The organism is Streptomyces sp. CB02366 (genome assembly GCF_001905905.1).
Classification (GTDB): Bacteria; Actinomycetota; Actinomycetes; order Streptomycetales; family Streptomycetaceae; genus Streptomyces.
Genome location: NZ_LIVT01000010.1, coordinates 1 through 182,606, shown reverse-complemented (window position 1 = coordinate 182,606; position 182,606 = coordinate 1). Strand labels below are relative to the sequence as shown.

The 182,606-nt window shown below is 73.2% G+C and carries 179 protein-coding genes, 1 tRNA gene and 1 pseudogene; 82 read left to right on the top strand and 99 right to left on the bottom strand.

What is annotated here, in order from left to right; genetic code table 11:
• From AMK24_RS33370 to AMK24_RS25210, 6 genes and pseudogenes are all read right to left on the bottom strand, one after another.
• Window positions 1-100, bottom strand: a pseudogene (locus AMK24_RS33370) (cell division ATP-binding protein FtsE); the annotation flags it as partial.
• A gap of 13 nt (window positions 101-113) precedes the next feature.
• Window positions 114-947, bottom strand: a complete 834-nt coding sequence (locus tag AMK24_RS25230; RefSeq protein ID WP_073771159.1) for an ABC transporter permease — start codon at window positions 945-947, stop codon at window positions 114-116.
• Window positions 944-1,933 carry an ATP-binding cassette domain-containing protein gene (locus tag AMK24_RS25225; protein WP_073771158.1) on the bottom strand — a complete coding sequence of 330 codons (990 nt, stop codon included), beginning with the start codon at window positions 1,931-1,933 and terminating at the stop codon, window positions 944-946. Before AMK24_RS25225 ends, AMK24_RS25230 begins: the two co-directional genes overlap by 4 nt.
• A gap of 95 nt (window positions 1,934-2,028) precedes the next feature.
• Window positions 2,029-2,670, bottom strand: a complete 642-nt coding sequence (locus tag AMK24_RS25220) for a PadR family transcriptional regulator (protein ID WP_073771157.1) — start codon at window positions 2,668-2,670, stop codon at window positions 2,029-2,031.
• Window positions 2,671-2,865: 195 nt separating this feature from the next.
• Window positions 2,866-4,323, bottom strand: coding sequence for an aldehyde dehydrogenase family protein (locus AMK24_RS25215; RefSeq protein ID WP_073771156.1), 1,458 nt, complete (start codon window positions 4,321-4,323; stop codon window positions 2,866-2,868).
• 58 nt (window positions 4,324-4,381) lie between these two features.
• On the bottom strand, window positions 4,382-5,245 hold the full coding sequence (locus AMK24_RS25210) for a helix-turn-helix domain-containing protein (RefSeq protein ID WP_073771155.1): 864 nt from the start codon (window positions 5,243-5,245) through the stop codon (window positions 4,382-4,384).
• Between the two features lie 359 nt (window positions 5,246-5,604).
• Between AMK24_RS25210 and AMK24_RS25205 the strand changes: the two genes are divergently transcribed.
• Window positions 5,605-6,111, top strand: coding sequence for an ATP-binding protein (locus tag AMK24_RS25205; RefSeq protein ID WP_073771154.1), 507 nt, complete (start codon window positions 5,605-5,607; stop codon window positions 6,109-6,111).
• A 36-nt stretch (window positions 6,112-6,147) separates the two neighbouring features.
• On the opposite strand, the gene AMK24_RS25200 is transcribed toward AMK24_RS25205, so the two are convergent.
• Window positions 6,148-6,390, bottom strand: a complete 243-nt coding sequence (locus tag AMK24_RS25200) for a DUF397 domain-containing protein (protein ID WP_030114590.1) — start codon at window positions 6,388-6,390, stop codon at window positions 6,148-6,150.
• Window positions 6,391-6,644: 254 nt separating this feature from the next.
• Here AMK24_RS25200 and AMK24_RS25195 point away from each other — a divergent pair, with 254 nt between their 5' ends.
• Window positions 6,645-7,166: a hypothetical protein gene (locus AMK24_RS25195; RefSeq protein ID WP_073771153.1), complete on the top strand. Its 522-nt coding sequence runs from the start codon at window positions 6,645-6,647 to the stop codon at window positions 7,164-7,166.
• A 172-nt stretch (window positions 7,167-7,338) separates the two neighbouring features.
• Here AMK24_RS25195 and AMK24_RS25190 read toward each other — a convergent pair whose 3' ends face one another.
• A complete protein-coding gene (locus AMK24_RS25190; RefSeq protein WP_073771152.1) occupies window positions 7,339-9,465 on the bottom strand; it encodes an FUSC family protein in 2,127 nt (708 codons plus the stop codon).
• A gap of 36 nt (window positions 9,466-9,501) precedes the next feature.
• Window positions 9,502-10,698, bottom strand: coding sequence for a DUF2786 domain-containing protein (locus tag AMK24_RS25185; protein ID WP_073771151.1), 1,197 nt, complete (start codon window positions 10,696-10,698; stop codon window positions 9,502-9,504).
• Between the two features lie 119 nt (window positions 10,699-10,817).
• On the opposite strand from AMK24_RS25185, the gene AMK24_RS25180 reads away from it, so the two are divergent.
• A complete protein-coding gene (locus AMK24_RS25180; protein ID WP_073771150.1) occupies window positions 10,818-12,494 on the top strand; it encodes a bifunctional 3'-5' exonuclease/DNA polymerase in 1,677 nt (558 codons plus the stop codon).
• A 106-nt stretch (window positions 12,495-12,600) separates the two neighbouring features.
• Here AMK24_RS25180 and AMK24_RS25175 read toward each other — a convergent pair whose 3' ends face one another.
• Both AMK24_RS25175 and AMK24_RS25170 read right to left on the bottom strand, forming a co-directional pair.
• Window positions 12,601-13,476, bottom strand: coding sequence for a dioxygenase family protein (locus AMK24_RS25175; protein WP_073771149.1), 876 nt, complete (start codon window positions 13,474-13,476; stop codon window positions 12,601-12,603).
• A 154-nt stretch (window positions 13,477-13,630) separates the two neighbouring features.
• Window positions 13,631-15,004, bottom strand: a complete 1,374-nt coding sequence (locus AMK24_RS25170; RefSeq protein ID WP_073771148.1) for an alpha-lytic protease prodomain-containing protein — start codon at window positions 15,002-15,004, stop codon at window positions 13,631-13,633.
• A 287-nt stretch (window positions 15,005-15,291) separates the two neighbouring features.
• Between AMK24_RS25170 and AMK24_RS25165 the strand changes: the two genes are divergently transcribed.
• Window positions 15,292-15,972, top strand: a complete 681-nt coding sequence (locus AMK24_RS25165) for a phosphotransferase (RefSeq protein WP_073771147.1) — start codon at window positions 15,292-15,294, stop codon at window positions 15,970-15,972.
• 146 nt (window positions 15,973-16,118) lie between these two features.
• Here AMK24_RS25165 and AMK24_RS25160 read toward each other — a convergent pair whose 3' ends face one another.
• Together AMK24_RS25160 and AMK24_RS25155 are read right to left on the bottom strand one after the other, a co-directional pair.
• Window positions 16,119-16,430: a DUF3263 domain-containing protein gene (locus AMK24_RS25160; protein ID WP_073771146.1), complete on the bottom strand. Its 312-nt coding sequence runs from the start codon at window positions 16,428-16,430 to the stop codon at window positions 16,119-16,121.
• 57 nt (window positions 16,431-16,487) lie between these two features.
• Window positions 16,488-17,765 (bottom strand): ABC transporter substrate-binding protein, encoded by a 1,278-nt coding sequence (locus AMK24_RS25155; protein ID WP_073771145.1) that lies wholly within the window; start codon window positions 17,763-17,765, stop codon window positions 16,488-16,490.
• Between the two features lie 430 nt (window positions 17,766-18,195).
• Here AMK24_RS25155 and AMK24_RS25150 point away from each other — a divergent pair, with 430 nt between their 5' ends.
• The 4 genes from AMK24_RS25150 to AMK24_RS25135 all read left to right on the top strand — a co-directional run bounded on the left by AMK24_RS25150 (window position 18,196) and on the right by AMK24_RS25135 (window position 21,906).
• Window positions 18,196-19,089 carry an ROK family protein gene (locus tag AMK24_RS25150; RefSeq protein WP_242435246.1) on the top strand — a complete coding sequence of 298 codons (894 nt, stop codon included), beginning with the start codon at window positions 18,196-18,198 and terminating at the stop codon, window positions 19,087-19,089.
• Window positions 19,089-20,246 carry an N-acetylglucosamine-6-phosphate deacetylase gene (nagA, locus tag AMK24_RS25145; protein WP_073771143.1) on the top strand — a complete coding sequence of 386 codons (1,158 nt, stop codon included), beginning with the start codon at window positions 19,089-19,091 and terminating at the stop codon, window positions 20,244-20,246. The genes AMK24_RS25150 and nagA overlap by 1 nt, the downstream gene beginning before the upstream one ends.
• A 146-nt stretch (window positions 20,247-20,392) precedes the next feature.
• Complete coding sequence (locus AMK24_RS25140; protein ID WP_073771142.1) at window positions 20,393-21,319, top strand: 1-phosphofructokinase family hexose kinase; 927 nt, start codon at window positions 20,393-20,395, stop codon at window positions 21,317-21,319.
• Between the two features lie 167 nt (window positions 21,320-21,486).
• Window positions 21,487-21,906: a hypothetical protein gene (locus tag AMK24_RS25135; RefSeq protein ID WP_143203731.1), complete on the top strand. Its 420-nt coding sequence runs from the start codon at window positions 21,487-21,489 to the stop codon at window positions 21,904-21,906.
• A gap of 56 nt (window positions 21,907-21,962) precedes the next feature.
• On the opposite strand, the gene AMK24_RS25130 is transcribed toward AMK24_RS25135, so the two are convergent.
• Both AMK24_RS25130 and cdgB read right to left on the bottom strand, forming a co-directional pair.
• The gene (locus AMK24_RS25130; protein WP_073771140.1) at window positions 21,963-22,958 is read right to left on the bottom strand and encodes a CBM35 domain-containing protein; all 996 of its coding nucleotides are present in this window, start codon (window positions 22,956-22,958) and stop codon (window positions 21,963-21,965) included.
• Window positions 22,959-23,102: 144 nt separating this feature from the next.
• Complete coding sequence (gene cdgB / locus AMK24_RS25125; RefSeq protein ID WP_073771139.1) at window positions 23,103-24,758, bottom strand: diguanylate cyclase CdgB; 1,656 nt, start codon at window positions 24,756-24,758, stop codon at window positions 23,103-23,105.
• Window positions 24,759-25,190: 432 nt separating this feature from the next.
• Between cdgB and AMK24_RS25120 the strand changes: the two genes are divergently transcribed.
• Window positions 25,191-25,697, top strand: coding sequence for a flavin reductase family protein (locus AMK24_RS25120; RefSeq protein WP_073771138.1), 507 nt, complete (start codon window positions 25,191-25,193; stop codon window positions 25,695-25,697).
• A 44-nt stretch (window positions 25,698-25,741) separates the two neighbouring features.
• Here the strand turns inward: AMK24_RS25120 and arfB are convergent, their stop codons facing one another.
• Window positions 25,742-26,167, bottom strand: coding sequence for an alternative ribosome rescue aminoacyl-tRNA hydrolase ArfB (gene arfB, locus AMK24_RS25115; protein ID WP_073771137.1), 426 nt, complete (start codon window positions 26,165-26,167; stop codon window positions 25,742-25,744).
• Window positions 26,168-26,375: 208 nt separating this feature from the next.
• Here arfB and AMK24_RS25110 point away from each other — a divergent pair, with 208 nt between their 5' ends.
• Window positions 26,376-26,951, top strand: a complete 576-nt coding sequence (locus AMK24_RS25110) for a TerD family protein (RefSeq protein ID WP_073771136.1) — start codon at window positions 26,376-26,378, stop codon at window positions 26,949-26,951.
• A 204-nt stretch (window positions 26,952-27,155) separates the two neighbouring features.
• Here the strand turns inward: AMK24_RS25110 and AMK24_RS25105 are convergent, their stop codons facing one another.
• The 4 genes from AMK24_RS25105 to AMK24_RS25090 form a co-directional block, all read right to left on the bottom strand.
• The gene (locus AMK24_RS25105; protein WP_073771135.1) at window positions 27,156-28,556 is read right to left on the bottom strand and encodes a M1 family metallopeptidase; all 1,401 of its coding nucleotides are present in this window, start codon (window positions 28,554-28,556) and stop codon (window positions 27,156-27,158) included.
• Window positions 28,557-28,799: 243 nt separating this feature from the next.
• Window positions 28,800-30,062: a YncE family protein gene (locus AMK24_RS25100; RefSeq protein WP_199876497.1), complete on the bottom strand. Its 1,263-nt coding sequence runs from the start codon at window positions 30,060-30,062 to the stop codon at window positions 28,800-28,802.
• Window positions 30,059-30,655, bottom strand: a complete 597-nt coding sequence (locus AMK24_RS25095; RefSeq protein ID WP_073771134.1) for an ankyrin repeat domain-containing protein — start codon at window positions 30,653-30,655, stop codon at window positions 30,059-30,061. The genes AMK24_RS25100 and AMK24_RS25095 overlap by 4 nt, the downstream gene beginning before the upstream one ends.
• A gap of 55 nt (window positions 30,656-30,710) precedes the next feature.
• Window positions 30,711-31,268, bottom strand: coding sequence for a GlcG/HbpS family heme-binding protein (locus AMK24_RS25090; RefSeq protein WP_073771133.1), 558 nt, complete (start codon window positions 31,266-31,268; stop codon window positions 30,711-30,713).
• A gap of 275 nt (window positions 31,269-31,543) precedes the next feature.
• Between AMK24_RS25090 and AMK24_RS25085 the strand changes: the two genes are divergently transcribed.
• The 3 genes from AMK24_RS25085 (at window position 31,544) to AMK24_RS25075 (ending at window position 34,117) form a co-directional block, all read left to right on the top strand.
• Entirely contained in the window at window positions 31,544-32,881 is a 1,338-nt protein-coding gene (locus AMK24_RS25085; RefSeq protein WP_073771132.1) for a sensor histidine kinase, read from the top strand.
• A complete protein-coding gene (locus tag AMK24_RS25080; RefSeq protein WP_073771131.1) occupies window positions 32,878-33,531 on the top strand; it encodes a response regulator in 654 nt (217 codons plus the stop codon). The genes AMK24_RS25085 and AMK24_RS25080 overlap by 4 nt, the downstream gene beginning before the upstream one ends.
• Window positions 33,532-33,619: 88 nt before the next feature.
• On the top strand, window positions 33,620-34,117 hold the full coding sequence (locus AMK24_RS25075; RefSeq protein WP_073771130.1) for a hypothetical protein: 498 nt from the start codon (window positions 33,620-33,622) through the stop codon (window positions 34,115-34,117).
• 69 nt (window positions 34,118-34,186) lie between these two features.
• Here the strand turns inward: AMK24_RS25075 and AMK24_RS25070 are convergent, their stop codons facing one another.
• Entirely contained in the window at window positions 34,187-34,870 is a 684-nt protein-coding gene (locus tag AMK24_RS25070; RefSeq protein ID WP_199876496.1) for a pentapeptide repeat-containing protein, read from the bottom strand.
• Window positions 34,871-34,973: 103 nt separating this feature from the next.
• Here AMK24_RS25070 and AMK24_RS25065 point away from each other — a divergent pair, with 103 nt between their 5' ends.
• Window positions 34,974-36,167, top strand: coding sequence for an FAD-dependent oxidoreductase (locus tag AMK24_RS25065; protein ID WP_073771129.1), 1,194 nt, complete (start codon window positions 34,974-34,976; stop codon window positions 36,165-36,167).
• Between the two features lie 127 nt (window positions 36,168-36,294).
• Here the strand turns inward: AMK24_RS25065 and AMK24_RS25060 are convergent, their stop codons facing one another.
• Window positions 36,295-37,209 carry an aminoglycoside phosphotransferase family protein gene (locus AMK24_RS25060; protein WP_073771128.1) on the bottom strand — a complete coding sequence of 305 codons (915 nt, stop codon included), beginning with the start codon at window positions 37,207-37,209 and terminating at the stop codon, window positions 36,295-36,297.
• A gap of 150 nt (window positions 37,210-37,359) precedes the next feature.
• Here AMK24_RS25060 and AMK24_RS25055 point away from each other — a divergent pair, with 150 nt between their 5' ends.
• Window positions 37,360-38,760: an NAD(P)/FAD-dependent oxidoreductase gene (locus AMK24_RS25055; RefSeq protein WP_073771127.1), complete on the top strand. Its 1,401-nt coding sequence runs from the start codon at window positions 37,360-37,362 to the stop codon at window positions 38,758-38,760.
• A 28-nt stretch (window positions 38,761-38,788) separates the two neighbouring features.
• On the opposite strand, the gene AMK24_RS25050 is transcribed toward AMK24_RS25055, so the two are convergent.
• Entirely contained in the window at window positions 38,789-39,235 is a 447-nt protein-coding gene (locus tag AMK24_RS25050) for a MarR family winged helix-turn-helix transcriptional regulator (RefSeq protein WP_073771126.1), read from the bottom strand.
• 145 nt (window positions 39,236-39,380) lie between these two features.
• Here AMK24_RS25050 and AMK24_RS25045 point away from each other — a divergent pair, with 145 nt between their 5' ends.
• On the top strand, window positions 39,381-40,853 hold the full coding sequence (locus AMK24_RS25045; RefSeq protein WP_073771125.1) for an MFS transporter: 1,473 nt from the start codon (window positions 39,381-39,383) through the stop codon (window positions 40,851-40,853).
• Between the two features lie 154 nt (window positions 40,854-41,007).
• On the opposite strand, the gene AMK24_RS25040 is transcribed toward AMK24_RS25045, so the two are convergent.
• The 6 genes from AMK24_RS25040 to AMK24_RS25015 form a co-directional block, all read right to left on the bottom strand.
• Complete coding sequence (locus AMK24_RS25040; RefSeq protein ID WP_073771124.1) at window positions 41,008-42,684, bottom strand: FAD-dependent oxidoreductase; 1,677 nt, start codon at window positions 42,682-42,684, stop codon at window positions 41,008-41,010.
• A 9-nt stretch (window positions 42,685-42,693) separates the two neighbouring features.
• Window positions 42,694-43,608: an AurF N-oxygenase family protein gene (locus AMK24_RS25035; protein ID WP_073771123.1), complete on the bottom strand. Its 915-nt coding sequence runs from the start codon at window positions 43,606-43,608 to the stop codon at window positions 42,694-42,696.
• Between the two features lie 313 nt (window positions 43,609-43,921).
• The gene (locus tag AMK24_RS25030; protein WP_143203730.1) at window positions 43,922-44,383 is read right to left on the bottom strand and encodes a hypothetical protein; all 462 of its coding nucleotides are present in this window, start codon (window positions 44,381-44,383) and stop codon (window positions 43,922-43,924) included.
• Window positions 44,380-45,273, bottom strand: coding sequence for a peptidoglycan-binding domain-containing protein (locus AMK24_RS33365; RefSeq protein ID WP_073771121.1), 894 nt, complete (start codon window positions 45,271-45,273; stop codon window positions 44,380-44,382). The genes AMK24_RS25030 and AMK24_RS33365 overlap by 4 nt, the downstream gene beginning before the upstream one ends.
• Window positions 45,274-45,420: 147 nt before the next feature.
• Window positions 45,421-46,680, bottom strand: a complete 1,260-nt coding sequence (locus tag AMK24_RS25020) for a choice-of-anchor A family protein (RefSeq protein ID WP_107427461.1) — start codon at window positions 46,678-46,680, stop codon at window positions 45,421-45,423.
• A gap of 579 nt (window positions 46,681-47,259) precedes the next feature.
• Window positions 47,260-47,862 carry a hypothetical protein gene (locus AMK24_RS25015; protein WP_073771120.1) on the bottom strand — a complete coding sequence of 201 codons (603 nt, stop codon included), beginning with the start codon at window positions 47,860-47,862 and terminating at the stop codon, window positions 47,260-47,262.
• A gap of 76 nt (window positions 47,863-47,938) precedes the next feature.
• Here AMK24_RS25015 and AMK24_RS25010 point away from each other — a divergent pair, with 76 nt between their 5' ends.
• Both AMK24_RS25010 and AMK24_RS25005 read left to right on the top strand, forming a co-directional pair.
• On the top strand, window positions 47,939-48,640 hold the full coding sequence (locus AMK24_RS25010) for a response regulator transcription factor (protein WP_073771119.1): 702 nt from the start codon (window positions 47,939-47,941) through the stop codon (window positions 48,638-48,640).
• Window positions 48,637-50,028: a HAMP domain-containing sensor histidine kinase gene (locus AMK24_RS25005; RefSeq protein ID WP_073771118.1), complete on the top strand. Its 1,392-nt coding sequence runs from the start codon at window positions 48,637-48,639 to the stop codon at window positions 50,026-50,028. Before AMK24_RS25010 ends, AMK24_RS25005 begins: the two co-directional genes overlap by 4 nt.
• Before the next feature lie 188 nt (window positions 50,029-50,216).
• Here AMK24_RS25005 and AMK24_RS25000 read toward each other — a convergent pair whose 3' ends face one another.
• The 5 genes from AMK24_RS25000 to AMK24_RS24980 all read right to left on the bottom strand — a co-directional run bounded on the left by AMK24_RS25000 (window position 50,217) and on the right by AMK24_RS24980 (window position 56,038).
• The gene (locus AMK24_RS25000) at window positions 50,217-52,208 is read right to left on the bottom strand and encodes a PAS domain-containing protein (RefSeq protein WP_073771117.1); all 1,992 of its coding nucleotides are present in this window, start codon (window positions 52,206-52,208) and stop codon (window positions 50,217-50,219) included.
• A 331-nt stretch (window positions 52,209-52,539) separates the two neighbouring features.
• Window positions 52,540-53,331, bottom strand: a complete 792-nt coding sequence (locus AMK24_RS24995) for an ABC transporter permease (RefSeq protein WP_073771116.1) — start codon at window positions 53,329-53,331, stop codon at window positions 52,540-52,542.
• Window positions 53,328-54,329 (bottom strand): ATP-binding cassette domain-containing protein, encoded by a 1,002-nt coding sequence (locus tag AMK24_RS24990; RefSeq protein WP_073771115.1) that lies wholly within the window; start codon window positions 54,327-54,329, stop codon window positions 53,328-53,330. Before AMK24_RS24990 ends, AMK24_RS24995 begins: the two co-directional genes overlap by 4 nt.
• A gap of 182 nt (window positions 54,330-54,511) precedes the next feature.
• Entirely contained in the window at window positions 54,512-55,402 is an 891-nt protein-coding gene (locus AMK24_RS24985) for a DUF4097 family beta strand repeat-containing protein (RefSeq protein ID WP_073771114.1), read from the bottom strand.
• Window positions 55,403-55,519: 117 nt separating this feature from the next.
• Entirely contained in the window at window positions 55,520-56,038 is a 519-nt protein-coding gene (locus AMK24_RS24980; RefSeq protein ID WP_073771113.1) for a toxin-antitoxin system HicB family antitoxin, read from the bottom strand.
• A gap of 434 nt (window positions 56,039-56,472) precedes the next feature.
• On the opposite strand from AMK24_RS24980, the gene AMK24_RS24975 reads away from it, so the two are divergent.
• On the top strand, window positions 56,473-56,787 hold the full coding sequence (locus AMK24_RS24975; protein ID WP_073771167.1) for a hypothetical protein: 315 nt from the start codon (window positions 56,473-56,475) through the stop codon (window positions 56,785-56,787).
• Window positions 56,788-56,992: 205 nt separating this feature from the next.
• Here AMK24_RS24975 and AMK24_RS33995 read toward each other — a convergent pair whose 3' ends face one another.
• Window positions 56,993-57,169: a hypothetical protein gene (locus tag AMK24_RS33995; protein WP_158072173.1), complete on the bottom strand. Its 177-nt coding sequence runs from the start codon at window positions 57,167-57,169 to the stop codon at window positions 56,993-56,995.
• Between the two features lie 222 nt (window positions 57,170-57,391).
• On the opposite strand from AMK24_RS33995, the gene AMK24_RS24970 reads away from it, so the two are divergent.
• Window positions 57,392-58,489 carry a baeRF3 domain-containing protein gene (locus AMK24_RS24970; RefSeq protein WP_242435242.1) on the top strand — a complete coding sequence of 366 codons (1,098 nt, stop codon included), beginning with the start codon at window positions 57,392-57,394 and terminating at the stop codon, window positions 58,487-58,489.
• A gap of 98 nt (window positions 58,490-58,587) precedes the next feature.
• Here the strand turns inward: AMK24_RS24970 and AMK24_RS24965 are convergent.
• Window positions 58,588-58,661: transfer RNA gene (locus tag AMK24_RS24965), tRNA-Thr, on the bottom strand.
• A gap of 153 nt (window positions 58,662-58,814) precedes the next feature.
• Here AMK24_RS24965 and AMK24_RS24960 point away from each other — a divergent pair.
• The 5 genes from AMK24_RS24960 (at window position 58,815) to AMK24_RS24940 (ending at window position 64,591) form a co-directional block, all read left to right on the top strand.
• Window positions 58,815-60,221 carry an RNA-guided endonuclease InsQ/TnpB family protein gene (locus AMK24_RS24960; protein WP_073771111.1) on the top strand — a complete coding sequence of 469 codons (1,407 nt, stop codon included), beginning with the start codon at window positions 58,815-58,817 and terminating at the stop codon, window positions 60,219-60,221.
• Window positions 60,222-60,556: 335 nt separating this feature from the next.
• Window positions 60,557-61,693: an ABC transporter ATP-binding protein gene (locus AMK24_RS24955; protein ID WP_073771110.1), complete on the top strand. Its 1,137-nt coding sequence runs from the start codon at window positions 60,557-60,559 to the stop codon at window positions 61,691-61,693.
• A 289-nt stretch (window positions 61,694-61,982) separates the two neighbouring features.
• Window positions 61,983-63,086, top strand: a complete 1,104-nt coding sequence (locus AMK24_RS24950) for a calcium:proton antiporter (RefSeq protein WP_073771109.1) — start codon at window positions 61,983-61,985, stop codon at window positions 63,084-63,086.
• Window positions 63,087-63,325: 239 nt separating this feature from the next.
• Window positions 63,326-63,739, top strand: a complete 414-nt coding sequence (locus tag AMK24_RS24945) for a hypothetical protein (RefSeq protein ID WP_073771108.1) — start codon at window positions 63,326-63,328, stop codon at window positions 63,737-63,739.
• Between the two features lie 135 nt (window positions 63,740-63,874).
• A complete protein-coding gene (locus AMK24_RS24940; RefSeq protein ID WP_073771107.1) occupies window positions 63,875-64,591 on the top strand; it encodes a nucleotidyltransferase family protein in 717 nt (238 codons plus the stop codon).
• Window positions 64,592-64,808: 217 nt separating this feature from the next.
• Here the strand turns inward: AMK24_RS24940 and AMK24_RS24935 are convergent, their stop codons facing one another.
• The 11 genes from AMK24_RS24935 to AMK24_RS24885 form a co-directional block, all read right to left on the bottom strand.
• Window positions 64,809-66,449 carry a DoxX family membrane protein gene (locus AMK24_RS24935; RefSeq protein ID WP_242435241.1) on the bottom strand — a complete coding sequence of 547 codons (1,641 nt, stop codon included), beginning with the start codon at window positions 66,447-66,449 and terminating at the stop codon, window positions 64,809-64,811.
• Between the two features lie 248 nt (window positions 66,450-66,697).
• Window positions 66,698-67,654 carry a 23S rRNA (guanosine(2251)-2'-O)-methyltransferase RlmB gene (gene rlmB / locus AMK24_RS24930; RefSeq protein WP_073771105.1) on the bottom strand — a complete coding sequence of 319 codons (957 nt, stop codon included), beginning with the start codon at window positions 67,652-67,654 and terminating at the stop codon, window positions 66,698-66,700.
• A gap of 98 nt (window positions 67,655-67,752) precedes the next feature.
• The gene (cysS, locus tag AMK24_RS24925) at window positions 67,753-69,153 is read right to left on the bottom strand and encodes a cysteine--tRNA ligase (protein WP_073771104.1); all 1,401 of its coding nucleotides are present in this window, start codon (window positions 69,151-69,153) and stop codon (window positions 67,753-67,755) included.
• A gap of 232 nt (window positions 69,154-69,385) precedes the next feature.
• Window positions 69,386-69,790 carry a PPOX class F420-dependent oxidoreductase gene (locus tag AMK24_RS24920; protein WP_073771103.1) on the bottom strand — a complete coding sequence of 135 codons (405 nt, stop codon included), beginning with the start codon at window positions 69,788-69,790 and terminating at the stop codon, window positions 69,386-69,388.
• A 90-nt stretch (window positions 69,791-69,880) separates the two neighbouring features.
• Complete coding sequence (locus AMK24_RS24915; protein WP_073771102.1) at window positions 69,881-71,164, bottom strand: MDR family MFS transporter; 1,284 nt, start codon at window positions 71,162-71,164, stop codon at window positions 69,881-69,883.
• 169 nt (window positions 71,165-71,333) lie between these two features.
• Window positions 71,334-73,064, bottom strand: coding sequence for an ABC transporter permease subunit (locus tag AMK24_RS24910; RefSeq protein ID WP_073771101.1), 1,731 nt, complete (start codon window positions 73,062-73,064; stop codon window positions 71,334-71,336).
• A 4-nt stretch (window positions 73,065-73,068) separates the two neighbouring features.
• On the bottom strand, window positions 73,069-74,592 hold the full coding sequence (locus AMK24_RS24905; protein ID WP_073771100.1) for an ABC transporter substrate-binding protein: 1,524 nt from the start codon (window positions 74,590-74,592) through the stop codon (window positions 73,069-73,071).
• Between the two features lie 31 nt (window positions 74,593-74,623).
• Window positions 74,624-75,286, bottom strand: coding sequence for a GNAT family N-acetyltransferase (locus tag AMK24_RS24900; protein ID WP_073771099.1), 663 nt, complete (start codon window positions 75,284-75,286; stop codon window positions 74,624-74,626).
• 161 nt (window positions 75,287-75,447) lie between these two features.
• Window positions 75,448-75,963: a 2-C-methyl-D-erythritol 2,4-cyclodiphosphate synthase gene (gene ispF, locus AMK24_RS24895; RefSeq protein ID WP_073771098.1), complete on the bottom strand. Its 516-nt coding sequence runs from the start codon at window positions 75,961-75,963 to the stop codon at window positions 75,448-75,450.
• Entirely contained in the window at window positions 75,953-76,720 is a 768-nt protein-coding gene (ispD, locus tag AMK24_RS24890) for a 2-C-methyl-D-erythritol 4-phosphate cytidylyltransferase (RefSeq protein ID WP_073771097.1), read from the bottom strand. Before ispD ends, ispF begins: the two co-directional genes overlap by 11 nt.
• 499 nt (window positions 76,721-77,219) lie before the next feature.
• Window positions 77,220-77,702, bottom strand: a complete 483-nt coding sequence (locus AMK24_RS24885; RefSeq protein WP_003953493.1) for a CarD family transcriptional regulator — start codon at window positions 77,700-77,702, stop codon at window positions 77,220-77,222.
• 732 nt (window positions 77,703-78,434) lie between these two features.
• Here AMK24_RS24885 and AMK24_RS24875 point away from each other — a divergent pair.
• Complete coding sequence (locus AMK24_RS24875; protein WP_073771095.1) at window positions 78,435-79,127, top strand: DUF461 domain-containing protein; 693 nt, start codon at window positions 78,435-78,437, stop codon at window positions 79,125-79,127.
• A gap of 108 nt (window positions 79,128-79,235) precedes the next feature.
• On the opposite strand, the gene AMK24_RS24870 is transcribed toward AMK24_RS24875, so the two are convergent.
• Window positions 79,236-79,916: a response regulator transcription factor gene (locus AMK24_RS24870; RefSeq protein ID WP_003968183.1), complete on the bottom strand. Its 681-nt coding sequence runs from the start codon at window positions 79,914-79,916 to the stop codon at window positions 79,236-79,238.
• A complete protein-coding gene (locus tag AMK24_RS24865) occupies window positions 79,913-81,175 on the bottom strand; it encodes a sensor histidine kinase (RefSeq protein ID WP_073771094.1) in 1,263 nt (420 codons plus the stop codon). The genes AMK24_RS24870 and AMK24_RS24865 overlap by 4 nt, the downstream gene beginning before the upstream one ends.
• A gap of 198 nt (window positions 81,176-81,373) precedes the next feature.
• On the opposite strand from AMK24_RS24865, the gene phoU reads away from it, so the two are divergent.
• Window positions 81,374-82,051 (top strand): phosphate signaling complex protein PhoU, encoded by a 678-nt coding sequence (gene phoU, locus AMK24_RS24860; RefSeq protein WP_073771093.1) that lies wholly within the window; start codon window positions 81,374-81,376, stop codon window positions 82,049-82,051.
• A gap of 192 nt (window positions 82,052-82,243) precedes the next feature.
• Window positions 82,244-82,393: a hypothetical protein gene (locus tag AMK24_RS34320; RefSeq protein ID WP_199876495.1), complete on the top strand. Its 150-nt coding sequence runs from the start codon at window positions 82,244-82,246 to the stop codon at window positions 82,391-82,393.
• Between the two features lie 135 nt (window positions 82,394-82,528).
• Here the strand turns inward: AMK24_RS34320 and AMK24_RS24855 are convergent, their stop codons facing one another.
• Window positions 82,529-83,926: an MDR family MFS transporter gene (locus AMK24_RS24855; RefSeq protein WP_079190630.1), complete on the bottom strand. Its 1,398-nt coding sequence runs from the start codon at window positions 83,924-83,926 to the stop codon at window positions 82,529-82,531.
• Between the two features lie 256 nt (window positions 83,927-84,182).
• Between AMK24_RS24855 and AMK24_RS24850 the strand changes: the two genes are divergently transcribed.
• The gene (locus AMK24_RS24850; protein ID WP_073771092.1) at window positions 84,183-84,944 is read left to right on the top strand and encodes a phosphoglyceromutase; all 762 of its coding nucleotides are present in this window, start codon (window positions 84,183-84,185) and stop codon (window positions 84,942-84,944) included.
• Between the two features lie 83 nt (window positions 84,945-85,027).
• Here AMK24_RS24850 and AMK24_RS34315 read toward each other — a convergent pair whose 3' ends face one another.
• The 5 genes from AMK24_RS34315 to AMK24_RS24830 all read right to left on the bottom strand — a co-directional run bounded on the left by AMK24_RS34315 (window position 85,028) and on the right by AMK24_RS24830 (window position 88,352).
• Window positions 85,028-85,204 carry a hypothetical protein gene (locus AMK24_RS34315; RefSeq protein ID WP_199876494.1) on the bottom strand — a complete coding sequence of 59 codons (177 nt, stop codon included), beginning with the start codon at window positions 85,202-85,204 and terminating at the stop codon, window positions 85,028-85,030.
• Between the two features lie 695 nt (window positions 85,205-85,899).
• Window positions 85,900-86,415, bottom strand: coding sequence for a GNAT family N-acetyltransferase (locus tag AMK24_RS24845; RefSeq protein ID WP_073771091.1), 516 nt, complete (start codon window positions 86,413-86,415; stop codon window positions 85,900-85,902).
• On the bottom strand, window positions 86,412-86,855 hold the full coding sequence (locus AMK24_RS24840) for an arsenate reductase ArsC (protein ID WP_073771090.1): 444 nt from the start codon (window positions 86,853-86,855) through the stop codon (window positions 86,412-86,414). Before AMK24_RS24840 ends, AMK24_RS24845 begins: the two co-directional genes overlap by 4 nt.
• Complete coding sequence (gene arsB / locus AMK24_RS24835; protein ID WP_073771089.1) at window positions 86,848-87,951, bottom strand: ACR3 family arsenite efflux transporter; 1,104 nt, start codon at window positions 87,949-87,951, stop codon at window positions 86,848-86,850. The genes AMK24_RS24840 and arsB overlap by 8 nt, the downstream gene beginning before the upstream one ends.
• On the bottom strand, window positions 87,948-88,352 hold the full coding sequence (locus AMK24_RS24830) for an ArsR/SmtB family transcription factor (RefSeq protein ID WP_073771088.1): 405 nt from the start codon (window positions 88,350-88,352) through the stop codon (window positions 87,948-87,950). The genes arsB and AMK24_RS24830 overlap by 4 nt, the downstream gene beginning before the upstream one ends.
• A gap of 90 nt (window positions 88,353-88,442) precedes the next feature.
• Between AMK24_RS24830 and AMK24_RS24825 the strand changes: the two genes are divergently transcribed.
• A complete protein-coding gene (locus AMK24_RS24825) occupies window positions 88,443-88,889 on the top strand; it encodes an ArsI/CadI family heavy metal resistance metalloenzyme (RefSeq protein WP_073771087.1) in 447 nt (148 codons plus the stop codon).
• A 121-nt stretch (window positions 88,890-89,010) separates the two neighbouring features.
• On the opposite strand, the gene AMK24_RS24820 is transcribed toward AMK24_RS24825, so the two are convergent.
• Window positions 89,011-89,754, bottom strand: a complete 744-nt coding sequence (locus AMK24_RS24820) for a class I SAM-dependent DNA methyltransferase (protein ID WP_073771086.1) — start codon at window positions 89,752-89,754, stop codon at window positions 89,011-89,013.
• Window positions 89,755-89,917: 163 nt separating this feature from the next.
• On the opposite strand from AMK24_RS24820, the gene AMK24_RS24815 reads away from it, so the two are divergent.
• The 4 genes from AMK24_RS24815 to AMK24_RS24800 all read left to right on the top strand — a co-directional run bounded on the left by AMK24_RS24815 (window position 89,918) and on the right by AMK24_RS24800 (window position 91,263).
• Window positions 89,918-90,136, top strand: a complete 219-nt coding sequence (locus AMK24_RS24815; RefSeq protein ID WP_073771085.1) for a hypothetical protein — start codon at window positions 89,918-89,920, stop codon at window positions 90,134-90,136.
• Window positions 90,137-90,203: 67 nt separating this feature from the next.
• Window positions 90,204-90,605 (top strand): YunG family protein, encoded by a 402-nt coding sequence (locus AMK24_RS24810; protein WP_073771084.1) that lies wholly within the window; start codon window positions 90,204-90,206, stop codon window positions 90,603-90,605.
• Between the two features lie 170 nt (window positions 90,606-90,775).
• Window positions 90,776-91,024: a hypothetical protein gene (locus AMK24_RS24805; protein ID WP_073771083.1), complete on the top strand. Its 249-nt coding sequence runs from the start codon at window positions 90,776-90,778 to the stop codon at window positions 91,022-91,024.
• Window positions 91,021-91,263: a hypothetical protein gene (locus AMK24_RS24800; protein WP_073771082.1), complete on the top strand. Its 243-nt coding sequence runs from the start codon at window positions 91,021-91,023 to the stop codon at window positions 91,261-91,263. The genes AMK24_RS24805 and AMK24_RS24800 overlap by 4 nt, the downstream gene beginning before the upstream one ends.
• Before the next feature lie 185 nt (window positions 91,264-91,448).
• On the opposite strand, the gene AMK24_RS24795 is transcribed toward AMK24_RS24800, so the two are convergent.
• The 3 genes from AMK24_RS24795 to mshA all read right to left on the bottom strand — a co-directional run bounded on the left by AMK24_RS24795 (window position 91,449) and on the right by mshA (window position 94,560).
• Window positions 91,449-92,258 carry a hypothetical protein gene (locus AMK24_RS24795; RefSeq protein ID WP_073771081.1) on the bottom strand — a complete coding sequence of 270 codons (810 nt, stop codon included), beginning with the start codon at window positions 92,256-92,258 and terminating at the stop codon, window positions 91,449-91,451.
• Between the two features lie 329 nt (window positions 92,259-92,587).
• Complete coding sequence (locus AMK24_RS24790) at window positions 92,588-93,100, bottom strand: YbjN domain-containing protein (protein WP_073771080.1); 513 nt, start codon at window positions 93,098-93,100, stop codon at window positions 92,588-92,590.
• 68 nt (window positions 93,101-93,168) lie between these two features.
• Window positions 93,169-94,560 carry a D-inositol-3-phosphate glycosyltransferase gene (gene mshA, locus AMK24_RS24785; RefSeq protein WP_073771079.1) on the bottom strand — a complete coding sequence of 464 codons (1,392 nt, stop codon included), beginning with the start codon at window positions 94,558-94,560 and terminating at the stop codon, window positions 93,169-93,171.
• A 320-nt stretch (window positions 94,561-94,880) separates the two neighbouring features.
• On the opposite strand from mshA, the gene AMK24_RS24780 reads away from it, so the two are divergent.
• The 3 genes from AMK24_RS24780 to AMK24_RS24770 all read left to right on the top strand — a co-directional run bounded on the left by AMK24_RS24780 (window position 94,881) and on the right by AMK24_RS24770 (window position 99,163).
• Window positions 94,881-95,666 (top strand): SAM-dependent methyltransferase, encoded by a 786-nt coding sequence (locus tag AMK24_RS24780; protein ID WP_073771078.1) that lies wholly within the window; start codon window positions 94,881-94,883, stop codon window positions 95,664-95,666.
• 513 nt (window positions 95,667-96,179) lie between these two features.
• Window positions 96,180-97,259: a C40 family peptidase gene (locus AMK24_RS24775; protein WP_073771077.1), complete on the top strand. Its 1,080-nt coding sequence runs from the start codon at window positions 96,180-96,182 to the stop codon at window positions 97,257-97,259.
• 449 nt (window positions 97,260-97,708) lie between these two features.
• Window positions 97,709-99,163 carry a PP2C family protein-serine/threonine phosphatase gene (locus AMK24_RS24770; RefSeq protein WP_073771076.1) on the top strand — a complete coding sequence of 485 codons (1,455 nt, stop codon included), beginning with the start codon at window positions 97,709-97,711 and terminating at the stop codon, window positions 99,161-99,163.
• Here AMK24_RS24770 and AMK24_RS24765 read toward each other — a convergent pair.
• The 3 genes from AMK24_RS24765 to AMK24_RS24755 form a co-directional block, all read right to left on the bottom strand.
• The gene (locus tag AMK24_RS24765) at window positions 99,145-99,480 is read right to left on the bottom strand and encodes a DUF2516 family protein (protein WP_073771075.1); all 336 of its coding nucleotides are present in this window, start codon (window positions 99,478-99,480) and stop codon (window positions 99,145-99,147) included. The two genes, AMK24_RS24770 and AMK24_RS24765, sit on opposite strands and share 19 nt — an antisense overlap.
• A 151-nt stretch (window positions 99,481-99,631) precedes the next feature.
• Entirely contained in the window at window positions 99,632-100,345 is a 714-nt protein-coding gene (locus tag AMK24_RS24760) for a hypothetical protein (RefSeq protein WP_073771074.1), read from the bottom strand.
• A gap of 33 nt (window positions 100,346-100,378) precedes the next feature.
• Window positions 100,379-100,852: a helix-turn-helix domain-containing protein gene (locus AMK24_RS24755; protein WP_073771073.1), complete on the bottom strand. Its 474-nt coding sequence runs from the start codon at window positions 100,850-100,852 to the stop codon at window positions 100,379-100,381.
• 164 nt (window positions 100,853-101,016) lie between these two features.
• Between AMK24_RS24755 and AMK24_RS24750 the strand changes: the two genes are divergently transcribed.
• Window positions 101,017-101,376, top strand: coding sequence for a GNAT family N-acetyltransferase (locus tag AMK24_RS24750; RefSeq protein ID WP_242435240.1), 360 nt, complete (start codon window positions 101,017-101,019; stop codon window positions 101,374-101,376).
• 41 nt (window positions 101,377-101,417) lie between these two features.
• Here AMK24_RS24750 and AMK24_RS24745 read toward each other — a convergent pair whose 3' ends face one another.
• A complete protein-coding gene (locus AMK24_RS24745) occupies window positions 101,418-102,143 on the bottom strand; it encodes a class I SAM-dependent methyltransferase (protein ID WP_073771072.1) in 726 nt (241 codons plus the stop codon).
• A 217-nt stretch (window positions 102,144-102,360) separates the two neighbouring features.
• Here AMK24_RS24745 and AMK24_RS24740 point away from each other — a divergent pair, with 217 nt between their 5' ends.
• On the top strand, window positions 102,361-103,233 hold the full coding sequence (locus tag AMK24_RS24740; protein ID WP_073771071.1) for an alpha/beta fold hydrolase: 873 nt from the start codon (window positions 102,361-102,363) through the stop codon (window positions 103,231-103,233).
• Between the two features lie 114 nt (window positions 103,234-103,347).
• On the opposite strand, the gene AMK24_RS24735 is transcribed toward AMK24_RS24740, so the two are convergent.
• A complete protein-coding gene (locus tag AMK24_RS24735; protein ID WP_073771070.1) occupies window positions 103,348-103,677 on the bottom strand; it encodes a deoxyxylulose-5-phosphate synthase in 330 nt (109 codons plus the stop codon).
• Window positions 103,678-104,093: 416 nt separating this feature from the next.
• Here AMK24_RS24735 and AMK24_RS24730 point away from each other — a divergent pair, with 416 nt between their 5' ends.
• The 3 genes from AMK24_RS24730 to AMK24_RS24720 all read left to right on the top strand — a co-directional run bounded on the left by AMK24_RS24730 (window position 104,094) and on the right by AMK24_RS24720 (window position 106,932).
• Window positions 104,094-105,101 carry a peptidoglycan-binding protein gene (locus tag AMK24_RS24730; protein WP_073771069.1) on the top strand — a complete coding sequence of 336 codons (1,008 nt, stop codon included), beginning with the start codon at window positions 104,094-104,096 and terminating at the stop codon, window positions 105,099-105,101.
• Window positions 105,102-105,481: 380 nt separating this feature from the next.
• Window positions 105,482-106,102: an HAD-IA family hydrolase gene (locus AMK24_RS24725; RefSeq protein ID WP_073771165.1), complete on the top strand. Its 621-nt coding sequence runs from the start codon at window positions 105,482-105,484 to the stop codon at window positions 106,100-106,102.
• Window positions 106,099-106,932 (top strand): phosphotransferase, encoded by an 834-nt coding sequence (locus AMK24_RS24720; RefSeq protein WP_384579262.1) that lies wholly within the window; start codon window positions 106,099-106,101, stop codon window positions 106,930-106,932. Before AMK24_RS24725 ends, AMK24_RS24720 begins: the two co-directional genes overlap by 4 nt.
• An 8-nt stretch (window positions 106,933-106,940) precedes the next feature.
• Here AMK24_RS24720 and AMK24_RS24715 read toward each other — a convergent pair whose 3' ends face one another.
• Both AMK24_RS24715 and AMK24_RS24710 read right to left on the bottom strand, forming a co-directional pair.
• Window positions 106,941-107,579 (bottom strand): TetR family transcriptional regulator, encoded by a 639-nt coding sequence (locus AMK24_RS24715; protein ID WP_073771164.1) that lies wholly within the window; start codon window positions 107,577-107,579, stop codon window positions 106,941-106,943.
• A 202-nt stretch (window positions 107,580-107,781) separates the two neighbouring features.
• Complete coding sequence (locus AMK24_RS24710) at window positions 107,782-108,585, bottom strand: TetR/AcrR family transcriptional regulator (RefSeq protein ID WP_073771068.1); 804 nt, start codon at window positions 108,583-108,585, stop codon at window positions 107,782-107,784.
• A 133-nt stretch (window positions 108,586-108,718) separates the two neighbouring features.
• On the opposite strand from AMK24_RS24710, the gene AMK24_RS24705 reads away from it, so the two are divergent.
• Window positions 108,719-109,828: an ATP-binding cassette domain-containing protein gene (locus AMK24_RS24705; RefSeq protein WP_079190629.1), complete on the top strand. Its 1,110-nt coding sequence runs from the start codon at window positions 108,719-108,721 to the stop codon at window positions 109,826-109,828.
• On the top strand, window positions 109,821-110,660 hold the full coding sequence (locus AMK24_RS24700) for an ABC transporter permease (protein WP_073771067.1): 840 nt from the start codon (window positions 109,821-109,823) through the stop codon (window positions 110,658-110,660). Before AMK24_RS24705 ends, AMK24_RS24700 begins: the two co-directional genes overlap by 8 nt.
• Window positions 110,661-110,801: 141 nt before the next feature.
• Here AMK24_RS24700 and AMK24_RS24695 read toward each other — a convergent pair whose 3' ends face one another.
• From AMK24_RS24695 to AMK24_RS24685, 3 genes are all read right to left on the bottom strand, one after another.
• A complete protein-coding gene (locus AMK24_RS24695) occupies window positions 110,802-112,055 on the bottom strand; it encodes a GNAT family N-acetyltransferase (RefSeq protein WP_073771066.1) in 1,254 nt (417 codons plus the stop codon).
• A 188-nt stretch (window positions 112,056-112,243) separates the two neighbouring features.
• On the bottom strand, window positions 112,244-113,230 hold the full coding sequence (locus AMK24_RS24690; protein ID WP_073771065.1) for an asparaginase: 987 nt from the start codon (window positions 113,228-113,230) through the stop codon (window positions 112,244-112,246).
• A gap of 50 nt (window positions 113,231-113,280) precedes the next feature.
• Window positions 113,281-113,934 (bottom strand): RsiG family protein, encoded by a 654-nt coding sequence (locus AMK24_RS24685; RefSeq protein ID WP_242435239.1) that lies wholly within the window; start codon window positions 113,932-113,934, stop codon window positions 113,281-113,283.
• A gap of 115 nt (window positions 113,935-114,049) precedes the next feature.
• Between AMK24_RS24685 and dtd the strand changes: the two genes are divergently transcribed.
• Window positions 114,050-114,499: a D-aminoacyl-tRNA deacylase gene (dtd, locus tag AMK24_RS24680; RefSeq protein WP_073771063.1), complete on the top strand. Its 450-nt coding sequence runs from the start codon at window positions 114,050-114,052 to the stop codon at window positions 114,497-114,499.
• A 16-nt stretch (window positions 114,500-114,515) separates the two neighbouring features.
• On the opposite strand, the gene ygfZ is transcribed toward dtd, so the two are convergent.
• The 3 genes from ygfZ to AMK24_RS24665 form a co-directional block, all read right to left on the bottom strand.
• Complete coding sequence (gene ygfZ, locus AMK24_RS24675) at window positions 114,516-115,481, bottom strand: CAF17-like 4Fe-4S cluster assembly/insertion protein YgfZ (protein ID WP_073771062.1); 966 nt, start codon at window positions 115,479-115,481, stop codon at window positions 114,516-114,518.
• Window positions 115,482-115,490: 9 nt separating this feature from the next.
• A complete protein-coding gene (locus tag AMK24_RS24670; RefSeq protein ID WP_073771061.1) occupies window positions 115,491-115,991 on the bottom strand; it encodes a Fur family transcriptional regulator in 501 nt (166 codons plus the stop codon).
• Between the two features lie 99 nt (window positions 115,992-116,090).
• Window positions 116,091-116,663 carry an FABP family protein gene (locus AMK24_RS24665; RefSeq protein ID WP_073771060.1) on the bottom strand — a complete coding sequence of 191 codons (573 nt, stop codon included), beginning with the start codon at window positions 116,661-116,663 and terminating at the stop codon, window positions 116,091-116,093.
• Between the two features lie 384 nt (window positions 116,664-117,047).
• Between AMK24_RS24665 and AMK24_RS24660 the strand changes: the two genes are divergently transcribed.
• The gene (locus AMK24_RS24660; protein ID WP_030297192.1) at window positions 117,048-117,410 is read left to right on the top strand and encodes a DsrE family protein; all 363 of its coding nucleotides are present in this window, start codon (window positions 117,048-117,050) and stop codon (window positions 117,408-117,410) included.
• A 31-nt stretch (window positions 117,411-117,441) separates the two neighbouring features.
• Here AMK24_RS24660 and AMK24_RS24655 read toward each other — a convergent pair whose 3' ends face one another.
• From AMK24_RS24655 to AMK24_RS24625, 8 genes are all read right to left on the bottom strand, one after another.
• Entirely contained in the window at window positions 117,442-117,699 is a 258-nt protein-coding gene (locus AMK24_RS24655) for a DUF3099 domain-containing protein (RefSeq protein ID WP_073771059.1), read from the bottom strand.
• Between the two features lie 167 nt (window positions 117,700-117,866).
• Window positions 117,867-118,154 carry a DUF1416 domain-containing protein gene (locus AMK24_RS24650; protein ID WP_003968135.1) on the bottom strand — a complete coding sequence of 96 codons (288 nt, stop codon included), beginning with the start codon at window positions 118,152-118,154 and terminating at the stop codon, window positions 117,867-117,869.
• A gap of 79 nt (window positions 118,155-118,233) precedes the next feature.
• A complete protein-coding gene (locus AMK24_RS24645) occupies window positions 118,234-119,073 on the bottom strand; it encodes a sulfurtransferase (RefSeq protein WP_073771058.1) in 840 nt (279 codons plus the stop codon).
• A gap of 185 nt (window positions 119,074-119,258) precedes the next feature.
• Window positions 119,259-119,339: a putative leader peptide gene (locus AMK24_RS35475; protein ID WP_350310325.1), complete on the bottom strand. Its 81-nt coding sequence runs from the start codon at window positions 119,337-119,339 to the stop codon at window positions 119,259-119,261.
• Between the two features lie 293 nt (window positions 119,340-119,632).
• Window positions 119,633-120,322: an LmeA family phospholipid-binding protein gene (locus AMK24_RS24640; RefSeq protein ID WP_073771057.1), complete on the bottom strand. Its 690-nt coding sequence runs from the start codon at window positions 120,320-120,322 to the stop codon at window positions 119,633-119,635.
• Window positions 120,323-120,470: 148 nt separating this feature from the next.
• Window positions 120,471-122,003 carry a hypothetical protein gene (locus AMK24_RS24635; protein WP_073771056.1) on the bottom strand — a complete coding sequence of 511 codons (1,533 nt, stop codon included), beginning with the start codon at window positions 122,001-122,003 and terminating at the stop codon, window positions 120,471-120,473.
• Window positions 122,004-122,013: 10 nt separating this feature from the next.
• Entirely contained in the window at window positions 122,014-122,268 is a 255-nt protein-coding gene (locus AMK24_RS24630; protein ID WP_073771055.1) for a MoaD/ThiS family protein, read from the bottom strand.
• 58 nt (window positions 122,269-122,326) lie between these two features.
• Window positions 122,327-123,232, bottom strand: a complete 906-nt coding sequence (locus AMK24_RS24625; RefSeq protein ID WP_079190628.1) for an alpha/beta hydrolase — start codon at window positions 123,230-123,232, stop codon at window positions 122,327-122,329.
• Between the two features lie 324 nt (window positions 123,233-123,556).
• Between AMK24_RS24625 and AMK24_RS24620 the strand changes: the two genes are divergently transcribed.
• The 5 genes from AMK24_RS24620 to AMK24_RS24600 all read left to right on the top strand — a co-directional run bounded on the left by AMK24_RS24620 (window position 123,557) and on the right by AMK24_RS24600 (window position 128,923).
• Window positions 123,557-124,372: a response regulator transcription factor gene (locus AMK24_RS24620; RefSeq protein WP_073771053.1), complete on the top strand. Its 816-nt coding sequence runs from the start codon at window positions 123,557-123,559 to the stop codon at window positions 124,370-124,372.
• Between the two features lie 24 nt (window positions 124,373-124,396).
• Entirely contained in the window at window positions 124,397-125,440 is a 1,044-nt protein-coding gene (locus AMK24_RS24615; RefSeq protein WP_073771052.1) for a LacI family DNA-binding transcriptional regulator, read from the top strand.
• Between the two features lie 118 nt (window positions 125,441-125,558).
• Window positions 125,559-126,641, top strand: a complete 1,083-nt coding sequence (locus tag AMK24_RS24610) for a S1C family serine protease (RefSeq protein ID WP_073771051.1) — start codon at window positions 125,559-125,561, stop codon at window positions 126,639-126,641.
• Between the two features lie 78 nt (window positions 126,642-126,719).
• Window positions 126,720-127,457: a response regulator transcription factor gene (locus tag AMK24_RS24605; RefSeq protein ID WP_073771050.1), complete on the top strand. Its 738-nt coding sequence runs from the start codon at window positions 126,720-126,722 to the stop codon at window positions 127,455-127,457.
• Window positions 127,454-128,923, top strand: coding sequence for a HAMP domain-containing sensor histidine kinase (locus tag AMK24_RS24600; protein WP_079190627.1), 1,470 nt, complete (start codon window positions 127,454-127,456; stop codon window positions 128,921-128,923). Before AMK24_RS24605 ends, AMK24_RS24600 begins: the two co-directional genes overlap by 4 nt.
• 20 nt (window positions 128,924-128,943) lie before the next feature.
• Here the strand turns inward: AMK24_RS24600 and AMK24_RS24595 are convergent, their stop codons facing one another.
• The 3 genes from AMK24_RS24595 to AMK24_RS24585 all read right to left on the bottom strand — a co-directional run bounded on the left by AMK24_RS24595 (window position 128,944) and on the right by AMK24_RS24585 (window position 131,034).
• The gene (locus AMK24_RS24595) at window positions 128,944-129,486 is read right to left on the bottom strand and encodes a PIN domain-containing protein (protein WP_073771049.1); all 543 of its coding nucleotides are present in this window, start codon (window positions 129,484-129,486) and stop codon (window positions 128,944-128,946) included.
• A gap of 39 nt (window positions 129,487-129,525) precedes the next feature.
• Window positions 129,526-129,972: a helix-turn-helix domain-containing protein gene (locus AMK24_RS24590; protein WP_073771048.1), complete on the bottom strand. Its 447-nt coding sequence runs from the start codon at window positions 129,970-129,972 to the stop codon at window positions 129,526-129,528.
• 132 nt (window positions 129,973-130,104) lie between these two features.
• Window positions 130,105-131,034, bottom strand: a complete 930-nt coding sequence (locus AMK24_RS24585; protein WP_073771047.1) for a phosphatidylinositol-specific phospholipase C — start codon at window positions 131,032-131,034, stop codon at window positions 130,105-130,107.
• 392 nt (window positions 131,035-131,426) lie between these two features.
• Between AMK24_RS24585 and AMK24_RS24580 the strand changes: the two genes are divergently transcribed.
• Window positions 131,427-132,101 carry a fascin domain-containing protein gene (locus AMK24_RS24580; protein WP_073771046.1) on the top strand — a complete coding sequence of 225 codons (675 nt, stop codon included), beginning with the start codon at window positions 131,427-131,429 and terminating at the stop codon, window positions 132,099-132,101.
• A gap of 55 nt (window positions 132,102-132,156) precedes the next feature.
• Here the strand turns inward: AMK24_RS24580 and AMK24_RS24575 are convergent, their stop codons facing one another.
• Window positions 132,157-132,798 carry a maleylpyruvate isomerase family mycothiol-dependent enzyme gene (locus AMK24_RS24575; RefSeq protein ID WP_199876493.1) on the bottom strand — a complete coding sequence of 214 codons (642 nt, stop codon included), beginning with the start codon at window positions 132,796-132,798 and terminating at the stop codon, window positions 132,157-132,159.
• Window positions 132,799-133,087: 289 nt separating this feature from the next.
• Between AMK24_RS24575 and AMK24_RS24570 the strand changes: the two genes are divergently transcribed.
• Both AMK24_RS24570 and AMK24_RS24565 read left to right on the top strand, forming a co-directional pair.
• The gene (locus AMK24_RS24570) at window positions 133,088-133,561 is read left to right on the top strand and encodes a spore-associated protein A (protein ID WP_073771045.1); all 474 of its coding nucleotides are present in this window, start codon (window positions 133,088-133,090) and stop codon (window positions 133,559-133,561) included.
• Window positions 133,562-134,056: 495 nt separating this feature from the next.
• A complete protein-coding gene (locus AMK24_RS24565; RefSeq protein ID WP_073771044.1) occupies window positions 134,057-135,370 on the top strand; it encodes an LPXTG cell wall anchor domain-containing protein in 1,314 nt (437 codons plus the stop codon).
• 89 nt (window positions 135,371-135,459) lie between these two features.
• On the opposite strand, the gene AMK24_RS24560 is transcribed toward AMK24_RS24565, so the two are convergent.
• Complete coding sequence (locus AMK24_RS24560; protein WP_073771043.1) at window positions 135,460-136,467, bottom strand: GlxA family transcriptional regulator; 1,008 nt, start codon at window positions 136,465-136,467, stop codon at window positions 135,460-135,462.
• Between the two features lie 200 nt (window positions 136,468-136,667).
• On the opposite strand from AMK24_RS24560, the gene AMK24_RS24555 reads away from it, so the two are divergent.
• The gene (locus tag AMK24_RS24555; RefSeq protein WP_073771042.1) at window positions 136,668-137,249 is read left to right on the top strand and encodes a cysteine hydrolase family protein; all 582 of its coding nucleotides are present in this window, start codon (window positions 136,668-136,670) and stop codon (window positions 137,247-137,249) included.
• A gap of 499 nt (window positions 137,250-137,748) precedes the next feature.
• Window positions 137,749-138,957: a hypothetical protein gene (locus tag AMK24_RS24550; protein WP_073771041.1), complete on the top strand. Its 1,209-nt coding sequence runs from the start codon at window positions 137,749-137,751 to the stop codon at window positions 138,955-138,957.
• Window positions 138,958-139,214: 257 nt separating this feature from the next.
• Here the strand turns inward: AMK24_RS24550 and AMK24_RS24545 are convergent, their stop codons facing one another.
• Window positions 139,215-139,886: an XRE family transcriptional regulator gene (locus AMK24_RS24545; protein ID WP_242435244.1), complete on the bottom strand. Its 672-nt coding sequence runs from the start codon at window positions 139,884-139,886 to the stop codon at window positions 139,215-139,217.
• 279 nt (window positions 139,887-140,165) lie between these two features.
• Between AMK24_RS24545 and AMK24_RS24540 the strand changes: the two genes are divergently transcribed.
• Together AMK24_RS24540 and AMK24_RS24535 are read left to right on the top strand one after the other, a co-directional pair.
• Window positions 140,166-140,621 (top strand): glycine-rich domain-containing protein, encoded by a 456-nt coding sequence (locus AMK24_RS24540; protein ID WP_073771040.1) that lies wholly within the window; start codon window positions 140,166-140,168, stop codon window positions 140,619-140,621.
• Window positions 140,622-140,710: 89 nt separating this feature from the next.
• On the top strand, window positions 140,711-141,412 hold the full coding sequence (locus AMK24_RS24535) for a class I SAM-dependent methyltransferase (RefSeq protein ID WP_073771039.1): 702 nt from the start codon (window positions 140,711-140,713) through the stop codon (window positions 141,410-141,412).
• Between the two features lie 54 nt (window positions 141,413-141,466).
• On the opposite strand, the gene AMK24_RS24530 is transcribed toward AMK24_RS24535, so the two are convergent.
• A complete protein-coding gene (locus tag AMK24_RS24530) occupies window positions 141,467-143,266 on the bottom strand; it encodes a bifunctional metallophosphatase/5'-nucleotidase (protein ID WP_073771038.1) in 1,800 nt (599 codons plus the stop codon).
• Between the two features lie 330 nt (window positions 143,267-143,596).
• Here AMK24_RS24530 and mshD point away from each other — a divergent pair, with 330 nt between their 5' ends.
• The 12 genes from mshD (at window position 143,597) to pstB (ending at window position 156,739) form a co-directional block, all read left to right on the top strand.
• Complete coding sequence (mshD, locus tag AMK24_RS24525) at window positions 143,597-144,520, top strand: mycothiol synthase (RefSeq protein WP_073771037.1); 924 nt, start codon at window positions 143,597-143,599, stop codon at window positions 144,518-144,520.
• Window positions 144,521-145,088: 568 nt separating this feature from the next.
• Window positions 145,089-145,427 (top strand): MerR family transcriptional regulator, encoded by a 339-nt coding sequence (locus tag AMK24_RS24520; protein ID WP_073771036.1) that lies wholly within the window; start codon window positions 145,089-145,091, stop codon window positions 145,425-145,427.
• Between the two features lie 133 nt (window positions 145,428-145,560).
• On the top strand, window positions 145,561-145,980 hold the full coding sequence (locus AMK24_RS24515) for a GntR family transcriptional regulator (protein ID WP_073771035.1): 420 nt from the start codon (window positions 145,561-145,563) through the stop codon (window positions 145,978-145,980).
• Complete coding sequence (locus tag AMK24_RS24510) at window positions 145,977-146,894, top strand: ABC transporter ATP-binding protein (RefSeq protein WP_073771034.1); 918 nt, start codon at window positions 145,977-145,979, stop codon at window positions 146,892-146,894. The genes AMK24_RS24515 and AMK24_RS24510 overlap by 4 nt, the downstream gene beginning before the upstream one ends.
• Window positions 146,891-147,910, top strand: a complete 1,020-nt coding sequence (locus AMK24_RS24505; RefSeq protein ID WP_073771033.1) for an ABC transporter permease subunit — start codon at window positions 146,891-146,893, stop codon at window positions 147,908-147,910. Before AMK24_RS24510 ends, AMK24_RS24505 begins: the two co-directional genes overlap by 4 nt.
• Window positions 147,911-148,245: 335 nt before the next feature.
• Window positions 148,246-150,492, top strand: a complete 2,247-nt coding sequence (locus AMK24_RS24500) for an RNA degradosome polyphosphate kinase (protein ID WP_073771032.1) — start codon at window positions 148,246-148,248, stop codon at window positions 150,490-150,492.
• Window positions 150,479-151,663 (top strand): CHAD domain-containing protein, encoded by a 1,185-nt coding sequence (locus tag AMK24_RS24495; protein ID WP_073771031.1) that lies wholly within the window; start codon window positions 150,479-150,481, stop codon window positions 151,661-151,663. The genes AMK24_RS24500 and AMK24_RS24495 overlap by 14 nt, the downstream gene beginning before the upstream one ends.
• Complete coding sequence (locus AMK24_RS24490; RefSeq protein WP_073771030.1) at window positions 151,660-152,115, top strand: NUDIX hydrolase; 456 nt, start codon at window positions 151,660-151,662, stop codon at window positions 152,113-152,115. The genes AMK24_RS24495 and AMK24_RS24490 overlap by 4 nt, the downstream gene beginning before the upstream one ends.
• 316 nt (window positions 152,116-152,431) lie before the next feature.
• The gene (gene pstS, locus AMK24_RS24485; protein WP_073771029.1) at window positions 152,432-153,568 is read left to right on the top strand and encodes a phosphate ABC transporter substrate-binding protein PstS; all 1,137 of its coding nucleotides are present in this window, start codon (window positions 152,432-152,434) and stop codon (window positions 153,566-153,568) included.
• A 283-nt stretch (window positions 153,569-153,851) separates the two neighbouring features.
• The gene (gene pstC, locus AMK24_RS24480) at window positions 153,852-154,844 is read left to right on the top strand and encodes a phosphate ABC transporter permease subunit PstC (protein WP_073771028.1); all 993 of its coding nucleotides are present in this window, start codon (window positions 153,852-153,854) and stop codon (window positions 154,842-154,844) included.
• The gene (pstA, locus tag AMK24_RS24475) at window positions 154,841-155,923 is read left to right on the top strand and encodes a phosphate ABC transporter permease PstA (RefSeq protein ID WP_073771027.1); all 1,083 of its coding nucleotides are present in this window, start codon (window positions 154,841-154,843) and stop codon (window positions 155,921-155,923) included. Before pstC ends, pstA begins: the two co-directional genes overlap by 4 nt.
• Window positions 155,924-155,962: 39 nt before the next feature.
• Window positions 155,963-156,739: a phosphate ABC transporter ATP-binding protein PstB gene (gene pstB / locus AMK24_RS24470; RefSeq protein ID WP_073771026.1), complete on the top strand. Its 777-nt coding sequence runs from the start codon at window positions 155,963-155,965 to the stop codon at window positions 156,737-156,739.
• Between the two features lie 162 nt (window positions 156,740-156,901).
• Here pstB and AMK24_RS24465 read toward each other — a convergent pair whose 3' ends face one another.
• Together AMK24_RS24465 and AMK24_RS24460 are read right to left on the bottom strand one after the other, a co-directional pair.
• Window positions 156,902-157,900 carry an inorganic phosphate transporter gene (locus AMK24_RS24465; protein ID WP_073771025.1) on the bottom strand — a complete coding sequence of 333 codons (999 nt, stop codon included), beginning with the start codon at window positions 157,898-157,900 and terminating at the stop codon, window positions 156,902-156,904.
• 5 nt (window positions 157,901-157,905) lie between these two features.
• Entirely contained in the window at window positions 157,906-158,526 is a 621-nt protein-coding gene (locus AMK24_RS24460; RefSeq protein ID WP_030815607.1) for a DUF47 domain-containing protein, read from the bottom strand.
• A gap of 197 nt (window positions 158,527-158,723) precedes the next feature.
• Here AMK24_RS24460 and AMK24_RS24455 point away from each other — a divergent pair, with 197 nt between their 5' ends.
• Window positions 158,724-159,107 (top strand): metal-sensitive transcriptional regulator, encoded by a 384-nt coding sequence (locus AMK24_RS24455; protein ID WP_073771024.1) that lies wholly within the window; start codon window positions 158,724-158,726, stop codon window positions 159,105-159,107.
• A 122-nt stretch (window positions 159,108-159,229) separates the two neighbouring features.
• Here the strand turns inward: AMK24_RS24455 and AMK24_RS24450 are convergent, their stop codons facing one another.
• Complete coding sequence (locus AMK24_RS24450) at window positions 159,230-159,424, bottom strand: hypothetical protein (protein WP_073771023.1); 195 nt, start codon at window positions 159,422-159,424, stop codon at window positions 159,230-159,232.
• Window positions 159,425-159,601: 177 nt separating this feature from the next.
• Window positions 159,602-160,459, bottom strand: coding sequence for a hypothetical protein (locus AMK24_RS24445; RefSeq protein WP_073771022.1), 858 nt, complete (start codon window positions 160,457-160,459; stop codon window positions 159,602-159,604).
• A 166-nt stretch (window positions 160,460-160,625) separates the two neighbouring features.
• On the opposite strand from AMK24_RS24445, the gene AMK24_RS24440 reads away from it, so the two are divergent.
• On the top strand, window positions 160,626-160,913 hold the full coding sequence (locus tag AMK24_RS24440; RefSeq protein ID WP_073771021.1) for a hypothetical protein: 288 nt from the start codon (window positions 160,626-160,628) through the stop codon (window positions 160,911-160,913).
• Window positions 160,914-161,111: 198 nt separating this feature from the next.
• Here the strand turns inward: AMK24_RS24440 and AMK24_RS24435 are convergent, their stop codons facing one another.
• From AMK24_RS24435 to AMK24_RS24405, 7 genes are all read right to left on the bottom strand, one after another.
• Complete coding sequence (locus tag AMK24_RS24435; RefSeq protein WP_073771020.1) at window positions 161,112-161,846, bottom strand: phosphatase PAP2 family protein; 735 nt, start codon at window positions 161,844-161,846, stop codon at window positions 161,112-161,114.
• Between the two features lie 315 nt (window positions 161,847-162,161).
• Entirely contained in the window at window positions 162,162-163,157 is a 996-nt protein-coding gene (locus AMK24_RS24430; protein ID WP_073771019.1) for a C40 family peptidase, read from the bottom strand.
• A 151-nt stretch (window positions 163,158-163,308) separates the two neighbouring features.
• The gene (locus AMK24_RS24425; protein ID WP_073771018.1) at window positions 163,309-163,914 is read right to left on the bottom strand and encodes a hypothetical protein; all 606 of its coding nucleotides are present in this window, start codon (window positions 163,912-163,914) and stop codon (window positions 163,309-163,311) included.
• On the bottom strand, window positions 163,911-166,403 hold the full coding sequence (locus AMK24_RS24420; protein ID WP_073771017.1) for an alpha/beta hydrolase: 2,493 nt from the start codon (window positions 166,401-166,403) through the stop codon (window positions 163,911-163,913). The genes AMK24_RS24425 and AMK24_RS24420 overlap by 4 nt, the downstream gene beginning before the upstream one ends.
• 209 nt (window positions 166,404-166,612) lie before the next feature.
• Complete coding sequence (locus tag AMK24_RS24415; RefSeq protein WP_073771160.1) at window positions 166,613-167,119, bottom strand: hypothetical protein; 507 nt, start codon at window positions 167,117-167,119, stop codon at window positions 166,613-166,615.
• Between the two features lie 50 nt (window positions 167,120-167,169).
• Complete coding sequence (locus tag AMK24_RS24410) at window positions 167,170-168,969, bottom strand: alpha/beta hydrolase (RefSeq protein ID WP_073771016.1); 1,800 nt, start codon at window positions 168,967-168,969, stop codon at window positions 167,170-167,172.
• Window positions 168,966-169,394 carry a hypothetical protein gene (locus tag AMK24_RS24405; RefSeq protein WP_079190622.1) on the bottom strand — a complete coding sequence of 143 codons (429 nt, stop codon included), beginning with the start codon at window positions 169,392-169,394 and terminating at the stop codon, window positions 168,966-168,968. Before AMK24_RS24405 ends, AMK24_RS24410 begins: the two co-directional genes overlap by 4 nt.
• 991 nt (window positions 169,395-170,385) lie before the next feature.
• Between AMK24_RS24405 and AMK24_RS24400 the strand changes: the two genes are divergently transcribed.
• From AMK24_RS24400 to AMK24_RS24375, 6 genes are all read left to right on the top strand, one after another.
• Window positions 170,386-170,694 carry a hypothetical protein gene (locus AMK24_RS24400; protein WP_003968086.1) on the top strand — a complete coding sequence of 103 codons (309 nt, stop codon included), beginning with the start codon at window positions 170,386-170,388 and terminating at the stop codon, window positions 170,692-170,694.
• A gap of 181 nt (window positions 170,695-170,875) precedes the next feature.
• The gene (locus AMK24_RS24395) at window positions 170,876-171,745 is read left to right on the top strand and encodes a hypothetical protein (RefSeq protein WP_073771014.1); all 870 of its coding nucleotides are present in this window, start codon (window positions 170,876-170,878) and stop codon (window positions 171,743-171,745) included.
• On the top strand, window positions 171,735-173,084 hold the full coding sequence (locus tag AMK24_RS24390; protein WP_073771013.1) for a hypothetical protein: 1,350 nt from the start codon (window positions 171,735-171,737) through the stop codon (window positions 173,082-173,084). Before AMK24_RS24395 ends, AMK24_RS24390 begins: the two co-directional genes overlap by 11 nt.
• Window positions 173,081-174,631 carry an SCO6880 family protein gene (locus tag AMK24_RS24385; RefSeq protein WP_073771012.1) on the top strand — a complete coding sequence of 517 codons (1,551 nt, stop codon included), beginning with the start codon at window positions 173,081-173,083 and terminating at the stop codon, window positions 174,629-174,631. The genes AMK24_RS24390 and AMK24_RS24385 overlap by 4 nt, the downstream gene beginning before the upstream one ends.
• A 183-nt stretch (window positions 174,632-174,814) precedes the next feature.
• Entirely contained in the window at window positions 174,815-176,233 is a 1,419-nt protein-coding gene (locus AMK24_RS24380; protein ID WP_073771011.1) for an ATP-binding protein, read from the top strand.
• A gap of 1 nt (window position 176,234) precedes the next feature.
• Entirely contained in the window at window positions 176,235-177,869 is a 1,635-nt protein-coding gene (locus AMK24_RS24375) for a type IV secretory system conjugative DNA transfer family protein (RefSeq protein WP_073771010.1), read from the top strand.
• Window positions 177,870-177,900: 31 nt separating this feature from the next.
• Here AMK24_RS24375 and AMK24_RS24370 read toward each other — a convergent pair whose 3' ends face one another.
• A complete protein-coding gene (locus tag AMK24_RS24370; RefSeq protein WP_073771009.1) occupies window positions 177,901-178,461 on the bottom strand; it encodes a GNAT family N-acetyltransferase in 561 nt (186 codons plus the stop codon).
• Window positions 178,462-178,654: 193 nt separating this feature from the next.
• On the opposite strand from AMK24_RS24370, the gene AMK24_RS24365 reads away from it, so the two are divergent.
• Genes AMK24_RS24365 through AMK24_RS24350 form a run of 4 tightly spaced genes read left to right on the top strand, consistent with a single transcriptional unit; the run spans window position 178,655 to window position 182,524 of the window.
• Window positions 178,655-179,629: an ABC transporter ATP-binding protein gene (locus AMK24_RS24365; protein WP_073771008.1), complete on the top strand. Its 975-nt coding sequence runs from the start codon at window positions 178,655-178,657 to the stop codon at window positions 179,627-179,629.
• Window positions 179,626-180,441: an ABC transporter permease gene (locus AMK24_RS24360; RefSeq protein ID WP_073771007.1), complete on the top strand. Its 816-nt coding sequence runs from the start codon at window positions 179,626-179,628 to the stop codon at window positions 180,439-180,441. Before AMK24_RS24365 ends, AMK24_RS24360 begins: the two co-directional genes overlap by 4 nt.
• A 20-nt stretch (window positions 180,442-180,461) precedes the next feature.
• A complete protein-coding gene (locus AMK24_RS24355; RefSeq protein WP_073771006.1) occupies window positions 180,462-181,862 on the top strand; it encodes a sensor histidine kinase in 1,401 nt (466 codons plus the stop codon).
• Entirely contained in the window at window positions 181,859-182,524 is a 666-nt protein-coding gene (locus AMK24_RS24350; protein ID WP_073771005.1) for a response regulator, read from the top strand. The genes AMK24_RS24355 and AMK24_RS24350 overlap by 4 nt, the downstream gene beginning before the upstream one ends.
• Window positions 182,525-182,606 lie beyond the last annotated feature (82 nt).

Sequence of the window (182,606 nt, the reverse complement as noted above, 5' to 3'; positions counted from 1 at the left end):
CGGACAGTTCGCCGGGCATCCGCTCCTCCTTGCCGCCGAGGCCGACGAGGTCGAGGACCTGCGGCACGGCCTTGCGGATCTCTCCGCGCGGCTTGCCGATGTGATCAATACACCTAGCGGCCGAGCCGGACGAACCTCCTCACCGCCAGGGGGAAGAACACCGCGACGATCGCCACCGGCCAGAGCACCGCGAGGAGCCCGGCGTGTTCGGCGGCCCAGGAGCCGGTCGCGCCGCCGGGGTTGCCGAACAGGTCCCGTACGGCGGTGGCCGTCGCGGACATCGGGTTCCACTCGACGGCCGCCCCCAGCCAGGCCGGCATCGACTCGGGGGCGGCGAAGACGTTGGAGAGGAAGCCGACCGGCCAGACCAGGATCTGGACCGCCGAGACCATCTCCGGCCGCCCCGCCACCACGGCGAGGTGGATGCCGACCCAGAGCATCGCGAACCGCAGCAGGAGCAGCAGCCCCATCGCGCCCAGCACGGCGCCCGGGCCGTGGTGCCAGCGCCAGCCGACCGCGTACCCGACGCCGGTCATCACCGCGAGCGCGGCGACCGACTGGAGCATGTCCGCCGCGCTGCGGCCGACCAGCACCGCCCCCGGGGCCATCGGCATCGAGCGGAAGCGGTCGATGACGCCCTTGCCGAGGTCCTGGGTGACCGCGAGCATCGTGCTCTCCAGGCCGAAGGCCATCGTCAGCGCGAGCATGCCGGGGACCAGGTACTCGGTGGGGTCGCCGTCCACGCCCCGGCCGCCGCCGACCAGATAGGCGAACATCAGGAGCAGCATCACCGGGAAGACCAGGTTGACCAGGACCGCGACGGGCTGCCGGGCCCAGTGCGCCAGTTCACGGCGGGTCATCGTCCAGGAGTCGGCCAACGCCCAGCCGAGCCGTGCGGAGGCCCCGTCCGGTCCGGGCGCCACCGTCGTCGTCACCGTCGCGCTCATGCCGCCGCCTCCGCCCGCTCCGTACGGGGCCGGGCGCCCCGGTCCGTACGGGGTTCCTCGCCGGGCCGTCCGGTCAGGGCCAGGAACACCTCGTCCAGGGTCGGGCGGCGTACCGCGATGTCCTCCGCCTCGACGCCCGCCTCCTCCAGCACCCGTACCGTCCGGGTCAGGGCCGCCATCCGGTCCGGGGCGGGCGCGCTGATCAGGCGCCGGTCGGGGTCGAGCGCCAGGCCGTCGCCGCCGAGCAGCGCGGCGGCCTCCGCCAGCCGGGTCGCGTCGCGCAGGACGACGTCGATCCGGTCGCCGCCGACATGGGCCTTCAGCTCGTCGGGGGCGCCCTCGGCGACCGCCCGGCCGTCGTCGATCACGGAGATCCGGTCGGCCAGCTGGTCCGCCTCCTCCAGGTACTGCGTGGTCAACAGCACCGTGGTGCCGCCGCCCACCAGGGACCGCACCGCCTCCCACACCTCGGTCCGGCCCCGCGGGTCGAGGCCGGTGGTGGGCTCGTCCAGGAACAGCACGTCCGGGTCGGTGATCAGCGACGCGGCCAGGTCGAGCCGCCTGCGCATGCCGCCGCTGTACTGCTGGACCGCCTTGCGCCCGGTGTCGGCGAGGCCGAACCGCTCCAGCAGCTCGTCCGCCCGGCTGCCCGCCCGGCGCGCGCCCAGATGGAACAGGCGTCCGAACATCTCCAGGTTCTGCCGCCCGCCCAGCTTCTCGTCGAGCGCCGCGTGCTGCCCGAGCAGCCCGATCCTGCGCCGCACCTCCCCCGCCCGCTCGCGGACGTCGAGACCGGCCACGGTCACCCGGCCCGCGTCGTGGCGCAGCAGTGTCGACATGATCCGCACGGCGGTGGTCTTGCCCGCCCCGTTGGGGCCCAGCACCCCGTGGACGGTGCCGGCGCCGACGGCCAGGTCCAGTCCGTCCAGGGCGCGCTTCTCCCCGTACCGCTTGTGCACGCCGTCCATGACGATCGCCTCGGTCACGATCCCGCCACCCTTCCGCGGCTTCCGCCACGCTTTTAGTCAAACTTGACTAGCAGGTCGAAGGTAACGACCGGGACCGCATTAGTCAAACTTGATCAGTCGTCGTCCCCGGGATCCCTGATCCCGGTCGCGTAGGGGTTCTCCTGGTCGTCGGCGAGCACCCCCACGAACGGGTCGCCCTCGTCGGCGAAGGTGTACGCGCCGCCCTCGATGCGGGCGATCAGGCCCCGGGTCCACTCCGCGCCCGCGTCCGCCGAGTGCACCCACAGGTTCATGATCTCGCCGATGTGGCCCAGGGATTCGGGGCCCTCTTCTGGCGTGTAGTACTCGGTGACCGCCTTCCGCCACCCCTTCATGGCCTCGACGCGCTCCTTGAGCAGCGCGACCGCCTCCTCGCGGGGCAGGTCCACGATGAACCCGACCGCCGCCGACAGGACGTCCATGTTCTGGTCGTAGGTGCGCAGGGCGTCCCGCAGCAGGCCGCGGTACTCCTCCAGCCCCTCCTCCGTGACCTCGTACTCGGTGCGCGGCGGGCCGCCCACCGTGGAGGGGGCCGTCTCGTGCGCGAGGAGCAGGCCCTGCTTCGCCATCTGCTTCAGGGCGTGGTAGATCGACCCGGGCTTGGCGTTGGACCACTCGTGGGCGCCCCAGTACTCCAGGTCGTTGCGGACCTGGTAGCCGTGCGCGCGGCCGTGCATGCGCACGGCGCCGAGGACCAGCAGCCGGATCGCGGACATGGGCACTCTCTTCCTACTCAATTTTGACTAGGGTAGCCCCGCCCGCTTGCGCACGGCCTCCCGGTGTGCCCTCGGGAGCGCGTACGGACCATCCGGCAGCCGCCCCGGGCTCCCGCACCGCATGGCGCGTGGCGCGTACGGGAGGCCCGGGCTCCCGCGGCGCGGGGCGCATACGGAAAGCGCGGGCCGACCGGGTCAGAACGGGAAGATCGAGCGGCCGTGCTGGATCGACATCCACCGCTGCGTGGTGAACGCCTCGACCACGGCCTCGCCGTTCAGCCGCCCCACCCCGGACGTCTTCTCCCCGCCGAACGCGACCAGAGGGTCGTCCTGCACGGTGGAGTCGTTGACGTGGAACATCCCGCTGACGATCCGCTGCGCGAACTTCACCCCGCGCTCCGCGTCCCGGGTGTGCACCGCACCGCTGAGGCCGTAGGGGCCCTCGTTGACGATCCGCACGGCCTCCTCCTCGCCCTCGAACGTCATCAGCAGGGCCACCGGGCCCAGGATCTCCTGCGTCAGCAGCGGGGAGTCCTCCGCCAGACCGGTGAGGACGGTCGGGGCGACCACGTTGCCCACGGTCCGGCCCCGTACGAGGGCGGTCGCGCCGTCCGCGACCGCCCGGTCCACCAGGGCGTCCAGTGCGTCGGCCTGGAAGGCGTTGACGACCGGCCCGATCCGGGTCTCCGGATCCCGCGGGTCGCCGGTCTTGAGGGCGGCCACCTCGGCGGTGAACCGCTCGGTGAACTCCGCCGCCACCGACCGGTCCACCAGGATCCGGTTGGCCGCCATGCTGACCTGCCCCTGGTACAGGAAGCGGCTGAAGACGGCGGCCCGGACCGCGTACGCGATGTCGGCGTCCTCCAGCACCACCAGGGCGCTGTTCCCGCTCAGTTCGAGGATGGTCCGCTTGAATCCGGCGGCCGCCGCGGCGGCGACGTGCCGGCCGACCCGGTCCGATCCGGTGAACGAGATCACCTTGGGCACGGGGTGCTCGACGAACGCGTCGCCGATCTCGGCGCTGTCGGTGATCACCACGTTGAACAGCCCGGCCGGCAGCCCCGCGTCCTCGAATATCCTCGCTATCAGCCCGCCGCCGACGACCGGCGCGTTCTGGTGGGGCTTCAGGACGACGGCGTTGCCGAGCGCGAGCGCGGGGGCGGCGGACTTCATCCCCACCAGGAAGGGGAAGTTGAAGGCGCTGATGACGCCGACGACGCCGACGGGCAGCCGGTAGAGCCGGTTCTCCCGGCCGTCCCCCACGGCGGGCAGCAACCGCCCGGTGGGCCGCAGCGCCTGGCGGATCGCCTCGCGCAGGAACTCCGCAGCCCCGCGGATCTCGTACCGCGCCCGGAGCCGGGTGCCGCCCAGTTCGTCGGTGATCGCCTCGGCGATCTCGTCCGCCCGGTCGAGGGTGATGCGCAGGGCCCGTTCGAGGACGGCGCGCCGCTCGTAGGGGTTGACCGCGGCCCATTCCCGCTGCGCGCGCTCGGCGGCCCGGTAGGCGCGGTCGACCTCCAGGGCGGTGGCCACGGTGACGGCGGCGAGTTTCTCGCCGTTGTAGGGATTGACATCGATGATGTCCCACGAGCCGCTGCCGGTCAGCCACTCGCCGTCGATGTACTGGTGGGCCAGTTCACGGAAGAAGGACATGCAATCCCTTACTGCAGGCGTTCGCAGACTCCTGATGTGACGTCATCGTAGTGACTGTTCACATCAGTTGGAGCAGTCCGCGCAGAAGATCCCGGCTCTCGTCCGGGCCCGGACTGTCCTCGGAAAGAGCGGACATCGCCTTTTCGTACTGCGCGACTTCCTCGGCCTTGTCCAGATAGAGCGCACTTGTCAGCTGCTCCAAATAGACGATGTCCGACAGATCGGATTCCGGGAAACGCAGCATGGTGAACGAACCGCTCTCCCCGGCATGACCGCCATGACTGAAGGGCATGACCTGGAGAGTGATGTTGGGACGTTCCGACATATCGATCAGGTGCCTCAACTGGGCGCGCATCACTTCGCGTTCACCGTACGGACGGCGCAGGGCCGCCTCGTCGAGCACGGCGTGGAACACGGGGGCGCGCTCGGAGACGAGGGCCTTCTGGCGTTCCAGGCGCAGCGCCACCCGGCGGTCGACCTCGGCGGCGGAGGCGCCGCGCATTCCGCGCGAGACGACGGCGTGGGCATACGCCTCCGTCTGCAACAGGCCGTGCACGAACTGGACTTCGAAGATGCGGATGAGGGAGGCCGCGCCCTCCAGGCCGATGTACGTCTGGAACCACCCGGGCAGCACGTCTCCGTAACTGTGCCACCAGCCCGCCACGTTGGCCTCTCGGGCCAGCCCGAGAAGGGAGTCCCGCTCCGCCTCGTCCGTGACTCCGTAGAGAGTGAGCAGGTCTTCGACGTCTCTGGCCTTGAAGCTCACCCGTCCCAACTCCATGCGGCTGATCTTCGATTCGGAGGCCCGGATCGAGTAGCCGGCCGCCTCACGGGTGATGCCGCGCGACTCCCGCAGTCTCCTGAGCTGAGAGCCCAGAAGGATGCGCCGCACCACCGATCCACTCGACTCGCCTGCCGACACCGGTCCGGCCCTCCCCTTCGCTCTCCCCTGGCACCCGGAGCCCCCCGGAACCCCGAGTGCCGGATTCTGCCACCAAAACGCTTCACCCCGTACTCATTCGGTTACGGAAATGGGAAGACGTCCGGAAAGCTCCAAAACTGGCCCCGGGAAGAAATACCCCGCAACCACCACGCTACCGGGCAGGTCCGGCGCGTGCACGTGCATCTGCCCTTGCATCTGCCCTGCGCATTCGGAACGATGGCGATCGCGCACCTGCGTGCTCGTGTTGTGCCGCTGTACCCCCCGCAGTACCGCTACAGGCAGTGCCGCTACAGCCGCGAATCCCGGGAGTGCCTCGTATGGGGACGAATGGATCGACGATGCTCGAGCCGTTACGGCAGGGGCTTCCCCCCACCGACCCCTCGGGGGTTGCCGGATCGGCGTCCTGTGCTCTGCCCGCGCGTTACGAAGCGGTCGGCGGCGCACGGAAGTTCACCCGGTCGACCCTGGAGCGGTGGGAGCTGGGGGACCGTTTCGACGATGTCGCCCTGGTGGTCTCCGAACTCGTCACCAACGCCCTGCGCCACGCGCTGCCCGGCGAATCGTCCCAGGAGTTCACCGACCCGCCGGTGCGGCTGCACCTGATGCGGTGGGCCTCGCGGCTGGTGTGCGCGGTGCGCGACCCCAGCCAGGTGAGCCCGGTGGCGGGCGAGGCGGCGGATTCGGCCGAATCGGGCCGCGGGCTGTTCCTGGTGGAATGCGTCAGCGACAGCTGGGGCTGGTACCGCTCCCCCGTGCCGTTCGGAGAACTGCCTTCGGGGCCGCTGTACGGCAAAGTGGTCTGGGCTCTTTTCCGGCTCCCGGAAAACACGGAACCGGCGCCGTGAATCCCCGGCCCGGCCCCTCGCGGGCCGGGCCGGGGGTCAGGCGCCGGCGGCGAGGTGGTCGAACTCGCCGTCCTTGACGCCCAGCAGCAGCGCCTCGATCTCCGCGGGCGTGTAGACGAGGGCGGGCCCGTCGGGGTGACGGGAGTTCCGCATCGCCACGTCCCCGCCGGGCAGCCGCGCGAACTCCACGCACGAACCCTGGGAGTTGCTGTGCCTGCTCTTCTGCCAGACGACTCCGCGAAGCTCTGTGGCCGCCATGCCGTTGTACACGTCGTGCACAGGACGCTCCCCGAGATTCAAGGTGCAGGTGTCAACTAGCTCGGATCATAGCTCTGTTCATTTGCCAATGCATGAGCAGATGCACGTGCACCGCCGGTGTTGTTTCGATTACATACTTTCCGTCACCTCGCCGCCCTCCGGGAAGAGAGACGAACGGCACGCCTATTTCGCTCCCGCTCACCGGAGTTGACCGGCACGGGCCTTGGTAACGTGGCGCGGTCTTTCGTTCGGAAAACAGCAAGGGGGAACTCCACGTGACCAGGTCTCTACGCACGGGCGCCATCGTGATCGCCGCTCTGGCCGCCTCGTACGCGCTGACCGCGTGCGGCGGTGACGGCGACGGCGACCCGGCGAAGGGCTCGGGCGGGAACGCCTCGGCGAGCGCGGCCCCGGGCGCCGGGGACGGCCAGGGGGACTCCGGCGGGGACGGGGCCGCGGACGCCGCCGCACTGGAGGGCACCTGGGTGGGGCTGACGGAGGGCAAGAACGTCACCGTGTCCATCGCCTCCGGCAAGGTCGCCCTCGTCGCCGACCGGTCCGTGTGCCAGGGCGACGTGAAGGACATGGGCGGTGAGCCGATGCTCGCGCTGAAGTGCACGGGCGGCGGGACCGACCGCACGATGGGCGCGATCGAGTCGGTGGACGCCGGGAAGCTGGTCGTCTCCTGGGACGGCGGCGCGAAGGATTCCCTCACCAAGGCCGAGGCGGGCAAGCTCCCCAGCGGTATGCCCTCGCTCCCCGGCATGCCGGACCTGCCGGAGATCCCCGCACCGTAGGGCCGTGGCCGGCCTGGGCCGGGGCCCCTCCCGGGCCGGAGCGCCGGGGCGCCGGGGACCGCGCCAGGGGGCCGTCCCGGGCCCGCGCCCGCCGCCCGGTACAGCGGCGCCGCCACCGGGCCCGGGCGGTGCCGGGTCCGGCCCGCCCCCCGCGGCGCCCCTCGCCGCGCGTTCAGTCCGGGGCGAGGGTGCTGCTGACGCGGGTGGAGCCGCCGCGCTCGTCCAGGGCGAGGGTGAACTCCTCCAGCGCCTCCAGCAGCAGCGCCGCGCCCCAGCGCACCACCGGGTCGCCCATCGGGGTCGTGCCGTCCGCGGCCGCCGTGGGCATGTCCCAGTGGGCCACCGCGTCCGCCACCGGCTGCCAGTCGGGCAGCCGCCGCTCGCGCACCGCCCTGGCGGCCTTCTCCGTCGCCCCGCGCAACGCCTCGGCCAACTGGGCCGCGCCCGGCACGGGGTCGGCCGACCGGGACGGCAGGTGGGCCTCCAGCACCATCGCGGACCGGCCGAGCTGCGCCAGCGCGTGCTGGGCGTCGGTGGCGGCGGCCCGGGAGATGCCCCGGTGGCGTACGGGTTCGTGCTGGGCGGTCGCCAGCGCCTCCTGCCACGCCACGCGGGCCTCCCGGGTGGCGATCAGGGCGGCCCGCACGTCCTCGGCGTCCCGGGCGGCGGGGTCCGCGTACCGGTCGACGACCGCGGCGGCGTACCGCCCGTCCGCCACCAGCCACTCGGCCAGCCGGGTGCGCAGCCGCGGGGTCTCCCACGCGGGGTAGACGGCGTACGAGACCATCGCGATGAGCCCGCCGACCAGCGTCAGCACGATGCGTTCGGTGACGGTCTGGGACCAGTCGCCGCCGGGCATCCCGAGCAGGAAGACGACGTAGGCGGAGACGCAGACCTGGCCGACCGCGTAGCCGGTGCGCATCAGCAGGTACATCAGCCCGGCGCAGACGACGGCGAGGAGTGCGGAGAGCCGGGCGCCGGGGTGGGCGGTCTGCACGATCGCGGTGGCCAGCCCGACCCCGATCAGGGTGCCGCCGAACCGTCCGGCGGCCCGGGAGTAGGTCTGCGAGAACTCGGGCCGCATCACCATCACGGCGGTCATCGGGGCCCAGTAGCCGTGGCCCAGGGGGACGGCCTCGCCGACGAAGTACCCGGAGACGGCGACCACCGCGATCCGGATCGCGTGCCGCAGGATCGGCGAGCCGTAGTGCAGCTCGCGACGCATGGAGACCAGCACCACCGGCACCAGCTTCAGCAGGGTGGGACGCTGCCGGGTGTCCGGGGCCAGGTCGGTGGGGATGCCGCTGTCGGTGCCGGTGCCCTCCGCGATCTCCAGGACGTCGTCGAGCAGGGCGGCGAGCCGGTCGGCGGCGCGACGGGCGGGGCCGACGAGGATCACGTCGTTGTCGGGGGTCTTCAGCACGCCCAGGTCGGTGGCGGAGAGGTGGACCGGTTCGCCGGAACGGACGGCCCGGGCGGCGGCGTCCAGGACCGATCCGGCGGCGCCCAGCAGCTCGTTCACCCACAGCCGCTCCAGGCCGTCGCCGGGCACCCCCATCGCCGGGTCCGCGAGCGAGGCGAGCACTGGGCGCAGCCGCTCGGCGACGCCCCGGGCCCCGTGCAGTTCGGCGGGGCGGCGGCGGGCCTGGCGCGGGGTGACGGCGGCGGCGCTGCGGGCCGTCATCAGGGGCAGCGGGTCGAAGGGGGCGACCGGGTCGTGGCGCAGCCGCCGGGCGTAGTCGGCCTCGGCGGCCAGGGCGTCGGCGAGCGCGTCGCGCTGCGCGCCCCATCTGCGGACCGGGAAGAGGACGATGAGGGCCGCCTGCACCACCCCGCCGACCGCGATCATTCCCGCGTGGGCCGCCGCGTCCACGACCGAGGTGGGCAGGGTGATCGTCACGAGCATGATCGCCACGTTGGACGCGGCGATGATGCCGCCCGTGGGGCCCGCCGCCCAGGCGAGGCCGGCGAGGAAGGTCCAGACGCCGAGCAGGCAGAGGAAGAGCACGACGTGCGCCCCGCTGACGTAGCCGACGAACGTCGAGACGGCGAGGCTCACGCCGGAGACCAGGGCGAGGACGGGGCGTGGCCGCCAACTGCGCTGGAAGGTGGCGATGGCCGCCTGGAAGGCGCCGAACGCGGAACTGGCCGCGATCTCCGGACCGAACAGGACGAGGCTGGTGCCGACGACGAGGGCCAGACCGGCCGCACCGCGCAGGGCGATGAGGGGTTCCAGCCTCTGCCGCTCGATCTCCAGCCCCGAACGGGCGGTCTCCTTCAGCGCCCGGAGCCAGCTCATGGGCCGAGCCTAACCGCAATTCCGGGCAAGCCCGACTTACGCCATGATTTCGCCGTCGGGTCCCCGGCGCGAACCGTCCCGGGCGCCGCCCACGCGGGCCCGGTCGGCGGCCTCGGTACCCCGGTGCCAGCCGTCCGGGTCGTCGACCCCGCGCAGCCGGGTGGTCGTGGTCCTCGGGAACATCCGCTCGGCGGTGTCGGCGACCGCGACGTCCCGGGCGGCGAGGACGGGGAGCAGCCCTCCGCCGTCGCTCCCGCCGTCCCCGTCCGTGCCGGTGTCCGCCTGGGCCGTGACCCGCTCGGCGTCGGCGGCCAGCCGTCCGCCGAGCCGCTGCGCGTACCCCATCCAGAACGCCTGGCGGAAGGTCTTGGTCCGTTTGCGGCCCCCGGCGCGCTGCTCGGCCTCCGCCCGGGTCATCGCGGTCGTCCCCTGGACGAGAAGGGAGGTGAACAGCAGTTCGACGGCTTCCAGGTCCGGTTCGAAGCCGACGACCGTGGAGAAGCCGAGGTCGTCGTTCCACACGGCCCGGCACCGGTTGGCGGAGGCGACGGCGTCGAGCAGGACCGCCTTGGCGCTCTCGTACGGGGGCTCCACCCCGAGCCGGCAGGCGCCCGGCGCCTCGCGGCTGTGCGACCGGGCGGCGAGCAGGGCCTCGTCGATGGTGTGCCGGGCCATCAGCTCCTGGGCCTTGGCGGTCAGCGCCTCGGCCTCCTCCGGGAAGCCCGTCGCCTCCGCCTTCGCCAGCAGGGCCCGGATCCGGGTGAGCATGCGGGGCTCGTCGGCGGCGGGCGGCCGGTGCAGCCGGTCGGCGGGGGCGCCGGGCAGGGGCCCCGCCGGCTCGACGGCGGGCAGCCGCAGCAGCAGCCGGTACAGCTCCAGCAGGTCGGCGGCGTAGCTGAACCGGTCCGGCCGGTTGCGCGGCGGGGGCGGCGGAAGCTCGGCGAGCTGCCGGCGCCAGCGGGGCGGCAGCTCCGCGTACCGGGCGGTCTCGGCGGCGATCAGGGCGGCGGCCAGCGCCGCCCGCCGCTCGTCCAGCTCCCGGCGGACGTACCGCACCAGGTCGGCGGGGTGCCAGCCCCGCTCCCACGCCCGGCGGACGAACTCCTCGCCGCGCCGGTGCGCCTCCGCGTCGGCTTCGGGGGCGGCGGCCAGCAGGGACGCGCCGGTGTCGAGGGCGGCGTCGCCCTCCGCGTAGAGGGCCGCCGCGCAGGCCCGGTCGATCACGGATTCCATCCGGCCAAGAGTAGGCGGCGGCCGGGGTCCGTCGCCGGGCCCACCGCCGGGGCGCGGGAGCGGCGGCCCGGGGTGTCGGTCGCGGGGCGTTGTCAGTGGGGGGTGCCAGACTCGCGCCCATGACCGAACGGTGGGCGGTGGCGGCCGTGGACGGGGGCGGGGCGCTGCTCGCGCCGCTGGCGCGGGACGGCACGCCCGCCGGTCCCGTCGTCGCCGAGCCCGACCTGGTCGAGGCGGTGCGCTCCCGCCCCGACGTGGTGCGCTGGGTGTGGCGCTCGACCGCCGGGATCTACCCCCGCCTGCTGGCCGCCGGCGTCCGGGTCGAGCGGTGCTACGACGTCGAGTGCGCCGAGCTGCTGCTGCTCGGGCACGCCGGACGGCTCGGCGAGCCCCGGTCCGCCGCCGCGGCGCTGGCCCGGCTGGACGACGCGCCGGTGCCGCCGGACCCGCCCGCCCGGTCCGCCGAACCGGGCGCGCAGTCCTCCCTCTTCGAGCCGCCGTCGGGGGCCGGGGTGCCGTTCGAGGGGCTCCTGCGGGTCTACGCGGACCAGATGCGCCGGCACGACGCGGCGGAGCACCCGGACCGGATGCGGCTGCTGACCGCCTCGGAGTCGGCGGGGATGCTGGTGGCCGCCGAGATGCACCGGGACGGGCTGCCCTGGCGGGCCGACGTCCACCGGCAGGTCCTGGACGGGCTGCTGGGCGAGCGGTACGCGGGCGGCGGCGAGCCCCGCAGACTGGCCGAGCTGGCGGACGAGGTCTCGGCGGCGTTCGGCAGACGGGTCCGCCCCGATCTGCCCGCCGATGTGGTGAAGGCGTTCGCGCAGGCCGGGGTGGCGGTGAAGTCGACCCGGCGGTGGGAGCTGGCGGAGCTGGACCATCCGGCGGTCGAGCCGTTGATCGCGTACAAGAAGCTGTACCGGATCTGGACCGCGCACGGCTGGTCCTGGCTCCAGACCTGGGTGCGCGAGGGCCGCTTCCGCCCGGAGTACCAGCCGGGCGGCACGGTCAGCGGCCGCTGGACGACCAACGGCGGCGGGGCCCTCCAGATCCCCAAGGTGATCCGGCAGGCCGTCGTCGCGGACGAGGGGTGGCGGCTCGTCGTCGCGGACGCCGACCAGATGGAGCCCCGGGTACTGGCGGCGGTCTCCCGCGACCCGGGGCTGATGGAGGTGGCCAGCCACGAGGGCGACCTCTACAAGGCCCTGTCCGACCGGGCGTTCTCCGGCGACCGCGAACACGCCAAGCTGGCGCTGCTCGGGGCGGTCTACGGCCAGACCTCCGGGGACGGGCTGAAGAACCTGGCCGCACTGCGCCGCCGCTTCCCGCGGGCCGTCGCCTACGTGGACGACGCGGCGCGGGCGGGCGAGGAGGGGCGCGTCGTACGGACCTGGCTGGGCCGCACCAGCCCGCCCGTCGTCTCGCCGGGCCAGGACGAGGAGGCGGGCATCCCCCAGGAGGACCCCGGGGGGCCGGGGGCGGGCCCCGGCAGCGGTACGGCCCGGGCCCGGGGGCGCTTCACCCGTAACTTCGTGGTGCAGGGCAGCGCGGCCGACTGGGCGCTGCTGCTCCTGGCCGGGCTGCGCAGGGCGCTCCACGAACAGGGGCTGCGGGCCCGGCTCGTGTTCTTCCAGCACGACGAGGTGATCGTGCACTGCCCGGCCGAGGAGAGCCCCGCCGTCGTCGAGGCGGTCCGCGCGGCGGGCGAGCTGGCCGGGCGGACCGCCTTCGGCCGGACGCCGGTGCGGTTCCCCTTCACGACGGCGGTGGTGGAGCGGTACGCGGACGCGAAGTGAACCGGCGGCGCGGGGTGCGCCCGCGGGTGCGCGAGAAGCGCCCCGCTCACGCGCCGGACGGCGTGAACGGGGCGCGGGCGGTGGTGCGCTCGCTGTCTCTCCTCGTCTACCCGCGTTCCCACAACGCGGGGACGTTGGGCGGCTCCCAGCCCGAGGTGGCCTGGTGCGCCTGCAGACAGCGGTAGGCGACCCCGCCGTAGGTCACGCGGTCGCCCGCGCGGTAGGAGGTGCCGACGGCCCAGCTGGTCCCCGGCTCGGTGGGCGGATCGGTCGGCGGATCGGTCGGCTTGGGCGTCTGGGCGACGTCCAGGACGAAGTCGAAGGTGCCCTGGCGTCCGTTGCCGACGTTGCGGACGTTCATCAGCAGCCTCGGGTCGAACAGCGCGTCGGTGTTGTTACGCGGCTCGTTCGGGAAGTACAGCTGCGTGGTGAGGATGCGTCCGCCGGGCGCCTGCGCCTTCACGTGGATGTGGCGCGTACGGCCCGGGTAGAGGCCCGGCACGATGGTGGTGAGACTGAACGAGCCGTCCGCACCGGTGAACTGGTGGCCGCGGAAGTTGAACTGGGCCATGTCGTAGGCCCCGTTCGTGTCGGCCTGCCAGAAGTCGAGCAGGGCCCCGGAGATGGGCCGGCAGGCCCGGCCGAAGACGTAGCCGCTCACGGTGAGCGGGACGCCGGGGGTGCTCGGGGTCACCAGGCTGGTGCGGCGCGGTGAGTTGGGCTTGAAGTACGGCCCCTCCATCTGCGGCGGCGTCGGGTCGTCGCCGTCGTCGCACTCCGGGGTGAGGGCCAGGGGCCCGTTCCCAGTGGAGGCGGCGTCCCGCGCGAGCGCGACGCCTCCTCCGGCGAGGAGGGGGGCCGCGCTCGCGACGAGCGCGGCCTTCAGGAGGCCCTTGCGGCTGATCTGCCGCCGGTCTCCCGACGCCTCGTCGGAGGCGCTCGGGTCGTGGGGGATGGGGGTGTCGTCCTTGCGTGGGGTCATGACGGTTTCCTCGGAGTCCTCGGGGGGCCTCGTCGCGGGGAGGCGGGAGGCGGAGAGGTTCAGGAAGGGCTGCCCGGGGGCCGCGCCGGCCGGTCCCGGCCCGGTCGGCGCCGGACCCGGCCCGGGCTGCTCCCGGTCGTACCGTTGCGGTCGGTCAGACCCGCTGCCAGAGCGCGGGAACGACGTCCGGCGTCCAGCCGGGCTGCGCCGTGTGCGTCTGGAGGCAGCGGTAGGTCGCGCCTCCGTACGTCACCGTGGCTCCGGCGGCGTACGCGGTGCCGGCCGCCCAGGTGCCGCCCGGCGGGTCGGTGGGCGGGTCGGTGGGCGGGTCCGTCGGCGTGCCGCCGCCGCTGGTGACCAGGGTCAGCCCGTACGCCTGGAGCAGCGGGTTGATGGGCTGGAAGTACGTCGTGCCGCCGGAGGAGCAGTTGCCCGAGCCGCCGGAGGTGACGCCCTGCGCCTGGCTGCCGGAGATGTACGAGCCGCCGGAGTCGCCCGGTTCGGCGCAGACGCTGGTGCGGGTGACCCCGGAGATGGTGCCCTCCGGGTAGGTGACGCTGGTGTTCAGCTGCTGGATGGTGCCGCAGTGCCAGCCCGTGGTGGAGCCGGAGCGGCAGACCGAGGCGCCGACGACGGCGGCGGTGGAGCCGGCGACGGTGACGTCGCCCCGTCCGTAGCCGTTCACCAGCGGACGCGGCGTCCAGTTGGCGTTGGTGGCGACCCAGGCGATGTCCCGGCCCGGGAACGTCGAGCCCTGGAAGCTGCCCTGGGCCTGCTGGTTGACGCCGGTGGTGGTCGTGCCGACGCGGCCGCAGTGGCCGGCGGTGGCGAAGCCGTTCTGGGTGCCGCGCGTCACCGAGAAGCCGACGGAACAGCGGCCCGAGCCGTTCATGTAGTACGCGTCGCCGCCGCGGATGTCGGCGAGGGCGCGGGGCTTCTCGGCGGACCTGGCGACGGTGACGAGGCCGCCGTCGACCCCGGCCGCCTTGAGGAACGCCTGTCCGGCGGTGGTGCTGGCGGCGTTCACGACGACCCGGTTGGCCGCGACGTCGACGTACCAGACCGGCACGTCCTTCGGGGCCGTGCGGAGCGCCGCCCGGTCGAGGGCGTTCTTGACGCCTTCGAGCCGGTCCAGGCTGTGGCCGACGACCTCGGCGCGCGCCCCGGCGCCGGTGATGCGGGCGGCTTCGGAGGCGTCGGTGGTGGAGACGGTCAGCACCGCCTTCTCTCCGCTGACCCGGGCTCCGGCGAAGCTGGCGCCGAGGGACTTCTCCAGCCCGGCCGCGACGGTCGCGGCACGGTGCTCGGCGGCTATCCGGCTCCGGGCGTCGTCGGCGTCGAGGCCCAGGTCCCGCTCCATGGCGGCCAGCAGCCCGGGTGACAGGCTGTCGACGGAGACCGGCGGGGCGGCGGCGCCCGCGGGACCGGCCGACGCCACGCCGGTCAGTCCGGCGAGGGCGAGCGCGCCCACGGCCACCGTGGCGGTGCCGGCGACGAGGGCGCGTCTGCGGAGCGTGGTTCTCTCCACGTGACTCTCCTTGGTTCAAGGGGTGTCCGGATCCGGTGGGGGTTGGTCCGGACCAGGGAATTGCCGAAACCGTAGCGGCGGCGGCCCCCGGCGCAGGAGATCCCGTTCACCCCCCTCCCCCGGCGTTATGGGGCCGCGCGGGGCGGGCTCCCGGCCACCGCGCCGGGGCCGCGCGGGGTCCGCCCGCCGTCACCGGGCCGACGGGCGCGGGCCCGATTCCGGGGCCCGGTCGCGCGAGGGGGGCAGCCGCCTCCCGTTCGGCGGGACGCGCGGGTAGGTTCGCCCTCATGCACACAGGCCGACTTCTGGGCTCGGGACGCACCGCCGACGTGTACGCACTCGACGGTTCCTGGGTCCTTCGCCGTTACCGGGACCGCACCGACACCACCGAGGAACTGGCCGTGATGGCGTACGTCGGCGCCTTCGGGTTCCCCGTACCGCGCATCGGCCCGCCCGCCGAAGGAGCCCGCCCCACGGACCTGGTGCTCCAGCGGCTGACCGGTCCGACCCTGGCCGAGGCCCTGCTCGCGGGCCGGGTGAGGGCGGCCGAGGGGGCGGCGCTGCTCGCCCGGCTGCTGCGCGAACTGCACGCGATACCGCCCCGGGTCTCGGCGGACCCGGAGGACCGCGTGCTCCACCTGGACCTGCGCCCGGAGAACGTGGTGCTGACGGAGGCGGGTGCGGTGGTCGTCGACTGGTCCACCGCGGCGGAGGGCCCGCCCGGCCTCGACCGGGCGATGTCGGCCCTGGTCCTGGCCCGGACCGCGCTCGGCCCGGCGCTCCCGGGCGGGGCGGACGTACGGCCGCTGCTGAAGGCGCTCCTGGCGGAGCTGGCGGGCGACGGCGGCGCGTCGCCCGCCGATCTGGCCCTGGCCCGCAGCCGGCAGGAGGCGGACCCGCACCTCGCGGCCGAGGAACGGGCCGGGCTGGGCCGGGCGGTGGAGCTGGTCGCCGACTGCACGCCGTAGCGGCCCCTTCCCGCCGCTCCCGGCGCGCGCGACGCTTCGGGCGCGCGCAACGGCGTCCGGGGCGGCCCGGCAGACCGTCCTCGGCGACGACCGCCCTCAGCGCAGACCGCCCCTCGGCACAGTCCGTCCCTCGGCGCGGACCGCCCTCAGCGCCGGCCGCGCCTCGCGTCCCGCACCCGCCGCAGCCGGTTCACCGTCACCGGGTCCTCCCGCAGCGCCCGCTCGTCGTCGATCAGCGCGTTGAGCTGCTGGTAGTAGCGGACCGGCGAGATGCCCAGCTCCTCGCGGATCGCCCGCTCCTTGGCGCCGGGGCCCGCCCAGGACCGCCGCTCCAGGGCCAGCAGCGCCCGGTCCTCCGCGGACAGGGCGCCGCGGCCGGGCGCGTCCCCGTCCGGCCCGGGGCCGGGCGCCGGGGCGGCCTCGGGGTCCGGGGGCTCGTGGGGCTCGGGGGCGGTCATATCAACCAACCTAACGCCCGCCCCCGACACCCCTCCCGTGCTCCTGGGCCGGGCGGGTTACTCCGCGGCCTCCGCCTGGGCCGCCTCGACGGCTATCGATCCGAGGACGCTCTCGGGGTTGCTGCCGGGTGCGACCGCGCTGCCGATCTTCTTCTTGATCGTCTCGCTGACCGTGGCCCACGACGTCTTGCCGTAGGGGGTGAGCGTCGAGTTGGGCAGCGCCGCGAGGAACGGGCGCAGCTTCTTGTGCTTGTTGTCGGCCTCCATGGTGGCGGAGGCGCTGCCGGTGACCGGGAGCAGGTCGTACTCGTCGGCGAACTCCAGCACGTTCTCGTCGGAGTAGGCGAAGTCGAAGAACTTGCCGATCGCCTTCCGGTTGCCGTTCTCCTTGAAGCCCATCATCCAGTCGGCGACGCCCATGGAGCCCTTGGTCGGGCCGTCGAAGCCGGGCAGCGGCACCATGCCGACGTCGATGCCCTTGGCCTCGGCCTCGTCCATCAGTGTGGGGTGGCCGTTGAGCATGCCGACCTTGCCGCCGGTGAACGCCTCGAACGCCTTCGCCCGGTCCAGCTTGCCCGGCGCGACCGGGCCGGTGAGGCCCTTGCCGACGAGGTTGTCCCGCAGCCAGCGGAACGTGGTGACGTTCTCGGCCGAGTCGATGTCGTACGCGCCGACGTCGTCCGTGTAACCGCCTCCCCCGCTGAGCAGCCACATCAGGGTCTCGGACTGGGCCTCCTCCTCGCCGAGCGGCAGGGCGAAGGGGTAGTCGACGCCCTTCGCCTTGAGCGCGGTGGCGTCGCTCCGGATGTCGTCCCAGGTCTCGGGGGCGTCCAGGCCGGCCTGGTCGAAGAGCTTCTTGTTGTAGAAGAGCAGCCGGGTGCTGGCGACGAAGGGCAGGCCGTACTGGACGCCGTCGATCTTGCCCGCCTCGGCGAGCGAGGGGAGGAAGTTGGCCGTGGTGCGGATGGCGAGCGTCTCGTCGGCGGAGTAGAGCTTGCCCGCCTTGGCGTAGTCCGCGTACGAGCCGATCTGGGCGATGTCGGGGGCGTTGCCGGCCTTCACCATCGCGGCGACCTCGGGACCGACGTCCTTCCAGTGCAGGACGGTGACGTCGACCTTGATGCCGGGGTTCTTCTTCTCGAAGCCCGTCGCGACCCCGCTCCAGTACTTCTCGGAACTGTTCTCCGGGCCGGTCCCGTAGTCGGCGGCGACCAGCTTGAGCGTGACGTCGCCCGTTCCGCTCTCACCGCCGCAGCCCGCCAGGACCGCTGTCATTCCCAGCGCGGCCACCGCCGCGGTCAGACCCGTATAGCGCCGCTGCACAGCCTCGCCCATCCTCGTTGATCGTCTTGCTCACGGACGGAGCGCACGACGTCGGCCGACGGCCTCCGCTGGGCCGCGGCGGAGCTTCCCTGCCGCGAACCGTCCGGATGAACTGCGATTTTCCCCCACCGCCGATGCGGCGGTCTACACCACCGGAGTATCGCTTCGGCAACGTAAACGGGCCCTGGAGCCCACAACTGGCGTGCGCCCACTGGAAGTCGGGGACATCGACCCGTATCTTGGTCCAGACCTTTGGGCCGGACTCCCTTCCGCCCCGGCGTCCCGTGGGCGACTTTTCGGCGGAAAACGCTCCGTCTTCACGCTCCCATCATTTTGTATGGATGCGTAACAAACCGCTCTAGTGGACTAGACCTTTTGGGGCCGGCGGGCGAAACTGTCTCCCGTGAGACATGTCATCGCCCTCGATGTGGGCGGCACCGGAATGAAGGCCGCACTGGTCGGGGCCGACGGCACCCTCCTCCACGAGGCGCGGCGGGCCACCGGCCGGGAGCGCGGCGCCGACGCGGTCGTCGAGACCATCCTCGCGTTCGCGGCGGAGCTGCGGGCCCACGGCGAGGAGCACCTCGGCGGGAGCGCGGTCGCCGCCGGGGTCGCCGTGCCCGGCATCGTCGACTCCGGGAAGGGCGTCGCGGTGTACGCCGCGAACCTGGGCTGGCGCGACGTACCGCTGCGCGCCCTGCTCTCCGAGCGGCTGGGCTCCCTCCCGGTCGCCCTCGGCCACGACGTGCGCACCGGCGGTCTCGCCGAGGGGCGCATCGGGGCCGGGCGCGGGACGGACCGCTTCCTCTTCGTCCCGCTGGGCACCGGGATCGCCGGGGCCATCGGCATCGCGGGCGCCATCGAGGCGGGCGCCCACGGGGACGCGGGCGAGATCGGCCACATCGTGGTCCGCCCGGACGGCCCCGACTGCAGCTGCGGCCAGCGCGGCTGCCTGGAGACGCTGGCCTCGGCCGCCGCGGTGACGCGGGCCTGGGCCGCCGCCTCCGGAGACCCCGGGGCGGACGCCGCGGACTGCGCGAAGGCCGTCGAGTCGGGCGATCCGGCGGCGATCGCGGTCTGGCACGACGCGATCGACGCACTCGCCGCGGGCCTGGTCACCGCGCTCACCCTCCTCGACCCCGGAACGCTCATCATCGGTGGCGGGCTCGCCGAAGCCGGGGAAACCTTGTTCACACCACTGCGTGCGGCCGTCGAGGAACGCGTCACGTTCCAGAGGCTGCCCCACATCGTCCCGGCGGCCCTCGGGGACACCGCCGGATGCCTGGGCGCGGGGCTGCTCGCCTGGGATCTACTCTCCACGGAGGTATCCGCCTGATGGCCCCTCGCGCAGCAGACAGCACCGTTCTCGCCGGCGCCCGGGTGGTGCTCCCCACCGGCACCGTCGAGGACGGCCGGGTGGCCGTCGAGGGCGCCCGCATCGCCGCCTCCGCCCCGGAGGACGCCCGGACTGTGGACCTCACGGGCCACTGGGTGGTCCCCGGCTTCGTGGACATGCACAACCACGGCGGCGGCGGGGCCTCCTTCACCTCCGGCACCGCGGACGAGGTCCTGACCGGCATCCGTACGCACCGCGAGCACGGCACCACCACGATGGTCGCCTCCACGGTCACCGGCGAGATGGACTTCCTCGCCCGGCGCGCGGGCGAGCTGTCCGAACTGGTCGAGCAGGGCGACCTGGCCGGCATCCACTTCGAGGGCCCGTTCATCTCCCCGTGCCGCAAGGGCGCCCACAGCGAGCAGCTGCTGCGCTACCCGGACCCGGCCGAGGTCCGCAAGCTGGTGGACGCCGCGCGCGGGACCGCCCGGATGGTCACCCTCGCCACCGAGCTGCCCGGCGGCCTCGACTCCGTACGGCTCCTCGCCGAGCTGGGCGTCATCGCCGCGATCGGCCACACGGACGCCACGTACGAGCAGACGGTGGAGGCCGTCGACGCGGGCGCGACCGTCGCCACGCACCTGTTCAACGCGATGCCGCCGCTGGCCCACCGCGAGCCCGGTCCGATCGCCGCCCTCCTGGAGGACGACCGGATCACCGTCGAGCTGATCAACGACGGCACGCATCTGCACCCGGCCGTCCTGGAGCTGGCCTACCGCCACAAGGGCGCGGGCCGCGTCGCACTGATCACCGACGCGATGGACGCCGCCGGTTTCGGCGACGGGGAGTACCAGCTCGGTCCGCTCGCGGTCGAGGTCCGCGACGGGGTCGCCCGTCTGGTGGAGGGGGGCTCCATCGCCGGCTCCACCCTCACCCTGGACACCGCGTTCCGGCGGGCCGTCACGCTCGACCGGATTCCGGTCGAGGACGTGGTGCGGTCCATCTCCGCCAACCCGGCCCGGCTGCTCGGCGTCGACGACCGCGTCGGCTCGCTCGAACCGGGCAAGGACGCCGACCTGGTCGTCCTCGACGAGGACTTCGTCCTCAAGGGCGTCATGCGGCGGGGCGAGTGGATCGTCGAGCCGAAGACCGCGTAGCCGGTCGGGCGAGCACGTAACGAAGCGATGGCGGTCGGCCCCCGGGACTTGGGCCGACCGCCATCGTTTTGACATGATCATCAAAATCGCGGGCCGCCGGCGGCCCGCCCGCCGCTGGGGCCACGTACCGAGGGAGGGACCGGCGAGTGATCCTGACCGTCACCCTGAACACCGCGCTCGACGTGACGTACACCGTCGACGCGCTCGTCCCGCACGGCAGCCACCGCGTGGGCGAGGTCGCCGAGCGCCCCGGCGGCAAGGGGCTCAACGTCGCCCGGGTGCTGGGTGCCCTCGGCCACGACAGCGTGGTCACCGGCTTCGCGGGCGGGGCCACCGGGGACGTCCTGCGCTCCCTCCTCGCCCCGCTCCCCCCGCGCGACGCCCTCGTGGCGGTGGCCGGGAACACCCGCCGCACGCTCGCGATCACCGACCGCTCGACCGGGGACACCACCCAGCTCAACGAACCGGGACCGCAGGTGAGCCCCGCCGAGTGGGCCGCCTTCCTGCGGACGTACGAGGAGCTGCTGGCCGACGCCGACGCGGTCGCGCTCTGCGGCTCCCTGCCGCCCGGCGTCCACGTCGGGGCCTACGCGGATCTCGTCCGGGCCGCCCGCGCCGCCGCCGTGCCCGTCCTGCTGGACACCAGCGGCGAACCGCTGCGCCGGGGCATCGCCGCCCGCCCCGACCTGGTCAAGCCGAACGCCGAGGAGCTGGCGCACCTGACCGGCTTCCGCGACCCGCTGCGCGCGGCCGGCGACGCGCGCCGCCGCGGGGCCCACGCGGTGATCGCCTCGCTCGGCCCGGACGGCGTCCTCGCCCTCACCCCGGACGGCGTGTGGCGGGCCGCCCCGCCCGCCCCCGTGCGCGGCAACCCGACCGGGGCGGGCGACTCCGCGGTGGCCGGGCTGCTCTCCGGTCTGGTGGAGGGCCTGGACTGGCCGGAGCGGCTGGCCCGCGCGGGGGCCCTGTCCACGGCGACGGTGCTGGCCCCGGCGGCCGGTGAGTTCGACGCCGCGGCCTACGCGGAGCTGCTGCCGCGCGTCGTGGTGGAGCCGCACGCTCCGACGCCCTGATCACCAGACAATATCGATATTCCACCCCGTCTGGAGGAACAAAGAAAACCCCGCCACCTCGGGGAATCCCGCAAAAAAAGGCCGAAAATCGCGGTACACCTCGTGCGCAGAAAAAATCTGGGGCTCAACGTCACATAAACCTCGAATGAACATGATAATCTTCCAGAATGATCATCAGGAAGAATGCTTTCAAAGCTGCTGGAATCGCCGCAGTTACGCTGGGCGCAACTCTGCAGATGGCAGGTTCCGCGCAGGCCGTCCCTCTCAGTGCCTCCTGCGCCGTCGTCGGCGCCTCCGCCAAGGTAAGCACCAACCGGGATGGCGCGGACGACCGAGTCGACTTCGTCATGTACTTCTCCGACGACAAGGCCGACGGCCATCACGCAAGGGCGCGGCTCGTCACGAAGGACGTCAACGGCAAGGTCACGAGGTGGGGATGGCAGAAGGACACCAACGGGGCGAACAACGGCACAATCAAGTACACGTCGTACGCCATCAACCCGTCCGGCATATTCTACGTCGGTGTCGAAGCAGCTGTATTCGAGGGCGAGAAGAAGCTGGATTCCTGCACAGCCTGGGGCGCCTAGCCACTCCCGCTTGAAATGGGAAGCCCCCGAAAGCAATACGGGGGCTTCCCGGCCATCTAGGAAGTGGCTTGCGTGACCTCGACCCAGTCCAGGATCACTTCACACTGATTACCGGTCTCACAGGAGATCTTGATCTCGTTCGGGCCGGGTCGCAGAGTGACTGGAGCCCATGTGGTCTGCCAGTTCTTTTCCCACTCCGGGTCAGAAGACTTGATGAAGTTCTTCAAACCGATCGGTTGACTATTCGCCTTGCCATTGACCGTCAGAGTGGCGTCGGCGTCCTTGGCCGGGACTGCGTACCGGACAGCGAGTCGGTACTCCCCCTTGTGCTTCATGTCCGCCCGCCAGGTCACGGATGAGCCGACGTGGTTGAAGCCGGTGACATACGCACCGTTGCCCCCTTGGGCCCCTTCGATCGAGCTGTCCACGGTGGCCGGCCCGCCCAGCGTCAGCGTCGCCGCGTCCTGCTTCGGCAGCTCGACCGGCTTCGGGGTCTCCTTCGGCTTCTCCTTCTCCGGCTTCTTCGACTCCTCGACCTCGCCGGCGGGGCCCTGCGAGGAGGCCGCCTCGTCCTTCTTGTCGTCCTTGTCGCCGTCGTCGCCCGTGAGCAGGGCGGCGCCGATGCCGATGAGGACGACCGCGACCACGGCGACCGCCGCGATCAGGAGCGCCCTGGTGTTCGGGCCGCCCCGGCCCGGACCGCCGCCGTGGCCGCCCTGCGCGGGGGGCTGCCCGGTGGGCCCGCCGCCCGGGTAGGTCTCGGGGGCCGCGTACTGCGGGTTCGGCCGGGTGTACTGCTGCGCGGGCTGCTGGCCGTAGCCCTGCTGGGGCGGGTAGCCGTACCCGCCCTGCTGCTGCCCGTACTGGCGCTCGCCGACGGCGCGCACCTGGTTGTAGGACGTTCGGGGCACGCCGGGCTGCGCGGCCGGCCCCGGGTAGCCGTAGCCGCCCTGGCCGGGCGCCTGGGCGCCTGCCGCCTGTCCGTCCGCGTACAGGTAGCCGAACGGATCGTCGTCCTCGGGCCTGCTCGCGCCGTTGTTTCCGGCCGTCATCCCTGGGTCACTCCTCACCATGTCGCCAGCCGTCGCCGACCGGCCGAGCCTACCCCGAACGGAGCAGCCGCCGAATTGCGCTCGGGGGCCCGGGCTGCCCCGGGGGAACGGGTACGGGGTAGAGGGAGAAACGGGCCGTGAACGTCATCCCGCCCGGCGGTGAACCTTCGAACGGGACCGCTTCTCCACGTACATCCGCTGGTCGGCGGAGCGCAGGACCTCTTCCACGCTCATCCCGCACTCGGCCCAGCCGATGCCGAAGCTCGCTCCGACCCGGACCGCCCGGCCATCGACCCTTATCGGCGGAATGATGGCATTTCGCAGGCGAACGGCCAGGTCAGCGGCGTCCGCTGCCCCGAGGCCGTCCGCGAGGACGACGAATTCGTCACCTCCGAGCCGGGCGACGGTGTCGCCGTCGCGCACACAGGTGCTCAGCCGCCGGGCGACCTCGATGAGCACGGCGTCCCCGGTGTGGTGCCCGAAGCGGTCGTTGATGGACTTGAAGCCGTCGAGGTCGCAGAAGAGGACCGCGAGCCCCTTGGTCCCGTCGTCGCGCTCCGGGTCGGGCGCCCCCGTGTGCACGTGGTGGTCGAAGGGTCCGCCACCCAGGAGCGCCTCGCCCTCGTAGCCGTCCGCCCGGTAGCCGTGGGACAGGGAGGACTCGACGTCCCCGTACGCCGCGTCCAGCGCCTCGATCGCGGTGGCGGCCGGGGTGTGCGGCCGTTCGCAGATGCGGGCGCTGAGCCGCGATTTCAGCTCGGCGCTGTTGGGCAGCCCGGTCAGCGCGTCGTGCGAGGCGCGGTGGGCGAGGTTCAGCTCGTGCCGCTTGCGCTCCTCGATGTCCTCGACGTGGGTGAGCAGGAAGCGCGGCCCGTCCGCGGTGTCCGCGACCACCGAGTTGCGGAGCGAGACCCAGAGGTAGGTGCCGTCGCGGCGGCTCAGCCGCAGCTCGGCCCGGCCGCCCTCGGCCGAGGTGCGCAACAGGGTGCCGATGTCCTCGGGGTGGACCAGGTCGGCGAAGGAGTGGCGGCGCAGCACCGACGCGGGGCGGTCCAGGAGGCGGCACAGGGCGTCGTTGGTGCGCAGCAGCCGCCCGTGCTGGTCGCCGCCCATCTCCGCGATGGCCATGCCGCTGGGCGCGTACTCGAAGGCCTGCCGGAACGACTCCTCGCTGGCCCGCAGCGCCTGCTGCTCCCGCTCCAGGCGGACCAGGGCGCGCTGCATGTTGGCGCGCAGCCGGGCGTTGCTGATGGCGATGGCGGCCTGGGAGGCGTACATCTGGAGCGCTTCGCGCCCCCATGCGCCGGGGCGGCGCCCGTTGCGCGGCCGGTCGACGGATATGACCCCGAGGAGGTCCCGGCCGCCTCCGGAGGCGTACATCGGGGCGTAGAGCCGGTCCAGCGGGTGCCACTCGTCCTCGAACCGGGGTTCGGGCCCCTCGGTGTGCCACTGGGGCACGTCGTCGTCGAGGAGGACCCAGCCCTCGGTGTGCGGGATGAACCGGAGGTCGTCCCACGCCTCGCCCATGGAGAGCCGGCGCTCCCAGGAGGCGCGGGAGCCGACCCGGCCGGTGATCAGGGCCTCCGCGGCGGCGTTGCCCGCGAAGGCGGCGATGACGAGGTCGCCGTCGGGCCGGACCAGGTTGACGCAGCCCAGCTCGTAGCCGAGGCCCCCCACGATCCCGTCGGCCACGCTCTGGAGGGTGTCCGCCAGGCTCCGGGCCGTGTTGAGGTCGGCGACGGCCTGATGCAGCTGCCGCATGGTCGCCAGGCGGACGTACGGCTCCGACTCGGCCTCCATCGCTCGCACCCCCGGGACCTCGACAGCAACTCCAGGTTTCATATCGACGTACTTGTCGTAGTGTCACCGCCACTGAATCACAGTGAGCTGTGCACCCGGTACACAGGGTCAACAGAAAATGGACTCTGTGACTCAAGTCACAACAGATGTCCGGGGGGTTCCGGTGACTCAGGGCGACGACGCTCGTTCCGCGCCCGCCGGGACGGCCCGGCCCGGCGGGCGCGCGCCCGCGTACGCCCCCCTGCCGCGCCCTCGGACGCGCCCCCGCCGCGCCCTCGGGCCCGGCCCCCGCGACGCCGTCGGCCACCGGTCCTAGGACCGGCCTGGTCCTCAGGCCCGATGCGGCCCCCCGGCCCGCCCGGTTAGCGTCGTGGTGTGCTCCAGACGAAACCCCTCCCCCCACGCCCCCAGCCCGTCCCGCATCCTGAAGGGGTGAGCAACGACGAGTTCCGCGCCGCACTCGCGCGGCTGGCCGCCGGCGTGGTGCTGGTCACCGCCCAGGAGCCGCCCCTCGACGAGGACGGCCGGGGCGAGGACGTGGGCATGACGGCGACCGCCTTCATGTCCGTGTCCCTGGAACCGCCCCTGGTGATGGTGAGCCTGCGCAACGGCTCCCGCATGGACGACCTGCTGGAGGAGCAGCCGCTGTGGGCCGTCTCCGTCCTGGCCGCGAGCCAGCGGCACATCGCGGGCCGGTTCGCGATGAAGGGCCGGATCAGCGACCGGCTGCTGTTCGAGGACATCCCGTACGTGCGGGGCGGAGCGGCGCACGCGCCGTTGATCGGCGGGGCGCTGGCGACGCTGGAGTGCCGCACCGAGCAGCGCGTGGTGGCCGGCGACCACACCCTGGTGATCGGCCGGGTGCTCACCGCGGAGCTGCCCAGCCCGGAGGGCGAGCCGCTGACGTACTTCAAGGGCCGCTACCGTCACCTGGGGTGACGGGCGGGCCCCTGGCCCCGGCAGGCGCCGGTCCGCCGTCCGGCCTACCAGTCGCGGCCCGAGCGTCCGCGCTTGGTCTCGCCGCGCGCCTTCTTCTCGCGCAGCCGTCGCTCGTTGATCCCGCGCGGGACCTTCCGCTTGATCCGGGGCTTGGGCGGCGGGGCGGTCGCCTCGGCCAGGAGGGCGGCGAGCCGTACGGCGGCGGTCTCCCGGTTGCGCCACTGGGAACGGTTCTCGGACGCCCGTACGGAGACCACGCCGTCCACCAGCCGGCCCGCCAGCCGCTCCAGCGCCCGCGCCTTCCACACCTCGGGCAGCGCACCGGTCGCCGCCAGGTCGAAGCGCAGCTCGACCTGGGAGTCGCTGGTGTTGACGTGCTGGCCGCCGGGCCCGGAGGACCGCGAGAAACGCCACATCAGCTCGGCCTCCGGCAGGGAGACCGCACCGCGGATGACATAGGGCCCGGACATGGCCCCATGGTCCCTGCCCGCACCCCCGTCCGTCACCTTCTTTAGCGCCCCGAGCCCTCCGGGGCCCGGGGCGCCGCCCCCGTACCGCCGTTTCGGCAAAGAAAGTAAAGCGACCAGGAACCTCGTGGTCGGCTGCCTGCGTTATGAGGGGTGACGGTAGCTTTCGTGATGGCACGAAGCCCGTACACGACGAGGAAAGGGACTTCCCATGGCAGTAAGCCTGTCCAAGGGCGGCAACGTCTCGCTCACCAAGGAGGCACCGGGCCTGACCGCCGTCACGGTCGGCCTCGGCTGGGACGTCCGCACCACCACCGGCACCGACTTCGACCTCGACGCCTCGGCCATCGCGGTCAACCCGGCGGGCAAGGTCGTCTCGGACGGCCACTTCGTCTTCTTCAACAACAAGTCGACGCCGGACCAGACCATCGTGCACACCGGTGACAACGTCACGGGTGAGGGCGAGGGCGACGACGAGCAGATCAACGTCAACCTGGCGGGCCTCCCGGCCGACGTGGACAAGATCGTCTTCCCGGTCTCCATCTACGACGCCGAGACCCGCAGCCAGAACTTCGGCCAGGTCCGCAACGCGTTCATCCGCATCCTCAACCAGGCCGGCGGCGCCGAGATCGCCCGCTACGACCTGAGCGAGGACGCCGCCACCGAGACCGCCATGGTCTTCGGCGAGCTCTACCGCAACGGCGCCGAGTGGAAGTTCCGCGCGGTGGGCCAGGGGTACGCCTCCGGCCTGCGCGGCATCGCCCAGGACTTCGGCGTCAACCTCTGAGCCCCGCCTCAGACGGGACGCCCCGGGCGCACGCCCGCCCGGACCGTTCCACCCGCTTCGCCGGAGCCCCCGGCCGCCACCTGCGGCCGGGGGCTCCGGCGTGCCCGGGCCCCGTGTCGGGGCGGCCCCGCGCCCGGCTCGCCCCGCGCCCGGCGGCGGGCCGCCGCTCCCCCCGCGCACCGGGGGGCGAGGAGCCGGCACCGCTCAGTCCTCCAGGGGCGGACGGCTCCCGCCGCGCAGCCAGGCGTCCCACAGTCCGGTGAGGTCCCGGCCCGTCCTTTGCTCCACGTACGCGGTGAAGTCGTCGGTGGAGGCGTTGCCGTGCCGGTACTGCTCCGTCCACCCCCGCACCAGCGCGAAAAACGCCTCGTCGTCGTCCACCGCGAGCCGGACGCGGTGCACGACCATCGCCCCGCGCCCGTAGACCGGCGGGGCGGAGAGGTCGAGGGCGGTGGGCGGGTCGGCGGGCGGGAAGGCCCAGTTGGCGTCGTCCTCGTACGCCTTCGCGAAGCTCTCCCCGACCGGCACGCCGTCGTGGTCGGCGGCCCAGAGCCACTCCGCGTACGTGGCGAAGCCCTCGTTCAGCCACATGTCCCGCCAGGTCTTCGGGGTGACGGAGTCGCCGAACCACTGGTGGGCCAGCTCGTGGACGAGCAGGGCGGTATCGGGCGGGCCGGGAAAGAAGGGCCGGTTCTGGGTCTCCAGCGCGTACGCCGCGTCGTCCTCGCGCTCCACGACGGCCCCGGCGGAGGTGAAGGGGTACGGCCCGAACTTCTCCGCCGCCCACGCCAGCACCGCCGGGATCCGCGCCAGCACGTCCTCGCTCGCCGCCGCCGACTCCGGGTCCACGGCGGTGAACAGCCGGACGCCCCCGGCGGTTCGCGACCGCCGCGTGGTGAACTCCCCCACGGCGACGGTCGCCAGATAGCTCGCCATCGGTTCGGCGGTCCGCCAGTGGAAGGCGGTGCGGCCGTTCACCGTGCGCCGGGAGAGCAGCTCCCCGTTGGAGACGGCCGTCAGCGGCTCGGGGACCGTCACCTCGACGTCGTAGGCGGCCTTGTCGCTCGGGTGGTGGTTGCCGGGGAACCAGGCCATGGAGCCGGTCGGCTCGCCGAGGGCCACCGACCCGTCCGCCGTCGGCAGCCAGCCCTCCCGTCCGCCGTCCGCGTCGGTGATGACCTGCGGGGAGCCCGCGTAGCGCACGACGGTGGTGAACGTGCGCCCCTCGCGCAGCCGGTCCTCCACCGCCGCGCCGGGCCGGATCGTCAGCTCCCTGCCCGCCCGGTTCACGGCGGCGGGCCGCCCCTCGACGGAGGCGCTCTCCACGTCGAGGCCGGCGAGGTCCAGGTGGAAGGCGCTCAGGCGGCGGGTGGCGCGGGCGGTGATCGTGGCCGTGCCGCGCAGGTGGCCCGCCGCGGGGTCGACGTCGAGCTTCAGGCCGTAGTGGGTGACGTCGTAGCCGCCGTTGCCGAGCCCCGGGAAGTACGGATCGCGCAGCCCGGCCGCGCCCGGCGTCCCCTCGACGCCGCCGGAACATCCCGAGCCGAGGAGGGCGAGGGTCAGGGCGAGCAGGAGAGGGAGGGCGGCCGGGGTGCGGGGGTTCACCGGACGATCCTAGGTCGCGGGGCGACGGCGGCCGGTCGCGCCTTCAGCCGCCGGCCCGGGCCTCGGGCCCCCTCCCCGGGCCCCCTCCCCGGGCCCCCTCCCCGGGCTCCGGCTCCGGCTGGAGGCTGCGGCGACGGGGTCGGTGACGGGAAGGGGAACGGGGACGGAGACAGCGACAGCGACAGCGACAGCGACGGAACGGGAGGGGCCGCCCGCCTCGGGGGAGGAGCGGGCGGCCCCGGCTCAGAGGACGGCGATACCGAGGGGCCGGTTGCCCGCCTTCAGACGGATCGGCTCGCTTCCCTCGTCGTCCAGGTCGACGACCGTGATCCCGTTCCAGTAGCCGTCGCGGGTGAAGCCGCCGGTGACGTACGCCGTGCGGCCGTCCCGCGAGACCGCCACGTCCTCGTGCGGACCGTCCAGGGGCACGATCCGCTCCGTTCCGTCGGGGTTCCGGACGGTCAGCGAGGGGTCGTCGTCCTCCGCGCCGATCGGGCCGGTGCCCACCACGAGGAGGGTGCCGCCCAGGGCCAGGGCCGCGCCGTGCTGGTGGGTGTCGGCGGTCATCGGCTCGACGGTCACCTCTCCGGTGCGGGGGTCGAGCACCGCGAGCCGCTCCCCCTCGAAGGGCAGCAGCAGCTTGCCGTCCTCGGGGCGCACGACGGCGTAGTGGGGCTTCAGCCAGGAGCCGAGCCCGCCCTCCGTGCCGTACGGGGCGACCTCCATGCGCCGGGTCTCCAGCGAGGCGGCGTCCACCGCCGTCACGTCGAAGGAGTCGTGACCGGTGGCGTACACCTCGCGGCCGTCCGGCGACACGTCCACGTCGAAGGGGCGCAGGCCGACCGCGGCGGTGCCGGTGACCTCGCGGGTCGCGGTGTCGATGACCTCGACCGCCCCGTCGCCGCCGGGCACGTTGACCCCCACGTAGACGTGCTTCCCGTCCGGGGCCATCGCGATGCCCATGCCGCCGCCCCGGTACTCGCCCGTGGTGACCGGCCCGGACTCCGTCGCGTACGGGACGAGGGCGAGCCGGGTCCGCCGCCGCGTGTCGAGGACCGCGACGCCCTCGGCGGTGGCGACCCAGGCGCGCCCGTCCTCGCCGACGACGAGTCCGTAGGGCGCGGTGCCGGCCTTCACCGAGGCGATGGGGGCCCCGCCCTCGCCGGAACCGTCCGGGCCGGGGTCGACGAAGGTCACGGTGTCGCCGCCGAAGTCGGCGACCAGGAGCGTGCCCGCGGGGGTGCGGCCGGCGGGGGCGCGGGAGAGGTCGGGGGCGGCCGCGGCGCCGGTCGCGGCGGACGCGCCCGGGGTGGCCGCCGTGTCCGGGGCCGCCTCGGTCGTACCGGCCGCGCACCCGGCGAGCAGGACGGCGGCGAGGAGGCCGGGGGCGAGACGGCGGACGCCGGGGCCGGGGAGCCGGAGGGAGGGGCGGGGGCCGGATGCCGGGGAGCCCTCGCCGGGGTCCGGGGCGCGGAGGGCGGCGCGGGGGCCGCCCCCACCGGTCACGCGGCGTCCCGCAGCAGGGCGGCCAGTTCGGTGAAGCCGCGCCGCTCGGCGTGGGCCAGCGGCGTCACCCCGTCGCCGTCCGGCAGGTCCCGCGTCGCCCCGGCCGCCAGCAGCAGCTCCACGATCCGCTGGTGGGCTCGGCCTCCGTCGCCGAGGATCACCGCCTCCAGCAGGGCGGTCCAGCCGAGCCGGTTGACGTGGTCGACGTCGATGTCGGTGACCCGCAGCACCTCCCGTACGTACGCGACGTGGCCGCGCTCGCTCGCCGGGATGAGGGAGACGCCGCCGAACCGGTTGCGCAGGGTCAGATCCGGTCCGGCCGGCAGCAGCACGTGCAGCATCGCGACGCTGCCGGTGACCCCGGTGACCAGCCACGGGCTGTCCTCGCGGCGGTCCTGGGCGTTCGGATCGGCTCCGGCGGCGACGAGCAGCCGGGCCGCCTCGACGTGGTCGCCGAGGGCGGCGAGGAGCAGCGGGGTGCGCGACTCCTCGTCGCGGACGTCGACCCGTGCGCCGCCCTCGATCGCGGTGCGCACCGCGTCGGTGTCGCCGGTGCGGGCGGCGGTCAGCAGGTCGTGATCGAGGGCGTTCACGGGTACTCCGTTCTCGGCTGTTCTGGACGGGCGGGCGTCCGGGGCGGGTCGGCGGCTACCGGGCGAGCGAGGCGACGCCCGCCCGGGCGAACTTCTCGTCGAGGTCGCCGCTGGGCGCGCCGGCCACGCCGATGCCCGCCACCGGGGCGCCCTTGACCTGCACGGGAGCGCCGCCCCCGAGGAACAGGGTGCCAGGGATGTCCTTCAGGTTGGGGGCCTGCTCCAGGCGCTTGACCAGTTCGGAGGTGGGGGCGTTCCAGGAGACGGCGGTGTACGCCTTCTTCACCGCGGACTCGGGGGACTGCGGGCCCGCGCCGTCGCCGCGCAGGGAGACGATGGTGTTGCCGTTGCGGTCGACGACCGCGACGGAGATCCGCTGGTTCTCCTTCTTCGCCGCGTCGAGCGTCGCCTGCGCGGCCTCGGTGGCGGCGGCGACGGTCAGGTGCGTCGTCTGCTGGAGGTTGCGGTTGCCCGTGTCGGCCTTGACGGCGGCGGCGGGAGCGGCCGCGGGGGAGGAGGCGCTGGCGGACATCGCGCCGAAGGCGCCGGCCCCGAGGGCGGCGACGACGACGGCACCGGTGACGACACGGGTGCGCGGCGACAGCTTCTTCATGGTGGCTCCTTGGTGAACCGGTGATCCGGTGGCCCGGTGTGTTCCGGGGGGGGTGCGGGGCGGTGGCGGCCCGGAGGCGTCCGGGTGTCTCGCTCCGGTACCGATACTCCCGGCGGACACGGCCCCGTACGGTCGGCGTACCGGCTGGAAGCGGCGCGCGGGACGGACGACGCCCCCGTCAGCCGATCGGCTGATGCGGCGGTGGCCGGACGGGGTCACCATGAAGGATCTGCGCAGGTCGACAGGGGCGGGCGCGAGGAAACGCGAGGTACGAGGTGGACCACCGGAGCGATCCGCGGCCCCCGGGTCCGGGGCGGGGCCCGGGCGCCGCCCCGGACGGTCCCGGCTTCGGTGGCGACCCCGAGGCGCGCCGGCTCGCCCTCCTCATGCACGCCGCGTTCTTCCTGCTGCTCGGGGCCTCCCTGACCCGGTTCCTGATGCGGCACCCCGGCGAGGCGCGCACCCCGTGGATCATCGCCCTGTCGATCACCCTGGCGGTGCTGTACCTGCTGGGGCCCGTCCTCGGTTCGCGCCCCACCCCGCGCCGGGTCGCCTGGCTCGGCGTGCTCGTCGTCGTCTGGATGGTGCTGGTCGTCCTGGCGCCGAGCTTCGCGTGGTGCGCGGTGCCGCTGTTCTACACCGGGCTGCGCATCCTGCCGCCGCGCGCCGCGCTCGCGCTCGTCGCCCTGCTCACCGCGTTCGTCGTGGCCGCGCAACTGCGCCTGGCGACCGGGTTCGACCCGAACCTGGTGCTCGCCCCGCCCGCCGTCGCCGCCGTGGCCACCGCCGTCTTCGTCCACATGCGGCGCCAGGCGGTACGCCAGGAGAAGCTGGCCGCCCGGCAGCGCGAGCTGATCGACGACCTGCTGCGGACCCGGCGCGAACTGGCCGCGACCGAACGGCGCGAGGGCACCCTCGCCGAACGCCAGCGGCTCTCCATGGAGATCCACGACACCCTGGCGCAGGGCCTGTCCAGCCAGCAGATGCTGCTCCAGGCGGCCGACCGCACCTGGAGCACCGACCCGGAGGCGGCCCGCCGCCATGTCCGTACGGCCACCGGCATCGCGGAACGCAACCTCGCCGAGGCCCGCCGCTTCGTCCACGATCTGGCCCCGGCCGACCTGGCGGAGGGCGGCGGACTGGAAGCGGCCCTGTACGCTCTGGCGGCCCGCGAGAGCGCCCAGGCGGAGGGGGCGCTCACCGTCCACTGCCATGTGGAGGGCGCCCCGGCCGCGCCCCTGCCGGACCGGGTGCAGTCCGCCCTGCTGCGCATCGCCCAGGGGGCCCTGGCCAACGTGCGGGAGCACTCCGGGGCCACCGCCGCCGGGCTGACCCTGACCCATCTCGACGACCGGGTGGTCCTGGACGTCGGCGACAACGGCCGCGGCTTCACCGTGGAGCCCGCGGGCGTACGCGGTCCCGGCGCCGTGCGCGACTCCGGCGCCGTGCGCGGCCACGGGATTCCGGCGATCCGGGCCCGGGTGCGCCAGCTCGGCGGAACGCTCACCATCGAGTCCGCCCCGGGCGAGGGCACGGTGCTCTCGGCCGGAATCCCGCTCGCGCCCATCTCTCCCACCGCCCCGCCGCCCACCGCCCCGGAGGACCCCGCATGACCGACCCCGGCCCGCAGACGCCTCCTGTGCCCCCCGTACGCATCCTGCTCTGCGACGACCACGCGGTCGTCCGCGCCGGCCTGCTCGCGCTCCTCGGCAGCGAACCGGACATCGAGGTCGTCGGCGAGGCCGGCAGCGGCGAGGAGGCGGTGGTGCTCGCCGCCCGCCTCGCCCCGGACGTCGTCCTCATGGACCTCCAGCTCGGCGAGGGCATCGACGGCGTCGAGGCCACCCGCCGCATCGCGGCCGACGGCACGGTCCACGTCCTGGTGCTGACCACGTACGACACCGACGCCGACATCACCCGGGCCATCGAGGCGGGAGCCACCGGCTACCTGCTGAAGGCGGAGCGCCCCGAGGAGCTGTTCGCCGCGATCCGGTCCGCCGCCCAGGGCCGCACCACGCTCTCGGCCCCCGTCGCCAGCCGGGTCATGGCCCGGATGCGCAGCCCCCGCCCCACCCTCACCGACCGCGAACGCGACATCCTGGCCCAGCTCTCCCAAGGGCTCGGCAACCGCGACATCGCCCGCGCCCTGTTCATCAGCGAGGCCACGGTCAAGACCCACCTGGGCCGGATCTACGACAAGCTGGGCGTCGACACCCGCGCGGGCGCGGTGGCGGTCGCGAAGGAACAGCGCCTGCTGCCGTGAGCGGGCCGCCGGAGCCGTGAGGGGGCGGCCGGGGTCCCCGCTCCCCCGGTCGCGTCAGCCCCGCCCCCGGACGTGACACCATCGAACCGTGCTCGACATCGGCTACTCCCTCTCCCGCCGTTTCCCCGATCCCCCGCAGACCGACTACCGCCGCGCGGACGTCCGGGCGCTGCGGCACGATCTGTTCTCCGGCGACGTCTACCTCGCCGACACCAAGGCGGACCGCGAGGTGTCCACAGCCTGGGGGTGGGTGCCGGTGCTCGACTTCGCGTGGGCGCTGTGCGACATCGTCGAGCAGATCGACCAGGACCCGCGCGGCAACCGCTCGCACCGGCGGCAGTACGCGGAACTGGACTTCACCGAGTCCTCGGACGTCATGATCTTCGAGCGGCGCTTCGGCTGGGTCGACGTCGAGGCGGACTGGATGCCCGGCGACGAGCCCCCGCTCACCTTCAGCCACTCCCTCCTGCGCCGCGAGGCCCGCGACTTCCTGCACGACCTGATCGCCGACCTGGCCGACCTGCACGAAGGGCTCGCCGACAACCCCGTGGTCTGGGACCTCCAGGCCCGCTTCCCCCGGGTGTGAGACCTCCTGCCGGGACTTTCCGGGGGCCTCCCGCGGCCTCAAGGCCCCACGGGCCCCGGCACGGGCCCCTCACGCCTCCACCCGCACCCCGATCTGCGCCGCGAACGCCGGGGCCAGCTCCATCAGCTGCACCGGGCTGATCACCGCGCCCGCCAGCCGTTCCACGCCCCGCGCGATGTCCAGCTCGGCCACCGTGCGCAGATCCACCGACTCCATCCGGGCGCCGCTGAAGTCCGCCCGCTTCAGCACGCAGTCGCGGAACTCGACCCGGACCAGGTGCGCGTCCCCGAAGTCCGGTTCGGACAGCACGCACCCCTCGAAGACGACGTCCTTGAGCCGCGCCTTGCGCAGGTTCAGATAGTCGATCTTGCCGCCCCGCACCACCACCCGCTCCAGCACCGCGCCGTGCAGCTGCACCCCGCCGAGGCGGGCGTCCACCACCTCCACGTCCCGCAGCGACGCCTCCGCGAGGTCCGTGCCCACGCCCCGCACGCCCGTCAGGACCGAGTCGATGAAGCGGGCCCGCGCCAGCTCCGCGCGGTCCAGGGCGCAGCCGTCCAGGGCGCAGTCCAGGAACCGGGCCCCCCGGCCCGACGCGTCCGCCAGGTCCGCCCCGTCGAACCGCAGCCCGTCGTAGTCCCCGTCCGGCTCCAGGCCCTCGCCGTCGTACGGGAGGAGGGGCGGCAGCCGCACCTCCGGCCGCCGTGCCGCCGTCCCGCCCGCCGTGCTCTTCTTCCTGCCGCTCGCTGCCATGCGCCCATCGTGACGCACACCACCGACACCGGGCCCGCCGCCCGTGTCACGTGCGGCCCTCGCCGATCCGTCACATCGTCAAAGACGCGAAGGAGATCCAGCCATGGTGCACATCCACGTCGGCGGCGGCGGCCTCGCCGGGCTCACCGCCTCGATCACCGCGGCCGAGTCGGGCGCCCGGGTCACCCTGTACGAGGGCCACCGGTCCCTCGGCGGCCGGGCCAGGACCGCCGAGGGACCGTACCGCGCCAACGAGGGCCCGCACGCCCTGTACCGGCACGGGCCGCACGCCACCTGGCTGGCCCGGCGCGGACTGCTCGGCCCCCTCGTCCCCGTACCGCCCCGGGAGGGGCTCCGCTTCCGCTTCCGCCGCGCCGGCGCCCTCCGCCGGATGCCTCCCCCGGCCCTGCTGCGGCTCGTCCGCCGGCCCCCGCACACCGCCCCGGTGGACGACCGCTTCCTGGACTGGGCGGCGGGCCGGGTCGGCGCGGAGGGGGCCGGGGCGGCCGCGCACTTCGCCGCCACCGCCCTGTTCCACCACGACCCCGGTGCGCTCTCGGCCCGGTTCGTCCAGGAGCGCCTGCACCGGCTCGGCTCGCTGCCGCCCGAGGCCCGCTACCCGGTCGGCGGCTGGGGGACGCTGGTGGAGCGGATGGCCGCCCACGCCCGCGGTCTCGGGGTCGCCGTCGAGACGGCCGCCCGCGTCGACACCCGGACGCTCGGCGAGCTCGCCCGCACCGGCCCGGTGATCGTCGCCACCTCCCTCGCCGCCGCCCGCGCCCTCCTCGACGATGCCTCCCTCGCCTGGGAGAGCGGGCGCACCGTCCTGGTGGACCTGGCGGTACGCACCCGGCGCGGCGACGCGTTCGTCGTCTCGGACCTGGAGGCGCCCGGCTGGCTGGAACGGTTCACCGCCCAGGACCCCGCTCTCGCCCCGGCCGGCGAACAGCTGCTCCAGGGCCAGTTCCCGATCGGCCCCGACGTGCGGCGGGCCGAAGGCGTCGCCCGCGCCGAGGAACTGCTCGACCTCGGCTTCCCCGGCTGGCGGGAGCGCACGACCTGGCGCGGCGAGGCGCTGGCCGAGGGCCGCACCGGCGCCGTGGACCGCCCCGGCACCACGTGGCGTGACCGGCCCTCCGTCGTCCGGGGCGACGGGATCTTCCTGGCGGGCGACCAGGTCGCCGCCCCCGGGCTGCTCAGCGAGGTCTCCTTCACCAGCGGCCTCGAAGCCGCGACGCTCGCCGCGAAGGCCGCCGGACAGCGCTTCGGCTCCGGTTCCGGCTTCCGGCGCGGGTGAGGTACGGGGAGGGCCGCGGCGTCGGGCGGGACCGTCTGCGCCCCCGCCACCGCCACTGCGTACGGAGGGCCGCGGCCCGCCGCGACGGTGGGCGGGAGCGCGGCCGGTTTCCCTCCGCGCCGCCCCCTCACCGCCCCAGCAGCCGCCGCGCGATCTCCGCGTGGTCGGCGGCGACGCGGACCTCCCCGCTCCCGGCCCCCCAGAGCCCGTTCTGGAGCACCCGGCCCAGCGTCCAGGCCCGCGCCCGCTCCCGGTCGTGCTCCAGCCCCAGGGCCTCCGTCAAAGCGTCGAACCGCCACACCACCTCGTCCGCGTCGAAGAGGTTGTCCAGCGCCGGGAACAGTTCGAAGCCCGGGTCCCCCGCCAGCGGCTTCGGGTCGAGCGCGATCCACTCCCCCGCCCGCCCCGTGTCCGCGCGCCCGGCCAGGATGTTGTCGTAGTGCAGGTCCCAGTGCAGCAGCCGGTCCCCCGGCTCGTCCGCGACCTCCCCTACCGCCGCCGCGCAGTCGGCGAGCAGCCGCCGGTCCGCCGGGTCGCCCAGCAGGGCCGTCCGCTCCGGCGCCACCGCGAGCATCCGCTCCACCACCCCGCCCAGCGTGCGCAGCCCCTCGGGGGCGGGGACCGCCGTCAGCCGGGCCAGCACCGTGCCGAGGACTTCCACCGCCTTGCGCACGTCGGCCTCGCCGGACAACGGCCGCCGCTCGTCGAGCCGTTCCAGCAGCAGCGCGCCGCTCTCCGGGTCGTGATCGAGCAGTTCCACCGCCCCCGCGCCCGCCGCCGCCCACTCCCGCAGGGCGACCGGTTCGCCCGCCGTCTCCTCGTCCACCGCCTGGAGCTTCAACGCGGCGGGCCGCCCGTCCGCCTCCCGCACCACCGGCAGGACCAGCGCGCACATCCCGTACATCGAGGGGCCGTCCGGCCGCAGCCCCCACCGCTCCAGCCACCGGGCGGCGAGGTCCGGCAGGGCGGCGACGAAGGCCCGGCCGGCCGCTCCGTTGTACCGGGACTGCGTGGCGGCCAGTTCCGCGGGGATCTCGATCACGCCCCCGATCCTAGGGAAGGGCGCGGCGGCGGGAGGGGAAACGATCCGGACCGGGCGGTACGGCACGGGGAGACGGATCGGCCCCGCGCGCAGTAACGTCCCGCCAGACATACGCTCGGCATCTCACCGGCCAGGGACACCAGGGGCATCATGGGCACCGTCAGTACCGCCGTCGGCGGCATATCGTTCTGGTACGCGCAGGAGGGCGCCCCCGCCCCGCGCGAACCCCTCCCCGGCGACACGGGCGTCGACGTCTGCATCGTCGGCGGCGGCTACACCGGGCTCTGGACGGCGTACTACCTCAAGAAGGCCGCCCCCTTCCTCACCATCATGGTCCTGGAGGCCAAGTTCTGCGGCTACGGGGCCTCCGGCCGCAACGGGGGCTGGCTGTACAACGGCGTCGCGGGCCGCGACCGGTACGCGAAGCTGCACGGCCACGACGCCGCCGTACGGCTCCAGAAGGCGATGAACGAGACCGTGGGCGAGGTCGTCCGGGCCGCCGCCGAGGAGGGCATCGACGCGGACGTCCACCGGGGCGGCGTCCTGGAGGTGGCGCGCACTCCGGCCCAGCTCGCCCGGCTCAAGGACTTCCACAGCGTCGAGATCGCCTTCGGGGAGACCGACCGCGTCCTGCGCGGGGCCCGCGAGACGGCCGAGCGCGTCCATGTGACCGGGGCGGTCGGCTCCACCTGGACCCCGCACGGGGCCCGTCTGCACCCGGCCAAGCTGGTCAAGGGCCTCGCGGACGCGGTGGAGGCGCTCGGGGTGACCATCCACGAGTCGACGCCGGTCACCGAGATCAAGCCCAAGCACGCGGTGACCCCGTACGGCACGGTCCGCGCCCCGTACGTCCTGCGCTGCACCGAGGGGTTCACCGCGAGCCTCAAGGGCCAGAAGCGCACCTGGCTCCCGATGAACTCCTCCATGATCGTCACCGAGCCGCTGCCCGCCCGGATCTGGGACACGATCGGCTGGGAGGGCCGCGAGACCCTGGGCGACATGGCGCACGCCTACTTCTACGCCCAGCGCACCGCCGACGACCGCATCGCGCTCGGCGGACGCGGCCACCCGTACCGCTTCGGCTCGGCCACCAACGACGACGGCCGCACCCGGCCGGCCACCGTCACCGCCCTGCGCGACCTGATGGTGCGGCTCTTCCCCACCACCGCGGGCGTCCACATCGACCACGCCTGGTCCGGCGTCCTCGGCGTCCCGCGCGACTGGTGCACCACGGTCACGCTCGACCGCTCCACGGGCCTGGGCTGGGCGGGCGGTTACGTCGGCTCGGGCGTGGCCACCGCCAACCTCGCCGCCCGCACCCTGCGCGACCTGATCCAGCAGGACTCCGGCCAGGCGGGCCCCACGGACCTCACCGCCCTGCCGTGGGTGAACCACAAGGTCCGCCGCTGGGAGCCGGAGCCCTTCCGCTGGCTGGGCGTCCACGGGATGTACGCGGCCTACCGCGCCGCCGACCGCCGCGAGACCGCGTCGCCGCGACCCGGCACGGACCCCGTGGCGAAGGCGGCGGACCGCATCGCGGGCCGCCGCTGACCGCTCCCGGACCGCCCCCGCCCCGGTGTCAGTCGCGGGGCCAGGGCCGTCCGTCGAGCTGTTCGATGGAGAGGTTCAGCCGGCTGAGGGAGGCGGCGAGCTGTTCCGCCTCCTCGGGGGTCCAGTCCGCGAGGACCTTCGCGAGGCCCGCCACGTTCCGGGAGCGGTCGCTGTCGAGGCGGCGCTCCCCCTCCTCGGTGATGGCGAACTTGCGGGCGATCCCGCCGTCCGGGTCCGCGATGCGCTCGACGACCCCGGCCCGCTGCATCGCGGCGGTCTGCCGGTTGAGCGTGGAGGCGTCCAGGCCGAAGGCGTCCCCGAGCTGCCCGATGGACATCGGGCCCTCCGCCTGGATGCGGCTCAGCAGGATGTAGGCGGAGCGGTCGAGCCGCCACTCCACGCGCGGGGTGAGCAGGTGCATGTACCGGCCGAGCAGCATGGTCTCGCGTTCGATCCGGTCGATGGGCTTGTCCACGCGCTCTTCCGCTCTTCCTTCGGTGGCCTGCGCCTCTCACGATAGATGTGCACTGTACACACGATATGCATGATGCACATTACGTGTATCTTGCATGGTCGGACATCCGGGACGACCGGCCCCGAGGACACGAGGAGCAGTACCCGTGGAGAGTTCACCCCCCGCACCCCGCCCGGGAGGCGTGGTCGGCATCCTGGCCTTCGCCGGCATCGTGGCGGCGCTCACCCAGACCCTGGTGGTGCCGCTGATCGCGGAGCTGCCGAAGATGTTCGACACCTCCGCGTCGAACGCCTCCTGGGTGATCACCGCCACCCTGCTGGCCGCCGCCGTGGCCACGCCCGTCGCCGGCCGGCTCGGCGACATGTACGGCAAGCGGCGCATGCTGCTGCTCTCGCTGGCCCCGCTGATCCTCGGCTCGGTGGTCTGCGCCCTGTCCTCGTCGGTGGTCCCGATGATCGCCGGGCGCGGGCTCCAGGGCCTCGGCATGGGCGTCGTCCCGCTCGGCATCAGCCTGCTGCGCGACGTGGTGCCGGCCGAGAAGCTCGGCCCGTCCATCGCGATCATGAGCGCGTCGATGGGCGTGGGCGGCGCGCTGGGCCTGCCGTTCGCCGCCGCCGTCGCGGAGAACACGAGCTGGCGGGTGCTGTTCTGGGTGGTCGCCGCGCTGGCCCTCGCGGTCGGCGCGCTGATCCTGGCCCTGGTCCCCGGGGACCGCCCGGCCGCCCGGTCCGGCTCCTTCGACCTGCTCGGGGCGGTCGGGCTCGGCGCGGCGCTCGTCTGCCTGCTGCTCGCCGTCTCCAAGGGCGCCGACTGGGGCTGGTCCAGCGCCGCCACGCTCTCCCTGTTCGCCGCCGTCGCCGTGCTGCTGCCCGCCTGGGGCCGCTGGGAGCTGCGCCGGAGCGACCCGCTGGTCGATCTCCGGGTCACCGTCCGCCCCCAGGTCCTGATGACCAACACGGCCTCGGTCCTGGTCGGCTTCGCGATGTACGCCCAGTCCCTCGTCGTGCCCCAGTTGCTCCAACTGCCCGAGGCCACCGGGTACGGCCTGGGGCAGTCGATGCTCGCGATGGGGCTGTGGATGGCCCCGGCGGGCCTGATGATGATGGCGATGTCCCCGGTCGGCGCGAAGCTGTCCGCCGCCAAGGGCCCCAAGGTCACCCTGGCCGTGGGCAGCCTGCTCATCGCCGCCGGCTACGGCCTGTCCGTCCCCCTGATCGGCTCAGGCTCCCCGTGGAGCCTGCTGGTCGTCACCCTCGTCTGCAACTCGGGCGTCGGCTTCGCGTACGGGGCGATGCCCGCGCTCGTCATGGGCGCGGTGCCGCGGTCGGAGACCGCGTCGGCCAACAGCTTCAACGCCCTCATGCGCTCGATCGGCACGTCGTTCGCGGCGGCGGTGATCGGGGTGGTCCTGTCCCGGATGACCACGGACTTCGGCGGCTTCCCCCTGCCCTCCGGGAACGGCTTCCGGGCCGCGATGCTGATCGGCTGCGGGGTCGGCCTCGCGGCGGCCGCGGTCGCCGCCCTCATCCCCGTACGCCCGGCGGCCGGACTCCCCGGCCCCGCCGCCGTCCCCGGCCCGGCGGCCGACGCGGCGAAGGCGTCCCGGTCCACGGCCTGACCGCCCGCCGGACGCACGAGGGCCCGGGGCCCCGCGGTGCGAACCGCGGGGCCCCGGGCCGGACTCCGTGCCGCACCGGTACCGGTGCGGCCGCCGCTGCCGGTCCGGGTGCCCCACCGCACCGGCCGCCGTACGGCTCCGGTACGGGTCCGCGTCAGCCCGCCGAGCGCAGCAGTCGGCGGGACCTCGCCGCGGCCACCAGCTCCTCGACCGTGGCGAGCTTCACCCGGGGCCGGCCCGTCGCCCGCCCCCGCTCCCGTTCGGCCCGTTCGATCGCGGCCAGGCCCCGGGCGTCCACGACACGGCGGTTGCGCTGCCGGACCAGGCGGCGGAACGCCTTGGCGTCGCCCGCCGGGGCGGGCAGCGTCCCGGCTACCGCGTCGGCCAGGAGCGTGCCGACCGTCTCGGCCGCGCAGGTGCGGTTGGCGCCGATCCCCCCGGAGGGCCCCCGCTTGATCCAGCCGACCACATAGCTGCCGGGCATCCCCGCGATCCGGCCGCCCTCGTGCGGGACGGTCCCCTTCGCCTCGTCGAACGGCAGCCCGGGGACCGGGAGGCCCCGGTAGCCGATGGCCCGCAGCAGCAGCCCGGCGGACAGGTCCGCCGTGCCGCCGCCGTCCGTGACGCGTACGGAGTCCACGCCGCCGCCGTCGCCGCCCAGGACCTCCACCGCCTCCGAGTGGAAGCGCAGCACGATGCGCCGCCGCGCCGCCGCGCCCTCACCGCGTACGGGGGGCCGGGCGTCCGTCCGCACCCGGGCGAGGCCCCGCAGGACCCCGGCCCGGTCGCCCGGCCCGGCCGCGTCGATCGCCGCCGCCGTCCGGGGATCGTGGTCGTCCACCACCAGGTCCACGCCCGGCAGGTGCTTCAGCGCGAGGAGTTCGGAGCGGGTGTACGCGGCGTCCTCGGGGCCCCGCCGCCCCAGCACCACCACTTCCCGCACCCGGCTCGCCCGCAACGCGTCCAGCGCGTGGGCGGCGATGTCGGTGGCCGCCAGCGCCTCCGGGTCCGCGACCAGGATGCGGGCGACGTCCAGGGCCACATTGCCGTTGCCCACCACGACGACCCGCTCGGCGGAGAGGTCGAGGCCCTGCGCGACGGCCTCGGGGTGGGCGTTGTACCAGGCGACGAACGCCGTGGCCGACAGGCAGCCGGGCCTCTCCTCCCCCGGCACGCCGAGCCGCTTGTCCGTGGAGGCCCCGACCGCGTAGACCACCGCGTCGTGGTGGGCGGACAGCTCCTCGGCGGTGACGTCCCGGCCCACCTCGATGCCCAGGTGCATCCGCACCCGGGGGTGGGAGTGGAAGCGGGAGAAGGTGTCGCCGACCTTCTTCGTCGCCGGGTGGTCGGGGGCCACCCCGTACCGGACCAGCCCGCCCGCCACCGGCAGCCGGTCGATCAGGGTCACCTCGGCGGCGGTGTGCAGCAGCAGGTCCTGTGCCGCGTACATCCCGGCGGGCCCGGTGCCGACGACCGCCACCCGCAGCGGCCCGAAGTCGGACGGCAGGGACCGCTCGAAGACCGGCTCGCCCCAGACGTGGAAGTTCGGCCCGGGGACCTCCGCCGCGGGCGGCTCCGCGTCCGCGTAGTAGGCGGCGTTGATCTCCGCGTACTCCCGCTGCCCCCCGGTCAGCGAGTCCACCGGGAAGATGGCGTCCACCGGGCAGGCGTCCGCGCAGGCCCCGCAGTCGATGCACGCCCGGGGATCGATGTGCAGCATCTCCGTGGAGCCGAAGGCGCGTTCCTCCGGCGTCGGGTGGATGCAGTTGACCGGGCACACCGCCACGCAGGTGGCGTCGTTGCAGCAGGTCTGGGTGATGGCGTAGGTCATGTCCCCGGCTCAGATCAGGTTCGCGCGCTTGTAGAACGCGAGGGCGGGCTTGGTGAGCAGGCGGGCGGAGGCCAGGAAGTCCATCAGTCCCGAACAGCTCGACCGCATCATCGACTTGTGGTGCTCGTTGGCCTTCGCGGCGGCCAGCGCCCGCTTCCGGTCGAGTCCGGCCCGCCGGTAGACCTTCGGGTTCACCATGCTGGTCACGATGAAGTACGAGGCGACGGCGACGACGAACGCGTTGATCTGCCGCCGCGCCCACCCCGCCCCCTCCAGACGCTTGAGGGTCTCGTCCCGGGCGAACTTCATGTGGCGGGACTCCTCCACCACGTGGATGTTGTTGATGGTGCGGACGAACGGCACGACCCGCTCGTCGCGCATCCAGTCCCGCTGCATCACGTCGAGCACTTCCTCGGCGACCAGGATCGCCGCGTACGCCGCCTCGCCGAACGCCAGCGTCTTGAACGCCCTGCCCAGCTCCATCACCGCGCGCCGGGGGCGGTAGTGGGGGGCGCCGAGCTTCCGCGCGCCGCGCGCGAACATGATCGAGTGGCGGCACTCCTCGGCTATCTCGGTGAGCGCCCACTGGAACTCCGAGCCCGCCGGGTCCTTCATGTAGATGTCCCGCAGCACCATCTGCTGGAGGATCATCTCGAACCAGATGCCCGTGCTGGCGACCGACGCCGCCTCCTGCCGGGTCAGCTCCTTGCGCTGCGCCTCGGTCATCTCTCCCCAGTACGCGGTCCCGTAGAGGCTGCACCACTCCGGGCTCGTGCCGTGGAAGTCCTTGTCCAGCGGGGTGTCCCAGTCCACCTCGGTGGCCGGGTCGTACGCCAGCTGCGCGGCCGAGTCGAGCAGCCGCCGCGCGACGTCGTCGCCCTCCGGGCTCTCCTGGACCTTCGACGGAACAGTGCTGCCGGCCATGCTGCGGCTCCTTGGGTCGAGTGCGGTGATCCTTGGTCGTGACGAGTGCGTACGTCGGCAGACCCGTGGGGCACGGGGGCCGCGCGGGATCACTGGGGCCGGGGGCGACGGCCCGTACCGCCGCCCGCCCACGCCGGAATCGGCGCCGGCCGGGCCCCCACCCGCTTGTTAGACGCAAGGTATAACAAGGACCCCGGGTCGGCCTACCCCCTGGTAGAAAACAGCCCGGATACTCACCGCATCTCCTTGCCGCACAAGGGAAGTTCACCCCCTGCGCCACTACGGCCCCAGGGCTCGCACCGCGGCCCCCGCCTCAGCGGACGGACCCCCGGCAGGCCCGTCCGACGACCGCCGCCGTCAGCCCGTCGAGCTGTTCGCGGAGTTGGGCGACCCGCCGCAGGGCCTCCGCGTCGTCGGCGCTCGGCAGCCGCCGGACGAGGTCGTGGGCCTGCTCCCGCACCCGCCGGGCCAGTTCGGCGACCGCGTCGGCCGAGGGGGCGGGGGGCGCGGGCCGCCGCGGAGGGGTTCTCCCGGCGGGCGTCGCGGAAGGGCGCGCGGCGGGCGGGGCGGGGGGCCGTACGAACGGCAGGGCGGGAAGGCGCGCGGCGGGCGGCGCGGTGAGGCCCGCGCAGAGGCGGCGGCGATGGGCGGCCTGGCGGCACTCCTCCCCGCAGAACCTGCGGGGAGGAGTGCCGGTGGCGGGGGCGGCGGCCAGGCCGCGCCCGCAGGACTCGCAGACGCGCCGCACGGGCGTACGCGTCTCCCGGCCCGTCACCAGGACGACCCGTCGCGGGCGCCCGCGCCCGACGTCTCCGCGACGAGGGCCTCCCGGGTGGCGGGGCCGTACACGCCGGGCTCGTCCTCCACGCCCCGTATCCACTGGAACCGGTACACGGCGTCGGCCAGCTCGTCGTCGTACACCCCGTCATAGGGCCCGTGGTAGACGCGCGCCTGGTCCAGCCGCCGTTGGAGTTCGGCCACGGCGGGCCCGTTGCTGCCGACCGACAGCGTCGGCGGCGCCTCCGGTTTCCGGGAGGGCGGTGCGGGCGGCGGGGTGGGGGCCGGGGTGGCCGAGGGGGCGTGGGCGGCCTCGCTCGGCGTCGCGCTCGGACTCGGCGTGGGGGCGGTGGAGGGGGTCGTCACGGGGGCGGGCGCCGCGGGGGCGGAGGCGGTCGCCGACGCGGTGGGCGACGGGGCCAGGGCGGGGGCCACGGAGCTCTCGACGGCGGGCGGCGGCGCCGGGGCCGCCGGCAGGGGCCGCCCCTCGACGGTGACGACCCGGTCGGCTCCCCGGGCGCCGACGAGGCCGTACAGCACGGCCGCCGAGGCGGCGCAGGCCGCCACGGCGCACACGGCGATCCACGCGAGGGTGCGGCGGCGGGCGCGGCGGCGGGCGTCCTGCGGACCGGGGGCGAGGGGCGCCGGTACGGGACCCGGCTCCCTCGCGGGGCCGGAGCCGGGCGCGGACGGTCCCGCATCCGGCGCGGCGGTACGGGCCGGAGGTTCCGCGAAGAGGCTGAGCACCTCCTGGTCGACGGTGCCGTCGGTTCCGTCCGGCGGAGCGAGGTACCCGAAGACAGGGCTCGCCTCGAAACAGACGGCGGCCCCCTTCGGCGCGTCCGCCCCTCCCCGCGGGCCGGTCCGCGAGTGCTGCCGGGAAGTCATGGTCCTGTGGCCTCCGTTGTCGTGGTCGTCGCGGGGCGGATACGTCGCGGGGCGGGGCACGGGCGGCGGGTCGACGCCGCGTCCTCGCGGGCGGGGCGGCGCCGACGCGCCGCCCCGCCCGCGAGGCCGTTCACCCGGTGCGGCGCGTCACGCGCGGCGGCGACGGCGCGTCATGAAGGCGATGGCCGCACCGGCGGCGATCACCAGGGCGGCGGCGCCGGCGATCATCACCGTCGAACCGGCGCCGGTGAGGGCGAGGTCGCCTTCCTTCTTCGGCTCCGGAGCGGACTTCGAGGGCTCGGCGGACGGCTCCGAGGGCTCGGCGGAGGGGGTCTCCTCACCGGGCTCGGACGGGGCGCCGGGCTCCTCGGGCGTACCGGGGGCCTCCGGCTCCTCCGGTGTGCCGGGCTCCTCCGGAGTGGCGGGGGGCGTCGGCGTCGGTGTGGACGGGACCTCCGGCTTCTCCGGCTCACCCGGCGCGCCCGGCTCGCAGGAGAAGGGCGGAGTGCCGTTCCAGGGGTAGTTGTGGCTCTCGTTGCCCGAGCCCCGGGTGGTCAGATTCCCCCCGACGTACAGCCGGCCATTGGTGCTCGCGGTGATGTCCGCGGAGGCCTCGGGGGCGAGAACGGACCCCATGAAGTTGCCTCCGCCGCCCAGGGTCAGCGACGTGGAATCCTCGAAGTTGTAAAGAATTCGTGAAGCGGCTTCACCGAATTTCGACGAGCTGTAGACGTCGGCCCGGTCGCCCTCGAAGCCCACGGCCATCGGAGAAATCTTCACGGGCTGGGAACCGGAGACATTGACGACGACGGACGATCCGGCCGGCAGGGACTCGAAGGTGAAGGTCGAGGCGTCGTTGATGTCGGCGGCGGAGATCTCGAAGACCTGGAGTCCGCTCTCCCCCGCGCCCCGGAAGGTGACCGAGCCGCCCTTCGCCTCGGTCTTCCCGGTGGGCTTCAGCGCGCCCAGGCTCGCCGATTCCTTCGCGATCGTGGCGCCGAACCCGGCGTGCGGCTTCAGCGCGGCGTCCTTGCCGAGCCCGTCGGGGCTCTGGCCGCCGTTCGTCTCCAGACTGCCCCGGACGTCGAGTTCGCCGCCCACGCGGATCGAACCGCCGTAGCGCGGGCCGGAGGTGAGGCCGTGTCCGACGTCGAGGGTCACCCCCCTGGCGACCGACAGGTTCCCTCCCACGGCGAGCATCACGTCACCGGAGGCGGGGATGATCCCCGAGCCCATGCCGGCCCGTCCGACGTTGAAGACACCCCCGCTCTTGGCGAACGTGGCGTTCCCACCGACGACGAGCAGCCCCTCGGCCTCCGCCGAGCCGCCTTCGGCGGTGTAGTCGCCGCCGGCGAAGAGGGCGACGCCGCCGTCCGTGAACGTCGGGTTGTGGCCGAGTCCGGGCATTTCTCCGGGAGCGGGGCACGAATCAGATCTTCCCGCCTTTCCCGTGGCGAATGCAGGGGCAGCGGAAACAATTGTTCCGGCACCGATGAGACCGAGCGAAAGAGCCAATGCGGCTGTTATGCCGGTACTTTTGAATGTAAGTTCTCGCTTGCGCACAGCGGTGACGATAGCAGCGGCGACCACCCGCACAAAGGGGCGTCACCACCTTCCCGGCGGCACCCTTTCCAGGGAATTGCTAACGCCGCCTCAGGGCCTGGTTAAGGGAGTTATAAGCCGTACGGAGAAAGTGTCCGGCACGGTTGCCCCGGGGGGCGTCGAGGCCGGTCCCCACGGTCTCGGGGCCCGGACGGCTCCGCCCTCTCCCGCATTCCTCCGGGAGACGCGGTTAACGCTGCCGAGTCCGGATCGTTACGGACTCCGCCGGGCGCCGCCGCCCCGGCTCCCCGGCCTCGTACCGCCCCGGCGCGTACGGCTCCCGGCCCCCGGCCACCGCCCCTCGCGACGACCGCCCCGGGGCCGCCGCCCCCGACCCCCGGACCGCGATCCGCGATCCGCGATCCGCGAACCCGGGCCAGGGGATCACTGGCCCTCGATCTCGACCAGCGGCGGATGCTCGTGCCAGCTGCAGAAGACGCTGATCTCGCGGTCGCCCTCGGTGAAGGTCACCCGGATCCACAGCGGGTGCTTCCACACCTGCATCCGCCATCCCGCGTCGGGGACCGCCGAGACCAGTTCCGCGTAGTCCCGCTTCATGTCGAAGGTGACCCGCCCGCCGTCGACGGCGTACCCCTTCACCTCACCGGCCCCCGCCGCGGGCCGGTCGCCCGGCCCGCCCGCCGTCCCGCCCGGCTCCCGCGAGGGGGTGGCGCCGCCGCGGGTCGGCGCCGGGTCCGCGCCGGCGCTCGGCGTGGGGCTCGGCGAAGGCTTCTCCACCGCCTCGCCGCTCCCGCCCGACGGGGTGGGCCGGGCGGTCGCCCTCCCGGCGTCCGGCCGGTGCGTGGAAGCCGGCCCGGAGTCCTCCCGCCGCTTTTCTTCCTCCACCCGCGTATCCGTCAGGGCTATCGGGGACGGCGGCGGATAGGCAGTGGCCGCCATCACCGTATGCACACCCCACCACGACAACATGCCCGCCGCCGCCGTGGACAGCGTCCAGGCAATTCCCTGCTTCAGTAGTCGTCGCATCCTGATCCATGGTCGCCGGGGGTTCTTCGCCGAAGGCCCTGCAAATCGATTCATTGAATAGCGTACGGTTCCGTTCATGGCTAGTGTGCTCCTGGTCGAGGACGACCACTTCGTACGCGCTGCCCTCATTAGGCACCTCACCGACGCCTCCCACAGCGTGCGGAGTGTGGGCACCGCACTGGAGGCGTTGCGTGAGATCTCCCAACTCCATTTCGATGTGGTGATACTCGACCTGGGACTGCCCGACCTCGACGGCGGCAAAGCCCTGAAGATGCTCCGCGGCATCGCCGACGTCCCCGTCATCATCGCGACCGCCCGGGACGACGAGGCGGGCATCATCCGGCTGCTCAACGACGGCGCCGACGACTACCTGACCAAGCCCTTCTCGGCCGAGCACCTCACCGCCCGCATCGCCGCCGTCCTCCGGCGCTCCGGCGCGGGGGCGGGCGGCCGCAGGGCCGCCGTACCGCCGCCCCAGGTGATCAGCGTCGGCGGGATATCCGTCGACCCGACGCGCCGGGCCGCCTCCCTCGACGGCAGGGAACTCGACCTGACGCGCCGCGAGTTCGATCTGCTGGCCTACCTCGCCGAACGCCCCGGCCGGGTCGTCTCGCGCAAGGACCTGCTGGCCGAGGTATGGAACCAGCCCTACGGGGCCGACAAGACCGTGGACGTCCATCTCTCCTGGCTGCGCCGGAAACTGGGCGAGTCCGCCGCCTGCCCGCGCTACCTGCACACCTACCGGGGCGTCGGCGTGAAGCTGGAACCCCCGCGGTGAGATGGGCGTTGATCAAGGTCTGCCTCGCCGTCACCGGCATGGTCGTCCTGGCCTTCGCCGTGCCGTTGGCCCTGGTCGTCAAGGAGATGGCGTCGGACCGGGCGTTCTCCCAGGCCGAGCGGCAGGCGAACGCGCTCGGCCCGACGCTCTCCATCACCACCGACCGTGACCAGCTGCTCCGGGCCGTCCTGTCCACCGAGGCGGGCGCGGACGGGCGCATGGCCGTCCACCTCCCCGCGGCCAAGGGCGGCGGGGAGACGGAGATGGGCCGGGTGCGGTCCGACCACGAGGCGGTGGAGATCGCCCGGGAGCTCAAGCACGCCGGGGTCACGGCCGTGCCCGGCGGCTCGGCGTTCCTCCAGCCCTTCGCCCTGGAGTCCGGGAAGATCTGCATCGTCGAGGTCTTCGTACCGGAGGCCGAGGTCGGCCGCGGGGTCGCCTTCGCCTGGCTCGTGCTGGCCGGTGTCGCCGCCGCCCTGGTCACCGGATCGGTGCTGGTCGCGGACCGCCTCGGCGTACGGATGACCCGGCCGGCCGAGCGGCTGGCCGGCGCGGCCCAGCAGCTCGGCCGGGGAAGCCTGGAGGTCCGGGTGCCGGAGGAGGGCCCCGGGGAGCTGCGACGGGCCGCCGAGGCGTTCAACGCCATGGCCGACCAGGTGGTCGAACTCCTCGCTAACGAAAGGGAGTTGGCCGCCGACCTCTCCCACCGCCTGCGCACTCCGCTGACCGTGCTGCGGCTCAACGCGGCCTCGCTCGGGGAGGGGACCGCCGCCGACCAGACCCGCTCCGCCGTCGCCCACCTGGAGCGCGAGGTGGACACCATCATCCGCGCGGCGCGCGAGGCCAAGCCGAGGACGGCCGGGCCGCTCCTGAGCGCGGGGTGCGACGCGTCCGAGGTCATCCGCGAGCGCATGAACTTCTGGGCGGCCCTCGGCGAGGACGAGGGGCGCGCCATCGACGTCGCCGGGGCCGAGGAGCCGGTGTACGTCCCCGTGCCGCGGGCCGACATGGTGGCCGCCCTCGACGCGCTGCTGGGCAACATCTTCCAGCACACCCCGGAGGGGACCGCCTTCTCGCTGGACATGCACCGCAGCCAGGACGCGGTGATCATTCTCGTCTCGGACGCCGGACCGGGCATCGCGGACCCCGAGGCCGCGCTGGCCCGGGGCAACGACGGTGGGCGGGACGGCTCGACGGGGCTGGGGCTGGACATCGTGCGGCAGATGGCGGAGTCCACCGGCGGCGACGTCCGGATCGGCCGCTCGGTGTACGGCGGCGCGGAGATCCGGGTCTGGATCCAGCTCAACGCGGTGCCCGGGGAACAGCCCCGCCGCCGCGACCGCAGATCGTCCCGGCGTCGCGGCCGACCGGGCGTCACGTCGAGCTGAGAACAGGGGCCCGTGGCCGGAAGCCCGTACGCGGGGCCCGGACGCGGCAGCCCGCGCAGGGATTTCCGCCCCCGGCCTCCCCCGCCCGGACGGACGGCCGGGCCGAGGGGCGTACGGGCCGAGGGGGCTCAGGGCGGAGTACAGGCGTACGGGCGTGACCGCCGAAGGCGTGACCGTCGTCGGACGGGTCAGGACGCCCGCCCGGACCCCTCCGCGGTGGGCCACAGCACGACGCGTGCACCGAGCGGTTCGGCCGCCGTCCCGGAGATGTGGCCGGAGGGACGGCCGGAGCCGTGACCGCTGCCGTGCCGGCCCACGGCCGCGCGCACGGGCCCGGCCGGCCGGGCGGAGACGGGCACGACCGTGGGGAGGAGGCCGAACCCGGTGCCGGTCCCCGGCTCGGCCCCCGGCCCCCGGCCGGGCCCGCCGCCCGTGCTCGCCCCGGCCACCGGCTCCCCCCAGGCCGCCGACCCCGTTCCCGCCGTCGTCGAGAACGGGGTACCCGGCACCGCACGTCCGTCGCGCCCCGCCTCGGACGAAGCGTGGCGGGCACGGCGGCGTCGTCGTCCCGAGGGCGGCCCCCCGGCCGCGTCCCCCGGCGCGTCCGGGTGGGGCAGCCCCTCCGCCGTACCGGCCGCCGAGCGGACCGGCAGCTCGATCACGTACACCCCGCCCCCCGCGCCCGGCGCCTCGTACCACTGCACGGCCCCGCCGTGGACGCCCACGATCCCGGACACGATCGACTGGTGGACCGGGTCGCCGCCGACGTACGGCCCCCGCACCTCGATGCGCACGGCCTCGCCGCTCCGCGCCACCGCGACCGTCGTCAGGGCCTCCTCCTCCGGGTCGGCCGAGACCTGGCCCTCCGGGAGGGCGACGTCGGTGAGGAGGTGGGAGAGGGCCACGGCCAACCGCTCGGGGTCCACCTCCGCCCGGACCGCCGGGCTGCGCAGGGCGAACCGCGCCCGCTCGGGGCCGAGCAGCTCCGTGGACCGGCGCACGCCCTCGCGTACGACGCCGCCGACGTCCACCGGCTGCCGCCGCAGCTCCACCACGCCGGAGGTGAGCCGTTGGTGGTCGAGCACGTCGTCCAGCACGGCGGCCATCCGCGTGCAGCCGGTGGCGAGCCGGCCGAGCAGCCGCCCGGCCTCCGGCCACAGCCGCCCGGCGTCGTCGGCGGCCAGCGTCATGAGTTCGGAGCGCAGCTCCTCCAGATGCCCGCGCCGCGCGCCGTCCACCGCGGCGGTCAGGCTCCGGTGGCGCTCGGCCAGGCCCTCGTACCGCTGCTCGTGGCGGCGCAGTTCGGAGCCGTGGCGCTGGGCCTGGGCGGTGAGTTCGGCCGCGTGCCGGTGCGCGAGCCGCTGCTCGGGGCCCCGGTCGCGGAAGGTGAGGACGGCGCCGGCCACCTGCTCCCCTTCGCGGACCGGTACCACGGTCATGTCGACGAGGAGCCGGGCCCCTTCGCGGTCCCACAGGGTCTGCCCCCGGACGCTGTTCGTCCGTCCGGTGCGCAGGGTGTCGGCGAGGGGCGACTCCTCGAACGGGAACGGTTCGCCGTCCCCGCGGGAGTGCAGGACGAGCGGGTGGAGCTCCCGGCCGCCCAGCTCGCTCGCCCGGTGGCCGAGCATCCGGGCGGCGGCCGGGTTGACCAGCACGATCCGGCCCTCGGCGTCCGTGCCGACGACGCCTTCGGCGACCGCCCGCAGCACGGCCTTCGTCTGCCGCCGGGCCTCGGCGAGTTCGGCCTCGGCGTCCAGTGCGCCGGTGAGGTCCCGGACGACGAGCATGAGCAGGTGGCCCGAGGCGTCCCGGCCGTACGTGCCGGAATCCGGTATGCCCGCCTCCGGTACGCCGGTGACGGAGACCTCGGCGGGGAACGCGGAGCCGTCGGTGCGCCGGGCGCTCATCCGCCGCGCCCCGGCGCGCATCCACGCGCCGGTCCCCTCGGGGCCGGGGGCCGGGCGGTCGGCGGGGCCCGGGGCCTGCCGCCAGTCGAAGTCCGGCAGCAGGTCCAGCAGTCCGCGCCCGACGACGGCCGTGCCGGGCGTTTCGAAGAGGGCCAGCGCCATGGCGTTGGCGTTGACGACCGTGCCGTTGTCGTCGACGAGCACGAGGCCGTCCGGCAGCGCGTCGAGGACGGCGGCGGGACGGCCGATACCTGGCGGGGACGGGTGGTTCACGACGGCGCTCCCTGTCACGGGCTTCTCTCGCGTGGGCGCTGGGGCGCCACAACCGGACGGCGAACTCAACCTAGACCCGGCGGACCCCGCCCCCCGGCCCGGCCGGAGAGGTACGGCCGATCTTTAGGGGTGCCTTAACGAGCCCCTGTGCCTGCCCTCACCTACCCCCTCGGCCCCGGCCCGTACGGGGCACGCGCGCCGCGCCCTCGCTTCGGCTTCGGCTTCGGCTTCGGCTTCGGGAACGGAAACGGCGGCAGCGGCCCGCGCTCGGTTCGAGGGCGGGCCGCTGCCGGGCCCCGGAGACCGTTCGGGCCCCGGGGGGGGGAGGCGGCTACCGGGGGTCCTGGGCGAACTTCGCCGTCGACCAGAAGTAGCCGAGCACCACGAGTCCGATGCTCCAGCCCACGGCGAGCCAGCCGTTGTGGCCGATCTCGCTGCCGAGCAGCAGCCCGCGCAGCGTCTCGATGGCCGGGGTGAAGGGCTGGTACTCGGCGATCGGCCGGAACCAGCCCGGCATCGTCTCCACCGGGATGAACGCGCTGGACAGCATCGGGAGCAGGATCAGCGGCAGGGCGTTGTTGCTGGCCGCCTCGGCGTTCGGGCTGATCAGCCCCATGCCCACGGCGATCCAGGTGAGGGCGGCGGAGAAGAGGACGAGCAGCCCGAACGCGGCCAGCCACTCCAGGGCCGTGGCGTCCACGGACCGGAACCCGATGGCCACGGCGACCGCGCCGACCAGGACCACGCTCAGCACGCTCTGGAGCACGCTGCCGACGACGTGCCCGACGAGCACGGAACCGCGGTGGATCGCCATGGTGCGGAAGCGGGCGATGATCCCCTCGGTCATGTCGTTGGAGACGGAGACCGCGGTCCCGATCACCGTGGAGCCGATGGTGAGCATCAGCAGGCCCGGGACGATGTAGGCGATGTACGTGGAGCGGTCGGCCCCCTCGCCGCCGATGCCCGCGCTCATCACGTCGCCGAAGATGTAGACGAAAAGCAGCAGGAGCATGACAGGCGTGAGGAGCAGGTTCAGGGTGAGGGAGGGGTAGCGCCGGGCGTGCAGCAGGTTGCGGCGCAGCATCGTGGACGAGTCGCGGACGGCGAGGGCGAGGGTGCTCATCGGACAGTCTCCTTCGGCTGGTGGGTCGGGGCGGCCACGGGGGCGCCGGTGAGGGCGAAGAACACGTCGTCGAGGTCGGGGGTGTGCACGGTCAGCTCGTCGGCCTCGATGCCGGCCGCGTCCAGCCGGTCGAGGACGGAGCGCAGATCGCGCTGGCCGCCGTCGCTGGGGATCTGGAGCGACAGGGCCTCGTCGTCCCCGACCCCGCCGCGCAGGGCGCCGGCGGCGGACCGGTAGGCGGCGGGGTCGGTGAACCGCAGCCGGACGTGGCCGCCGGGCACGATCCGCTTCAGCTCGTCGGCGCTCCCCTCGGCCGCGATCCTCCCGCCGTGGAGGACGGCGATACGGTCGGCCAACTCGTCGGCCTCCTCCAGGTACTGGGTGGTGAGGAAGACAGTGACGCCGTCGGACACCAGCTCGCGAACGATCCCCCACATGGTGTGGCGCGAGCGCGGGTCCAGGCCGGTGGTCGGCTCGTCGAGGAAGATGATCCGCGGCCCGCCGACCAGCGTCATGGCGATGTCGAGGCGGCGCTTCATGCCGCCGGAGTAGCCGGAGGCGGGCTTCTTCGCGGCCTCCACGAGGTCGAAACGCTCCAGCAGTTCGGCGGTGACCCGCCGCCCCTCGCGCCGGGACAGGTGGTGCAGATCGGCCATGAGGAGCATGTTCTCCTCGCCGGTGATCAGGCCGTCGACGGCGGAGAACTGCCCGGTGACGCCGATCGCGGTCCGCACGGCGTGCGGATCGGCGGCCAGGTCGTGGCCGCCGACGCGCAGTTCGCCGGCGTCGGCGGAGACGAGGGTCGAGAGGATCTTGACGACGGTGGTCTTGCCCGCGCCGTTCGGACCGAGCAGGGAGAAGACGGTGCCCTGCGGGACCGACAGGTCGATGCCGTCGAGCACGACCTTGTCGCCGTAGGACTTGCGCAGTCCGGTGGCGGTGATCGCCGGCGTCGCGACCTGGGCGGCACGCGGTGCGGGGGGCGGGGTGGCAGTCATGCGGAGTCCCTTTCACAGCGGTGGGTACGGGCGGCCCGAGGGCAGGGGCGGGCGCGGGCCGGCCCGAGGGCAGGGGCGGGCGCGGGCCGGCCCGAGGGCGTGTGCGGGGGCCGGGCCGGCCCGGAGTGGACGTGCGGGGAGAGCGGCGGTGCGGGCGGGAGAGGCGGTACGGGGCCCGGGGGTCAGGCGCGGCGGATGACGATGTCGCCCGCCCCGGTCCGGGCGTGCACCTCGGCGGTCTCGTCGGAGCCCTCGGGACCGGCGGCGGCACCGAGGCCGTTGCGGACGGTGCCGTACTTGGGCTCCAGGTCGAGCCAGGCCGCCGTGCCCTCGTGGATGCCGACCTCGACGTCCCCGACGGAGGTGCGGAGGGCGACGCGCCCGCGGATCACGTCACCGACGCGGATGCGCCCGTTGGAGGTGGTCGCCTCCACCCCGGCGTGGGCGGCGCCGATCTCGATCCGGCCGTTGGCGGCCTTGGCCACGGTGCTGCCGTGGACGATGCCCACGGAGATGTCGCCGTTGGCCGCGTTGGCCTTCAGCTCTCCGAAGACCTCGTCGATCCCGGTCGCGCCGTTGCCGTTCTTGACGACGACCGACCCGGCGACCGCACCGATCTCCACCCGGCCGGAGCCGGTGATCTCGGCGTCCCCGGTGGAGCGGTCCAGCCGGATGTCCCCGTGGTCGGTGGCGAGTTCGGCGCGGGCCGCCTCGTCCACCCGGAGGTCGCCCAGCGAGGTCTTGAGCCGCACGTCCCCGAGCGGCCCTTCGCAGGTGAAGCCGCCCAGGGCGGAGGCGCCCCGCACGTCGGACCCGGCCGGCAGCTCGATGCTCACCACGACGGAGCCCGGCCTGCCGAACAGGGACCGCTTCTTCGGGGTTCTGACGGTGAGGCGTCCGTCCGAGCAGGAGACCTCGGTCTGCTGCACGGCGCGTACGTCGTCCTTGTCGGCCCCGTCGGCCGGCAGCACCTCCACGATCGTGTCGACGCGCTTGCCGGCGGTGATGCGGGCGGTGCCGGCGTCCAGCTCGACGACGGCGGAGATCGGCGCAGGGGTGGCGAAAGAAGGCATGGTCGTCCCGTCCTCGTGACTCGGTGCGTTGATGAGTGCTCGGTTGCGTCGGCCGGATCGGACGATCAGCCGGTGAAGGTGGTGCGGAGAGGGTCCGGGCCCTCGGGGCGGCGGGCTCTAGCGGACCCAGCCGGTGAAGCCGCCGGAACTCCTGCCCCGGCGCGGCGCGCTCGGCCGCTCGCCGCCGTCGAGGGCGAGGGAGACGGCCCGCACCAGCCAGGCGTTGACCGACAGGCCCTCGGCCGCCGCCGCCCCCTCGGCCCGGCCCTTGAGGTGGGCCGGGAGGCGGAGGTTGATCCGCACCATGGTCCCGTCGTCGGCGTCCCCGGCCGGAGGCGCGGCCACGGCGGGGGCCGGGGCCGGCTCCCGCACCTCGGCCACCGGCTCCGGCGCGGGCGGCGGCGTCACCACGAACTCGGGGTCGAGTCCGCGCAGCCGCACGTCCACCGAGCCGGGGGCCAGCTCCCGGGTGACGTCTCCCATGGCGGCGGAGAGCACGTTGAGCAGGGTCAGCCGGGCGGCGGATTCCAGGGGAACGCTGAGCCGCTCGGCCAGGGCGCGGGCTTCGTCTCCGCTGGCTTCCGCCGCGGCGGCGAGTTCCCGCCGGAGGTTGTCGACGTAGGGGGTGAGGTCCATGGCTCAACTATGGCACAAGAATGGCACCACGTCGAGCCATGTTGGCACAGTTTCCTTGAAACCACCTCTGACCTGCGGATTCACCACCCACCTCACCCTCATGGCACCACCAGAACTCCCCGGGCACCCCACCATGGCACCACCCGAGCGCCATGTGGCACCACATGGCACCCAGGCGTGCCACCGGGGGGCACTCCGTACGCTGCGGCACCCTCACCCGCGCCCACGCGCACGCCGCCCGCGTGGCGCGCCCGCCATCGCCGTACGCACGAGGTACAGACGGAGGACGAGCACCCCGCGCACCGGGCCCCGCACGGCCCCGTGCCCCGACACCCACCGGAGCCCCCGTGCCCCCCACGCCCCCGCCGCAGGACCCCCCGAACCCGCAGGACCCCGAGGCCGGCCGTCCGGCCGAAGACCCCCCGGCCTCCTGCCTGGCCCTCTGCTCCCACACCCATCTGTTCCCGGGCGCCCGCTGCCGCCTCCAGGGCCTGCCCCACCCGGAGGCGTTCGCCGCCGCCCCGGAGCCCCTCGACGTCTACCTGCGGTTCTCCGACGGCACGGCCGCCGCAGCCGAGCTCCGCACCGGCGACGCCACGACCCTCACCGTCGCCGCCCACACCACGGCGGCCGGGACGCCCCTCGCCGAAAACGCCTGGGTCGTCAAGGGGTTCACGCTCCAGCAGGAGGAGGTGGAACTGGCCATCGGAGCCCGGTCCCCCCTGCCTCCGCCCGGCACCGCCGGATGAAGCGGCGGCTCCCCCGAACGGCCGAAACGAAGGTCCCGCCCCGGTGAGGACCGGGGCGGGACCGACGGCGACCGCACCCGCTCTCCCGCTCCCGCGAGAGAGCTGCCGAAGTCCGCAGAAGCAGAGCGGGAACCGTACGGGCGGACGGGTGCGGGTCTCCCGGGGACAGTTCCGGACCTTCCCGGTCCTCGGCCCCCGGGGTGCTTCACCCGACCCGGCGTCCGCCGTTCCGGCGGCGCTCGGGAGGCGGCCCGCCCGTGCCGGTCCGCTGCTCCTTGGGCTGTTTCGCGGCCTCGGGAACCTGCCCGTGGAAGTACACGAGCTTCCCCTGCCCCCGGGCTCCCAGCCCGTGGTGGCCTTTCGCCGGTTGCTTCTTTCCCATGAGCCGGCCTCCTCGCGTGCATCGCGTCCAGGACCCTGGCGTTCGGAAGTCAACGTTCCCCATCACCGTACTGCGGAGCCCGTGGAGCGGCGACCGGCGGACGCTCGCGCTGCGACCCCGCGGAATCGATGTGATGCTCACCACGTGCATATCTCTGAACTGACTTCCCACATCCGTGCAGAACTGGGAAAGCCTCGGTCGTACCCGGCGATCACCCTGGTCATGCCGACCGACCCGGACTACCGGTTCAACGACAAGGACCGCATCCTGCTGCGCGACCTGGTGACGGAGGCCAAGCGCCGTCTGGCCGACGATCCGGACGTCGAGAGGGAGGCGCGGCTGCAACTGAGGGACCGCCTGCTGGACCCCGACGCGATCGAGCGGGCCGCCGATCCGTCGCCCGAAGGCGACGCCATGGTGGTGTACGTGGCGGCGAACGAGCCGGTGCAGGTGTGGCGCGTGACGTCGCCGCAGGAAGTCCGGCCGCGGGTGGAGTTCGCCGAGGAGTTCCTCACGCGGTACCTGGTGGACGCCGAGCAGCGGTCCCGGCCGTACCTGGTGCTCGTCCTGGACCAGGAGACGTCCCGGCTCTACCGGGGTTCGGTGCGGAGGCTGACCGAGGTGACCGAGCACGGTTTCCCCGCCGCGCCGCAGATCCCGTCGCCCGAGGACGCGATCCCGGGGCCGATCCCGAACGCGGCCCCGTACCGGGGGCACGAGGAGCGGGTGGAGCAGTACCTGAAGACGGTCGACGGGCACCTCGGCGGATACCTCGACGCGCACGGCCCCCTGCCGCTGTTCGTCATCGGGGGCACCAAGGTCCTCCCCGCGTTCGAGGGCCTCACCGCCCACGGCAGGCAGGTCGCCGGGACGCTCGCGCTGGCCGGCATGGGCAGCGAATCGCCGCAGGACCTGGCGGAGCGGCTGCGGCCGGCCCTCGACGACTTCCACGCCCGGCAGACCGCCGAAGCGGTGTCGGAGCTCGATGAGGCACGCGGGCAGGACAGGGTCGCGGACGGCCCGGAACAGGTGTGGACCGCGGTCGCGGACCGCCGGGTGCGGCGGCTGGTCCTGGAGGAGTCGCTGGTGCTCGCCGGCCGCATCGTCGGCGAGGGCCGCGAACTGGAGACCGTCCAGGTCCCCGAACCCGTGACCCTGCCGAACCCGGACCCCGACGTCCGCCCGTCCCCGCCCGGTGTCGCCACCGACATCGTGGAACGCCTGGTGGACGGCGCCGTAGCGGCGGAATCGGACGTGCTGTTCGTCCCGGACGGCACCCTCCCCGACTCCGGCGGCGTGGCCGCGCTGCTGCGGTACTGAGACCCGCCCCCGGCGCGGCCGGCTCCCGCCGATGCCGCCACGTCCACGGCGACGACAGAAGCCCGGATCGGACGACATCCGACCCGGGCTTCTCGCTGAGCCCCCTGTCGGATTCGAACCGACGACATCCGACTTACAAGATCGGAGCTCTGGCCAGCTGAGCTAAGGAGGCACCGGCGCACGCCACAGACATGCGCCGAGACCCCACAACTCTACACAGCCGCACTCCCCCACGGACAGGCATATCGGACGGCCGTAACCACTCACTCGCCTGTTCGTTGAACGCACTGCAGTGCCATCCGGATATCGGACAGGGGGAGGGGTCGTGGCCAAGGCTGCGGGGAAGGGCGAAGCCGTCCACGCCACCGGCGCGGAGGCCGAGCGCGTCAAGCGCGAAGCACGGGGCGTTCCCACCCGGATCGAGCATCGGCAACGGGCGGCCGGGCCGATGCGGCGGCGAGCGCCGGAAGCCGGTACCCGACAGCGCGTGTACCGCTACCGCTGCTACCCGTCCCCCGCCCAGACGGCGCAGCTGCTCAAGACCTTCGGCGCCTGCCGCTGGGCCTACAACGAGGGCCTCGCACTGAGGGACAAGGCTTGGCGTGAGCACCGGGTGCCGCTCGGGTTCGCGGAGTCCTGCCGGGCGCTCACGGGCTGGCGGAACGCCGAGGAGACACGGTGGCTGCAGGAGGTGTCCTCGACCGTTCTCCAGCAGGCGCTTCGCCATCTCGACGCCGCGTTCGGGCGGTTCTTCACGGGAATGGCCGGCCATCCGAGACGCAAGAAGAAGAGCCGCTGCCGTGACTCCGCGACCTATGTCCGTACGGGCTTCCGCTGGGTGGAGGACCCGGAGCGGCCCGGTACGGGGCTGATCGCGTTGGCCAAGCAGTCCGGGCCCCTGCCTGTCCGCTGGTCCCGGCCGCTCCCGGCGGGCGCCCGGCCGGTGAAACTGACCGTGAGCCGGGACCGGGCGGGGCGCTTCTTCGTCTCGGTGCTGGTGGAGGAATGGATCGAGCCGCTGCCGCCCGTGTTTCTGCGGGACGGTGGTGGGCCGAAGGCGGTCGGTCTGGACCTCGGGCTGGCGGCGCTGGTCACGCTGGACGACGGGGAGAAGGCGGGCCGCCCCCGGCTCCTCGAGAAGTACGGGGCAAAGCTCGCGGATCTGCAGCGGAGTTTGCACCGCAAGGAGAGAGGGTCGAGGAACAGGGACAAGGCGCGGCAGGAGATCGCCCGGTTGTACGCCCTCATCGGTGACGTTCGCAGGAACGCGCTGGACCAGCTCACCACCCGCCTCGTGCGCGAGAACCAAGTGCTCGTGGTGGAGGATCTGGCCGTCGCCTCTCTCTTACGGTCGCCTCGGGGGAGGGGGCGCCGACGGAAAACGGGGCTGAACCGGGCGATCCTCGATGCTTCCTGGGGCGAGTTGCTCCGGCAGCTGCGGTACAAGTGCGCGTGGTACGGGCGGACGCTGGTCGTCGTCGACCGCTTCTTCCCCTCGACACGGCGTTGCTCAGCATGCGGGGCAACCGGGCCGAAACTGGATCTGGCAGTGCGCGGCTGGTCGTGCGGTGGGTGCGGTGAGGCGCACGACCGGGACGTGAACGCGGCACGGAATCTGCGGGACGAGGGCATGCGGCTGTACGAACGGGTGGCCTCGTCGCTGCCACCGGGAAGGGCCATGCCCTCGATGATCAGGGCATCCGAAGTGCCGGACGTGGAGCGGGCGAGGTAGTCGGCTCAGGAAGAGGCGAGAAGGGCGTGCCGGACCGACGGGCCGTCGGCCGTGATGCCTGTGGAGTCCGTGTGAGACCGGCAGGGCGTGGCCTTCAGGGCGACGTCCGGTCGGCGGCGGGTGCCGAAGCAGGAAGTCCCCTCTTGCACGGGGGCAGGTCAAAAGTGCGTTGCTCTGGCGTCCCCCGGTGCACGAAAGCGATTTTCGTGACCCGAGAGGTACTGACAGGGCGCAGGAACGCCAGGTAGCGTCACGGCAGGTCCGCGTCTGTGGACCAGACCACTCCCTACTCGGATCGTCCGGCACGTTCCTGCCGGTTGAGGAGAAGATTCATCATGGCCAGCGTCACGTTCGACAAGGCGTCCCGCGTCTACCCCGGCTCCACGAAGCCGGCTGTGGACCAGCTCGAGATCGACATCGCCGACGGCGAGTTCCTCGTCCTCGTCGGCCCCTCCGGTTGCGGCAAGTCGACCTCCCTGCGCATGCTCGCGGGTCTGGAGGACGTCAACGGCGGCGCGATCCGCATCGGCGACCGCGACGTCACGCACCTGCCGCCGAAGGACCGGGACATCGCCATGGTGTTCCAGAACTACGCGCTCTACCCGCACATGACCGTCGCGGACAACATGGGCTTCGCGCTCAAGATCGCCGGTGTGAACAAGACCGAGATCCGGGCGAAGGTCGAAGAGGCCGCCAAGATGCTCGACCTCACCGAGTACCTGGACCGCAAGCCGAAGGCGCTCTCCGGCGGTCAGCGCCAGCGTGTGGCGATGGGCCGCGCCATCGTGCGCGAGCCGCAGGTGTTCCTCATGGACGAGCCGCTGTCGAACCTCGACGCCAAGCTCCGCGTCTCCACCCGTACGCAGATCGCCTCGCTGCAGCGCCGCCTCGGCATCACCACCGTGTACGTCACCCACGACCAGGTCGAGGCCCTCACCATGGGCGACCGGGTCGCGGTGCTGAAGGACGGGCTGCTCCAGCAGGTGGACTCGCCGCGCAACATGTACGACCGCCCCGCCAACCTCTTCGTCGCCGGCTTCATCGGCTCCCCCGCGATGAACCTCGTCGAGGTCCCGATCACCGACGGCGGCGTGAAGTTCGGCAACAGCGTTGTCCCGGTTTCCCGCGAGGCCCTCACCGCCGCCGCGAACCGCGGTGACACCACCGTCACCGTCGGCATCCGCCCCGAGCACTTCGACATCGTCGAGCACGGCGGCGCCGCCGCGAAGACGCTGACCAAGGGCTCCTCGGACGAGCCGGCCGGTCTCGCCGTCTCCGTCAACGTCGTCGAGGAGCTGGGCGCCGACGGCTTCGTCTACGGCTCCACGCGGGTCGGCGGCGAGCACAAGGACCTGGTCGTCCGCGTCGGCGGCCGTGCCGTCCCGGAGAAGGGCACCGAGCTGCACGTCGTCCCGCGCCCGGACGAGCTGCACGTCTTCGCGACCTCCACCGGCGAGCGCCTCGCCAACTGACGCGCCTCCCGCCCTGCGCACGGCCCCGCCTCCCCGGCCACACCCCGGGGGCGCGGGGCCGATGTCGTTGGAACCCGGTGGGCGGCGGCCGAGGGCCGACGCCGGCTGCGTCATCACCATGGTCCCGCGCCCGCGCCCGGGGGCTTTCCGGGCGACGGCTGCGCCACGCCCCGTCCGGAACGGCGAGGGCGGAGCATACGCCGCATCGAGCAGTGTGGGAATGATCACGGCTTCGGCGAGCGGCGTCATTTTACTCGGACTTTGCTCTCGGTGCTGAGAGCGTGGGGGCATGGCTACGACGAAACCCGGTCCCCTCACCAATATCGGCACCATAGCCGTGCCCGTGCTCGCCCTGGTGGTACTCGCCTTCACCTGGGGGCGCGAGATACCCGGGGTGGTGGTAGCGCTCGTCGCGCTCTGTCTCGCCGGAGCGGTCCTCTCCGCCGTGCACCACGCGGAAGTGGTCGCGCACCGGGTCGGTGAGCCCTTCGGCTCCCTGGTGCTCGCCGTCGCCGTGACCATCATCGAGGTCGCCCTGATCGTCACCTTGATGGCTGACGGCGGGGCCAAGACCTCCTCGCTCGCCCGCGACACCGTCTTCGCCGCCGTGATGATCACCTGTAACGGCATCGTGGGTCTCTCCCTGTTCGTCGGCGCGTGGAAGGGCGGTATCGCGCCGTTCAGCACGGAGGGCACCGTCGCCGCCGTGGCGACGGTGACGACGCTCGCCACGCTCAGCCTGGTTCTGCCGACCTTCACCACCGGCGCCCCGGGCCCGGAGTTCACCGGTGCGCAGCTCGCCTTCGCGGCCGTCGTCTCCCTGGCGGTGTATCTGCTGTTCGTGGCCATGCAGACGATCAGGCACCGCGAGTACTTCCTGCCCGTCACCCGGGACGGCGAGGTGCTCGACGAGGAGGACCACGCCCACCCGCCGAGCAATCGCGAGACCTTCCTCAGTCTCGGTCTGCTGCTCGTCGCGCTCGTCGCGGTGGTCGGCAACACCAAGGGCCTCTCGCCCGTCATCGAGTCGGGCGTCGACGCCGCGGGACTGCCGCCGGCCTTCGTCGGTGTGATCATCGCGCTGCTCGTGCTGCTGCCCGAGACCCTGGCCGCGTCCCGCTCCGCCCGCCAGGACCGCACCCAGATCAGCCTCAACCTCGCCCACGGTTCCGCCATCGCGAGCATCGGCCTCACCATCCCCGCCATCGCGGTGGCGTCGATCTGGATGGAGGGCCCGCTGCTGCTCGGCCTCGGCGCGACACACATGGTGATGCTGGCCCTCACCGTGGTCGTCAGCGTCCTCACGGTCGTCACCGGCCGCGCCACGCTGCTCCAGGGCGGTCTGCACCTGACCCTCTTCGCGTCCTTCGTCTTTCTCTCGATCAGCCCCTGACGCCCCGTCGGCAGAGCACGGGAGCAAGAGGACCGGTTCATGATCACGGCAACGACGGAGCGGGGAGGGGTGAGGAGAGCACGGTGGTTCGGGTTTCGGCGGCGTACGGGCCAAAAACCCCGGCACACTCCGCATTTCACCCCGCTTCGTCAACCTCGTATTCGAAAGGACGCGTCGAACCATCCCCCACGAGAGTGACGAATTGTCATCGAGTCATCACCGGCCGCTACGCTCGCTGCGTGACCCACACCGCGCGCCGCATCGGCCGATCCCTCGCTCTCGTCCTGCCCGTCGTCATGGTTCTGTCCGGGACTCTGGCGGTCACCACCGTTCCGTGGGCCGCGACGGACAACGACTCCCAGCTGCTCGCCGCCTCCTCGGAGACCGTGTCCAAGCCCGCGAAGCCGCACGCGCCGCAGGACGTCCTGCGCGAGAAGCTGCTCGTGGAGCTCCAGGAGAAGGACCCGGGCGCCGCGCTCACGGGCCTCCAGCGCGCCGTGGAGCAGCGTCCCTCGCTCGCCCGCCACTGCATGTCGATCGCGAGGGCGCTCGGCAAGGCGGCCGTCGAGCAGTACGGCCCGACCCGGGCCCACCGCTTCTCCCGCCCCGTCTGCGACACCTCCTTCGCCTCCGGCGTCGCGCAGTTCAGCTGAGCCCGGAAGCCGGTCGCGTCGGCTGAGCCCGGAAGCCGGTCGCGTCGGCCCAGCCGGGGAGACGGCCGCGTCGAGCGCCGCCTTCCCCACCGGGTACCGCCCGTGCAGCGCCGGCCACCGCCTATCGTGCCTGGCATGCATACGTATCCGACGCAGGCCGTGATCCTTGCCGGTGGCCAGGGGTCGCGGCTGCGGCCGTACACCGACGACCGCCCCAAGCCGATGGTCGAGATCCCCGGCACCGGGACGCCGATCATCGGCCATCAGCTGTCCTGGCTGGCCGCCGAAGGCGTCACCGACGCCGTGGTCTCCTGCGGGCACCTCGCCGAGGTGCTCCAGGAATGGCTGGAGTCGGCCGCGCTGCCGCTGCGGGTCACCACCGTCGTGGAGCCCGAACCGCTGGGGCGCGGCGGCGGGTTGAAGTACGCGGCGAGCCGGCTGCCCGATCCGGAGCAGCCCTGGTACGCCACCAACGGCGACATCTGGACCCGCTTCTCCCTGCGGGAGATGGCCGCCTTCCACACGGAGCGCGACGCCGCCGCCACCCTCGCCCTCGCCCGGCCCCGCATCCCCTGGGGTGCGGTGGAGACGGACGCGTTCGGGCACATCACGGACTTCATCGAGTCGCCGCCCTCCCCGTATCTGATCAACGCGGGGGTGTACGTGTTCTCGCCCGCCTTCACGAAGCTGCTGCCGGACCGGGGCGATCACGAGCGGACCACGTTCCCCCGGCTCGCCCGCGAGCGGCTGTTGGCCGGCTATCCGTTGCCGCACGGGGCGTACTGGCGGGCCATCGACACCGCGAAGGACCTCACCGAGGCGGCCCGCGAACTCGGCTCCCACAACGGCTGACCCGCGCCCGCCCACCCCGGCCCCCGCGCCCGCGGGCCCCGGCCCCCGCCTCCGCAAGCCCTGGTCCCCGCCTTCGCACCGCACACCGCGGCCCGCGCCTTCGCACCGCGGCCCGCGCCTCCGGCGTCGCGCGTGAAGGGGCGGCCCCCACCCGGTTCTTCCGTCCGGGTGGGGGCCGCCCCTTCGTGCCGTCGCGGTCGTACGGGCGTCGTACGGGTCAGCCGAGGAGGCCGCCGATGGGGTTCCGGCCGCCTCCGCCCGAGGTCGAACCCTCGCCGCCGGAGGAGGTCGAGCCGCCGGTGGGCTCCGGTTCGCCGCCGCCGGTGCTGCCGCCGGAGGAGCCGTCGCCGCCGGTGGAGCCCGCGGAGGTGGGGCCGGCGCTGGTGGCGGGCGGGGGCTCCTGCGGGGTGGACTGCTGCGGGGGCGCCTGGCCCGTGCCCTGGGTCTGGCTGGGCCGGGTGCCGTCCGAGCCGGTGCTCTGGCCGCCCCCGGTCTCGCGGGCGGCGCCGGGGCCGGTCTGTCCGGCGGTGGGCGTGCTCGCGGCCCCGGAGGGGGTGGGCCGCGGTTTCTCCGGCTGTCGCGGTGTACGGGACGCCTCGCGCTCGCCCGTGGACTCCTCGGGCAGTGGAATGCCGGGGAGGCGGTTGGTGGGGTTGTCGTTGCGGTCGGGGACGGTGACGACCTCGGTGGAGCGGACCGCGCCGCCGAGGATGGAGCCGATGAGCAGCGTGAGGCCGACGACGACCGTGGCGATGACGGTGCCGCGCCGCAGGACCCGGCGGCGCAGGTCCCAGAGGGCCGAGCGCGGGCCGAGCGTGCGCCATGCCTCTCCGGCCAGCCGGCCGTCCAGGGAGTAGACCGGGGCGCCCGCGATGATCAGCGGGCTCCAGGCGGCCAGCAGGATGATGTCGGGGGCGTCGTACACCGGGACCGAGCGCCAGCTGACGGTGAGCAGCAGCGCGGCCGAGAGCAGCGCGCCGAACGCGGCGGCGACCCGCTGCCAGAGTCCGAGGACGGTGAGCACGCCGACCACGACCTGGAGGAAGGCGACGGTGAGTCCCGCGCCGACCGGGTGGGAGAGCGCGGAGTCGCGCAGCGGTTCGGCCACCGCCCACGGGTGCAGGGAGGTCAGCCACTTCACCATCGAACCGCGCTCGCCGCCGTCGAAGTAGACGGGGTCGCACAGTTTGCCCATGCCGTCGTAGATGGAGATGAAGCCGAGGAGGACCCGCATGGGGAGCAGGACGACGCCCAGGTTCATCCGGCGGCCGGGGTAGTAGGCGTGCCGGACGGGGTCGCCCGGCGCGTGCCGGGCCTCTGCCGCTTCGGCGGAGTCCGGGTCGGCGTCCTCGTCGTAGCCGCCCCCGGATCCCGCGTGGCCGTCGGCCGGGTCGTCGTACGCGCCGACGGCCTGCCGCATGGGCGGCAGCAGGGGGCCGGTGCGCTCCGGGGGGCGGGGGGCGGTCAGTACGGGGGTGGGCTGCGTCTCCTCCAGGAGCGGGATGACCTGCGTCGCGCCCGCTCCGTGACCGCCTCCGGACGACCCGCCGAGTCCGGCGTCGAGGTGTCCGGCGGTGGAGTTGCGCACGGCCTGGAGGAGGCCCGTGGCGCCGGGGTCGCCGGGAGCGGACTTCCCGCTCCAGACGACCGGCGCCCGGCGGCGGCCGCCGGCGCCGCTCATGGCGGGGATGCGGGCCGTCTCCGCGGGGGCACCGCGCAGCCGTGCGCGCTGGCCCGGGGCGAGCTGCACCCGGAAGCTGGCGTGGTTGACGATGACCTGCGCGGGGTCGCTGTCCACCTTGGTCATGCTCAGGGCGGGTTGCTCGTCGAACCGAGGCGTTCTGGTGTCCACACTCATCTAACCGAGTGATGTGTGTTTAGGACACTGCCTTGACCGCACGGAATCTGTCCGAGACCCGTCAAGATCAGGCCAAACTCGGGCATCCTGGATGGGTGTTCGGCTCTCGCGCGTCAACTCCGGTGAACGGCGTCTCCACCGGGCGTCCGGGGCCGTCCCGCGGAGGTGGAGCGAGGGCCCCGGACGGAGGCGTACGGCTGCGCCCGGCCGCCCCGGACGGAGGACGCCGGGCGGCCGGACCAGGCCGGTCAGGCGCGGCGGCGGGCCACCTCGTACAGCACGATGCCCGCCGCGACGCCGGCGTTGAGCGACTCCGCGCCGCCCGGCATCGAGATCCGCACCCGGTAGTCGCAGGTCTCGCCGACGAGCCGGCCGAGCCCCTTGCCCTCGCTGCCGATGACGATGACGACCGGACCGTCCAGCGCCTCCAGGTCCTCCACCGTGTGCTCGCCGTCGGCGGCCAGGCCGACGACCGTGAGGCCCGCCTTCTGGTAGCCCTCCAGCGCGCGGGTGAGGTTGGTGACCCGGGAGACGGGGGTGCGGGCCGCCGTACCGGCCGAGGACTTCCACGCCCCGGCGGTCATGCCGGCCGCCCGGCGCTCGGGCACGACGACGCCGTGGCCGCCGAACGCGGAGACCGAGCGGACGATCGCGCCGAGGTTGCGCGGGTCGGTCACCCCGTCGAGGGCGACGATCAGCGGGTCCTCGTGGCTGTCGGCCGCGGCGGCGAGCAGGTCGTCCGGGTGCGCGTACTCGTACGGCGGGACCTGGAGGACGAGGCCCTGGTGGTTCAGGCCGTTCGTCATCCGGTCCAGCTCGGGGCGGGGGGCCTCCATCAGGTTGATGTTGCCGCGCTCGCCCGCGAGCTTGAGCACGTCGCGGACGCGCTCGTCGTTGTCGATGAACTGCTGGACGTACAGCGTCACGGCGGGCACGCCGTCGCGCAGGGCCTCGTAGACCGGGTTGCGGCCGACGACCATCTCCGAGGTGCCCTTCACGCCGCCGCGCCGGGGCGCGGGGCGGCGGGCCGCGGCCTGCTTGGCCTGGGCGTTGGCGACCCGGTTCTTCTTGTGTCCCTTGCGGGCGGAGGCGGGCGGCGTCGGTCCCTTGCCTTCGAGACCACGGCGTCGCTGGCCACCGCTGCCGACCTGCATGCCCTTCTTGTTGGACGTGCGGCGGTTCCTGCGCTGGCTGTTCCCGGCCATGATCTACCTGTTTCGTTGCTTTCAGACGTGCGTACGTATAGGGAAAGTGTGCCGCCCGGATCGCCGGGCGGCACATCTGCGCTGCTGGGCGACGGTGCTCAGCGCGGTCCCAGCGTCCAGCGGGGGCCGCTGGGGCTGTCCTCGATGACGAGGCCGGACTGGTTGAGCTGGTCGCGGATGGCGTCGGCGGCGGCCCAGTCCTTGCGTTCGCGGGCCGACTGCCGCTGGTCGAGGACGAGGCGCACCAGGGTGTCGACGACGCCGTGCAGGTCCTCGCCCCGGTCGGTCTCGCCCGCCCAGTGCGGGTCGAGCGGGTCCAGGCCGAGGACGCCGAGCATGGCCCGGACCTCGGCGAGGCGGGCGGCGGCGGCTTCCTTGTCGTCGGCGGCCAGCGCGCTGTTGCCCTGGCGGACGGTGGTGTGGATGATCGCCAGCGCCTGCGGGACGCCCAGGTCCTCGTCCATCGCCTCGGCGAAGGCGGGCGGCACCTCGGCGGCGGGGGGAACGGTCTCCCCCACCTTCTCGGTGACGCGCTGGACGAAGCCCTCGATGCGGGCGAACGCGGACTCGGCCTCGCGCAGGGCCTCCTCGCTGTACTCGATCATCGACCGGTAGTGCGGGGTGCCCAGGTAGTAGCGCAGGACGATCGGGCGCCAGTGCTTGACCATCTCGCTGACGAGGACCGAGTTGCCGAGCGACTTCGACATCTTCTCGCCGGACATGGTGACCCAGGCGTTGTGCACCCAGTAGTGGGCGAACTCGTCGCCGTACGCCTTGGCCTGGGCGATCTCGTTCTCGTGGTGCGGGAAGACCAGGTCGAGGCCGCCGCCGTGGATGTCGAACGCGGAGCCCAGGTACTTGTGGGCCATCGCGGAGCACTCCAGGTGCCAGCCGGGCCGGCCGCGGCCCCACGGGGTCTCCCAGCTGGGTTCGCCCGGCTTGGCCGCCTTCCACATGGCGAAGTCGCGCGGGTCGCGCTTGCCGGTCTCGCCCTCGCCGGAGGGCTGGCGCAGATCGTCCAGCTCCTGGTTGGACAGCTCCAGGTAGCTCGGGAGCGAGCGCACGTCGAAGTAGACGTTGCCGTCGGCCTCGTAGGCGTGGCCGCTCTCGATCAGGCCGCGCATCATCTCGATCATCTCGGGGACGTGGCCGGTGGCGCGGGGCTCGTAGGTGGGCGGCAGGCAGCCGAGCGCGTCGTAGCCGTCGTTGAACGCGCGCTCGTTCTCGTAGCCGATCGACCACCACGGACGGCCCTGCTCGGCGGACTTCGCGATGATCTTGTCGTCGATGTCGGTGACGTTCCGGATGAACGTGACGTCGTAGCCGCGGTACGCGAACCAGCGGCGCATGATGTCGAAGTTCAGGCCCGACCGGATGTGGCCGATGTGCGGAGCCGCCTGGACCGTGGCGCCGCAGAGGTAGATCGAGACACAGCCCGCGGTGAGCGGGACGAAGTCACGGATCTGCCGGGCGTTGGTGTCGTGCAGGCGAATAGTCACCCCTCAAGGGTAGTAGGCCGACACCAGTGCCCCGCGACCCTTGGCGGATCGCGGGGACAACTTTCTGGCACCGGGGCGGTCCGGGAGGGCTCCGGGGCGGTCCGGGAGGGCTCCGGGGCGGGCCGGGAGGGCTCCGGAAGAGCATTCTCCCGGGGCTCCGGCGGTCACGGTCCGGCCGCTTCCCGCCCCGCCCCGCCCCGCCCCGCTCCTGCCCGGTCTCTCCCGGCGGGCCTCAGATCCGGCCGACCACCTTGCGCGGGGAGATCCGGACGACCACGCGCGGGGCGTCCTGGGCGGAGTCCGGGTTGAACTCCGCGTACGGCTTGCCGGTGTACTTCACCGACAGCTCGTCGATCAGCTCCTGCCCGCCCTCGGTCGTCAGCGTCGCCTCGCCGCGGATCTCGGCGTAGCTGTAGGGGGCGTCGAAGGGCTGGAGGAGCACGGTGACGCGCGGGTCGCGGCGGAGGTTCTTCTCCTTGCGGCGGCCGACGGTGGTGGAGATCAGGAGGTCGTCGCCGTCGCGCTTGACCCAGACCGGGGAGACCTGGGGGCTGCCGTCGGGCTGGATGGTGGCGATGTTGACGAAGACGGGGGTGTCGAGCAGGTTCTTGAGTTCGGGGGAGAGTGCGGCGGTCATGCGGGCGTCCTCCTGTGCGCTGGGGTTCGGTCGGTACGGGGGCCGGGTCCTGCCGGACCGGTCCTGGCGTCCCGGCGTCCCGTACTGCTCCTACCCGGGGACCGCGCGCGCTCCCGGTTCCTTTCGGCCGCATCCCGCCGGAAGGGTGAACGCCAGGGCCGCCCCGGCCAGCGGGACCGTCGCGAGCACCGCCCACCGCACGGGCGCGGGCGCGTCGAGCAGGGCGCCGGTCGCCGCGCTGCCCCCGAGGACGGCGAACCCGGACACGGAGGACAGCGCGCCGGTGGCGAGCCCGAGCCTGCGGTCCTCGACCAGGTCCGGGACCAGGCCGCGGGCGGCGGGGACCAGCAGCATCTGGCCCAGGGTCAGCAGGACGACGAACGCGGCGGCGGGCAGCAGGCCGCCGGGGCCCGCGGGCGTGAGCGGCACGGCGGCGAATCCGGTGGCGACCGCCGCGAGGCCGGTGGCCAGCGCGGTGCGCGGGGCGAGGCGGCGGGCGGACCAGCGGGTCAGCGGCCACTGGAGGGCGACGACGAGCAGCGAGGACAGGGCGAAGAGCCAGCCGAGCGCGGCCTGCGAACCGGTGGCCCGTTCCACCTCGGCGGGCAGCGAGAGGTAGAGCTGGTTGTACGCGACGAGGTAGCTGCTGTAGGCGACGCAGAGCAGCAGGAACGCCCGGTTGGCGAACACCGCCCGCCAGGCCGGCGGCTCCGGCCGGTCCGTGCGGGGGGCGGCGCCGGGGACCGTCCGCGGCATCAGGAGGGCGTGGCCGGCCAGGACGCAGGTGAAGACGAGGGCGCCGGCGAGGCAGGCGGCCCGGAAGCCGCCGCCGAGCAGTAGGAGCAGGGAGCCGAGCAGCGGTCCGAGGAACGCCCCGGCCTGCCCGGCGGCGGAGAACAGGGCCAGGACGTGGGCGCGCGGGGCGCCGGCGCCGTGTTCGTGCCGGACGGCCTCGCGGGCGGCCTCGGACTCCACGGCCGGGGAGAACAGCGCGGCGGCGAAGCCGATGAGGAGGACGGCGGCGATGACGGTGGCCGTGGAGCCGGCGAGGGCGAGCCACCCGAACCCGGCGATCCGCAGGGCGCAGCCCGCCAGCACGACGGGGCGCGGTCCGTACCGGTCGGTGAGCGCGCCGCCGACCACGAAGAGGCCCTGCTGGCTGAAGGTGCGCAGCCCGAGGACGAGTCCGACGAGCCAGCCCGCCATGCCGAGGCCGTTGCCGAGGTGGGCGGCCAGGTAGGGCAGGACGGCGTAGAAGCCGAGGTTGAAGGCGAACTGGGTGGCGGTGAGGAGCCGCAGGTAAGGGGTGGACTCACGGGTGGGCCGGGGCCGTCGGCGGGCTTCCTCGGCGGGGGCGCGCAGGGGCGGGGTCATGGGGCGCCCTCTCCCCGGGCGGGGGCGTGCGCGGCGACGAGGGCCGGCGCGGGCGCGCGCGCCGGTGTGCGTACGGAGGTGGTGGAGAGCGTGCGTACGAAGGCGGTGGGGGGCGTGCGTACCGGCGCGGAGCGGGGGTGTGTCCGTACGGGGAGCGGCGCGGGCGCGTTCATCGGGCGCCCTTCAGGCCCGCCGGGGTGCGCCCGCGTACCGCCGCCGAGGTGAGGACGGCCAGCGCGCCGAGGACGGCGAGCGCGGCGGCGGGGGCGAGAACGGCCCAGGGGGCGCGTTCCGCGTACGGCATGTTCTCCGACAGCATCCGGCCCCACTCCGGGGCGGGCGGCTGTGTGCCGAGGCCGAGGAAGCCGAGGGAGGCCAGGGCGAGGGCGACGGCCGGGATGCGCAGGAGGGCGTGCCGGGCGACGGGCGGGAGGACGCCGGGCAGCACGTGGCGGCGCAGCAGGTGGGCCCGGCCCGCGCCGAGGGCGACGGCGGCGGCGAGGTGCGGGGCGGCTTTCTCCTGGGCGTACAGGGCGGCGGTGTGCGCGGCGAGCGGGGCCCAGGCGACGGCGGCCACGGCGGCGGCCGCGCCCCAGGGCCCGGGCCCGGCGACGCCCGCGACGACGAGTCCGGCGAGGACGGCGGGGAGCGCGTTCGCGGTCTCGGTGAGCGCCCCGGCGCGCAACGCTCCCAGGAGCAGCCCGAGCACCAGGGTGACGGCTCCGACCGCGACGGCGGCCAGCGCGGTGCGGGCGGCCCCGTGGCCGAGCCGGGCGAGGACGTCGCGGCCGAGGCCGTCGGTGCCCAGGGGGTGCGCGGCGGAGGGTCCGGCCAGCCGGGCGGCCGTGTCGACGTGGAGCGGGTCGCGCAGGAGGCCCGCGACGGTGACCGCGATCAGCAGGCCGCCGAGGACGAGCGCGGCCGCGGCGAGCGTGCGGCGGACGGGCAGCCGGGGCGCGGTGAGGGCGGGCAGGGCGCCCTCGGTGAGGGCGGGGCCGAGCAGGAGGCGGGCGGCGAGGCGGGCCAGCAGTCCGGCGGCGATCCCGAGGAGCAGCAGCACGAGGACGGCCGCCCGGAGGACGGGCAGGTCCTGGGCGAGGGCGGCGGCCAGCGCCGTGCCGCCGAGGCCGGGGATCGCGTACAGCGTCTCGACGGCGACCGCGCCGCCGGTCAGGCCGACCACGACCAGGCCGAGTTGGGGCAGCAGCCCCGGCAGCGTCCGGCGCAGGGCGTGCCGGGCGACGGTCCGCCCCGGTATCCCGCTCGCGGCGGCGGCCCGTGCCCAGGGTTCGGCGAACGCGCCGGGCAGGGCGTCGTCGAGGAGCCGGCCGAGCAGCGCCCCGGCGGGGACGCCCATGGAGAGGGCGGGCAGGACGAGTTGGCCGGGGGCGCCCCAGCCGAGCGCCGGGAACCACCCGAGGTGCACGGCGAACACGGTGGCGAGGACGGCGGCGAGCAGGAACTCCGGCAGCGCGGCGAGCACCGCCGCGCCCACTCCGGCGCGGGTGCGGACGATCCGGCGCATGGCCCCGCGCCGGAGGGTGGCTGCGCTCAGCGCGAGGGCGAGGAGGACGGCGACGGCGAGGGAGGCGCCCATGAGGGTCAGGGAGTTGCCGAGGGCGGCCGTGACGTCCGGCCCTACGGGCTGCCCGGAGACCCAGGACCTCCCCGGGTCGCCCCGGAGCAGCTCGCCGAGCCAGTCGCCCAGGGCCTGCCGCGGGCCGCCGTCGAGGCCGGTCTCGGCGCGGATCGCGGCGAGCGTCTCGGGGGTCGGGGCCCGGTCGGCGTACCGGGCGTGCAGGATCGTGCGGGCGGGGTCGGTCCGGGTCAGCCAGGGCAGCAGTCCGAGCACCGCGACGACGGCGAGCAGGGCGCCGAGCCGGCCGGCGAGGTACTTCACCCGGTCACCCGACGCGGGTGTCGGCGGTGATGAGGGTGCGTTCCATCGGGTCGAGGGCCACGCCCCGGACGCGGGTCTCGTCGTATCCCTGCACGAAGCGTTCGTGGACGAGGGGGACGAGGGCGTCGGTGCCGAGGATCGCGGCCTCGGCGGCCATCTCGGCCCGGTGGCGGGCGTCGGTGCCGGCGAGGGAGGCGGCCTTGTCGACGGCGGCGTCGACGGGCCGCGCGCAGAGCTGGGAGATGTTGAAGCTGCCGTCGCAGGTGAAGTCGGAGGCCAGGTAGGAGACCGGGTCGGCGGTGTCCAGGAGGGTGTTGCGGGCCTGGATGAACGCGTCGTACTTCCCGGCCAGCGCGTCGGCCTCCATCTGCGCGTAGTCGCGGACGACCTGCTTGACGGTGAAGCCGCGCTTCTCCAGTTGCTGCTGGACGACGGTGGCGGCCTCGGGCAGTTCGGGCCGGTTGGAGTAGGTGGCGAGCACGATCCGAGGCGTCTTCGCCACCTCGGCGGGGGCGGCGGCCTTCGTCCGTCCGGTGGGTGCGGTGCGCAGCTTCGAGGCCCACGGGACGCCGGGGCCGAGCAGTCCCCGGGCGGTGTCGGCGCGGCCCTCGTAGACGCCGTCGGCCAGGGCCGCGGAGTCGACGGCCTCGCGGGCGGCGGCGCGCATCGCCGGGTCGGCGAAGACGCCGCGCCCGGTGTTGAGGGAGAGGCCGTTGGTGCGGGCGGAGGGGAACGCGTGGACCAGGCCGTCTCCGAGCAGCGACGCCTGGGAGACGGGGACGTATTCGGCGACGTCGACGTCCTTCGTCCGCAGCGCGTTGGCGCGGGCGGTGCCGTCGGCGACGAACCTGACGTCGATGCCGGGGGCCTTCGCCTTGGCGCCCCAGTAGGCGTCGTGGCGCTCCAGGGTGGCGCTGACCGCGCCGTTGACCTTCGCGAGGGTGAAGGGGCCGGTGGCGTGGCCGGCGGGGTCCACCGTGCCGTCGTCCCCGTACGCGGCGGCGGACAGGATGCTCAGGGAGGGGTTGGCGAGCCGCTGGGGCAGCAGCGGGTCGGGGTCCTTCGTCGTGATCCGTACGGTGTCCGCGCCCTCGGCCGTCGCGGTGAGGGTGGTGTCGGAGAGCACCCGGGGCTTCGGGGACGCCTTCTGGGCCGCGGTCAGGGAGCGGGCCGCGGCGGCGGCGTCGAGCTTCGTCCCGTCGTGGAAGACCGCGCCCTCGCGGACCGTGAACACCCAGGCGCGGTCGCCGTCGCGCTTCCAGGAGGCGGCGAGCGCGGGCCTGGCCTCGCCGTTCCGGTCGAGCCGGGTGAGCCCTTCGACGACGGCGAGGCGGCTCAGGGTGACGGCGTCGTCGCCGTAGGGGGACATGGCCTGGGCGGGCGGGAAGGCCAGGGCCACCTTCAGCCGCCGGTCTCCGCCCGCACCCCCGGAGCCGGAGTCCCCGGAGGAGGTGCAGGCGGTGGAGACGAGGAGCGCGGCGGCGGCGAGGGGGAGCGCGGCGCGGCGGAGGCGGCGGGTCTGGGACATGGGAGCGACCTTATATGAAAACGATTGTCATCTAACGGGCGGGGGTGTCCTCCGCGCCGAGGAGCGGCATCGGCAGCTCGAAGTGGATGATCCCCTGCCCGCCGCCGGGCAGGGTCCGCTCGTCGCACACCTCATGGGCCAGCGAACGCCAGAAGGGCTCGGCGCCCGGGACGGCGGGGTCGGTGTGCAGGTACAGCGCCTCGTAGCCCCCGGCCCGTACGGCGAACTCCCCCAGCGCGCGCACCATGCGCCGGGCCAGCCCGTGCCGGCGGTGCTCGGGGCGCACGTAGATCCGGCAGAGCTGCGCGGTGGCGCCGGAGGGGAAGCGGTCGGCGATCCGGCGCGGATTGGGCGGCGCCTGCGGTCCCCGGTCGCGCACGGCCCCGGTGGCGACGATCTCGCCCCGGTGCTCGACGACGAGAAGGGTGCAGCGCTCCGGGCGCAGGTAGGCGGCCTCGGGGTCGATGACGTCGGCGTGCCAGTGGGGCACGTAACCGGACTTCAGGTCGCGGTAGACGGTGTCGAGCATCACGGCCCGCGCCCCGCCGAGGTCGTCGGCGGTGGCGGTGCGCAGGACGTACTCGGGCGCTCCGGGGGCGGCGGCGGTCCCGGAGCTGCCGGGGCCGGTTCCGGCGTGGCTCCGGCGGTCCGCCGCCTCCGTCATCACCGTGGTCGCACTGGTCACCGGTACCACTCCCGCCTCACGCCGCACATCACTTGCACCTTCAGCGTACGTGCAAGTGATGTGCAGGAGCAGGGGGTGGTGGCGGGGTGGGCCGGGGTGATGCCCGCCGGAGCCGGTCCCGGCGGACGGCCGGGGCCGGGACCCGGGCCGGGGCCGGGATCGGGGCCGGGTCAGCCCGCGCGGTAGACCAGGGCGGTCGCGATACCGGCGATGCCCTCGCCGCGGCCGGTGAAGCCGAGGCCGTCGGAGGTCGCCGCGGAGAGCGAGACCGGGGCGCCCACGGCGGCCGAGAGCACCTTCTGGGCCTCGTCGCGCCGCTTGCCGATCTTCGGGCGGAGGCCGACGACCTGGACGGCGACGTTCCCGATCTCGAAGCCCTCGGCGCGCACGATCCGGGCCGCCTCGGTGAGCAGGGTCACGCCCGCGGCCCCGGACCACTCGGGACGGCCGGTGCCGAAGTGCTGCCCGAGGTCGCCGAGGCCGGCGGCGGAGAAGAGCGCGTTGCAGGCGGCGTGCGCGACGACGTCGGCGTCCGAGTGGCCGGCCAGGCCGGGGCCCTCGCCCTCCCACCGGAGGCCCGCGCACCACAGCTCGCGGCCCTCCTCGAAGGCGTGGATGTCGGTGCCGATGCCGACGAGCGGGATGACGGGCGCGGGGGTCCCCGCGCCGGGGGTCTCAGAAACCATCGTGGGCCCTCCTGCGGGCGAGTACCGCCTCGGCCAGCACCAGATCGAGCGGCCGGGTCACCTTGAACGCCTCCTCGTGGCCGGGGACGACGACCACCGGGGCGCCGAGCCGCTCCACCATGCCCGCGTCGTCCGTGGCGCCCTCGCCGTCGAGCGCGACCTCGGCGTGCGCCCGCTCCAGCGTGGCCCGCTCGAACCCCTGCGGCGTCTGCACCGCGCGCAGCCTGGCCCGTACGGGGGTGGCGAGCACCGGCTCCGGCTCCCCGGGCGTCCCGGCGGGCTCCACCTCCTTGACGGTGTCCGCGAGGGGCAGCGCGGGTACGACGGCGGGCGCCCCGTCCCGTACGGCGGCGGCCACGGCGTCGACCGTGTCGACCGGCACCAGCGGGCGGGCGGCGTCGTGGACCAGGACGACGGAGACGTCGTCGGGCAGCGCCTCGACGCCCAGGCGCACGGACTCCTGACGGGTCCGGCCTCCCGGCACCACCAGGTAGTCGGTGCGTTCGGGCAGCGCGTGGGCGTCGAGGAGGTGCTTCACCTCGGCCGCACCGTCCGGCGGGGCGACGACCACGACGAGGGAGACGGCGCGGGAGGCTGCCATGGCGCGCACGGCGTGGATCAGCATGGGCGTGCCGCCCAGGACGCGCAGGGCCTTGGGCGCGCCCGGCCCCAGCCGTACGCCCCGTCCGGCCGCGGGGATCACCGCGGCGGTACGGGGAGGGCGCGGCCGGTCGGTCGGGGGTGGCGTCGATGACATCGGGTGCACTCCGAGGGGTCCGAGAGGTCGGGAAAGGTGCGGGGGGTCCGGCAGGTTTGTTGCCACGACCGACATGGGTAGGGGCCCCATCGAGCCGGGCGTGACGCCCCGCCTCGCACCGGGCCCCTTCCGTGACACCCGGTCGGGGACGGGTCGTGCGCAAGGCTCGCAGAACACCGGGGGCCGCCCCGCACCGGCGGCCGCCGCTTCACGCGGACCGCACCGCGGGCACGGGGGCCACCGGCAGCCGCGCTCGGGACGCCGCGCACCCGTGCGTCCGAGGCCGTGCGCGCCCCCGGGTCCGAGGCGGGGCGACGGCTCCGGCGCGTCCGAGGGTCCGTGGCACACCTCGTCCCTCCGGGTGGCCGTGCAGCGCGTCGGCGGGGTGCCGTCCGTGGTGCAGCGGGGTACGAACATGCCGCAGCGCCCGACGACACAGTGGGAAAAAGACTGGTCAGCGGGCACCGCGGCACATTCATATGACCGGTGTGAGCCGGTTTCAGGACGCGAGGACCTCGTCGAGCAGAGCCTCGGCCTTGTCTTCGTTCGTGTTCTCCGCGAGAGCCAGCTCGCTCACCAGGATCTGGCGGGCCTTGGCGAGCATGCGCTTCTCTCCGGCGGAGAGACCGCGCTCGCGCTCCCGACGCCACAGGTCGCGCACGACTTCCGCGACCTTGATGACATCGCCGGAGGCGAGCTTCTCGAGATTCGCCTTGTAACGCCGGGACCAGTTCGTCGGCTCTTCGGCATACGGTGCGCGCAGCACCTCGAAGACCCGGTCCAGCCCGTCCTGCCCGACCACGTCGCGCACGCCCACGAACTCCGCATTGTCCGCCGGCACACGAACCGTCAAGTCGCCCTGGGCGACCTTGAGCACCAAGTAGGTCTTGTCCACGCCTTTGATCTGGCGAGTTTCGATAGCCTCGATCAGCGCGGCCCCGTGATGGGGATAGACCACGGTGTCGCCAACCTTGAACGTCATGTGACAGGTACCCCTTCCGTGGCTATCCAGAGTAACACGAGAATCGCATCTCCTGAATGGCGTTTTCGCAGGTCAGGGCATATCTCGGGGCTTGACAACAGCGACACGGACGTGCTGCGGAAGGCTTCCGGAGGGCGGTATTCGCAGGTCGGAGCCGGTGTGCGACCGAGGCGAAACGTCCATCTCGCACAGCCCGGAAGCCCCACAGAAGAGGGCGAAAGTCCCGTTTTGCCGGTTTCGCGACTGTGATCTTTCCCTGCTCCGTTCGAGGATCGATCACTCGTACGGACGAAACTGTCCGGCCGCAATGAAATTGATCAAGCCACATGCGACCCGGTTCCTTTCCGCCGCGAAGCCGGAAAGGCGAAGAAGCCGGGACGCGGGCAGAAGGCGCGGGCGGAAGAATTGATCACGCTGAATAGATGAACGGCGCATGTCGCCCCCGCCGGTGGAACGCCGCGCACCCCCCGCCGGCCGGACGTCTCGTACCCGGCCGCCGGAGCGCCCGGCCCCGGCGCGGGGCCGCCCGGCACGCCTCCGGCGGCCCCCGCGGGGGGCGTGCCGGGCCCCGCCGGGGAAGAGGCGGGGCGCGTAGGGGCGGGTCGGGTGCGGGCCGGGCGGGGCGGCTCGGTAGCCTAAGGCCGCTGACACACCCTTAGGGCGGCTTTACACCACGCCCGGGGCCCGACGTCCGAAGCCCGCAGTCCGATCGTTCAAGGAGTTGCCGCCGCCGTGAGCCGCAGCCTTCGACACGGCGCTCTCGCCGCCACCGCCACCGCGTTCTCGTTCGTCTCGCTGTCCGCCTGCGCGGCGGGCAACAACGCCGAGACGCTCAAGATCAGGCCGGACAACGCGGCCACATCGGTGGGCAGCATCAAGGTCCAGAACGTCAACGTCATCACGCAGCCCCAGGGCGGCGAGGACGGCCCGGCCGCCGTCGTCGCGACCCTGTTCAACGAGGGCTCCGAGCGCGAGGTGCTGGAGGCCGTCACGCTGCCCGGCAGCAACGCCGAGGTGAAGCTCCAGGCCGCCGGGGGCAAGGGCCCGATCGTGGTCCCGGCCGGCGGTCAGGTCATCATCGGCGGCAAGGGCAACGCCGCCGCCGTGATCGAGAACGGCGGCGAGGCCGCTCGCGACGGCGACGTCCAGCAGGTCGTCTTCAAGCTGAGCCGGACCGGGGACGTCGCCCTCGGGGCCAGCGTCTTCCCCGCCGAGGGCTTCTTCAAGGACTTCGGTCCCAGCCCGAAGGCGGAGGCGCCCGCCCGGCAGCCGAGCCCGAAGCCGTCGTCCTCCGCCTCCGGCGAGGCCGCCGGCGAGGCGGAGACCCCCGCTCCGGGCGCCGAGGGCGCCCAGGGCGAGGCGGGGGCCCAGGGCGACGCCGCCGCGCAGGGCACGGGCGACGCGGCGGTGCCCGCGGCCCACTGACGCGGCGGCTCCGGCCCCGTGACCGCGCGGACGGTTTTCCGGCGCATGCCGAAGGGCGCTTCCCGGCCGGGAAGCGCCCTTCGGCATGCGCCCGCCGTGCGGTTCGGTCTACGGCTCGAACTTGTACCCCAGGCCGCGCACGGTGACGAGGTAGCGCGGGGCGCCCGGGTCGGGTTCGATCTTGGCGCGCAGACGCTTCACGTGGACGTCGAGGGTCTTGGTGTCGCCGACGTAGTCCGCGCCCCAGACCCGGTCGATGAGCTGCATCCGGGTCAGCACGCGGCCCGCGTTGCGCAGGAGCATCTCCAGCAGGTCGAACTCCTTGAGCGGGAGGTCGACCTTGCCGCCCGAGACGGTGACCACGTGCCGGTCGACGTCCATCCGGACCGGGCCCGCCTCCAGGGCGGCCGGGGTGACCTCCTCCGGCTCGCCGCGGCGGCGCAGGACGGCCCGGATGCGGGCGACGAGCTCACGGGAGGAGAAGGGCTTGGTGACGTAGTCGTCGGCTCCTATCTCCAACCCGACGACCTTGTCGATCTCGCTGTCCTTGGCGGTCACCATGATCACCGGGACGTTGGAGCGGCTGCGGAGCTGGCGGCACACCTCGGTGCCGGGCAGGCCGGGCAGCATCAGGTCGAGGAGGACCAGGTCGGCGCCGTTGCGCTCGAACTCGTCGAGGCCGTCGGGGCCGGTCGCCGCGATGGCGACCTCGAACCCTTCCTTGCGCAGCATGTAGGACAGGGCGTCGCTGAAGGATTCCTCATCCTCGACGACAAGCACTCGGGTCACGGAAGAGCCTCCGGGGCGGGGATCGGGTCAAAGGTGTCGGTCTCGTACGGCCCCTCGTCGTCGCCGTTGACGACCAGCGGTCCGCCGGTGGTGCGCTCCCTCGTGGCGCCCGTTTCGGGGAGCCTGAGGGTGAAGGTGGAGCCCTGGCCCTCGGAGCTCCAGACGGTGACCTCCCCGCCGTGCGAGGCGGCCACGTGCTTGACGATGGCGAGGCCGAGACCGGTGCCACCGGTGGCCCGTGAGCGGGCGGGATCGACGCGGTAGAACCGTTCGAAGACCCGTTCGCGGTCCTTCTCGGAGATGCCGATGCCCTGGTCGGTCACGGCGATCTCGATGAGGTCCCCGCCCGGGGAGGCGAGGCGGCGTGCGGCGATGCCGACGCGGGTGTGGGCGGGACTGTAGTTGACGGCGTTCTCGACGAGGTTGCCGAGGGCGCCGACGAGCTGGCCGCGGTTGCCCCAGACCGTGAGGCCCTCGACCCCCGCGGAGGCCATGGTGATCTGCTTGGAGCCGGCCTGCTGGCGGCAGCGGTCGATCGCCTCGGCGACCAGCGTCTCCACCTTGACCGGCTCGGCGTCCTCCAGCGGGTCGTCGTTCTGCACCCGGGAGAGGTCGATGAGCTCCTGTACGAGGTTGGTCAGCCGGGTCGCCTCGATCTGCATCCGTCCGGCGAACCGCTCCACCGCCTCCGGGTCGTCGGAGGCGTCCATGACCGCCTCGGACAGCAGCGAGAGCGCCCCGGTCGGGGTCTTCAGCTCATGGCTGACGTTGGCGACGAAGTCGCGCCGTACCGCTTCTATCCGGCGGGCCTCGGTGAGGTCCTCCACCAGCAGCAGCACCAGGCGCGAGCCCAGCGGGGCCACCCGGGCCGATACGGCGAGGGTGTCCCCCCGGCCCGTGCCGCGCCGGGGCAGGTCCAGCTCCACCTGCCGTATCTCGCCGTCCCGCCGGGTGTCCCTGGCCATGTTGAGCATGGGCTCCACGGCCAGCCGGCCGCCCCTGACCAGGCCCAGGGCGTACGCCGCCGAGCTGGCCTTCACCACGCCGTCGCTCTCGTCGAGGACGACGGCGGAGGAGCTGAGGACGGAGAGGACGGTGTCCACTCCGGGGGGAAGGGCCGCGTTGCCGTCCGGCCGCAGCGACGTGCGCGTGGGCCGTTTCAGGTCGCGCTCGCTCCAGCGGAACGCCAGCATGGCGATCACACCGGTGCACAGCCCGGCGATCGCTGCTGCTGCGGCGACCGCCGCGTTCACGTCCATGCTTCAAGGTTATGCGGGTGCGACGAGTCCCTCCCAGCCGTCCGAGTGCCATCTCGAACACTCGTCGCCCAGAGTTCACCGAGGGGTGGGGGCCGGTTCACTTAGGGGGCCGGATCCGGACGCGTTGCGCCCCCACCGTGGCACCGTGGGGGTCGGTCCGAGACCCCGGCCTCAGTTGGAACTGGAGAGGGACTTCCCATGCGCGACGCTTACCACGAGGAACTCGATTCGATCGGAGAGGGCCTGGTCGAGATGGCACGGCTGGTCGGCTCGGCGATCGGGCGGGCCACCACGTCCATGCTCGACGCCGACCTGACCCTGGCGGAGAACGTGATCGCCGGGGACCAGAAGGTGGACGACCTCCAGCACGACCTGGAGGCCCGCGCCATCGCGCTCCTGGCCCGGCAGCAGCCGGTGGCGACCGACCTGCGCATCGTGGTGACCTCGCTGCGGATGAGCGCCGACCTGGAGCGCTCGGGCGACCTGGCCCAGCACGTGGCGAAGCTGGCCCGCCTGCGTTTCCCGCAGTCGGCGGTCCCGCGCGACCTGCACGCCACCATCCTGGAGATGGGCCAGCTCGCCCAGCGCCTGATGGCGAAGGCGGCCGAGGTCATCATCACCAAGGACGTCGACCTGGCCCTCCAGCTGGAGCAGGACGACGACGAGATGGACCAGCTGCACCGCACGCTGTTCCAGCACCTGATGGACGACCGCTGGAAGCACGGCATCGAGACGGCGGTCGACGTGACGCTGCTGGGCCGCTACTACGAGCGCTTCGCGGACCACGCGGTGTCGGTGGCCAAGCGGGTCGTGTACCTGGTGACGGGCGAGCACGCGGACGAGCTCCAGGCGGCGGCGCCGGTCGAGGGCGCGTAAGGCGGGACGGGGCACGGGGCGGGCCCCTCCTCGCCCCTCCTCGGTCCCGGGGCGTCGCCGGCGTACCCGATTCGCACTCGTGTTCCTGCGCGTGTGCGCCGTTGATGCGCCCGCCGGGATGGGCATGCAATGGGGCGGGGGCGGCGCTCCATGCCGACGGCCGCCCCAGCCGTACGCCCCCGAGGAGGGACCATGGCCGATTCCCCCATGACCGACACCCAGCAGGAGACCCCGACCGAAGTGGTGCGCCCGACCGTGCTCGGCGCCTGCGGCTGCGGGTCGGGCTGCGGGTGCGGCTGCCAGTCCGGCGCCCCGTGCCAGTGCGGCGGCTGCTGCGGCTGACCCGCACCGCGCAGCCGTAGGCGCACCACGCGGCGGTACCGCTGACGCGACGCACGGCGCCCGCCCGGATCTCTCCGGGCGGGCGCCGTCGGCGTACGGGGCCGGGAGGCGGCGAGGCCGAGCGGCGGGCCGGGGTCAGCGGGCCCGTTCCGCCTCGGCCGCCGTGGACGCGGGCTCGGCCTCCACCGCCGCCGCGGGTCCGGGCGCGGCTGCGGCTTCCATCGCCGCCGCGGGGGCGGCCTCCGGCTCGGCCTGGTCGGGCCGCGCCCCGGCGGGGACGGGCGCGGGTTCGGGCAGCACGTCCGCCACGGCCGGCGCCTCGCGCGGCAGGTCGCGCATCAGCAGCCAGTAGCCGAGGCCGGCGACAGTGCCGATCACGGCGCAGGCGGCCCAGAGCCAGGCGGCCCCGTAGTGGTCGATGACGAAGCCGGACATCAGCGGCGCGACGAGCGCGGCCACCGACCAGGACATCGTGTACATGCCCTGGTAGCGCCCCCGGCCCCGGGCGGGCGACAGCTGCACGACCAGCCCGGTCTGGGTGGGCGCGTTCACGATCTCGGCCAGGGTCCAGACGCACACGGTGAGGGCGTACACGGCGACGGACCCGGCGAAGGCGGTCAGCCCGAAGCCGTACCCGGCGAGCAGCGAGGAGGCGATCAGCAGCAGACGCGGGTCGCGGTCCTGGATGAACCGGGTGACGGGGATCTGGAGGACCACGATCAGCACGCCGTTGACGGCGATGGCGGTACCGAAGTCGGAGCTGGAGAGCCCGTCCGCGCCCATCGCCACCGGCAGCGCCACGTACCCCTGCATGAAGATCAGCGACACCAGGAACGAGAGCCCCACGACGCCCATGAAGCGCCCGTCGCGCAGGACGGTCGTCAGCCGCACCTCGTCCTGGGGCCGCTTGCCGCCGACGGACTTCACCACCGTCTCCTCGGGCCGCGACTCCGGCACCTTCACGAAGACGAGGACGGCGCAGACGAGGGTCATCAGGGCCTCGCCCAGGAAGCCGGCGAGGTAGCTGTACTCGGCGATGAACCCGGCCCCGGCGGAGGAGATCGCGAAGCCGAGGTTGATGGCCCAGTAGTTGAGCGAGAAGGCCCGCACCCGGTCCTCGGGGGGAACGATGTCCGCCATCATCGCCTGGACGGCGGGCCGCGAGGCGTTGCTCGCCATCCCGACGAAGAACGCCACGGCGGCGATGGCGAACGGGTGCTGCATGAACCCGAGCACCGCCACCGACACGGCGGTCGACGTCTGCGCGATCAGCATGGTGGGCCGCCGCCCGAGCCGGTCGGTCATGACGCCCGCGCCGAGCGAGGAGATGACCCCGCCGAGCCCGTGGAGCGCGGCGACGAGCCCGGCGTACGACGCGGAGTAGCCCCGGTCCAGGGTCAGGTAGAGGGCCATGAAGGTCGCGACGAACGCCCCGAGGCGGTTGACCAGGGTGCTGGTCCACAGCCACCAGAACTCGCGCGGCATCCCGCTGACGGTCTCGCGGGCGGCTGCTCTCAGGCCGGCGACGGACATAAGGATTCCCCCCACGGGACGGACGTACGGACACGGGACCGCCGATGCGGAACCGCGCATGCGGGACCGCGCCTGCGATCCGGGCTCCGGGTAACACCCCCGACGCAGTACGAGACCTTACGAAGCCCAGGTCCCCGGCCGCCAGTGGATTGACGCCCACCGTCAATCGTCCGCGCGCCGGACGCCTGCGCAGCGGCGTTGTCCGCGTTACGGGCGGGCGCGCGGACGCCGCGGGGGTTCGATTACGCTCGGACTCATGGCCGACGCACCGTACAAGCTGATCCTCCTCCGCCACGGCGAGAGCGAATGGAACGCGAAGAACCTGTTCACCGGTTGGGTGGACGTCAACCTCACCGAGAAGGGCGAGAAGGAAGCGGTCCGGGGCGGTGAGCTGCTCAAGGACGCCGGTCTGCTCCCCGATGTCCTGCACACCTCCCTCCAGCGCCGCGCGATCCGCACCGCGCAGCTGGCCCTGGAGTCCGCCGACCGCCTCTGGATCCCGGTCCGCCGCTCCTGGCGCCTGAACGAGCGCCACTACGGCGCGCTCCAGGGCAAGGACAAGGCGCAGACGCTCGCCGAGTTCGGCGAGGAGCAGTTCATGCTCTGGCGCCGCTCGTACGACACCCCGCCGCCGCCGCTGGCCCGCGACGCCGAGTACAGCCAGTTCGACGACCCCCGCTACGCGACCCTCCCGCCGGAGCTGCGCCCGGACACGGAGTGCCTGAAGGACGTCGTCGTCCGCATGCTCCCGTACTGGTTCGACAGCATCGTCCCGGACCTCCTCACCGGCCGCACGGTCCTGGTCGCCGCCCACGGCAACAGCCTCCGCGCCCTGGTGAAGCACCTGGACGGCATCTCGGACGAGGACATCGCGGGCCTCAACATCCCGACCGGCATCCCGCTCTCCTACGAGCTGGACGCCGACTTCACGCCGCTGAAGCCGGGCGGCACGTACCTCGACCCGGAGGCGGCGAAGGCCGCCATCGAGGCCGTGAAGAACCAGGGCAAGAAGAAGTAGGCAGCTCCGAAGAAGCCCTCCACCTGCGGTTTTTCCGCGTGGTGGGGGGCTTCTGGGTGTGCTGGGTCCTCTCAGGGATGTCGTCAGGTGCGACGCCGGAACCGCATCCGGATGTCGAGCAGGATCAGGAGCGCGGCCGGGACGGCGATCTCGGGGGGCACGTCCGCCCACAGCGCGAGGGCCCCGCCGCCCGTACCGATCAGAACGATCGGAAGTTCACGAGGGTGGACGTCGACGCTCATGCCTGCACGGGGGCCCATGAAGTTCTCCTGCTGCGCTTCGGTTACATCGGATTCAGGTCATGGCTGAAAGACGGTACGGGGCGAATTCCACCTCGACCGGACAGCATTCTCACGCTGTCGAGACTTTGACATATCCGCCGCCCCTGAGCCAAATCCGCAGCGTGACCCAGAGGAACACGGCGGGACCGACGCGGATTCCCCGGCGAATAGAGAAAAGTAGATGGGTCCAGCAGGATTTAGCGGCCGCCCTTCCCTTCGGATGAATTTCCCATGCGGGGGCGTGGGCGGCACGGCGACCTCGCACCGGCCGGCCTGACCGGATCAGGCCAGGTCAGGCCAGGACCAGATCAGGGCTGATTCAGAGCCAGACCAGGACCGGAGCAGGGCCGGTTCACCGGCCCCTGTCGCCGGGGCGGCCCCAGCGATGCGGGTGCGCTTGCGCCGATACCGCCTCGACGCCCCGCCCTCTCCTGCGCGCGATGCGGGTTCGCAGTACCGGGATTCAATATCGTGGCGCAATACTGTGATGCAATAGCGCGCCGCAATACCGGGATGTAATACCGCGTTGCAATACCGGGATGCAATACCGAGACGCAGCACCGTGATGCAATACCGAGCTGCAATACCTCGCTGCAACCTCGCGCTGCAGCACGAGGTCGTACGAGGCGCTGGGCAACAAGGAAGGCGGCCGCCCTCCGCGGACGCACCGCCCCTCATGCGTCCTGTCCCACGACCGGGCTCCTCCGTTCGATCAGGACGACGTCCCGCCAGGTCCCGCGATGCCGGCCGATACGTTCGCGGAGGCCGATCTGCCGGAAGCCGAGGCCGCGATGCAGGGCGAGGCTGGCGGTGTTCTCGGGGAAGACGCCGGACTGGATCGTCCAGATGCCCGCCGCCTCGGTCGAGTCGATGAGGGCTTCCAGGAGGGACCGTGCGATGCCCCGGCCGCGGGCGTCGGGGTGCACGTACACGGAGTGCTCGACCACGCCGGCGTACGCGCACCGGTCGGAGACCGCGGACGCGGCGGTCCAGCCGAGCACGGTGCCGGTGCGGTCGAGGGCCACGTACCGGTGTCCGGGCAGCCGGGCGGCGTCGAAGACCGGCCAGGCGGGGGCGGCGGTCTCGAAGGTGGCGTTCCCCTCGTCGATGCCGAGGCCGTAGACCGTGAGGACTCCCTCGGCGTGCACGGCGCGCATCGGCTCGACGCGCGCCGCCGGGGTGCCGGTCATGCGTCGCGCTGCGGTGCGATGGCGTCCGGCTGCGGGGCGATGGCGTCGATCAGGGCGCGGACGCGTCGTTCGATCTCGTCCCGGATGGGGCGCACGGCGGCCACGCCCCGGCCGGCCGGGTCCGGAAGCCGCCAGTCCAGGTAGCACTTGCCGGGGAAGACGGGGCACGCGTCCCCGCAGCCCATGGTGATGACGACGTCGGAGGCCCGGACGGCGTCCGCCGTGAGGACCTTGGGCGCCTCGGCGGAGATGTCGATGCCGACCTCGGCGAGCGCCTCGACGACGGCCGGGTTGACCGTGTCCGCCGGTGCGGACCCGGCGGACCGGACGTGGACGCGGTCACCGGCGAGGTGGGTGAGGAGGGCGGCGGCCATCTGCGAACGCCCGGCGTTGTGGACGCAGACGAACAGCACCGACGGGCGCTGCGGAGTGTCAGGCACGGGTGGGCTCCTCCCGGGGTGCGGAGTTCGCGGGGGCGGCGGGCGTGAAGTAGCGGCGTGCGTACAGGGCCACGTGGACCAGGCCGATCAACACGGGCACTTCGATGAGCGGACCGACGACACCGGCCAGCGCCTGGCCCGAGGTGGCGCCGAAGGCGGCGATCGCGACCGCGATGGCCAGCTCGAAGTTGTTGCCCGCGGCCGTGAAGGCGAGCGTGGTGGTACGGGGGTGATCGAGGCCGACGACCTTGCCCAGGAACATCGATCCGGCCCACATCAGCACGAAGTAGACCAGCAGCGGCAGCGCGATGCGGGCCACGTCGAACGGCTGCGAGGTGATCGCGCCGCCCTGGAGCGCGAAGAGCACGACGATCGTGAACAGCAGGCCGTACAGGGCGAACGGGCCGATGCGCGGGATCAGGCGCGTCTCGTACCAGGTGCGCCCCTTGGCCCTCTCCCCGATGCGGCGGGTCAGGTAGCCGGCCGCGAGCGGGATGCCGAGGAAGACGAGGACGCTGCGGGCGATCTCCCCCACGGAGACGTCGAGACCCGTCTGCTCCAGGCCGAGCCAACCGGGGAGCACCTGGAGGTAGAACCAGCCGAGCGCGGAGAACGCGATGACCTGGAACACCGAGTTGAGCGCGACCAGGACGGCCGCGGCCTCGCGGTGACCGCATGCCAGGTCGTTCCAGATGATGACCATGGCGATACAGCGGGCCAGGCCGACGATGATCAGACCGGTGCGGTACTCGGGAAGGTCGGGCAGGAGCAGCCAGGCCAGCGCGAACATGAGGGCCGGCCCGAGCACCCAGTTCAGCAGCAGCGACGGCAGCAGCAGGCGCCGGTCCCGGGTCACCGTGTCGAGCCGGTCGTAGCGGACCTTGGCCAGGACCGGGTACATCATCACGAGCAGGCCGAGCGCGATCGGCAGGGACACCCCGCTCACGGTCACCGTGGCCAGCGCGTCCCCGAGCCCCGGCGCCAGGCGGCCAAGACCGAGGCCGGCGGCCATCGCGGCGAGAATCCACACGGCCAGGTAGCGGTCCAGGAACGACAGCTTTCCGGCTACGCCCCGTTCCGGCGCGCCGGCGCTCACGAGGCGTCGCCCGTCGCCGGGGAACCGGCCGTCGCGGTGCCGCCGGGGCGGGTCAGGATGCCCGCCAGGCGGTCGGTCGTCTCCGGCAGCAGCCAGTAGTAGACCCAGGTGCCGCGCCGCTCGCAGTCGATCAGTCCGGCCTGCCGCAGCAGCTTGAGGTGGTGCGAGATCGTCGGCTGCGACAGATCGAACGCCGGGGTGAGATCGCAGACGCAGACCTCCCCGCCCGCCCGCGACGCGATCATGGACAGCAGCCGCAGGCGCACCGGATCGCCGAGCGCCTTGAACACTTTCGCCAGTTCGTCGGCCTGTTCCTCGTCCAGGGGGGCGCTCAGCAGACCCGGGCAGCACGCATCGGCCGCCCCCGGCCGCCCCACCGCCACAACTTCTTGTTTCGACATTCCTCTATGTTGACAGCCTTCGAAACAGCGCGCAATCTTGTATCGAAGAACATCGATTCAAGTGGAATCCAGGTGAAGGGGAGAACCGCCATGTCCCGTGCTCAGCTCGCCCTGCGCGTCAGCGACCTCGAAGCATCCGTCGCCTTCTACACGAAGCTGTTCGGCGCCGAACCGGCCAAGCGCCGTGAGGGGTACGCCAATTTCGCCCTCACCGAGCCCCCGCTCAAACTCGTCCTCATCGAGGGCGGCCCGGGAGAGGAGACACGCCTCGACCACCTCGGCGTCGAGGTCGAGTCCACCGATCAGGTCACGGCGGCCGCCGGCCGCCTCAAGGACGCCGGGCTGGCCACGTTCGAGGAGAACGACACGTCCTGCTGCTACGCCCTCCAGGACAAGGTCTGGGTCCACGGGCCCGGCCGGGAGCCCTGGGAGGTCTACGTGGTCAAGGCCGACGCGGACACCCTCGGCAAGAGCGCCCGCACCGAGGGCCGCGCCGAGGGCGGCTGCTGCGCCGCCCATCAGCTCGTAAACCGCTGAACCGGCTTGCTCCGGCGCCCCGGGGGCCAGGGCCGCGCCTTGGGACAGCCCGCGCCCGTCGAGGGGTGGCAAGAGCACCGGCGGGCCGACGAACGCTCAACCGCCAGTTCATCCCGCCGGGTTACCCCACCGGCTTGCGCCAGACCGAGATGTGTCGGGGGGAGTCGTCGGTGAACGGGGAGCCGTCCCAGTCCGCCACCCGCTGTTCCAGCTCCAGGCCCGCGATGCGGGCCATCAGGTCCAGTTCCGCCGGCCAGATGTAGCGCTGGCGACAGCTGCCGCGGCGGTAGCGGCCGTCTTCGCCGTCGCGGGTGAAGTGGTGCGAGACCAGTTGCTGGTCGACCAGGTCGAAGGTGTCGAAACCCAGGTGCCGGTCGGAGACGTCGAACGGCACCGCGATCTGTCCGGGCGGCAGGAACCGCAGCGGGGGCACGTTCAGTTCGACGACGAAACGGCCGCCGGGGACCAGGTGGCGGGCCGCGTTCTCGAAGCACGCGACCTGCTCGTCCTGGGTGAGCAGGTTGGCGATGGTGTTGTAGACGAGGTAGACGAGGGTGAACTCGCCGGGGACGACCGTGGTGGTCATGTCCCCGATGACCACCGGGAGGGTCTCCTCGTCGGCCTTGGTGCGGAGCACGTCGGCCATCGGTTCGGACAGTTCGATGCCCGTCACCGGCACGCCGCGCTCCCGGAGCGGCACGCCCACGCGGCCGGTTCCGATGGCGAACTCCAGGGCCCGGCCGTCCCCGGCGAGCCGGGCGAGGAAGTCGAGGGCGGGACGGAGGGCGGCGGGTGAGGAGTTCTCGGCCTCCTCGGCGTCGTAGCGGTCGGCGGTCTCACGGCTCCACAGTTCGCTGCTCGTCATGGGCGGCCACTCTGCCGGGCGGACACGGCCCTGTCGACGCGATTACGAGGGGGGCGGTCGGAACGTCGCGCTCCCCCGCCGTACTCGCCCCCGTCGTCGACCGCGGGGCGCGTGCGACCATGGACGCGGACGCCGGGGTGGGCGGATCGGGGAGGGGCGGGCGGTGGACGAGAAGCGGTCGTACCTCGACACCCCGGCGTACACGGCGTTCCTGACGGTCGTGGCGTTCTGGGCCGCGGCGAGTTCCGGAACCGCTTCCTACGTACGGGTGGGGGCGGGCCTCTGCGCGGCCGGCGCCGCCGCGCACTTCGTCCGTCTCCTGGTGGAGCGGCGGCGCGACCGGCGTGGAGCCGCCGAGGCCGCTGAGGTCGCCGACGGCTAGCCGACAGCTGTCACGGCAGCCGGCCACCGGCACCGCACTGTCAGTGCCTGCTGCCACGATGGCCCTCATGACGATCCACCTCCTCACCGACATCGAGCAGGCCGTGCGCAGCAGTTGGAGCGCCGAGACCTGCACTCCGGAGTACCGCGAACGCTGGAGTCCGGACAATCCGGCGCGGGACCAGTGCGGGGTGACCGCCATGGTGCTCAACGACCTGCTCGGCGGGGAGTTGATCCGGGGCGAGGTCCATGTCGACGGCGTGCGCACCGACTTCCACTGGTGGAACCGCCTGGGCATGGGTGTGGAGATCGACCTCACCCGGGAGCAGTTCGCCCCCGAGGAGGTCGTCGTCGGCGGTGACGTCATCGTCCGGCCGCCGGTCGCCGAGTGGCGGCGGCTGCGGGAGGAGTACGAGCTGCTGCGCGACCGGGTCGCGGACCGGCTCGGGGCGGTACCGCGCGTGTCGTAGCCGATCCGTGGCCGTTCCGTGCCCGGCCGGACCGGCCGAAGTCCCCTTCGTACGCACTACGGTGAGCTCATGCCGTCATACCGCCGCACCCCGTGTCGCGGTCCCGTCGGCGCCGCGGGCACGCGGCCGGCCCACCGGCTTCCAGGGCGAGGAGAGCGGGGAGAGCGATCATGGGTGAGTCTCTGAAGACCTTCGTCGGCGGTACCGAGGTCGAGGTTCCCAACAGCATCCCGGCCATCCGGGCGGCGCTGCCCGACGAGAGACGCGAGGAGTTCGACCTCGCGATCAACGAGGCCGGTGTGCACGAGATCCAGGCCGTCATGCGGCACTGGATGCTGGAGGCCGTCCCCGATCCCGAGGCCGAGAAGATCCTGGACCGGCTGGCGCGGGACGAGGCCGAGAGGCGGAGCGTCGCTTGAGCTTCCGTATCTCCTACGCACCGCCCGCGGACGACACCCTGGCCAAGATGCGCGACGGCGAGACGTTCCGGGAGGCCATGGTCCGCACCCTCGGCCAGGAGCCGTACGGCCACGCCTCCTCCGCCGTCAAACGCGAACGGGACCGGCGCGAGGCGACCGTCGCCGGGGCCATCGTCCTCTACTACGTCTCCCGGTCCGTCCTGACCGTCACCGTGGTCCGGCTCGTCCCCCTGCCCTGAGAGACCGGCCGCCGGCAGCCGACCGGCCGCCCCGACCGATCCGGCCGATCCGACCGACCAGCGGACAGCGGACAGCCGGAACCCTCCCCGCCCCGAACGGGCCGCCGGGCGCGTGCCCTTGACCGGCTTCCGGGGCCGTCACCCGTGCTGGGCAGCCGGCCGGGGGCACGCGTCCGTGCGCCGGGTCAGGCGAGCTTCCCGTCCTGTGCCGCCACGACGTCCGCGGGCACCTCGAACGTCACGCCGCCGCCGACCGCCGCCAGGTTGAAGGCGAAGAACGTCGCGACCGTGTTCCCCTTGCGCAGCGCCACCAGCTTGAACGGGGCCTTCTCGCCGTCGTCCTGGGAGGTGACGGTCCACGCCGCGGACTCGTCGCCGCCGGTGATCTTCTCCTCGGCGACCGAGACGACCTTCGTGGGCGTACCGGCGACCGTCACGGTGAAGCCGCCCGCGCAGTCCGCCGCCGCCTTCTTCAGCGCGGTGAACGCGTCGGCGCCCGTCGCCCCCTCGTAGGAGTGCAGCGCGACGAACGTGGACGTCAGGTCGAACGCGTCCTTGAGCGCGTCCTCGGCCCCGCCCTCCGTCAGCTCCTCCAGCGACTTCTTCTTGCCGTCGGCCTTCGGCTCGTCGATCACCCTGCGCTTCACGCTCGCGGCCGAACCCTCCTGCGCCACCCCGTACATGGCGTGGGCGACCGGCAGGCACTCCTCCTTGTCGGCCTTGACGCCGGCCGCCGGGACCTCGTCGGCCGGGCCCGCCGGAGTGATCTTGGTGTCCTTCACGTCGCCCTGGGCGAGGGCGGCCTTCCCCAACTCGTCGGCGGTGAGCGTCTTCGCCGGGGTCTTCGGGGCCGAGGAGGACCCGGCGGCAGCGCCCTTGCCGTCCTTCCCGTCCTTGCCGTCGGCATCCGACGAACCGCCGCAGGCCGTGGCCAGCAGGGTGAGGGCGGCCGCGGAGGCGGCGAGGGCGGTACGGCGTACGGCAGTGGCGCGCATGGTTCATCTCTCCGGTTTCGGGGGCGACCGCCCTTCCACCGTGCGGCACGTCGACGCCGTCCGGACGGGCCGTCGCAGTGGTCCATACCCTACGGTCGAACGCACGGGCGAGGGCCGGTCCGGCGGGGGTCCTCCCGGGATCGTGATTCCGCTGTGATCATCCTGTGAACGCAGGGGACGGAACGGCTGCACCGTCCTCCGCCCCGATCCGGCCGCCCCTGCCGCGCTACGAACTCTTCCGGAGCGGACGGCACGACGGGGGCCGGAAGCCGCTCGCGCCGCGACCGCTCCGAGCGGTCGAGCCCGTCGCGGCCCCGGGCGGAACGGGGTCAGTCCTCGGCCGGACGCCCGGTCAGGTGGCGGAACGCGTCCAGGTTCCGGGTGGACTCGCCGCGCGCCACCCGCCACGCGTACTCCTTGCGGATCGAGTCGGCGAACCCCAGCTCCAGAAGGGTGTTGAACGCCCCGTCCGCCGCTTCGAGCACCACGCCGAACAGCCGGTCCAACTCCTCGGGAGTGACCACCGAGAGCGGGAGCTTGCCGACCAGGTAGACGTCCCCGAGCGAATCGATCGCGTAACTCACCCCGAACAGGCGGAGGTTGCGCTCCAGCAGCCAGCGGTGGACCCCGGCGTCGTTCTCGTCGGGGTGCCGCACGACGAACGCGTTGAGGGAGAGGGAGTGCTTGCCGACGATCAGCGAGCAGGTCGTCGACAGCTTGCGGGTGCCGGGCAGCGTCACGACGTAGTTGCCGGGCCCCGGGCTCTCCCATGCGAGCCCGGCGTCGTTCAGCGTCGCCTCGATGACCTGGGCCGCTGCGGTTTCGTCCGGTACGTCAGCCATGCCGCGAGCCTACGACAGCGCCGGGCGGGCGGCAGGAGGGGCCTGGGCCCGGGGGCGGCGGGGGCCCCTCAGCCGTGGCGGGTACAGGCCCGGCGGCGGTGGTCGGCGATCGCGGCCGTGTACACCTCGGCGGTGGCCGATGCGGCCGTGTCCCAGCCGAACGACTGGGCGTGCGCCGCCGCGGCCGCCCCCATCCGCCCCACCAGCTCCGGCGCGTCCGCGAACCGCCCGAGCGCGCGGGCGTACGCCTCCGGCTCGTGCCCCTGCACCAGGAAGCCGCTGACCCCGTCGCGCACCGCCACCGGCAGCCCGCCCACGGCCGCGGCGACGACCGGGGTGCCGGCCGCCTGGGCCTCTATGGCGACCAGCCCGAAGGACTCGCTGTACGACGGCATGACCAGCACCGACGCGGCCCGGAACCAGTCCGCCAGCCGGTCCTGGCCCACCGGCGGGTGGAACCGTACGACGTCGGCGATACCGAGCCGGGCGGCCAGCTTCTGCAGCTCCTCGGGCTTCGCGAGGCCGCTGCCGCTCGGGCCTCCGACCACCGGCACGACGATGCGGGAGCGCAGGGCCGGGTTCCGGTCCAGCAGCACGGCCACCGCGCGCAGCAGCACGTCGGGGGCCTTCAGCGGCTGGATACGGCCGGCGAAGAGCGGAATGAACGCGTCCTGGGGCAGGCCGAGCCGGGCCCGGGCGGCGGCACGGGCGGACGGGGCGTCTCCTGCGCGGAGCCGGTCGGAGCGCTCGGGGAAGGGGCGGAACCGGTCCAGGTTGACGCCGGGGTGGACGACGGCGACGGCTGCGGGGTCCGCGTCGTAGAAGCGGACGAGTTCGTCGGCCTCCTCGGCGGTGTTGGCGATCAGCCGGTCGGAGGCGTTCACGATCTGGGTCTCGCCGATGACCCGGGCGGCCGGTTCGGGGGTGTCGCCCTCGGCCAGGGCGGCGTTCTTGACCTTGGCCATGGTGTGCATGGCGTGGACGAGGGGGACGCCCCAGCGCTGGGCGGCGAGCCAGCCGACCTGGCCGGAGAGCCAGTAGTGGGAGTGGACGAGGTCGTAGTAGCCGGGGCGCTGACCGGCCCATGCCTGCATCACACCGTGGGTGAAGGCGCAGAGCTGGGCGGGCAGGTCCTCCTTGGCGAGACCTTCGTACGGCCCCGCGTCCACGTGCCGCACCAGGACGCCGGGGGCCAGGTCGACCGCGGGGGCCAGGGAGCCGGTGGTGGCCCGGGTGAATATCTCGACCTCGATGTCGATCGCGGCGAGGCGCTTGGCCAGCTCGACGATGTAGACGTTCATCCCGCCGGCGTCGCCCGTGCCGGGCTGGTGGAGGGGGGAGGTGTGCACGGAGAGCATCGCGACGCGGCGCGGCTTGCGGAAGGCTCCGGAGAATCCTCCGGGGAACCTGAGGCGCGCGGCCGTCCGCGTGGAGCCGAGCCGGGGGACGTACGGGCTCACCTCGTCGGTCCTCCTCGATCGGGGCGGGCTGCGGTGGGGAGCGCGGGTGCCCTCCGAGGGCGGGAACAGAGGAATGCCGCTTTTCATTTCCGCTTTGCCAAATCATTACGTGCCGGACGGCGCGCCGCCCGGCGGGACCGGAGGACCGCCCCGGGGCCGCCGGGGATGTGCGGCGCCCGGCCCCGGGGTCCGGTCCGCCTGCCCCCGGCCCCGGCGTCCGGTTCACCCGCTCCCCGGCCTCGGGCGGCCCGTCCGGACCGCCCCGGATCCCGGCCGGGCCGCCGGGGCGTCCCTTCCTCCCCGTCGCCTACGCTCGACCCATGCGCCAGCGCCCCATCGGCACCGCCACCCGCGGGACCACCAACCCGAACCGGCTGCGCCGCATGGACCGCTGGATCGCCGACGCCCACGGCCCCGCCCTGCGCCGCGCCGACTCCCCTACGGCCGTCGACCTCGGGTACGGAGCGGCCCCGTGGACCGCCGTGGAGCTGCTGGGCCGGCTGCGTACCGTCGAGCCGCGCACCGAGGTGGCGGGGATCGAGATCGACCCGGAGCGGGTCGCCGCCGCGCGGCCGTACGAGCGCGACGGGCTCACCTTCGTCCACGGCGGCTTCGAGATCCCGCTGGACGTCCGTCCGCTGCTGATCCGGGCGGCCAACGTGCTGCGCCAGTACGACGAGGACCAGGTCGCCGACGTCTGGGCGCGGCTGTGCGCCCGCCTCGCCCCGGACGGGCTGTTGGTGGAGGGGACCTGTGACGAGATCGGGCGGCGGCACGTGTGGGTGGCGCTGGGGCCCGAGGGGCCGCGCACGGTCACCTTCGCGACCCGGCTCGGTTCGCTGGAGCGCCCCTCCGACCTGGCGGAACGGCTGCCGAAGGCGCTGATCCACCGCAATGTGCCGGGCGAGCCGGTCCACGCGTTCCTGCGGGACTTCGACCGCGCCTGGGCGGCGGCCTCCCCGTACGCCTCGCTCGGCGCGCGGCAGCGCTGGATCGCGGCGGTGCGCGCGGTGGCGGCCGACTGGCCGGTGGCGGACGGGGCGCGGCGGTGGCGGCAGGGGGAGGTCACGGTGGAGTGGGACGCGCTGCGGCCCAGCGGCCCCTGACCTCCTGGGGCGGCGGCAGTCGGCTTCCGTGATCCGGCCTCCGGCCGGCTTCCGTGCCCCGGCGGCCGGCCGGCGGTCGCCCTGAGGGAGGGAAGCCCCCCGTCCCGGGAACGGCGCGGGGACGTCGTGCGTCCCTGTGGGTGGGCAAGATCCTTCGGTGCGGGGGGGGCGAGGAAGAGGGACAAGGCGAAGGGGCGAGGGAGCGGCGCGGGCCGGATCGCCGCGCTTCGGGGGGAATCGTGACGAAGTGGTCCTGCGGGGGCGGCCGGTGACGCGGCAGGGGGCGTCGGCCCCTGTTGCTTTGGGGGACGACATGGCACGATCGCGACGTTGCCGAAAAGTTACTGACGGTAAGTCAGAAAAGCCTTACCCGCCGTCTATTGCTTTTCTCGCATTCATCCCGCATACACCGTTCTCATTCCTTGCATCACTTACATCGCTTATGCCGCTTGCATCGTTTTCGTCGCCTTCGCCCGGAGGCGGACCCGGAGTGACCACCCGGAGGGGGAGTTCGTGAACCGACGCCACTGCGCCACTGCCGCCATCACGCTGGTCTGTGCGCTGGCCCTGCTGACGTCCACCGGCCAGGCGGCCGCCGCCCCGGTGCCGGACCCCGTGCCCTCCGCCTCCTCCGCCGGACCGGCCCCCCTGCGCACCACCGCGGAGTTGGAGGAGGTCCGCGAGCGGATCGATACGCTGTACCGGAAGGCGGGCGCGGCGACGGACGCGTACAACCTCGCCGAGGAACAGACGAAGAAGCAGTCCGGCGAGCTCGTGAAGCTGGCCAAGGCGATCGTCGACGGTCAGGCGCGGATCGCCGCGCTCAAGGACCGGGCCGGCGCCCAGGCCCGCGAGCAGTACCGCAACGGCGGCCTGCCGCCCGGCGCCCAGCTGGCCCTCAGCAACGATCCGAAGCTCTTCCTGGACGGGATCAACCAGGTCCGCCGGAGCCAGCAGGCGTCCAAGTCGCTGCTGGCCGAGTTGCAGCAGACGCAGCAGGACCTGGAGACGTACACCCAGGACGCCAGCGCCCACTGGGAGAAGCTGGAGACCGGCCGGGTCAGACAGGCCAAGGCCAAGAAGAAGATCGACGCCCAGATCGAGGCGGCGAAGAAGCTCGAATCGCGGCTGGAGGAGAAGGAGCGCGAACAGCTCCGCCGACTGGAGGCTGACGCCGCGGCCCAGGCGCAGAACGCGTGGCTCTCCTCCGGCGCGATCAAGGACGTCAGCGGCGAGGCGAGCACGGCCGGAGCGGTGGCGGTGGCCTTCGCGACGGCGCAGATCGGCAAGCCGTACGTCTGGGGGGCCGAGGGCCCCGGCTCGTACGACTGCTCCGGGCTGACCTCGCAGGCGTGGCTGGCGGCGAAGCGCCCGATCCCGCGCACCTCGCAGGAGCAGTGGCGGCTGCTGCCGCGCATCGACATCCAGGACATGCGCCCCGGCGACCTGATCATCTACCACGCCGACGCCAGCCACGTCGGGATGTACGTGGGCGACGGCACGATCGTCCACGCCCCCCGCCCCGGCCGCGACGTCACCCTGGCGGGCGCCGGCTCGATGAAGATCCTCGGCGTGGTCCGCCCGGACAGGTAGGACCGGGGAGGCCGCCCGGACAGGCAGGACCGGCGGGGGCCGGTCCTCCGCGCCCTCCCCCGGCGAGCGGGCAGCCCGAACCGGCCGCCGGGGGCAGGGCCCGCTCCCGCCCCTGCACCCGCTCCCGCCCCCGCCCCCGCGAGCGGCCCCCGGGCCGGGGCGGCTGCCCGGGAGCGAACCCGGGCGGAGGGGGGCGGTCCGCTTCCTGTGAGCGGGGCCACCCGGCCGCTCCCGGGCTCGTGATGTTCGTCATGTGCGCTTCCCGGCCACGTCGGCGGCCCGACGTGCCGGATCCGTGCCGGGACGCGGCTTATGGCGGCGCCCATGACGGGGGCCGGTCCCGCCGCGCCATTCCGTTCCCCCGCCACGGACCGCTATCGTCCCCGACTGGCGGATCGTCGATCGGCGAACCGCCGCACCCTCGGGGGGAGGGAAGGAAACCCGAACCGATGCCCGTACCCGTACCGCAGCAGCGATCCGTTCCCGCTGCGGAGACCTCGCACGGCGACCTCACCCTGCTGGTGATCGAGGACGACCCGGCGGGCACCACCATCACCGCCCCCGAGCTCTCGGCAGCGGCCGGAACCCGGGTGCGCGTCCGTACCGCCCGCAACCTCACCGAGGCCGCGCGGCTGCTCACCGACGACGTCGACTGCATCCTGCTGGACCTCGCCCTGCCGGTCACCGGCGCCGCCCCGACCGCCTCCGCCCCCGGAACCGGCGGCGCCCCCGGGGCCGGAGCGCCCGGCAGTGCCCGAGCGGCCGGGGGCAGCGGCGCGGTGGACGGCGGCCCCGGTCCGGAGCACGCCTCCGCGCGGGCCGACGAGCTGGCCGCCCTCACCCACGTCCTGCGCCTCGCGCCGCTCCACGCCGTCCTCGCGCTGACCGCGCAGGACGACGCGGAGCTGGCGGCCGAGGCCGTGCGGGTCGGGGCGCAGGACTACCTCTTCCGGGGCGAGCTGGACGCGCGCCTCCTGAGCCGCGCCATCCGGTACGCCGTGGAGCGCAAGCGCGCCGACACCGCCCAGCACCAGCTCACCGAGTCCCGCCTGCGCGCCCAGGAGAACGCCCGCCTGGAGCGCGGCCTGCTCCCGACCCCGCTGCTGGACGGCTCCGGCCTGAGCTTCGCCGCCCGCTACCGCCCCGGCCGCAGCCGCGCCCTCCTCGGCGGCGACTTCTACGACGTCGTCCGCACCCCGGACGGCACGGTGCACGCGATGATCGGCGACGTCTGCGGCCACGGTCCGGACGAGGCCGCGCTCGGCGTCGAGCTGCGGATCGCCTGGCGGGCGCTGACGCTGGCCGGGCTGTGCGGGGACGATCTGCTCGCCACGCTCCAGCAGGTGCTGGAGCACGAGCGGCAGAGCGAGGAGATCTTCGCGACCGTCTGCACGGTCGACATCGCGCCGGACGGGCGGCAGGCCGGGCTCTGCCTGGCCGGACACCCCGCGCCGCTGCTGGCCCGCCACGGACGGCCCGCGCGGTTGCTGCCGTACGAGGACGGCGGCCCGGCGCTGGGGCTGCTGCCGCGTGCCCGGTGGCCGCGCCGCCAGGTCGAACTGGGCAGCGCCTGGAGCCTGATGCTGTACACGGACGGGCTCATCGAGGGGCGGGTGGGAGGCGGCGGCAGCGAGCGGCTGGGCCAGGACGGCATGGCGGCGATGGTCAACAGCCGGCTGGAGCAGGGGCTGACGGGCGAGGAGCTGCTGGAGGCGGCGGTCGCCGAGGTGCGGGAGTTGAACGGCGGCGAGCTGACCGACGACGTGGCGGTCCTGCTGCTGGGCCGCGACCCGGAGCTGATACGCCGACGGGGCGGCAGCGCACCGCGCTCCCGCCCCGCGTCCGTCGACCGGCCGCCGTCCTCCCCGCCCGCGAGGGCGGGGGCTCAGCGCCCGCCGTTGTAGGGCCCGTACGGGCCGTCGCTGCTGGAGCCGCCCCTGCGGCCCCCGCCACCGGAGACCGCCTTGAGCGCGGGACGCACGTCGACCATGAACACGATCGACGCGACCACGCCCGCGAGCTGCAGGAAGAGCATCGGGATGAGCAGGTTCACCGCGACGGCGACGCCCAGGATCACCAGCCAGAAGGACTTCTGCTTCTTGTCGGCGGCCCGGTAGGCGTCCTCACGCGCGGTCGCCGCGAAGACGAAGGCGACCACGGCCAGCACCAGCATCGCCAGATAGAGCAGCTGGAGGAGCGAGCCGAACGCTGAGAGCAACATGGTGTGTACCGCCTAGTGAGTGGAGGAGCGCCCTGCGGCCGAGAGGGCCAAGGTACCGGGACAACGAACCGGCCACCCGACATGGTGCCCGCCCCGCGTCCCGGTCACGCGTACCGTCCCCCGGACAGAACCCTCAGGGGCCCCGTAGGGGTCACGCGTCGGCGGGCGGCGTGGTCTTCCCGGCCGCGGGCTTGCGCGGCGCGGGCGCCTTCTTCGCGGACGCGGCCTTCGCCTCGGCGGCGGGCGCGGCCTTCGTGGTGGCAGGCTTCGCGGCGGCGGCCTTCGTGGCGGCGGGCTTCGCCGGTGCGGGCTTCGTGGCGGCGGCCTTCACGGAGCCGCCGGTCGCGGGGGCAGTCCCGGCCGCACCCTTGGGAGCGGCCTTCGCGTCGGCCTTCGCCTCGCTCTTCGGGTCGGCCTCGATGACGGCGGCGATCTCGACGATCTCGTCGGCCGTCTCGCCGCGCCAGGTCCGTACGGTCTGCTCGCCGTGCTCGGCGACCTTCTCGTACGCCTCACGGGCCTTGACCGCGTACTCGGCGGCCACGCCCACACCGCGGAGCGCCAGGTCCTGGGCGGTCTCCCCCAGCTTCTTCAGGTCGGCGGCGTCGAACGAGCCGAACACCTCGGTGACCTTCGCCTGCACGGTGGCCTGGGCCTCCTTGGCCTGCGTGGCCACCTTCTCCTGCACGACCTTGGGGTCGGTGTTGCGCACGGCGTCGATCCGCTCGGGCGCGTCGGCCCGCAGCTGCTCGATCAGCGCCGGGATCTTGAGCGCCTGCTGCACGGCCAGGTCGGCCGTGCCTGCGGCGAAGTAGAGGGGGGTGGGGTCGGTGAGGGTCTTGCGCAGGTCATCGGTGATGGCCATGACTGTGGTCCTCCCGGATCATCGAACCAGCTGTCAGCTGTGAGGGTCGTGGTCTTCCTTGGCGTCCGCACCGGCATCGTCGCCGTCACGGTCCCCGGCATCGCGCCCGGCGCCGGCTTCGGCGTCCGCGTCGGGCCCCGTGTCCGTGCCGGGCCCGGGGTCGTACCCGTTCTCGCGGCGGAAGGAGTCGTAGATCTGCAGCAGAACGCTCTTCTGCCGCTCGTTGATCGACGGATCGGCCAGAATGACCGCCCGCGTCTCCAGCTCCTCCCGCTCCCGCTCGTCGAGGATCCCCGCACGCACGTACAGGGTCTCGGCCGAGATCCGCAGCGCCTTGGCGACCTGCTGGAGCACGTCCGCACTGGGCTTGCGCAGACCGCGCTCGATCTGGCTGAGATACGGGTTCGACACCCCGGTGGCATCGGCGAGCTGCCGCAACGAGAGCTGCGCCGCACGGCGCTGCTCCCGCAGGTACTCCCCGAGATTGCCGACGTTGAGTGATGCCATGACTCGATACTGCACACCGTTGCTAACAATTGCAAGCAGGCGCTTGCAAAAGTGTCCCACGCCACGGCGGTACGCCCGTGTGACCGTCGCACCGCGGCCGGGCGGCGGGCGTCGCGGCAGGGGGCACGGCGGTGGGCCCGGCGGGCCGGACAGAGCTGGCGGCGGTGGCCGAAAAGCTCGTGGCGGACGGCACGGTGGCGACGATCCGCCCCACGCTCCTCACCGGCCGCAAAGTCCTCGCCGCCGCCTTCGCACCGGACGGCACGCCTCTCGCGTCGGGCCACTACCACCCGGCGCGGGGCATCACCGAGATCGGCGGGATCGGCACGCTTCCCGCAGCCCGCCGCCAGGGCCTGGTCGCGGCGGTCATGGCGGCCCTGGCCGCCCACGCCCGCGACCACGGCGTGCACACCGTCTTCCTCGCCTATGCGGAGGCCGCCGTCGCCCGGATCTACGCCCGCCCGGGTTTCCGGCCGGCCGGCACCACCCTGTTGATCGCCGACCAGCCGGCCCGGGGGCAGTAGGTCCGCGGGCCACACACCGGCGGGGGCACTGGCCCTCGACGTCATGAGCGGCGCGCGACGAGGACGAACTCCCTGCCCGGCCGGTCGGGCGCGTCGCGTACGTCCTCCACCGTGAACCCCCGCGCGGTCAACTCCGCCTCGATTTCCTCCCGTCCGCGGAAACGCAAGGTGGAGTCCGAGGTCAGCACCTCCCCGTCGGCCGCGAACACGTACGTCCAGCGGAAGGAGACCAGAGGCCCGCTCGTCCCCGTCACCTCCACCCAGCTCTCGACCGCGCCGATGCCCGGGATCTCCGTCACACGGAAGGACGTCTCGCGGTTCCACCCCTCCCAGGCGCGCGCGGCCGGGTTCCGGGTCTCGAAGACCAGGCGGCCGCCGGGCCGCAGTGCCCCGTACACCCCCCGCAGGGTGGCGCGCCACGCCTGCGGATCGGCGATCTCCTGGGCGACGTTCGCCGTCATGGTCGCCAGGTCGGCACGCATCGGCGGAAGGGCTGCGGCATCACCGCAGATCCAGCGCACCTGCTCGCCGCCCGGTTTGGCCCGGGCCACCTCGATGGACGCCCGGGCGGGATCGACGCCCACGACGTCGAGGCCGCGTCCGGCCAGCAGAAGGGCGAACACCCCTGTTCCGCAGCCGATGTCGAGCACGCGGCGTGCCCCGAACTCCTCCGCCATCGCGACGTACGCGTCGAGATCGCCGCGGTCGGGGTCGAGGGGGTCGTAGATCGCGGCGAGCCGCGGATGAGCGAAGCATGCGTCGGCCATGCCGCCGAACGTAGGGAAGCCGGTCGGGAAAGGCCACCCGTTTCCGGTCGCTTCCGTCCTGTGCCGGGGCCGGTCAGGGCACCTGGGCGGGGCCCGGGCCCGCCCCGGGCCCGCGACCTTTCCCCGCGTCCGTACGGTCGTCAGGGCTGCGTGGAGGCCCCTGCCTCCTCGGACCCCGGCCCTTGTCCGGATGATCGTTCTGTTGGGAGGGTGAGGCATGCATAAACCGCCGACCTTCGTCCTTGTCCACGGAGCCTTCGCGAACTCCTTCTCGTTCGCGCCGCTGCAGTCCGAACTCGCCCTGCTCGGGCACCGGTCGGCCGCGGTCGACCTTCCCGGCCACGGCTTCGAAGCCACCTTCCCCGCCGCTTACCAGTCTCCTCAGGACCTCGCCGGCCTCGCCGCGGAGCCGGGCGGCATCAAAGGGGTCACGCTCGCCGACAACGTCACCCGGGTGATCGAGGCCCTGGAACGGGCCAGGCGGAACGGGCCCACCGTCCTGGTCGGCCACAGCCGGGGCGGCGTCACCATCACCGCCGTCGCCAACGCGCGGCCCGACCTGATCGACCGGATCGTGTACGTCTCCGCCTGGTGCCCCGTCGAACTGGACGTGGCGGGCTACTACGCCGAACCGGAGATGGCGGACGTGGACGCGGGCGCCTTCGCCACCGCGCTCCTGGGGAATCCCGGCGAACTCGGGCTGCTGCGGGTCAACTTCCGTACCGCCGACGCGACGGCGCTCACCGCGTTCCGGGAGGCGTTCGCCGCCGACCTCACCGACGACGAGTTCCGCACCTTCCTCAACACCTTCCAGCCCGACGAGAGCCTCGACGCCGGTACGACCGCCGACCGGGCGCAGGCCGCGACCTGGGGCACGGTGCCCCGGAGCTATGTGCGCCTGGCCGCCGACGCCAGCCTGCCGCCCGCCGTGCAGGACCGCATGATCCGGGAGGCCGACGCGCTCACGCCCGACAACCCCTTCGACGTGCACACCCTCGACGGCAGCCATCTGCACTGGCTCGTCCACCCCGGGCCCGCCGCCGAACTGCTCGCCGGCCTCGCGGGGCCGGCGACCCCCACGGAGTCCTGACCCCGCGGAGTCCTGGCCCCCGCGCCCCCGCCCGGCCCGGGGGCGCGGGTGCGGCGGGACCGGACGGGGCACGGCCCGGGGGCGCGGACCGGTGCGCTCACTTCCCCCGATGCGTCATGGCACTTCGGGGCGAACCAGCGCCTCCGCGTACGCGATCCCGGCCCGTTCCGCATACGCGATGCGTTCGCGCACCTCGGACAGCGTGCGCGGACGGTACCCCGGGCCGCCGCAGCAGCTCTTGTGGAAGCGGACGCCCGCGTTCAGCAGGACCGAGAGCGTCCGCCAGGCCGCCCGGTCGCGGCGCGGCGGCGCGGCGAACGCCGACCCCACGTGGATCAGCGCCCCGGCGCAGCGCGGACAGGCCCGTTCACGCTGCGGGCCGTAGGACTGCTTGTACGAGGCCCGGCAGGGAAGGCAGACGTACGAGGTCTTCGAGGGCGGCATCCGGCGATCGTAGGCGGCGCCCCGGCACCGCCCCCACCGGTTTTCGTCCCGGCCCCACCGGTTCTCGCCCCCTGGCGCCCTCGGCTCTCGCCCGGCGCCCTCGGCTCTCGCCCCTCCCCCGGCTCTCACCCCCGGCCTCCTCCGTTTCACCCCCCTCCGATGTCTGAGCCCCGCCCCCGTCGGCTCCGCCCGTTTCGCCCGCCGGTCCTGATCCCGGCCGGACTCGCCCCTGGGCCCGCTCTGGGCCCTGCGCTGGGCCCGCCGTGGGCCCGGGGGCCCCTGACAGGACCACCGGCCGCCTCTAGCGTCTATGCGGGTAGACCCCCGTACCCGCTGTTCCGTATCCCGCTCGCCTCGCACCCCGCTCACCCCGTACCCGGCCCGCCCGCGCGCCCGACCGCTTCGAGGGAGACCCGATGTGCCAGTCCTGTGTGACCGCCACCGCACCGAGCCCCCTGCCCGCTGATTCGACGGACTCCTTCCCGGGGCTGTCCCGGCGCGGGCTGCTGGCCGGTCTGGGCCTCGGCGCGCTCGCCGTGAGCCTGCCGGCCGGAGCCGCCGCCGCGGCGGAAGCGGAGGCGGTGACCGCGGCAGCGGCGGCAGCCGCCAGGAACGGGGCCTGGGCCTGCCCGGCCCTGGGGCGGTTCCCGGCCGGGGGCCACTACGGCGCGCCCCGCGGCGGCGCGTCCCACGCCGGGCAGGACGTCAGCAACTCCACCGGCACCGCCGTCTACGCGGCCGCCGCCGGTACCGTCGTCCGCCGGTCGTGGGGAGGCGGACTGCCCGGCCGGACCGGCAACGCCCTGGTGATCGCGCACGGCGGCGGCCAGTACACCTACTACGGCCACCTCAGCGCCTACCGCGTCGGGCTGAACGCCGCCGTCAGGGCCGGCCAGCGCATCGCCGACATGGGGGCCACCGGCAACGTCACCGGCCCCCACCTCCACTTCGAGACCCACAACGGGAGCCTCGGCTCCACGGTCAACCCGGTCTCCTTCCTGGCCGCGCGGGGCGTGGACCTGGCCGGCGGCTGGTCGCGGATCGATCCGGGCGCGAAGGGCGCGACGGTCGTCGTGATCCAGCACCTGATGAACCAGCGCGGCTACCGGTTGGCCGTGGACGGGGCGTACGGTTCCGTCTCCGTGGACGCCGTCGAGCGGTTCCAGCGCTCCCAGGGGCTGGCGGCCGACGGGCAGGTCGGCCCGGCCACCTGGCCCGAGCTCGTGTACACACTGCGGCAGGGTGGCGAGGGCTCACACGTCCGGGCCCTCCAGGCCGCGCTGAACAAGCGCGGGGCCGCTCTGGCGGTCGACAGCGGGTTCGGCTCCGTCACCACGACCGCCGTACGCGCCTACCAGGGCGTCAACCGCCTGGTGGTCGACGGCGAGGCGGGACCGGTGACCTGGCGGGCGCTGACCGGCTGACCCGCCGACAGGTGTGGGGCCCACGGTGACGCGTGGCGCCTCGCGGGCCGCCCGGCAGGGCGGCAGTGGTCGGCCGTGAACGGTCCGGCGGCCGTTTATGGTCGACCACGTCCCCCGCACCACCGGCACCACCGGTACCGGTTCCATGTGCCGGCCACCGCAGGAGTTCCGCCATGAGTACGTGTACGGGCCACGCCCCCGGCGACCCCCACCGCACCTCGGCCGCCGCCGCCCCGGACGACATCCCGGCCGCCCTCGCCGCGCCCGTCCACCCGCCCCTCCCCCTCCCCGGCTCCTCCGGCCCCGGCTCCGATTCCGCCCCCGGACCCGGCCCTGATCCCGGAACCGTTCCCGGACCCACCGGTCGCGCCTTCGACGCCGTGCTCTGCGATCTCGACAACGTCGTCCGCTTCTACGACACCGCCCCGCTGGCCGCCCTGGAGCGGGCCGCCGGACTGCCGGTGGGCGCCACGGAGGACGTCGCGTACGCGCCCGAGGTCGATCTCCCCCTGCTCCTGGGCCGGATCACCCCGGACGCCTGGGTGGAGTCCATCACCGCCGCGCTCGCGGACCGGGTGGGCGAGGACCGGGCGCGCGACCTGGGCCGGGCCCTCGCGAACGCGCCGTTCCGGGCCGACGAGGAGGTGGTGGCGCTGCTGCGCCGCGCCAGGACCCGTGTGCCCCTGGTCCTCGTCACCAACGCGACCCTGCAACTGGACGACGACCTCGCCCTGTTGGGCCTGGACGAGCTGGCCGACGCGGTCGTGAGCAGCGCCGTGGAGCAGGTGGCCAAGCCCGATCCGGCCATCTATTGCATCGCGGCCGACCGGGCGGGCGTACCGCTGGACCGTTGCCTGTTCGTGGACGACCGGCAGGAGAACGTCGACGCGGCGGTCGCCCTCGGCATGACCGGCGTCCTCTACCGCGAACCCGCCGACCTCCGGCGGGCGTTGGGCCCGTGTGCGGAGGCGGCGCCCCCGCGCCCCGGCCGGACGGGCTGAGCGGCGTGGACCGGGAGGCGCCGGAGGTACGGGGGCCGGGCGGGGGCGGGCCGGAGGTGCTGGCGGGCGGGTTGGACCATGCCGGGGCCGTCCTCCGGCGCGGCGATACCGTCGAACGCCCCGCCCCGCCGCACGCCGCCCTCCTCCACCCCCACCTCCGGGCGCTGCGGGAGCGGGGGTTCGCGGACCTGCCCGTACCGCTCGGGTTCTCCGCCTCCGGGCGGCGCGAACGGCTCTCGTACGTCCCCGGTGAGGTCGCCGTCGCCCCGCACCCGCCCTGGGCCTGGACGGACGAGGCCCTGCACTCCGTGGGGGCGCTGCTCCGCCGGATGCACGACGCGGCGGCGGCCGTTCCGGTGGAGGGGGCGGCGGGCCGGCCCACCGGTCTGGCCGACCCGGAAGGGGCTGCGGCTCCCGGCGCCGTGGTCTGCCACAACGACGTGTGCCTGGAGAACGTGGTGTTCCGGGGCGGGCGGGCCGCCGCGCTCATCGACTTCGACCTGGCCGCGCCCGGCCGACCGGTGTGGGACGTGGCCATGGCCGCCCGCTACTGGGTGCCGATGCGTGGCCGCGCCGGGCTCGACCGGGCGCACCGCCTGCGCGTGCCGGCCGGCGGCTACGGGCTCGGGCGGGCCGACCGGGCCGCCCTGCCCGAGGTGATCGAGCAGGCCACCGCGGTGTGCCGGGCGTTCGTCGAGCACCGGGTGGCGCGGGGGGACGCGGCGTACACGGCGGCGTACGAGGAGAACGGGCGGGCGGTGTGGGACCGGCACCAGACGTGGCCGGCGGCCCACCGCCGTACGCCGGCCGCCGCCCTGCTCACCGGCTGAACCGCGGCTCAACCGTGGCGCGGTGCGGGCTCCAGCCCCGTCCGCAGCTGGGCGAACGCCTTGTCCGCCGCCCGTACCGCGCCCGCGTGGACCTGGGCCGCGCTCTCGCCCCCGTCGATCCGCCGCCAGTTGTCCAGGGCCAGGATGCGCAGGACGGCGACGATCTGCCCGGCCGCCAGCCGCTCGGGCAGTCCGCCGCCGAGGGCGTCGGCGAGGGCGGTCTCGGAGCGCCCCTGGTAGGCGTGCAGCCGGGCGACCAGGGCGGGTGTTCCGTACAACAGGCGGAGGAACGCCAGCACTTCGGGGGCGTCGCAGAGGCCGGTCACCGGATCGCGGCGATCCAGGCCGTCGAGGAAGTGGCGGTGCAGGGCGTCCAGCGGGCTCTCCCCGGCGGGCCGTGCGGCGACCACCCGGGCGGACTCGTCCTCGTGGTCGGCGAACCGGTGCAGGACCAGGTCCTCCTTGGCGGGGAAGTACCGGAACAGCGTCGGCTTGGAGATGTCCGCCGCCGCCGCCACCTCCGCCACGGACACCTTGTCGAAGCCGCGCTCCAGGAACAGCGCGACGGCGGCGTCGGAGACCGCCTGGTACGTCAGCTGCTTCTTGCGCTCCCGCAGGCCGACCGGCCCCGGGGGGCGCCCCCGCACACGGCCGGGCCCCCGCCCGCCGGGGTCCTGCCCGCCGGGGTCCTGCCCGCCGGGAAACCGCCCCCCGGGGGCCGGCCCGTCGGAGCCCTGCCCGCCGGGGGTCCGCCGATCGGAGCCCTGTCCGCCCCCGGTCCCCGTTCCGGTTCCGTCCCCGCTCCCGGCGCTCTCTCCGTTCATGACCATGAAGCGTACGCCCTTGGCCTCAAGCGGACTTGGTTCCGCCGCCCTGGCCGCCGGGGCCGTCCGCCGCCTTCCGGATCAGCTCCGCCACCCCGTCCAGCAGCACCCCCATGCCGAAGGTGAACTCGTACTCCGGGTCGTCCGGCTCGCTCATCATTCCGGAGGACAGCTGCCGGGCGACCCCGGGGTGCCGCACGGGGTCGACGAGCCGCTTGAGGGTGCGCTCGTGGGAGGCCGCCAGCTCCTCGGGCCCCATCCCGCGGGCGACGGCGGCTGCCGCCAGGTCGCTCATCATCAGCGCCTCGCTGCGGATGAAGTTGGAGACCAGCAGGATCACCGAGGTCTTGTCGCCCTCGCAGAGGCCGCTGCCTTCCAGCGCCTGGAGCCCCTGCTCCCACCACGCGATCGAGTTCGGCGTGGCGGGCGGGCCGCCGATCGGGATGCGGAGCGCCCAGAGGTGGTCGTGGTAACGGCTGCGCTGGGCGGCCGCCCACTCGGCGAGCGCCGCCCGCCAGCCCGCGCCGTTCGCGAGGGCCGTCAGCGGCTCCGGCGCGCCGAGGGCCTCTTCCTGCATCAGGACGTACAGCTCGTCCTTGGCGGAGACGTACCGGTACAGGGACATCGTGGACGCGCCCAGCTCCTGGGCGACCCGGCCCATCGACACCGCCGCGAGTCCGTCCGCCGCCGCGACGCCCACCGCCGCCGCGACGATCCGCTCCAGGCTCAGACCCGGCTTCGGGCCCTTGGCCGGGCGGCCCCGCAGCCCCCAGGCCGCCTCCAGGCTGGTCGGCAGATCGCCGCCGCCCGAGCCGTTCTTGTCCGTCACCGCATCCCCTTCGCCCGGCGTCCCGGCCCCGCCGACGCCCTGCTCCGCGCCCCCGTACGCCTTGACCCCATCCTAAGGATGCGTAATGCTTACGCAGTAACGCGTATGTCATACGCAGAAGGGGGGCCCGGACATGGCCCAGCCGATCCGGCCGAGCGGACACGCACCCGCCGCCACCACGGGACACGCGCCCGCCGCCACCACGATCGAGACCGCCGCCACCACGCCCGACGCCGCCACCGCCATCGAGGCGCGCGGCCTCACCAAGTCCTACGGAAAGCCCGCCGTCCGGGTGCTCGACGGCATCGACCTGCGGGTCGAACGCGGCACCGTCTTCTCCCTCCTCGGGCCGAACGGCGCCGGCAAGACCACCACCGTGCGCATCCTCGCCACGTTGACCGACGCCGACTCCGGAACCGCCCGCGTCGCCGGCCACGACGTCGCCGCCGAGCGGAGCGCGGTACGCCGGTCGATCAGCCTCACCGGCCAGTTCGCCGCCGTCGACGAGGCCCTGACCGGCGAGGAGAACCTGCGGATGGCGGCCCGGCTCACCGGGCGGTCGGGCCCCGCCGCCCGGCGGCGGGCGGCGGAGCTGCTGGAGCGCTTCGACCTCACCGCGGCCGGCCGCCGCCTCGTGCGGACGTACTCCGGGGGGATGCGCCGCCGCCTGGACCTGGCCGCCGGCCTGGTCGGTTCGCCCCAGCCCGAGGTGTTCTTCCTGGACGAGCCGACCACCGGCCTGGACCCGCGCAGCCGCCAGGAGCTGTGGGAGGTCGTCCGCGAACTGGCCGCACGCGGCGCGACCGTGCTCCTCACCACCCAGTACCTGGAGGAGGCCGACCGCCTCGCCGACCGGATCGCCCTGCTGGACCGGGGCCGGATCGCCGCCGAGGGCACCGCCGCCGGTCTCAAGGCCCGCATCGGCGGCCACCGCCTCGACCTGGTCCTCACCAGCCGCGAGGACTATCTGCGGCTGGCGGGGCGGGCCGTCCACCACTGTCCCGAGGCGTTGACGCTCGGCCTGCCCACCGACGGTTCGGCGGCCCGGGTACGCGCCCTGCTCGACGATATCGACCCCGACCGCCAGGCCGTCGAACGCTTCAGCCTGCACACCACGACCCTCGACGACGTCTTCCTGAACCTGACCTCGCCCGCCCCCGCGGGCCCGCCCGCGGTCTCCGCCCCGGCCGGTCCCGCCGCCGGGAACCCGCCCACCGCTCCGGAGGCCTCCGCCCATGTCTGACACCGCCGTCCAGCACCGGAGCGCCCCGGTCCGGCCCACCGGCACGGCCGCCAAAGGCCGCGGCCGCGGGGCCGGCCCGCTCACCCACACCGCCGTCATGACCGCCCGCGCCCTGCGCCTCAGCAGTCGCAACGTCGACGCGCTGATCACGTCCCTGGCCCTGCCGATCATGCTGATGCTGATCTTCGTCCACTTCTTCGGCGGCGCGATCGACACCGGGACGGAGTACGACTCCTACGTCATGTACGTCGTCCCGGGCGTCCTGCTCCTGTCCGCCGGATTCGGCGCGGCGACTACCGCCACCGCCGTCAGCGAGGACATGAAGGGCGGCGTCATCGACCGCTTCCGCTCCCTCGACGTGGGCGGTACGCCGGTACTCGCCGGGCACGTGGCGGCCAGCACCGTCCGCAACCTCTGCGCCACCGCCCTGGTCTTCGGCGTCGCGCTGCTGATCGGCTTCCGGCCCGCCGCCTCCTGGCGCGGTTGGCTCCTGGCGGCCCTCGTCCTGGTCGCCTACATCGTGGCCCTGTCCTGGATCTCGGCGGTGATCGGCCTGCTCGCCCGGACCCCGGAGGCGGCGAGCGGCTTCACGTTCTTCATGTCGTTCCTGCCGTATCCGAGCAGCGCGTTCGTCCCCACCTCGTCGATGCCCGAGTGGCTGCACGGCTTCGCCGACCACCAGCCGATCACCCCGGCCATCGAGTCCCTGCGCGGGCTGCTGCTCGGCGAGGAGATGGGCGGCACCCCCTGGGTCGCGCTCGCCTGGGCGGCCGGGATGCTCGCCGCGGCGGTCGCCGCCTCCGGGCCCCTGTTCCGCGTCCGGACGCGCTGACTCCGGAGGGCGGAAGCGGGCGGGCCCCGCCCCGAAAGGCCCGGGGCCCGCGTCGAAAGGCCGGGGGCCGCCCCGGCCGGGTCCGGGCGGGCCGGGTCCGGGCGGGCCGGGTCCGGGCGGGCAGGGTCCGGGCGGGCAGGCTCAGAACACGTCCGGGCACCACGGCCGCCGGCCCGTACGGAACACGGCGTCCGCCGTCGTCGCCGCACCCGCCCGCAGCTCCTCCGCCCGGCCGAGGTCCACCAGCCGGCGCACGGACTCGTCGCCCAGGTACAGCGTGGCCAACTCCGCGACGTCCAGGGCGAGATCGGCGCTCCGGGTGGTGGGGACGCAGCGGGCGCCGCCGTCCGAGGCGTCCAGCAGGAAGCGGCCCCCGGCCGGCCCCGTCCCGTCCCGGACGTCCAGGACGAGCGACGCCTCGACGGCGTAGGTCCGGGCCTCCAGGGCGCGCGGCACGTCCAGCATCCGCAGCCACAGCCAGTCCGCGTGGGTGACCAGGCGGGCCGCGCGGGGGTCGGGGAGCAGCAGCGGAAGCAGGTCGTCGGGGGCGCGGCAGCCGGAGCGGACCGTGCTGACCCAGTCGACCGAGCAGAGGTAGCGCCACAGGGCCCGCTCCGCGGCCGGGTTCAGCGCGATCATGTCCCGTACGGAGGCGGTGTTCAGCGGCTGCTTGGCGTCGCCCCACTTGGCGTCCACGCCGTAGACCATCAGGCCGTCGACCTCGCCGTCGGCGGAGCGGTGCACCACGTAGAACGGCTCCTCCCACTTCTCGTCCGCCCTGCGGGGCGCGACGCCCGTGCACTGCCGCCACCACCGCTCGCCGCGGCTGACGACGCCGGGCTTCCGGGCCGCCAGCGCCGCGTGCACCTCGGGGCCGAACGTGCGGATGTCCGCGCCGTCCACCATCTCGATCCGCCCCCCGTCCGCCGGCTGCCCGGAGCGGCGCGGGTCGAGCCCGGCCCGGTGCACGGAGACCTCCCACTCGGCGGTCCAGGAGGCGGGGCCGAAGCCGTACCGTCCGTAGATCGGGTACTCGGCGGCGATCAGCGAGGCGACCACCTCCCCGCGTTCCTTGGCCGCCGCCAGCTCCGCGGCCATCATCCGGTTGAGCAGGCCGCGTCGGCGGTGCGTGGGCGACACGGTCACCCCGGTGATCCCGTCGGACGCCACGGTGGCCCCGCCGACCACGGTCAGCCGCTGGGCGAAGGAGCGGAACGTCGCCACGCACCGGCCGGCGTCGAAGACGCCCTGCGTGCGGGAGAGGTCGATCTCGGCGAGGCGGTCCGCGACGAGCTCCTCGCCCGGCCTCTCCACGGGGGTCAGGAAGCCGGTCCGCACCGCCCTCATCCAGTCGGGGAACTCGGACGGGGCGACGGTGCGGGGATCAAGGCTCATTCCTCCACGCTAAGGGCTGTCCCGTAGTTCCCGGTGGATCAGTGCGCGGCGTCAGATGCGGTGCATCGCAAGGCGGAGGGGCATCCGCATACGGGATGTACGGGGATGTTCCGGCAACGCGGCGAGGTGCCGTAGCTGTCGTCGCGCGCCCGCCGGGAATTGCGGGACAGTCCTTGGGCAGGGGCCGCTCAGAATGTCGCGCGAATTTCCCCGACCTCGGCGGCTCCGCCGAGCAGCGGCGAGCGGCCGATCCGGGCGACCACCGGGGCGTCGACGCCCAGCAGTTCCAGGGCGCGGGCGAGCACCGGGCCGAGCGCGCGGGCCGACCCGTCGTCGATCTTGAAGGCGAGGGCCCGGCCGTCCGCCAGGGCCACCGCCTGGACCGCCTCGGCGCCCATCTTGGACAGGGCCCCCGGCACCTCGCGCATCAGCCAGGTGTCCGGCCGCCGGGTGCCCGCGACGTACTCCGGGTGGGCGCGCATCGCGTCCGCGACCCGGCGCTCGGCGCTTCCCGGCTCGGCCAGGACGAAGGACCGGAAGGCGCGGGCGAGGCCGGTCAGCCCGATCGCCATCAGCGGGGCCCCGCAGCCGTCCGTGCCGAGCGCGGCGACGGGCTCGCCGGCCGCCTGCGCGACGACCTCGCCGACGAGCCGCTGGAGCGGGTGGCCGGGGTCGAGGTAGGTGGCGGTGTCCCAGCCGTTGTGGAGGCAGGCGGCGAGCATGGCGGCGTGCTTGCCGGAGCAGTTCATCGTGATCCGCTCGCGTACGTGCCCGCCCGCGAGGTAGCTCTCCGCCTCCACCGGGTCCAGCGGCAGGTCCGGCGGGGTCTGCAGGTCGGCGGTGCTCAGTCCGTGCTCGGTGAGCATCGTGCGCGCGAGGTCGAGGTGGAAGGGCTCCCCGGAATGGCTCGCGGCGGCCAGCGCCAGCCGCCGGCCCGACAGGTCGAGACCGGCCCGCAGGATCGCGGCGGCCTGCATCGGCTTGTTGGAGGAGCGGGGGAAGACCGGCGCGGCCGGATCCCCGATCGCCCGCTCCACGCTGCCGTCGGCGGCCAGCAGGACCAGCGAACCCCGGTGGCGCCCCTCCGTGAAGCCGGAGCGCACGACCTCCGCCAGGACGGGCGGGGCCGGAGGCGGGGTGGTCGGTATGGCGGGCGGGGCGTCGGTGGACGTCATGGTGGCCTTCCGGGGACGGGGGTGCCCGACCCGCGCCCGGAAGGATCGCTTCAGGCGAGCAGGTCGTCTACTTGTGCTTCCCCGTCACGGTACCTGCGGGCGATCTCCGCACCGCAATCGTCGGCGGTGCGCTGGAGTTCGTGACGGCGGCGGGAGACCTGCTGCTCGTAGCGGACGAGGCGGCCCATCGCCGTGCGCAGCTCCTCGTCCGTCCGGGCGTCCAGGTCGGACAGTTCGACCTCGGCCAGGGTCTCGGCGGCGAGCCGCCGGAACTCGTCGCCGCGCGGCGTCGTCAGGGTGACGTGCCGGGCGGAGGTGCGGTGCCGGGACGGGGCGTCGGTCAGGATCTCCGAGAGCCGCCTCACCACCGCCGCGTCCTCCACCGGGGTCCGCGGGTTCCGGCGGCGGGCCAGTTCGGCGCGCAGGATGTCGATCCGGCCCTGCACCAGCCGGCGTACGTAGCTGAGGTCGGCCTCGTCGCGCTGGGCGTCCCGGCGCAGCGTCCGCAGATCCGGCAGCCGCAGTCCGCCGAAGCCCGCGTCGCCGCCGGCCTGCCCGGGCACGGTGGCGGTTGCGGGCTTCGCGGGCGGCCGTACGGGAACCTGCCCCGGCACGCTGCGCTGTACGGGTGACCGCAGGGTGCTGGTGCTGGTACGGGCCCCCGGTACGGCACCGGGAGATTGTCCGGTTCCATAGGTACTCATGCTGTTCCGTCCCCTCGACCGGTGCGTCGGCACACCGACATCGTGCATCGTGCCACCCATCACCGTGCCTCTGCTGACGTCTTGTACCCGTTCAGCCCAAGATAGGTTGGTCTGTATGCGCGCAGTGGTACAGAGAGTGGATGGGGCGAGCGTCTCCGTGGGCGGTACGGCGGACGACCCGTCGGGACCCGGAATCGTGGGGGAGATCGTCGGCGAGGGCCTGTGTGTACTGGTCGGGGTGACCCATGACGACACCCCGGAGAAGGCGGCGCGGCTGGCGCACAAGCTCTGGTCGCTGCGCATCCTGGAGGGCGAGAAGTCCTGTTCGGATGTGAACGCCCCCCTTCTGGTGATTTCTCAGTTCACTCTCTACGGGGACGCCCGCAAGGGCCGCCGCCCCACCTGGAACGCGGCGGCGCCGGGCGAGGTCGCCGAGCCGCTGGTGGACGAGGTGGTGGCGCGGTTGCGGGCGCTGGGGGCGCGGGTGGAGACGGGCCGGTTCGGAGCGGACATGCGGGTCTCGCTCACGAACCACGGCCCGTTCACGGTGATCGTCGAGGTGTAGGGCGCGCCCGGACCGTCTACGGCTCGACGACCGTCTCCTGGGCGGCGGCCGTGTCCCCGGCGAGCAGTTCCGCGTCCACGGGGACGTTCCTCTTGACCAGGGCCAGGGCGATCGGGCCCAGCTCGTGGTGGCGCGCCGAGGTGGTCACGAAGCCGAGCTGGCGGCCCTCCTCGCCGTCCGCGGCCAGCCGCACCGGGGTGCCGTGGCCGGGCAGGTGCACCTCGCTGCCGTCCAGGTGCAGGAAGACGAGCCGCCGCGGCGGCTTCCCCAGGTTGTGGACGCGGGCGACGGTCTCCTGGCCCCGGTAGCAGCCCTTCTGGAGGTGGACGGCGGTGCCGATCCAGCCCAGCTCGTGCGGGATGGTGCGGTGGTCGGTCTCGAAGCCGACGCGCGGCCGGCGGCCCTCGACGCGCAGCGCCTCGTACGCCAGGATTCCGGCGGCGGGCCCGTGGGCGGCGGCGAACTCCTCCAGGCCGGCGCGGGGCAGGAACAGGTCCCGGCCCTCCGGGGTCTCCCGTACGGTCGTCCCGTCCGGGGCCTCCGCGATGGAGCCGGCCGGAAGGTGCACGAGGGCGATGTCCGCGGTGCGGTCGGCGACCTCGACCCGGTAGAAGAACTTCATCGACTCCAGGTAGGCGATCAGAGCCTCCTGGCTGTCCGGTTCGACGTGCATCCACACCGTCGTGCCGTCGTCCACCAGGTACATCGCGTGCTCGATGTGCCCGTTGGCGGAGAGGATCAGGGACTCGGTGGCCCGGTGCGGGGCGAGGTCGCTGACGTGCTGGGTGAGCAGCAGGTGCAGCCAGCTCAGCCGGTCCTCGCCGGTGACGGTGACGACGCCCCGGTGGGAGAGGTCGACGAAGCCGTTGCCGTCGGCGAGGGCGCGTTGCTCGCGGAACAGGTCGCCGTAGTGCGCGGCGACACCTTCGTCGCGGCCTTCGGCGGGGACGGCGCCGGGCAGGGACAGCAGGGGGCTCTTCATGCGCCCAGCCTACGACTTGGCGGGGGCGTCCTTCGCGGCCGTGTGCGGGGCCGTCTCCGCCGCCGTGCCGGGAGCGTTCCGCGCCGCCGTCCGGGCCGCCGCGCACTCCGCGCAGCGGCCGAAGATCGCGAAGTGCTTCATGTCGGTGTCGAAGCCGAAGTCGGCGCGCAGCTTCTCGGTGAAGTCGGCGACGACGGAGAGGTCGGCCTCGATGACCTCCTGGCAGTCCCGGCAGACCAGATGGATGTGGTGGTGCCGGTCGGCCAGGTGGTAGGTGGGCGCGCCGTGGCCGAGATGGGCGTGGCTGACCAGTCCGAGCTCCTCCAGCAGCTCCAGGGTCCGGTACACCGTGGAGATGTTCACGCCGGAGGCGGTCCTGCGCACCTCGCAGAGGATGTCGTCCGGGGTCGCGTGCTCCAGGGCGTCGACCGCCTCCAGGACGAGCTGCCGCTGGGGCGTCAGCCGGTAGCCGCGCCGGCGGAGGTCGGTCTTCCAGTCGGTGGTCACCACACGCCCAGTCTAGGGGCGTGTTGCGGAAGTGGCGCCGTCCGCCCGGAGGGCGGGCCCGGCGGCGTCCGGTGCGTGCGACCGCAAGGCGGAGGGCCGGGTCTACTTGAAGAAGGCGATGCCGTCGTCGGGCATGTCCTCGAGGTTCCGCGCCATCTCGGCGACCTCCTCGGGGGTGACGACCTTCTTCAGGTGCGCGGACATGTACGGGCGCAGCTCGACCTCGGGGGTGGCCTTCTCGCCGACCCACATGAGGTCGCTGTTGACGTACCCGTAGAGCCGCTTGCCACCGCTGTACGGGCCGGAGGCCGCCGTGCGGGCCACCGCGTCGGTGACCAGGTCGATCTGCGGCTTCTGGTCGGCCAGCTCGCCGTACCAGATCTCGATGACGCCCTGGTCGCGGGCCATGACGACCTCGACCTTGCGGTCCTTGTCGACGCGCCAGTAACCGGTCTCGGTCTCCAGCGGTCGGACCTGGTTGCCCTCGTCGTCCAGGACCCAGGTGTGGGAGGCGTACTCCAGGAAGTCCCGGCCGTCGTGGCTGAAGGTGACTTCCTGGCCGAAGTTGCACTTCTCGGCGCCGGGGAAGTCGGACACGCCCGCGCCCGCCCAGTTGCCGAGGAGGAAGGCCAGCGGGACGAGGTCCGGGTGGAGGTCTGACGGAATCTCGATCATGAGCTGCTCAGGCGATCTGTGAGGGTACGAGGGGGTGGGGGGCCGGGGCGGCGGAGGTCAGCGCTGGCCCTGGTACAGCTTCTTCACGGTGATGGCGGCGAAGGCGGTGACGCCCACGCAGACCAGGACCAGCAGGGCGGTGAAGAATGCCTCAAGCACAGGGGGCTCCTCGTGACGAGCGGGTGGCGGCGGTGACAGGGCCGGACCCCAGCCTAATGGGTGGGGGCCCGGCCTTCTCGTCCAGGTGGCGTCTCGGACCGGGGCCGCGGACCGCCCGGCGGCGGGGCTCCCCGGGGGAAGCGGCGGGGCGGGCCGCCCCCTCCGGGCGCCCGGGGAGCCCCGCCGCCGGGGGACGCCGCCGCGCGGCCGATTACAGTTCGGTCCATGGCGAAGAAGCTTGTGATCAAGGTGACTGCCGGGCCCGAGGCCGCCGAACGCTGCTCGCAGGCGTTCACGGTGGCGGCCGTGGGCGTCGCCAGCGGGGTCGAGGTCTCGCTCTGGCTGACCGGGGAGTCGTCGTGGTTCGCGCTGCCGGGCCGGGCCGCCGAGTTCGAGCTCCCGCACGCCGCCCCGCTGCCCGACCTGCTGGACTCGCTCCTGGCGGGCGGCCGGGTCACCCTGTGCACCCAGTGCGCGGCGCGGCGCGACATCACGGAGAAGGACGTGCTGGAGGGCGTACGCATCGCGGGGGCGCAGGTCTTCGTGCAGGAGGCCATGGCGGACGACGCCCAGGCGCTCGTCTACTGATCCGCCCCGGGCCGGCTTCCGCGCCCGTACGTCAGCGGCGCTTCTTGCCGTCCAGCTCGTCCCACCACTCGTCGGACGTCGGGTCCCCGGTGGGGTCGTCCCACCAACGGTCTTCCGGGCCGCGCCGGTTGGCCGCCACCGCGGCGACCGGGGGGATGACCATGGCGACCACGCACATGCCGACGGCGACGGGCATGGACCACAGGCGCACGACGGCCCAGGCGGACACGAAGAGGACGATGCATCCGCCCATGGTCAGGAGGTAGTTCCGCCTGCGCCGGGCGTACATGTCTCCAGGGTAGGACTCCGGCGCCGGAGGGGTCGAGCCCCGGGCGCCGCCCGGGGGAGGGTCCGGGCGGCGCGAAGGGCCGCACCCCGCGTCAGGTGGCGTCCAACCCCCTGGGGTGCGGCCCTTCGGCCGGTCCGGGCGCCGTCCGGGACGGCGCGTGCCGCGGCTCAGACGGCGATGGCGACCTCGGAGAGTCCGCCGGTCTGCGCGACGACCGTGCGGTCGGCGCTGCCGCCCGGCACCAGGGCGCGGAGCGTCCAGGTGCCCTCGGCGGCGTAGAACCGGAACTGACCGGTCGCGGAGGTGGGGACCTCGGCGGTGAACTCGCCGGTCGAGTCCAGGAGGCGCACGTAGCCGGTGACGGGCTCGCCGTCGCGGGTCACGCTGCCCTGGATGGTGGTCTCACCGGGCTTGATCGTCGAAGCGTCGGGGCCACCGGCCTGTGCTCCACACATGGTTCTGTCCTTCAGGTCGAAGCGGTGCTGGTCGGACGGGTCGCCGGGCGGGCCGTCCCGCCCGCCGGGGCGGGCCGGGCTACTTGGCGGGGCCGAGCTCGATCGGCACGCCGACGAGGGATCCGTACTCGGTCCAGGAGCCGTCGTAGTTCTTGACGTTCTCCTGGCCCAGCAGCTCGTGGAGCACGAACCAGGTGAGCGCGGACCGCTCGCCGATGCGGCAGTAGGCGATGGTGTCCTTCGACAGGTCGACCTGCTCGGCCTCGTACAGGGCCTTCAGCTCGTCGTCGGACTTGAAGGTGCCGTCGTCGTTGGCGTTCTTCGACCACGGGATGTTGCGGGCGCTCGGCACGTGGCCGGGGCGCTGCGACTGCTCCTGCGGGAGGTGGGCCGGGGCGAGCAGCTTGCCGCTGAACTCGTCGGGCGAGCGCACGTCGACCAGGTTCTGGTTGCCGATGGCCTTGACGACGTCGTCGCGGTAGGCGCGGATCGACTCGTCCTGCGGCTTGGCCTTGTACTGGGTGGCCGGGCGCGTGGGGACGGCGTCGGTCAGGTCGCGGGAGTCCAGCTCCCACTTCTTCCGTCCGCCGTCGAGGAGCTTGACGTTCTCGTGGCCGTACAGCTTGAAGTACCAGTAGGCGTAGGAGGCGAACCAGTTGTTGTTGCCGCCGTAGAGGACGACCAGCGTGTCGTTGCCGATGCCCTTCTCGCTGAGCAGCTTCTCGAAACCGGCCTGGTCGACGAAGTCCCGGCGGACCGGGTCCTGGAGGTCCTTCGTCCAGTCGATCCGGATCGCGTTCTTGATGTGGTTCTTCTCGTACGCCGAGGTGTCCTCGTCCACCTCGACGATGGCGACCTGCGGGTCGTCGAGGTGGGCCTCGACCCAGTCGGCGTCTACCAGGACGTCGCTGCGGCTCATGCTGTTCTCCTCCGGGGCAGTCTGCGGCGGGGTGGTGCGCGATGCGGAGTTGCGGGGTGCGGGTGTACGCGCGGGGGCACGGAACGCGGCGCGTACGGGGCACGGGGCCGGCCCGGGGGACGGTCGGGAGCGACGGTCGGAGGGCCGGGGAGAACGGGACGGCTGCGGCGGTGCGAGCGTCCCGCTCAGAACGTGCGACAGAGCATGGCGGCGACGCGGCACAGGTCTACTGCCCGCCGCTTCGTGAGATCCGCCTGTCGCTTCATGCGTCCGATCGTAGGGAGGTACGGGCGGAGATGTCACCGTCGTGTCGAATGATGAGACACGATCATCCGCGATACGAGACGGAGGCGGGGTACGGAAGGCTCCCGGCCGGTGCCGGACTCCGGGAGCCCTTCCCGCCATCTGCGGAGCGGACACCCGCGTCTCATCATCCGGATCGACGGCAGCCCTCGCGCTCCTCCGGGGCCGGCGCCGCGGAGGAAGGCGGCGCGAAAGCGGCTCGGCGCCGAGCCGGCGTCAGGCCGGCACCGGGTCAGCCGGTCAGCCGGTCAGCCGGTCAGCCGGTCAGCGAGACGTTCGAGCCGGCCAGCGAGATCTCCAGGCCCTTCCCGGTCACCTTGACCTCCCGGAGCTCCAGGCCCTCGGGCAGCCCGTCGACGTCGCCCTCGAAGTCGGTCTTCTTGCGGACCAGCTCCTCGACGCCGGGAATGCCCTGGCCCGGCACCTTGTCCGCGCGCACCTCGACCGTGTGGCCGTCGGCGCGGGTCACGGTGGACAGCACGCTGCGCGAGATCGGCCGGCCGAGGATCTCGACCGTCCCGGTGACCTTCGCCTTCCCCTGGCCGCCGTACTCCACGACGACACCGTCGCTCGCCGCCGCCGTCAGGTCCTCGTAGGTGACGAGTGCGGTGCCGGTGGCGCGGGCGGCCGTGGCGGTGCGGTAGCCGGAGCCGAGCTTCACGTCGTGAAGCCGGGCCCGGACCTCGCTGACCCGTACCGTGCGGCCCCCGGCGCTGGTCTTCAACCCCGTGAGGTCGAGGTCGACCCGGTCGAGCCGCGATGCGGCGAGCTGGGTGAGGAAGGGGAAGCCCTTGATCGAGATCTCCGTGGACGCCGCGCCGTCCGCGCTCATCGTGACCCGGTCCTCGGCCTCGGACTCGGCGAAGTAGACCGCCGCGCGGTCCACGGCGAGAAAGAGGCCGCCGAGCACCACCACCAGGACCAGCAGTATTCGCAGTGCGCGCATGTGTGTCGTCTCCCCACCCTGAGCCGTCGGTCCCCCGGCGACCGTGAAGCCTACTGCGGCTGGAGTGGACGCCCCGGGTGATCGACGCGCGACGGCCCCCCGGTGGTTCCCGAGGGGCCGTCGGCGGCCGTTCCCCCTCCCGCGGAGGTCAGAGGAGCATGCGGCCGAGCAGGTAGACGGCCGGGGCCGCCAGGGTCAGCGGCAGCGCGACGCCCGCCGTCATGTGCACGAACCGGGACGGGTAGTCGTAGCTCGCCACCCGCAGCCCGATGACCGCGCACCCGCCGGCCGCCAGGCCGAGCAGCGCGCCCTTCGCGCCGAAGTCGGTCAGCCCGCCCACCGCGAGGCCGGCGCCCGCGCCCGCGAGGAGGGCCGCCGCGACGGAGGCCGCGACGGGCAGCGGGAGCGCGCGGACGAGGACGGCGGCCGCGACGGCCGCCCCGCCGGCCACCACCGCGTCCGGGGCCGCCGCGAGGTGCCCCCCGGCGAGCACCGCGAGGGACGCGGAGACGACCGTCGCCATCAGGCCGTACATCCGCTCGTCGGCCCCCGCGTGGCTGCGGAGCTGGAGGACCACGGTGAGCAGCACCCAGACGCCCAGGGTGCCCAGCAGCGCGGCGGGGCCGTGCTCCCGGCCCGCCACGAGCAGGACGACGTCGGCGGCCAGCCCTCCGGCGAAGGCGAGCGCGATGCCCTGGCGCGCGGGCCACATGCCGTTGAGCCGGAACCATCCGGCGGCCGTCACCGCCTGGAGCAGCACCACGGGGACGAGCAGGGCGTACGTCCCGAGCGCCGCGCCCCCCGCGAGCAGCAGGCCGAGGACGGCGGTGATCGCGGCGGGTTGCATCCCCGGCGCGATGATCGGCGAGCGCCCCTCGGCGCGGGCCCGCTGGGCGTCGGTGAGCCGGGCGTTGCCCAGCGTCGTGGGCGCGCCGTACCCCGTGCCGTCGGCGGCCCCGGGCTGCGCGGCGGCGCCCTCGGGAGCGGGGGCGGACGCGACCGGCGGGACAGGGGCCACGGGCGCGGCGGGTGCGGCCGGCGCGACCGGGACCTCGGGCGGCAACGGCAGGGAGCCCGTGCCCACCGGCGCCGGGTACGGCTGCTGGTGGTACTGGGGCTCCTGGTACGGCGGGGGCTGCTGCCCCTGGTGGTGCGGGGGCTGCTGCCCCTGGTGGTAGTGCTGCTGTTCCGGGGACTGGTACGCCTGCGGCTCCTGGTGCGGAAGGTACTGCTGCCGCTCCTGCGGCTCCTCCTGGTAGGGCTGCTGGGGCCGGTACGCCTGCGGTTCCTGGTACTGGTGCTGGTGCTGCTCCTGGTACGGGAGGTGCGGCTCCGGCGTCGCCTGCGGGCCGGGCCGCGGCGGCGCGTACGGACCGGACTCCGGCATTCCGTACGGACCGGGCTGCGCCGTCCCGTACCCCTCAGCCCGCTCCGGTCCCCCGTGGTCCGGTCCCCCGGGCAGGCCGCCGTCGCGGCGGATCGTCGGCTGGTACTGGGTGTCCCAGGTCGGCGCCTGCCACGTCTGCGTCGCACCCTGGTCGAAGGCGTCCGGCTCCCCGTGGGCCACGGGCCCTCCGGCCGTCCCGTCCGGCCAGTGCTGCGGCGCGGGCCGCCGCTCGGCCCCGTACGGCTGCCGCTCGGGGTCGTACGGATACGGGTACTGCTGATCGTTGCTGCTCATGGCCTGCGGTTCACCCTCCTGCGAACGGCGGGAGCACCTCGACCGTGCCGCCCTCGGCAAGGCGTACGGTCTCATGCCCACGGGACCCCACGGGGTCCCCGTCGATGAGGAACGAGCACCGCCGGAGCACCTGGCTCAGCTCGCCGGGGTGCCGTGCGCGCACCGCGTCGAGCGCCTCGGCGAGGGTCGCCGCCGCGTACGGTTCCTCCGCGGTGCCCGCGGCTGCCTTGGCCGCAGCCCAGTAGCGGATCGTGCCCGCTGCCATGGCGCCACTCCTTCGGTCGGTTGATCGGACGCCTCGTGCGTCGGTTCTCCATGATGGGTCACGCGGGCGGCGCGGCCGTCGCCCATGCGGCGATGCGGGCCAGCAGGGCGTCGTCCGCCGCGTTCTCCGCGTGCCCCATCCCCCGCTCCAGCCACAGCTCCGCGCCGCCCGGGCCGGCCGCCTCCACCAGCATCCTCGGGTGGTCCACCGGGAAGTACGGATCCCGGTCGCCGTGGACGAGGAGCAGCGGGGCCGGGGCGATGCGCGGGACCGCGGCGACCGGGGAGAGCGGGACGGGATCCCAGTCCGCGGTGGCGATCCGGGTCCGGAATCCGTACCGCCCGACGAAGCGGCCCGAGGGGCGGGTGACCACCCAGTGCAGCCGGCGCATCGGGGCCGTCCCCCGGTAGTACCAACGGGCCGGGGCGCTGACGGAGACCACCGCGTCCGCACGCGCCCCCGCACCCGCACCGGCGTCCGTCCCGCCGCCCGGGTACGCCGCGCCGTACAGGGCGCCGTGCCGGAGCACCACCGAGCCGCCCATCGAGAACCCGACCGTCACCACCCGCCGGTGTCCCAGCTCCCGCGCCCAGGCCACCGCCGCCGCCAGGTCCAGCACCTCGCGGTCGCCCACCGTGGAGCGCCCGCCGGACCGTCCGTGGCCCCGGAAGGAGAACGCCACCACCGCCGCACGCCGGGCGAACACCCGTACGGCCCGGCGTACCGCGGGACGGTCGACGGCCCCGGTGAAGCCGTGGGCGACGACGATCGCGGTGGTCTCCGCCGGGGCCGGCGCGGGAGCCCCGGCCGTCTCCCCGCCCGGGCCCCCGTGAGGCGCCGTACACGGCTCGTACACCGCCTCGACCGGTACGCCGTCGTCCGTCAGCAACGTCACACGGCGCGGGGGCGGCGTGAGCAAGGGAACAGAAGAACGCCGGAATCGGCCCTCGGGCACGGAACTCATGTGGGTTATTCTGCTGCGAAGAGGATCCGGGCGATGCAGCCCCCGGATCCTTTTGTGCTTTACCGGCGGTGTTACGGCGGCGTTTCCACAAGCTCAGCGGTTCCGGGACGCGGAACCCCGCCGTGCCGCCGCAGGACGCTCGACGCAGGATGCCCGAAGCTGGACGCAGGACCCGTGACGCAGAACGCATGACGTACGAAGCAGTGCCGCATACTCCCCCGGGCCCGGCCCGGGAGTGCCCCTCTCGCAGGGAACGAGGAGGACCGACGTAATGGGCGAGCCAACCGTGCAACACGATCGACCGAACCGGGCAGGTGGGCGGCGATGAGTTCACTGCTGCTTCTGACGAACGCACTCCAGCCGTCGACGGAGGTGCTCCCCGCCCTCGGACTGCTGCTCCACAGCGTGCGGGTCGCCCCCGCCGAGGGCCCGGCCCTCGTGAACACCCCGGGCGCCGACGTGGTCCTCGTGGACGGGCGCCGCGACCTGCCCCAGGTCCGCTCGCTCTGCCAGCTGCTGCGGTCCACGGGTCCGGGCTCTCCGCTGATCCTCGTGGTCACCGAGGGCGGCCTCGCGGCCGTCACCGCGGAGTGGGGCGTCGACGACGTCCTGCTGGACACGGCGGGCCCGGCGGAGGTCGAGGCGCGGCTGCGGCTGGCGACGGGCCGCCGCCAGATCACCTCCGACGATTCCCCGATGGAGATCCGCAACGGCGATCTCTCCGTCGACGAGGCGACCTACAGCGCGAAACTCAAGGGCCGGGTCCTGGACCTGACCTTCAAGGAATTCGAACTGCTGAAATACCTCGCCCAGCACCCGGGCCGGGTGTTCACCCGCGCCCAGCTCCTCCAGGAGGTCTGGGGGTACGACTACTTCGGCGGTACGCGGACGGTCGACGTCCATGTACGGCGACTGCGCGCCAAGCTCGGCCCCGAGCACGAGTCGCTGATCGGCACCGTGCGCAACGTCGGCTACCGCTTCGTCACCCCGGAGAAGCCGGAGAAGTCCGAGCGCCTGGCGGAGGACGCCCGGGAGCGGGCGGCCGCGCGGCGGAAGCAGGCCGATCCCGTCACCCGTCCGGAGCAGTCCTCTCCGGCCACGGCCGCGGAAGAAGCCCCGGTGGAGACTGCCAAGAGATAGGTCCATCCGCGTAGACTGCGGCGCGTGGCCAAGGTGACGCGGGACGATGTGGCGAGACTGGCGGGGACGTCGACCGCGGTCGTCAGCTACGTCATCAACAACGGACCCCGGCCGGTCGCCCCGGCCACGCGCGAGCGGGTGCTCGCCGCGATCAAGCAGCTGGGGTACCGGCCCGACCGGGTCGCCCAGGCCATGGCCTCGCGCCGCACGGACCTCATAGGCATGATCGTGCCGGACGCCCGGCAGCCGTTCTTCGCGGAGATGGCGCACGCGGTCGAACAGGCCGCCGCCGAGCGGGGGAAAATGGTCCTCGTCGGCAACTCCGACTACCGCGACGAGCGCGAGGTCCACTATCTGCGGGCCTTCCTCGGCATGCGGGTCTCGGGGCTGATCCTGGTCAGCCAGGGCCCCAGCGAGCGTGCCGCCGCCGAGATCGAGGCGTGGGACGCCCGGGTCGTCCTGCTGCACGAGCGCCCCGAGGCGATCGACGACGTCGCCGTCGTCACCGACGACGTGGGCGGCGCCCAGCTCGCCACCCGGCACCTGCTGGAGCACGGCCATCCGTACGTGGCCTGCCTCGGCGGTACGGAGGAGACCCCGGCGGTCGGCGACCCGGTGGCCGACCACGTCGAGGGGTGGCGGCGGGCGATGCACGAGTCGGGCCGCTCCACGGAGGGCCGGCTCTTCCAGGCCCCGTACAACCGTTACGACGCCTACCAGGTGGCGCTCGGCCTGCTGTCCGGCCCGGACCGGCCCCCGGCGATCTTCTGCGCCACCGACGACCAGGCGTTCGGCGTCCTGCGGGCCGCCCGGGAGCTGCGGATCGACGTGCCGGGCGAGCTGGCGGTGGCGGGCTTCGACGACGTGAAGGAGGCGGGCCTCACCGACCCGCCGCTGACCACCGTCCACTCCGACCGCCCGGCGATGGCGCGGGCGGCGGTGGACCTGGTGCTGGACGACGCGCTGCGGGTCGCCGGGTCGCGGCGGGAGCGGCTGAAGCAGTTCCCCTCCGCGCTGGTGGTCCGGCGCTCCTGCGGCTGCGGGGAGCCCCCGGCCCCGGTGACCTGACCCGCCCGGCCCGGCGGGTCCGGCCCGGCTCGGCCCTCACCGCGGGCATACGCGGTTCTTCCGGGCTTCTCAGGACGTACTCAGACCCTTCTCATCTTCGCCGCGCAACCTGGTGGGCATGACGGAGAACCTTCGCCCGAACGGCGCGCACTCGACGGACCAGGCCCCGGCCCCGTACGCCTCCTCCTACGGGGCGGCGCACGAGGGCGCCGCGCACCCCGGCGCCGCGTACGCCGGTGCGGCCGGCGGGTACCCGCCTCCCCCCGCGTACGCTCCCGCCCACCGGCGCAGGGCCAAGCGGCCGGTGGCGCTGCTGGCGGCGGTGGCGATCGCCGCGGGCGTGATCGGCGGCGGCACCGCGACCCTCGTCGGCAACCTGGGCGGCCAGGACGCCGCCGCCACCGGCTCCGGCGGCGTGGTCAAGGGCACCACCGTCTCGCAGAGCAGCAAGGGCACCGTCGCGGGCGTCGCGGAAGCGGTCTCGCCCGCGATCGTGGAGATCGGCGCGGCCTCGTCGGCCGGCCGGTCCACCGGTTCGGGCGTGGTGATCACCGGGGACGGCGAGATCGTCACCAACAACCACGTCGTCTCGGGCGCGCGGCAGATCCAGGTCACCCTCTCGACCGGGAAGACCTACCCGGCCGACGTGGTCGGCACCGATCCCGACAAGGACCTCGCGCTCATCAAGCTGCGCGGCGCGAGCGGTCTGAAGACGGCCCCGCTCGGCGACTCCTCGCGGGTCGAGGTCGGTGACCAGGTCGTGGCGATCGGCTCGCCCGAGGGGCTGACCGGCACCGTCACCAGCGGCATCGTCTCCGCGCTCGACCGGGACGTCACGGTCGCCAAGGACGACTCCGGCGGCTCCGGCGCCCCCGGCCAGGACCAGGGCCGAAGCGGGCAGGGCGGCGGCGGTCAGTGGCCGTTCGAGTTCGGCGGGCAGCAGTTCAACGGCGACACCCGCGAGGAGACCACCACGTACAAGGCGCTCCAGACGGACGCCTCGCTCAACCCCGGCAACTCCGGCGGGGCCCTGATCAACATGGACGGTGAGATCATCGGGATCAACTCCGCGATGTACTCCCCCAGTTCGTCGGCGGGCGGCAGCGGCTCCGCAGCGGGCAGCGTGGGGCTCGGCTTCGCGATCCCGGTGAACACGCTCAAGGCCGATCTGGACGCCCTGCGCGCGGGCGACGGCGCCTGATCCCGCACGGGCGCCCGGCCGTGCAAGGCTGGTAGGGCCCCCGCAGACCGGGCCGAGACGAGAAGAGGACAGAGAGCGATGAGCCCCGCCGAAGACGGTCCCCACCGCATCCTGATCGTCGACGACGAGCCCGCCGTGCGCGAGGCGCTGCAGCGCAGCCTCGCCTTCGAGGGGTACGGGACGCGGGTCGCGGTCGACGGGTACGACGCCCTGGCGACGGCCGAGGCGTACGCCCCCGACCTCATCGTCCTGGACATCCAGATGCCCCGCATGGACGGCCTCACCGCCGCCCGCCGCATCCGGGCCACCGGTTCGACCACCCCCATCCTGATGCTCACCGCCCGCGACACCGTCGGGGACCGGGTCACCGGCCTTGACGCGGGGGCGGACGACTACCTGGTCAAGCCGTTCGAGCTGGACGAGCTGTTCGCCCGCATCCGGGCCCTGCTGCGCCGCAGCTCCTACGCGGCGTCGGCGGCGGGCGCGGACGCCCCGGACGAAGACGTGCTCTCCTTCGCCGACCTGCGGATGGACCTGGCGACCCGCGAGGTCACCCGGGGCGAGCGGCGGGTGGAGCTGACCCGCACCGAGTTCACCCTGCTGGAGATGTTCCTGTCGCACCCCCGCCAGGTGCTGACCCGGGAGCAGATCCTCAAGGCCGTGTGGGGCTTCGACTTCGAACCCAGCTCCAACTCCCTGGACGTGTACGTGATGTACCTGCGCCGCAAGACGGAGGCGGGCGGCGAGCCGCGCCTCGTCCACACCGTGCGCGGGGTGGGCTACGCGCTGCGTACGGACGGGAGCGGCGAGGCGTGAGCACGGCGCGGCCCCCCGCGGGCGGGCCCGGACCCGGCGTGAACCGTTTCGTCCGCCGCTTCCGGGCGCTGCCGCTGCGTTCCCGGCTGGCGCTGCTGGTGGCCACCGCGGTCGCGATGGCGGTCGCCGCGGTGGCGGTGGCGTGCTGGTTCGTGACCCGGGAGCAGTTGGAGGACCAGCTCGACGACTCGCTGCGCAACGCGAAGATGGACGACGCGGCGATGCGCGACCTGCTGACCTCGTGCCTGAGCGGCGGGCAGCTGCCCGCGCAGGAGTTCCCCGGCCAGTACACCGTGCAGATCGTCGCGGCGAACGGCGACTACTGCACGGCCCCGAACACCACGCCCGTCCCGGCCCGGCCGAGCGACGTCGCGGTGGCGGCGGGGCGGCGGGCCGACACCCTGCACACGACGGAGAACGCCGCCGGGAAGGAGATGCGGGTCCACACCCGCAAGCTGCCGCCGGTGGTCGACTCCGGCCGGGCCAACGACGAGCTCGCGGTCTCGGTGGCCCGCCCGCTCGGCGAGATCGACGCACCGCTGTCCACCCTCGCCTGGGTGCTGGTCCTCGTCGGGGGCATCGGCGTCATCGGCGCGGGCGCGGCCGGGCTGTGGGTGGCGCGGGCGGGGCTGCGGCCGGTGGACGAACTCACCGAGGCGGTCGAGCACGTGGCGCGCACCGAGGACCTGACCGTGCGCATCCCGGTGGACGGGGAGGACGAGATCGCCCGCCTCTCCCACTCCTTCAACTCGATGGCGGCCCGGCTCGCCTCCTCCCGCGACCGGCAGGCGCAGCTGATCGCGGACGCGGGCCACGAGCTGCGCACCCCGCTGACCTCGCTGCGGACGAACGTGGAGCTGCTGGCCCGCAGCGACGACACGGGCCGCCAGATCCCCGCGGAGGACCGCAAGGCGCTGATGGCCTCGGTGAAGGCCCAGATGACGGAGCTGGCCGCGCTGATCGGCGACCTCCAGGAGCTGGCCCGCCCGGACGCGGCGGAGCCGGGCCCGCTCCAGGTGGTGGCCCTGCACGAGGTCGCCCGCACCGCCCTGCGCCGCGCCCGGCTGCGCGGCCCGGAGCTGACGATCACGGAGGAGCTGGCCCCCTGGTACGTACGGGCGGAGCCGGCGGCCCTGGAGCGGGCGATCGTCAACGTCCTGGACAACGCGGTGAAGTTCAGCCCGCCGCGCGCCACGATCGACGTGGTGCTGCACCGGGGCGAGCTGACGGTACGGGACCGGGGGCCCGGCATCCCCGCCGAGGAGCTCCCCCACGTCTTCGAACGCTTCTGGCGCTCCCCCTCCGCCCGTCAGCTCCCCGGCTCGGGCCTGGGCCTGTCCATCGTGGCCCGCACGGTGCACCAGGCGGGCGGCACGATCGCCCTGCTCCCGGCCCCGGACGGCGGCCCGGGCACCACCGCGACGATCAGGCTGCCGGGGGCGCCGACCCCGCCGCCGGGGATGTGAGGCGGCGGGGCGGGGGCCCCTCAGAGGCGGCGGCGGAATTCGGCGGCGAACTGGGGGGCACCGCCCGCACTGATCCGGTCGAGCAGGCCGTGCAGGTCGCGGGGTTCGTTCCGGTAGTCGGCCACCTGCGTACGCAGGACCGTGACCATCTCCGCGGGGGCGAGGTCGAGCATGTCGAGAAGGAATTCATCGGGGTGCAGGACTTCGATCCCGTACGGATCGGACGACGCCGCAGGAAAGTCCTTGAGGTTCAGCGTGACGACGGCATGCGCGTGACCGCCGATCGCGGCCGCCAGAACGTGCCGGTCCTTGTGGTCGTTCGTCATGACGGATATGAGCGCCTCGTACCCCGTCACCGTGCTCTCCGGAAATGCTCCCGCCATGGCGGCGACGAGGTTCTTGGCCTTGAGGTCACCGATCCGCTCAGCGATGTTCCGGGTCAGCTCGTCAAGAATTCCGGCGGACCAGAGCGGCTCGTACAGCTCCGCCTCCGCCAAGCGGAGAAGGGTGTCCCTGAGGTAGTTCGGGTACAGGACACACGTGTCCAGGACGACGCGCTGCACATGGCTCCAGTTGGCTCGGGGGGGAACGGGACGGGCGGATCAGTCACCGTAGAGGCCGGACTCCTCGGTCAGTCTGACCAGGTCGTCCAGTCCTCGGCGGCGCTGCGTGCGCCGCTTCTCCTTGTAGTCGAGGACATCCGCGAGAAGGACCCTCCGGTGCCTCCCCGGCCTGTTGTACGGCAGGCCCCCCTCGTCGAGGATCTTGACGAAGGTCGGTCTGCTCACTCCGAGGAGGTCGGCCGCCTCTTGCGTGGTCAGCGTGGTGTTCACCGGTGCGACGGTCACCGCCTTCCCCTCCGACAGGGCACCCACCACCACCATGAGGGCCTCATAGACCTCTGAAGGCAAGCTGTGGGTGGACCCATCGGGACCTCGGAGCAGAGCAGGCTCGACAGCCGCCGGGGTTCGGTCGAGAAAGGACCTGAGCTCGGCGATCTCCTCACGGTGCTCGGGTAGGAGGGTGCGGTCTTCCGCAGTGCTGTGCATAGCTCGGTCTCCTTATGAGAGTGGACCAAGCATCGCACAATTCGAAAGAAACGCAAGCACAGGTGCGCAGCCGGTTGCCCGAGCCACCCACCCCCACCGGGTTGCACAGGACCACGGGCAGCCCGCCCCCGCTCACCCCGCCGGGTTGTGCCGGATCAGCGACTCCACCAGCCCGCCCCGCTGGTTCGGGTAGTCCAGCGGGACGATGCCCAGCCCCGTCCATCCGGTGGTCTCGGCGCGCTCCAGGAAGGAGTGCACCTGCGGGTTGAGCCGGTCGGCGTTCCAGCGCGGCGGCATCAGGGCGGCGGTGGAGACGTAGTTCATGTAGAACTTCCCCGGCTGGGCGGCCGCCTTGCGGAACTGGGCCTCGATCTTGGGGTACTTGGCGAACGGCTCCGCCATGTAGTCGTCCTGGATGTCGAAGAGGGCCGAGTCCCCGTAACGCACGCCGGGCAGGCCGCCGTTGTCGGCCAGCAGCACCACCTTGCCCCGGGCGCCGCCGAGTTCGGGGAGCGTGGAATCGAGGCGGAACAGCGACCGCCACCCCCGCCGGTCCAGGTAGTCGTCGAAGACCGCCCGGAACGCGGCGTCGCTCTCGGAGGAGTACTCCTGCTTGACCCGCATCAGCACGGTCTCGGTCGGGCGCGTGGCGAGGAAGTCCCGGCAGGCGACGAGGACATCGCCGAACATCAGGTTCTGGAACGCGGCCCCGTGGTGGATCGCGAACGAGCCGTCGATGAGCCGGCACCGTATGTCGAGGAAGCGGATACCGCTCTCCAGCTGCTGGGCGATCGTGGTGTTCTGACACTCCGACCAGGGTCCGCCGAACCGGGCCCCCGAGTCGTGCGTACCCGGGATCGTCAGCCGCTGGAGCGCGGTCCCATCGGGCAGGGCGGCCATCCAGTCCCACGTCCCCCGGGCCGCCCGCCGCCCTTCCCGCGTGGCGGCGACGGCGGGTGCCGCACCGATGACCGCGGTGGCGGACACGGCGAGGGCGCCGGCCAGGAAGCCTCTGCGGGAGGGCCGGGACAAGGGCTCGGGCGTGCGCGTGGGGCTGGACATACGGGTGCCTCCAAGGGCGGCGGGGGAGCCCGGCTCAGCCGGGTCGGGCGCCTCGATTCTGTCGCGTGCACGTCACACAGGAAAGGGTGCGCCCCTCCCCCGCCCCCCGCCCCCCGCCCGCCCCACCCGGGAGGGGCGCCCGGGTTAACGGAATGCGACGGAACAATATATTCACCGTGCCATTCTCCGGAATTACCGAAACCGCACAAAAGAATTGCCAGAGCGCGCGAAACCCCTTTAACCTGAGCCGACTCGACCGCTCGATTCGACCGGCCCCCGCCCGGCCGGAAGGGCGGAATTCGGTATGCGATCGAGCCGTTCGCACCCCCCACTGCCTTCCTCCGCCTCCTCTCCTCCGCGCGGGATACGGCACACCCATGTGAGGAAATCCTGTGCGACGCACGACATCCGCCCTCCTGGCCCTGAGCGCCCTGCTGACCGCCTCCGTGCTGGCCGCCCCGGCAGCCGGCGCCACCTCGCAGGACGACCGGCCCGCCGCCGCGCCCGCCGGATGGGAGAAGGTGGACGGGGCCGACCTGGCGAGAATCGCCGGCGGCGGCCCGAAGATCCCGGCCCCGGCCGCCCTGGACCGCGGCGTTTCCGCCCAGGCGGACGAGCCCGGCGCCTTCGCCCTCAAGTCGGTCCGCAACGGAAAGTTCACGGCCACCGAGAAGAACTACGCCGCACCCGACACCGGAATTCTGCGGGCCCGTTCCGCGTCCGTGACCGGCGGCTGGGAGGGTTACGCCCTCGAATGGCACGAGGCCACCCAGACCTATGCGCTGAAGGCCCTCGCGAACAACCGCTATGTCGCGGTCGAGGGGGCCTACCCCGGCAACACCCAGAACATCCTTCGCGCCCGCTCGGCCGGCGTGGGCACCTGGGAACGGTTCACCCTCTACCACAACGAGGACGTGGACCGCTGGGCACTCCAGTCCGCCCTGAACGGCCGCTTCGTCGCCATGGAGAACGGCTACACGGGGTCGCTCCAGTACGCGCTGCGCGCCCGCTCCCTCGAAGTCACCGGCTCCTGGGAGCAGTTCGAGCTTCACCAGATCGTCGGCTGACCCCACCGGGGCGAACGGGCCCGACCGTACGCCCCGCCCCCGGGCCCCCGCCTCCTCAGGCGGTGGCCCCCGCCAACACCGCGGCCCCCGGCCCGTCGAGGTCGTCGAGCGCCACCCGGCGGCCCGACACGGCCAGGAGCAGGGACAGGGCGGGGCCCGCCGCCTCCGGGCCCTCCCCGAGCGACAGGTCGGCGTCCGTCGCCGTCAACCGGACGGACGCCATCTGCTCCTTCGCCCCGCCGAACGCCGCCGGAGTACACACCTGGAGGCGCAACGCCCGGCCCACCGCCTCCTGCGGGTAGACCCGGTCCAGGCCCACGACCCGCCGGATGTCCTCGCCGTGGACGACCTCCTCGACCAGCCGGGTGTCGAGCGGGGCCGGCGGGGTCGACGTCCGCGACACCACCCGGCGCAGCCGCTCCAGCGTCTCCTCGGGCGAGGCCCCGCGCCATCGCTCCACCCCCCGCGCGTTCTGCAGGTCGAAGTCGAACCGCGCGCGGACGAGTCCGGCCAGGAACCCGAGGCGGGTCGTCAGGGCGGTGTCCACCAGATGGGCGGCCACCTCGTGCACCGTCCACCCCGTGCAGAGCGAGGGCGTGTCCCACCGCCCCGCCTCCAGCCGCGCGAGGTCGGCGACCAGCGCCGCACGCTCGGCGTGCACCATCCGCCAGGTCCCGCGCTTCGCGCCCCTCTTCACGGCTGCCTCCACTCGCACCGGTGACCACGTCCGCCGCACGAGACTCCGGGCCCCGCCGGAACTCATCGCACGGCCGCCCCCGGAGCACTCCGTTCCAGCTCACGAGGACGGGTCATAAAAGGTGATCTTGTCCCTCCGTGTCATAAATCGGTAACAGCGCGCAGACGGTACAACTCCTCCGCGTCACGACCTGTCCGACAAGGTGTGACCTACACCACTGCGGTGGGTGGGGAGCCGCGCGCCCGACCAGGCGTCGCGCCGTGACCGAAACGAGAAACCGGGGAACGACATGATCAACATCCGACGTGCTTCCGCCATCGGAGCCGCCGCCACCGCCGCCGCCTGCGCGGCGGCGGCCCTCGCACCGGCCGCCGTCGCGGCGGAGCCGACCGCCCATCGCTCCGGCACGGCGAGCAGGGCCGCCGCCGCGCAGTACAACGGGGCCTGCGGCAGTGGCTACTCCGTGGTGAACTCCGCCCAGATCGGCACCAAGGGCACGGTGTTCCTGACCTACAGCTCCGCCACCGGAAAGAACTGTGTGGTGACCGTCCGCAACGCCCCCGGCAAGGCCGTGCACATGACGGCCTCGCTCGGCTTCGCCTCGCCCACCACGACCGTCACGGACGCGGGGTACTACACCACGTACGCGGGACCGGTCTACCTCGACGCGCGCGGCCTGTGCGTGACGTGGCGCGGCGAGATCTCCGGCGAGGTGGCCGGCAAGAACGGCACCAACTGCGGCTCCCTGGCCGCGAAGCGGTGACGTAGCGGCACGGACCCACCGGGGCCGGACGCGTGGTGTGCGCACACCACGCGTCCGGCCCCCCGCGTACGCCGGCCCCTCCACGCCCGCCCCCACCCCGCTGGCCCGCACGCTGGACGGGCCGGGGCGGGAAGCGTTCCGCATGGTCTTCGTCACAGCGAAAACATGGAAATCGAGGGCAACTGCGCGCTTTGGCGACGTCTGTCCGCTCCACCCGACGCCGTCGCACCCCGGGGCCCGGAATATTCACCCGGCACCGCCACGGGTTCCCCATAGCATCGGCACAGGCAGCCCGCGTGATCCGTTCCGCCGTGGCAGCCGCCCCTCCGTACGCGCGTCCCGAAACCGGCGACCGCACCGTAAGGACCGACACACCGCCGACCACGACGCACCGCCCGGAAGCCGCACCGCCGGGACGAGGTACCACCCGGACGACGCACCGCCGGGACGACGCACCGCCGCTCCGCCTCCCTCGGAGCCGACGCAAGGAACCATGTGAAGATTCGCCGCGCACTCGCCACCGCCGTCGCACTCGCCGTGACCGCCCCCGCCGCGCTGCTCTCCGTCTCCCCCGCGTACGCCGACGCCAAGCCGGCGGCGCAGACGCAGGAGAAGAAGAGCAAGCCGACGATCAAGGAGCTGGAGGCGGCAGCCGCCGAGGCGAAGAAGGCGTACGAGAAGGCCGCCCAGGCGAAGGCCGACGCCGTCATCGAGCTGAGGAAGACGCTCGAAGAGCTCGAAAGCACGCACCCCCTCGCCGTGGCCGCCGCTGCCGCCCGGCAGGCCGCCAAGGACGCCGCCGCCGCGAAGACCACCGCCGACCAGGCCGTGACCGAGGCGAAGGCCGTCCTCGAAGCCCTGCCCGAGGACGCCACGGAGGAGCAGAAGACCGCCGCCGAGACCGCCGTCACCGAGGCCGAGGCGACCGCGGCCACGGCCGCCACCGCCAAGACCGCCGCCGACGCCAAGGCGGTCGAGGCCGGGACGGCGCTCGACGACGCACGGGTCGCGGCGGTCCGCGCCTACAGCGTGGTCGACAAGGCGGCGGACGACGCCCTCGCCGCGAAGATCGCGGCCGATGCCGCGCTGGCCGCGGCCATCAAGGAGGCGGAGGAGGACGGCGAGGCGTGCGAGCTCGTGGACGACCTCACCGCCGAGGTGACCGGCCTGCCGAACAAGCTCGTCGCCGGGACGACCACGAACTTCTCCGTCCGCGTGACCAACGGCTCCGACCGGCACATGGACGAGGTCATCGGGTACGCCGGGGTCCACGCGACCGACAAGAGCGGCGTCAAGGAGACCGGCGAGTTCTTCCGCCTCCAGTGGTCCACGAAGTCCTCCCCCAAGTGGAAGAACGTGGACGAGGACAACTACATCGACGGCGTCGGCGCGTTGAAGCCGGGCACGCACGCTGATGTGAAGCTGCGCCTCACCCTCGACAAGGCCACCCCGGCGGGGAACGGCGTCGCGTTCATCGCCGCCGACTTCTACAACGAGGACGGCTCCTGCGGCGGGACGCCCGCCGTGGACATGTACGAGTTCGACGTCAAGGCCGCCGGCAGCAAGCCCGGCAAGACGGAGGACGCCAAGCCGTCGAAGACCACGAAGCCCGGCACGGGCAACACCGGTACCGAGCCGCAGGGTTCGGCGTCGGGCACCCCGGCGAAGACCGGCACGAACGGCGCCCTCGCCGCCACGGGCTCGTCCTCCGCCACCACCTCGATCGCCCTCGCGGGCGGCGCTGCCGTGCTGCTCGGCGCGGCGGCGGTGTTCGTCGTCCGCCGCCGGAAGGCCGGTTCGGACGCCTGACGGTGACGCGGTGAACGGGAGGGGCGGAGGCCGGTTACGGCCTCCGCCCCTCCTGCCGATTCGGGGACCTCAAGCCGATCCGGGGGACTTCACCCGGTCCGGGCGTCGGCCCGAGGGGTGCGGAACCGGCTGCGGTACTCCGTCGGCGTCGCGTTCAACCGCCGCCGGAACGCCCGTACCAGCGTGTCCACCGTGCCGAACCCGCAGGCCGTCGCGACGCGTTCGAGAGTGGCGTCGGAGGACTCCAGCTCGTGGCGCGCCTTCTCCACCCGTACGGACTCGATGTAGGCGTACGGGGTCATGCCCAGCTCGGTCTTGAAGAGACGGGTCAGGTGGCGGTCGCTGACGTGCGCGTACGCGGCGAGATCGGCGACCGTGAGCCGGCTGCCGATGGTGCGCAGGATGTGGTGGCGCAGGTCCTCGATGCGCCGCGTCGTCGAGATCTGCTCCAGGGGGACGCTGAACTGGCTCTGGCCGCTCTGCCGCTTCACGTACATCACGAGCTGACGGGCGACGCGGAGCGCGATCTCCTCCCCGAGGTCGTCGGCGACCAGGGCGAGCGACAGGTCGAGGCAGGCGCTGATCCCCGCCCCGGTCCAGACGTCTCCCTCGCGGATGAAGATCGGGTCGGCGTCCACCTCGATCTCCGGGTGCTCGGCGGCGAGCTGGTGCGCGGTCGACCAGTGGGTGGTGGCGCGCTTGCCGTCGAGGAGTCCGGCGGCGGCCAGCAGGTGCGCGCCCACGCACACGGAGGTGACCCGCCGGGTCCGTGCGGCGAGCGTCTTCACCCGCTCCACCAGCTCGGGATCGACCAGGGCGTGGACCCTGCGCTCGCCGTCCAGCTCCACCGACCCGGGGACGACGAGCGTGTCGATGCTCCGCCCGGCGGCCTGGTCGAAGGTGACGTCCGGAAGGATGCGGACCCCGGCGGCCGTTCTGACCGGCTCCGACGAGGCTGCCGCCAGCAGGACCTCGTACGCGGCGGCGTCACCGGCCTCGCGCCGGGCGAGCGAGAACACTTCCGGCGGGCCGGTGACGTCGAGCAGGTCGACGCCCTCGAAGAGCACGATGACGACGAGTCGCCCGGTGTCGGGCACGATCCGGCCTCCTGACCCCGACGAGAGCGCGATGCGCGGGTCCGCCGTGCGGGCGACGTGGTTCGTCGGGGCGGCGGCACGGCATGTCGGTATCTGCATGTTAGACGTCATTGCCGACATGTGCGCTGCCTTCTAGCGTGGATCTCGGCACGTTGCCCGCACAGAGCGGGCCCCACCCCGACACCCCAGGCGGTACACCCATGTCCAGCACCACGCTGCGCGACGTCGTCGGTCTCGACCAGACCCCCGGCACGCTCGCCGACGCGACCCTGATCCTCGTCGACTACCAGAACACCTACACCGAGGGCGTGATGGAGCTGGAGGGCTGGCGGCCCGCCGTGGACAACGCCGCGACCCTGCTGGAGCGCGCCCGCGCGGCCGGGACGCCGGTCCTCCACATCGTCGACCGGGGCTACGACCTCACGTCGGAGGCGGGCCAGATCATCCCCGCCCTGAAGCCCGCTCCGGGCGAGAAGGTCATCGAGAAGAGCTTCCCGAACGGCTTCCAGGACACGGCTCTCGCCGAGGAGGTGGAGAAGGCCGGCCGGAAGAACGTCATCGTCGCCGGGTTCATGACCCACATGTGCACCCTGGCCACCACGCAGGGCGCGTTCGTCAACGGCAACCACGCGACCGTCGTCGCCGACGCCTCGGCCACCCGCCCGCTCCCGCTGAACGGCCGCCCGGACGGCGTTTCGGCCCGGCAGCTCCACGAGTCGGCCCTCGCCACGATCCAGGACCTGTACGGGGTGGTCGTCCCGACCCAGAAGTCCCTGGGCTAGGGGCTTTCCCGGCCGCCGGGGTTTCCGGTTTCCGCCGGCGTTCCGGCTCCTGCCGGTGGGCCGGCCCCCGGCCTCCTGCCGCCTCGTGCCGGTGGGACGGCTTTCAGCGGTCAGGAAGCTCCCTGCCGGGAACCGCGCAGGTCCCACCGGGTCGCGCGAGGGGAGGACCCGGTACGGCTCCGCTACGCGCCGACATGCCGCCACCGGGTCGTTCCCCACCGCGACCCGGTGTTCCGGGACACCAACTACCTAAAGAAACAAGAGAAAAAACCCCACCCGACCCCACCCTCCCGGCGATCTCCTGAGGCATCCCCGGGGCGCTCGGGAGCATCTACGGGCCCGGTCACCCACATGGGTGAGTTTTCCTGACTCGGCTCGCTTTGGGGCCGGTTGTCCGGCATATGCTCGCGCCAGACGACAACCGCACATACGTCGGCCCCCGACCGGGAGTGCAATCCCAACCGAGGGCCTGGCCACCAAGGAAGTCAGGAGCTTCCCGATGGATACCCAGCAGAATACTGCCCTCACCCGCGCCCTCGCAGAGCTTCCCGGACCTCTCCCCGCCCGTGGCGTCGTCCACATCGTCATCCCGCACACCGACCGCTTCACCGTCGTCGGCAACCACCTCGCCCAGCACCCCGGCCTCAGCTGCACCGCCATCGGGATCGCCGTCCGCATCCAGTCCCTGCCCCAGGGAGCGAAAGTCGGCGTCAAGGCCCTCGCCGCCCACTGCCCCGAGGGCGAGAAACGCATCGCCGCCGCCCTGCGCGAACTGGAAGCCGTCGGCTACCTCCACCGCGTCCGCGACCGGCTGCCCAACGGCCGGATCATCACCCGCACCGTCTTCTGCAACCAGCCGACAGCGCTGACACGCCACCCCCACCGCGCAGCCGCCCACCGGCAACCCGTCGCCCCAGACCCTGCCCCGGTACCGGCACCCGGCCCGCCCCGGACACAGACTCAGGCCCCCACCCCCACCCCCACCCCCACCCTCATCCCGGCACAGGCACAGGCCCCGGGCCCGATCCCCGCGCAGACTCAGACCCTGCCCCCGGCCTCCATTCCGGCGCAGGCACAGGTACGGTCCCCGACCCCGCCGCCCGCACCCACAACCACCCGCGCCCCCTCACCCGAACCCGGCATGCCCGCACCGGCCTTAAGCCCAGCCCTTGCCGTACCGCCCCCTTCGGTACCCACCGCGCCCCCGCCGCTCGGCCCGGCCGTCCCCGCACCGGCTCCCTCCGTACCGGTCCCCCACCCCACCGCGCGCAAGCCCCCGCCCCCTCCGCTCCCCCGCCCCCGCGACCACACCCCGGAACTCGACCGCGCCGCCACCGCACTCCTCAGCGACCTACGCCGTAACACACCGGCCCTGACGCTCTCCGAGGACACCATCCGCCAACTCACCCCCGGCGTCGCCGCCTGGCTCGAACGCGACACCCACCCCGACACCATCCGCCACACCCTCACCACCGACCTCCCCCACCCACTCCGCCACCCCGCCAGACTCCTGAAACACCGCCTCACCCACCTCCTCCCCCCGCCACTCCCCCACGCCCACGACCTCACCTCCCCGACCCGGCCCCGCACCGCCGTCACGCCGTTCCAGACCTGTGACGGCTGCGACCGCGCCTTCCGCTCCCTCGCCCCCGGCCACTGCCGCGACTGCCGCGAGGCCCGAGCCGCCGACGCCCCGGCCGCCGCCTGACCGGCCGGCACACATATCGCGTTGATGTCCCGGTCATGCCGCTCGATACGGTCGATCGCCGCGTCGGTCAGCGCCACCGAGGTCACCTCACCGGCCCGCAGGGCACCCATGAGCTTCTCTGCCGAATCGAAAGTCCTGTCCATGAACGCGACGGTATGGACGACGTGTTGAAGCCATAAAGAAACCGCGCGGTGCAAGGAGACCGACACTCCGGCCGTGCGTCGCGTCCACGTACCCGCACTCCGAGCGACGGCGCGCTACTCCGGCGGCGCGCTGTATCGCGCGAGCGTCGCCTTGCTGGTGGAGCCGTCCACCAGCCTCAGCTCCCACGGGCCGGTGTTCACGTCGAAGTCCTTCCCGAAGCCCACCCACTTGCCGGTCATGCGTCGTCCGGTGGGGTCGACCAGAAGCTGAACAGCACCGTGGTACCGGGCCCCGTTGTAGTAGCCGTCCGCAGCCGTCTGCTCGACCCATGTACCCGTGACGACGTTACGGTCCACGGTCAGGTCCAGTGCGAGTGGACTGTCGGGATTGCTACTGGTGCCGGGAAGGCTCTGCGCGGTCAGCCGATTTCCGTGCTGAACGACCACCACGTAGTGCTTGCCCTCGAACGAATCGTCCCGACCCGAGGAGAAGAATTCGTAGCTGCTGAGCCATACACCCGAGAATGTCGCCTCAGCCGCCTGCGCTTCCAGCCGCCCCCGTCCTGCGGCAGAACCGACACCGCTCCCACTCGGCTCCATGTCGTGCCCTCCCTTCCCGTCTGTTCGCACCCGAGCCGTTGGCACAGGCAGGCTGAACCCCAAAGCCTCGACCGGGTGGCCGGTGACCCTTTCTAAGGCTCTGGCGTACACACCCCGAGGTGTCCTGCTCGTCCCGGACTCCCAGCGCTGCACCAGGCGCTTGGAAGCATCGTTGGGCTCGCCCAGCTCCTCGCCTGCCCGGCGGAGTGCTTTGGCGAAGTCGTCCTAACTCATCCGCAGGCCGATGCGTACGGCCCGCAGCAGATCGTTCGGCACAGCGGCAGTCGTCGTCATGACCTCAACGCTAGAGCCAAGAGGCAGCCAATGACACCGGTTTGACGTCCCGGACGAGCCATCAACGTCCCTCAAGTGACGCCTGCACGACGCCCGAAACGCCGTCGTTCGGTCCGACCGAGAGCAGGAACATCAGTCCATCGACCACACCGGGAAGTGGAGGACATAGACATGACGATCACCGACACCACGCAGACCGTGTACGACCGCATCTCCCCGGAGTTGAAGGCTCAGCTCATCTCCATGATCCGCGAGGACTTCTGGCCGGAGCTGACCGACGATCAGGGCGAGCGCGGTATTCGCCAGGTCACGGCGTTCCTCGCCGTCGCCGCGAGCACCACCGAGCGGATGACGCCCAGCCTGCGCGTCGACCTCTTCTGGCACGCTCTCGTACTGCACACCAGGCACTACGCCGAACTCTGCGACACGCTCGGCGGTTTCATCCACCACACCCCCGACCGGGGCAGCGGCCACAGCCCCGCCGACGGGCGGGTGGCGATGCTCCGGACAGCCGAGATGATCCGGTCGGCCGGGTTCGACGTGGACCCGGAATTCTGGCCGGTCAACGGCGCGGCCGACTGCACCCAGAGCTACGCGGGCTGCTCCGACAGCCCCGTCGCCAAGTAGCCGCGCCCCGAACGGCGTTCTCCCACCGCACGCCTCAGCCGCCCGGTATCGTTCCGGGCGGCTGTCGCCCTGAGAAGAACGGACAGGTCGTGACTGACGCGCGTAGCACTGCCTGGGACACGTACTCCCGGGACAAGCCTCAACGGCGGAGGACCAACGCCAAGGGGGAGACCACTTGGTTCAACTGGAGCCAGTACCCGGACCACGGCCCCGGGGCCGAGGTGCTCGCTCTGCGGCCCGGAGACAGCGTGCTTGATCTCGGGTGCGGTTCCGGTGGTAACACCGCCCACTTGGCAACGCTCGGCATGACGTCCGTAGGAGTCGACCTCTCCGCCAAGCAACTCGACAAGGCACGGGAGCGGTGGTCCGGAGTGGGTGGGATGGAGCTACGTCAGTCCGACGCCCTCACCTACCTCGGGAGCTCTTCCAGGGTCTTCGACGCGATGTACAGCGTGTTCGGCGCGGCCTGGTTCACCGACCCTGCGCTCCTGTTGCCGACCGTTCACGCGCATCTCAAGCCGAGCGGTGTGTTCGCCTTCTCCCAGAGGCCCCCGGTCGAAGGGTGCTACGGCTGCCAAGCGTCATACATCCCGCGCGGGCCCGACGAAGACCCCGCAGTCGTCAAGCGGTGGGACTACGAGCCCGGTGCATGGGAGCTGATCCTCAAGGAGCACGGCTACGTGGACGTGTCAGCATCCGTGATCCCGCCGCCCTCAGAAAGCCGGCGCACGGGCACGCTGCTCGTGCGCGCCGTTCGCGGCAGCCGGGCGGCCCGCTCCGGACAGCGGTGAGGGGCGGGGGCTCTGGAAACCGCCCAGGCCCACCGCCCCTGTACCGCCCAGGAGTTACTTGACGATCGTGATGCGGTCCGTCGCCGGCGGGGCCAGCGGAGAGGCGGCCGTGGAGTGGGCCGCCAGGTAGGCGTTGAACAGGTCCAGGTCGGACGCACCGACCAGCTTGTTCGTGCCCTGGCCGAGCGCCGGGAAGCCGTCTCCGCCGCCCGCGAGGAACTCGTTCATCGCGACGCGGTAGGTGCGCGCCGGGTCGATCGCCTCACCGTTCAGCTTGATGGAGTCGGTGACGACGCGGGCCGCGCCCGACTTCGTCAGGTCGAGGGTGTAGGTGAGGCCCCTGGAGACCTGGAGGATCTTCGGGCTGGCCTCGTTGGAGCCGCTGACCTGCTGCTGGAGCGCGGCGACCAGCCGGGCGCCGGTCAGGTCCACGACGTTCATCATGTTGGTGAACGGCTGCACGGTGAACGCCTCGCCGTACGTGACGACCCCGTCGCCCTCACTGCCCGATGCCTTGTGCACCAGGTCCGCGCGGATACCGCCCGGGTTCATGAACGCGACTTCCGCGCCGCCCTTGTCGGCCGGTGCGAGCCCTTCGAGCTGGGCGTCCGCGATGACGTTGCCGAGCGGCTTCTCCAGGGCGGTGGAGCCGCGGCCGTTGATGTCGGCGCTGATCCACCCCTGCGGCCGGTTCGCGATCGGGGCGGCGAGCTTGTTCCAGCGGTCGATCAGGCGCGTCATGTCGGCGGCCTTGGGCTGGTCCCGGGTCACGACGTGGTTCGCGGACTTCACCGACGTACGGACGATGTCCTTGGTGCGGCGGTCGTAGGTGAGCGTGGTGTCCGTGTACAGCTTGCCGAACGACGAGGCCGAGGTGACCATGCGCGGCCGGCCGGACGGGTCCGGGACGGTGCAGACGTACGCCTGGTGGGTGTGGCCCGTGACCAGGGCGTCCACCTTCGGCGTGATGCCCTTGGCGATGTCGACGATCGGGCCGGAGATGCCGTCGCCCGCGCCGGGGCTGTCGCAGTCGTAGTTGTACGAGGTGGAGGCCGGGGCCCCGCCCTCGTGGATCAGCGCGACGATGGACTTGACGCCCTGGCGGTCCAACTCGCGGGCGTACTTGTTGATCGTCTCGACCTCGTCGTGGAACTTCAGGCCCTTGACGCCGTTGGCGGTGACGATGTCCGGGGTGCCCTCCAGGGTCACGCCGATGAAGCCGATCTTGACGCCGTTCTTCTTCCAGACCGTGTACGGCTTCAGCAGCGGCTTGCCGGTCTTCTCCTTGGTCACGTTGGCCGCGAGGTAGGGGAAGTCCGCGCCCTCGAACTCCTCGCCCTTCTCGTAGCAGCCCTCGACCGGGTGGCAGCCGCCGTTCTGGAGGCGGGCCAGCTCGGTCGCGCCCTCGTCGAACTCGTGGTTGCCGACCGCCGAGACGTCGAGGTCGAGCTTGTTCAGCGCCTCGATCGTCGGCTCGTCGTGGAAGAGGCCCGACAGGAGGGGGCTCGCGCCGACCATGTCGCCGCCGGCCGCCGTGACGGAGTACGGGTTGCCCTTGCGCGCGGTGCGCAGCGAGGTGGCCAGGTACTCGACGCCGCCGGCCGGGATCGCCTTCACCGTGCCGTCGGGCTGCTTCTCGGAGACGTTGCCCGCCGAACCGGCCGGCGGCTCCAGGTTGCCGTGCAGGTCGTTGAAGGACAGCAACTGCACATCGACGGTACGGGGCTTGTGGCCGTGCCCGCGGTCATGGGCGTCGGCCGGCATCGCGGCGACGAGCGCGCCCGTGGTGGCCAGCCCGGCCGCGACGGCGAGTACCCGCCGTGTCGTGCGGTTCTTCTGCGGAGTCGCTGACATCGGTCCCCTTGTGTGTCCGTGGTGGAGGTGTCACAGGCGCCGTCGATGCCGTGTATGTCACCGTTTGGCGCGTATGACGGCGCACTTCGGGAAGCCTGCGTGCCGCAGCCTAGAGTCAACGCGCGTAGCGCAACAGGTGTTCGGGGTTACGACCTGGTTGCCATCCGGCCAAACGGAGGCAGCGAACCGGCCATCTTCGCGGCGCGTCCCGCCCGGCGGACCCGCTCGGGCGGGACGTGCGGCCCGGCGGCGCGGCGGCCGTACCGATGGCCCCCCGGACGCTCCGGCGCACTCGCCGCACCCGGCCCCCCTCCCCTTACGCTCGGACGCATGACGACTGACGCACCCCTTCCCGCCCCCGGACGCGAGATCCTGACCTTCGACGCGCTCGACTCCGCGCAGGCGGACGCCGTCCTCGCCCTGCTCGCCGAGGCCGCCCGCTCCGACGGCCGGCAGGCGGTGTCCGAGCAGGGCAGACTCCGCATCCGGGGCGGCCACCGCGAGGGCGTACGGCACTTCCTGCTCACCGTCGACGGGACGCTCGCCGGGTACGCCCAACTGGAGGACGTCGACCCCGTCGAGGCCCCGGCGGCCGAGCTGGTCGTCCACCCCGACCGGCGCGGCAACGGGCACGGCCGGGCGCTCGGCGCGGCGCTCCTCGCCGCGACCGGCAAGCGGCTGCGGGTCTGGGCGCACGGCGGCAGCGCAGCCGCCCGCCATCTGGCCCAGGTCCTCGGCCTCTCCCTCTTCCGCGAGCTGCGCCAGCTCCGCCGTGGCCTGGTCCCGCTCGACCTGGCCGAACCGGTGCTGCCCGAGGGCGTCGGCGTCCGGACCTTCGAGCCGGGCCGGGACGATGCCGCCTGGCTCGCGGTGAACCGCGCCGCCTTCGCCCACCACCCCGAGCAGGGCTCCCTGACCCAGCAGGACCTGGACGACCGGAAGGCGGAGCCCTGGTTCGACCCGAAGGGCTTCTTCCTGGCCGAGCGGGACGGGGAGATCGTCGGCTTCCACTGGACGAAGGTGCACGCCCGGGAGCGGCTCGGCGAGGTGTACGTGGTCGGGGTGGCGCCCGACGCCCAGGGCGGCGGCCTCGGCAAGGCGCTGACCTCGATCGGGCTGCACCACCTGGCGTCCGAGGGGCTGCCCACCGCGATGCTCTACGTCGACGCGGACAACACGGTGGCCGTGGCGGTGTACGAGCGGATGGGCTTCACCACGCACGAGGTGGATCTGATGTACCGCACGGAGTCCTGAGGCCGTCGCCCGGGGCGACACCTTCCATCGTTTGGGCGGCGCAGAAGACGGCCACCTGGCGTCGAAGAAAAACTGTCGTGGCGGGAGTAGACATTCCCCGTCCGACGGGTCTAACATTTTCCTCGTAGCCAAAGGAAGCACAGCGCGGCAGACACGAACTGCCGCGCACGCAGGTCAGAGCAGTAGCGGAACGGCAGTGGAGCGGGAGAGCCGGAACCGATGGGTTCTCCCCCTGACTGCCGGGCCAGCGGCCCCAGGGGTCGCACGCAGTACCGCAGTACCAGCAGTACCGCAGTAGCAGTAAGAAAGCGCAGCAACGAGAAGAGATAAGGAGCAGACGCCATCAGGATCGCCTGAGCGAGGAAGTCGTCCGCTCGGGTACCGCAGACCCCGGAACGGAAGGTGGTCCCCGGTCACGCATCCGCGATCCCCGCTCCCCCGCCCCTTCGGGCGGCCGGGCGGAACAAGAAGGCCGGCCAGGTCGGCCGGCAGATGGTGTTGAAAGCTCGGGGCCCGAGCGCCGCACGGCGCTCGGGCCCCCCGACGTGTTCCCGGAAGAAGAGGTGCTATGCCCCCTCGCAGTACCCGCCCCGCCGACAAGTTCGACGACGACGACTATCCCGCCTACACCATGGGCCGGGCCGCCGAGATGCTCGGCGCCTCCCCCGCCTTCCTCCGCTCGCTGGGTGAGAACCGGCTGATCACCCCGCTGCGCTCCGAGGGAGGCCACCGCCGTTACTCCCGCTACCAGCTGCGCATCGCCGCCCGCGCCCGGGAACTGGTCGACGGGGGCACGAAGATCGAGGACGCCTGCCGCATCGTCATCCTCGAGGACCAGCTGGAAGAGGCACAGCGCATCAACGAGGAGCTGCGCGCGTCCCGCGCGTCGGCTTCGCCGGCCACGTAACCGCCTGCCCGGTCGGCCGCTCGGCCGGCACGACCACCCCTCTCCGGACCCCCCGCGGGGCGGCGTCACTTGACGCCGCCCCCTTTTTACACCACCCTTTCACTACTCAATTAGTGAAAGGGTGGTGGAGCACATGGCAGCCGAGTCCGCAGCGGTCGAGTTCCGCATCGACCGGCGCAGCGGCGTCGCCACCTATCTCCAGATCGTCCAGCAGACGAAGCAGGCCCTGCGCCTGGGCGTACTCGAACCGGGCGACCGGCTGCCGACCGCCCGCGAGGTCGTGGAAGCCACCGCGATCAACCCGAACACGGTCCTCAAGGCCTACCGGGAACTGGAGCGCGAAGGACTGGTCGAGGCGCGGCGCGGGCTCGGCACCTTCGTCCGCCGGACGCTGGGCGGTGCGGCCGAGGCGTCCGCCGCCGACGCGCCGCTGCGCACCGAACTCGCCGACTGGGCCCGCCGGGCCCGGGCGGCCGGCCTGGAGAAGGACGACGTCAGCGCGCTCTTCACCGCCGTACTGGACAGCACGTACAAGGGGGACCAGGAACGATGACCGGCATCGCGATCGAGGCACACGGCCTCGGAAGGACCTACGGGCGCGGGGGCGGCGGCCACCGCGCCCTGCACGACTGCTCGTTCCGGCTGCCCACGGGCCGTGTCTGCGCCCTCGTCGGACCCAACGGCGCGGGCAAGTCCACCCTGTTGAACCTGGCCGCCGGGCTGGACCGCCCCACCGCCGGGTCGCTCGCCGTCCTCGGCTCCACGCACCCCGGCGACGTACGCGACCGCGTCGCCTTCGTCCCCCAGGACAAACCCCTCTACCCGCAGCTCACCGTCGCCGACACCCTGTGGGCCGGAGGCGATCTGAACCCCGGGCGCTGGGACCGGGCCACCGCCGACCGGATCGCCGCCCCCCTGCCCCCGAAGGCCCGCGTGCGCTCCCTCTCCGGCGGGCAGCGCACCCGCCTGGCCCTGGCCCTCGCCCTCGGCAAGCGGCCCGAACTGATGCTGCTGGACGAGCCGATGGCCGACCTCGACCCGCTCGCCCGGCATGAGCTGATGGGCGTCCTGATGGCGGAGACCGCCGAGCACGGCACCACGATCGTCATGTCCTCGCACATCCTCACCGAGCTGGAGGGCGCCTGCGACTACCTGCTGTTCGTGGACGGCGGGCGCGTCCGGCTCGGCGGCGAGGCCGAGGACATCGTCGCCGCCCACGCCCTGCTCACCGGCCGGGCCCAGGACCTCTCCCCGCACACCGTCGTCGAGTCCCGTACGACGGGCCGTCAGCTCACCGCGCTCGTACGGAGGGAGGGCCCGGTGGACACCGCCGCGTGGACCGTCACCCAGCCGTCCCTGGAGGAACTGCTGCTCGCCCACCTCCGCTCCCCGGACGCCCCGCCGCTGCTCACCCCGAGCGCCGGTGCCCTGTCCGGCGGGGTCCGTGAGGCGGTGGCGTCCGCATGAGCACGAACACCCTGACGCCCCCGAAGCCCGACACCGCCAAGGGGCCCGGGGCCTCCCTGCGCGGGTCCGTCCGCGTGCTGCTGCGCGTCCACCGCAGACCGCTACGGGCCGTGGTGGCCGCCGTACTGCTGTGGATCCTCGGCATGGCCGGCATCGAGTGGTGGTCCCACCGCATCGCCGAGGAGTACGCCGCCTCCGGCTGCTCCGTCGAGCACACGGTGACGGGCTGCGGCGACACCGTGCGTGATTACCTCGACAGCCGACTGCGGCTGAAGGGCGTCCAGAGCGGGACGTGGCTGTTGACGATGGCCCTGCCCGCCGCTTTCGGCGCCTTCATCGCGGGCCCGGCCCTCGCCCGCGAGCTGGAGAGCGGCACCTTCCGGCTCGCCTGGTCGCAGTCGGTCCCGCCCTCCCGCTGGCTGGCCGCGAAGCTCCTCGTCCCCGCGGTGCTCGCCGTGGCCACCACTTCCGCGCTGGCGACCGCCTCCTGGTGGTTCTGGTCCCGCCACGGCGACTCTCCGTACCCCAGCGCGTGGTTCGAGCGGTCCGTGTACGGGGCTGTCGGGACGGTCCCCGTCGCCCACGCGCTCTTCGGCCTCGCCCTCGGCGCCTTGACGGGGCTCCTGGTGCGGCGCACGGTGGCGGCGATGGCCGCGACCGCCATCGGGTACGGCCTGGTGCTGCTGGCCGTCGACACCGTGCGCGCCGGCCTGTGGCCGACGAGGACCGACGTCTTCCCCGTACGCGGCGACCACGCGTTCCCGCCGCGGGCGTGGTCGGTCGCGGAGGGCTATGCGACGAGCGCGGGCGAGCGGATTCCGGTCGATGCCTGCCTCCTGTCGCAGGACGACCTCGGGGACTGCCTGGCCTCCCTCGGCGCCTCCGAGCGGTACCACGACTACCACCCCGCCTCCCACTTCTGGCCCCTCCAGCTCGTCGAGACCGGCATCCTGCTCGCTCTCGCCGCCCTCGCCGTGTTCGCCGCCTTCCGGGTCCTGCGCCGCCTGCACGGCTGACCCCGGCCGATCCGGCCCCCGTCCCGCCGTCCGGGCCCCACGAGGGGTGGGCCCGGACGGCGGCCCCGTACCCGCGACCGTCACGTACAGTCACCGCACGACCGACCCGCAGGCACACCGCTTCCTGTACGTCATGTCGCCGTTACCGGCCATTCAGACGCTCTTGCGACCCTCACGGGATGCAGCCAGCTCTGCCCGCCCCCCGCCGCAACGGGAAAGCCCGGCGTGACGCCTCTGCGGGCTCACCCGGCCGTGACCCCGGGTTTCCCGGGCCTTCCGCGATCTTTCCCGGCTCCGACGCGCCTGAGGAGCGCTCCGCGCGGAAGAATAGGTCCATGAGCCAGCAGCCCAGCTCCGAGGTCCCGGTCCAGCCCGCCGCCCAGCCGTCCGTCGGCTCACTCGCCGCGCACCGGCCGCACGCCACGCCCGCCTCCCGCGGGGTCGGCTTCTCCACCGCCGCCGACCTCGATCCCGATCTGGACGCCGACGCCGACGCGTACGAGCCCGACCGGGACGGCGACGAGCTGCCCCAGGGCCGCTTCCTGGACCGCGAACGCAGCTGGCTCGCGTTCAACGAACGGGTCCTGGAGCTGGCCGAGGACCCGAGCACGCCCATTCTGGAGCGGGCCAACTTCCTCGCCATCTTCGCCTCGAACCTGGACGAGTTCTTCATGGTCCGGGTGGCCGGCCTCAAGCGCCGCATCGCCACGGGCGTCGCCACCCGCTCCGCCTCCGGCCTCCAGCCGCGCGAGGTCCTGGACCTCATCTGGACCCGCTCGCGCGAGCTCATGGCCCGGCACGCCGCCTGCTTCCAGGACATCTGCCCGGACCTCTCCGACGAGGGCATCCAGCTGATCCGCTGGCCGGACCTGACCGAGAAGGAGCAGGCCCGCCTGTTCACCTTCTTCCGGCAGCGCGTCTTCCCGGTCCTGACCCCGCTGGCCGTCGACCCCGCCCACCCGTTCCCGTACATCTCCGGGCTCTCCCTCAACCTCGCGGTCGTCGTCCGCAACCCGGTCAGCGGCCACCGCCACTTCGCCCGGGTCAAGGTCCCGCCGCTGCTGACCCGCTTCCTGGAGGCGTCGCCGCAGCGGTACGTGCCCATCGAGGACGTCATCGCGGCCCACCTGGAGGAGCTGTTCCCCGGGATGGAGGTGCTGGCGCACCACATGTTCCGGGTCACCAGGAACGAGGACCTGGAGGTCGAGGAGGACGACACGGAGAACCTCCTCCAGGCCCTGGAGAAGGAGCTGATGCGCCGCCGCTTCGGCCCCCCGGTCCGACTGGAGGTCGAGGAGTCCATCGACCCGTACGTCCTGGACCTGCTGGTCCGCGAGCTGAAGGTGTCCGACGCCGAGGTCTACCCGCTGCCCGGCCCGCTCGACCTCACCGGCCTGTTCGCCATCGCCTCGCTGGACCGGCCGGAGCTGAAGTACCCCAAGTTCATCGCGGGCACCCACCGGGACCTGGCCGAGGTGGAGTCCGCCTCCGCGCCCGACGTCTTCGCCGCCCTGCGCGAGAGGGATGTGCTGCTCCACCACCCGTACGACTCGTTCTCCACCTCCGTCCAGGCGTTCCTGGAGCAGGCGGCGGGCGACCCGGACGTGCTGGCCATCAAGCAGACCCTGTACCGCACCTCCGGCGACTCCCCCATAGTGGACGCCCTGATCGACGCGGCCGAGTCCGGCAAGCAGGTGCTCGTCCTCGTCGAGATCAAGGCCCGCTTCGACGAGCAGGCCAACATCAAGTGGGCCCGCAAACTGGAGGAGGCGGGCTGCCACGTCGTCTACGGGCTCGTCGGGCTCAAGACGCACTGCAAGCTCTCCCTCGTCGTCCGCCAGGAGGGCGACACACTGCGCCGCTACTCCCACGTCGGCACCGGCAACTACCACCCCAAGACGGCCCGGCTCTACGAGGACCTCGGCCTGCTCACGGCGGACCCGCAGGTCGGGGCGGACCTCTCCGACCTGTTCAACCGGCTCTCCGGCTACTCCCGCCGCGAGACCTACCGCCGTCTCCTGGTCGCCCCCAAGTCGCTGCGCGACGGGCTGATCGCCCGCATCAACAAGGAGATCGCCCACCACCGCGCGGGCCGCCCCGCCTACGTGCGGTTCAAGGTCAACTCGATGGTCGACGAAGCGATCATCGACGCCTGCTACCGGGCGGCCCGGGCGGGCGTCCCCGTCGACATCTGGGTGCGCGGGATCTGCGCGATCCGGCCGGGCGTCACCGGGCTCTCGGAGAACATCCGGGTCCGCTCGGTGCTCGGCCGCTTCCTCGAACACTCCCGGGTCTTCTCCTTCGGCAACGGAGGCGAACCCGAGGTGTGGTTCGGCAGCGCCGACATGATGCACCGCAACCTCGACCGCCGGATCGAAGCCCTGGTCCGGGTCACCGACCCCGCCCACCGCGCCGCGCTCAGCCGACTCCTGGAGACCGGCATGGCCGACACCACCGCCTCCTGGCACCTGGGCCCCGACGGGGAATGGACCCGCCACGCCACGGACGCGGACGGGCAGCCCCTGCGGCACGTCCAGGAAATGCTCATCGAAGCCCGGAGGCGCAGGCGTGCGACGCCCTGACCAGCAGACGACGACCCGGCCCACGCCGGACGCGGCCCCCGGCGCCCGCCCGGACCCGCCGTGGCCCGCCGAGGCCGCCGGGGCGGGGCGCGGGGGAACCGCGGCCTCCGGCACCGGCCCCGCCGACCCCGTCGGGGAGCCGACCGCCCGGCCCGCCGGGACCGGCCGCTCCGCTTGTGTCCGTCCCGCCCCCCTCGGGGAGCCGACCGCGGAGGGGCGCCTCGCGCCCTACCTCCGGGGCCAGGCCGCCGAGTTCCTGCGCAGCCTGCGCCTGCACCACGAGTACAGCGCCCCGGTGGACGCGGGCGGCCACGACGCCGCCGAGGCCGCCCGCGCGCTGCGCCGGGCGGCCCGCCGGATCGGCGGCTCCCTGCACACCTTCCGGGCCGCGCTCGACCCGCACTGGGCCGACCAGCTCCGCGCCGAGCTGGCCTGGCTCACCGGCGTCCTGGCCCGCGAACACGCCTACGCCAACCGGCTGACCCGGCTCGTCGACGCCCTGCACCAGCTCTCCGGTCCGGCCCTGCCCGCCGCCCGGGGCGTCCGCGCCGCCGGGGAGGGCGCCGCGGACGACGCCCAGGGCCGCGCCGCCCTCGGGGTCGGGGCCGCACGGGCCGCGGCCCTGCTGGAGCGCCGCCTCACCCTCGCCCGGACCCGGTCCCACTCCGCGGCCCTCCAGGCGCTCGGCTCCTCCCGCTTCCACGCGATCGCCGACGCCGTCGCGCTCCTGGCCTCCGAGGTCCCGCCGGCCCCCGGCCACGCGGGCCGGGCCGCCGGCGCCTCCCTCCGGGAGCCGGCCGAGCGCGCCGAACAACGCCTGCTCACCGCCGTCGCCGCCCTCCCGCCCGACGACACGGAGCCGTACAACGAGGCGCAGGACGCGGCCTGGCACCAGGCCCGCCTGCTGCTGCGGCTGCACCGGTACGCCCACGAGGTCGTCCTCGGCGCCGCCGACCCGGACCTGACCGCCCCGGGCCGCGCCCTCGACCTGCACCGGGACGCCGTGGAGGCGGCCGACGCGGCGGCGGCCGCCGCCCGCACCCCCCGGATCGCCCCGGCCACGGCGTACGCGCTGGGCGTCCTCCACGCGGACCAGCGCCACGAGGTGGAGTCGGCGCGGGCGGAATTCCGGAAGACCTGGCCGTACGCCACGGCCCTGAGGGCCCCATGAGCGGGGGCCGGGCGCGCCGCGCCTGCGGGGAGCACGCCGCGCGGCAGGACGCCGTCCTGGCGGCGGGCTGTGTCCTGTGGCGGCGCGCCCCGGACGGGGACGGGGTGGAGGTCTGCCTGGTCCACCGGCCCCGCTACGACGACTGGTCCTTCCCGAAGGGCAAGCTGAAACGCGGCGAGGCCGCGCGGGACGCCGCCGTACGGGAGGTGCTGGAGGAGACCGGCCACCACTGCGCCCTGGGCGCACCGCTGCCGACCTCCCGCTACCCGGTGGAGGGGCGGCCCAAGGAGGTCGCCTACTGGGCGGCGGAGGCGACGGGCGGCTCGTTCACCGCCAACGACGAGGTGGACCGCATCCTGTGGCTGCCCCCCGAGGACGCCCGCGTACGGCTCACCCGGCCCCGCGACGTCCGGCAGCTCACCGCGCTCCTGGCCGTCCTGCCCGCGCCCTGACCCTCGCGCCGCCCCGGGGGCCGCGACCGCCCCGGGCGGCGCGTCGCCCCCGAGCGCCGCGGCCGCCCCCCGGCCGACACGACGTCCGAGCCACGCCCCGCCGCTGCGCCGCTCTCGCCACCGCACCGGGCCGGAGCCGCACCCGTCTGCCCGACACGGTTCACCTGCCGTTCACTCTCCCCCGTAGGCGGCTTCACCTGTTCTGCCTAATTTCGGACGTACACGGTGCGCGGCGACAAGCCACGGCACCCCTCCTCATCGCACGCCGTCGTAGAACGAGACCCATCACGGCGGCTCCTGGAAGGAACACCCGAAAGTGAAGCTTCAGCGCAAGAACCGGCTTCGTGCCACCGCGCTCGGTGCCCTCGCCGTCTCCGGCGCCCTGGTCCTCACGGCGTGCGGTTCGGACGACAACACCAACGGCGGCGCGGCCGGCACCGGCGAGAAGACGACCGCCGCGTCGAACGTGGACTGCGGCAAGGCCAAGGGCCAGCTGCGCGCCTCCGGCTCCAGCGCTCAGAAGAACGCCATGGACCTCTGGGTCAAGAACTACATGGCCGCCTGTTCCGGTGTGGAGATCAACTACAACTCCTCCTCCTCCGGCGAGGGCATCGTCGCCTTCAACCAGGGCACCGTCGGCTTCGCCGGCTCCGACTCGGCGCTGAAGCCCGAAGAGGTCGCCGACTCCAAGAAGATGTGCAAGACCGGCCAGGGCATCAACCTGCCGATGGTCGGCGGCCCGATCGCGATCGGCTTCAAGCTGGAGGGCGTCGACAAGCTCACGCTGGACGCTCCGACCCTCGCCAAGATCTTCGACACGAAGATCAAGAAGTGGAACGACCCGGCGATCGCCAAGCTGAACGACGGCGTCGACCTCCCGGACAAGGCCATCCAGGCCTTCCACCGCTCCGAGGACTCCGGCACCACGCAGAACCTCGGCAAGTACCTGGGCGCCGCCGCCCCGAAGGACTGGAAGTACGAGGCCGAGAAGAAGTGGCCGGCCCCCGGTGGCCAGGCCGCGTCCGGCTCCTCCGGCGTCGCCGCCCAGGTGAAGCAGGTCGACGGCGCGATCGGCTACTTCGAGCTGTCCTACGCCAAGTCCCAGTCCATCCCGACCGTGGACATCAACACCGGCGGCGCCGCCCCGGTCCAGGCCACCTCGGAGAACGCCTCCAAGGCCATCGCCGCCGCCAAGATCAAGGGCACCGGCAAGGACCTGGCGCTCGACCTCGACTACACCACCAAGGCCGAGGGCGCCTACCCGCTCGTCCTGGTGACGTACGAGGTCGTCTGCGACAGCGGCAACAAGCCCGAGACGCTCGACACGGTCAAGTCCTTCCTCTCCTACACCGCCTCCGACGACGGCCAGAAGATCCTGACCGACGCCGGCTACGCGCCGATCCCGGCCGAGATCAACGCCAAGGTCCGCGAGACCATCGGCTCCCTCTCGTAACACCCGCGGCGGCCGGTCCGGGCTCCCCGGACCGGCCGCTCACCGGCCCCGCCCCCGCGACGCGAACCGCCGCCACCGACGCACCCCGTCATCCCCGGCGCACCCCGTCGCCACCGGCGCGAGCCGCCCCGACGCCCGCGCCACCGGCGCGGACCGTCACCGGCAGGCCGGCCCGGCGCACCCCTCCGGACCGGCCCGCCGCCCCGACCCACCCGCCCCACTCTCCATCCGGTGCACCGCCGCCAGGGGAGCCCCCGGCTCCCCCACACAGACCGGAAAGACCATGGCTTCCACCACACCGATAGACACGCCACCGGCGCCGCCGGTCGACCGCCCCCGCCCCCGGGCCGCCGGGCGCATGGGCGACAAAGTCTTCCTGGGCCTCTCCCGGGGCTCGGGCATCCTGCTGCTCGTGATCATGGCGTCGATCGCCGTGTTCCTCACGTACCGCTCCGTCATCGCCATCTCGAAGAACGAGGGCAACTTCCTCACCACCTTCGACTGGAACCCGGCCGGCGACCCGCCGGTCTTCGGCATCGCGGTCCTGCTCTTCGGCACCGTCGTCAGCTCGATCATCGCGATGGTCATCGCGGTTCCGATCGCCGTCGGCATCGCCCTGTTCATCTCGCACTACGCGCCGCGCAAGCTGGCCGCCCCCATCGCGTACGTGGTCGACCTGCTGGCCGCCGTGCCCAGCATCGTCTACGGCATCTGGGGCGCCCTGGTCCTGGTGCCGTACCTGGAGGGCCTCAACCTCTGGCTCGACCAGTTCTTCGGCTGGACGTACGTCTTCGACAAGACCGAGGTCGGCGTCGCCCGCTCGCTCTTCACCGTCGGCATCCTCCTCGCGATCATGATCCTGCCGATCGTGACCAGCGTCAGCCGCGAGGTCTTCCTCCAGGTCCCGAAGATGAACGAGGAGGCCGCGCTCGCGCTCGGCGCCACCCGCTGGGAGGTCATCCGCCTCTCGGTGCTGCCCTTCGGACGCTCCGGCATCATCTCCGCCTCGATGCTGGGCCTCGGCCGCGCGCTCGGCGAGACGATGGCCGTCGCCACGGTCCTCTCCCCGAACTTCCTCATCTCGCTGCACGTGCTCAACCCGGGCGGCGGGACGTTCGCCCAGAACATCGCGGCGAAGTTCGGCGAGGCCGACGCGTTCGGGCGGGACGCCCTGATCGCCTCCGGCCTCGTCCTCTTCGTCCTCACCCTGCTGGTCAACGGCGCGGCCCGGCTCATCATCGCCCGCCGCAAGGAGTACTCGGGGGCCAACGCATGAGCCACGCACCCACCGGCGTCATGGAACGCCCGCAGCCCGCACCGCCCGCCCCGAAGAGCAGCCTCGGCAGCCGCTCCCTCCCCCGCCTCGCGCCGATCGGCTTCGCCGTCCTCGCGGTCGTGCTCGGCGTCGGCCTCTCGCTGGCCGCCGGCTGGGAGAGCCGCATCCAGTGGGGCCTGCTCTCGGCCCTGTTCTTCCTGGTCGTCTCCTACGTCGCCACGACGGTCGTCGAGAACCAGCGCCAGGCCAAGGACCGCCTCGCCACCAGCGTGATGTGGGTCTGCTTCCTGGTCGCCGTCGTCCCGCTCGCCTCCCTGCTCTGGACGACGGTCGTCCGCGGCGCCGAGCGCCTGGACGGCTACTTCCTCACCCACTCGATGGCCGGTGTGCTCGGCTCCGAGGCCAGCGGCGGCGTCTACCACGCGCTGATCGGCACCCTGCAGCAGGTCGGCATCGCCACGGTGATCTCCGCCCCGCTCGGCCTGCTGACCGCCGTCTACCTCGTCGAGTACGGCAAGGGCTCGCTGGCCAAGGCCGTCACCTTCTTCGTCGACGTGATGACGGGCATCCCGTCCATCGTCGCCGGTCTCTTCATCCTGTCGATCATGCTGATCGCCAACCTGGAGCCGTCCGGCCTGATGGGCGCCCTCGCCCTGACGATCCTGATGATCCCCGTCGTGGTCCGCTCCACCGAGGAGATGCTCAAGCTCGTCCCCAACGAGCTGCGCGAGGCGTCCCTCGCCCTCGGCATCCCGAAGTGGCGCACCATCCTGAAGGTGGTCCTGCCCACCGCGATCGGCGGCATCACCACGGGCGTCATGCTCGCCATCGCCCGTATCGCCGGTGAGACCGCGCCGATCATCCTGCTGGTCTTCGGCAGCCAGCTGATCAACACGAACCCCTTCGAAGGCGCCCAGTCCTCGCTGCCCTTCTACATCTACGAGCAGTACAAGATCGGCGAGGCCGCGTCCTACGACCGCGCCTGGGCCGCCGCCCTGGTGCTGATCGCCTTCGTCATGATCCTGAATCTGGTGGCCCGCGGCATCGCCCGCTGGAAGGCCCCGAAGACCGGTCGCTGACGCGGCCACAGCGACCTCCCGAAAGAAGCAGTGATCTCCATGGCCAAGCGCATCGACATCAGCGGCCTCACCGCCTACTACGGCAGCCACAAGGCCATCGAGGACATCTCGATGACCGTGGAGCCCCGCTCCGTGACGGCCTTCATCGGGCCGTCCGGCTGCGGCAAGTCCACCTTCCTGCGCACCCTGAACCGGATGCACGAGGTCACCCCCGGCGGCCGCGTCGAGGGCAAGGTGCTGCTGGACGACGAGAACCTCTACGCCTCCAACGTCGACCCGGTCACCGTGCGCCGCACGGTCGGCATGGTCTTCCAGCGCCCCAACCCCTTCCCCACCATGTCGATCTTCGACAACGTGGCGGCGGGCCTGCGGCTCAACGGCAGCTACCGCAGGAGCGAGCTGAACGACGTCGTGGAGAAGTCCCTGCGCGGCGCGAACCTCTGGAACGAGGTCAAGGACCGGCTCAACAAGCCCGGCTCCGGCCTCTCCGGCGGCCAGCAGCAGCGCCTGTGCATCGCCCGCGCCATCGCGGTCGAGCCGGACGTCCTGCTGATGGACGAGCCGTGCTCCGCGCTGGACCCGATCTCGACCCTGGCCATCGAGGACCTGATCGGGGAGCTGAAGGAGCGCTTCACGATCGTCATCGTGACGCACAACATGCAGCAGGCGGCCCGCGTCTCGGACCGCACCGCCTTCTTCAACCTCGCGGCGGTCGGCAAGCCCGGCCGCCTCATCGAGATAGACGAGACCGAGCGGATCTTCTCCAACCCCTCGGTCCAGGCCACGGAGGACTACATCTCCGGCCGCTTCGGCTGAGCCGCCCCGGCCCGGCCGCCCGGCCGGGCCCCCGGCTCCCCGCCCCCGATACGGCCTTGCGGTGCTGCATGGCGGTGCCACCACAAGGCGAAAAGGGTCCGCCCCCGTACTCGTACGAGTACGGGGGCGGACCCACACGTGTCAACGGCCGGGCTCCACCGTTCAGCCGAAGAGCAGCAGGACCGCCCCGTAGCTCAGCGCGGCGACCAGGGCCGCGGCGGGCATGGTGATGAACCAGCCCAGGATGATGTTCTTGGCGACGCCCCAGCGCACCGCGTTCACCCGCTTGGTCGCGCCGACGCCCATGATCGCGGAGGTGATGACGTGTGTCGTGGAGATCGGGGCGTGGAACAGGAACGCCGAACCGAACATGATCGACGCGCCGGTCGTCTCGGCCGCGAAGCCCTGCGGCGGGTCCAACTCGATGATCTTGCGGCCGAGGGTGCGCATGATGCGCCAGCCGCCCGCGTACGTGCCCAGGGAGAGCATCACGGCACAGGCGATCTTGACCCAGACCGGGATCTCGTCGTTGGGCCCCTCGACGTCGGCGATGACCAGGGCCATCACGACGATGCCCATCGTCTTCTGCGCGTCCTGGAGGCCGTGGCCGAGCGCCATACCGGCCGCCGAGACCGTCTGCGCGATCCGGAAGCCGCGCTTGGCCTTGTGCGGGTTGGCCTTCCGGAACATCCACATGATGCCGACCATCACCAGATAGCCGACGACCAGGCCGATGATCGGGGAGAGGAACATCGGGATGACGATCTTCTCGACCACACCGGACCAGATGACGTCCGTCCCGCCGGCCAGCGCCGCCCCGACCATGCCGCCGAACAGGGCGTGCGAGGACGAGGAGGGAAGCCCGTAGTACCAGGTGACGAGGTTCCAGATGATCGCGCCGACCAGCGCCGCGAACAGGATGCCCATCCCCTTCTGCCCGACGGGCGTGGCGATGAGGCCCTCGCTGACGGTCTTGGCGACCCCCTGGCCCAGGAAGGCGCCGGCGAGGTTCATCACCGCCGCCATCGCCAGAGCCGCACGCGGGGTCAGCGCCCGGGTGGAGACCGAGGTGGCGATGGCGTTCGCCGAGTCGTGGAAGCCGTTCGTATACGTGAAGCCGAGCGCGACACCGATGGTCACGATCAGCGCAAAGGTGTCCACGAGGTTCAGGACTCCTTGACCGCGATGGTCTCCACGGTGTTGGCGACGTGCTCGAACGCGTCGGCCGCCTCTTCCAGCACATCCACGATCTGCTTGAGCTTCAGCACCTCCATGGCGTCGTACTTGCCGTTGAAGAGCTGGGCCAGCAGCTTGCGGTGGATCTGGTCGGCCTGGTTCTCCAGACGGTTGACCTCGATCCAGTACTCCGTGAGGTTGTCCATGGTCCGCAGCCCCGGCATGGCCTCGGCGGTCAGCTCCGCCGCCCGGGCCAGCACCTCGATCTGCTGCTCGACGCCCTTGGGGAGCTCCTGGACCTGGTAGAGGACGACCAGGTCGACGGCCTCCTCCATGAAGTCCATGATGTCGTCGAGCGAGGACGCCAGGTTGTAGATGTCCTCGCGGTCGAACGGTGTGATGAAGGAGGAGTTCAGCTGGTGGAAGATCGCGTGGGTGGCGTCGTCCCCCGCGTGCTCCGCTGCCCGCATACGCTCCGCGATCTCGACTCGGGAGGCAGAATCCGCCCCGAGCAGTTCCATCAGGAGTTTCGAGCCCGTGACAATGTTGTCCGCGGAGGCGGAGAACATGTCGTAGAAGCTCGTCTCCCTGGGGGTCAGACGAAAGCGCACGTGGGGTCCTCGGGGTGCTTTGGATTCGGTCAGGCTGATGCTAGGCGCATCATCCGGCCACGGCTAACCGGCGTTGTTCAGTGTCGCCCATCGAACACCGCGATCAGCACGGACCCCCGGTCACGTTTCCGCGGGATTCGTTACGATATACCCGGCAGGGGTATAAGAGGACGTATGAGGACAACGGGAGGACGCAGATGACCACGACCGGGACCACGGGGACGGAAGCGGCGGGCGCGACGGCCCCGGACGCGGGGGCGGCGGCAGCGGTGGGCATCGTCACCGACCACGACCGCGGCCTGCACGGCTACCACCACCAGAAGGACGAACACCTCAAACGGCTGCGCCGCATCGAGGGCCAGATCCGCGGCCTCCAGCGCATGGTCGACGAGGACGTCTACTGCATCGACATACTCACCCAGGTGTCGGCCTCCACGAAGGCGCTCCAGTCCTTCGCCCTGCAACTGCTGGAGGAGCACCTGCGCCACTGCGTCGCCGACGCGGCCGTCAAGGGCGGCGACGAGATCGACGCGAAGGTCGAGGAGGCCACGAAGGCCATCGCCCGTCTGCTCCGCACCTGACCTCCTGACGCCCCGGACGGCCTCCCGCGGCCCGGCGGGCGGGAGCGCCGACGACGGTACGGGGTGGCGCGGCGGTCTCGGGCGTCACCCCGGCCGGCCACGGCCGTACGCGGCTTCGGCCGTCATCTCCGCCGGGAGCCCTGCCGGGGGACCGTCGCCCGGCACTCCGCGCGCCCGACGTCGAGCACTTCGTCGATACGGTCGTGGCTGAGGCGTTCCTCCCGGGCCGCCGACGCGGCGATCATCAGTTCGCCGCACAGCTCGATCTCGGCGAGGGCCGCACGGTCCTGAGCGTTCGGAGTCCTGAGCGTCACCACCTGCCTCCCCTCTCTCTGCCGTTCTCTCCGCCGTCCCGCGACCGTCCACCGGCCCCGGGCACACCGGCTTCCCAGCCTAGGGAACGCGAGGGGCGCCGCGCATGGCACGGACGGACCATTTGCGCCCCCTCCCAACCGGCCCCACCGCCCGGCCCGTCCCGCCCACTCCCCGCCATCTCAGCCCTGCCGGATCCGGCCGGTGTAGAGGGAGTCCTCGTCCGGCAGCACCACCGTGACCGGGAGCCCGAACCCGTACAGCAGCAGCGTCGAGACCACCGACACCTCCGGGCCCTCGGAGGAGAAGGTGAAGCGGTGCCGGACCTTCCGCAGCCGGCCCTCCTCGTCGAGGTAGGCGTCGAACGGAACGGCGTCCTTGCTGAACCCTTTCGCCGCCGCGCCGAGCGCCCCGCGCGACCGCGGCGAAGCGGCCCCTGCCGCCCGCCCCAGATCCGCGACCCCCCGGTAGTGGTGCACCCTCACCCCGGCCAGCTCGGACTCCCCCGCATACGTCACATCGGCCGCGCCGCGCAGCAGTTCGGCCGCCGCCATCGGGTCGGTGACACCGCCGGTGACGAGGTTGCCGTCCTTCAGCGTGGTCGTGTCGACCCTGACCCACTTGTCGTCGGGCACCCCCGCGCCCCGGTTCTTCATGTACAGCGCCCCCGGGGCCAGCAGTTCGGTGATCGACCGGTGCCCGTCCGTCTCGGCGCCCTCGGGCAGCACCACCTTGATCCGCCCCGTCTGCTCGCGGAAGTCGTACGCCCCCTGCCCCCGGATGGTCACCCGCGTCCCGCCGGCCGCCGTCTCCATGGACGTACGGGTCCGCGCACCGCCCGCCGCGACGAGGACGTCCGCCGCCCGGCCGAGCAGATCGAGGGGGCGTTCGGCGGCCACGGAACGCTGCCCGGAACCGTCGCCCGCGCCGCTCACCGCGCCCCCGCCGGCGCATCCGGCGGCGACCGCGATCACCCCGGTCGCGGCGAGGGCGCGAACAGCACGGGCCCCGCCTCCGCCCCTGTACCGCTGCACCACCATCGCCTGCCTACCCCCAACGACTACCGCCCGGCCGAGCCCCGCACCCGCTCCGCATAACGACCGCCGCCTCCCCCCGTCACGCCGACCCGGGTCCGCGGATCGCCGGGGCCGGGCCCTTCCCGCCCGCGACCCCCCGTTCGGCGGCCGCGGCCAGTACCGTGGACGGGTGCATGAGGATCCCCCCGCCCCGGCCCGCACCACCGCCGCCCCGCGCACCGTCACCCGGCCCTTTCCGGCCCCCGCGACGCCCGCCGTCGCGCCGCGGACCCCGGCCGGGGCCGCTCCGGAGCCCGCACCGGCCTCCCCGGACGGCCCGCCTGGCGGGCACACCACCACCACGATCGAACGCGGCTCGTTCTGCCTGGCCCGCTGTTCCTGCGGCTGGGCGGGGCCGGCGCGCAGGTCCCGGGACCGGGCCCGTACCGACGCCGCCGACCACCTCGCCGCCCCCTGACCGCCACCGGCCCCCGGCCGGCATCGGCCCGCTGACCGCCACCGGCCCCGGCCGCACCGGTCCGGTCCGGTCCGTACAGCGCGCTCCCGCGCCCCGCACCCCGGGGCCCGTACAGCACGATCCCCCGGGCGCCGGAAGCGCCCGGGGGATCGGGAGAAGCGGGGACCGGGACGGGCGGGACGCCCGCGGAACGGTCCGTCAGGCGGCCAGGTCCTTCTCTCCGGGGTCGCCGCGCCGGTAGCCGGGCCGCGGCTCGGGGATGCCGCGCGCGCCGCCCCGCTGCCCGTCCGCGTACGCCACGTCGGCGTTCTTCGACCGGACGACCCAGCCGACGCGCGGCGACCGGGCGATCGCCGCCATCAGCGGGGTCAGCAGCGCCATGGCGAGCGGGGCCAGCAGCAGGGCCACGGCGGTGCCGAGGGCGAACCCGCCGATCACGTCGGTCGGGTAGTGGACGCCCATGTAGACCCGGCTGAAACCGGCGAAGAGCGCGAGCCCGATCGCGACGAAGCCGAACTTCCGGTTCGCCACGAAGATGCCGACCGCGATGCCCATCGCCAGGGTGGAGTGGTCGCTGACGAACGAGAAGTCCGTCTTGCCGTGGATCAGGACCTCAAGACCCTCGTGGTCGTTGAAGGGGCGCGGCCGTTTGACGAAGCCGCGGATCGGGATGTTGACGAGGATGGCCAGGGCGGCGGCGAGCGGCGCCCAGACGATGGCGGCGGCGGCCGTCACCGCGTCCTCGACCGTGCCCCGCTTGCGCATGCTCCACCAGCACCACAGGCCGACCAGGACCAAGCCGAACATGATCCCGTACTCGCCGACGAACTCCATGACCCGGTCGAACCAGGTCGGAGCGGCCTTCGCGAGGCCGTTGATGTCGTAGAGCAGACCGACGTCCGGGTTCGACCCGTCGAGTTCGAGTCCAGCCATCTGCTGCGGCCCCTTGCCTTGTCTGCTTCATCTGCTGCGACGCGCGTCCTTGCCCGCCGCCGTGGTCGAACCCCCGTGTCCGGTGCGATCCGTCACCGCACCGCACCGCATAGCCCGGTCCGTGCGCGCGCCGTTCCCTGTCCAGGGAACGGCCCGGCCGGCGTGTGCGTTCCGCTCTCCACCGAATGATCACCATGACGTTATCGAAGAGTGACTCGTCGTCGCAGCTCAGGGCCCAGGCTTCACGGAGAGTTCCGGCCACGGCCGACTGCCCGTCAAAGCCCCCCGCCACTCCGGAAGCGCGCGAGACATGGATCACCCCGTCGGCAGGTCGGTCGGCAGGGCGGCGGCGCCGTCCTTGGTGACCCGTGTCGCACCGAAGTAGTCCGGTGTGTCGATCTTGTCGAACCGGATGACCGCCCCGGTGAACGGTGCGTTGATCATATAGCCGCCCCCGACGTACAGGCCCACGTGCCGGATGGCGCGCGAATTGGTCAGGTCGTCGGAGAAGAACACCAGGTCCCCCGGGAGCAGCTCGTCCCGCGAGGGGTGCGGCCCGGCGTTGTACTGGTCGTTGGCCACGCGCGGCAGCTCGATGTCCACCGTCCGGTACGCGGCCTGGGTCAACCCTGAGCAGTCGAACCGCCCCTGCTGCTCGGGGGTGCCGTTGCCGCCCCACAGGTACGGCGTGCCGAGCTTCTTCTGGGCGAAGTAGATGGCCGCGGCGGCCTGCCGGGAGGGTGCGACCCGGCCGACGGGCCGGGCGAAGCTCTTCTCCAGCGAACGGATGATCCTGACGTAGTTCTGGGTCTCCTTGTAGGGGGGAACGCCGCCGTACTTGATCACCGCGTACGCCCCGGCGTTGTACGCGGCCAGCATGTTGCTCGTCGGGTCGCCCGGCACCTTCTTCACGTACCCGGCGATCTCGCAGTCGTACGAGGCGGCCGAGGGGATCGCGTCGGCCGGGTCCCACACGTCGCGCCTGCCGTCGCCGTTGCCGTCGATACCGTGCGTGGCCCAGGTGCCGGGGATGAACTGGGCGATGCCCTGGGCGGCCGCCGGGCTCTGGGCCCGCGGGTTCCAGCCGCTCTCCTGGTACAACTGCGCCGCCAGCAGCGCCGGGTTGATGGCGGGACAGAGGTTGCCCCACTTCTGCACCAGCCCCTGGAACCGCGCCGGCACCGCCCCCTTGGCCAGCGCTACGGCGCCGCCGCCCCCCGAACCGGCGATCCCGGCGGCGGCGGAGTACGTACCGACGACGAGCAGCGCCAGGAAGCACATGACCATGCCGACGCCGATGCCACCGAACACCCAGAATTTCCGCACCCCACAACCATCCCCCATCGAGGCGTGCTTCAGAGCCGTTTTCGAGGGTGTGTACGAGTCATCCGCGGCACACCACCGGCGCACCCGAAGCACACGGGGGCGTCGGCGGCTCACCGGCACCAGAGACGACGGGTCCTCAGCCGCCCTCTCCCGACCAGAAGTCGGAGCGGACGTTGGGCCGGGGCAGCGGATAGACGCCCTCGTAGGCGGGCCCGTTCGGTTCGGAGGCGGGGGCGGCGACCTCCGACTTCTTCACGCACGGGCTGTCGGCCTCCAGGAACGCCTGCCCTTTCCCGCGGAAGGAGACGCTGACACCGAATCCGCTCCGGGTGACCGCGTAGACCGCCGGGAACTTCTCGTCCTTGTTGACGGCCTTGATCCGGTAGTCGTTCTTCCGCCAGAACGTCTCCGCGCGGTCCAGGAACGTCTGACGGCGCTCGGGCGAGACGATGGTCATGACGGTCCGGCGGCGGGTCACCCCGCAGGCGCGGGTGGTGGTCGGCCCGTGCGCCCACTGCACCTCGGGGTCGATGCCAGCCAGGACGGCGTCCAGCAGGGCGTCGGACTCCTCGGCGGCCTCCTGCATGTCCATCCCCTTCTCCTTCCCGCTCCCCGCCCCGCTCTCCTGCCCCGTGCTCACGTCGCCCCCGCGCGACCCGCTCTCGCTCCCGCACCCGGACAGCGGAACCCCCAGGGCCAGGACCACCGCGACGAGGGGCAGGGCCCGCTTCGCTCGCCTCACTTCGGTTCCTCCATCTTGAGCCGGTCGGCGTTGCCCGACACGATCAGGGCGATGCTGTCCGCGGAGACGGCGTCGCGCTCCGGGCTGAAGTAGTTCGAGTGCGAGTCCAGACTGATGCCGCCGCCGCTGACGAGCGGGGGACCGTCCGCCACCGGGAAGCGCCGCGCCCCGAACGCCTTGCTCGCCGGATCCTTCCCGAACCACAGGTCGTCGTCACCCGGATCGGCCAGACCCCCGCCGAGGTACGCCCCGCCGGGCCCGCCCAGGGCCAGCCCGATCCCGCCCACCACGACCTGCGTCTTCGAGGGCAGCTTGGTCACCGGGTCGTTGGCGGCGGCCCCGACGAAGACGTGCTCGCTGCCGACGCCGAGGTCCACGGCGTGGTCGACGCCGACGCCGGGGCTGCCGACCAGGATGATGTCGTCGACCCCGGGTATCCCGCCGGGCCGGGCCGCCGCGGCGCCCACGGTCCGAGACCCGTAGGAGTGCCCGATGGCGGTCAGGTGCGGGTCCTTGTTCCGGTTGGTCACGGAGATCCCGTCCATGAAGTCGCGGTAGGCCGCCCCGCCCTTCTCGGCACGCCCGGTCCCCATGACGGCGAAGTATCCCGCCACCCCGTCCTTGTCCGGCAGCTGCGGCGCGTCGTACCCGAGCCAGACGATGGACGCCGTCGACTCGTCGTACCCCTGCGCCCCGATCGCGGTGTCCCGGGCCCGCCCTAGGTCGTTCTCGGCGAACTCCTGGTCGAGCGAGGTGTTGAGCCCCGGTACGTACGCCGACACGTGCTGCGAGGCGTCCGGGTTGCCGAAGGAGACGATGGCCCTCCCGTTGCCCTCGTCCCCGATCCCGATGAGGTACATCGGCGGCTTCCCGTTCTCGTCCAACTGTCGTTGGATCTCCCGCAGCCCCGCCAGCTGGTCGCGCGCCTTGTCGGTGTCGACGCCCTCCAGCTTGTCGATCAGCGCCGGGAGGTTGCGGCGGTTGGCGGCGTCGCGGGCGAGGACCGGGATGCCGTCGAGGTTGCCGATCCGTTCCGGGACCAGCTCGATGTACCGCTCCCGCTCCTCCGGCGAGAGCCCGTCCCACCACGCCTTGCGCCCGGCGGGCGTCGCACCGAGCGGAATCCGCCCGCTGAGGTGCGCGCGCTCGGCATCCCGCACCTCGGCGTCGACCCGTGCCCCGGACCCGGGTATCGCCATCCCGGCGCCGGCGCCCCCCACGGCCTTGTTCCAGTCCCAGGCCGCACCGATGTAGTCGCCCCGCGCCCACTTCTCCTGCGCGCCACGGGTGTCGCGCCCCCACGCGTCGACGATCCTCCGCCCGGCCTCCCCCGGCCGCAGAACGGCGTCGACGACCCCCTGGACGTCGCCCCCCAGCCCGTCCCCGACCAGCCCTCCGAGGAACCCGCCGCCGTGGGGCCCGGCGGGTCTACCCGCGTCAACCGGAACGATGAAGTCGGCCGGAGGGAAGGCGGCGCGGTCCTGGGAGGAGCCGGACCCGGCCTGAGACCCGGTGACCCCAGAGGTCCCGGAGGTCCCGGAGACCGCGCCTCCGCTGCCGGTGGGCCGACCGGTGGAACCGGTGGAACCGGTGGAACCGGTGGAACCGGCATTCCCGCTGTTCCCGGTACCGCCGCTGGTGGTCGCCCCGCTGGTGGCCGCGTCTCCTCCGGTGCCGCCGCCGGTCGTCGCCCCTTCGACGCCGCCGCTGGTACCGGTGCTGCCGGTACCACCGGTGAGGCTGGACCCGCTGCCACCGCCGGGCCCGCCGGACCCGCTGCCCTCTCCGCCGCCGGACCCGCTGCCCCCACCGTCGTCCGTGCCGCCGCCCGCCCCGGAGGCGTCGGCACCGGCATCGGCTTCACCTCCCCCGGCCACGACGTCATGCCCCGGCGCCGGGCACGAACTGCCGGTCAGCTCGCAGATCGCGGCCCGGATCTCGGCGGTGAGCTGCCTGCCGGTACCGGTGGCCATCAGCCCGCCGACCAGCGCGACGACGACCAGGACGAGGCCGAGGTACTCCAAGGCGGTCTGCCCGCCGTCACGGCGGAGCCTCATCATCCCGGTGAAGCTGAACAACCGCTGCTCGGCCCGCTGCTCCGGGCCGCTTAGGAACCACCGGCGGCTCTCCGGCCGGCACAGCAGCACGAGGACGGCCGCCGGCATCACGAGTCGCGCGACTCCCACGGGCCCGGCCCCGCCGCCCACCTCCGCGACCGCGCCGAGGACGACCCACGCCTGCACGCCGAGAAGCCCGTACCAGACACGGACGCCGCCCTGACGCACGTACAGCGACAACACGAAGGCGGCGACACCGGGTAACGAGGCGTAGAGCAACAACCCGAGGAGGTACCCGTCGACCGCTTCCACCGAGGACGCCGTCGAAAGGGCCCGGATCGCGCCCACCAGGGTGGCCACGAAGAGGACATGGAGCAGGACGAGCACCGCCTGCAACGACCGGGGCGTCGACCGCCCGCCCGAGCCTGCCACGGCAGCGCTTACCTCGACGCCGACAGGAACCGCGCTTCTTCGTATGCCGGACAAGAGCAGTCCCCTACCTCGTGAGTGGGCGCAACGAGCGACAGATCGGTCACTCCCTGCATGCGACCACACGAGCAGGCCCCCCGCCATGGGCCCCAGGGCCCAACGGAGGGCTCAAATCCCCTTCAGCACACCAGAGTTGATCCGACCAACCCGACTCACGCCCCGCCGCCCGCCACCTCGGGGGCGCCGGCGGACCAGAAGTCGGAGTGGATGTTGGGGCGGGGGATGAGCTCCATACCCTCGTAGAGGGGCGCCGTCGCCTGGCTGGTGGAATCCAGAACTTCTGACTTCTGCACACAGGGTGTGTCCACCTGAAAGAATGCTTGCCCTTCCCCGCCAATGCGCAGGCTCACGCGGTAGCCGTCATCGGTGCGCGCGTAAACGGCTGGGAACTCAGAACTGTTGTTCACTGCGGTCATTCGATACCCGCTCTTACGCCAGTACCGATCAACCAGTCCGAGAAAACTACCTCGCCGCCCCTCGGAAATGTCCGTCATGACAACGCGCCTCCGTGTCACCTCGCACGCCCCCGTTGAAGTAAAACCATGAGTCCAATGAACCTCTGGGCGAATCTCCCGAAGCACTGCGTCAAGAATCACATCAGAACGCACTGCGGCACCCTGCATGTCCACACCGCCACCCCCCTTCTTTGTGCATCCCATCGATACAGCGCCAGCCAAGAAAACCAATGCCAGCATCCATAGCCGCAACTTCATCGGGGCCGCTCCTGTTTGACCTCGTGCCCGCGTCCAGCAGCGATCAACGCGATGCTGCCGGCGGAGGATGAGTCCATCTGTGGATCGAAGTACTGTGAATGAGCATCGAGTGAGAACAGTGGCCCCGGGTCCGCCTCGAAGCGGCGACCACCGAATTCCTCGCTAGCCGGGTTCGTACCAAACCAGAGATCGTCACCACTGCCGTTCACCAAGTTCGTCAACAAGGAACCGGGCGGGCCCATGGCACGACCCATGCCCGAGATCACCGCATTCTCGCTTGCCGGAAGTTTGGTCACCACGTCGTTCTCTGCTGCGCCCACGTACACGTGATCCCTTCCCACTCCAAGATCCTCAGCCCGGTCGACACCCACGCCAGGACTGCCGACCAAGACAATGTCCGTCACACCAGGAATTCCACCCCCCTCCTGCGTCGCCGCTCCGACTGTTCGCGACCCATACGAATGTCCAATAGCCGTGAGGTTCGGGTCAGCATGATCGTTCGATGCCACTAGCCCAGCCATGAATTCGTTGAACGCGTGACCACCGATCTCCGCACGCCCAGATCCGGCGACAGCCAAACTGCTCCATCCATCCGGGCTCTGCGGGGCGTCATAACCCAGCCACGTGATCACGGCACTCGAATGATCAATATCTCGAGCTGCGCCAGCAGTGTCACGCGCCCGCTTGAGATCCCCCTCGGCGAACCCCATGTCCAACGACGTATTCAACCCCGGCACATAAGCCGCCACATTCCGCGAGGTATCCGGGTTCCCGTACGAGACGATCGCCCGGCCGTTGCCCTGGTCTCCGATGCCGAGCAGGTACATCGGGGGCTCCCCCGGTTTCGTCCCCGCTCGTAGTTGCCGGTCGATCTCCCGCAGCGCGGCGAGCTTGGTCTCCGCGTCGTCGTCGCCGTGCAAGCCTTCCAGCTTTCCGATCAGCAGTTGCAGGTTGTCGCGGTTCGCCGCGTCCCGTACCAGGGCCGGAATGCCGTCCAGATTGCCGATCCGGTCCGGGTACACCGCGAGGTACTCCTCGCGCTGCTCGTCCGTCAGGGCCGCCCACCACGCCTTGCGCTCGGCGGGGCTCGCGTCGTACGGGATGGCGTCCCGCAGGTAGTCGCGCGCCGCCTGCCGTACCGCCGCCGCGTCGGACGCCGCGTCCGTCCACGTCACCGTCGAGACGCCGAGGCCCTCCTGCGCCTTCAACGACCGCAGGATTCGGGCGTACCGCCAGTCCGCGTCGGCCGCCGTCCGTACGGCCTGCGCCACCCGGTCCGCGATGTCCTGGGCCTTGCCCGCGTTCGGGTTGGGCGCGACGAGCCCCGAGGGCGTGACCATGCCCGGATTCGGAACCCCGGAGGCCGTGCCGCCCGGGAGCGGGCTGCCGTCGACCAGGCCCTCGCCCGCCGCCGGGTACGTCACCGATCCGTCCGCGTGCACCGTGAACCTCAGCGCGTTCGCATCGTCCAGCGCGCCCTGCAACACCCGTTGCTGGGCTCTGATCTCGTGGGCCAGGCTGTTCAGTGCGGTCCGGAGCAACCCGCACTCCGTGTAGATGTACTGGAAGTTCGCCCCCAGCCTGCGCAGCCGCCGCACGGCCGCGTCGGCCGCTTCTCCCTTCTGCGTTTCGCGCAGGCCGGGCAGGAGCTGGCCCTCGACCCGGTCGCGGGCGGCGTCGGCGCGGTTGCTCACCCGTCCCCAGCCGTCCGCCGCCCCCTCCAGCTCGGCGCACCTCACCTCACGCAACGCGGCCCAGGTCAGCGCGGAACCCGTACCGCCGGCCCGCCCGCTCACCGCGCGCCGCCACCGCTCGGCGCCACGGAGGGTGTCCCGGAAGACGCCTCGGGAGGTGTCGCGGAAGGCGTCTTCACGCTGTCGAAGCCGCTCTTCACCGCCTCGTTGGACCGGGCCTGCCCCTGGACGGCCGCCCGCAGGTTCCCGGCGAGGCTTCCGCACTCGCGGCGCGCCTGTTCGATCCGGCGTTCCCACGAGGCGCGGACCGCCCCCAGTTCGGCCAGGGAGGAGAGGGCTTGGCCTCCGGCGACCAAGCCCCTGTGCGCCGCACTCAGTTCCGCCCTCACCGGACCGAGGTGCGCCACCAGCTGGTCGGCGCCGTCGGCGGCCCGCAGCCAGGGGCCGCGGCTGTGCCGGAGATCGCCGCCCCCTGCCGTCCCCGGCCCCGGCACGCCCGTCGGCCCCGGCACACCCACTGCACCCACGGGCCCCACCGGCCCCAGCGGCCCCGCCGGTCCGGTAGGCGGCCACAGACGTCCCGAGCCGTCGTCTGGCTGCCCCACCACGGTCGCTCCACCCACGCCGCTCACCCCGTTCTCTCGATCGTGGAGCGGCACTGTGCCAAATCCCCGCTGTTCGCCATGCCATACGTCAACGCGCCGTGCGCCGGGCTCCGTACGCACCCGGCCCCGTGGTTCCCGGCCAGGTGAACCGGGGGCGCCGTTCCTCCGGGGCCGTGCGGTTCACCCGAACGAAGGGCGGCCGGCCCGACGCTCCGCACCACCCGGGAGCCGGAGGCCGTGCCAGGCGTCCGCCACCCGGTGGCCGCCCCCGTACGGGGTCCTGCGGTCAGGCCCGCATCCCCCCGCGCGGCGGAGGCCCCGTCCCCGACCTCGTACCGGAGAACAGCGCTTCCCGGGACAGAAGCTGACGACCGGCCACCTCACCGCGACCACGATGGAACGCATGCGAACCCGCGAGCGCCAACCGGCCGGACCCGCCCCCGCCCCCACACCCGTTCCTTCGACTCCGCCCTCGCCTCCGCCTCCGTGGGCGGTCCGCGCGGCGCAGTTGGTCCCGCTTCTCGGGGCCGTCACCCTCTCCTGCCACCGCCGCACGCACCCGCGTCGCCATCGCGCGCTCCCCCGAATCGAACGGGTTGCCGACCGGCGCACCGAGGGCTCTCGAACGGCGCATACGAACACGCCGTGCTCCGCGAACGCTGCGACCGCCTCGGGAACCCATGGCCATCGTCGTTGCTCCTGGTCACACCCCGTGATACACAGAGTGACCAGGTGTGCGCAGGGAGAGGGGGACGAGCCGCAGGTCAGGGTGCCCGCCCCGGTCAAACGTGCGAGTTCCGGGTAAAGAGACCCCGGAAGGCGTCGTGCGAGCGCGGTTTCATCAGCGAAGATAGAAGGCGACCCGTGTCGGCCGGCACGGGCAGCGAACTACCCAACAGGGGCGGTGACTTACATGATCCTGGCAGCAGAGAAGGGCGACATCACCACCATCATCGGCGGAATCGCTCCGGACTGGGGGCCGTTCGGGACGCTGGGCAACGAGGCGCGCATCATGATCGAGGTGGTGATGGCCATCGCCATCCTCCTCTGCCTCGGCATCGCGATCTGGGGCGCGGCCAAGCAGCGGATCGGCGCGACGGCGCTGCGCGACACCTTCAGCGCGGAGCAGGGCAAGGGCCTGATCGTGGCCGGGCTGACAGGGGTCTTCATCATCGGCTCCCTGGGGACCTTGTTCACCATCGTGTACGGGATGGCCGTCTGACCCGCCGTCGACCATCCCGCTCCGGGCCGTCCCAGCCCGCTCCCCACCGTCCGCCCGTCGTGCCCACCGGCTGAGGTCGCGTTTCCCTGATGTCGAGTCACCCCACCGCGTTCGAGCGGCAACCAGCACAGCCGGCGCCGTCCTGCGCGGATCCGCACACGACCGAGGGAGCAAACGCGGCATGAGCCCCGGTGACGAGCACGACTACCGCTCCGCGGACCGGGGAGGGCGCTCGGACGACCCGTACAGCACCCTCGGCGGCACACGGCAGACCCGCACCCGTCTGCCCGACAGCGACGCGGGCCATTCCCAGGCCCGCCGACCGGCGCGAGCCTCTCGTTCCTTGGTGATGATCGTCGGCGTCGTGGTCCTCCTCATCGCCGCCATCGCCTTCGCCAATCGCGGTGGCGGCGCCGACGACGAGGGGTCCCCGGGCGCCAAGGGCCGCGAAAGCGCGGGAAGCGCCCCCACCGCGCCCACCGGCACCAAGCCGGTGCGGGGCAGGAACGGAACCATCGCCTCCGGTTTCGCCCGGGACGAGCAGGGGGCGCAGAGCGCGGCGGCGAACTACGCGGTGGCGCTGGGGTCGGTGGAGATGTTCACCGCCGACACCCGCCACGACATCATCAAGGCCACGCACGACCCTGCGGTGGTGCCGAAGCTTCAGTCCGACCTCGATGCCGCCTATTCGCCCTCCTTCTATGCGAATGTCGGCCTCGAAAAGGACGGGACCCCGCCCGCGGGGCTCACTTTCGTCTCGAGGACCGTGCCGGTCGGCACCAAGGTCGTCGAGGTGAACGACGGCGCGGCCACGGTCGAGGTCTGGTGCACCGGACTCGTCGGGCTGGCGGGGGAAGGGGCCACCAAGCCCGTTACCGGTACGTGGTTCACCCTCACACAGAAGCTCACGTGGGCCGGCGGGGACTGGAAGATCTCCTCGTCGAGCCAGTCGGAAGGACCGACGCCGGTCAACGGGGACAACCGTGCTTCGACAGCTGACGAGATGGCAGACGCGATCGGCGGATACGGAGGCTTCACCTATGCCCGATAGCCAACGGTTGCGCAGGCTGAAGCTGAGCGGTGTCGTAGGCGTCCTGCCTGCGCTCGTGATGGCAACGGCCCCGCGAGCAGTCGCCGACCCGACGCCCACGCCTTCGCCGAGTGGGAGCGACAACCCCTGCGACCTCATCGTGGGTCTCGCCCGGGACTACTGCGAGGACGGCGAGAACGCCCGCAGCAGATCCACCGCTCCGCTCACCGACGACACCCTCGACCCCCTCTCCTCCCTGGCCCGAGGCTGCGCCGACGCCGCCTCCTGGATCGTCGGCAAGCTCAGCGATGCCGTCGAGTCCACGGCGAACGTCGACTTCACCAACCCCAAGTTCCTCCAGCAGTACGCCGTCATCTTCGCGGCCTCCACCATCCTCACCCTCGTCCTCTGGCTCCTCGCCGTGGCCAAGCGCGCCATCCGCGGCGTGCCCCTCACCACCGCGATCTCCGAGGCCGTCGGGTTCCTCTGGCTCACCGTCCTCGCCTCGGCCTTCACCCCGCTGATCCTCTACACGGTCGTCTCCGCCACCGACGGCGTCACCGAGGCCATCGCCTCCGCCACCGGCGGCCAGACCGACGTCTTCTTCGGCTCGTTCGCCGAAGCCCTCGAAAAGGGCGAGGACATCGGCGGCGGCCCGATCATGCTGATCGTCGTCTCCCTCGTCTCGATCCTCGCCGCCGGCATCCTGTGGCTGGAACTCGTCATCCGCGCCGCCCTGCTCTACGTCGGCGCGCTCCTCGGGATCGTCGTCTACGCCGGACTCGTCGACAAGAACATGTGGGGCCACGTCCGCCGCTGGGCCGGCATCATGATCGCGGTGATCATGGTCAAGCCGGTCATCGTCATCGTCCTCGGCCTCGCCGGAGCGCTCTCCACGGGCGACGGCCCCGACGCCTTCTCCGCCGTCGTCTCCGGTCTCTCCATCATCCTGCTGGCCATCTTCGCCTCCGCCATGATCTACCGTTTCGTCCCCGGCTTCGGCGACGAGATCCAGGGCGCCCGCACCAACCGCAAGCAGGCCACCGACGGCTCGCAGGCCGCCGCCCTGATCAGCTCCCCGGCCGCCCTCGTCTCCCAGGGCATCAAGACCCACAGCGGCCGCACCGACCAGAACAGCGGCGGAGGCGGAGGCGCCCGCCCTGCCAACCCGGCCAGCGGAGGCGTCGCCGCCCACAGCTCCCGCACCTCCGGCGGGGGCGGAGGCGGCGGATCGGCCGCCCCCTCGCCCCGCAGCGGCTCCGCGCCCACCTCCGGGACACCCCACAGCAGCCGCTCCTCCCGAGGCGGAGGCGGCTTCGGCACCACAGGTAACTCGAGCACAGGAGGTGGAGGACGTTGACCACCCCGTCCCACACGATGGCGCCCCGCCGCACCTACCTCATCGGCCGCGCCCGACCGAACGCGATCATCGGCAAGAACCGTGAGACCGGCGAGATCGCCCTGATCATCGTCGGCGCGTTCCTCGGCATGATGAGCGGGCTCCTCGTCCCGGTCCTCTCGATGCGCATCGTCTGCCTCGTGGGCTTCCCGGCGCTCGCCCTGGCCGTCGTGTACGTCCCCTACAAGGGCCGCACCTTCTACAAGTGGTTCGAGATCAACCGCAGCTTCAAGCGCTCCCTGCGCCGCGGCACCGCCTACCGCTCCGGCGCCATGGAAGCGGGCATCAGCGCCGCCGGCCGCGAGGTCGAGATCGGCCCGCCCCCCGGCATCGGCCGGATCAGCTGGCTCGCCGCCCCCTTCGGCCCCGACGAGATCGCCGTGCTCCTCCACGCCGACCGGCGCACCGTCACCGCCGCCATCGAGATCGAGGGCCCCGGAGTCGGCCTCCGCGACAGCGAGGACCAGGAAGCCCTCGTCGACCGCTTCGGCACCCTCCTCAAACACGTGGCCAACGGCGACGGCTTCGTCACCCGCCTCCAGATGCTCGCCCGCACCCTCCCCGCCGACCCCGACGCCCATGCCAAGGACGTCGCCCAGCGCGGCGACAAGAACGCCCCCGGCTGGCTCCAGGACTCCTACGACCAGCTCCAGTCCATGGTCTCCACCTCCAGCGAGCAGCACCGCGCCTACCTCGTCGCCTGCATGCACTACAGCCGCGACCTGGCCGCCGAGGCCAACGCCATGGCCCGCGCCGCCCGCCCCCACGGCGGCCGCAAGCTCGACCGCGACGCCGGTCTCGCCGTCGTCATGGCCCGCGAGCTCACCGACATCTGCGCCCGCCTCGCCGAGGCCGACATCCGGGTACGCCAGCCGCTCGGCCAGAGCCGGCTGGCCTCCCTCGTGCACTCCATGTACGACCCCGACCACCCCATCGACCACATCCAGGCCATGACCAAGCGCAACGCCTGGCCCGCCGAACTGGACGCGGTCGAGCCCACGTTCCTCCAGGCCAAGACCCGTGAGTCCACCACCCGGGCCCCCTGGTGCCACGCCACGGCCTGGGTGAAGGAGTGGCCGATGACCCCCGTCGGCGTCAACTTCCTCGCACCGCTCCTCGTCCACACCCCCGACGTCATCCGTACCGTCGCCGTCTGCATGGACCTCGAACCCACCGAGGTCGCCATCGAACGCATGCTGACCGAGAAGACCAACGACGACGCCGAGGCCAGCCGCCAGGCCAAGATGAACCGCACGGTCGACCCCCGCGACATCGCCGCCCACGGCCGGCTCGACCAGCGGGGCGAGGACCTCGCCAGCGGCGCGGCCGGGGTCAACCTGGTGGGGTACATCACGGTGTCCTCCCGCTCCCCCGAAGCCCTCGCCCGCGACAAGCGCACGATCCGCGCCTCCGCCGGCAAGTCGTACCTCAAGCTGGAGTGGTGCGACCGCGAGCACCACCGGGCCTTCGTGAACACGCTCCCGTTCGCCACCGGCATCCGCCGCTGACCCGGGGGCCTCCCCAGCCACCGGCCCCGCCCGCCCCCGCCCCACCCCGTCCCGCTACCGCCCGCAGACCGGCTCCCCACCACACCACGGCAACCAGCACCGACGCCCGTGGGAAGGCGACGCCGCCCCCCACCCCGACGAACCACCCACCCGCGACAAGAAACAAGAGAGGGCGCCCCCACCATGCGAGACCCCCTGTCCGCATTGTCGGATGCCTTCACCTCCTTCCTCTTCGGCAAGGTGGAGACGACCCGCCTCCCCGTCCGTACGTCCACGGGCCAGGCCCAGGCCGTCTACCTCCCCACCGCCGCCCCCGGCCTCGGCGACTCCGGCGTGATCATCGGCCGCGAGGTCTACAGCGGCAAGGGCTACATCTACGACCCCTTCCAGCTGTACGGGCAGCAGCTTCCCGCCCCCCACTGGCTCGTCCTCGGCGAGTCCGGCAACGGCAAGTCCGCGCTGGAGAAGACGTACGTGCTGCGCCAGCTCCGCTTCCGCGACCGCCAGGTCGTCGTGCTGGACGCCCAGGGCGAGGACGGCGTCGGCGAATGGAACCTCATCGCCCAGGAGCTGGGCATCACCCCCATCCGCCTGGACCCCACCGCCGCGCTCAACGGGGGCATCCGCCTCAACCCGCTCGACCCCTCCATCACCACCACCGGCCAGCTCGCCCTGCTCCGCACGATCATCGAAGTCGCCATGGGCCACGGCCTCGACGAACGCTCCGGTTTCGCGCTGAAGGTGGCGCACGCCTTCGTCACCACGACCATCACCGACCGCCAGCCGGTCCTGATGGACATCGTGGAGCAGCTGCGCCACCCCGAGCCCCGGTCGGCCGAGGCGATGAACGTCGACATAGACGACGTACGGGCCTGGGGCCTGGACGTCGCCCTCGTCCTGGACCGGCTGGTCGACGGCGACCTGCGCGGCATGTTCGACGGGCCCACGACCGTCGGCATCGACCTCGACGCCCCCCTCATCGTCTTCGACCTCTCGCACATCGACCGCAACTCGATCGCGATGCCGATCCTGATGGCCATCGTCGGCGTCTGGCTGGAGCACACCTGGATCCGGCCCGACCGCAAGAAGCGCATCTTCCTGGTGGAGGAGGCGTGGCACATCATCAACTCCCCCTTCGTCGCCCAGCTGTTCCAGCGCCTCCTGAAGTTCGGACGCCGGCTCGGACTCTCCTTCGTCGCCGTCGTCCACCACCTCAGCGACGTCGTGGACGGGGCCGCGGCGAAGGAGGCCGCCGCCATCCTCAAGATGGCCTCCACCCGCACGATCTACGCCCAGAAAACGGACGAGGCCAGAGCCACCGGCCGGGTCATCGGCCTGCCCCGCTGGGCGGTCGAGATCATCCCGACCCTCACCCCCGGCATCGCCGTCTGGGACGTCAACGGCAATGTCCAGGTGGTCAAACACCTGATCACCGAGGCCGAACGCCCCCTGGTCTTCACCGACCGCGCCATGACCGAGGGATCGACGGACGACCGGCTCCCCGAGGACATCCGCGCCGCCGAGCTGGAGGCGGAGCAGCGGGCGGCCCGGATCGAGCACCAGCAGCGGATGAACGAGTCGTCCCAGTCCACGGTGGCCTGACATGGCACGTCACCCGGCACGGGGCCGGGGCCCGGCCCCGTACGACGGACCCGGGGGGCACGGGGGCGGCGGAGGCATCCCGGACGGCCTGCTGATCGGCCTCCTGGGCCTCCTCCTCGCCGCCACCCTGGCCACCTGGACGGCCACCGGCCTCGCCGGCCTCCTCGCCCACGGGAGCTGGCCGGACGGCGTGTCGTTCACTCGGGCCCCGCTCGCCCTGCGCGAGCTGGCCACCTCCCCCCAGGACCTCGCCGCGGCCTGGCCGGAGGCGCCCCGGACCCAGCTCTCCGGACACGGCCTGTTCTGGGGCCTGTTCATCGGCGAACTGATGGTGCTGCTGGTCCTGACGGTGTTCACGGTCGGCGTCGTGGCCCGCGGCCGAGCCGTACGGGAACGCCGCCGCGAGGAACGCGCCGCCGCCCGCGCGATGCCGGCCCCGGCCACGCGGACGACCACACCGCTCCCGCCGGCCGCGACGGAGACCCCCGGCGCCGCCCCGGGCCTCCCGGCGACCGACCACCCCGCCCCGCACGCGCCCGCCGCCCCGCACGCGTACGAACACGTACCGACGCCGACGCCCGCGCCCCCGCACCCCTCCGCGTACGCCCCCGCGCCCGGGTACGCGCCCCCGGACGCAGACCGGCCGCCGCCCCCCGCCCCCGGGAGCGCCCCCTCCCTCCATCTCCCCTCCCCCCGCACCTCCCTCCTCGTCCACGCCCCCGCCGCCGACCGGCGCCCCACCGCCGTGCGGGCCGTCCACGACGCCGAGGGCCCCGCCGTCGTCGTCACCTCGGACCCCACCGTCTGGGCCGAGACCAAGGACGCCCGCGGCAAGCTCGGTCCGGTCCTCGTCCACGACCCGGGCCATCTCTGCGACACCCCGGCCCGCCTCCACTGGTCGCCCACCTCGGGATGCGAGCTGCCCGACACCGCCGCCTCCCGCGCCGCCGCGCTGCTCGCCCCGGTACGCCCCCGGGCCAGGATCGACGCGGCGGTCGCCGACACCGCGCAGACGCTCCTCCAGTGCTGGCTGCACGCCGCCGCGGTGGACGGCCGCCCCTTCCGCCAAGTCCTCCGCTGGGCCTCCGGATCCGGCGCCCACGAACCGGTGCGCCTCCTCCGTACGCACCCCAAGGCGGCCTCCGGTCTCGCCGGGCTGCTGGAATCCGCCCTCACCGCCTATCCCGAACGGCGGGAGCTGGCACAGGAACTGACGGTACGGGCGTTCGCCGCCCTGTCCACGGTGCACATCCGCGAGGCGTGCACGGCGAACCGAGCCGATTCCCTCGCGTTGGATTCTTTTGCCGCCGAAGGGGGAACGCTCTACCTGGTGGGCGAATCCATCGAGGATCCCCGCTCCCGCCCCGGCGCGATGCCCCTCCTCACCGCGCTGGCCGCAGACGTGGTCGAGCACGGCCGCCGCATGGCCGCACGGTCACCCGCCGGCCGGCTCGACCCACCAATGACGTTCGTCCTCGACGACGTCGCGGCCGTGGCGCCCTTCCCCCGGCTCCCCGAACTGCTGGCCACCGGCCAGGACCACGGCATGCCCGCCCTGGTGCTGCTCCGCTCCCGGGAACAGGGCCGCGCCCAATGGGGGGACCGGCTGCGCCCTCCCGCGCCGGGCGTCGGATGACCTCTTCCCGGTCTTCGCGCCTCCGGCCGCCCTACCCCTCCCGCTCGATGACGTACTCCAGCTCCTGCTCGCCCCGGTCGCCCGGGGCCGCGATCCGCCGACCGGACGGGGCGAAGCCGAACTTCCGGTAGAAGGCGGCGGCCCTCGGGTTCTTCTCGTGCACGTAGAGCCGCACCCGCTCCATCCGGGGCGAGGACAGCGACCACGCCCACGCCACGGCTTCCTGGAACAGCGCCTCGGCCACCCCGGTCCCCCGGACCTCGGGCCGGACGAACACCGCGACCAGGTGCGCCTGGTCCACGGCGACCGCCTCCCCGAACCGCACCGGGTCGTCCGGGCTCTCGACGAGCACGGTGACCGTCCCCGCCCAGGCGCCCTCGGGCGACTCGGCGACGAACTGCCGGACCCGGCCGCCCCCGTCCTCGGCGGCGTCGGCCGTACGCCCCTGCCAGAAGGCGTCCGGTCGCCCCACCGCGTCCTCGTACGTCTCCAGGAACGCCACCGGGGCCGCCGGATCCCTCAGAGCGTCCAGCCGCAACTGCCGGGCCCGCGGCCATTCCTCGGCCCGCACCCCACGCACCACATAGTCCATGTCCTGATCTTCGCCCCCGCCCTCCGCCCGTTCAACCGACTAAACCCGCCGCCACCGGCCCCCGCCGGCGCACCGCGCCACCCCGCACCGCAGCGGGGGCGGTCCCCGTCGTCGTACCCCGGTACTACCGCCCGCCCCACGTCCCACCCCCGGTCGGACGCCCCCGTCCCGCCGGCTCCGTAGCGTCGAGCGCATGATCAGAGCCCACGGCCTCACCAAACGGTACGGCGGCAGAACCGTCGTCCAGGACCTCGACTTCACCGTCCGCCCCGGCACGGTCACCGGCTTCCTCGGCCCCAACGGCGCCGGAAAGTCCACGACCATGCGCATGCTGCTCGGCCTCGACAGCCCGACCCACGGCCGCTCCACCGTCAACGGGCGCTCGTACGCCGCCCACCCCGCGCCCCTCACCCGGGTCGGCGCACTGCTGGAGGCCCGGTCCGCCCACCCGGGGCGGACCGCGTTCCACCACCTGACGGCCCTCGCCCACACCCACGGCATCCCGCGCCGCCGCGTCGAGGAGGTCATCGACCTCTCCGGGCTGACCGGCGCCGCCCACCGAAGGGTCAAGGGTTTCTCCCTCGGCATGGGCCAACGGCTCGGCATCGCCGCCGCGCTCCTGGGCGACCCCGCCACCGTCCTCCTCGACGAACCGGTCAACGGCCTGGACCCCGAGGGCGTCCTGTGGATCCGCACTCTCCTCACCTCGCTCGCCGCCGAAGGCCGTACGGTCCTCGTCTCGTCCCACCTGATGAGCGAGATGGCCCTCACCGCCGACCACCTGATCGTCATCGGTCGCGGGAGGCTCCTCGCCGACACCACGGTGGCCGAACTGGTCCGCTCGGCGGGCGGGGCGTCCGTCAAGGTCGTCACCCTGCGGGCGGCGGAGCTGACCACCCGCCTCACGGCCCCCGGCGTGACCGTCACCGCCGCCCCCCGCGGCCCCGCCGTCGACGCCCCGGACCACGAACTGCGCGTCCGGGGGGCGGACGCGGCCCACATCGGGGCCGTCGCCGCCGCACACGCGATCCCGTTGCACGAACTCACGCCGCAGACCGTGTCGCTGGAGCAGGCGTTCATGGACCTCACCCGGGAATCGGCGGAACACCGCCCGCGACGACAGCCGCGGCCCTCGACCGCCCACACCCCCACCGGAGCCGCAGCATGAGCACGACCCGTCCCGCACCGCGCGTGGCGCCGATGCCGCCGGCCCCGCCGTACCGGATCACTCCGGCCCGCGTCCTGCGCTCGGAGTGGCACAAGCTCCTCTCCCTGCGCTCCACCTGGATCACCGTCGTCCTCGCGGTCCTCACGGTCCTCGGCGTCGGCCTGGCCATGGGCGGCGCCTACACCTCCGGAGGCGGCGACTCCGATGTCGACACCGTCGTCCTGACGCTGTACGGCAGCATGCTCGCCCAGCTCTTCCTGGTCGTCCTGGGCATCCTCATGACCGCCGGCGAGTACGCGTCCGGCACGATCCGCTCCTCGCTCACCGCCGTGCCCGCCCGGCTCCCCCTCCTGTGGGCCAAGGCGGCGGTGTTCGCCGCGACCGCCTTCACCGTCATGTTCGCGACGGGGCTGGTCACGTTCACGGCGGCCCAGGCGTTCCTCCACGACACCGACCAGGCGGCCTCGCTCACCGGTCCGGGCGTGCTGCGCGCCGTGGCGGGCAACGCTCTCGCGCTCACCCTGACGGGGCTGCTCGCCCTCGGCCTCGGGGCCCTGCTGCGCTCCGTCCCGGGTGCGATCGGAGCGTTCATCGCCGGGGTCATGATCCTTCCGGAGATCCTCGGGACGCTTCCGTACGACGTCGTCGAGCGCGCCGTCGAGTACTTCCCCACCCAGGCCGCCGGAGCCCTGGGTTCCGCCACCCCCATCCCGGGCACCGCCTCCCCCGGGCCCGCCCTGCTCGCCCTGTCCCTGTGGGCCGGTACGACACTGGCCGCGGCGGCGGTGACGCTGAAGCACCGCGACGTCTGACCCACGAGGAGGGCGACCACATGAACACCCGGAGGCGCGACCGGCCCGGCCCACAGGCGAGCGACCCCGTACGCGCCCGGGCGGGCGTTCCGCCGAAGGCCCGGGGCGCCGACCCCCCGACCCCTCCCCTCACCCGGATCGTCCAGGGGGCCCTGGACCGGCTCCGCGCGTTCGACCGACGCCGTCCACGGGTCTGGGACGCGGCGGTGACCGGCTTCTGGGTGGTGGCCGCGGTGCTCGACTACACCTCCGGCGGCTGGCGGACCACCGCGCACGAGGACGTGACGGCCCCCGACCACCTGGTACTCCTGATGAGCCTCGGGTTCTCGTTGCCGCTGCTGTGGCGGCGCACCCACCCTCTGGCCGTCGTCCTGCTCATGGCTCCGATATCCCTCGTCAACGTCTGGACGGGGGCCGTGGTGCAGGCTTCACTCCTCCAACTGGTCCCGGTCTTCCAGACCGTCCTGCGCTCCTCGTTCCGTACGGCCGGGGCGGCGGCCCTGCTGTTCGTCGTCCCGGTCCTGTCCGCCGGCGTCCGCCTCCCCTCCGGCTGGGGCCAGGAAGTGGTCTCGTACGTCTGGGGCCTGGTCTTCACCGTGCTGCTGGGCGTCGCGGTACGCACCCGGCGCGAGTACACCGAGGCCCTGGTCGAGCGGGCCCACCGGCTGGAACACGAACGCGACCAGCAGGCCCGCCTCGCGGCCGCCGCGGAACGCACCCGCATCGCCCGGGAGATGCACGACATCATCGGCCACAACCTGTCCGTCATCACGGGCCTCGCGGACGGAGGCACGTACGCGGCCCGCAAGAGCCCCGAACGCGCGGGCCAGGCGCTCGAAGCCATCGGCGCCACCAGCCGGCAGGCCCTGTCCGAACTCCGCCGCCTCCTGGGAGTCCTGCGCGACGACCACCCCGACGCCGAACGCGCCCCGCAACCGACGCTCGACGAACTGACGCTCCTCCGCGTACGCAGGGCGGGCCTGCCCGTGCGCCTGGAGCTCCACGGCGAACCGGAGCTCCGGGCGCTCACCCCGGGCCGCCAGCTCACCGTGTACCGCGTGGTCCAGGAGGCCCTCACCAACACGCTCAAACACGCCGTCCCTTCCCCCGCGGCCGTGCCGGAGCCGGGAGCACCCGGCACCCCCCACCGGCCGCCCCTGTCCGCGACGGTCGCCCTCACCTGCACCCGCACCCACCTGGACGCCCGCATCACCGACACGGGCACGGAACCCGGCCCCGGGGCCGGGGCCGGGGCCGGGCCGTCCGCAGGGAGTGAGCAAGCCCCCGCCCCGCCGCAGGGCATCATGGCCATGCGCGAACGCGCCGCGCTGTACGACGGCACCCTCGAAGCGGGCCCGCTGCCGGAACGCACCGGGTGGCGGGTACAGCTCCGCCTTCCTCTGGAGGACACGCACCCGTGACGACCGTACTCATCGCCGACGACCAGCCCATGCAGCGTTTCGGCTTCCGCATGCTGCTGGAGAGCCAGGACGACATGACGGTCGTCGGCGAGGCCGGCACGGGTGACGAGGCCGTCCAGCTGGTCGCCCGCCACCGCCCGGACGTCGTGCTGATGGACGTCCGCATGCCGGGTCTGGACGGGATCGGGGCGACCCGCCGCATCATCGCGTCGGGCGCCCCCAGCCGCATCCTGATCGTCACGACGTTCGACCTCGACGCCTACGCGTACGACGGTCTGCGCGCGGGCGCCAGCGGCTTCCTGGTCAAGGACGCCCTGCCCGAGGAACTCCTCGCCGGCATCCGTGCCGTGGCCGCCGGCGACGCGGTGGTCGCCCCGACCCTGACGCGCCGCCTGCTCGACGCCTACGTCCACCACCTCCCGGCCGTGCCCGGCGCCCCGGCCGCCTCGGATCCGCGGATCTCCGCACTGACGGAACGCGAACGGGAGATCCTCACGGTGATCGGCCAGGGCTGGTCCAACACGGAGATCGCGACCCGCCTCCACCTGGCCGAGTCCACGGTCAAGACCCACGTGACCCGCATACTCGCCAAGACCGGCGCGAGGGACCGCGTACAGGCGGTGATCCTGGCGTACGACACCCGCCTCGTCACCCCCGTGTGATCGGCCGCATGCGCGACAGAAAAGCGGAAGACCGGGCTAGTGGCCCGGTCGGGGAAGAATGGGTGGTGAACGCAGGAAAGCC

Excerpts from the sequence above, each read along its gene's own strand:
- AMK24_RS33995 (WP_158072173.1), bottom strand. The coding sequence starts at position 57,169 with ATGGGAAAGAAGCAACCGGCGAAAGGCCACCACGGGCTGGGAGCCCGG.
- AMK24_RS24755 (WP_073771073.1), bottom strand. The coding sequence starts at position 100,852 with ATGGCATCACTCAACGTCGGCAATCTCGGGGAGTACCTGCGGGAGCAG.
- AMK24_RS24610 (WP_073771051.1), top strand. The coding sequence starts at position 125,559 with ATGACGGAGAACCTTCGCCCGAACGGCGCGCACTCGACGGACCAGGCC.
- AMK24_RS24655 (WP_073771059.1), bottom strand. The coding sequence starts at position 117,699 with ATGTACGCCCGGCGCAGGCGGAACTACCTCCTGACCATGGGCGGATGC.
- AMK24_RS25215 (WP_073771156.1), bottom strand. The coding sequence starts at position 4,323 with ATGTCCTTCTTCCGTGAACTGGCCCACCAGTACATCGACGGCGAGTGG.
- AMK24_RS24380 (WP_073771011.1), top strand. The coding sequence starts at position 174,815 with ATGCGAGACCCCCTGTCCGCATTGTCGGATGCCTTCACCTCCTTCCTC.
- AMK24_RS24445 (WP_073771022.1), bottom strand. The coding sequence starts at position 160,459 with ATGGTGGTGCAGCGGTACAGGGGCGGAGGCGGGGCCCGTGCTGTTCGC.
- AMK24_RS24985 (WP_073771114.1), bottom strand. The coding sequence starts at position 55,402 with ATGCCTTCTTTCGCCACCCCTGCGCCGATCTCCGCCGTCGTCGAGCTG.
- AMK24_RS24650 (WP_003968135.1), bottom strand. The coding sequence starts at position 118,154 with ATGTGTGGAGCACAGGCCGGTGGCCCCGACGCTTCGACGATCAAGCCC.
- AMK24_RS24645 (WP_073771058.1), bottom strand. The coding sequence starts at position 119,073 with ATGAGCCGCAGCGACGTCCTGGTAGACGCCGACTGGGTCGAGGCCCAC.
- AMK24_RS24765 (WP_073771075.1), bottom strand. The coding sequence starts at position 99,480 with ATGTTGCTCTCAGCGTTCGGCTCGCTCCTCCAGCTGCTCTATCTGGCG.
- AMK24_RS24400 (WP_003968086.1), top strand. The coding sequence starts at position 170,386 with ATGATCCTGGCAGCAGAGAAGGGCGACATCACCACCATCATCGGCGGA.
- phoU (WP_073771093.1), top strand. The coding sequence starts at position 81,374 with ATGCGCGACGCTTACCACGAGGAACTCGATTCGATCGGAGAGGGCCTG.
- AMK24_RS24510 (WP_073771034.1), top strand. The coding sequence starts at position 145,977 with ATGACCGGCATCGCGATCGAGGCACACGGCCTCGGAAGGACCTACGGG.
- AMK24_RS24690 (WP_073771065.1), bottom strand. The coding sequence starts at position 113,230 with ATGACGTCCACCGACGCCCCGCCCGCCATACCGACCACCCCGCCTCCG.
- AMK24_RS24635 (WP_073771056.1), bottom strand. The coding sequence starts at position 122,003 with ATGAGCAGCAACGATCAGCAGTACCCGTATCCGTACGACCCCGAGCGG.
- AMK24_RS24780 (WP_073771078.1), top strand. The coding sequence starts at position 94,881 with ATGCGCCAGCGCCCCATCGGCACCGCCACCCGCGGGACCACCAACCCG.
- AMK24_RS24625 (WP_079190628.1), bottom strand. The coding sequence starts at position 123,232 with ATGAGTTCCGTGCCCGAGGGCCGATTCCGGCGTTCTTCTGTTCCCTTG.
- AMK24_RS24585 (WP_073771047.1), bottom strand. The coding sequence starts at position 131,034 with ATGTCCAGCCCCACGCGCACGCCCGAGCCCTTGTCCCGGCCCTCCCGC.
- AMK24_RS24990 (WP_073771115.1), bottom strand. The coding sequence starts at position 54,329 with ATGACTGCCACCCCGCCCCCCGCACCGCGTGCCGCCCAGGTCGCGACG.
- AMK24_RS24700 (WP_073771067.1), top strand. The coding sequence starts at position 109,821 with ATGTCTGACACCGCCGTCCAGCACCGGAGCGCCCCGGTCCGGCCCACC.
- ispF (WP_073771098.1), bottom strand. The coding sequence starts at position 75,963 with ATGGTTTCTGAGACCCCCGGCGCGGGGACCCCCGCGCCCGTCATCCCG.
- AMK24_RS24745 (WP_073771072.1), bottom strand. The coding sequence starts at position 102,143 with ATGGCCGACGCATGCTTCGCTCATCCGCGGCTCGCCGCGATCTACGAC.
- AMK24_RS25090 (WP_073771133.1), bottom strand. The coding sequence starts at position 31,268 with ATGAAGAAGCTGTCGCCGCGCACCCGTGTCGTCACCGGTGCCGTCGTC.
- AMK24_RS25065 (WP_073771129.1), top strand. The coding sequence starts at position 34,974 with ATGGTGCACATCCACGTCGGCGGCGGCGGCCTCGCCGGGCTCACCGCC.
- AMK24_RS24735 (WP_073771070.1), bottom strand. The coding sequence starts at position 103,677 with ATGCCGCCCTCGAAGACCTCGTACGTCTGCCTTCCCTGCCGGGCCTCG.
- ygfZ (WP_073771062.1), bottom strand. The coding sequence starts at position 115,481 with ATGAAGAGCCCCCTGCTGTCCCTGCCCGGCGCCGTCCCCGCCGAAGGC.
- AMK24_RS25185 (WP_073771151.1), bottom strand. The coding sequence starts at position 10,698 with ATGGAATCCGTGATCGACCGGGCCTGCGCGGCGGCCCTCTACGCGGAG.
- AMK24_RS24855 (WP_079190630.1), bottom strand. The coding sequence starts at position 83,926 with ATGTCCGTCGCCGGCCTGAGAGCAGCCGCCCGCGAGACCGTCAGCGGG.
- AMK24_RS34315 (WP_199876494.1), bottom strand. The coding sequence starts at position 85,204 with ATGGGCCCCCGTGCAGGCATGAGCGTCGACGTCCACCCTCGTGAACTT.
- AMK24_RS25020 (WP_107427461.1), bottom strand. The coding sequence starts at position 46,680 with ATGCCCGGACTCGGCCACAACCCGACGTTCACGGACGGCGGCGTCGCC.
- AMK24_RS24550 (WP_073771041.1), top strand. The coding sequence starts at position 137,749 with ATGGATACCCAGCAGAATACTGCCCTCACCCGCGCCCTCGCAGAGCTT.
- AMK24_RS24630 (WP_073771055.1), bottom strand. The coding sequence starts at position 122,268 with ATGGCAGCGGGCACGATCCGCTACTGGGCTGCGGCCAAGGCAGCCGCG.
- AMK24_RS24955 (WP_073771110.1), top strand. The coding sequence starts at position 60,557 with ATGGCCAGCGTCACGTTCGACAAGGCGTCCCGCGTCTACCCCGGCTCC.
- AMK24_RS24970 (WP_242435242.1), top strand. The coding sequence starts at position 57,392 with ATGCCGACCGACCCGGACTACCGGTTCAACGACAAGGACCGCATCCTG.
- AMK24_RS24915 (WP_073771102.1), bottom strand. The coding sequence starts at position 71,164 with ATGACCCCGCCCCTGCGCGCCCCCGCCGAGGAAGCCCGCCGACGGCCC.
- AMK24_RS25015 (WP_073771120.1), bottom strand. The coding sequence starts at position 47,862 with ATGCGACGACTACTGAAGCAGGGAATTGCCTGGACGCTGTCCACGGCG.
- AMK24_RS24805 (WP_073771083.1), top strand. The coding sequence starts at position 90,776 with ATGGGTGAGTCTCTGAAGACCTTCGTCGGCGGTACCGAGGTCGAGGTT.
- AMK24_RS24905 (WP_073771100.1), bottom strand. The coding sequence starts at position 74,592 with ATGTCCCAGACCCGCCGCCTCCGCCGCGCCGCGCTCCCCCTCGCCGCC.
- AMK24_RS24845 (WP_073771091.1), bottom strand. The coding sequence starts at position 86,415 with ATGACCGGCACCCCGGCGGCGCGCGTCGAGCCGATGCGCGCCGTGCAC.
- dtd (WP_073771063.1), top strand. The coding sequence starts at position 114,050 with ATGCGCGCAGTGGTACAGAGAGTGGATGGGGCGAGCGTCTCCGTGGGC.
- mshD (WP_073771037.1), top strand. The coding sequence starts at position 143,597 with ATGACGACTGACGCACCCCTTCCCGCCCCCGGACGCGAGATCCTGACC.
- AMK24_RS24605 (WP_073771050.1), top strand. The coding sequence starts at position 126,720 with ATGAGCCCCGCCGAAGACGGTCCCCACCGCATCCTGATCGTCGACGAC.
- AMK24_RS25070 (WP_199876496.1), bottom strand. The coding sequence starts at position 34,870 with ATGGCAGCGAGCGGCAGGAAGAAGAGCACGGCGGGCGGGACGGCGGCA.
- AMK24_RS24515 (WP_073771035.1), top strand. The coding sequence starts at position 145,561 with ATGGCAGCCGAGTCCGCAGCGGTCGAGTTCCGCATCGACCGGCGCAGC.
- rlmB (WP_073771105.1), bottom strand. The coding sequence starts at position 67,654 with ATGGCCGGGAACAGCCAGCGCAGGAACCGCCGCACGTCCAACAAGAAG.
- AMK24_RS25160 (WP_073771146.1), bottom strand. The coding sequence starts at position 16,430 with ATGACCGCCCCCGAGCCCCACGAGCCCCCGGACCCCGAGGCCGCCCCG.
- AMK24_RS25205 (WP_073771154.1), top strand. The coding sequence starts at position 5,605 with ATGCTCGAGCCGTTACGGCAGGGGCTTCCCCCCACCGACCCCTCGGGG.
- AMK24_RS25010 (WP_073771119.1), top strand. The coding sequence starts at position 47,939 with ATGGCTAGTGTGCTCCTGGTCGAGGACGACCACTTCGTACGCGCTGCC.
- AMK24_RS25155 (WP_073771145.1), bottom strand. The coding sequence starts at position 17,765 with ATGGGCGAGGCTGTGCAGCGGCGCTATACGGGTCTGACCGCGGCGGTG.
- AMK24_RS24455 (WP_073771024.1), top strand. The coding sequence starts at position 158,724 with ATGACCACGACCGGGACCACGGGGACGGAAGCGGCGGGCGCGACGGCC.
- AMK24_RS35475 (WP_350310325.1), bottom strand. The coding sequence starts at position 119,339 with ATGAAGCGACAGGCGGATCTCACGAAGCGGCGGGCAGTAGACCTGTGC.
- AMK24_RS24660 (WP_030297192.1), top strand. The coding sequence starts at position 117,048 with ATGGCGAAGAAGCTTGTGATCAAGGTGACTGCCGGGCCCGAGGCCGCC.
- AMK24_RS25165 (WP_073771147.1), top strand. The coding sequence starts at position 15,292 with ATGCACACAGGCCGACTTCTGGGCTCGGGACGCACCGCCGACGTGTAC.
- AMK24_RS24865 (WP_073771094.1), bottom strand. The coding sequence starts at position 81,175 with ATGGACGTGAACGCGGCGGTCGCCGCAGCAGCAGCGATCGCCGGGCTG.
- AMK24_RS24740 (WP_073771071.1), top strand. The coding sequence starts at position 102,361 with ATGCATAAACCGCCGACCTTCGTCCTTGTCCACGGAGCCTTCGCGAAC.
- AMK24_RS24520 (WP_073771036.1), top strand. The coding sequence starts at position 145,089 with ATGCCCCCTCGCAGTACCCGCCCCGCCGACAAGTTCGACGACGACGAC.
- AMK24_RS24620 (WP_073771053.1), top strand. The coding sequence starts at position 123,557 with ATGAGTTCACTGCTGCTTCTGACGAACGCACTCCAGCCGTCGACGGAG.
- AMK24_RS24540 (WP_073771040.1), top strand. The coding sequence starts at position 140,166 with ATGACGATCACCGACACCACGCAGACCGTGTACGACCGCATCTCCCCG.
- AMK24_RS25180 (WP_073771150.1), top strand. The coding sequence starts at position 10,818 with ATGACCGAACGGTGGGCGGTGGCGGCCGTGGACGGGGGCGGGGCGCTG.
- AMK24_RS24790 (WP_073771080.1), bottom strand. The coding sequence starts at position 93,100 with ATGGCTGACGTACCGGACGAAACCGCAGCGGCCCAGGTCATCGAGGCG.
- AMK24_RS25055 (WP_073771127.1), top strand. The coding sequence starts at position 37,360 with ATGGGCACCGTCAGTACCGCCGTCGGCGGCATATCGTTCTGGTACGCG.
- AMK24_RS24555 (WP_073771042.1), top strand. The coding sequence starts at position 136,668 with ATGTCCAGCACCACGCTGCGCGACGTCGTCGGTCTCGACCAGACCCCC.
- AMK24_RS24370 (WP_073771009.1), bottom strand. The coding sequence starts at position 178,461 with ATGGACTATGTGGTGCGTGGGGTGCGGGCCGAGGAATGGCCGCGGGCC.
- AMK24_RS24850 (WP_073771092.1), top strand. The coding sequence starts at position 84,183 with ATGGCCGACGCACCGTACAAGCTGATCCTCCTCCGCCACGGCGAGAGC.
- AMK24_RS24365 (WP_073771008.1), top strand. The coding sequence starts at position 178,655 with ATGATCAGAGCCCACGGCCTCACCAAACGGTACGGCGGCAGAACCGTC.
- AMK24_RS25230 (WP_073771159.1), bottom strand. The coding sequence starts at position 947 with ATGAGCGCGACGGTGACGACGACGGTGGCGCCCGGACCGGACGGGGCC.
- nagA (WP_073771143.1), top strand. The coding sequence starts at position 19,089 with ATGGCCCCTCGCGCAGCAGACAGCACCGTTCTCGCCGGCGCCCGGGTG.
- AMK24_RS34320 (WP_199876495.1), top strand. The coding sequence starts at position 82,244 with ATGGCCGATTCCCCCATGACCGACACCCAGCAGGAGACCCCGACCGAA.
- AMK24_RS24375 (WP_073771010.1), top strand. The coding sequence starts at position 176,235 with ATGGCACGTCACCCGGCACGGGGCCGGGGCCCGGCCCCGTACGACGGA.
- AMK24_RS25040 (WP_073771124.1), bottom strand. The coding sequence starts at position 42,684 with ATGACCTACGCCATCACCCAGACCTGCTGCAACGACGCCACCTGCGTG.
- AMK24_RS24390 (WP_073771013.1), top strand. The coding sequence starts at position 171,735 with ATGCCCGATAGCCAACGGTTGCGCAGGCTGAAGCTGAGCGGTGTCGTA.
- AMK24_RS24395 (WP_073771014.1), top strand. The coding sequence starts at position 170,876 with ATGAGCCCCGGTGACGAGCACGACTACCGCTCCGCGGACCGGGGAGGG.
- AMK24_RS24505 (WP_073771033.1), top strand. The coding sequence starts at position 146,891 with ATGAGCACGAACACCCTGACGCCCCCGAAGCCCGACACCGCCAAGGGG.
- pstB (WP_073771026.1), top strand. The coding sequence starts at position 155,963 with ATGGCCAAGCGCATCGACATCAGCGGCCTCACCGCCTACTACGGCAGC.
- AMK24_RS24360 (WP_073771007.1), top strand. The coding sequence starts at position 179,626 with ATGAGCACGACCCGTCCCGCACCGCGCGTGGCGCCGATGCCGCCGGCC.
- ispD (WP_073771097.1), bottom strand. The coding sequence starts at position 76,720 with ATGTCATCGACGCCACCCCCGACCGACCGGCCGCGCCCTCCCCGTACC.
- AMK24_RS24810 (WP_073771084.1), top strand. The coding sequence starts at position 90,204 with ATGACGATCCACCTCCTCACCGACATCGAGCAGGCCGTGCGCAGCAGT.
- AMK24_RS24730 (WP_073771069.1), top strand. The coding sequence starts at position 104,094 with ATGTGCCAGTCCTGTGTGACCGCCACCGCACCGAGCCCCCTGCCCGCT.
- AMK24_RS24665 (WP_073771060.1), bottom strand. The coding sequence starts at position 116,663 with ATGATCGAGATTCCGTCAGACCTCCACCCGGACCTCGTCCCGCTGGCC.
- AMK24_RS25150 (WP_242435246.1), top strand. The coding sequence starts at position 18,196 with ATGAAGGCCGCACTGGTCGGGGCCGACGGCACCCTCCTCCACGAGGCG.
- AMK24_RS24500 (WP_073771032.1), top strand. The coding sequence starts at position 148,246 with ATGAGCCAGCAGCCCAGCTCCGAGGTCCCGGTCCAGCCCGCCGCCCAG.
- AMK24_RS25035 (WP_073771123.1), bottom strand. The coding sequence starts at position 43,608 with ATGGCCGGCAGCACTGTTCCGTCGAAGGTCCAGGAGAGCCCGGAGGGC.
- AMK24_RS24435 (WP_073771020.1), bottom strand. The coding sequence starts at position 161,846 with ATGGCTGGACTCGAACTCGACGGGTCGAACCCGGACGTCGGTCTGCTC.
- AMK24_RS33365 (WP_073771121.1), bottom strand. The coding sequence starts at position 45,273 with ATGACTTCCCGGCAGCACTCGCGGACCGGCCCGCGGGGAGGGGCGGAC.
- AMK24_RS24950 (WP_073771109.1), top strand. The coding sequence starts at position 61,983 with ATGGCTACGACGAAACCCGGTCCCCTCACCAATATCGGCACCATAGCC.
- AMK24_RS24685 (WP_242435239.1), bottom strand. The coding sequence starts at position 113,934 with ATGAGTACCTATGGAACCGGACAATCTCCCGGTGCCGTACCGGGGGCC.
- AMK24_RS24940 (WP_073771107.1), top strand. The coding sequence starts at position 63,875 with ATGCATACGTATCCGACGCAGGCCGTGATCCTTGCCGGTGGCCAGGGG.
- AMK24_RS24570 (WP_073771045.1), top strand. The coding sequence starts at position 133,088 with ATGATCAACATCCGACGTGCTTCCGCCATCGGAGCCGCCGCCACCGCC.
- AMK24_RS24830 (WP_073771088.1), bottom strand. The coding sequence starts at position 88,352 with ATGTCGAAACAAGAAGTTGTGGCGGTGGGGCGGCCGGGGGCGGCCGAT.
- pstC (WP_073771028.1), top strand. The coding sequence starts at position 153,852 with ATGGCTTCCACCACACCGATAGACACGCCACCGGCGCCGCCGGTCGAC.
- AMK24_RS24920 (WP_073771103.1), bottom strand. The coding sequence starts at position 69,790 with ATGACCGCCGCACTCTCCCCCGAACTCAAGAACCTGCTCGACACCCCC.
- AMK24_RS24995 (WP_073771116.1), bottom strand. The coding sequence starts at position 53,331 with ATGAGCACCCTCGCCCTCGCCGTCCGCGACTCGTCCACGATGCTGCGC.
- arfB (WP_073771137.1), bottom strand. The coding sequence starts at position 26,167 with ATGTCCGGGCCCTATGTCATCCGCGGTGCGGTCTCCCTGCCGGAGGCC.
- cdgB (WP_073771139.1), bottom strand. The coding sequence starts at position 24,758 with ATGGAGGCCGAGTCGGAGCCGTACGTCCGCCTGGCGACCATGCGGCAG.
- AMK24_RS24935 (WP_242435241.1), bottom strand. The coding sequence starts at position 66,449 with ATGAGTGTGGACACCAGAACGCCTCGGTTCGACGAGCAACCCGCCCTG.
- AMK24_RS25135 (WP_143203731.1), top strand. The coding sequence starts at position 21,487 with ATGATCATCAGGAAGAATGCTTTCAAAGCTGCTGGAATCGCCGCAGTT.
- AMK24_RS25190 (WP_073771152.1), bottom strand. The coding sequence starts at position 9,465 with ATGAGCTGGCTCCGGGCGCTGAAGGAGACCGCCCGTTCGGGGCTGGAG.
- AMK24_RS25175 (WP_073771149.1), bottom strand. The coding sequence starts at position 13,476 with ATGACCCCACGCAAGGACGACACCCCCATCCCCCACGACCCGAGCGCC.
- AMK24_RS24795 (WP_073771081.1), bottom strand. The coding sequence starts at position 92,258 with ATGCGCGCCACTGCCGTACGCCGTACCGCCCTCGCCGCCTCCGCGGCC.
- AMK24_RS24640 (WP_073771057.1), bottom strand. The coding sequence starts at position 120,322 with ATGCGCGCACTGCGAATACTGCTGGTCCTGGTGGTGGTGCTCGGCGGC.
- AMK24_RS24490 (WP_073771030.1), top strand. The coding sequence starts at position 151,660 with ATGAGCGGGGGCCGGGCGCGCCGCGCCTGCGGGGAGCACGCCGCGCGG.
- AMK24_RS24820 (WP_073771086.1), bottom strand. The coding sequence starts at position 89,754 with ATGACGAGCAGCGAACTGTGGAGCCGTGAGACCGCCGACCGCTACGAC.
- AMK24_RS25080 (WP_073771131.1), top strand. The coding sequence starts at position 32,878 with ATGACCGACCCCGGCCCGCAGACGCCTCCTGTGCCCCCCGTACGCATC.
- AMK24_RS24695 (WP_073771066.1), bottom strand. The coding sequence starts at position 112,055 with ATGAGCCTTGATCCCCGCACCGTCGCCCCGTCCGAGTTCCCCGACTGG.
- AMK24_RS24355 (WP_073771006.1), top strand. The coding sequence starts at position 180,462 with ATGAACACCCGGAGGCGCGACCGGCCCGGCCCACAGGCGAGCGACCCC.
- pstA (WP_073771027.1), top strand. The coding sequence starts at position 154,841 with ATGAGCCACGCACCCACCGGCGTCATGGAACGCCCGCAGCCCGCACCG.
- AMK24_RS24980 (WP_073771113.1), bottom strand. The coding sequence starts at position 56,038 with ATGGACCTCACCCCCTACGTCGACAACCTCCGGCGGGAACTCGCCGCC.
- AMK24_RS24825 (WP_073771087.1), top strand. The coding sequence starts at position 88,443 with ATGTCCCGTGCTCAGCTCGCCCTGCGCGTCAGCGACCTCGAAGCATCC.
- AMK24_RS24770 (WP_073771076.1), top strand. The coding sequence starts at position 97,709 with ATGCCCGTACCCGTACCGCAGCAGCGATCCGTTCCCGCTGCGGAGACC.
- AMK24_RS24415 (WP_073771160.1), bottom strand. The coding sequence starts at position 167,119 with ATGGGATGCACAAAGAAGGGGGGTGGCGGTGTGGACATGCAGGGTGCC.
- AMK24_RS25220 (WP_073771157.1), bottom strand. The coding sequence starts at position 2,670 with ATGTCCGCGATCCGGCTGCTGGTCCTCGGCGCCGTGCGCATGCACGGC.
- AMK24_RS25130 (WP_073771140.1), bottom strand. The coding sequence starts at position 22,958 with ATGACGGCCGGAAACAACGGCGCGAGCAGGCCCGAGGACGACGATCCG.
- AMK24_RS24760 (WP_073771074.1), bottom strand. The coding sequence starts at position 100,345 with ATGGCCATCACCGATGACCTGCGCAAGACCCTCACCGACCCCACCCCC.
- AMK24_RS24885 (WP_003953493.1), bottom strand. The coding sequence starts at position 77,702 with ATGACGTTCAAGGTTGGCGACACCGTGGTCTATCCCCATCACGGGGCC.
- AMK24_RS24705 (WP_079190629.1), top strand. The coding sequence starts at position 108,719 with ATGGCCCAGCCGATCCGGCCGAGCGGACACGCACCCGCCGCCACCACG.
- AMK24_RS24530 (WP_073771038.1), bottom strand. The coding sequence starts at position 143,266 with ATGTCAGCGACTCCGCAGAAGAACCGCACGACACGGCGGGTACTCGCC.
- AMK24_RS24590 (WP_073771048.1), bottom strand. The coding sequence starts at position 129,972 with ATGCACAGCACTGCGGAAGACCGCACCCTCCTACCCGAGCACCGTGAG.
- AMK24_RS25110 (WP_073771136.1), top strand. The coding sequence starts at position 26,376 with ATGGCAGTAAGCCTGTCCAAGGGCGGCAACGTCTCGCTCACCAAGGAG.